Here is a 201,129-nt window from a genome sequence, read left to right on the forward strand (position 1 = left end):
AAGGCCAGGTAGGGGCTGAGGTAACGCTGCGCCACCAGCGCCCCGTCGAAGCAGGCGAAGGCCTCGACGAACTCGTCGAAGAAGCGCCGCGCCAGCTCCTGGCTCATCAGGCCACCCGGATCAAGCTCAGGTGGTTGTACAGGTGCAGCACATGGGCCGCGGCGTACTCCTCGTGGTCGAGGGCGCCATAGGCGAAGTGCGGCTGCAGCTCGCCGCTGTGGCTGGCGAAACGCGCGAAGGCGGCCTGCAGGCGCTGCAGCGCCGCCGCCTGGCTGGCCGGCTCGGCCAGCGGCGCGGCGCCGGGAATGGCCTCGCTCAGCGGGTGACGCATGGCCCCGCGCGCGCTGAATACGGCGAACGCGGCCGGGCCGACGCTGTGGCGGAACCAGGTCGGTTTCAGTTCGGGGAAGCCGTCGATGGAATAGTCGATGCTCTGCGCGCAGTGGTTGAACACCTCGGCCGGGCTCCAGCCCTCGACGCTGACCAGGGCCTTGCCCTCGAAGCCCTGCAGCACCTTGCGCGCGCCTTCCAGGCTGAGCGCGGCCGGCGCGTTCCCCGTGGGCAGGGCCCAGAAACCGGCGCCAAGCGCCGCCACGCCGCCCAGGGCGGCGCCTTTCAACAGAGTGCGTCGCTGCATGTATGGGCCTCCAGCCGCTGACGAAACTCGAGATAGTGGCCGAGCACCTCTGCGGGCGCCTCGGTCTGCGGATAGTGGCCTATGGCCGGCAGCAATACCGTGTCGGGGCTCGCGATCAGCTCACGGTAGCGCTCGACCATGTGCGCCCCGGAAATCGGATCGAGCGCCCCGTCTATCACCCGCATGGGCAGCGTCGTCTCCTGCATGGCCGCTACCCAGCGCTCGCGATTGGCGCGGCGCTCGAGGATGTAGCGGATCAGCAGGTGCATGACCTTGGGCCCGTCGTTGTGCGCGATCAGCTCCCAGAAGGCGTCCAGTTCGGCCTCGCTGGGCGGGGTGTGCGGGCCGAACACCTTGTTGAAGTTCTTTGCCAGGGTGCGCCGCGAGAACAGCCGACCGAGCAGCGGCCCCAGCGGGCCGAGCAGCAGCTTCTGGGTCAGCACCGGGCGATGCGTCTCGGGAAACAGGCCGCCATTGAGAAACACGCAGCTGGCCAGGCGCAGGCGCCCCTCCTGGTGCCGGGCGATCAGCTCCTGGGCCACGCTGTCGCCGTAGTCGTGGGCCAGCAGGTGCAGCGGCGCGTCGATGCCCAGATGGGCCAGCAGCGCCTGCTGCAGGTCGGCTTGTTCCAGCAGGCTGTAGGCATGGCCGCGCGGCTTGGCAGAAAAACCGAAACCGAGCATATCGCAGGCCATCACGCGGTAACGCTGCGCCAGCGGCTGCCACAGACGCTGCCAGTCCCAGCTGGCGGTGGGGAAGCCGTGGATCAGCAGCAGCGGCTCGCCCTCGCCGGCCGTCCAGTAGCGGATGGCCTGGCCGTCGAAGCTGAAGCCGCGCCCCTGCGCCCGCCAGTCGGCCAGGGCGATACCCGGCAGCCCGCTCACTGGTCGTAACCCGGCAGCTGCGCATCGAGCTTGCGCAGCAGCGCCGGCCAGGCCTTGTCGCCACCCAGGCCCTGGCTGGTCTTCATCACCCCGGCGAGCATCGCCGCCGAGCCGTCGAGAATCTGCTGCGGGATGTGGATCAGCTCGGCGCCGCCGCTCTGCGCCATGATCTGCGCCTCGCAGGCGCGCTGCAGGGTGAACATGCCGAGGAAGGCATCGGCGATGCTGGCGAAGGCGGTGAGCAGGCCGTGGTTGGGCAGGATGAAGAAGTGCTTGTCGCCCAGGTCGCGCTGCAGGCGCAGCTTCTCCTCGTGGTTGATCGCCACGCCCTCGTAATCGTGGTAGGCCAGGCTGGACAGCACGAACAGCGACTGCTGGGAGATCGGCAGCAGGCCCTGCTTCTGCGCCGACACGGCGATGCCGGCGGCGGTGTGGGTGTGCAGCACGCAACCGACGTCGTGGCGCACCTCGTGGATGGCGCTGTGGATGGTGTAGCCGGCCGGGTTGATGTCGTAGGGGCCGTCCATCAGCTTGTTGCCGGAGAGATCGATCTTCACCAGGCTGGAGGCGGTGATCTCATGGAACATCAGGCCGAAGGGGTTGATCAGGAAGTCTTCGGTGCCCGGCACCTTGGCCGAGATATGGGTGAAGATCAGGTCGTCCCAGCCGTGCAGGGCGATCAGCCGGTAACAGGCGGCCAGGTCGACGCGGGTCTGCCATTCGGCGGCGGAGACCTGGTTCTTCACATCGGGCAGGTTGAGCGGAGCGTTCACGGCGGGCACCTCGGCTGTTGTTGTGCCGGGGAGTCTAGCCAGCACAAGCGCCGCCACCAGTTGCCTTGCCGGCCAGCGCACTGGCCCTGCGGGTCACAGCAGTTCGGGATGGCGCGCCATCAGCAGCGGCCACCCGGCCTGGGCGGCCGGGTCATCGGCGAGCAGGCGAAAGCCCTCGAAGCGAAACTCCGGCGCCACGCTGCAGCTCACCAGCGTGAAGTCGCCGAGGCTGCGCGCCGCCTGCCAGGCGTGGGCCGGCACCACCTGCTGCGGCAACTGCCCGGCGCCGACCGGCCCCAGGCGCTCGCTGCGCAGGGATTGCGCAGACTCGGCGATCAGCAGCTCCAGCGGCGCGCCCTCGTGGAAGAACCACAGCTCGTCGGCATCGACCCGGTGCCAGCGGCTCGCCGCGCCGCCCGGCAGCAGGAACAGGATGCTGCTGCAGGCCGCGCGGCCTTCATCGTCCTGCTGTGCCGAGGTGAACAGCCGGCGGTAGTAGCCGCCCTCGGGGTGGGCGACCAGCTGCAGCTCGGCAATCAGCTCGACGGCGCGCGGATGCATCAGGCGCGCAGCACGCTGGCCAGCTCTGCCAGCCAGGGCCGGGCATCCTCGTCCGGGGTCACCGTCTCGCTGGCATCCAAACGCAGCATCGGCAGCGCCTCGCGCATGCCCAGTTCCAGCAGCAGCTCGCGCATCTGCTCGCCGCCGCCGCAGAACTGGTCATAGCTGGAGTCGCCCAGGGCGATCACCGCGCCGGGCAGGCCGCTCCAGGCCGGGAAGCGGTCGCGCAAGGCGTAGTAGAGGTTCTGGATATTGCCGGGCAGCTCGCCCATGCCGGTGGTGGAGGTCACCACCAGCACCGCCTCGGGGGCGAAGGCCAACACCTCGTCGAGCGCCACGCCGGGCTTGTGCCAGGCCTCGCAGCCGGCGCCCTCCAGCACCTGCACGGCGACCCGGGCGACTTCTTCGGCGGCCCCGTAGACCGAACCGGACAGGATGGCGACTTTCATGCAGTTCTCCGCAGCGGGCTGAAAAAGGGCCCGCATTATGCCGCAAGTGCCGGGCCGGTCGGGATGCCCCTGAGTCTTTTGCCGCTTTCGCGCAAGAATGGCCACCGCCACGGTCGCGGCCAAACGGCAACAGCCCCTAGAATGCAGCGAAGACGATAGGGAGACACCTCGATGATCAGCGCCAAGCTCCTGCAACTGGTGGTAGACGCCTCCAACGACGGCATAGTGGTGGCCGAACAGGAAGGCGAGGACAACATCCTGATCTACGCCAATGCCGCCTTCGAACGGCTGACCGGCTACCCGCGCGACGACATCCTCTACCAGGACTGCCGCTTTCTGCAGGGCGACGATCGCAATCAGCCGGGCCTGGCGGGCATTCGCGCGGCGATCCGCGAGCAGCGCCCGTGCCGCGAGATCATCCGCAACTACCGCAAGGACGGCAGCGCGTTCTGGAACGAGCTGTCGATCACCCCGGTGTTCAACGAAGGCGACCAGCTGACCTACTTCATCGGCATCCAGAAGGATGTCAGCGCCGAAGTCGAGGCGCGGCAGCGGGTGCGGGAACTCGAGACCGAGCTCGAGCGCCTCAGGGCCGAGCTCGCGGCGCTGAAGGCGGCGAGCCGGGAGCAGTAGCGCAGCGCCCGCGCTCGGGCACGAAACCCGCCCACCGAGGGGCGGACAACGGCCGACGGACACACGGCGGCCAGCGATAGGCCAGCCAAGGCGGCGCAGCGCCGGCCGCGCGCCATAGACATCTGCCCTCTTGCAGAAGAAGGCAGATAGACCAAAGCAATCGTTCCAATTCCTTCATTCAATTTAGCGATCAAGACCGATCCAGATAGAATGCGCGGCATCAAGTTTCCAAACCCCAACAGGAGTTCTCTCATGTCCCTGATCAACACCCAGGTTCAACCCTTCAAGGCCACCGCTTTCCACAACGGCGAGTTCATCGAAGTCACCGAGCAGAGCCTGCAGGGCAAGTGGTCCGTGCTGATCTTCATGCCGGCCGCCTTCACCTTCAACTGCCCGACCGAGATCGAAGACGCCGCCAACAACTACGCCGAGTTCCAGAAGGCCGGTGCCGAGGTGTACATCGTCACCACCGACACCCACTTCTCGCACAAGGTCTGGCACGAGACCTCCCCGGCCGTGGGCAAGGCCAAGTTCCCGCTGATCGGCGACCCCACCCACCAGCTGACCAACGCTTTCGGCGTGCACATCGCCGAAGAAGGCCTGGCCCTGCGTGGCACCTTCGTGATCAACCCGGAAGGCGTGATCAAGACCCTGGAAATCCACTCCAACGAAATCGCCCGTGACGTGTCGGAAACCCTGCGCAAGCTGAAGGCTGCCCAGTACACCGCCGCCAACCCGGGTCAGGTTTGCCCGGCCAAGTGGAAGGAAGGCGAAGCCACTCTGGCTCCCTCGCTGGACCTGGTAGGCAAGATCTAAATCTGCCTCCCCAGCCCCGAGCAGGCTCGGGGCTGGGTACAAGACCTGCGCTGTCAGGGTCGTGGCCCGACCCTTGTGGCGCCCGATGCCCGGGCGCGATCCGCCCGGGCATTTTATTGCCCGAATTTTGTCTTTGAGGACTTTCCGCCATGTTGGACGCCAATCTTAAAACCCAGTTGAAGGCCTACCTCGAAAAGGTCACCCAGCCGTTCGAGATCGTCGCCAGCCTCGATGACGGCGCGAAATCCCAGGAGCTGCTCGGGCTGCTGCAAGACATCGTCGGCCTGACCGACAAGATCACCCTCAAGACCGACGGCAGCGATGCGCGCCGTCCGTCCTTCGCCCTCAACCGTCCGGGCGAGGATACCGGCATCGTCTTCGCCGGCATCCCCATGGGCCACGAGTTCACCTCGCTGGTGCTGGCGCTGCTGCAGATCGGCGGCCACCCGTCCAAGCTGGACGTCGAGACCATCGCCCAGATCAAGGCCATCGAAGGCACCTTCGAGTTCGAGACCTACTTCTCGCTGAGCTGCCAGAACTGCCCGGACGTGGTCCAGGCGCTGAACCTGATGGCCGTGCTCAACCCCAATATCCGCAACGTCTCCATCGACGGCGCGCTGTTCCAGGAAGAAGTCGAGCGCCGCCAGGTCATGGCCGTGCCGAGCATCTACCTGAACGGCGAGCCGTTCGCCTCGGGGCGCATGGAAGTGAAGGAAATCCTCGCCAAGATCGACACCCAGGCCGGCAGCCGCGACGCCGAGAAGATGAACGCCAAGGACGCCTTCGACGTGCTGGTGGTCGGCGGCGGCCCGGCCGGCGCCGCGGCGGCCATCTACGCCGCGCGCAAGGGCATCCGCACCGGCGTGGCCGCCGAGCGTTTCGGCGGCCAGGTGCTCGACACCATGGCCATCGAGAACTTCATCTCGGTGCAGGAGACCGAGGGCCCGAAACTGGCCCGCGCCCTGGAAGAGCACGTGCGCCAGTACGAGGTCGACATCATGAACCTGCAGCGCGCCAGCGCCCTGGTCCCGGCCAGCGCCGAAGGCGGCCTGCACGAAGTGAAATTCGACAACGGTGCCTCGCTTCGCGCCAAGACCGTGATCCTCTCCACCGGCGCGCGCTGGCGCGAGATGGGCGTGCCCGGCGAGCAGCAATACAAGGGCAAGGGCGTGTGTTTCTGCCCGCACTGCGACGGCCCGCTGTTCAAGGGCAAGCGCGTAGCGGTGATCGGTGGCGGCAACTCCGGCGTCGAGGCGGCCATCGACCTGGCCGGCATCGTCGCCCACGTCACCCTGCTGGAGTTCGCCGATACCCTGCGCGCCGACGCCGTGCTGCAGAAAAAGCTGAACAGTCTGCCCAACGTCCGCGTGATCAAGAGTGCGCAGACCACCGAAGTGCTCGGCGACGGCCAGAAGGTCACCGGTCTGAGCTACAAGGACCGCACCACGGAACAGCTGCACAGCGTCGAGCTGGAAGGCATCTTCGTGCAGATCGGCCTGCTGCCGAACAGCGACTGGCTCAAGGGCACCGTGGAGCTCAACCGCTTCGGCGAGATCATCGTCGACGCCAAGGGCGCCACCAACATCCCCGGCGTGTTCGCCGCCGGCGACGTGACCACAGTGCCGTACAAGCAGATCGTCATCGCCGCGGGCGAAGGCTCCAAGGCCTCGCTCTCCGCCTTCGACCACCTGATCCGCCACGGCTGATCGGCTCCTCCCCCTCTCCCTCCGGGAGAGGGCCGGGGTGAGGGCCAGGCAACAAGCAAGCGCCAGTCCCTCATCCCCAGTCGTCGCCCGGATGCGCTGCGCGAACGGAGCAGCCCGTTTCCCGGATTGCGTCCGGGCTACGGCCTGTTGCTCTCCCTCTCCCTCCGGGAGAGGGCCGGGGTGAGGGCCAGGCAACGAGCAGGCGCCAGTCCCTCACCCCAGTCGCAACCCGGATGCAATCCGCGAGCTGAGCAGCCTGTTTCCCGGATTGCATCCGGGCTACGGCCTGTTGCTCTCCCTCTCCCTCCGGGAGAGGGCCGGGGTGAGGGCCAGGCAACGAGTAGGCGCCAGTCCCTCACCCCAGTCGAAGCCCGGATGCACTGCGCGAGCGGAGCAGCCCGTTTCCCGGATTGCATCCGGGCTACGGCCGGCGCGCCTCAGTGCGCCATCAGCACCCGATACTCGTCCTGGGCCAACTGGTCGGTCAGGCCGCTGACGAAGTCCAGCAGCAGGCGCGCGCGGTGGTAGAACTCCCACAGCGGCGCATCCGCCCCCTCGTGCTCGCCCAACGCCTGGCGATAGGCGCTGAGCAGATGGGTGGGCAGGCGCCGCACCAGCATGCGCAGGTCGGCGCGGCCGCGGCCCTCCAGCAGCGCCTGGAAGTCCGCGCCCCCCAGGCCGAGCAGCGCGCCATACACCTCCAGCAACCCCTGCAGAATGCGCAGGCCCTGCAGCTGCAAAGTCTCCACTTCGCGGTGGCAGAACACCTGCTCGGCGCCCACCGTCTTGAAAGTCTGCACCACCGCGCAGGCCGGGCTGTCGTCCTCCAGCAGGGCGCGGTCGAGGGTGCCGGCGAACACCGCGTCGAGCTGCGCGATAAACTGCCCGGCGGCGTGCTGCACCAGCGGATGGATCAGGTTGACGCGCAGGCGGATGAAGAACTGCCCGACCTTGTCCACCGGCTCCGCCTCGGCCCGCGCCAGGGCATCGTCGAGCAGCGCGGCGAAGCTGCGGCCGCGCTCGTCGATCGGCGTGTCCAGCGGTTTGAAACGGGCGAAGGTATCGCGCAGCAGCGCGGCCAGGCGCAGCAGGTCGAGGATGCCCTTGACCACCGCGTCCTCCAGGTCGGCCAGGCAGTAGGAGATGTCGTCCGCCGCCTCCATCACGTAGACCAGCGGATAGCGGGTCTGCGCCTGCATGCCCAGGGCGCGCCACAGCGCCTCGACGAAGCCCTGCTCGCTCAGGTAGAAGCCCGGCTTCTTGCGCAGGTAGGCGCCCGGCGTGCCCGGGGCCGGCCTGGCCTCGTGCGCGGCGCGCACATACTTGAGCATGCACGCGGCCTGGCTGTAGGTCAGGTTCATGCGTTGCAGGCGATGCACCAGGCGGATGGCCTGGGCATTGCCCTCGAAGGCCTTGAGATCGCGCAGCATGCGCCCGCGCAGCTCGGCGTCGCCCTGCCCGCTCGGCACGGCGGCGGCGAACAGGCCATCGAGCTGGCGCGCGCACCAGTCGCCGATGGCGAACTCGCCGAAGTGGCCGAACGGCGGGTTGCCGATGTCGTGGGTCAGGCAGGCCATCTCCACCAGACTCTCCAGCGCCCGCTCCAGGCCGTCCAGTCCATGGTCGGCCGCGCGTGGGCCGAGCTTGTGGAACAGCGTGCGGACGATGTGCCGGCCGACCTGCTGCACCTCCAGCGAGTGGGTCAGGCGGCTGCGCACCGCGGCGTTGCGCTCCAGCGGAAACACCTGGGTCTTCTGCTGCAGGCGGCGCACCGCCGCCGAGTTGATGATGCGCCCGCGGTCGCTCTCCAGCCGCTCGCCGAGTTCGAGCAGCCAGTGCGCGCCGCCCGGCGCGGGCGGGGTGGCGCTCTCGCGGGCGCGCAGCAGGGAAATCTTCGACTTGAAATCCAAGGGACTCGCTCCTTGCGGGTTCAGGCCGCAGCCTAACGCGCCGGCCGGTCGCTTCACCAGCACGCCAGCGGTTATCCTGCGGCCCCGAGATCCACGCCGCGCATGCCATGAACCCCGAAGATCTGCTTCTGCTCGTCACCCGCACCATGCCCTTCGGCAAGTACCAGGGCCGCCTGCTCGCCGACCTGCCCGGCCACTACCTCAACTGGTTCGCCCGCACGGGCTTCCCCAAGGGCGAGCTGGGCCGCCTGCTGGCGCTGATGCAGGAGATCGACCACAACGGCCTCAAGCCGCTGCTGGAGCCGCTGCGCAAGCGCTGATGCCGGTGCATTTGCACCCGCAATAACGCAGCCCATGCATACCCGCCTCGTTTAGCTTAGGACCAGGACAACGACGAGGACTTCCCAGCATGCATCCCTATTTCAGTCTCGCCGGGCGTACCGCCCTGGTCACCGGCGGCAGCCGCGGCATCGGCCGGATGATCGCCCAAGGCCTGCTCGAAGCCGGCGCGCGCGTGGTGATCTGCGCCCGCGATGGCGAGGCCTGCCGCCAGGTCGCCGAGGAGCTCTCGCAGTACGGCGAATGCCTCGGCCTGGCCGCCGACCTCTCCGGCGAGGATGGCGCCCGCGCCCTGGCCGAGGAGCTGGCCGGGCGCATCGAACGCCTCGACATCCTGGTCAACAACGCCGGCACCACCTGGGGTGCACCGCTGGAGAGCTACCCAGCCAAAGGCTGGGAGAAGGTCATGCAGCTCAACGTGACTGCCGTGTTCGGCTGCATCCAGCAACTGCTGCCGTTGCTGCGCAAGGCCGGCAGCCAGGCCAGCCCGGCGCGGGTGATCAATATCGGCTCGGTGGCCGGCATCAGCGCCTTCGGCGAGCAGGCCTACGCCTACGGCCCGAGCAAGGCGGCGCTGCATCAGCTGTCGCGCATCCTGGCCAAGGAGCTGGTGAGCGAGCACATCAACGTCAATGTGATCGCTCCCGGGCGTTTCCCCAGCAAGATGACCCGTCATATCGCCGGCAACGAGGCGAGCCTGGCCGAGGACGTGGCGCTTATCCCGATGCGGCGCTGGGGCCGCGCGGAAGAGATGGCCGCCCTCGCCGTCAGCCTGTGCGGCCTGGCCGGCGCCTACATGACCGGCGCCATCATTCCCATCGACGGCGGTTTCAGCCTGTAGCGCCGACCTGAGGCAATATGCCGCGAAGCCGCCAAGGACGAATCTCCTTAGAGTGAAGGCAGATTCGTTCTGGAGCCCTGCATATGGATAGCGATGGCTGCACCCTCACCCGGGATCATCGGCGGATTCACCAGGAGGCGACCCTGCTGGCCGGCACACTCACCGATCTGGGCCAGCGCGCCTCGGTCTACCACCACCTCTACCAGGACTCCGGCGGACGCAACGTCTTCCCGCTGATCGCCGCCCACGGCGCGCTCTGGGGCGCCGGCTATTTCGCTCTGGGCCTGCGGGTCGGCGCCCTGCTCTCCGCCCGGTTCCTCCTCGCCCCCGCCGAGCGCCGCGCCAAGCTGCGTCAGCTGCACGCCTTCGCCGACGCCTTTCGCGAGATCAACCGGCGGGTATGCGTCGAGGCCTACTGCGCCTACCACCTGAGCAAGCTGCACGGCCACGCGGCGGGTATCGAACGCCATGTGCAGCCGCGCCTGCTGGCCGCGCTGAACCGCTGCCACCGCGCCCAGGCACTGGACCAGCCGCTACCGCTGCCGGCACGCCGCGAGCTGTTCGAGGCGTTCTTCCTCTGGGAGCAGGAGTGCATCGTCGGGCCGGCCGTGGAGCAGGCGCTGGCCGAGCTGGACTGGCCGCTGATCCGCCGGGTGGCACTGCGCCCGCGGATTCGCTTCGCCTACTTCACCAGCAGTCGCGACATGCGCTTCGCCGACTTCGCCAGCACCGCCGAACGCATCGAGAAAGGCATGCGCGCCTACCAGCTGGCCGAACAGACCGGCCTGCGCCAGGTGGAGGCGACACTGGGCCGCTACGGCGTGCTACCGCAGGCCTACCTGCACGACTCGGTGCGCCATTTCGGCGAGCTGCGCCAGCGCCTGCTGCAGGCTCAACCCTGCTCCAGCTCGGCCTTCAGCGCCTCGAAAGCCGGCGCGGCGTAGATGCCGACCTCGACCGCCAGCTGCAGCACGCGCGGCAGATCGCTGCTGTAGACCAGCACGCACTGCAGCTCGTCGTCCAGCGGCTCGCTGAAGTCGACCAGCACGTAGCCGCCCTTCTCCTTGTACAGCGCCGAGAGCTGCACCTGGATGCGGTTGAGCGCCTTCAGCGGCTCGACCTTGAGCAGCTGCTTGGGCTTGATGTTGAAGCTCACCTGCGGGCCGAAGGAGTCGATGATCTGCTGCAGCAGCTGGTCGTAGCCGTCGGCCTGGAACAACACGGTGTCCGGCAGGCTACCGACCACCACCCACTCGCCGAGGGGGATGGGGAAGCTGTCGTCGTAGTTGATGTCCGGGTTGGCGGCGAGGAAGGCAGCGGCGTCGGCATAGGCCTGAGCGGCCTCGTCGGCGACGCGGGCGATCTCCTCCTCGGTCATGCAGCCGGAGCTGATCAGGGTGATGAGTTCGAGGAGCTGGGCTTTCATGGGGGCGATCCTGCGCGGGCAAAGCGGGCGCATAGGATAGCCGCCGACTAATCGTGGCGCACGCTCGGCTGAATGCGCCGCACTGCGCCGGCCTCATCGCAGTCTTCCTCGTCATACTGCGCATAACCGCATCAGGTCGGGGCTTCCGTGCACTCGCCGCCGCCCGCGCGCCGTCGCGCTTCTCCTTGGAGTAGAAGATCAGATCGTGGCCCACCGGCTGCATGGCGAACGTGTGCCGATGTCCTCGCGGCTGCCCTCAGGATGGCGCTTGATCAGCGCCTTGAACCGACCTTATCCCCTGCAGTTTGGGAGGGAAGCATCGAAGCCGTGGACCTACCCGGTCGCAATCACCTCCCCCGTAGCGGCGCTCGGCAAGCCTTTATCTAACATCCGATTCTGGCCGAGGGGCTGATAACAGCCAGAAGCGGTCACCGAGTGCCGACAAAATCAGAGGGATTCACACCGTGCGGATCTGCACCTACTCGGTGGAGCGCTTGCTGACCAATGCCAGTGGCTTCTTCTTCGCCCGCGACCAACACCTGTTCTTGGTGAGCAGTCGTCATGTGCTGATGGATGAGCCGAGCCGGCATTTCCCTGAACGCTTAGAGATCGAAGTGCATAGCGACCCAAATGACTTGGGTTGCTCCTGTATTTTTCTGTACCGCTGTATCGTGATGGCCAGATCCTGTGGCGCCAAGGGCTGGACGCGGCTGGTGCCATCGATGTGGCATTGATCGAGATCGAGCGTGAGGCACTGCCGGTGTCGGTGGTTTATCACGCTTTCACCCCTGCGCATCTGCAGTGGTCTGGCGCTCCTGTTGAGGTCGGCACAACGTTGTTGGTAGTGGGCTTCCTCCTGGGCTTCCACGACAGCCTGCATCACATGCCGGTGGTGCGCCATGCCGTGCAGGCCTCGTCCTTCGGCCTGCGCTTCCAGGGCCAGGGGTACTTCCTCACCGATGCGCGCACCCACTGCGGCACCAGCGGCGCTCCGGTGGTGATGCGGGCGGCGCCGGCGCACGACGGCCTGGGCGAGCTGCCCTGGCTGCTGCTCGGCATCCACTCGGCGCGCCTCGACCTGGGTAGCCGCGATCTGCTGCAGGACGAAGTGCTGGGGCTCAACTGCACCAGGTATGCCGACATCCTGCTGACTCTCAGTGCCAGCTGAGGGGGAGGCGGCCTAAGCGCGCCAGCGCACCGACGCCAGGCGCGCGGGCTGCCATTGTCCTCCCCCGGTACCGCGCAATCTCGCCGGTGCCGCGATCCAACCAGAGGTCACCATGAACAAGCCCATCGAACAACGCAGCCCCAACGCACCGGAGAAAGATACCGGCCAAGCGCAGAAGGGCAGCACCGTCAGCGGCAACCAGCCGCACTACAAAACCGACCCGAGTTCGCAAAAACCGGGCGCCCCGCAAACCGCCAAGGATGAACGGCCGCAGCAAAAGCTCGCCCAGGGCGAAGCCCAGGTCGCCAGCAAGGAGCCGAAAAAATCATGAGCCTGCCCAGTAGCGATGAGCTCAAGGGCAAGTGGAAGCAGCAGGTCGGCGCCGCCAAGATCGCTTGGGGCAAGCTGACCGAGGACGAGCTGCTGCAATCGGAAGGGCAGGAGCAAAAACTCGCCGGTCTGCTTCAGGAGCGCTATGCCATGACGCGCGACGAAGCAGACAAGCAGGTCAAGAACTTCCTGGAAAAAAGCAAATGCTGATGTAAAGCGCACCGACGCCCGCCCAAGCGGGCGCCGGTGCGAATCGGTGGCGGCGGTCAAGCGACTGCAGGCTGCCGGCATCACATCTTCCCCGAGTGGAGATACACCATGAACAGGCAACCCCGCACTCTTTTCCTCGCCTCGGCCCTAGCCCTGGCAGTCGCCACCGGCAGTGTTGGCGCCATGGCCGCGACGGCCTCCCAGGAGGTCACCGATGCCCGCCAGGAAAGCCAGATCTGGACCACCTACGCACTCAACCCCTATCTGCGCGCCCATGACCTGAAGGTCTCGGTGGCCAGCGGCAAGGCCACCCTGACCGGGCATGTCGCCGAGGACGTCAACAAGGAGCTGGCCAAGGAGATCGCCCTGGGCGTCAAAGGCATCGGCGAGGTCGACAACCAGATCATCGTCGATTCCGACTATCAGCCGGCCAAGCCTGGCGCCGAGCGTAGCTTCGGCGACACCATCGACGACGCCAGCATCACGGCGGCGGTCAAGGCCAAACTGATGTGGAGCAAGAACGCCGACGGCATGACCACCAACGTCGATACCCGCTATGGCCGGGTGACCCTGCGCGGCGCGGTGCAGAGCGCAGAGGAGCGCGATCTGGCCGGGCGCCTGGCGAACAACACGCGCGGCGTGGTGTCGGTCGACAACCAGCTGCAGGTCAACCCGGCGCAGGCCGGCGTTATGCAGAGCGGCAAGCGTGCGGCCAACGAAGCCGGCGAGGTCATCTCCGACAGCTGGATCACCACCAAGGTCAAGTCGACCCTAATGTACTCCAGCAATGTCGCCGGCTCGGCCATCGACGTCAGCACCGCCAAGGGCGTGGTCAGCCTCAGCGGCCGGGTCAGCAGCGGCAGCGAGCGGGCCCTGGCGATCGAACTGGCGCAGAACGTTCGCGGGGTAAAGAGCGTGCAGTCGCGGGAACTCACCTATTAGCGCAGCGCTAGATCGCTGCGGGATCGCCGCGCCGCCGGTCAGATGTTCGGCTGTTCGGCGCGGCGATCCTTTTCTAGCGTGGCCGGGAGCGGTGCTGGCCGCTCCCGGCGGCGGGAGGTGGACCATGCTACTGAGCGTCCGGCTGCTGCGGCCTGGGCTGCTCGCGCCGCTCTGTCTGAACCTGCTGGCGGCCTGCAGTGTGTTGCCGACCCTAGTGCCGGACATGTCCCGTGAGGCTCCACCGGTGCCGCTGGACGGCCCGCACGGGCCGCTGTCGGCGGCCCGCAGCCAGGCCATCATCGCGCAGCTGCAGGCCGACGCCAAGTCGACCGGCTTCTTCGACCTGCACCTGGCCGTGGAGGAATCCATAGTCGGCAGCCCCTTGACCACCGGCAACCGGGTCGAGCTGCTGCAGGATGGCCCGCGGACCTACCAGGCCATGCTCGACGCGATAGTCGCCGCGCGCGACCACGTCAACATGGAAAGCTACATCTTCGACGATGACGAGATCGGCCAGCGTTTCGCCGCCGCCCTGATCATCAGGCAGCGGGCCGGTGTGCAGGTCAACCTGATCCGCGACAGCGCCGGCACCCTGGGCACGCCGCAGGCCTTCTTCGCCCGCCTGAGTGCCGCCGGGGTGCAGGTGGTCGAGTTCAACCCGGTCAATCCGCTCACCGCCAAGGACGGCTGGGAGCTGAACCGGCGCGATCATCGCAAGCTGCTGATCGTCGATGGGCGGATCGCCTTTCTCGGCGGCATCAACATCAGCAGCGTGTATTCCGGCAGCTCGCTGCGCCTGGGCTTCCGTGCCCGGGAGGATGGTGCGCTGCCCTGGCGTGACACCGACCTGCGCCTCGAAGGGCCGGTGGTAGCCGAGCTGCAGAAACTCTTCATCATCACCTGGGATCAGCAGCGCGGGCCACCGCTGCAGGCGCGTCATTACTTCCCGCCGGTCGAGCGCCGCGGCGACGAAGTGGTGCGCGCCATCGGCAGTTCGCCGGAGCACCCCTACAGCCTAATCTACGTCACCCTGATCTCGGCGCTGCGCAGTGCGCAGCGCGAGATCTGGCTGACCAATGCCTACTTCGTGCCCGATCCGCAGCTGCTGGCGACGTTGAAGGAGGCCGTGGCGCGCGGCGTCGATGTGCGCCTGATCCTGCCCAGCAGCACCGATTCCTGGCTGGTGTTCCACGCTGGCCGCGCCTACTACGACGAACTGCTGCGCGCCGGCGTGCGCCTCTATGAACGCCAGGGTGCCCTGCTGCATGTGAAGAGCGCAGTGATCGACGGGGTCTGGTCGACGGTCGGCTCGACCAACCTCGACTGGCGCAGCTTCCTGCACAACCAGGAGATCAATGCGGTGGTGCTCGGTGGCGGCTTCGGCGAGAAGATGCGCGCGGCGTTTCGTGCCGATCTGGCGCAGTCGCGCGAGATCAGCCTGCAGGCGTGGCAGGCGCGCCCCCTGGGCGTGCGCGCGCAGGAGCTGTTCGGACGGCTCTGGGAGTACTGGCTGTGAAACTCCACATCCTGCTCTGCCTGGCCCTGCTGGCCAGCCCGGTCGAGCCGCTGTGGGGCGGCGAGAGCGCGGCGCTGGGCGCGCGGCATCAGGCCCTGCGCGGGCAACTGGCCGACAACCCGTTCCAGCGGCCATTGCATCTGCAGTCGAGCCAGACCGCGGACAGCTTGCGCGGCGACATCTATGTCGAGGTGGCGCAGCCGTTCGGCCTGGTCGGGCCGGCGCTGCAGGGCATCGGCAACTGGTGCGACATGCTGATCCTGCATCTCAACGTCAAGGCCTGCTATGCCGCCGGGCCGGCGGCCGACGCCATGCTCAGGCTGCATCTGGGGCGCAAGTTCGATCAGTCGCTGGCCGAGGCCTACGCCTTCGAGTTCCGCTATCGGCTGGCGGCGGCCGAGCCCGGCTACCTGCGGGTGGAGCTGGAGGCCGCGCATGGGCCGCTGGCCACCCGCGACTACCGCATCGTTCTGGAGGTGCTGGCGCTGGACGAGCAGCGCAGCTTTCTGCACCTGTCCTATGCCTATGCCTACGGTGCGCTGGCGCGTATCGCCATGCAGGGCTACCTGGCGACCGTCGGGCGCAACAAGGTCGGCTTCAGCGTCGTCGGTGTCGACGCCGACGGCCAGCCGCGACTGCAGGGCAACATGCGCGGAGTGGTCGAGCGCAATGCCATGCGCTACTACCTGGCGATCGAAGCCTACCTGGGCGCCCTGGCGCTGCCGGCCCCGGCGCGCCTGGAGCAGCGCCTGCAGGGCTGGTATGCGGGGGCCGAGCGCTATGCCCTGCAGCTGCACGAGATGGAGCGCGCCGCCTACCTGGCGATGAAGCATCGCGAGGTGCTGCGCCAGCAGGCCCTGGCGCAGCAGGCTGCGGCGCAGTGAAAGGCGTCGTGTGTGTGCGATTGCGTACAGATCGGCCGGGCGCATGCGCCCATGCTGCAGGTATGTAGAGCCCGGTCTCGGATCGCGCGTCTGCTAAACCCGTCCATTCACTCGCGATGCAAGGGGACTCCCATGAGCCTGGGCACCATACTGCTGATCGTGCTGATCCTGCTGCTGATCGGCGCCATTCCTACCTGGCCGCACAGCCGTGCCTGGGGCTACTGGCCCAGTGGCGGCTTGGGGCTAGTGGTGATCGTCATCCTGATTCTGCTGCTGCTCGGGCGTATCTGAGCCAGCGGCGGGACCCGGGGCGACACCGCAAGTGTCGCCCCGGGCATATGTGCCTTCCTCTAGTCGCGGCTCTCGGCCCGCATATCGGTGTCCTTGCACTGGTCTGCCGAGGCTTTCATCACTTCGTGGGCGATGGCGGTTTCCCGCGCGCTGTGAGTTTGCGCGACCAGGAGCACATCGCTGTCGGCATTGCCATGGCTGGTTTCCGGAGGCGTGCCGCACCCAGGGCGCCGCCGAGCAGCGCGCCACCGAGAGCGCCCCAGCCCAGCAGCATGGCAGGGCTGAGCAGCAGCCAGGTGCCTAGCGGGCTGGTGTCGCCCAGCAGCAGAGCCACCTCCAACAGCACGCCGAAGGTGATGCCGCCGGCCGCGCCGGCGATGCTGCAGGTCAGCAGATTTTTCAACAGAGCGTGGCGATGCCCCTGTGCTAGGGCAGTCGCCGGGCTGCTGTCGGCGGCGATGATCTGTAGCTGCTTGTTGCGCAGGCCGAGCCGTAGCAGTTGCGCCAGGGTGGTTTCGGCGAGGTCGCGCCGCAGGTAGAAGCCCGAAACATTGTGCAGGTAGCTGTGCATGGTGGCGCTCCTGAGCGAACAACCTACTGAGAGATCACAGCTAGCGAACGGTGGGCGCTGCCGCGTGGGTGCAAGGTGGTGATCATCGCCCGCGTGCCGGGTTTCGCTCACTGCGGAGGTATTCCATGAACAAGCCGCATCTTTTGCGACTGCCTGGGCTGCTGTGCGACGCCCGTCTATGGCAGCACCAGGTCGCTGCGCTGGCCGGGCAGGCGCATGTCCGGGTGGCCGACCTGACGCAATCCGACTCCATCGCCGGGTTGGCTGAGGATGTGCTGGCGCAGGCCCCGGAGCAGAGCTTTGCCCTGGCGGGGTTATCCCTGGGTGGCTATGTCGCGCTGGAAATCATGCGCCGGGCGCCGCAGCGGGTATTCGCCTTGGCCCTGCTGGATACCAGCGCGCACGCCGACAGCGCCGAGACCATGCAAGGCCGGTTGACGCTGATGCGCCAGGCGGCGCATGACTTTCCGGGCGTGATCGAGGTGCTGCTGCCCAGATTGCTGCATCCTCGGCATCTGCGCGATGCGGCCCTGGTGCAGCTGGTCACGGCGATGGCCGCAAGCCTCGGGGCCGAGGTCTTCAGGCGCCAGCAACTGGCCATGCTCGAACGCATCGACAGCCGTGCCAGCCTGGCGCAGATCGCCTGTCCCACCCTGTTGCTGTGCGGGCGCGAGGATCAGATCACGCCGCCGGCCCTGCATCAGGAAATGCAGGCAGCTATCGCCGGGGCGCAGCTGGCGCAGATCGATGATGCGGAACATCTCATGCCCCTGGAGCAGCCGCAGCGGGTATCGAGCAGTCTCGGCGCCTGGCTGACATCGCTGCGGCGCCCATTGCCGCGGGCGCTGCCCGGCTGAGTGGCGCGCTCAGAGCAGTTGCTGCCAGACCTCGGGGTTGGCCAGCTCCTCGACGCTGGCATGCAGCGGTTCGCCATGAATGGGGCTGAGTTCGTAGCGGCAGGCCGACTCGAAGGTGGCCGCGTAGCGCACGCCATTGAGTCGGTTCAGGTACAGCAGCAGCGGATGACATTGTGCGTTGATGTGGCGGACGAGCTGGGATTCGATCATGCCGTGCATGTGGTGGCCTGCTGCGGCGCCTGCCGCTGTGGTTTATTGCAGTCTGGCACCCGTTCTTGGCCGAGTCTGTACGCCAGCGAACCATCTGCGTGACGGGCTATGTACGACGCCGCACCGACCCTGCGCATCCCCACCTAGCAGGCGAGCGCCTGGGCGCACAGGGTGGCTGTTCGGGCGAATCCAGGTATGCCGGAGAGTCCGCCGGTCCGGTGCATGCGGGCCGTCCGGGGTAGGCTTAGCCGCGCTCATGGGGCGGTTGGCGACTGGCTGCCAGCACGTGCAGCAGCCGGCTTGTCAGCAGGGCTGCGCTCAGGCTGCGCAACAGGCCTGGGCTTAGCAGCAAGGCCAGCTGCATGGCCAGACGCACGACCAGTGCCGGGCGCCGGGTGAGCAGGCGCATGGTCAGGCTGCGTGGAAAAACGCCGTCGTCGTACTGCGACCGGGCGAGCAGGTGTTCGATGCGCTGGCGCTGCTGCTGCAACCGCTGGCGCAGCGCCTGGTGTTGCTCGAAGGGGGTGGGGAGGTTCATAGCTTGCTCTTCAACAGGGTGATATCCGTCGCCAGTTCTTCACGGGTGGCGGCGAAACTTGTGTCGCCGCGTGCCAGCAGCATGCGTATGCGGCGCCAGGCGAGCGCGCAGCCGAGGGCATGGCTTAGCGGCAGGCCGAGCAGCGTGGCAAATCGATAGGGAGTGTCCCAGCTCAGCGCCAGCAGCAGCGCGTTAAGCAACAACAGCAAGACCAGCAGGCAGGCGAAGCCGAGCAGGCCGGCCAGCAGCAGCTGCTGCAGGCGGGTCTTTTCCTGCGCCCATTCCTGCTGGGCCAGTTGCCCGTGCAGTGCCGCCTGGGCCAACAAGGCCCGACCGGCCACGCGCAGCAGACGCAGCACTGCGAGCGGTTTGAACTCGACGATCGGCTCCTCTGCGGGCTGGAGCATGGCTGCGGCTAGCCGCGGCGGGCCAGCACGAAACCGAGCAGGAAGGCGGCGGCGGCGCTGGCACCCAGGGCTTTCCAGGGTTGCTCGTGGACATAGTCGTTGGCCACGCCGGCTGTCTGCCGGGCCCGCTGTACCACGCCGTCGCTCATCGCCTGGGCGGCAGCCCGGGCTTCGGCGATGCGCACATTGAGTTTGCCCCTGGCTGCGGCCAGATCTTCGCCGGTGAGTGACGTGGCTTCCTTGATCAGGTCCTCGATATCGGCGAGCAGGTTGTTGAACTCACGGGAAACGCCGGGCGGCACTATCGAATGTTCGGGCGAGGAGGCCTTGTCGGTGTTGCTGCCGGTTTTGGGGAGATTGCTGGACGGATACATGGTGCGCTCCTGCGGTGGGCACCGGCGAATCGGCCGGCGCGGGGAGATCAGCCTGGGCGCCGCCGCCCTGGCCGTCTGTGCGCCAGCGAACGCTGGCGTACGACTGCGCGCTATGCGCGACAGCGTACGGACAGCCCTGGGGGCGGATGTCATTGTCGCTTTCCCGGGCTGCGCTTGTTGCGTGCCCACCTGGCTCTCGCAGGAGGCCACTATGTACAAGCCCAACGAAACCGATCGGCCGCGCGAACCCGCCGGCCAGCCGCAGCCGGCAGAACCCGACTTCACCCAGCCGAGTAGCGACGAGGCCACGCGCCTGCCGTTGCCGGGCGAGCTGCACGAGCCGCAACCGCCACTCGAACGCGAAGTGAGCGAGCCGGCCCGGGCAGAGTCGAGCCACAAGTCGCCGGACAGTCCCCAGAGTCCCGTAGCGGAGATCGAGGAAACGCCATGAAACTGCCCAGCATGCAGCAGTTACAGGGCAAATGGCGGCAACAGATCGGCGCCGCCAAGATCGCCTGGGGCGACCTGACCGAAGACCCGCAGTTGATCGGCGAAGGCCAGGATCAACGCCTGGCCGGCCTGCTGCAGGAGCGTTACGCCCTGTCGCGCGAGGAGGCCGATGCACAGGTCAAGGCTTTCCTGGAGAAGAACCTGCACTGAGGTACGGGTGCGGCTTGGCAACCCATCGGCGTGCGCCGCGCGAGTCGCGCCACGCCCAGCCGGAGCGGATCGATGAAAGCTTCCTCCCAAACCATGATGCTCGCCTTCGGCCTCGCCCTGGCGATGCTGGCGGTCAGCACCCTGGTGGCTGCCCTAGAGCTGTCGCGCCAGGTCGCGACAGCAGAGCTGCAGGCACAGGCCTGGAAGGCTTATGCCCTGAGCCTGCACGGTCACGATCCGCAGGATGTGCACGGTGCCGCCGTGCCTGCTCCGGCGCCGTTGCACGCACCGTTAGAACTGCGGGCGGCACAGACCGAGTGGCCGCAGCGAACCGACCATCCATCGCCCGGTTTGAGGTTCTGAACCCGGCATTTCCATCATCAGCGCACACCGCCGGCCCGAGCGCCGCGGCGTTGCCAGCGAGGATCACGCCATGAACCACCACTCCCACGCAGCCGGCCAGGCTGCCCATCTACCTTTGCTCGGCCTGTTCGGCGGGCTGTTGCTCCTGAGCGCGTGTGCCGCGCCGCCCATGCCGCCGGAACAGGCGCTGCGCGCGGCGGAGTCGGCCATCGCGCGTGCCGAACAGGGCCGCGCCAGCGATTTCGCCGCGACCGAGCTGGGCATGGCCCGCGACAAGCTGGCGGCGGCCAATAGCGCGGTCGGCGAGGAAGACATGCCGCAGGCCGAACGCCTGGCCGTGCAGTCGCGCGCCGAGGCCGAGCTGGCCCTGGCGAGAGCGCAGGCCGGCAGGGCACAGAAGGTCAACGAAGAGATGCTGGACAGCACCGACAGCCTGAAGCAGGAAATGCAACGCAACACGGGAGCCGCACAATGAACAGTATCCGCAATGCCCAGTACCTGCTTGGTGCTGCCACCATGTCCGCACTGCTGGTCGGCTGTGCCTCCACCCCGGGCATGGCCCCAGGAGCCGCCGAAGCACGCGACAACCTCAGCCGCCTGCAGCGCGACGCCCAGCTGGCCAGCCGGGCGCCGCTGGCGATCAAGGAGGCTGAAGCCGCCGTAGTCGCCGCCGAGCAACCCGACGAGAACGAGATAGTCGGCCAGCACCTGGTGCTGATGGCCGACCGCAAGGTGGAGATCGCTCGTGCGTTGGCGCAGGCGCGCCTGTACGAGGATCAGCGCCAGCAGTTGAGCGAACAGCGCGAACAGGCCCGTCTGGACTCGCGCACCCTCGAAGCCGACCAGTTGCAACGCCAGTTGGCGCTGCTTAACGCCAGGGAAACCGAGCGTGGCCTGCAGATCACCCTCGGCGATCTGCTGTTCGCCAGCGGTCGCTCGGCCCTGCGCGGCGGCAGTGCCGACAATCTGGACCGGCTGGCCTCGTTCCTGCAGCAGAACCCGGAGCGCGATCTGCTGATCGAGGGTCATACCGACAATGTCGGTAGCGACCAGGCCAACCAGGATCTGTCGCAGCAGCGCGCCGAGACGGTGCGCTCCTACTTGCAGGGGCGGGGTGTCGCCGCGAACCGGCTGACGGCCAGCGGCAAGGGTGAGCACGCGCCGGTGGCCAGCAACGATTCCGAGTCTGGCCGGCAGATGAACCGGCGGGTCGAGGTAATCATCAGTCACCGCTACAACACCCAGCGCTAAAACCAACGGACGGGGCGCTGCGTGGCGGCGCCAGGTGGAAAGGAGGCGCGATGAGCGAACGGATTGTGATTGCCACGGCGGATGACGATGCTTATCGCCATCTGCAGGAGATGCTCGGTGCGGAGGCGGACGGCACCTTTGCCGCGGAGCGTTGCGGCTCGCTGGTGGCGACCGCCGCGCGCCTGCGCGAGGGGCCGGCGGACGCCTTGCTGCTGGATCTGCAGCTGCCCGACAGCCAGGGGCTCGGCGGTCTGCGCCGCGTGCATGCGGCCGCTCCCCGGCTGCCGGTCATGCTGCTCTGCGCGCCGGCGCAGCAAGCCTTGGCGCGCCGGGCGCTGCAGCAGGGCGCCCAGGGCTACCTGTGTAAGGGCCACGCCGCCGGCTATCTGCTGGCGCAGACGCTGCACGGCATCATCCGGCAAGGCCGCCAGCGCCTGCAGTGGGGACGGTCGCAAGTCATCCTCGACTCGATCGGCGATGCGGTGATCGGCACGGACCTGCACGGTAGCGTCGACTACCTCAACGGCGCGGCCGAGGCCATGACCGGTTGGCCGAGCGAGGAAGCCGTGGGCCAACCCATCGAACGGGTGATGGCGCTGGTCGGCAGCAATAGCGAGGGCGAGATGCCCAACCCGGTCGGCCTCGTCCTGCAGCAGGGCGGAGCGCTCGGCGTAGGCGCCGGCACCTTGCTGGTCCGCCGCGACGGCACGCGGGTGGCGATCGAGGACTCGGTGGCGCCGATCAAGGAGCCCGGCGGCGGCATCAGTGGCGCGGTGGTGGTCTTCCACGATGTCACCGAGGCGCGCGCCAGAGTTTTGCGCATGGCCTACCTGGCGCAGCACGATGCCCTCACCCGGTTGCCCAACCGGGTGCTGCTCAACGACCGCATCGCCCAGGCCATCGGTCTGGCGCAGCGCAAGGGGCATTCCACCGCGCTGATGTTCCTCGACCTGGACAACTTCAAGCAGATCAACGACTCGCTTGGCCATGCCGGTGGCGATCAGTTGCTGCAGGCGGTGGCGCAACGCCTGTCGAGTTGTGTGCGCGGCTCGGATACGGTCAGCCGCAATGGCGGCGACGAGTTCGTCGTGCTCCTGGCGGAGGGGCGCGGTCTGCAGGATGCTGGCATCGCCGCGCAGAAGATCCTCGCCACCCTGGCCAAGCCGCACCGCATCGAGCAGCAGGAATTGCGCGTGACCAGCAGCATTGGCATCAGCGTGTACCCCGCCGATGCCGGCGATGCCGAGACCTTGCTGAAGAACGCCGATACGGCGATGTACCACGCCAAGCAGGCAGGGCGGAACAACTACCAGTTCTTCCGCCACGACATGAACCAGCAGGCGCTCGAACGCCAGCGCATCGAGAGCGGCCTGGGCCGTGCCCAGCAACGGCATGAGCTGCTCCTGCACTACCAGCCCAGGGTCGACCTGGCGACGGGCGTCATAGTCGGGGCCGAAGCGCTGCTGCGCTGGCGGCATCCCAGCCGTGGCCTGCTCCTGCCGGAGCGCTTCCTGGCCCAAGCCGAGGCCTGCGGCCTGATCGTGCCGATCGGCCGCTGGGCCCTGCGTGAGGCTTGCCGGCAGGCCCTGCGCTGGCAGACGCAGGGCCTGGCGCTGGCGAGCATGACGGTGAAGCTGTCCGCTGTCGAACTGCGCCATCCCGATCTCGTCGGTGCTATACGCGCCACCCTGGAGCAAACCGGCTTGTCGCCGTACTGTCTGCAACTGGATATCGGCGAGGCCGCGCTGCTGCCGGAGGTTGCCGCCAGCGCTGCGATCCTGCAGCAGCTCAAGGCCTTGGGGGTGCAACTGGCATTGGCCGATTTCGGCGAGGGCTGTTGCAATCTGCGCGCGTTGCTGCAACTGCCCTTCGATGTGCTGAAGATCGACAGGTCCTGTATCCAGGCCATGGGCGGCAGTGGCGGCGGTGCGGCCATCGCCGGGGCCTTGGTCGCCTTGGCCGGGCGTCTCGGTTATCAGGTGGTCGCCGCAGGCGTGGAGAGCCCGTTGCAGCTGGCCTTGCTCAAGGCGGAACGCTGCCGCGAGGCGCAGGGTTTTCTGTTCGGCCGGGGCCTTCCCGTCAGGCAGTTCAGCAGCCTGCTGCAGGCGCAGCGGCTGGCTATGGACACGCCCAAGGTCTTGGCTGGTCTGGCCTAGCCGGTTGATTCTGGCTCAGGCGCGGGTGGGGCGGGCGAACAGGCGCGCATAGTCCTCGCGCAGCGCCGCGTAGCATTCGCAGGCGCGCAGTTCCAGGCCGGCACGGTCGAGGATGGTGATCTGACCGCGCTGATAGTGGATCAAGCCGCGCGCCTGCAAGGCGCCGGCGGCGATGGTCACGCCGCTGCGGCGCACGCCGAGCATGTCGGCGAGGTAGGCGTGGGTCAGCTGGAGCTGGTCGGTGCGCGCGCAGTCCTGGGTCATTAGCAGCCAGCGCGCCAGGCGTGGCTCGACCTCGTGGAAGTGGCCGCAGGCGGCGTTCTGCGTCAGCTGGACCAACAGCACATAGAGGTAGCGCTGGAGTGCTCGCAGCAGGCGCGGGCAGTCGCGCAGCGCCAGGCGTAGTTGGCGGGCACTGATGCGCAGGGCGCGGCCGCTGCCTTGCACCACGGCCCGGCTCGGCGCCGTGGCGATGCCCAGCGCCAGGGTGGCGCCGAGCATGCCTTCGTTGCCGATCAGCCCAAGTTCCAGCGGCCGGTGTCGGCCCAGGCTGAACACCAGGGAGATGAAGCCGTCGAGCGGGAAGTACAGGTGGCGCAAGGGCTGGTCGGCTTCGCAGAGAATGTCGCCGAAGCTCAGCGGCACCGTTTCGCAATACCGCAGGAGACGCTGGCGTTCCCCGCCTGGCAGGCCGGCAAGGAGCAAATTGGTGGCGGCAAGAGCCGGGGCGGCTGGCATCTGGGAGCCTGCAGCACTGTGCATGCCGTGGGTGGCGGGGGAGCGGTGCTGGGCAGTCCCGTGTCAGCAGTCTGGCGCATCGTTAGTCCCGCTTCCGTTCGTTACAGCACGCAAGCGCCCAGCTAGTTTGCGGCAGCGGGATAGGGCAGCAGGCGATCGGTTTCCTTCTTCACTACGGCATAGCACTCGCAGCTCAGTTGCTCGAGCTTGCGTCGGTCGAGCACGGTGATATGTCCGCGGCTGTACTCGATCACGCCCTGGCGTTGCAGCTTGCCGGCGGCCTCTGTGACGCCTTCGCGACGCACGCCGAGCATGTTGGCGATCAGTTCCTGGGTCATGGTCAGTTTGTTGCTAGGTAGCCGATCCAGTGACAGCAGCAGCCAGCGGCACAGTTGTTGGTCGATCGAGTGATGGCGATTGCACACCGCGGTCTGCGACATCTGGGTGATTAGCGCCTGGGTATAGCGCAGCATCAGCACCAGCAGCTCGCCATGCCTGTTGAACTCATCCTTGAGGCGCTGGCCAGGTAGCCGATAGGCCGAGCCGCCACTTTGCACTATGGCCCGGCTGGGCGTGCTTTCGCCGCCCATGAATAGGGCAATACCGACCAGCCCTTCGTTGCCGACCACGGAAATCTCCGCTGAGGCGCCGTTTTCCATCACATACAACAGCGAGATGATCGAGTCGGTAGGGAAGTAGACATGGCGCATGGTATCGCCAGACTCGTAGAGCGCCTTGCCCAAGGGCAAAGAAACGTGCTCCAGGTGACTGAACAGACGCTCCTTGACTTCGTCTGAGAGGGCCGCCAACAGATGATTCTGTTGCGGCATCGATGATTCGGACATCTCAGCCTCCTTGCGCTAGGTGACTTTATCAGGCGATCCACTATACGCCGCTAATGACCGCTACCGTACAGAGCTGGATTGGCGGGTGGTCACGGACTCACGGGCGTATCAGGTGGGCTTGAGCAGGTGCGTGTGCAGTTCGACGGTGAGTGCCTCGATACGCTCGGTCAGCGTCTTGGTGAGTTGCGTGTTCTGCTGTAGCAGCTCCAGCAACTGGGGGTTGCTTTGCGCGGCAATGATCTGTCGGTGTTCATTGGCGACCGCAAGCGCCTCCCGGTGTTTGGCATCCGCTTCGGCGTTGGCTTTGTCGCGTGCGGCCTGGCGGGTTTGCGCAAGCAGGATCAGGGGTGCCGCATAGGCGGCCTGGAGGCTGAAGGCTCACGCCAATCCAGGCCATGACGATCAGCGTTTGCGATCCCAGAAAGAGTGGCGTGCCGAAGAACCGGGCGAAGGCCTCGGCTTTCAAGGCAAATTGGTCATTACCAAAGGTCGGGTCGAGATGTTCATGAGGGCGGTGGAAGCGTAAATGGTCAGTGTTGGTTGAGCCCGCTGATAGTGACGAGGTGTTGGACGCTGGCGTTTTCATGGGGGTCTCCTGTGCGGAATCTCCCATGAGTTTATGTGCTGGGGCGATTCAGTAGAGATTCTCCGCGTGATGCCTCGGAAAGGGGGTAGCCCAGTGGGGCAGGCCGAAGCAGCTTGTTGGGGATTTGATTAGTGTCCTTGTGTGGCTGCTTTTGTCCGGTAGCCACCATTCGCCAAGGTCAGCTACCGGCTAGAAGGAGAGCGTCTAGAGAAATAAACCTGCCCCCTTCTTAGCTGGCAGATTGGGCCACTCAGACCAGCCTTGCACCGCCGTCGATATTCAGTGTGGCGCCGTTCATAAAGCCATTGCTCATCAGGAAAACAGTGGCAGCCCCTGCCTCTGTTGCGGTGCCTAGACGATGCAACGGCAGCGACTGCTCCAGCGCCGCTACGAACGCATCGCGTCCGGCGCCCAGCGCCTTGCTGAAAATCGGGGTATTGATCGGACCGGGGGACAGCGTGTTGACCCGAATCGGCGCCAACTCCAGGGCGAGCCCCCGCGCCAGCGCCTCCATGGCGGCTGAGGCAGCAGCCAGCACCGCACTGCCATGTGCATTGGGGCGCTCCGACAACATTCCGGAGATGAAGGTGACGGAGCCGTCTTTCGCCAGGCGCTCGCCGAGGGCGCGTATGGCATGCACCGACGCCCACATGCGCTCCTCGAAGGCCCTGCGCAGCAGACCGATCTCAGCGTCCAGTACCTTGCCCACCACATAGCTGCCGGCCAGCAGAACCAAGTGGTCTACCTGTGGAATATCCGCCAGGGCGGCATGGATGGCCTGACTGTCGGTCACGTCGGCGGCGCGCCAGGCGTCCAGACCGTTGTCGCGGGCGGCCTGCTCGGCTCGACTGGCATCGGAGCCGATCACGGTCACCTGTGCGCCGGCGGCCTTCGCTTGAATGGCTGCAGCCAGACCGATGCCGGAAGTGCCACCGAAAATCACCACTGTGCGGCCATGCAGATTGGCGGACAAAGCCTGGTTGAGAGCGGGTATAGCAGTCATGGTCCATCTCCTTGAACGCCAGGATGGCGTCGGTGGGAGAAAGGCTAATGACTTGAATCTAGGTTGATAATTATGGGGCAAGTCGTTTTACTAATGCCATGAAGGAACAAATTGGATTGGACCGCCTCACCGGTCTTATCGCCTTTGCCCGCGCCGCCTCCCTGGGCAGCTACAGCGCCGCAGCACGCGACTTGTCCGTCTCACCGTCAGCTATCAGCAAAAGCGTGCAGCGCCTTGAACAGCACTTCCAGCTAAAGCTGTTCAGCCGAACTACCCGCTCGCTCTCCCTGACGCCGGAAGGACGGGATTTGTACGAGCGGGCATTGCGCATTCTGCGCGAGGTGGAGGATATCGATCAGGCCGCTGCCGCCTCTCGGGCCGAGCCCTCTGGCACATTGAAGGTCACCGCACCGCCGCCTATCGGCCTGAACATCCTGGCGCCGGCCATTCCCAGGTTTCGCGAGCGTTACCCGAAGCTTGCCATCGATCTGCGCCTGGGCGATCAGTATGCGGACATCATCGAGCAGGGCATCGACGTAGCGATACGCGTGGGCAATCTGGCGGATTCGCGGCTGATCTCGAAAACCCTGGGGCCCCATCGGATCGCCGCTTTCGCGTCTCCCGCCTACTTGGCTAGACGTGGCCCGCCGCTGCAACTCAGCGATCTGGCACACCACGACTGCGTGAACTTTCGCTATCAGAGTTCGGGCATGGCATTGCGTTGGCCGTTCAACGTAGAAGGGAAGGTGGTCGAACTGGTGCCGGACTCGGCCATCGTCATCGATGCCAGCGATGCCGTTGCTGCAGTAGTCGCAGCGGGTGGAGGAATCGGCATTTCGCCCACTTATGTAGCGGCGCCCTATGTGAGCCGTGGGGAATTAAAACCGCTCTTTCCTGAGTTTGCGGTGAACCGTTCTTCTATCACGGCGTTGTGGCCGGAGAGTCGGCGAGGCAGCCCCAATGTCAAAGCCTTTGTTGACTTTCTCGGGGAGCTTTTCCCGACGCCCACAGCCTGGGACGAAATAGTGCGGAACGCTTGAGTCTTCTGGCTCTGGCCAGAGGCGGACATTTCGTCTCCTCCTCCAGCAAACACCATCCGTCCTCTCTGCCTGCCGAGGACGGCGTTTAACAACACTCGCCGAGCATTCTTAAACGCGCCCGACTCCATGAACGCAGAGCAGCACAGCCGGGCTGGGCCTCAGCGCAGCTTCTCCATCATCTGGTAGTACCACATGCCGGCGGCCAGCATCGGGTTGCCGAACACGTCGCCCATCGGCACCTTGATGTGCTTGCAGGCGGCGAAGGTGTCGTAGTGGCCGAGGGTGCCGGTCAGGGCGTTGGCCATGATCTCGCCCATGATGTGGGTGGTGGCGATGCCGTGGCCGGAGTAGCCCTGGCAGTACCAGACGTTGCTCGACAGCTTGCCCAGCTGCGGGATGCGGTTCATGACTATGCCCATGGCGCAGCTCCACTGGAAGTCGATCTGCACGCCCTTGAGCTGCGGGAAGGTGCGCTCGATGCACGGGCGCAGTTCGCCGGCGATATCGCGCGAGTCGCGGCCCGAGTAGTTGGCGCCGCCGCCGAACAGCAGGCGGCCGTCGGCGGTCATGCGGTAGTAGTCGAGCACGAAGCGGCAGTCGTAGACGGCCAGGGTCTGCGGGTTGAGCTCCTTGGCCAGCTCGCCCAGCGGCTCGGTGGTGACGATGCCGCCCATGGCCGGGAAGATCATGCCCTTGAGCTGCTTGCGCGCCAGCTTGTGGTAGACGTCGCCGGCCAGCAGCACCTGCTTGGCGTCGATGCGCCCGCCCGCGGTGATCACCGCCGGGTTGGCGCCGTGGACGATATCCAGCACCTCGGAATGCTCGAAGATCAGCGCGCCCAGGCTCTCGGCGGCCTTGGCCTCGCCGATGCACAGGTTCAGCGGGTGCAGGTGCATGTTGCGGGTGTTCTTGATTGCGCCCAGATAGATGTCCGTCGCCAGGTGGCTGCGCACGCCTTCGGCGTCGAGCAGGCTGACCTCGTCACCCATGCCGCGCTCGACGGCCTCGGCATGGGAAGCGCGCAGCTCGTCCATATGCGCCGGTTTCATCGCCGCATGCAGGTGGCCGTGCCTGAGGTCGCACTGGATGCCGTACTTGGCCACGCGGTTCTTGATGATCTCGTGGCCGCGCCAGCGCAGGTGCCAGATGAAGTCGTCGACTTCCTCGCCCAGGGTGTTGCGCATCTGCTTGCGCATGGCCGCGTCGCCGGAGAGGCTGCCGGTGACCTGGCCGCCGTTGCGCCCGGTGGCGCCCCAGCCGATCTTGTGGGTCTCGACTATGGCCACCTTGAGGCCGCGCTCGGCCAGCTCCACCGCCGTAGCCACGCCGGTGAAACCGCCGCCGATGATGGCCACGTCGACACTGACCTGGCCTTGCAGGCTGGGGTAGTGGGTTTCTTCGTTGAGCGTGGCGCTGTAGTAGGACTTGGCCCGTTCGGCGGCGGGGACCACGGGCTGGGTGGCGATGTTCATCGTTGTTTCCTCTGTGGCCGGCCCGCGCATGGCGCGCCGTCTGTTCTTGTTCTGTCGGAGCTTTCACCCGGGCTGCGTCCGGGCTGGGGAAAGGTGGGCCAGTCGAGACTGGAAGCGGCGGCATTCGTGCGGCCCTGGCGTGCAACGCGACCAGACCTGTGCCAAGCCTGAGCCTAGCCGTTGCCCGGCGGCGGGGCCCGATCGGCAACCGGGCAGCGCGGGCCTGTCGTTCAGGAGGCGGGGAGGACGTCCGGTGGCCGCGCATGGCGGCAGTGCCAGAGGGCCCAGAAGGCCAGCAGCGGATTGCGCGAAGGCAGCGCAGCGAGGCCGAAGCGAGCCCGGAGGGGGCTCTCTGGGGCGGGGGTCATGGGCCGTGAAGGATTCATGGCTCGGCAGCCTCGCACGCTGGCCAGGCGCGGTTAAATTCGATTCTTTACACCTTCAGTTAGCTAGCAGCTAAACAATCGCGCTCAGGGGCGATAGTCGAACGGCCGCCCCAGGCTCCGCTCGATCTGCCCGGACAGCTGCCAGACACCCGCCAGCACGCCGCGCTCGCGGCTGCGCAGCAGGGCCTGGGACTCCTGCTCCAGGGTCGCCTGCAGGCTCAGGCGCAACTGCGCTTCGCTGCGCGGCCGGTCGTTGGAACGGACGATGGCGGTGAACAGTCCCACGCCCAACGACAGCGCCGTGCCGGCCGCGCCGCCGACCGCCGCGCCAATCGCGCTGGCCGCGCCGCCGGCAGCCATCTCGCCGATCAGGCGCTCGCTGGTGCGCTGGGCCACCAGGGAAATGCCGGGGTCGCTGGACCAGTCGCCGCCGGGCACCGGCCGCACCCGTTCGAGCAGCGCCGCATAGGCCGGCAGGCGTTCCAGCGGGTCGGCGCGGAGCAGTTGATGGAGCGATGCACCGGGCGTGCCAGCGATGGCCGGCAGGGCCTGCAGGCGCCGCTCGAACTGGCGCTGTGGCACGCCATGGCGGGCCGCAATGCCCTGCAGGCGCATGTCCAGCTGACGCACATAGATCTTGGTGGCGCCACGCTGGATACGTTCGGGGGAAATGTCCTCGGCCACCGGCTCCAGCACCTGCTCCTGGTATTCCTCCTGCAGGTAGGCGGCCAGGCGCTGCACGCTGTCGTCGCTGCCGAGGCGATACCAGGACACCCGCAGGCCGAGCCACTGCTGGGTCCAGTAGCCGGAGAACCAGGGGATGAACTCTTCGTCGGTCTGCCGCTGCACCAGCACCAGCCAGCGGCCCATGGCCTCCAGTGCATGCTGCCGGGCCTGCGCCTCGGCCGCGCGCGAGGCGCAGGCGATCTCCGCATCGACCTGGCGCCAGGTCTGCGACGAGACCCGCACCGGGTCGCTGGCACAGGCGGCCAGCGTCATGATCAGGACGCCGAGCAACAGGCGCAGCCAGCGCATCTCGCTGCCTCCCGCGCCATGTCAGACGCCCGCGACGGGCGCAGATGGCGCCGCTGCGACCCGCCTCAGCTGAGTATAGGCCCAGGCTCCTGCAGGCCGGCCAGCATCCGCTCGGCGTTGACGCTGCAGAGCATGCCCTCGGGCTTGTCCTCGATGCCGGCGATGATCGCCAGCAGGTGTTCGCGGTTCTGCGCCAGGCGCGCCTGCAGCGTCTCGATCTCGGCGACCTTGCGCCTGAGCGCGGCGAGCAGTTCGTCGTGCGGCCAGCTCTGCGCCACCGGGTCCGGCAGCAGGCGACGGATCTCCTCCAGGCTGAACCCGGCCTGCTGGGCACAGGCGATCACGCCGAGGATCTGCAGCGCCTGCTCCGGGTAGACCCGGTAGCCGTTGGCCTGGCGCTGTGCGGCGATCAGCCCGCTGGCCTCGTAGAAGCGGATGCGCGAGGCGGCCAGGCCCGAACGCCTGGCCAGTTCGCCGATTCTCATTGTGCGGCTCTCCGGCTATTGACCTTAAAGCTGACTTTAACCTTAGGCTCTGCGCATCGTCCATCGGGAGAGCCTCAGATGTCGCCTTTCCAGCCCCTGCAATTGCCCAACGGCAGCCAGATTCCCAACCGCATCGCCAAGGCCGCCATGGAAGAGAACATGGCCGACGCCGAGCAGGCACCGTCCGCCGCGCTGCTGCGCCTGTACCAGGCCTGGGCCGAAGGCGGCGCCGGCCTGCTGCTGACCGGCAACGTGATGATCGACCGCCGCGCCATGACCGGCCCCGGCGGCGTGGTGCTGGAGGACGAGCGCCAGCTGGACAAGTTCCGCGCCTGGGCCCAGGCCGGGCGCGCGCGGGGCGCGCAGTTCTGGATGCAGCTCAACCATCCCGGCCGGCAGATGCAGGCCAACCTCGGCCAGCCGACCGTGGCGCCCTCGGCCGTGGCGCTGGACATGGGCGGCTTCTCCAAGCTGTTCCCGCTGCCCAAGGCCATGGACGACGCGGAGATCGGCGCGTTGATCCAGCGCTTCGCCCATAGCGCCGAGCTGGCCGAGCGCGCCGGCTTCACCGGAGTGCAGATCCACGCCGCGCACGGCTACCTGCTCAGCCAGTTCCTCTCGCCGCTGAGCAACAGGCGCGACGACTCCTGGGGCGGCCCGCTGGAGAACCGCGCGCGCCTGCTGCTGGAGGTGGTCAAGGCGGTGCGCGCGCGGGTTGCGCCGGGCTTCTGCGTGGCGGTCAAGCTCAACTCGGCGGACTTCCAGCGCGGCGGCTTCGATGCCGCCGACGCCAAGCGCGTGGTGCAGATGCTCGGCGAGCTGGACGTCGACCTGGTCGAGTTGTCCGGCGGCAGCTACGAGGCGCCGGCCATGCAGGGCGATGCCCGCGACGGCCGCACCCTGGCCCGCGAGGCCTACTTCCTCGAATTCGCCGGCGAGATCGCCCAGGTGGCGCGCATGCCGCTGATGGTCACCGGCGGCATCCGCCGTTTGCCGGTGGTGCAGCGGGTGCTCGACAGCGGCCTGGCCATGGCCGGCATCGCCACCGCCCTGGCCATCGAGCCGGCGCTGCCGCGCCAGTGGCAGGCCGGACAGGACAGCAGCGCCGAGCTGGCGCCGATCCGCTGGAAGCGCAAGGCCCTGGCCTCGCTGGCCTACATGGCGGCGGTGAAGTTCCAGCTGCGCCGCCTCAGCCTGGGCGGGCGCACCCACCCCGGCGTTTCGCCACTGCGCGCGCTGATCGCCGAGCAGTTGAAGACCGCCCGGCGCACCCGTCAGTACAAGCGCTGGATGGCCGCGCGCGGTTAGAACCTGCTCAAAGTCTGCTGCGCGTCGGCCATGCGTTGTTAAAAACAGGCTCGGAATGCTCATTTACCACTCGTAAACTGCGCTTCCTCGCCTGTTTTTGCCTAGCTTGGCTCTAGCTCGCGAGACTCTGAACAGGCTCTTAGCGCACCCCATCCAGCAGCAGCCGGCTGCGCTCGAACCAGCCCAGCAGGTAGTCCGCCAGGGCCTGGGTGCGGCGCGGCAGGCTGCCCTGCCAGGGGTGCACCAGGAACACCGGGGTGCTGCGCGTCTGGTAGTCGCGCAGCAGCCACAACAGGCGGCCGTCGGCCAGCTCCTCCTGAACCATGTAGGACGGCAGGCGGGCCACCCCGGCGCCGCTCAGCGCCGCCTTCTTCAACAGGCTGTAGTGGTTGCTGGCCAGTTGCCCGGAGACCCGCACCCGCTCCAGCTGGTGTTGACGGTGGTACAGCCATTCCTCGAAGCCGCTGTAGTGAGTGTTGAGCAGGCACTGGTGCGCAGCCAGCTCGGCCGGCACCTGCGGCGCCGGGTGGCGTGCCAGGTAGGCCGGCGCCGCGCAGGTGATCTCCTGCAGGGCGAACAGAGGACGCGCCACCAGCCGCTCGTCCGGACGCACGCCGGAGCGGATGGCCAGATCGAAGCCCTCAGCCTGCAGATCGCGGAAGACGTTGGCCAGATCCAGCTCGACCCGGACCTTGGGGTACTGGCGGGCGAAGTCCAGCAGCAGCGCATCGAAGAAGGTCTCGCCGAGCGACACCGGCACGCTCAGGCGCACCGTGCCGGCGACCTCCTCCTGCAGGCTGCGCACCACCTGGCGCGCGTGCTGGGCCTGGGCCTGCAGCGCCTGGGCCTCGGGCAACAGGGCGGCGCCGGCGGCGGTCAGGTGCAGGCGCCGGGTGGTGCGGTGCAGCAACTGACTGCCGAGGCTGCGCTCCAGCGCGCTGATGCGCTTGGACAGCTGGCCCTTGCTGCAGCCCAGGCGTTCGGCGGCGGCGGTGAAGCTGCCGCACTCCAGCAGCAGGGCGAAGGCGGCCAGGTCTTCCAGTTCGCTCATAGTACGGCGCTCATTGTTTCCATATGAGAACCAAATGTTTCACATTGCCCGGATTATTGGCAACGAATGAAGTCCTAAGCTGGCCCCATCACCCACCAGCACGGAGTCACCCCATGAAGATCATCCTCGTCGGCGCCAGCGGCACCATCGGTAAGGCCATCGACCGCGAACTCCAGGAACGCCATGAGATCGTCCGCGTCGGCCGCAGCAGTGGCGACCTGCAGGTCGACATCACCGACCCAGCCTCGATCCGCCGCCTGTTCGAACGGGTCGGCCCGTTCGACGCCCTGATCAGCGCCGCCGGCAATGCCCACTTCGGCCCGCTGGAGGAGCTCGGTCCCAAGGAATTCGCCGTCGGCCTGGACGACAAGCTGATGGGCCAGATCAACCTGGTGTTGATCGGCAGCGAGTTCGCCAACGACGGCGCCTCCTTCACCCTCACCTCGGGCATCCTCAGCGAAGACCCGATCCGCTTCGGCGCGGCGGTGAGCACGGTCAACGCCGCCCTCGACGGCTTCGTCCGTGCCGCCGCCATCGAGCTGCCGCGCGGCCTGCGCATCAACGGCGTGAGCCCTACCATCCTCAAGGAATCGCTGCCGGCCTACGGCGCCTACTTCCGCGGCTTCAAGCCGGTGCCGGCGGCCACCGTGGCGCTGGCCTATGCCAAGAGCGCGGAAGGCCGGCAGACCGGGCAGGTCTACCGCGTGCTCTGAGCACGGCGGTTGCCTGCGCGGGCGGACGGTGGCACGGTGAAGGCCTGTTTCAGACAAGGACGCAGACCATGAATCGATTCCCGCCACTGCCCGCCCTGCTCGCCCTCGCGCTATTGGGTGGTTGCGCCTCCAGCCCGCAGCCGCAGGCTCCAGGTGCCGAAGGCGACGGCCGCTGCGACGCCGAACCGGTGCAACACCTGGTGGAGCAGCGCATCACCACCGAGCTGGCCGAGCAGGCCCGCAAGCTGTCGGGCGCGGCGCAGCTGCGGGTGGTGCACCCGAACCAGTCGGTGACCATGGACTACAACCCGCAGCGGCTGAACATCGACATCGACGACGCCGACAGCATCATCCGCCTGAGCTGCGGCTGAGCACCTGCCCCGGCCACACCGGCAGGGCCTCCACGCACAGTTCCATGTGGCGGATCAGGCCGTTCTCCACCAGGCGTCCGAGCAGTTGCATGTGCGGCAGGCGCAGATGTGCCTCCAGCGCCTGCTCGGAATCCCAGCACCCGCGCAGCTGCCACTCCTCGGCCTGCACGTGGCACAGCTCGCACTCGCGGCAGCTTGGATCGCGGCGGGCGCGCAGCAGCAATTCACACAGGCGCAGGCCGAGCTCCTCGCCGGCACCTTCACGGGCCTGGAAGCGGGCCAGGCTGACGATCTCTTGGTTCATCTCGTTCTCCCGCCTGCGGAAGCAGATCAGTAGGTGCTGGAGGTGGGCCGCACCACCAGTTCGCTGACATCCACCCTGGCCGGCTGGCCGATGGCGTAGGCGATGGCCTCGGCAATGGCGCCGGCCGGGATGGCGTCGCGGCGAAACTCACGGATCATCGCCAGGGTCTCGCCGTCGCTGATGGTCTCGGCCAGGTCCGACTCGGTGACGCCTGGCGACACCACTGTGACGCGAATATCGGCACCGACCTCCTGGCGCAGCGCCTCGGACAGCGACACCACCGCGGCCTTGCTGGCGCAGTACACGGCGCCCGTGGCGATGGGCTTGTAGGCACCGATGGAGGCGACGTTGACTATCTGCCCGGCGCGCCGGGCCTGCATGTGCGGCAGCACTGCGGCGATGCCATGCAGCACGCCGCGGATGTTGACGTCGATCATGCGGTTCCATTCGTCGAGCTTGAGCGCCGCCAGGGGCGACAGCGGCATCACCCCGGCATTGTTGACCAGCACATCGACCCGACCGAAGCGCTCCAGGGCCAGCGCCACCAGAGCCCGCACATCCTCCTCGCGGGCCACGTCGGTGACGCGGTACTCGGCGCTGCCGCCCTGGTTGCGAATCTCGCCGGCCAGCGCCTCCAGACGCTCGCCACGGCGGGCGCCGAGCACCACATGAGCCCCCTGCCCGGCCAGCAAGCGGGCGCTGGCTTCGCCGATACCGCCGCTGGCACCGGTGATGACTACGACTTTCTCTGCGATCTGCGACATGACTGTTTCCTCGGCAAGCGGCGCGCGGTTGGCGCCGGGACGAGACACAGATTGCGCGCGCCGGTATGGCCGGCGTTAGCCGGATACTGCCGACGGCTTGCCCGATCCTGCAAAGAACCAGGCTGGACAAGATGATGGCAAATCAGTAGCGTCGAGCCGCTCTGCGGCCCCGTCCTCTGCTCGGGCAGCGGTGGGAACGATAGGGAAATCAGCTATCCGAAGCGCAGTCGACTGCGCCACAACCAACACAAGGGACTTTGCATGTTTCGCAACTACAAGATCGCGGGTGGCCTGGCCATCGTATCGGCGGTGATCGCCATCCCCAGCATGATCCTCATGTTCATCGACATGTTCACCGAGAGCGCCGCTCTGGGCCTGGCCAGCGCTGTCACCCAGCTCATCAGCGGGACGGTGTTCGTGCTGCTCATGCTCTATCTCAGGAGCTACCTGGAGCAGCACCTCGGCCTGGGCCAGCAGAAGATTCTGTTCGGCTTCATCATTGCCACCGGGGCGCTGGTCCCTATCGCCGGTATAGCCATGGGCTTCCTCGACCCGTTCTCCTCGATCGTGACCATGCTGGCCGCCATGATCCCATCCATCCTGTGGGGCATTCTCATGCTGGTGGTGGCGTTCCGCATCATCAATGCCAAGGTGGTGGATGTCAGCTATGCCAAGGCCTATGCCTATCTGGTGGGTGCAACCGGGCTGCTGAACGCCACGATACTGCTGTCCGACCTGGCACTGCTGCTCGGGCTCGCGTCGGACATCATCATGGCCCTGATGTTTTTCGCGGCCACCCAGAACAAGCTCCCCGGCGAAGCAGTCCCGCAGCTTGAGAATGCCGGCAGCCTCGCCTGAACCCTCTCTTTCGGGGCGGGTAACAACGCCCGCCCGTTTCAGACTCCCTCTCGAGTTGCACCAACGGCCAGGGCCCCATCGCCGGGATCGCTCCTGAGACACCTGCGGCTGTTCGCCACGCTTCCGGCATCCGGCGCGGACGTGCAGATCTACCCCCATAGGCCGGCATGCATGATGGCAACCTGCGCGGCCTGTCTCACGGCGGAATGCACGCTTCCTATATCGAACTGGCACACATCCGGATGTACGACCTGGGCCGAGCCGATAGTCGAGGTGCCACTGGCGCGTAGCCTGAGCCACGACAACCGTTACCAGCGGCTGTGCCGCGAGTTCGTCCACTGAGCCAGCTGCACAGAGCTGCCGGACACTTGCCTAATTCTGCCGAACCTGCCCCACACCGGGGGACTTCCCGCATCTTCCGGACTAAGCTGCGGACACCCGATGAGGAGCGACAGCATGTCCGACAGCCGCCACGAACAGAGTCTGGAGGACCAGCGCCGGCTACAAGGTCGGCTACGAGAGCCCCTCGCAGTTCAGCCGCGAGTACAGCCGTCTGTTTGGTGCTCCGCCTATCCGTGACCTGGCTAGGTTACGGGCGGCGGGCTGAACCTCTGGAGCATCCCGACAGAGCAGGCTAGGCTGGCGGCCCGGAGTTCATGACAAGGATGCCCGATGACTCGACTGCTGCTCGGTGGCCTTCTAACCCTGCTTTCATCCCTCGGCCTTGCTGCCACTGCCGATATCCCGCCCTTGGGCCGGACCTGGTTCCAGCCCACCCTGCAAGAAAGCCACGCGCCCATCTGCACGGAGCTATTGCAGGCGGCCCGAGAGGCCTTCGTCGGCTCCAGGCCTCTGCTGGAAGCCCTGGAGCCAAACGGCTTGCGCGAGGTACCTCCCAGGGAGTTCAGCCAGCAGCACGCAAATGGCAGCCAAAGCCACTTCGGCATCTATACCCACCCTGGCTGCGGTGGCGGCTGTGAGCAGTACCAGATAGTTGCCAGCAGGCAGCCCCTCGCCTACCACCCCGAAGTGACTGCCGCACAACTCGACCAGGCTCCCCAGCGCAGCAGCCGCATGCCCCGCTTGTTCGTCGACGAAAGCCAGCAGCCTCTGGTGCTCAGCGACGACAGTGCACCCGGTGCACCCGACCACAGCCTGTTCCTGCACGAACTCGATGCCGACCACAACTGGACGCTGGTATGCCAGATAGCGACGGCGCCACACCGCAACAGTCCCCCAGCGTCTGCCGAACTCGTGACGGCCAGGCAAGCCATGGACGAGCTGGGCAGGGCCATGGGCGGGCTTGCCCGCGGTTATGGTAGCTGCGGGTCGCTGCGCTCAGGCGACCGACGCGCCTCTGGACTTCCCGAGGATCTATGGCTGGCGCTCTACCGCCCCTGGATGCTCTATGCCAGAGCCGATCGGTTCGGCGATCCGCAACAGGACTTCCAGGTCGATAGTGCAGCCCTGGAGAAGTGGGCGCTGACCGGACTGAGCGAGTTCCAGGCCGTGAGGAGCTACCGCCAGGCTCTGGAAAGGGCCCAGCCGACGCTCGCCCACTTCTATAGCAAGGCCTTTCACTGGTCTCCCGAGCAGTCCGAGAGCATCGCCCAGGCAACCCTGCAGGCTGCCGTAGGCAATGCCCTGGCCTTTCCCAGCAGTGGCTACGATCCGTTTCCCGCCAGCGAACGGGCGCTGCGTCAGGCCATTCTGGAGGGTCGCCCCATCGACGATATCCACCAGGTCGGCGGGCCACTGAGTGATCTCAGTATCGCTATCGAGCATCCCCAGGCCATGCAGTTCTTGCTGGAGCGGGGGGCCGATCCCAATCAGCGCAACCCCTTCGGCAAGACGCCGCTGATGTATAGCGCCCAACACAACCAGCTGGAAACCGCACGACTCCTCTTGGCCGCCGGAGCGGATGCCAACGCCATGACGATCTGGCCCGACGACACCTGCTCCTACACCCTGCAAACCAGCAAGATGACTGCCCTGCACTACGCGGCCCGCTATGCCTCGCCGGAACTGATCGAACTACTGCTACGCAGTGGCGCGGCACCTTTTATCCGCAGCATCAGCAAGGCCTACCAGAAGGGTCGCACCGGAACGGCGCTGGAGTGGCTCAAACGCCATAGCGCAAGCGGCGCCCAGGAACCCAATCCGCATATTCCGCCCGACCGAGTCAGGGCTCTGGCGCAGGCCCTGCAAGTACCCACGGCCGAACAAGTACAGCAATACGCCAGACAACTGACCCTGCAAGCAGAGAAGGACTATGCCGAAGGACGGCTGGTGCCCGCCTACAGGGCACTGCTGCTGGCCCGCGAGGCCTCGCCGACGGACGCGCGCATACTCGGCAACTTGTCGCTGGTGGCTTATAAGCTGGGGGATATCGGCCCTGCACTGGAAGCCGGCCAGCAACTGATCGACAGCAGCCAGGATGCCAAACAACTCGCCAATGCCTGGTTCAACCAAGGTCTGGTCTGCGAGGCCGCGGGGCTGGTCTCCTACAACGACCGCTACTACTGCCGCAGTGGCAGCATCTATGCGTATTACCAGGCCGCCGAACTGGACAGCACACCCGCCAGACAGAGCAAGTTGCTGGAACAGCTTCGTGCCGCCAAGCAAGCTCGCTGCCAGGTCGCTTACGCCGAGGAGGAAGTCGACATACTGGTGCAGAAGGATTATCGCCCCTCGCACAGTGGCCCCTGGATCGGCCAGACACTCTATGCGCTCTACCCCTCGGCCATTAGTTTGTCGGCCGAGGATGTGTCCTGGCAGTTAAAGACGCGCACCATCAAACCTAGAGAAGCCGGCACCCTTGAACTCGGCGAATGGCGCCTGAGTGTTCTGGAGAGCCACGACTCATTGAGTGGCGCGCCACTGCAAGTAGGTGACGACAGCTGTGTGGCTCAGCGATAGTGACTACCAATCCAGCTCGATACGGCTCTCGAAGCGCCGCGGCTCGCCACTCAGCGGGTCGGCGAAGGCCAGGCTGTGGGCCAACAGCTTGAGCGGCCGGGTGAAGTCGTCGACGCCCTTCTCGTCGCGCAGCTCCGGGTAGAAGCTGTCGTTGAGAATCGGCGCGCCCAGCGCCGCCATGTGCACGCGCAGCTGGTGCTGCTTGCCGGTCACCGGGAACAGGCGGTAGCGCCACAGCTCACCGCGCCGCTCGATCACCTCCAGCAGGGTCTCGCTGTTCGCCTCGCCCGCCACTTCGCGCATGCGGAAGAAGGGTTCGCCCTTGTCCAGCCGCGAGCGATGGCGCAGCGGAAACTCGTACTGCGGCAGGGCCGGGGCGATGGCCTGGTAGCGCTTGTCGATGCGCCGCTCACGGAACAGCGCCTGGTAGGCGCCACGGCTCTGCGGGACGGTGGAGAACAGCACCAGCCCGGCGGTGTGCCGGTCGATGCGGTGCAGCGGCGCCAGCTGCGGGTTGCCGGTCTCCTGCACCAGGCGGGTGAGCAGGGTCTCCTCGGCGTAGTCGCCGGCCGGCATCACCGGCAGGAAGTGCGGCTTGTCGGCCACCAGCAGGTGCTCGTCGAGGTGCAGTATCCGGGCCTGGAAGGGAATCTCGCGCTCGTTCTCCACCTCGCGGAAGTACTGCACCCGCAGCGCCTCGCGGTAGGGCGTGGCCGGGCCCAGCGGCCGGCCCTCGGCGTCCTGCACCAGGCCCCGGGCCATGCGCGCCAGCCAGGTCTCGCGGGGGATCTGCGGGAAGCGCGCGCACAGGCAGTCGAGCACCGTGGCCCAGGTGCCGGGCGGCAGGTGCAGGAAGCTGGGGCGAACGTTGAGGGGGCGCGAGGACATGGTGGCAGGCATGCTGAACAGGCCGCGCATTATTCCTCAGTACGGAGAAAAACGCCGCCCCGCTCGTCCGTGCCGGCTAGGCTGTGGGCGAGCACATCGCACAGGGAGGACTCCAGATGCTCAAGACCTATCACGGCAGCTGCCACTGCCAGCGCGTGCGTTTCAGCGCGCGACTCGACCTCGCCACGGGCACCGGCAAGTGCAACTGCAGTTTCTGCGGCAAGGCGCGCTTCTGGGGCAAGATGACCAAGCCCGAGGCGCTGCAGGTGCTGGCCGGCGAGCAGGAGCTGAGCCGCTACCAGTTCTCCAGCCACAGGGTCGAGCACCTGTTCTGCCGGCACTGCGGCATGCGCCCCTTCAGCCGTGGCGAGGTGGCGGAGATCGGCGGCGCCTTCGTCTCGATCAACCTGGCCTGCCTGGACGACCTCGCCCCGGCCGAGCTGCTGGCCGCGCCGGTCACCTTCTTCGACGGCCTGCACGACAACTGGATGGAGGCACCCGCCGAGACCCGCCATCTGTAAGGGTCGATCCGCGCGGCGCTGTAGCTGACGAACCTGGCCGCGGCGGCGCAGGATAGGCCCCGGACATTCACGGAGCCCGACTATGAAGACCATCGGCCTGATCGGCGGCATGAGCTGGGAATCCACCCTGCCCTACTACCGACATATCAACGAGGCGGTGCGCGAGCGCCTGGGCGGCCTGCACTCGGCCAGGCTGGTGCTGTACAGCCTCGACTTCCAGGCCATCGAGACCCTGCAGCGCGAGGGCGACTGGCAGCGCGCCGGCGAACTGCTGGGCGAGGCGGCCCAGGCCCTGCAGCGCGCCGGGGCGGACTTCCTGGTGCTGGCCACCAACACCATGCACAAGGTGGCCGACGCCATCGCCGCGGCCAGCGACCTGCCCCTGCTGCATATCGCCGAGCCGACCGCGGCCGCCGTGCGGGCCGCCAGCCTGAGCCGGGTCGCCCTACTCGGCACCCGCTTCACCATGGAGCAGGACTTCTATCGCGAACGCCTGCAACGGCACGGCCTGCAGGTGCTGATCCCGGAACAGGACGAACGCCTGCTGATCCATCGCATCATCTATGAAGAGCTGTGCCAGGGCCGGGTACGGGAGGAGTCGCGCCAGGCCTACCGCCAGGTGGTGGCTAATCTGGTCGCACGCGGCGCCGAAGGCGTGGTGCTCGGCTGCACCGAGATCGGCCTGCTGCTGCGCGCCGAGGATGCCGAGGTGCCGCTGTTCGATACCTGCCTGCTGCACGCCCGCGCTGCCGCCGCTCGGGCACTGGCCTGAGCGAGGCTCAGCCGATCAGCTGCTCGACCCGCTCGTCGAACAGCACGACGCGGTCGCGACCGCCGGCCTTGGCCGCGTAGAGCGCCTTGTCGGCGCCCTGGATCAGCCGCTCCGGCCCGTCCTCGGGCGCGCCGGGCTGCGCCAGGCAGACATGCACCCCGGCGCTCAGGCTCAGGCGCCGCAGGGGCGAGCCGGCATGTGCCAGGGCCAGTTGCTCCAGCTGAGTCCGTACCTGTTCGGCCACCTGCATGGCGCCCTGGGCGTCGGTCTCCGGCAGTAGCAGGCAGAACTCCTCGCCGCCGTAACGCACGGCCAGGTCGGCCGGACGCTTCTGCCCGCCGCGAATGGTCTCGGCGACCGCACGCAGGCACTCGTCGCCGGCGGAGTGGCCATAGATGTCGTTGTACTGCTTGAAGTAGTCCACGTCGAACAACACCAACGCCAATGGCTTGCGGCTGCGCGCGGCACGGGAGAACTCATCGCTCAGGGCGCGGATGAAGCGACGGCGGTTGGCCAGCTTGGTCAGCTCGTCTTCCAGGGCCTGCTTCTCCAGGCGCTGGTTGAAGGCACGCAGGGCATCGCGGGTAGCGCGCAGCTCCACCTCGGTACGCTGCCCCTGCTCGATCTGCCGTATCAGGTAATGGCCGAACAGGGCCAATAGCGTCACCAGCGGGACCAGCACCAGCAGCTGACGGGCGCTGTCGGCGCGCCAGCCGGCGAGAATATCGTCCACCGCCAGGGCGGTGACCGCCACCAGCGGGTAACCCTGGATCTGCCGATAGCTGAGCTGGCGCTCCACGCCGTCCAGCGGCGAGGGCAGCCGGGCGCTGCCCACCGGGCTGTGCGGCAGCAGGTCACTGAAGACCTGGCCGCTCTTGACGTTGGTGCCTATGTGGCGCTCGTCAAAGGGCATGCGCAGCATGAGGGTGCCGTCGTTCAGCACCAGGCCGATGGAGCCATGCTCGCGCACGTCGAAGGTGGCATAGAACTGCCGCAGGTCGTCGATGGAGATGGTCGCCAGCGCCACCCCGGCGAATTCGCCCTGGGCGTCTTCCAGGCGCCGTGACAGCGGGATGATCCAGTCGCCGGTGGTGCGGCTGCGAATCGGATGCCCGACGTGAGCGTCATGGTCCTCGGGAAAGTCGCGGTGATAACGGAAATACTCGCGGTCGGCATTGTTGGCCCCCAGCGGCAGCTCGCCGAAGGAGTTGACCAGCCAGTTGCCGTCGCGGTCGTAGGCGAACAGCCCGTGCAGCTCGGCCTGCGCGTAGACGTGCTGACGCATCAGGTGCTGTAGGCGCTGCAGCTGCGCGGGGCCGGCACCGTCCACCTGCAGCCGCTCGACCAGATCGAGCAGCACGGTATCGGCCCTGCGCAGCGTGTCGCTGGCCTGGCGGGCCAGCGCCGAGGCCAGGTTGGAGGTCTCGATCTCGGCCTCGCGCAGTTGCACCTGGCGAGCGTTCCAAATCATCCAGCCGTCGGTGGCCAGCAACGATGCGCAGACCAGCACCACGAAGGCCCGCGCCAGAGGCAGCAGGGCCAGCGTCTGCCAACGCTGCAGTCTGCGCCCTTGCGCCTTTACGTCACCACCCATGAGCGCCCCTGCGTCGGCTCCGTTATCTCTCTCACACTATAGGAAAGCCCGCTCGGACCTGCCCCGATCAATCGCGGTGCCCGTGTTCGGCATGCCACAATCGCCGGGATATGATGCCCCGTCCTCCGCCTTCGCCACATTAAGGAAGCCTCGATGAGCGAAACCACGCTGCCGCTGGCACCGGCCCAGCCCGCCAGTTTTCTGCAGGCCCTGCTGTTCTGGCTCAAGCTCGGCTTCATCAGCTTCGGCGGCCCGGCCGGACAGATCGCCATCATGCACCAGGAGCTGGTCGAGCGACGCCGCTGGATCTCCGAAAGACGCTTCCTGCATGCGCTCAACTACTGCATGTTGCTGCCCGGCCCGGAGGCCCAGCAGCTGGCCACCTATATCGGCTGGCTGCTGCACCGCAGCTGGGGCGGGGTGATCGCCGGAGCGCTGTTCGTGCTGCCGTCGCTGTTCATCCTGATCGCCCTGTCCTGGCTGTATATCGCCTTCGGCGACGTGCCGCTGGTGGCCGGCCTGTTCTACGGCATCAAGCCAGCGGTGACCGCCATAGTGCTGCAGGCGGCGCATCGCATCGGCTCCCGCGCGCTGAAGAACAACTGGCTGTGGGGCATCGCCGGCGCCTCCTTCGTGGCCATCTTCGCCCTCAATCTGCCCTTCCCGCTGATCGTGCTGGGCGCCGCCCTGATCGGCTACCTGGGCGGACGCCTGGCGCCGCAGTACTTCAGCGTCGGCGGCGGCCACGGCGCGGCCAAGCAGTCCTACGGTCCGGCGCTGATCGACGACGACACCCCGCCGCCGGAGCACGCGCGCTTTCGCGGCTCGCGCGTGTTCCTGCTGCTGGCCATCGGCGCCGCGCTGTGGGTGTTGCCGATGGCCACGCTGACCGCCCTGTTCGGCTGGGAAGGCACCCTGACCCAGATGAGCTGGTTCTTCACCAAGGCCGCCCTGCTGACGTTCGGCGGCGCCTACGCGGTGCTGCCCTACGTCTACCAGGGCGCGGTGGGCCACTTCGGCTGGCTGACGCCGACGCAGATGATCGACGGCCTGGCGCTGGGCGAGACAACGCCCGGGCCGCTGATCATGGTGGTGGCCTTCGTCGGCTTCGTCGGCGCCTACGTGCAGCAGGTGTTCGGCGCCGACCAGGCATTCCTGGCCGGGGCCCTGGCCGCCTGCCTGGTCACCTGGTTCACCTTCCTGCCGTCGTTCCTGTTCATCCTGATCGGCGGGCCGCTGGTGGAGTCCACCCACAACGAGCTGAAGTTCACCGCGCCGCTGACCGCGATCACCGCCGCAGTGGTCGGGGTGATCGTCAACCTGGCGCTATTCTTCGCCTATCACGTGCTCTGGCCACAGGGCTTCGCCGGCAGCTTCGACTGGCCGTCGGCGCTGATCGCCCTGGGCGCCGCCCTGGCCCTGCTGCGCTTCAAGCGCGGGGTGATCGAGGTGCTGCTGGGCTGTGCCCTGGTCGGCCTGGCCGTGCACCTGCTGCGCTGAAGGAGACACGCATGACGCCCATCTCGATCCGCGAACTGGCCGAATGGCAGGCCGCCGGCCGCTGCTTCAGCCTGCTCGACGTGCGCCGCGCCGCCGCCCGGCAAAGCGCGGCGGCGCAGATCGCCGGCAGCCAGTGGCGTGACCCGCAGGCACTGTTCGCCTGGAAGGACGAGGTGCCGCGCGATCGCCCGGCGATCCTCTATTGCGCCCACGGGCACGAGATCAGCCAGGGTTGCGCCGCCACCCTGCGCGCCATGGGCCTGGACGCCCGCCACCTGATCGATGGCTTCGCCGCCTGGCAGGCCGCCGGCCTGCCGCTGGCGGAACTGGACTAGCCGCCTGCATGGCGTTTGGCGTCTTCGGCCGGGACTTGGCCGGCGCGGATGCTTACACTAGCGGCCAGTTCTCCCTAAGCTCCCGAGGTTCCCCATGACTGACGCCGCCTCCTCCATCGCCATCATCGTCGGCGCCGGCCATGCCGGCGGCGAACTGGCCATCGCCCTGCGCAACGAGGGCTGGGAGGGGCGCATCCTGCTGCTCGGCGAAGAACCTCACCTGCCCTACCATCGCCCGCCGCTGTCCAAGGCCTACCTGGCCGGCAGCGTGGAAAAGAGCAGCCTGGCGATACGCCCGCAGGCGGCCTACGACAAGGCCGGCGTGGAGTTCATCGGTGGCGTGCGGGTGAATGCCATCGACCGCGCCAACCGGCGCCTGGAGCTGAGCGACGGGCGCAGCCTGAACTACGACAAGCTGGCCCTGGCCACCGGCGGCCGTCCGCGTCCACTGAGCCTGGGCAACGCCGCGGCCGCCGAGCGCTGCGCCAACTTCCACTACCTGCGTACCCTGGCCGACGTCGAGCGCATCCGCGCCCAGCTGGCCCCGGGCAAGCGCCTGGTGATAGTCGGCGGCGGCTACATCGGCCTGGAGGTGGCGGCCTCGGCCAGCGCCCAGGGCCTCCAGGTGACGGTGCTGGAAGCCCTGCCGCGGGTGCTGCAGCGGGTCACCGCCGCCGAACTGTCGGCCTACTACGAGCGCAAGCATCGCGAGGCCGGGGTGGACATTCGCACCGGCGTGCAGGTGGTCGACCTGGAGCTGGCCGGCGAGCGGGTCGACGCCCTGCTCTGCGCCGACGGCGCGCGCATCGAGGCCGATCTGGTGGTGGTCGGCATCGGCCTGATCCCCAATACCGAACTGGCCGCCGCGGCCGGGCTGGCGGTGGACAACGGCATCCTGGTCGATCAGCACGCCCAGACTAGCGACCCGCATATCTTCGCCGCCGGCGACTGCACAAATCACCCCAACCACCTGCTCGGCCGCCGCCTGCGCCTGGAGTCGGTGCCCAACGCCCTGGAACAGTCGCGGGTGGCCGCGGCGAACATGGCCGGCAAGCTCAAGGCCTACGCCTCGGTGCCCTGGTTCTGGTCCGACCAGTACGAGCTGAAGCTGAAGATGGTCGGCCTGTCCGACGGCTTCGAGCGCCTGGTGCTGCGCGGCGATCCGGCCAGCGACAGCTTCAGCGCCTTCTACCTCAAGGGCGACAAGGTGCTGGCCGCCGATACGGTGAACCGCCCGCAGGACTTCATCGCCGCCAAGCGCCTGGTGGCCGAGGGCATCGCCGTGAGCGACGCTCAGCTGGCCGACGACGCCAGGCCGCTCAAAGAGCTGCTGCCGACGCCGGGGGCCTGAGCCCGCGACTCCTCGAGCAAAAACACCGGCTGCGGCCGGTGTTTTCATTCGCAGCCCGGATGCAATCCGGGAGGCAGGTGCCCGCATAGCTCCCCTCTCCCTCCGGGAGAGGGGCAGGGGGTGAGGGAGCCATGGCTACTGCGCGGTTCCTTCCCTCACCCTTCGCGGGCCGCCCCAACCCTCTCCCGGAGGGAGAACCATCACGGAATCCACGACCACAGTTCGACGTCGATGAAGCGGAAGATCGCCCGGCTGAAGGCCTTCCACACCGGCAGGGTCTCGCCGTCCACCTTGGCGTAGCCGGTCATGCCCGACTTCAGCTCGCCGCGCGGATTGTCGATCACTGTCAGCACCTTGACGTACTTGCCGGCGGTCTTCTCGATCACGTTGGCGTCTATCTGCGTCACCGTGCCGTCGAACAGGCGCTCGGAATAGGCCAGCGGCTTGACCTTGAGCACCGCACCCGGCTGCACGTAACCGATCTCGGTCTCCGGCACCTCGATCTCGGCGAACACCCGCTCGGCCTTCTCCACCACCGCGAACGGCTCGCCCGGGGGCTGGAACTTGCCGACCTTCTGCTTGAGCAGCAGGGTGATCAGCTTGCCGTCCATCGGCGCGCGCAGCTGCGAGCGCTCGATCTTCGCCAGGAACAGGTCGCGCTCGCCGCGCCAGCGCTGCACCTGGGCCTCGGCGGCGGCAATGGTGTCGGCCGTGGCGCCGCTGCGCACCAGGGCCAGGTTGGCCTCGGCCACCTGGATCGCCATCAGATCGACCTCGTACTGGCGCCGCGCCTGGTCGGCCTGCTGCTCGGACACCCCGCCCTTGGCCAGCAGGGTGAGGTGCCGTTGGTTGTTGATCCGGCTGAACTCGGCCTGGGTCCGCGCCATCTCCAGGTTGCGCCGGGCCACCTCCACCTCCTCCGGGCGCGGCCGCGCCTTCAGCTCGGCGACTATGGCCTGCTCCTCGGCGATGCGCGCCTCGGCGATCTTCACCTGGGCCTCGTAGTCGCCGGTGGCCAGGCGTGCCAGCACCTGCCCCGCCTCGACCCGCTCGCCGCCGTCCACCAGCACCTCGGTGACGATGCCGCCGATGTCGCTGGCCACCTGCTGCTGCTCGGTGGGCAGAATGACGAAGGCGCCGCCCGGCTCGTAGGGATAGGGCAGAAACAGGCAGATCAGCAGCGACAGGGCGAACACCCGCCAGGTATAGCCGGCCAGCTTGTTGCCCTGCTTGGCGCCGAGCTTCTCCTCCAGCTTCTCCGGTAGGCGCCGGCGCTTCCAGCGCTCGTACTGCACGGCGCGCTCGTACATCTCGTTGGCCGACCTGAACTTACGGTAGGTCAGCACGCTCAGGTAGCCGAGCAGCAGCACGCAGGCCAGCACGCCGGTACCGCCGAAATTGACCTTGAGCCAGCTGCCGACCAGCAGCAGGATGATGACGAACAGGACGACGGAGTAGAGAACGGAGGCCAGGCCGTAGGCCATCAGCGCGGTGTCGTTAGCCTCGCGGTAAGCATTGCCCTTGATGCGCCCAAGCAGGGCCTTGAAGGCCTTGCCGCGCAGGTGCGGCTCGTCCACCAGCACCGCGATCAGGTGATAACCGCTGCTCTTCGACAGCGGGTTGAGGGTCAGCAACAACGCCGTGGCGCTGGTCAGCGCCAGGGCCAGGCCGGCGACCGGCAGCAGGCCATTGGAGGCACGACTCAGGTACCAGAGGAAGATCCCCAGGCTGAACAGCGCCACCCGCATCAGCACCGGCCCGCCGTGCAGCCACAGGCGCTCGCGCCGGCTCAGGCCGACCAGGTGGCGAATGCGCGGCATGAAGCGCGGCAGGAAGCCGAGCATGAATGCCACCGACAGGCTGTACACGGTGCCGCGATACTTCTGCGCGGTCAGCGCCAGGGTCAGGGTGCACAGCAGGTTGACGCTGAACAGACTGAACAGCAGATGGCCGACGGCGCCCATGTCGGACAGCAGGACGACGCTATCCAGGCGCACCTGGGCGAAGTTGTTCAGCACTATGCCCAGGGCCAGGCCGAACAGCAGCGGCAGGACGAAAACGCCGTAGCGCAACGGCTCGACCCAGTCCTGCATGGCCTTGAGCAGACGGTGAGGATCGAACAGGTGCAGTATCGGTATCTGCAGGCGGTCATCCATGCCGGCCGCGTCGCGCACGCCGGCCTGCGGCGGCTCGGCATCGCCGCGCCCGGCGTCGTTGGCCGGCCGCGATGCGGTGGCCGGGGCGCCGTCCTGGGGCGTGGGCGGCGGACGCTTGACCGGCGGCGCGGCCTTGTCGCGAAAGCGCGAGACCTTCTCCTGCAGCAGCCGTTGCAGGTCGGCCTGCAGCTGCTCGCGATAGGGCGCCACCAGGGGGTGACTGGCCGCCGCCAGGCCGAGCAGGCGCTGGTCGACCAGGTTGGCCAGCAGGCCATCGAGCTCGGCGTCACTCAGCGGCTGGGCGAAGCGACGCTCGAAACTGGCGGCTATGGCGTCGAACTGCTCGTCCACCTGGAGCATCTCCAGGAGGAAGAACTGTCGGGTCTCCAGCTCCCACTGCAGCTGGCCGCTGGGGTCCAGCACCACGTACAGCGGCTCCTGCCGGCCGTTGCGCAGGAACACCTGCAGGCCCTTGCGCAACAGCAGCGGCGTGGCGATCTTGCGGGCATCGCCGAGGTCGGTTTCCTGGCTGGCGGAGATGTGTCCGTTCATAGCGCTTGGCTTCCTTTGGACCGATCACGAATGCCGGCGCTGGGCGCCGCCGAGGTCAGCGTCTTGCGCGGGGCGAAGAACACTTCGCAGCCGCCGCGCGGGTTGTCGATATAGCGATCGCCGCCCAGCGGCCAGACCCGGGGACCGAAGGGATTGGCGGCGCCGAGGAACAGGCCGTAGGGCGAGGAGACTATGGTGCGCATGCCGATGTTGTAGGGGTTGCCCATGCCGCCGGTGGTCACCGGCAGCCAGTTCTCGCCGTCGTAGCTGCGATACAGGTCGAAGCCCGACTGGCGTTCGAAGATGAAGCGCTCGCCGACCTGGTTGACGATGTTGAGGAAGGGCTCCGGCCAGCTGTCGCGCCGGGCGTAGCCGAGCAGGCCGCTCCAGTCGAAGGTCGACAGGTACAGCCAGCCCTCGTGCTCGGCCATGCGCCAGAAGTAGCCGTTGAAGAAGTTGTCGAAGCCGGCCATGTAGCCGGACAGCGGCTCCTTCCAGCCGTCCTCGGTCTGCCGCGCGTCGCCCACCAGCAGGTCCCAGCGCTTGTCCGGATGGATGCGGATCAGCTCGGGCGGCGCGGGGCCCACGCCATTCTGCCGGTCGATGCCGCCGCCCTGGATGGCGCTGCCGACATACAGCGCGCCCTTGAACGGGTACATGCTCAGCACCGACTGGTTGAGCGGCCCGCGCCCGGCGCCGTCGGCGATCACCCGCTCCCACTGGTAGGGCTCGCCCTCGCAGGTGCTGCGCCAGACCTGGAAGCCCTTGAGGTTGAAGGTGCCGACATACAGATGATCGCCGAACGGGCACATCTCGAAGATGGTCTTGTTGCCCTCGTCGCCGAAGCCGAAATCGCTGACCGCGCGCCATTGCCCCAGCTCAGGCGCCGCGCTCTCGTAGACGATGGAGTGGGATGAGACGTTGGGGTTGCCGCCACGCGAGCCGGCCGGGGTGGTGTACATGCGCCCCTTGAAGCTGACCATGGTACGGATGGTGGTCACCGGCAGGCCCATCAACCCCGGCTCGCAGCTGGGCGTGAAGTTCAGCCCGTCCTCGCTCCGCAGCAGCAGCGGACCCGGCCCCTTGGCCGGCGACCAGGTGCTGACGAACAGCGCGGGGTTGTGCCCGGGGCTGCCGGGGTACACGCACATGCCGCGAAAGCCCAGCTCGCGGGGGATCCGCGAGCCGTCGCTGCCGATGATGGTCGGTGCCTTGAATACCCGCTGCCATTCGTCCTTGCGCGGGTTGTAGCGCCAGATCTCGGCGTTGAGGTCGAGGTCGAAGGGGTTGGCCGGGCACTCCACCGGCCAGGGGTCCATGCTGATCGGCAGGCGTGCCTTCATCAGCGGGAAGTTGCCGCGCGTGGTGCCCACGTACAGGTGATCGTTGAACCAGGCCATGGCGTGGGCGTAGGCATTGATGCCGTCGCCGAAGCCGTTGCGCGCGATCAGGCGGAAGTCGTCCTCGTTGAGTCCGGCCGGCACGCGGATCTTGCTCGGCAGGCTGAACATGCTGCCGGCGCGAGCCTTGCGCGCCAGCACCTCGGCAATGAAGGCGTTGAGGTGGTCGAGCGCCTCGTCGAAGCCGGCGAAGGGGCCCTGCTCCTTGCCCTCGCGGGTGGCGTAGAACCATTGATCCTCGCGGCTGTACAGGCGGTCGCTGCGGAAGAAGGCCTTGGTCTGGCCATCCTCGGCGCGCACCTGGCGCCCGGCGCTGGCCTGGCGCAGGAAGTACTCGAAGGACTGGATCAGCTTGCCCGGCCTGGAGGCCGGGAAGAAATGCCCGGCACCGCGCACCAGGCGAAAGTCCGCCTTGGGCCAGACGCCGAGCAGCAGCTCGCCGGTGGTCACCGCCTGGGAACGCTCGCCGTAGATGGCCAGGATGGGAAAATCCAGGCGCCGCAGGCGCTCGACATCCAGGCCGTCGTCGCCCATCAGCTCATCCTGGGCGGCGGTGTTCTCCAGCAGTTTCACCCACTGGTCGGCGGTGCGCTTGCCCGAGGCGCCCATCAGCGGATTGATCAGCTCGCGCAGAGCCTCCGGCAACTCGCGCTGCTTGAGCTGCAGGGTGGCCGCCTCTTTGAGCAGGCGGTAGCCGAAGTAGGGCTCGCGGGTATTCAGCGCGATGCCGTGTTCGTCGAGGATGCGCTGGATATGCTCGGCGTAGCGCCAGTCGGCGCCGACGTTGCGGATCGCGGCGATATGGGTGTCGGCGATGGTCAGGCTGCGCAGGCGCTGCGGCTGCGCGCAGGCCAGGTTCAGCGCGATGGTGCCGCCGAAACTGTGGGCGATGACATGCGCCCGCTCGATGCCGAGGTGGTCCAGCAGCTGGCGCAGATCCTCGGCCTGCGCGGCCGGGGTGTAGCCCCGCGCCGGCATGCCGGAACGACCATGGCCGCGCAGGTCGTACATGGTCACCCGGTAGTGCCGGGCCAGGGCGTGGCCGACCTGCAGGTACCAGAACGCCAGGTTGGCGGCCAGGCCGTGGATCAGCACCAGGTCCTCGACCGCGCCCTCGCTGCGTTCGCAGGCCAGCTGTTGATAGTGCAGCCGTACTCCGTTGACCTCGGCCATCGCCATCCTGGCTTACTCCATGTAGCCGAGCATCTGCAGCTGCGCCATCAGCTTGTCCTTCTCGTCGTCGGCCATGCCCTCGGCGTTGGCGTCCTTGCTCACGCTGCGGGTGGCCTCGCCGATGCGGATCGGGTTCTGGTTCAGCCAGGGCTTGATGAACATGTCGCCCGCCACCTTGCCCTCGAAGTCGCCGGGCACCTCCAGGCCCTGGCTGTAGAGCAGCGTGGCGCCGACGTCGCAGATGTGCCGGCGCTCGATCTGCACGCCCTTGCGCACGCCGGGGCCGCAGGCGATGAAGATGCCGTCCGGGTGGTGGGTGCCGGCCGGCTCCTCGCGCGGCTCGACGATCGGCAGCTTGTTCTTGATCGAGACGAAACCGAAGTCGCGCAGCACCAGCAGCAGGTCCGGCGCGTCCAGCATCGCCGGGCCGGCGAACACCTCCTCGCGCAGATGGATCTCGGCGATGATGCTTTCACCGCTCACCGGGTCCTTGAGCGCCTTGAGATCGAGGATCAGCTGCTCGCGGAAGCGCTCGTAGTCCTCCGGCCTGATACCGCTCTCGCCGGGGTTGCGCGCCACGCGGATGTTGATGCCGTTGCTCGACGGCGTACGGCAGTAGGCAGTGGTCCTGGCCCAGTCGAGGTTGGCGAACATGCTCTCCTCGCGGCGCTTGGCGGCCTCGGAATCGGGGTCGGCGACATCCTTCCAGTGCAGGTAGCCCTTCTCGTGCAGCCAGGCGTTGATGCGCACCACCTCGGTGGTGGCGGTGAAGCCGTGGTCGGAGGCCATGAACACCTGGCAGTCGGGACCGGCCAGGGTCACCAGCTCCTCGATGAAGCCGTCGAGCTGGCGGAAGTAGTCCAGGCACAGCGCGCGCATGCGCTTGTGGTAATCGCTGACGCCCTCGTGCTGCAGGGCCGGGTCGAGGTGCAGCCAGGCCTGGTGCTGCAGCTTGTCGACACCGTCGAACATCACCGCCATCAGCTCCGGCGCCTCTTCCTTGAGCAGATACTTGGCGATCTCGAACCACTGCTTCTCGCGCGGCAGGTGGTAGCGCACCCAGTTCTCGCGGTCCTCGTCGCTGAGGTCGTCGACCGCCTGCTTCTCCTGCTCGAAGTCCCAGGCCAGCTCCTTCGGATCGAAGCCGGGCAGGTCCTGCTTGAGGCGGTCGTAGAAGTCCGCCGGCACGGTATTGCGGCGCAGGTGCCGCCAGGGGATGAAGCCCGGCACCATGAAGCCGTTGAGGTCCTTGGGCGGCGGCGCGGTGAACGGCAGGTTGAGCACAGCGACGCGGCGCTTCTGGCGGCTGGCGATCGACCAGATGGTCTCGGCCAGGTTGTCGCGCGAGTCGTAAAGGGTGAAGAACACGTCCTCGCCACGCTCCTCGGCGCGGATGAAGTCGAGCAGGCCATGGTTGCCCGGGGTGCGCCCGGTCATCAGCGAGACCCAGGCCGGCGGGGTCAGCGGGTTGGGCGTCGAGCGCAGCTTGGCGCGGGTACCACGGGCCATGATGCTGCCGAGGAAGGGCATCACGGCCGGTTGGCCGTCCTTCTCCACGCAGAGGTCGTCGAGGATGGTGAAGGTGCAGCCATCCATGCCGATGAAGAGGGTACGAGTGGTCATGCCGGCACTCCTGTGAGTTTCTCGTGGACGAAATCGATCAGCTGGCCGATGGAAAGATCGTCGACGTAACTGCCGTCGTTCATCAGCAGATCCTGGAAGCCCATCTTCGGGCGGTTGTAGTGCTCTTCGATGGCGACAATCAGCTGGATGATGTCGACCGAGGCGAACTCCATCTCCGCCACCAGCCGGGTCTCGGCGCTCAGCGGCTGGTCCAGCTCGATGCCCCAGTCCTGGGTCAGGTCGGCGACGATATGGATCAGGGTTTGCTCGATTGCGCTCTTGCTTTCAGCCATTGGCCACTCCGTATTCCGTCACTTGCAATTCGGCCCCGGCCAGGGCGATCAGGCGATCGTCCTGCACCGCGAAGACCACACTCACGCGCGCCGGCGCCAGGCTGGCGTCTCCGGCGAAACTCACTTCGGCCCGCTCGCCGCTCTCGGCAAAATGCACCTCGAAATCCTGCGGCGCGCCGCGCAGGCCGCAGCCCAGGTACTTGGCGGCCGCCTCCTTGGCGCACCAGGTGCGCAGGGTCAGCTCGCCGCCCCAGGCCGCATCGACCGCCGCCAGCACCTGCTGCTCATGGGCGGTGAAGGAGCCGGCCACCAGCTCGGGGCGCTGCAGGCGGTCCAGGCGCTCGGCATCCACGCCCACGGCGCCGAAGGCCACCAGGGCGGCCAGGCAGCCGTCGCGGTCGTGACTCAGCGAGACTGCCGGCGCGGCCAGCCAGTGGCCGTTCCACCAGCCATCGACCCGGGGCGCACCCAGAGTGTCGTGGCGAACTATCACGTCCGCCGGGCAGAGCAGCTCGCCGGTCTGCTGGTAGATGAAGTAACGGGTCGCCTCCTTCAGGCACAGGCGTCCGTGCAGCCATTCGCGGGCGCGGCGGGTGTGGCGCACGGCCTCCCACTCCTCGCGTTCATCTGTCGCCAGCACGGCGTGGGCGAGGATGCGCAGGAAGATCGCTGCCGATTGCTTGCAGAAGTCCTCGGGCAGCTGCGTGAGCTGCCACAGCAGCACCTCCGGCAGGGCGCTGGCCAGCGGCGCGCCGAGCCAGCCGTTCAGCGGCTCGCGACGCAGTTGGTAGAAGGCATTGGGCACCGGAAAGAACAGGTTGGCGAAACCGCTGGCATGCAGCAGCAGGCGTCCCTCGTGCAGGCAGTCGAAAGCCCAGGTGCGCGGCGCATCCAGCCCGTCGCGCGCCGCATCCAACGGACGCTGGCGGCCACGCAGCCAGGCGCCGGACAGATCGGCCGGCGGTTGTGCATGAATTTCGATGCGGGCGATCTGCGAAGGGAAGCTGTTGAAGTCGGTGCCGACCTGCTGCGCCAGCCAGTAGGCGGCCAGTTGGCCGAGGGCATCCAGCAGCACCGGGTTGAGCACCAGCGTGCAGGGCTCGCCGTCCTGCAGGAAGCCCTGGGTCGAGCAGGAAGCCAGCCGCGCGTCGATACCCTGCTCGGACCACGCCTGGATGCCGGCGATGCTCTGGAACAGCGGGCCATGGAACATGCCGGTGCTGTACAGCTCGTGATCCGGCCAGCGGTAGCCGACGCCGCCCTGCAGCTCGGCCAGGGGCGTGCCGATTAGCGGCGCGGCGAAGCGGAACTCGGCGCTCATCACCGGGTTGCCGGCGTTGTGCAGTGCGGCCCGGTAATGATGTTCGGCGACCCGCTCGGCCTGCACCTGCAGGGTCAGCTCGCCGCAATCCAAGGCCACCCAGTCGAGGGCGCGCACGTTCTCGATCAGGTTGATCGCCGTGCTGCCGGCCAGCAGGGCGCAGGCTTCGGCCATGATTTCCAGACTGGCCATCATGGCCACGCAGGCCAGGCCCTGCAGCTCGGGCTGGTGGTAGGAGGCAGGTCCGGACAGCACATGATCGGCGAGGAAGCGGTCGCTGGACCACAGCGGGCATTGCGCGGTCAGCCGCTCACCCTGCAGCTGGACATCCACCAGCAGCGGTGCGAACGGCCCAGGCGCCGGCTGCGCCGCAGGCACGGGCGCGGCGGCGGACGGCCGGAACAGCTCGCGCAGCAGCTCGCCGAGCGCTGCGTTCACATGCACCACCGGCATGGTGTTCTTGATCGGCATGCCACGCCGAGGCTGCGGCAACGCCTGGTCGAGGTCGAGCACGCGGCAGTCGCTGTCGCGATACAGCCTACCGAGGTTCACCGCCCTGCCATTGGCGAACAGGCTACCGAGCAGGTTGAGCAGCTGCTCGACGCCACTGCGCTTGCGCGCGTTGCAGGCGATGGCCAGGTACTGCTCGCCGCCGAGGATGTCGTTGACGAAGCCGGTCAGGTTGCCCGAGGGGCCAACCTCGACGAAGTAGCGCACGCCGTCGCGGTGCATATGCGCGACGGTCTCGCGAAAGCGCACTGTGTTCGACCACTGTGCCGCCGCCAGCTCGCAGGCCGATGCGGCGTCATCCGGGAACAACTCGGCGCTGGCGCAGGAATACAGCGGCGTCTTCGGCGCCCGCAGACCGACCTGGCGGTAATACTGGTGGAAGGCCGTGGTCACCACGGCGAACAGCGGCGTGTGGTAGGCACGATCGAACGGCAGGATCGAGCAGATGCCGCCCTCCTCGCTCAGGCTCTTGAGCAGGCCGTCGATGGTGGCGCGGCCGGAAAACAGCACCAGCTGGTTCTGGCAGTTATCCATGGCCACCGCCACCGGCTCGGCGCAGGCGCCGATATGCCGCTCGACCTGCTCGCGCTTCAGCGCGCCGACAGTCAGCAGCCCGCCGGTGGCGATGCCGCCGCCGTCCAGCACGCCACGGTAGACCTGGTTCAACTCGCGGATAAAGCCGGCCAGCTGTTCCCTGTCATCGAAGGCGATGGCGCCGCTGGCGGCCAGGGCCGAGGATTCGCCGGTGCTATGGCCGAGCATGGCGTCCGCCTCCACGCCGAAGGCGCCGAGCAGGCTGAACAGGGCCTGGCTGGCGACGAACACCGCCTCGGAACCGACGTCCATGTCGAACAGGCGCGCCTCCAGGCGCTGGCGCAGCGCCTGGTCCAGCTCGCTGGCCGGCGGGAACAGGATATCGGTGCGGGTCGAGCCGGGCTGCTCGTCGTACAGGCCCTGCCAGAAGTCGAACCACTCGCGTACCTCGGGAAAATGCTCGGCCAGGTCGGCCAGCATGCCCAGGTACTGCGAACCCTCGCCGGGGAACAGGAAGGCCAGCCTGCCCTGCAGTGGCCGGCGGCTGAAGACCATGCCGGTGCGGGTCATCCAGCGCTCGCTCTTGGCCTCGGCGATCTTCTTCGCCGCCTGCTGCAGCTTCTTCGCCAACTCGGCCACGTCGCTGGCCAGCACGGCCAGGCGCAGCGGTTTGTCGGCGCAGTCGCGGGCGGCCAGGGTGGCGGCCAGGTCGAGCAGCGCCACGTCGGGGTTGTTCTCGATATAGACCTGCACCTGCTGCAGCTGGGCCAGCAGTTCGGCCTCGCAGTCGGCGGCGAACACGCACAGCTCGCAGTCGCGGCGGGACAGGCTCGGCGGACGCAGGGCGGACGCCGGCGCCTCCTCCAGCACCGCATGGGTATTGATGCCGCCGAAGCCGAACGAGTTGATGCCGGCGCGCCGCGGGTTCTGCGGCTTGGCGATCCACGGCCGGCTGGCGGTGTTGACGTAGAGCGGCGTGGCGCCGATGCCCAGCTCCGGGTTGACCGCGCCGCACAGGGTCGGCGGCAGGACCTTGTGATGCAGGGCCAGGCTGGTCTTGATCAGGCCGGCGATGCCGGCGGCGGGAATACAGTGACTGATCATCGACTTGACCGAGCCTATGGCCACGCTGCCGAGCAGGCCCTGGCGCTCGCCGAGCACGCTGCGCAGGGCGGCGATCTCGGTCTTGTCGCCGAGCGGGATGCCGGTGCCGTGGGCCTCGACCAAGGAGATGCTGGCCGGGTCGACGCCGCTGCCCGCGTAGGCGCGGCGGATCGACAGGGCCTCGCCCTCCTCGCTCGGCGCCAGCAGGCCGGTGCCGCGACCGTCGCTGGCCTGGCCGATGCCGCGCAGCACGGCATAGATGCGGTCGCCGTCGGCCAGCGCGTCGTCCAGACGCTTGAGCACCACCATGCCCAGGCCCTCGCCGAGCAGGGTGCCGTCGCTGCCCTGCTCGAACGGGCGCACCTTGCCGCGCCCGCTCAAGGCGCCGAGCTGGGTGAAGATCACCGACACCTCGGCCGGCAGCGAGGCATTCACCCCGCCGGCGATCATCAGGCGGCTGCGTCCGCTGCGCAGTTCGTCCATGGCTGCGTTGACCGCCAGCAGCGACGACGAGCAGGCGGCGTCGACTATGTAGTTCGGCCCCTTGAGATTGAGCCGATTGGCGATGCGCCCGGTCATCACATTGGGCACCAGGCCCGGGGCGATGTCGGTGTTGGACGGCGGCAGCTGCTGCTGCAGCGCCGTGCGCAGGCGCGCCAGGTCGTTTTCGCTCAGGCTCGGCTGGGCGGCCTTGAGCAGCTCCAGGGTCTGGTCGAGAACGATATGGTTCTGGATATGGCTGACCTGGCCGCGATGCAGATAGGTGCTGTGGCCGAGGATGATGCCGGTGTCGCGGTGATCACAGCCGTCGCCCGCATAGCCGGCGTCGCGCAGGGCGTCGAAGGCCACCTTGAGGGCGAGGAACTGGTCCGGCTCGCCGCCATCCACCGAGTTGGGCATGATGCCGAACTCGCGCGGATCGAAACGGTACAGGTCGTTCAGGTAGCCGCCGTGCTGGGTGTTGATGCGCCCCGAGTCCAGGTAACGCTGCGCCTCCCATTCGGGCAGGGGCTCGCCCACCGCGTCGGTGCCGGCCAGGATATTGCGCCAGAAGCCGGCCAGGTCAGGGGCCTGCGGGAAGATGCAGGCCATGCCGATGATGGCGATCGGCGCGTTGCTCATCACTCGGTTTCCTTGCGCAGGTGGGTGCCGCCCAAACGATTGAGGCGCGCGTCGACTATGCATTGCAGGTCTTCGATCAGCAGCAGCAGGCGGCCCTGGTCGTCGCTGAAGAACACGTTGGCGCGCACCTGCTGCGCCGCGCCGGGCAGGCACTGGAAATCCATGTGGAAGCGCTCGGGCAGGCGCTCGACGTAGCGCACCACCCGGCCGAACTGGGCCGGCAGCGCCGAGCCGTCGTGGAAGGTGCGGGCCCAGAGCAGGGCCATCTGCGGCGCGGCATCGAGCACCGCAGGGTCGATGATCCACTGCTGTTCGGCGTGGCCACCGGCCAGCCATTGCTGCGGCGAGCTGGGGCACATCAGCGCCGCCGCGCCCTGGCTGGACAGGCCGCCGATGCCGCGGATGACCTGGAAGCGCGGGCCGTGGAACAGCCACTCCTGATAGGCCTTGGCCACCGGCAGCTGGCGCTCGCGGTATTCGCCGGCCTGGTGGCGCGGCGCCTCGGGCAGCCGCTGGGCCATCCTCACCGCGGCGCGATAGTGCAGGCGCTGCTGCTGGCCGCTGCCGGAGCGGATGCTGATGCTGGCGTCGAAGCCCTCGCTGCTGGCATAGGTCGGCGGGTTGATCAGCAACGACAGGGCCTGGGTCGGCTCGCTCAGCTGCACGCCCTTGAGCAGGCGCAGCTCGGCCACTTCCGCGACCATCCAGCCCGGCCACATCAGGGTGGCGGCCTCGGCGATGATCTCCAGGGCCACGGCCGCCGGCAGCACCGGGATGCCGTCGATGCAGTGCTCCTGCAGATAGCCATGGCTCGCATCCAGACTGAAGTGCAGAACCTGGGTGCCCTTGTCGCCATCCTCGATGCGACACTGGGTCAGCAGTGGCTGGCGGGCGGCCGGCGGAGTGTCGCCGGCGTCTTCCTGGCAGCGGCCGACTTCCGCCTCATGGCGCTCCCAGGGGCCATCGCCGGCCACCACTTCCACCGCGTGACCGGCCTTCAGGCGCAGGGCCTCGGCGAACAGGCGGCGGCCCTGGGCGGCGCCGACCAGGGCCACGCCCTTGTCGGCGAACTTCTTCTCGGTTTCGCTGGTGACCATGCCGGCGCCGAACAGGGTCGGCCCCCAGGGGCCCCAGTTCAGCGACAACAGCTTTATCTTGTCGCCCCACAGGCGCTGCAACTGGCAGCACAGGCGACTCATCAGCTCGTTGGCGGTGGCGTAGTCGAGCTGGCCGCTGTTGCCGTAGCGTCCGGCCACCGAGCTGAACACGCAGAAGAACTCCAGCTCCTCGACGCGCACCAGCTTCTGCAGCAGCAGCATGCCCAGCACCTTGGTGCCGACCACGCGCATCCAGCTGTCGGGAGTCTTGTCCTGCAGCAGCTTGTCCTCGATCACCCCGGCGCCGTGCACTACCCCGCTGAGCTTGCCGTGGCGCTGGCGGATGCCGGCGATGGCGGCCGCCAGGGCCGCCTCGTCGGTGACGTCCACCGCCAGGTATTCGACCGTGGCGCCACGGCCGCGCAGGTCGGCGATATTGCCATGCATCTCGCGCAGGCCGATCAAGGCGGCGATGCGCTTCTGCATCTCGGCCGGGGTCAGCTTGAGGCGACCGGCGCGCACCTCGCCGATGAAGTACTGACGCAGCTGCTCCTCGTCCTCGAACGCCGCGGTGTCGGCGCCCTCCTCCCGCAGCGGGCTGCGTCCGGTCAGCACCAGCACGGTGCCCGGCGCGGCGATCTCGCGCAGCACCTCGGCGGTGATGCCACGGGCGCCACCGGTGGCCAACACCACGGCGTTCTGCAGCGACGGCAGCAGGTCCTCGGCGGCCACCTCGTCGGCCTGGGTGCGGAACACCGTGCGGCGGCCGGCCGGATAGCCGACCTCCTGGCGCCCGCCGACCAGCTGCAGCTCGGCGGTGATGATGGCCAGCTGCTCGGCATCGCCGAGCGCCGGATCCAGGTCGATGGCGCGGGTGCGCAGGCTCGGGCGCTCCTCGCGCAGCGACTTGATCAGGCCGCTGCCGCCGCCCTGCAGGCTCAGGGCCTGGCGCCGCTCATCGAGGCCACGGGCGAACAGGCCGCCGAGGGCGCTGAGCGCCATGACATGGGCATCGCTGCGCAGCTGCGCGGCCAGCGCATGGAGGATCAGGTACAGCGACTTCTCGTTGACCAGCAGCTCGCGGCGCCAGGCCTCGCTGCCGGCATCGGGCGGCAGCGCATGGGCGCCCAGGGCGGCCAGGTGGATGACGCCGGCGACCTGCTTGTCCGGGTTGGCCGCCGTCTCGCGGCACCAGGCATTGAGCGCCGCCTCGTCGGCCAGCAGCCCTGGGCTCAGCAGGGATACGCTACAGCCGCGTTGTTCCAGCCACTCCTGCAGACGCAGGGCCAGGCCATGGGCGTCGGCGGTGAGGATGAAATAACCCGGCTCGAACTGGCGCAAGGCCTGCTCGGGGATGGCCTCTTCCTCGGGTACCACTATGTGCCGAGGCGAGTGGCTGGCCGCGACCGGCTCAGTCTTCGGGCTCGCCTCGGCGGACTCAAAAGGGATGGCGGCCTCGCCGACATCCAGCCCCTCGAGCATCTTCAGCATGTCGGCCAGGGTTGCCCGGGTGTTGAGCTGGCTACGAGCCTCGCCCAGGGCACTGCCATAGGCCGGCGGCAGGGTCTGCAGCAGGGCACCGACGATTTCCACGCGCTTGATCGAGTCGATGCCGAGGTCGGCCTCCAGATTCTGCTCCAGGCCGACCATGTCGCTCGGGTAGCCGGTGCGCTCCTCGACAATGGACAGCAGGATATCCTTGATCTTGCCGCCATCCATCTGCGCCGCCGGCGCAGGAGCCGGCGCGGCGACTGGCGCGGCGGCTGCCGGCGCGGGTGCAGCGGCGGCGGCGAGCGGAAGCGGAGCGGCAGCAGGAGGCGCAACGGGGGCCGGGGCCACCCGTGCGACCGGGACGGCGGCAACCGGTCGGCGCGACGCCGGGGTGGCAGCAGGCATGGCCGGCAGGCGCGGCACAGCGCTTGGCATGCCGCCGCCGGCCATAAAGCTGTTGATCACCCGCTCCTGGGTCTCCAGGAACTGGCGCATGGTGGCGAAGTATTCCGCCATCACCGATGACATCTCGTCACCTTGGATTGCCGTGGGGTCGGACATGACCAGCCTCTCCTTGTGTCGCGGGGCAGCCGGGGCTGCGCTGTGGGGCGGGGTTGCGGGATTGCGCTTGAGCGGCACCACCACCGGGTGCACATCGGGTCGGGCGGCTGCGGGGGACAGCACGTCGCCCTGCAGCACGCCGATCTGTCGCGGTGCCTCGCTGGCACGACGCGCGCCGCTGCCATTGAGCAGCCAGGCCTGCCTGGGCAGGCTGGCGTCGCGCCACAGGCCGTCGAGGCGGCCATTGGCGCTGGCCTGGCAGGCGCGCCCGGCGAACAGGCGGCGGGGCTGGAAGGCCACGCCGATGCCGTGCAGGCGGGCCAGTGCCAGCAGCAGGCTGGCCAGGCCGCCGGCGCGCTCGTCCAGGGCCACGGCCTGGTGTGGCCTGCCTTCGAGGATGCGCGCGACCAGGCGACTGAGCACGGCCTTGGGGCCGACCTCGATAAACACCCGCGCGCCGGCGGCGTGCATGGCCTCGATCTGCTTGACGAACTCCACCGGCCGGACCAGATGCTCGGCCATGGCTCGCTGGACCTCGGCCGGCTCGGCGGCATGCAGGGCGGCGCTGGCGTTGGAGTAGACCGGCAGGCGCCCGGCCCGCCAGGGCGTGGCGGCGATGGCGGCGGCCAGCTGGCCCTGGGCCGGAGCGACGAAAGGCGAATGGAAGGCGGCGGCCACCGGAATCGAACTGGCGTTCACGCCGGCTCGCTGCAACGCCTCCAGGGCCTGGGCAATGCCGGCAGACGACCCGCTGATAATGCTCTGCTGCGGCGCATTGTGGTTGGCCACCAGCAACTGCGGGATGGCGGCGATGGCCTGCTCCACCTGCTCGCGCGGCGCCTGCACCATGGCCATGCCGCCCAGCTCGCTTCCGGCGCTGGCGGCGGCCTCGACGATGAAGCGTCCGCGCGCCTCGGACAGACTCATCAGGCCGGCGAAGTCGATCTGCCCGGCGGCGAACAGGGCGACGAACTCGCCATAGCTGTGGCCGGCGAGCATGTCGCCGGCGATGCCCAGCTCGCCGAGCAGGCGCAGCAGGCCCGCCTCCACCGCGCCGAGGGCCGGCTGCGCCACGTCGGTGCTGGTCAGCGCCGCACTCGCGATCTGCCTGGCGGCCTCGTCATAGCAGGCACGCGGATGAATGAACTGGCTCAGCGGTTTCTGGGCGAAACGCTCGGTGCCGGCCGCCAGCAACGCGTCGGCCTCGGCCAGGGTGTCGGCGACGACCGGGAACAGCACTGCCAGCTCGCGCAGCATGTTGATGTGCTGCGAGCCCTGCCCGGGGAACAGCAGGGCCACCTGGCCCGGCTCGACGCGGCTGTCGCCGAGCACGATGGCGGGATCGAGCGACGCCTCGCCGGCCAGGCATTGCAGGGCCTTGGCCAGCTTGTCGGCCAGATCGTCGAGGCTGCCGACCACCAGCGCCAGGCTGTGTTCGCCCTGGCCGAGATTGTCGGTCAGGTAGCAGGCGATATCGCGCAGCGCCACCCGCCCCGGCGCGCCCAGTTGCGCCTGCAACTGGGCCACCTGGCTGCGCAGCTGCTCGCGGCTAGGAGCGCGCCACAACAGCAGCTCGGCGCTCCAGGCATCGCGGGTGCCCTGGGCCAGCCAGGGGCGATATTCGCCGGCATACTCCTCCAGCACCGCGTGAAAATTGGTGCCACCGAAGCCGAAGGCGCTGACCGCGGCGCGGCGCGGCAGGCCGGCCCTGGCCAGCCAGGGCTGCGCCTCGTCGAGCAGGCAGAGCGGACTGTCGTCCTGCTTCAGCACGGGGTTGGGCGACTGCACGCCCAGGTGCGGCGGCAGCACTCGGTGGTGCAGGGCCAGCGCCGCCTTGATCATGCCGGCGACGCCGGCGGTGGCCTTGGTGTGGCCGATCATGGTTTTCACCGAGCCGACCACCGCCTGGGCCGGACGGCTGCCGGCCTCGCGCAGCAGCGCGGTGGTGCTGTCCAGCTCGGCGGTGTCGCCGGCCACCGTGCCAGTGCCATGGGCCTCGAACAGGCCGACGCTGTCTGGACCGAAACCGGCCTGCTGGTAAGCGCGGCGCATGGCCCGTAACTGGCCGGCAGGCAGCGGCGCGGTGAGGCCCTTGGCCTTGCCGTCGCTGCTGCCGGCCATGCCCTTGATCACCGCGTAGACCCGGTCGCCGTCGCGCTCGGCATCGCTCAGGCGCTTGAGCGCCAGCATGGCGATGCCCTCGGAAATCACGATACCGTCGGCCGACTCGTCGAAAGTGCGGCAGCGTCCGCGCGGCGACAGGGCCTGGGTCTTGCTGAAACACAGGTAGCCGAACGGGCCCTGCACGGTATCCACGCCGCCGGCGATGACCAAGTCGCTGCGCCCGGAGAGCAGCTCGTTGATGCCCTGGTAGACCGCGGCGAGGGACGAGGCGCAGGCCGCGTCGGTGGCGAAGTTGACTCCGCCGAAGTCGAGGCGATTGGCGATGCGCCCGGCCATCACGTTGATCAGGATGCCGGCGAAGGTGTCCTCGGTCCATTGCGGCAGGCGCCCGGCGATCTCGCCCGGCAGCTCGCCGGAGAAGCGCGGCAACTCGGAGCGCAGGCCGTACTGCATGCCGACGTCGCCCGCGCCGCCGCTGGCGCCGATGATCACCGAGGCCTTCTCGCGGTTGAAGTCGCGCCGCTCGTAGCCGGCGTCGGCCAAGGTCTGGCGGGCGATGTCCAGAGCCATCAGCTGCATCGGATCGACCGACTCGATGGACTTGGGCGGCATGCCGTAGCGGGTCGGATCGAACACCAGGTCGTCGAGGAAGCCGCCCCAGCGCGAGTAGATCTTGTCCGGCGCATGGCGATTGTCGTCGAAGTACAGGCGCCAGTCCCAGCGATGCGAGGGAATCTCGGTGATCGCGTCGACCTTGGTCAGGATGTTCTGCCAGTACTCACGGGTGGTATTGGCGCCGGGCAGGATAGCGCCCATGCCGATGATGGCGATATCGGCCGGCGCGCCCGGCTCGACCGCCACTTCCAGCTGCTCCTGCTGGTACTGTTCGAGCAGGGCCAGGGAGTCCTCGGTGACGCTGCGGTGCAGGCTGGCGACGTCGGTGATGGCGTCACGCAGGGTGGCGACCTGACCGATCATGTACATGCCGTCGGCCACCTGCTCGGCGGCGGCGAATTCCTTCAGCGCACCCTCCTCGCCGACCCGCATGCTGCCTTTGGAAGCCAGACGCAGGCGACCGAGGATCAGGTCATCGAGCTGTTCGCGGGCCTCGTCGGCCGGCACCGCCTGCTGCTTGAGCTCGTGGCGGCGGGCGAAGAAGGCGGCGGCGAAGGGCGTGTAGGCGCAGCGGCTGGCATGGCCGGTACCGGACTCCAGGTTGACCGTGCGCGCGCAGTCGATGGCCTGTTGCTGGAAGGTCTCGACTATGGCGCCGGCCTCGACTATCTCGCGGGTGAACAGGTAAGCGCTACCCATCAGCAGGCCAACCCTGACGCCCCTGGCCAGCAACGGCGCGACCATGGCCTGGACCATGGCCGAGGAGCGCGCATCGTGGATGCCGCCGGCGAACAGCACTTGGACTTCCTCACCCGCCACGCCCTGGGCGATCTCCTCCAGCAGGCGGTCGATCATGCTGCTCCACAGCACGAAGCTGCTCAGCGGACCGACATGCCCACCGCATTCGCGGCCCTCGAAGATGAAGCGTCGCGCGCCTTCCTTGAGGAACATCGGAATCAGATTGGACGAGGGCACATGGAGGAAGGACGGAATGCCCGACTGCTCCAGGCGCACCGCCTGGTCCGGGCGGCCGCCGGCGATGATGGCGTAGTTGGGCCGGTGCGGCTTGGCCGCGGCGATCTGCTCGTCCAGCAGGCTCTGCGGGGCAAAGCCGAGCAGCCCGATACCCCAGGGGCGGCCGGCCAACAACTCAGCGGTTTTCTCCAGCAGGCCGGCCAACGGCTCGCCCTTGAGCAGGGCCAGGGCCAGCATCGGCAATGCCCCACCCTCGGCCACCGCGGCGGCGAACTCGGCCTTGTCCGAGACCCGGCTCATCGGCCCCTGCACCAGCGGCAGGGCGAGGCCCAGAGCCTCGGCCAGCGGCGCTCGCTCGCCACGCAGGGCACGGGCATTGAGGGCGAGCCGCGGGTTGTGCCGCACGGCCGCGTCGATGGCCTGGAACAGCTGGGCGACGCTGCCGTACCGCTGCCGCCAGGCGGCGGCGAAGGCCACGTCCTGGCCCAACGGCAGCAGGCCGGCGGGCGGGTTGCGCCACTCCACCTCGGCCAGCAGGCGTTCGCGCATCTGCGCGGGCGTGAGGCTCTCGGCCTCGGCGACGAAGGCCTTGGCCCTGGCGAAGCCGGGACGCGAAAGAATCCGGCAGTAGCGGCCGTGCTCGCCATTGCCGGCGGCCACCGTCTCGCTGCCGGACAGGCTGCGCAGGTGCGGCTGCAACTCGGCGGCCAGCGGCGACTCCTGCAGCAGCAGCACCTGGCTGTCCAGCGCTACCCCGGCGCAGCCGGCCAGGGCCGCGGCCGCTGCGCTGTGCGGGGTGATACCGCCACGCAGGTACAGCGGCAGCTCGCTGGCCGCGCGCCAGTGCTGGACGAGAATGAAGGCGCTGCTCTCGCCGACGAAGCCGGCGGCCTCATGACCCTTGAGCAGCAGACCGTCGATGCAGGCGGCGATGGCCGGATCGAGAGGATCGTTATCGCTCAATTCGAGCAGCAGGGTCGCGCCGGACTCGCGCGCAGCGGCCAGCCAGTCCTGCCACTCGCCCCACTGCTCGCGACCGATCACCAGCAGTCGCAGGCCCTGGCCGAGATACTCCGTGAGGTGCGCGGCGAGCGCCGCATCGAACCCACCCAGGCGCACGCCGAAGCCCGCCGCGCCGGCATGACGGGCCAGCAACTCCAGCTGATCGATGGGTGAGCCTGCACTCAGCTCCAGATCCAGCACACCCATGCCACCGGCCCGGGAGGCGGAAATCGCCAGCGCGGGATGACCGAGACCGACGGGAGAGAGCAAAAGCTTGTGGAGATCTGCGCCGTGCATGATTCGTAGCTCTTTCTGAGGCCAAAGAATCCCCATGCGGCGGATGTCCGCGCGCCGGAGGCCGATTAGCTAGCAGCGACTACTGAACGGTTGAGATCGAATGCAAGAAGCGAGCAAAGCTCGAGCGAGCGCATTGAAAACTCGACTGTCCCCACCGCAATCCATTGCAAACCCGCACAAATGCCATGGTCAGTACCCCGCCACTCAAACAGCGGGGCATGACAGCAGAATGACGAATGTGAACGAGTACATGTTCTAGTTTTTATAAATTACCGTTCATCTGAACCGGTACAGTGCAAGCCGCACCACAGGGATGCAGAAACTCATCTGCTGGCTATTTACCAGCATTTGGTCGATAGTGTCAAAAACACAGACAAAGGTTGTAGCACTATTCCGTTTTGTCAAAATAACATCGCACATTAGAACAATAATGACGCGACCCTCGGGGAGGGGGTCGCCGCAGACCTCAACCGAGAAACTGTCCCGCGCGCCATAACGGCACGTTTGATGCAGCCTTGCACCTGCATCCCGATGACATGACTCGCACAAGGAGCTCGTCAGGTATGGATACCTCATCGCATCGCCACGCCTCCGTCCCGGCCCTCTCCCTGCGCCCCGTCAGGAACACCCTCCCATCCTTCGCCCCCGAGAGGACAACCCCATGAGTGCGCCCATCAACCACATCGTCTTCATCATCATGGACAGCTGCCGCTACGACTCCTGCGTGGCAGCCAGCACGCCGAACATCGAACGCGTCGGCCAGGTGGAGAAGCGCTACTCCTATGCCTCCTGGACGGCGCCCTCGCACTACGCCTTCACCATGGGCATGCTGCCGCACAGCACGCCGCGCGAGGTGTATGCCTCGGAGGTGTACAAGGAGGAATTCGTCCAGTGGGTGCAGCGCACCGGCATCGCCGATGTGTCGTTCCGCGACTTCATTCCCGAGCTGTCGCTGCCCAAGGTGCTCGGCCAACTGGGCTACCGCACCGTGGCCCGGGTGTCGATGCCGGTGCTCAACCAGCAGACCGCGATCAACCAGCACTTCGACGACTACAAGCTGATGGGCAACCACAACGACTTCGCCGGCATGGTCGAGGAGATGACCTTCCCCGAGGACGAACCGCACTACTACTTCCTCAACCTGGGCGAGACCCACTACCCCTACATGCTCAAGGACGAGAACCTGCCACGCATTTCCGGCGTGCACGGGGTGTTCAAGAGCCTGGGCGGCGAGGCCCAGCACAACGCGGCGGACAGCGACGCGTTCTTCGATATGGCGCAGATGGAGGCGCTGCGCCAGCAGCAGATTCGCTGCGTGGAGTACGTCGACGGGCTGATCGGCAAGCTGATGGAGAAGGCACCGGAAAACACCTGGTTCATCATCACCGCCGACCATGGCGAGCTGTTCGGCGAAGACGGCTATTTCGGCCATGGCCCGATCATGCACGAGAAGTGCTTCGAGGTGCCCTTCGTCGAAGGCTACGCGGACAAGGCTCGATGACCCAGCCGCTGTTCATCCTCGCCCTGCCGCGCTCCTACACCTCGCTGATCGCCGGCATGCTGGGCCAGCATCCGCAGACCTATGGCCTGCCGGAGCTGAACCTGTTCACCGTCGAGCGGCTGATCGAAATGTGGCAGGACGGCAAGGGCAAGACCGCCTTCGTCAGGTTCCAGCGCCACGGCATCCTGCGCGCGGTGGCGGAGATCTTTGCCGGCGAGCAGAGCAGCAACGCCATCACCATGGCCAATCACTGGGTCGCCGCGCGACAGAATCGCAGCGGCATGGAGGTGTTCCGCGAGCTGGCCACCGCCGTGGCGCCGCTGATGGCCATCGACAAGAGCCCCGCCCACGTGGTCAGCCCGATCTACCTGGAGCGGATCTACGCGGCCTATCCAAACGCCTTCTTCATGCACCTGACCCGCCACCCGATCAATCAGGGCAACTCGGTGATGCAGATACAGGAAGGCAACTATGCGCTGTCGGTGAATTCCATCGACTACAGTGGCAACGAGGCGATAGTCGACCCGCAAATCGCCTGGCACGACATCAACCTCAACATCATGGAGCTGCTGGAGAAGGTTCCGCAGAAACAGAAGCTGCACGTGCGCGGCGAGGACGTGATGAGCGACCCGCTGACCGAGCTGGCGCGCATCTGCCGTTGGCTGGGCCTGCGCGACGACATAGAGGCACTGGAGGACATGCTGCATCCGGAGCTGTCGCCCTTCTCCAGAGTCGGCCCGCTCAACGCGCTGTTCGGTAACGATCCCAACTTCCTGCGCAATCCGGTGTTCGAACCGCACATACCCAAGCAACCGTCGCTGCGCGCACCCCTGCCCTGGCGCCCGGACGGCGCCGCCCTGCGTCCGGAGGTCCAGCATATGGCGCTGGAGTTCGGCTACACCCACTGAGCGACCTGTCATGCCAACCCGCCCCCGTATCGGCAACATCAGCAATCCCAGCTCGCTGGACGAACTGCCCGAGCTGCCACCGCATCTGCAGATACTGCGCGACGACTTGCAGAAGCGGGTGCAGGCTCGGCGGGTACGCCACTACCTGGACCGGGAACTTTCCCACCTCAGCGGCAATCGAGAGATAGCCGCCAGCGTGCGCCTACTGTTCGACGGCCAGGGGCGCCCCTCGGAAAACCTCAGCCTCAAGGAGATCGTGCGCTTCCGGCAGAAGATCGAGACCGACATCCAGTGGATGGAAGCGGTACTGATAGAGCTGCGCAGCGACCTCGGCATAGTCCAGGAACTGGAAGATGCGGCCATGGACGTGGCCAGCATCCAGCAGGCGGAAGAAGATCGTTAAGGAGAACGTCATGCGTCCAACCCTCATGATTGCGCTGGCTCTAAGCCTACTCGCGAGCCGAGCCATGGCCGACGCCGAAGGCCAACTGCAGCGGCTCGAGGTCGGCGGCGAGGAGCGCAGCTACAAGCTGTTCGTTCCCGGCAACGCCACCCCGGCGCCCATGCCGCTGATGATCGTGATGCACGGCGGCCTGGGCAATGCCGACGAAACCGAACGCACCACCGGCATGAACCGGATCGCCGCGGCCAACGGCTTCATGGTCGCCTATCCCAACGGTACCGGCGGCCGACTGATGAAGAACCGCCGCACCTGGAACGCCGGCGACTGCTGTGGCCCGGCGGTGCAGCGCAAGGTCGACGATGTCGCCTTCATTAGCGCCATGCTCGCCGACATCGCCACACGCCATGCCCTGGACCGCAGCCGGGTCTACGCCACCGGCATCTCCAACGGCGCCATGATGGCTTACCGCCTGGCCTGCGAGCTGCCCAGTGAGATCGCCGCCATAGTGCCGGTCTCCGGCACCCTGGCGCTGAACGGTTGCTCCGGAGCGAAGAACATACCCGTGCTGCATATCCACGGCAGCGCCGACAGCAATGTTCCCTACCGCGGCGGCATGGGCGAGAACGCCATCGCCGGCGTAGCCCACCGCTCGGTGCCGGAGACCATGCAGATGCTCGCCAAGGCCCATGGCTGCGGCGCGGGGACCAGCGAGCGAGAGATGCCCGATGGCTCCGAGTTGACCAGCTGGAACTGCCAGAGCAAGGCGCCGCTGCAACTGCGCCTGATTCCCGGGGGCGAGCACGTCTGGCCAGGCGGCGACAGCCGGCGCAACCGCAAGCTGTTCGGCGGTAACTTCTCGGCCAGTCAGGCCGCATGGGATTTCGCCAAGCAGTTCAAGAAGAGCAATTAAGCCGAAGCGTCGGCGACTCCGGCCCCCATCTCGCAGTACTGCCACCACCGCAGCCTCGTCACTGGCGAGGTCTGCACATCCTTGGCCATGCAGTATCAGACCGTGAGGCACCCGAGATGCCCCTGACTCATCTAGAACACCTGGAAGCGGAAAGCATCGACATTTTCCGCGAAGCGGTTGCCGAGGCCGAAAACCCGGTGATGCTCTACTCCATCGGCAAGGACAGCGCGGTGATGCTGCACCTGGCGCGCAAGGCCTTCTTCCCCTCGCGCCCGCCCTTCCCGCTGCTGCATGTGGATACCACCTGGAAATTCCGCGCGATGTACGAGATGCGTGAACGCATGGCGCATGAGTCGGGCATGCAGTTGCTGGTGCACCGCAATCCGGAGGCGCTGAAGCGCGGCATCAACCCCTTCACCCATGGTTCGGCCCTGCACACCGACCAATGGAAGACCCAGGGCCTGAAACAGGCACTGAATGAGCACGGCTTCGACCTGGCCTTCGGCGGCGCCCGCCGCGACGAGGAGAAGTCGCGGGCCAAGGAGCGCGTGTTCTCCTTCCGCAGCGCCCAGCACCGCTGGGAACCCAAGGCCCAGCGTCCGGAGCTGTGGCGCCTGTACAACGCACACAAGCATCGCGGCGAGAGCATTCGCGCCTTCCCCCTGTCGAACTGGACCGAGCTGGACATCTGGCAGTACATCTATCTGGAAAACATCCCGATCGTGCCGCTGTACTTCGCCGAGAAGCGCCCGGTGGTGGAGCGCGACGGCGTGCTGATCATGGTCGACGACGAACGCATGCCGCTGCGCGACGGCGAGCAGCCGGAGCTGAAAAGCGTACGCTTCCGCACCCTGGGCTGCTACCCGCTGACCGGCGCGGTGGAGTCCGAGGCCGACAGCCTGCCGGCGATCATCCGCGAGATGCTCCTGGCCACCACCAGCGAGCGCCAGGGTCGGGTCATCGACCATGACAGCAGCGGCTCCATGGAGAAGAAAAAAGTCGAGGGCTACTTCTGATGAATGCGCATACCCAGCTCATCGAAGAGGACATCGAGCAGTACCTCAAGGCACACCAGCACAAGACCCTGCTGCGCTTCATCACCTGCGGCAGCGTCGACGACGGCAAGAGCACCCTGATCGGCCGCCTGCTCTATGAAGCCAAGGCCCTGCTGGAAGACCAGCTCAGTGCCCTCGAGACGGACTCGAAGAAGCACGGCACCCAGGGCGGCGAGCTGGACTTCGCCCTGCTGGTCGACGGTCTGTCCGCCGAGCGCGAACAGGGCATCACCATCGACGTGGCCTACCGCTTCTTCGCCACCGAGAAGCGCAAGTTCATCGTCGCCGACACCCCGGGGCACGAGCAGTACACGCGCAACATGATCACCGGCGCCTCCACCGCCGACGTCGCGGTAATCCTGGTCGACGCGCGCAGGGGCGTGCTGACCCAGACCCGCCGGCACAGCTATCTGGTATCGCTGATCGGCATCCGCCGGGTGGTGCTGGCGATCAACAAGATGGACATGGCCGGTTACTCGCAGGACGCCTTCGAGCGCATCGACGCCGAGTACCGGGGCTTCGCTGCCAAGCTGGGCATCGAGCAGATCCAGAGCATTCCGCTGTCGGCCCTGCGCGGCGACAACATCACCGAGGCGAGCCGGAACACGCCCTGGTACCGGGGGCCCAGCCTGATGCAGTTCCTCGAGACGGTGGAGCTGGAGCAGGCCCGCGAGGATGCGCCGCTGCGCATGCCGGTGCAGTGGGTGAACCGGCCCAACTTGGACTTCCGCGGCTTCTCCGGGCGCATTCTCGGTGGCAGCGTGCGTCCGGGTGACGCCATCCGCGTGCTGCCCTCGGGTAAGACCAGCCGGGTGGAACGCATCGTCACCCTGAACGGCGATCTGCCGCAGGCGGTCACCGGGCAGTCGGTGACCCTGACCCTGAGCGACGAGATCGATATCAGCCGCGGCGACGTGATCGCCGCGGCCGACGCACCTCCGGCAGTGGCCGACCAGTTCGAGGCCACCCTGGTGTGGATGAGCGAAGAGGCCATGCTGCCGGGGCGGCCCTACCTGATCAAACTGAGCGCCAGCAGCGTCGGCGGCGCCCTCGGCCAGCCCAAGTACCAGATCGACGTCAACAGCCTGGACCAGCTGCCAGCCAAGACCCTGGGGCTGAACGAGATCGGCGTCTGCACCCTGAGCCTGGACCGTGCCACCCCTTTCGACCCCTATGCGGACAACCGCGACATGGGCAGCTTCATCGTCATCGACCGCTTCACCCACCAGACGGTCGGCGCCGGCATGCTGCACTTCGCCCTGCGCCGCTCGCAGAACATCCACTGGCAGGCGCTGGAAGTCGACAAGGCGGCGCGCACCCGCCTGAACGGCCACAAGCCCTGCGTGATCTGGCTGACCGGTCTGTCCGGCGCCGGCAAGTCGACCATCGCCAACCTGCTGGAACGGCGCCTGCATGCCATGGGCGTGCACACCTACCTGCTGGATGGCGACAACGTGCGTCATGGTCTGAACAAGGACCTGGGGTTCACCGCCGCCGACCGGGTGGAGAATATCCGTCGCATCGGCGAGGTGGCCAGGCTGATGGTGGATGCCGGCCTGATGGTGGTCACCGCGTTCATCTCGCCGTTTCGCTCGGAACGCCAACTGGCCCGCGACCTGGTGGCCGAGGGCGAGTTCATCGAGGTGTTCGTCGACACGCCACTGGCGGAAGTGGAGAAGCGCGACCCCAAGGGCCTGTACAAGAAGGCCAGACGTGGCGAACTGAAGAACTTCACCGGCATCGACTCGCCCTACGAGGCGCCGGAGCAGCCGGAAATCCGCATCGAGACACTCAAGCACAGCGCCGAGGAGGCCGCCGACCTGATAGTCAGCCAGCTGCGCGAGCTGGGGTTGATCGGCTGAGGCGGCCTCACAGCTCGATCATCTCGAAATCGCTCTTGGCGGCACCACAATCCGGGCACAACCAGTCCGCCGGGATGTCCTCCCAGCGGGTGCCCGGCGCGATGCCCTCGTCCGGCCAGCCCAGGGCCTCGTCGTAGACGAAACCACAGATGACGCATTGCCATTTCTTCATAGCGCGCTCCCGCCCCCGTCACTCAGCATAGAAAGTCCGTCGGGCAAGCGCAGCATCCACCCCAGCGAGACGGCCGAACCCGCCCGGAGCGGGGCCGCAGTGGTAATGAAATAACCAGTCGCTATAATTGAACGGGCATAGCCTGGAAAATCAGGCAGTCAAGACCGCCCCAGGCGGCCTCCCACCCATCTGGTGAATATGTGACGAAAGACGAACTGCGCGCCGAACTGGAGCGCCAGGCGCAACGTTACAAGGAAGTTTATGGCGGCGAAGTGATCACCTACGCCGCGCAACCGGACCCCGAGCGCAAGCCCTGGCGCAAGCGTCCCAGCCTGCTGGATCAGGCGTTCCAGCAGGAACTGCAGAAGATCGAGCAGGACCGCGAGGCAGAGTGAGCCTCTGGGCTCAGCGCCGCTTGCCGCCGCCCAACAGCGAACCCAGCAACCCACGCACCAGCTGCCGACCGATCTGGTTGGCGGCCTGACGCACGGCCGTCTTCATCACCTGGCTGGCCAGGCTGCCGAGCAGTTCGCCGGCCATCTCGCCCAACCCCGCGGAAGCCTTCCCCTGGCCGGCCGGAGCCGTCTCGGCGGGCGCCTGAGCCGCGCGCGCCGTCAGCAGCTCGTAGGCCGACTCGCGATCCACCGGCCTGTCATAGTGCCCGGCCTGTGGCGAGCCACGCAGCAGCGCCGCGCGCTCGGCCTCGCTCAGCGGGCCGATGCGCGACTGCGGCGGGGCGATGGCCACCCGCTGCACCATGGCCGGCGTGCCCTTGTCCTCCAGGGTGGCGACCAGCGCCTCGCCTATGCCCAGCTCGGTGAGCACGCTCAGGCTGTCGAACGCCGGATTCGGGCGGAAGCCGTCGGCCACCGCGCGCAGTGCCTTCTGCTCCCTGGTGGTGAAGGCGCGCAGGCCGTGCTGGATGCGCAGACCGAGCTGGGCCAGCACCTCGTCCGGCAGGTCGCCGGGCGACTGGGTAACGAAGTAGACGCCGACGCCCTTGGAGCGGATCAGCCGTACCACCTGCTGCAGGCGCTCCTGCAGCGCCCTGGGCGTGTCGGCGAAGAGCAGGTGCGCCTCGTCGAAGAACAACGCCAGCACCGGCTTGTCGGCATCGCCGCGCTCGGGCAGTTGCTCGAACAGCTCGGCCAGCAGCCACAGCAGGAAGGTCGCGTAGACCTTGGGCGCCTCATGCACCAGACGACTGGCATCGAGCAGATGGATGCGCCCGCGGCCGTCGCGATCCGGTTGGAGTATGTCTTCCAGCTGCAGCGCCGGCTCGCCGAACAGCGCCTCGGCGCCCTGCTGCTCCAGGGTCGCCAGGCGCCGCAACAGGGCCTGGGCCGAGGCCCCGGCGAACAGCGCGCGGTCCTCGCCGAGCAGCTCGGGATGCTCCCCGAGATGATTGAGCAGGGCCTTGAGGTCTTTCAGGTCGAGCAGCAGCAGACCCTCGCGGTCGGCCACCTGGAAGGCCGCGTAGAGCGCCGCCTGCTGACTGTCGGTCAGCTCCAGCAGGTTGCCCAGCAGCAACGGGCCCATCTCGCTCAGGGTGGTGCGCAGCGGGTGACCGCTCTGGCCGGCCACGTCCCACAGGGTCAGCGGATAGGCCCCGGGCGCATGGTTCAGCCAGGGCATGGAGGCGATGCGCTCGGCCACCTTGCCCTGCGGATTGCCGGCGGCGCCCAGGCCGCAGAGGTCGCCCTTGATATCGGCGGCGAACACCGCCACGCCGGCATCGCTGAACGCCTCGGCCAGGCGCTGCAGAGTCACCGTCTTGCCGGTGCCGGTAGCCCCGGCCACCAGGCCGTGCCTGTTGGCCAGACGCAGGGACTGGGTGACCGGCTGCCCCTGGGGGTCGGCGCCAAGTACGAGACTATTGGTGTGCGGCATCTTGCCATCCCCCAGGCTAAAGCTTTACTGCAATCAGGTCGTTATAGCTGTTGTCACCCAAGAATGCGGGCCACAAGCCCGCTCGAACAAGACTGCTGCCAGACATTAACGGAAGCAAGCGAAGATGCCTCACAATCTGAAGTTCAGCCACAAGATCCTTGCCGCCGCCTCCTTGGTGGTGATCGCGGCCTTCTCCCTGTTCACCCTGTACAACGACTACCTGCAGCGCGACGCCATTCGCTCAGATCTGGAGCACGAACTGGAGAGCCTCGGCCAGGTCACCGCCAGCAATATCCAGAACTGGCTGTCCGGACGCATATTGCTGGTCGAGGGTGTGGCCCAGTCGGTCGATAGCGAGACCACGCCCGATTCCCTGGCGAAGACCCTGGAGCGCCGCGTCCTGACCTCCACCTTCGCCTTCACCTACCTGGGCTCGGCCGACGGTAGCTTCACCATGCGCCCCGACGAGGAGATGCCGGCGGACTACGACCCGCGCAGCCGCCCCTGGTACAAGGACGCCATGGCCGCCGGCGGCTCGACTCTCACCGAGCCCTATGTGGATGCCGCCACCGGCAAGCTGATCATCACCATCGCCACGCCGGCCGGCAGTGCCGGCGTGGTCGGCGGCGATCTGAGCCTGGACACCCTGGTGCAGATCATCAACTCGCTGGACTTCGACGGCATCGGCTATGCCTTCCTGGTCAGCGCGGATGGCAAAATTCTGGTTCATCCGGACAAGGACCTGGTGATGAAGACCTTGCGGGAGGTCTATCCGGAGGACACTCCGCAGATCACCAGCGGCATGTCCGAGGCCGAACTGGATGGCGTCGAGCGCATTCTCACCTTCACCCAGGTCAAGGGCCTGCCCTCGGTTAACTGGTACGTCGGCCTGTCCATCGACAAGGACAAGGCCTACGCCACCCTCACCGAGTTCCGCGCTTCGGCCATGGTCGCAACCATCATCGCCGTGGTCATCATCATCTTCCTGCTCGGCATGCTGATCCGCGTGCTGATGCAGCCGCTGCTGGTGATGGGCAAGGCGATGCGCGACATCGCCCAGGGCGAGGGCGACCTGACCAAGCGCCTGGACGTGCAGAGCCGCGACGAGTTCGGCGAAATGGCCATGTCCTTCAACCAGTTCGTCGAGCGTATCCACGGCTCCATCCGCGAGGTGTCCTCGGCCACCCAGCAACTCAACGAGGTGGCCAAACTGGTGGTCAGCGCCTCCAACTCCTCGATGACCAACTCCGACGAGCAGGCCAGCCGCACCAACAGCGTGGCCGCGGCGATCAACGAGCTGGGCGCCGCCGCCCAAGAGATCGCGCGCAACGCCGCCGACGCCTCGCACCAGGCCTCCGATGCCCGGCGCCTGGCAGAGGACGGCGGTCAGGTGCTGCAGAAGACCATCGCCGCGATGAACGAGCTGTCGGAGAAGATCAGCGCCTCCTGCCGCAACATCGAGACGCTCAACAGCAAGACGGTGAACATCGGCCAGATCCTCGAGGTGATCAAGAGCATCTCCGAGCAGACCAACCTGCTGGCGCTCAACGCCGCCATCGAGGCGGCGCGTGCCGGCGAGGCCGGGCGCGGCTTCGCCGTGGTGGCCGACGAGGTGCGCAACCTGGCGCACCGCACCCAGGAGTCGGCCCAGGAAATCCAGAAGATGATCGAGGAGCTGCAGGTCGGCGCCCGCGAGTCGGTCAGCACCATGACCGAGAGCCAGCGCTACAGCGAGCAGAGCGTGGAGATCGCCAACCAGGCCGGCGAGCGCCTGGGCAGCGTGACCCAGCGCATCGGCGAGATCGACGGCATGAACCAGTCGGTGGCCACCGCCACCGAGGAGCAGACCGCCGTGGTCGACTCGCTGAACATGGACATCACCGAGATCAACACCCTCAACCAGGAAGGTGTGGAGAACCTGCAGGCGACGCTGCGCGCCTGTGGCGATCTGGAGCAGCAGGCCGCGCGCCTCAAGCAGCTGGTCGACAGCTTCCGCATCTGAACCCGCACGAGGGCGCCAAGTGGCGCCCTCGTTCGTTACGCCTCCGGCGGCGTAGGCCGCAACCGCTCCCAGAGTTCGGCGGCACCGGGAAACTCGGTGCCGTCGTTCTCGCTCAGCGCGGCGGGATCGTAGCGCCGCACACAGCCCTCGCCGAGGGTGGCCGGCGGCTGAGCAGTGCCGGGCGCGGGCGGTGCTTCGTCGTCAGCCATTGGCCGCATGCCCCGGCTCGTGCTGGGCGAACTCCTTCACCGCCAGCAGCACATCGTGACTGCTGATCTCCCCGAGCAGGCGCCCCTCCTCCACCACCGGCAGATGGCGGTGGCCGCCACGCAGGAAACGCTCGGCCACCTCGATCACGCTGGTATCGGGCGACACCGTCTCCACCTGGGCATTCATGCACGAGCCGACCAGCCCTCCGGTCTGCTCGAAGTAGGCCCCGGAAAGGATGCCACGCAGGCAGTCGGCCTCGGCCAGCAGGCCGATCAGCCGCCCCTGGTCGTCGACCACCGGCGCCGCGGAGAGGCGGTGTTCGAGCAGCAGGCCGATGGCCCGGTAGAGATCGGTATCGGCCTTGAAAGTCACCAGGTGCGTGGTCATGTAGTCGCGCACCTTGATCGATCTGAGCATGTCGTCCTCCTACCGCGCGCGACGGTCAGTCGAACACCACCGTCTTGTTGTCGTGAACCAGTACGCGGTCTTCCAAGTGATAGCGCAGGCCGCGGGCGAGCGCCATCTTCTCGACGTCCTTGCCCAGGCGCACCATGTCCTCGACGCTGTCGCGGTGGCTCACGCGCACCACGTCCTGCTCGATGATCGGGCCGGCGTCCAGCTCCTCGGTGACGTAGTGGCAGGTCGCGCCGATCAGCTTGACCCCGCGCAGCGAGGCCTGGTGATAGGGCTTGGCGCCGACGAAGGAAGGCAGGAAGCTGTGGTGGATGTTGATCACCCGCCCGGCGTACTCCTGGCACAGCTGCGGCGGCAGAATCTGCATGTAACGCGCCAGTACCACCGCGTCGGCCCGGTATTCACCGACCAGCCGTGCCACCTCGGCGAAGGCCTGGCTCTTGTCCTGCGGGTCGACCGGCACATGGTGGAAGGGAATGTCGTGCCACTCGACCATGCTGCGCAGGTCGTCGTGGTTGGAGATCACGCAGGGGATCTCGCAGTCCAGCTCGTCGCTGTGCCAGCGGTGCAGCAGGTCGGCCAGGCAGTGCGATTCGCGGCTGGCCATCAGCACCACGCGCTTGCGCTGCGCCGAGTCGGTGATGCGCCAGTCCATGGAGAACTCGCGCGCGATGGGGGCGAAGGCCTGACGAAAACCTTCCAGTTCGAACGGCAGCGAATCGGCACGAATCTCATGGCGCATGAAGAACCAGCCGCTCTGCTCGTCGGAATGGTGGCTGGCCTCGGTGATCCAACCATTGTAGGTAGCCAGGAAGCTGCTGACCTTGGCGACAATGCCAACGCGGTCCGGGCAGGCGATCACCAGGCGGAAAGTGCGCATCGGGGAAACTCCAGAAACTTCGCGGGGGGCCATTCTAGCCAGGGCGGGGAAAAACTTCAGTAATGCCGCAGCCGCGCCCCTGTGCCACAACTTGCGCAGAGCAAGTTGCAAGGCACTGTCTTTAAGTTGCCAAGGGCCAGCCCCATGAACAACTCCGCCACACAGCAGGCAAGTTGGGCGTATGCCTCGACATCCGCCGCATTTATCTTCTGCAAAACTTTTCCGCGTTATTTACTTGCTCAGATGTTCTGCCTATTATTCACTCACTTCATAACTGCAACTGGTCCTACAAGGTAGAACAGCATGTCCCTGATCAACGAATATCGCGCCACCGAAGAAGCCATCAAAGAACTGCAAGAGCGCCTGAAGAACCTCTCGCAGGACGACAAACTGAAAAAAGAACTGGAATTCGAAGGCAAGCTGCGCACCCTGATGGGTGAATATCAGAAGTCCCTGCGCGACATCGTTGCCCTGCTCGATCCGGAAGGCTCCAAGGCCGGCAAGGCCGCCCGCGCAGCCAAGCCGGCCAGCGGCAAGCGCGCGCGCAAGGTCAAGCAGTACAAGAACCCGAACACTGGCGAAGTGATCGAAACCAAAGGCGGCAACCACAAGACCCTGAAAGAGTGGAAAGCCAAGTGGGGCGCCGCCACCGTGGAAAGCTGGGCCACCCTGCTGGGCTAACTTCCAGGCAAGACCCGAAGATGCCGGCACTCGCCGGCATCTTTATTTGCGCCAGTTACTCCGCATAGCGCTCGCGCAGATTCAGCGCATACTCCCGCCAGGCCTGCAGCACTTGTCGTTGCTGCGTATCGGCCAATGCCCACTGCTCCTCCATGGCCACCTCGAAACTGTCCAGGGTATTGGGCGCCCCCATGTCCTGGCGGCGCAGGCGCTGTCGGCAGAACTCATGCCAGCGCTGCACTTCCAATTTCGACAGGGTTTCCGGAAAGTTACGCGCACGATAACGAAACAGTAACTCCGGCAGGCGTTCGTCGGCGAAAGCCCAGGTATCGCGTGCCAGTTGCTCGGGCGAGGACTGGCGCACCCGCTCGCACAGGCGGCGGTCGCGCTCGCCGAGAAAGCCGCTATAGAGTTGCTGTTCCGGATCGCTCAACGGGGCGAACTCCTCGCCCGCGAACACCTCGGCAAGCTTGCTCTGCCACTGAGGCAGGCTGTCGCACAGCAGGCCGGCCCGTCGCTCGCACTCGCCCATATCCAGCTGCAGACGCTGCCGGTCCTCCTCGCGCAATGCCTTGAGCGGCGCCAGCACCGGACAGCGGTTGATGTGCACCAGCTTGAGCGGCACCGGCAATTCACCCTCGCCCAGTTCGTCGCGCCTGGTATACAGGCGCCCGCGCAGGGTCTCGCCATCCAGTTCCAGCAGTGGCCGCGGGTCGGCCTGCAGGTCGCAGACAATCAGTGCGTTGCGATTGCTCGGATGCCAGGCCAGCGGCAGCGCCACCGCCAGGTAATGGCGCGCGGCGGAGAAGCGCCCCGAGACATGCAGCAGCGGCTGCAGCAACTGAATCTGCTGCGCCACCCTGGCCTTGCCACGGCCCTGGTAGAGGAAGTCGTACAGCCGCGGCTGCCGTTCGCGCACCAGGCGCGCCAGGGCGATGGTGGCGCGCACGTCGGACAGCGCATCGTGGGCCTGGCCATGCTCGATGCCGTTGGCCAGGGTCAGGCGCTCCAGCCTGAGCGAAACCCGCCCCTCCTCGTCCAACGGCCACTCGATGCCGTCCGGGCGCAAGGCATAGGCCGCGCGCAGCAGGTCGATCAGGTCCCAGCGGCTGTTGCCGCCCTGCCACTCGCGGGCATAGGGGTCATAGAAGTTGCGATAGAGACCGTAGCGCGTCACCTCGTCGTCGAAGCGCAGGCTGTTGTAGCCGGCGCCGCAGGTACCCGGCCGGGCCAGCTCGGCATGCACCCGGGCCATGAACTCGGCCTCGCCCAGGCCCTGCTCCGTCACCACCTGCGGGTGAATGCCGGTGATCCGGCAGGCCGCCGGGTGCGGCAGTATGTCGTCGGACGGGCGGCAATAGAGGTTTACCGGTGCCTCGATCTCGTTGAGCTGCTCGTCGGTACGGATGCCGGCCACCTGTAGGGGCCGGTCACTGCGCGGGTTGATGCCGGTGGTCTCGTAGTCGTACCAGAAGATGCTGGCGCTCATGGGTGCTCCCCAGGGAATCGGAGCGGCAGTCTAGCAAAGCATGATCTCGCTCACGCAGCGCGGCGACCCCGCTTGCTGGCAACTGGCCTTACTCGCTAGCATGCTCTGCGGAAATAACACCAACGACCAAGGACTGTCGCCATGCATGAAGTTTCGCTGCAGAACCCCTATTCCGTGCCCTCCAGCGAGCTGCTGGACAAGGCCGCCCCCGGCCAGGCCCTGAGCCTGGCCGAAGCCCTCAACCGCGGTTACAACTTCGCCATCTTCGACCTGCTCGGCGAAGCCTGGCGCAAGACCAAGGGTACCAAAGGCCTGATCTGGGGCGGATTCTTCGCCTATTTCGGTGTCATGATCGGCGCCCAGATCGCGCTCTACCTGATCAGCCTGATACTGGGGCTCGGCGCCTTCGGCCTGGCCTCCCTGGCCGGCGGCGAAGGCGCCATCATGGCCGGCGCCTTCGGTCTTATCCTGCTCGTCCTGTTCACCTCGCTGGTCACCCTGGCCCTCACCTACCCCTTCATCGCCGGCTTCAACATGATCGGCATCCGCCAGGCCGCCGGCCAACCGCTGCGCTTCGCGGAGATCTTCAGCCACTTCAACCGCACCCTGCCGCTGCTGGGCGCCGGCATTCTGATGACCATAGTCACCGCCATCGGCTTCGTGCTGTTCGTGCTGCCTGGCATCTATCTGTCGATCGCCCTGATGCTGACCATTCCGCTGGTGGTCGAGCGCAAGCTGTCGCCCTGGCAGGCCATGATGGTGTCCTGCAAGGCAATCAATCAGCACTGGTTCAAAGTCTTCTTCCTGTTCGTGGCGATGAACATCGTCGTCTGGATCAGCATGCTGCCGCTGGGCATCGGCCTGATCTGGACCCTGCCGATGTTCATCGTGATGATCGGCGTTCTGTACAACCGCATCTTCGGCGTACTGCCGCCGCCGGCCAACTGAGCGTCGTAGTTCCGGGCCGCCACAGGCGGCCCGATTGCCTACCGGCCCTTTGCTGGCTAGCATCTGGCTTTTCCACGCAGTAGACCGATGCCCTCCGCCCAACCGAGCTCCATTGCCCTCGATACCCGCCTGCTGGTGGAAACGCCGGAAGGCATCGACCTGATCCTGCGTCCCGCCGGCCTGCTGCCGCGCGCCCTGGCCTTCGGCCTCGACCTGCTGATCCGCGGCGCCATCCTGCTGGCGGCCTTCATCCTGCTCGGAATACTCGGCCAGTTCGGCGCGGGCCTGGGCACCCTGCTCTACTTCCTGGTCAACTGGTGGTACCCGGTGCTGTTCGAGGTGCTCTACCAGGGCCGCACACCGGGCAAGAAGGCGATGGGCCTGCGCGTGGTGCATGACGACGGCACGCCGGTGGGCTGGGCCGCCTCGCTGACCCGCAACCTGCTGCGCACCGTGGACATGCTGCCGTTCGCCTACTGCATCGGCGCGCTCAGCTGCCTCAGCCATTCGCGCTTCAAGCGCCTCGGCGACCTGGCCGCCGGTACCCTGGTGGTCTACCGCGACGAGGAGCTCAAGCGCCCGCAGCCCCCCGAAGCGGAGGCCGAACGCGCGCCCTTCCCGCTCAGCCTCGCCGAGCAGCGCGCCATCCTCGACTTTGCCGAGCGCGGCGCCAGCCTGTCCGGCGCGCGCCGCACCGAGCTGGCGGGCATCCTCGCCGAGCCGCTGCAGAGCCTGCCGGAACAGGCCGAGGCACGCCTGCACGGCATCGCCCGCGGCCTGCTGGGGTCGGCATGAAGCAGCACCTGTTCGAGCAGCGCCACAACGCCGACTGGCTGAGTCTCGACAAGCGCCTGCAGGCCCTGGAGCAAGGCAAGGCCGAGCAGCAGGACTGCGAGCGCTTCGCCGCCGACTATCGCCGCCTGTGCCAGCACCTGGCCCTGGCCGAGGAGCGCGGCTACAGCAGCCACCTGATCGACCAGCTGCAACGCCTGGCCATGCGCGGCCACCAGCAGTTCTATCGTCATCGCAGCCATCTGGGCGCGCAGATCATCCGCTTCGTCATCGCCGGCTTCCCCCGCCTGGTGCGCCGCGAATGGCGCGCCGTGCTGGTTGCCAGCCTACTTTTCTTCGGCAGCCTGATCGGCATGGGCCTGCTCACCTGGCTGTTTCCGGAGATGATCTACAGTCTGATGCCCACCGAGCAGGTACGGCAGATGGAGTCGATGTACGATCCGGACGCCCGGCGCATCGGCCGCTTCGCCGAGCGCGACTCCGGCGACGACTGGATGATGTTCGGCTTCTACATCATGAACAACATCGGCATCGCCTTTCAGACCTTCGCCAGCGGCCTGCTGCTGGGCCTCGGCAGCCTGTTCTTCCTGTTCTACAACGGCCTGGTGATCGGCGCGGTCGCCGGCCACCTGACGCGCATCGGCTACAGCGAGACCTTCTGGTCCTTCGTCATCGGCCACGGCGCCTTCGAACTCACCGCCATCGCCTTCGCCGGCGCCGCCGGGCTCAAGCTCGGCTGGGCCCTGCTCGCCCCCGGCCGCCTGAGCCGCGGCGAGGCCCTGCGCCAGGCCGCCGCCCAGGCGATCCAGCTGGTCGCGGGGGTCATACTGTTCCTGCTGATCGCCGCCTTCATCGAGGCCTACTGGTCGTCCATGACCTTCGCCAGCGCGCACCTCAAGTACGGAGTCGGCGCCGGCCTGTGGCTGCTGGTGCTGGCCTATTTCCTGTTCGCCGGACGCGACCGCCATGCGCCTGACTGACGCCAGCGTGGCCATCCGCCCGCGCACCGCCTGGGAGGCCATCGACCTCGGCGTGCTCCTCGCCCGCCGCCACCTGGGCCTGCTGATGGCCAGCTGGGCGCTGGTCACCCTGCCGCTGTTCGCCCTGCTCTCGGCCCTGCTCTGGCAGTACCCGGGCATCGCCGTGCTGCTGTTCTGGTGGCTCAAGCCGCTGTGGGAGCGCCTGCCGCTGCACATCCTCTCGCGCGCCCTGTTCGGCGCCACGCCGACGCTCAGGGAAGCGCTCGCCGCCCTGCCGCGCCTGCTCCGACCACAGCTTATCGCCAGCTTGACCTGGCGCCGCCTGAGCCCGACTCGCAGCTTCGACCTGCCGGTGCTGCAGCTCGAAGGCCTGGGCGGCGAGGCGCGCGGCAAGCGCCTGGTGGTGCTCGGCCAGCGCCACGCCGGCAGCGCCGCCTGGCTGACCATCCTCGGCCTGCACCTGGAGATGCTCCTGTGGGCCGGCCTGGCCACCCTGCTCTGGCTGCTGGTACCGCAGCAGGTGGAGCTCGACTGGGATTGGCAACGCTTGATCGAAGGCGCTGGCGAGTGGCTGTGGCTGGAGCACCTGTCCAACGCCCTCTATGCCCTGGTGCTGGTGTTCTGGGAACCGATCTACGTGGCCTGCGGCTTCACCCTCTACCTCAATCGACGCACCGACCTGGAAGCCTGGGACGTCGAGCTGACCTTCCGCCGCCTGCGCCAGCGCCTGACCGGCAGCGCCTATGCCCTGCTCCTGGCCTTTGGCCTGCTGGCGCTGATGCCGGTCCAGGACGCGCTGGCAGAGCCATCCGGCGCCGCCTGCCCGCTGCCTTTCGACGATCCCATGGGGCCGGAGAGCGCGCGCCTGCTCAATCAGCCGCTGAGCAGCCAGGAGGCCCGGCAGGCGATCGCCAAGCTGCTCGACGCGCCGCCCTTCGAGAACCGCGAGACCATCACCAAATGGCGCTTCGGCGAGGAGAAGAAGCCGGAGGAGCCGAGCGAGGAGGAGATCGAAGACTTCGCCGAACTGCTGGAGAAACTATTCAAGCTGGGCGAGTACTGGGGCAAGCTGGATATGGTGGCGCTGGTATTCGAGGCGCTGCTGTGGGCCGCCCTGGCCCTGCTGATCGCCCTGCTGCTGTGGCGTTATCGCGAGTGGCTGGGCACCTTCGTCGGCCGTCTGGGCCTGCCGCAGCTCAAGACGCGGGAGATGCCGACCCAGCTGTTCGGCCTCGAAGTCGCTCCGGAGAGCCTGCCCGACGACGTCGCCGGCGCGGCCGAACGGCTCTGGGCCGAACACCCGCGCGAGGCCCTGGGCCTGCTCTACCGCGCCCTGCTCAGCCGCCTGCTGCACGACTTCCGCCTGCCGCTCAAGGGCTCGCACACCGAGGGCGAAGTACTGCGCCTGGTCGCGGGGCTGCAGCAGCAGGAGCTCGAGCGCTTCAGCCAGGCCCTGACCCGTCACTGGCAAAACCTCGCCTACGGCCATCGCCTGCCGCCGGAAACGCTCAAACACGGCCTCTGCGAAGCCTGGCGGCGCCTATTCCAGCAGGGGGCGCAAGCATGAACCGGCCGCTGAAGCTCGCCCTCGGCGGCCTGTTTCTCGCCCTCCTGCTATGGCTCGGCCTGCAGGCCCTGCAACGCCTGCAGCCCTACGAGCAGACCATCAAGCACGGCCCCTCTCCCGAGGCGCGGGCCAACGACTACCTGGCCGCGGAGCTGTTCCTGCGCGGGCAGAAGCTCGCGGTCAAACGCGCCGATGGCCTGGACACCCTCAAGGACCTGCCGTCCAGTGGACAGACCCTGCTGCTGCTGGCGCCGCGCCACAACATGACCCCGCGCCAGGCGCGCCAGGTACTGGAGTGGACGGCCAAGGGCGGCCATCTGCTGTTCGTCGCCGAGGAGATCTGGGACGAAGAGGAAGGGCGCAGCGGCGACCTGCTGCTGGACGAGCTGGGCATCCAGCAGTTCGAGACCTACGCGCTCGACGACGAGGAAGCCGAAGCCGAAGCCGAAGCCGAAGCCGAAGCCGAAGCCGAAGCCGAAGCCGAACAGCAGGCTGAGTCCGCCACGGAGGACGAGCAAGAGGACCGCTATCCGGAGCTGACCAAGATCTACCTGGAGAACGAGGAGGCCCCCGCCTACGTCGACTTCGACACCTCCTACCACCTGCTGGACAGCCAGAACCGCGCCTATGCCTGGGCCAACAGCGGCGATGCCACCCACATGCTGCAGCTGGAGCACGGCCAGGGCCTGGTCACTGTGCTCACCGACGCCTGGCTATGGCGCAACGACAGCATCGCGGAACACGACAACGCCTGGCTGCTCTGGTACCTGACCCAGGACAGCGCGGTCACCCTGATCCACAACGCCGAGCGCGACGACCTGCTGCGCCAGCTGCTCGAACACTACCCCGCCGCCCTCGGCGCGCTGGCCCTGCTGATCGTCCTGCTGCTCTGGCACGTCGGCCTGCGCCATGGCCCGCTGCAGGAGCAGGCGACGCCTGCCCGACGCCAACTCGAGGAGCACCTGCGCGCCGGCGCCGACTTCCTGCTGCGCCGCGCCGGCCAGCGCCACCTGCTGAACAACCTGCAGCGCGATATCCTGCGCCGCGCCCGCCATCGCCACCCCGGCTTCGAGCGCCTGGCGGTGGCCGAGCAGTGGCAGGTGCTCGGCCGCCTCACCCGCCTGCCCAGCGCAGCCATAGGCGCGGCCATGCGCCCGCCACCGGCCCAGCGCCTCTCCGCCGCCGACTTCACCCGTCAGGTCGCCAACCTGCAAAATCTCAGGAACTCCCTATGAGCGAACAGATCCCGCAGCAACCCAGCACCAGCCCCGAGGCACCTGTGGCCGCGGCCGCGGTGAACCCTGCCGTTCAGCAGCGCCAGCGCGCCAGCCAGATGCTGCAGGCCCTGCGCCTGGAGCTGCAGAAGGCCGTGGTCGGCCAGCAGCAGGTGATAGACGATCTGCTCACCGCCCTGATCGCCGGCGGCCACGTGCTGGTCGAGGGCGTGCCCGGCCTGGGCAAGACCCTGCTGGTGCGCGCCCTGGCCAAGTGCTTCGGCGGCGAGTTCGCGCGCATCCAGTTCACCCCGGACCTGATGCCCAGCGACGTCACCGGCCACGCCGTCTACGACCTGCAGTCCGAGCAGTTCAAGCTGCGCAAGGGCCCGGTGTTCACCCATCTGCTGCTGGCCGACGAGATCAACCGCGCCCCGGCCAAGACCCAGGCCGCCCTGCTGGAAGTGATGCAGGAGCGCCAGGTCACCCTCGAGGGCCGCGCCCTGGCCGTGCCGCAGCCGTTCCTGGTGCTGGCCACGCAGAACCCCATCGAGCAGGAGGGCACCTACCCGCTGCCCGAGGCCGAGCTCGACCGCTTCATGCTCAAGTTGCGCATGGACTATCCGCAGGCCGACGAGGAGCTGACCCTGGTGCGCCAGGTGACCCGCTCACCCAGGGCCGACATGCTCGAAGTGGCGCCGCTGCGCACCCTGCTGCAGGCCAAGGACGTGCTGGCCCTGCAGAAGATCGCCAGCGACCTGGCCGTCGACGACCAGGTGCTCGACTACGCCGTGCGCCTGGTGCGCGCCACCCGCAGCTGGCCGGGCCTGGCCATGGGCGCCGGACCGCGCGCCTCGATCGCCCTGGTGCGCGGCGCCCGCGCCCGCGCCCTGCTGCGCGGCGGCGACTTCGTGGTGCCGGACGATATCAAGGGCTGCGCCCTGGCCGTGCTGCGCCACCGCGTGCGCCTGGCTCCCGAACTGGACATCGAGGGACTGTCGGTGGACCAGGTGCTGCAACAGCTGCTCGACCAGGTTCCGGCGCCGCGCCTGTGATAACTCCGTCGCGCCTGCTCCTGGGCCTGCTCGGCGGCCTGCTGGTCCTGGCCATCGCGCTGGGCAGCCTGCCGCTGCTCGGCGTGCGCCTGCCGCAGACCCTCGCGCCGCTGTGGTGGGGCCTGCTGCTGGCGCTGGCCCTGCTCGCAATCCTCGACGCCCTGTGGCTGGGCCGCCTGCCCACGCCCCGCCTGACTCGCCAGCTGCCCGGCAACCTGCCGCTGGGGCGCTGGAGCGAGGTGCGCCTGACCCTGCACCACGACTTCCGCCAGCCGCTGCGCGTGCAGCTGTTCGATCACCTGCCCGCGCACATGGACTTCGAGTTCCTGCCGCAGCAGGCGGAACTGCGCCCGGGCGAGCTGACCGACTGCGGCTATCGGGTACGCCCGCTCAAGCGCGGCCACTTCCATATCCCGCGCTGCGAGCTGCTGCTGCCCAGCCCGCTGCGTCTGTGGCGCGGCCGCCGCTTCATCGAGGAGGCCGGCGAGACCCGCGTCTACCCGGACTTCGCCCGCCTCTACGGCGCCCAGCTGATGGCGGTGGACGACTGGCTCAGCCAACTCGGCGTGCGCCAGCGCCAGCGCCGCGGCCTAGGCCTGGAGTTCCACCAGCTGCGCGAGTTCCGCGACGGCGACACCCTGCGCCAGATCGACTGGAAGGCCACCGCGCGCAAGCGCACGCCCATCGCCCGCGAATACCAGGACGAGCGCGACCAGCAGATCGTCTTCCTGATCGACTGCGGCCGGCGCATGCGCAGTCAGGACGACGAACTGGCGCATTTCGACCATGCCCTCAACGCCTGCCTGCTACTGGGCTACGTGGCCCTGCGCCAGGGCGACGCGGTGGGCCTGGCGACCTTTGCCGGCGACCAGGACCAGTATGTGGCGCCGGCCAAGGGCCAGGCCCATATCGGCACCCTGCTCAACGCCGTGTATGCCTTGAGCAGCACCCGCCGCCCGGCCGACTACGCGGCGGCAATCAATGCCCTGCTCGCCCGCCAGCGCCGCCGCGCCCTGGTGGTGCTGGTGACCAACCTGCGCGACGAGGACGACGAGGAGCTGCTCGGCGCGGTCAAGCGCCTGAGCCGTCAGCACCGGGTACTGATCGCCAGCCTGCGCGAGGAGGTGCTGGACCGCCTGCGCCATACCCAGGTGCAGGACTACGAGCAGGCCCTGGCCTACTGCGGCACGGTCGACTACCTGAACGCCCGCGCCGAACTGCACGAGCGCCTGCTGGCCAACGGCGTGCCGGTGCTGGACAGCCGCCCGCGGGAGCTGGGCCCCGAACTGGTCAGCCGCTACCTGGCCTGGAAGAAGGCGGGCGTGCTCTAGAAGCAGCGGCAAGCCGCAAGCTTCAAGCGGCCTCTGCCCCGGCTTGCGGCTTGCGGCTTGCGGCTTGCGGCTTGCGGCTAAAGAAGAATGATGCCCCACACCAGCGCGATCAGCGTCAGGGAAGTGAGCTGGGCGGCGCTGCCCATGTCCTTGGCGTTCTTCGACAGCGGGTGGCGCTCCAGGGAAATGCGGTCGATGGCCGCCTCCACCGCCGAGTTGAGCAGCTCGACTATCAGCGACAACAGGCTCACCGCCACCATCAGCGCGCGCTCCACCGGGGTCACGTCGAACCAGAAGGCCAGCGGCAGCAGGACCGCGTTGAGCAGCACCAGCTGGCGGAAGGCGGCTTCGCCCATGAAGGCGGCGCGCAGGCCGTCGAAGGAATATCCGGCGGCATTGAGGATACGTTTCAGGCCGGTCTGGCCCTTGAAAGGCGACATGAAAGATTCAGATCCTGTGGGAAAGATGCCCGCAGGCTAGCCGGGGCATGGTCAAAATGGCGTGAAAACTCACTGCCCGGGAATCGACTCCAGCTGCTGCAGCAGCAGCGCCGCCTGGGTGCGGGTACGCACGCCGAGCTTGCGGAAGATGGCGGTGACATGGGCCTTGATGGTGGCCTCGGAGACGCTCAGCTCGAAGGCGATCTGCTTGTTCAACAGCCCCTCGCAGACCATGGTCAGCACGCGGAACTGCTGCGGCGTGAGACTGGCCAGACCGGCGCTGGCGGCCCTGGCCTCGGCCGACACGCTGGCCGTGGCGCCGACCTGCGGCGGCCACCAGGCGTCACCGTCGAGCACCTGGCGCACGGCCTGCTGGAGGGTCTCCAGCGGGCTCGATTTGGGAATGAAACCGCTGGCGCCGAACTCCCGCGCACGCGCCACCACGGCCGCCTCTTCCTGCGCCGAGATCATCACCACCGGAATCTGCGGGTACTGCCCGCGCAGCAGCACCAGGCCGGAGAAGCCATAGGCGCCGGGCATGTTGAGGTCGAGCAGGACCAGGTCCCAGTCGTTCTTCTCGCCCAGGCGCGCCTCCAGCTCGGCGATGCTGGCCGCCTCGACCAGACGCACGTCCGGTCCCAGGCCCAGGGTCAGCGCCTGTTGCAGGGCGCTGCGAAACAGGGGGTGATCGTCGGCGATAAGGATGTCGTATGCAGCCATGGCGCTTCCCCTGTTGTTGTTGTCGGGCGGGCTGAAAAGGCGGCGCTCAGCATGCCCAGCCGTGACGGGGTGGTCAAGTTCGACGCTTTGCGGCAAAGTCGCCAGCTTTTCCACGCCGAGACCGACCATGCGAAGCCAAGCCCTGCGCGCCGACCTGCTGATGCTCCTGACCGCGATGATCTGGGGTTCGGCCTTCGTCGCCCAGCGCCTGGGCATGGACGCCGTCGGCCCCTTCCTCTACACCGGCCTGCGCTTCGCCCTGGCCAGCCTGGCCCTGTTGCCGCTGGTGCTCTGGCTCGGCAAGCGCGCCGGCGAGCACAGGCCCGCCCCGATCAGCCGCGGCCTGCTGCTCGGCGGTCTGACCATGGGCCTGGCGCTGTCGCTGGGGATCAACCTGCAACAGGTCGGCCTGCTGTTCACCAGCGTGACCAACTCAGGCTTCATCACCGGCCTCTACGTCATAGTAGTCCCCCTGCTGGGGCTGCTGATCGGCCAGCGCACCGGCCTGGGCACCTGGCTGGGCGCCATGCTGGCCGTGGTCGGCATGTTCCTGCTCAGCGTCGGCGAGGGCTTTCAGGTGGCGCCCGGCGACTGGCTGCAACTAGCCGGCGCCTGCGTCTGGGGCGTGCACGTGCTGCTGGTGAGCTTCTTCGCCAGCCGCCACGACCCGCTGCGCTTGGCTCTGCTGCAGTTCGTCACCTGCGCCGTGCTGAGCCTGCTGTTGGCGCTGATCTTCGAGGAAATCCGGCTGGACGCCATCCTCGCCGCCGGCCCGGCCATCCTCTACGGCGGCCTGCTCGGCGTGGCGGTGGGCTTCACCCTGCAGGTGGTGGCGCAGAAGCACGCCATCGCCTCGCACGCGGCCATCATCCTGTCGCTGGAGGCGGTGTTCGCCGCCATCGCCGGCGCCCTGATGCTGGGCGAGGCCCTGGCGCTGAAGGGCTATTTCGGCTGCGCGCTGATGTTTGCCGGCATGCTGCTGGCGCAGCTGTGGCCGCGCAAGGCCTGACTCACGCGCCCGCGAGGAACGGCCTGAGCGCCTGCTGCGCCGGGCTGCCGACGTCCAGCGGGCGGCGGTGCTTGGCGCTCAGGTAGCGCTCGCCGAACAGGTCCAGCCAGGCGTCCAGCGCCCCCGCGGCATGCGTATCGCCGGCCAACTCCAGGCACAGCGCGGCGACCTCCGCGGTGCACAGGTGCGCGTCGTGCTTGGAGCGGCGCAGGCGGTAGCGCGACAGCTGCTCCGGCTTCAGGCCGAGCACCGGAAAGCGATCCAGATAGGGGCTCTTGCGGAACATCTTGCGCGCCTCGGTCCAGGTGGCATCGAGCAGGATGAACAGCGGGCGCTTGCCTGACTGGAGCGCCGGCGGCTCCTCGACCAGCCGTTCGGGCGCCGCATACTCGCCGGGGAACACCACGCAGGGGGCGTACTGCGGGTCATCCAGCAGGGCCAGCAGGGCCGGGTCGACCTCGGTGCGCTGCCAGCCGAAGGCGTGGGTGTCGGCCACCAGGTCGGCGATCAGCCAACCCGTATTGCTCGGCTTGAGCGCCTCCACGTCGTACATCAGCAGGCACACCGCCGAACGCGCCTCGACCTTGGGCATCAGGGCGCAGAAGCAGTAGCCGGGCAGCACCCGGCAGCCGGGGCAACGCTCGCCGCGCGAGCCGCGGGCGACGAAGGGTTTGCGGCTGCGCGCCAGGCGCTCGGCACGCAGGCGGGCGACGGCATGACTCATGACGGACTGGCTCCGAAGTAAAGCGGCGCAGTCTACCCGCAGCGCCGCGGCGCGGTAAGATGGCGGCCGGCGAACCCGACCAGCGCCCTCGGGCCGCAGCCTGCCCCCTGCACCAGGAGACCACCATGCCGCGCCTCAGCCCCCTGCTCGTCCTCGCCCTGTTCCTGCCCGTGGCCCAGGCCGCCTCGCCGAACGAACCTGCGCTGCCCACGCTGCTGCAACAGGTGGCCCGCGACAGCAGCGTAGGCACGCCACGGGCGATCAATGCGGACATTCTCGATCAGGGTTATACCGCCGAGGGCGACGAGTTGATCAACCACCTCAGTGTGCGCGCCGCCCATGCCGAACAGATGCGCGCCCATCCGGACAGCATGCGCCAACAACTGGCCGCCAGCGTCTGCGCCAACCACGGCTATCGCCGTCTGCTGGCGCTTGGCGCCAGGTTGCGCTACGAGTTCAGCGAGTACCCGGGCAATCGCCCCGTGGCCAGCCTGGCCTTCGCCAAGGCCGATTGCGGATTGCAGTAGGCGCCTCAGCCATCACCGACACGGCGCTGCGCTTCTTCCGCGCGCAGCTCCGCCAGCAAGGCCTCCATGTAGCGCGAGCGCCGCACCCCACCCTCGAGGCGCCGGCGGCATTCATCCTCCAGGCTCAGGCCATTGCTACGCGCGGCCTTTACCAGCAAGCGATACAGCTCCAGATCCAGCTCCAGCGTCAACTTGGGCATACCTGCCCCTCCCTTTCCCGTCTCGCCCCGCAGTCCATGAGCGGCGCCATGCGCCTTCTGCAATTCAAGCAGAACGCCGGAAACGGCGCGGCGCGGCGGACGAATGGCCAGGTGGCGAGTCAAAGCGACCAAGCCTCGCACCCGCTCCGTCAAAGCGTCGGGGTACGAGCCATACTCTCAAGCAGGGTCTGGCATCGCAGGATGCGCCCATGACCGGACCCACCCCGCAGTAGAAGGAGAAGCTCCATGCCCTATGAAACGGACGCCTATCTGTCCCGTCACTTCCAGACCAGCAGCGTCGACCTCAATACCCAGGTCGAGCAACTCACCGCCCTGGTCGTACCCCCTGCCAGCCCCAACCTGCCGCTGTACAAGGAGATGCTCACCACGGTGATCCGCATGGCCCAGGCCGACCGCAACCGCTGGGACGCCAAGATCATGCTGCAGACCCTGCGCGAGATGGAGCTGGCCTTCAGCACCCTCGAACAGTTCAAGCGTCGGCGCAAGGTCACGGTGTTTGGCTCGGCGCGCACTCCGACCGACCACCCCACCTATGGCCTGGCCCGCGAACTCGGCCAGACCCTGGCCCAGCTCGACATGATGGTGATCACCGGCGCCGGCGGCGGCATCATGGCCGCCGCCCACGAAGGCGCCGGCCTGGAGAACAGCCTGGGCTTCAACATCACCCTGCCCTTCGAACAAGGCGCCAACGAGGTGGTGGGCGGCAGCTCGCATTTGCTGTCGTTCCACTTCTTCTTCCTGCGCAAGCTGTTCTTCGTCAAGGAGGCCGATGCCCTGGTGCTCTGCCCCGGTGGTTTCGGCACCCTGGACGAGGCGCTGGAAGTGATGACCCTGGTACAGACAGGCAAGAGCCCGCTGGTGCCCATAGTCCTGCTGGACGAGCCGGGCAGCAGCTACTGGGAGCACTTCCAGGCATTCCTGCGCCAGCAACTGGAAGCGCGCCACTACATACTGCCCAGCGACCTGCAGCTGGTGCGCCTGGCGCACAGCGCCGAGGAGGCCGGCCAGGAGATCGCCCGCTTCTACCGCAACTACCACTCCTCGCGCTGGCTCAAGGACAACTTCGTGATCCGCCTGAATCACCCGTTGAACGTCCCGGCCATGGCCACCCTGGACCGGGAGTTCGCCGACCTCTGCCTTGGCGGCGGCTTTCAGCAGCAACCCTTTTGCGAGATCGAAACGGACGAGCCTGAGCTGTGCGAAATGACCCGCCTGGCCTTTCGCTTCAACGCCCGCGATCACGGGCGCCTGCGCGAGCTGGTGGACTTCATCAACCTGCCGCAGAACTGGCAGCAGAACGCCTGAGCACGCCGGGCGAGGCCGAAAAAACGGAGCCCGAAGAGGGGAGGCTTCGGGCTCTAAGGGGAATTCAGTCGGGGCCACGCAGAAGGCGGCCGATCTGCTCCTGGGCGAAGCCGCGGTAGGCGAGAAAACGAGCCTGTTTGGCCCGCTCCTTCATGTCCGCCGGCAGCTGACCGAACTTGCGTTGCCACAGCTCGCGCAGCTGTTCGCCCCAGTCTATCTCGGCCTCGTCCAGCGCTCGCTCGATGTCGGCTCTGGGCAAACCACGCTGGGCCAGTTCCTCGCGAATCCGCAGCGGGCCGTGGCCGGCCCGCGCCCGGCTGGCGACGAAACTCTCCAGGTAACGCGCCTCCGACAGCAGCCCCTCCTCCGCCAGGCGGTCGAGGGCGCCGTCGATCAACGCCTCGGCGGCGCCTCGGCGGCGCAGCTTGCGGGTCAGCTCCACCCGCCCATGCTCGCGTTGCGCCAGCAGGTCCATGGCGGCTCGCCGCACTGCCGCCGGGGTATCCAGGGGGGCGCTCATGGCGGGCCTCAGACGCCGAATCAGGCGTCCAGATCGGCCAAATCGTCCTCTTCTGCCTCGGCCGCGCCGCGGGCGCCACCACTGGCCACCAGCAGCTTCTCGCGGATGATCTTCTCGATGGCGCTGCCGGTTTCCGGATTGTCTTCCAGGTACTTGGCGGCGTTGGCCTTGCCCTGGCCGATCTTGTTGCCCTGGTAGCTGTACCAGGCGCCGGACTTCTCCACCAGGCCGAGCTGCACGCCCAGGTCGATGATCTCGCCGGTGCGGTAGATGCCCTTGCCGTACATGATCTGGAACTCGGCCTGACGGAACGGCGGGGCCACCTTGTTCTTCACCACCTTGACGCGGGTCTCGCTGCCGACCACCTCGTCGCCTTCCTTCACCGCGCCGGTGCGGCGGATGTCCAGGCGCACCGAGGCGTAGAACTTGAGGGCATTACCGCCGGTGGTGGTTTCCGGGTTGCCGAACATCACGCCGATCTTCATGCGGATCTGGTTGATGAAGATGACCAGGCAGTTGGCGTTCTTGATGTTGCCGGTGATCTTGCGCAGCGCCTGGCTCATCAGGCGGGCCTGCAGGCCGACGTGGGAGTCGCCCATCTCGCCCTCGATCTCGGCCTTGGGCACCAGAGCGGCCACGGAGTCGACGATGATCACGTCCACCGCATTGGAACGCACCAGCATGTCGGTGATTTCCAGGGCCTGCTCGCCGGTGTCCGGCTGCGACACCAGCAGGTCGTCGACATTGACGCCCAGCTTGCCGGCGTAGTCCGGGTCCAGCGCGTGCTCGGCGTCGACGAAGGCGCAGGTAGCGCCCATCTTCTGCGCCTCGGCGATCACCGACAGGGTCAGGGTGGTCTTACCGGAGGACTCCGGCCCGTAGATCTCGACGATACGGCCCTTGGGCAGGCCGCCGATGCCGAGGGCGATATCGAGGCCGAGGGAGCCGGTGGAGATGGCCGGAATGGCCTGGCGGTCGTGGTCGCCCATGCGCATCACGGCACCCTTGCCGAACTGCTTCTCGATCTGGCCCAGGGCTGCCGCCAACGCGCGCTTCTTGTTCTCGTCCATTGCCATCCTCACGTGATCAAAGGGAGCCGTTCGCTCGCCAACAACTGTATAAGTAGACAGTAGTATTCCATAAGGCAAGTCGCTCGCCTACCCCCGATCGGGATTTTCTCCTGCCGCCAGTCGGAGCAGCCCTTCCAGCGCCCGCTCGACCGTCTGCCGGCGCACCGCCTCGCGATCGCCGGCGAACTGACAGCGCTCCGCATACAAGCGCTCGCCGTCGGCCCAGGCCAGCCAGACGGTGCCCACCGGCTTCTCCGGCGAGCCTCCGTCGGGCCCGGCGACGCCACTGACCGCCACGGCGAAACGCGCGCCGCTGCGCTCCCGGGCGCCGGCGGCCATGGCCTCCACCACTTCGCGGCTGACCGCGCCGACCCGAGGAAACAGTTCGGCAGGCACCCCAAGCTGGAGCGTCTTCTGCGCATTGGAATAGGTGACATAGCCCGCCTCGAACCAGCTTGAGCTGCCGGCGATACGGGTGATGGCCTCGGCGATGCCGCCACCGGTGCAGGACTCTGCGGTGCTTACGTAGGCATCAATCGCCTTGAGCTGCGAGCCCAGCCGCTCGGCCAATTGAGTGATGGAATCCATATGCTCTCCGGGGTGAAACGGGACTGGGGGATACCCTACACTAGGCGCTTTTGCGATTTCAGCCGGACCGAACAGCATGAGCGATTTGTCAGCCCACACCCCGATGATGCAGCAGTACTGGAAGCTGAAGAATCAGCATCCGGACCTGCTGATGTTCTACCGCATGGGCGACTTCTACGAGCTGTTCTACGAGGACGCCAAGAAGGCCGCGGCGCTGCTCGACATCACCCTCACCGCCCGCGGCCAGTCGGCCGGCCAGGCCATCCCCATGGCCGGCATCCCGTTTCATTCGGCCGAGGGCTACCTGGCGCGCCTGGTGAAGTTCGGCGAGTCGGTGGCGATCTGCGAGCAGATCGGCGACCCGGCCACCAGCAAGGGCCCGGTGGAGCGCCAGGTGGTGCGCATCATCACCCCCGGCACCATCAGCGACGAGGCGCTGCTCGACGAGCGTCGCGACAATCTGGTCGGCGCCGTGCTGGGCGACGAGAAGCTGTTCGGCCTGGCCATGCTCGACATCACCAGCGGCCGCTTCAGCGTGCAGGAGCTGAAAGGCTGGGAGAACCTGCTGGCCGAACTGGAGCGCCTGGCCCCGGCCGAGCTGCTGATCCCCGACGACTGGCCGCAGGGCCTGCCCGTGGAGAAGCGCCGCGGCGTGCGCCGCCGCGCGCCCTGGGACTTCGAGCTGGACAGCGCGCGCAAGGGCCTGTGCCAGCAGTTCGCCGTGCAGGACCTCAAGGGCTTCGGCTGCGAGGGGCTGACTCTGGCCATCGGCGCCGCCGGCTGCCTGCTGGCCTATGCCAAGGAGACCCAGCGCACCGCCCTGCCGCACCTGCGCAGCCTGCGCCACGAACGCCTGGACGATACCGTCATCCTCGACGGCGCCAGCCGGCGCAACCTGGAACTGGATACCAACCTTTCCGGCGGCCGCGACAACACCCTGCAATCGGTGGTGGATCGCTGCCAGACCGCCATGGGCTCGCGCCTGCTGACCCGCTGGCTGAACCGCCCGCTGCGCGACCGCGCCGTGCTGGAGGCGCGTCAGGAAGCCATCGCCTGCCTGCTGGAGCGTTACCGCTTCGAGCTGCTGCAGCCGCAACTCAAGGACATCGGCGACGTCGAGCGCATCCTCGCCCGCATCGGCCTGCGCAACGCCCGCCCGCGCGACCTGGCGCGCCTGCGCGATGCCCTCGCCGCGCTGCCGCAGCTGCAAGGCGCGATGGCCGAGCTGGACGCGCCGCACCTGGCCGAACTGGCGCTGAACATCCGCACCTACCCGGAGCTGGCCGACCTGCTGCAACGGGCCATCATCGACAATCCGCCGGCGGTGATCCGCGACGGTGGCGTGCTGAAGACCGGCTACGACGCCGAACTGGACGAGCTGCAGTCGATCAGCGAGAACGCCGGCCAGTACCTGATGGACCTGGAGGCACGCGAGAAGGCGCGCACCGGCCTGGCCAACCTCAAGGTCGGCTACAACCGCGTGCATGGCTACTTTATCGAGCTGCCCAGCAAGCAGGCCGAGTCGGCCCCGGCCGACTACATCCGGCGCCAGACCCTGAAAGGCGCCGAGCGCTTCATCACGCCGGAGCTGAAAACCTTCGAGGACAAGGCGCTGTCGGCCAAGAGCCGCGCCCTGGCCCGCGAGAAGCAGCTGTACGAGGAACTGCTGGAAAGCCTTATCGGCCAGCTGGCGCCGCTGCAGGACACCGCCGCCGCCCTGGCCGAGCTGGACGTGCTGAGCAACCTGGCCGAGCGCGCGCTGAACCTCGACCTCAATCGTCCGCGCTTCGTCGAGGAACCCTGCCTGCGCATCGACCAGGGCCGCCATCCGGTGGTCGAGCAGGTGCTCGACACGCCCTTCGTCGCCAACGACCTGAGCCTGGACGACGACACCCGCATGCTGATCATCACCGGCCCGAACATGGGCGGTAAGTCGACCTACATGCGCCAGACCGCGCTGATCGTACTGCTCGCCCATATCGGCAGCTACGTGCCGGCGGCGGCCTGCGAGCTGTCGCTGGTGGACCGCATCTTCACCCGCATCGGCTCTTCCGACGACCTGGCCGGCGGCCGCTCCACCTTCATGGTGGAGATGAGCGAGACCGCCAACATCCTGCACAACGCCAGCGAGCGCAGCCTGGTGCTGATGGACGAGGTGGGCCGCGGCACCAGCACCTTCGACGGCCTGTCGCTGGCCTGGTCGGCCGCCGAGCACCTGGCCAAGCTACGCGCCTGGACCCTGTTCGCCACCCACTATTTCGAGCTGACCGTGTTGCCGGAGAGCACGCCTGCGGTGGCCAACGTGCATCTCAACGCCACCGAGCACAACGAGCGCATCGTCTTCCTCCACCACGTGCTGCCCGGCCCGGCCAGCCAGAGCTACGGCCTGGCGGTGGCGCAACTGGCCGGCGTGCCCACCTCGGTGATCCAGCGCGCCCGCGAGCATCTGAGCCGCCTGGAAACCACCAGCCTGCCGCACGAACTCCCCCACAGCGAGCCCGGACAACCCGCCGCGCCACTGCAGAGCGACCTATTCGCCAGCCTGCCGCACCCCGTGCTGGAGGAATTGGGCAAGATCAATCCCGATGATCTGACCCCGCGCCGCGCCCTGGAGCTGTTATATACATGGAAGACACGCATCTAACGCAGCCTGGCGCAAGCTGATAGAATCGCGCGCAATTTTGAGACTGCCCCGGTTTACAGCCTGAGCCGCGGCCATTACCGAGCGCCTGCAAGCCCCGCACAGACGGGACCAGGCCGCCGCCCGAGGAGAGAATCAGCATGACCTTCGTCGTCACCGACAACTGCATCAAGTGCAAATACACCGACTGCGTGGAAGTCTGCCCGGTGGACTGCTTCTACGAAGGCCCCAACTTCCTGGTGATCCACCCGGACGAATGCATCGACTGCGCCCTGTGCGAACCGGAGTGCCCGGCCCAGGCGATCTTCTCCGAGGACGAAGTGCCGGAGGACATGCAGGAGTTCATCGAGCTGAACGCCGACCTGGCGGAAGTCTGGCCGAACATCACCGAGAAGAAGGAAGCGCTGGCCGACGCCGAGGAGTGGGACGGCGTGAAGGACAAGCTGCAGCATCTGGAGCGCTGATCGCGCAACGTGAAAGGCCCGCATTCGCGGGCCTTTTGCTTTTCTGCGGGTAAAAAAAGGGGCGGTGATTAGCCGCCCGCTCTTTCTTCCCTACTCCCTGAGAATCCTTTCATCTTCCTGATGAACCGCATCCTGCGGTGGCTCCTCGATCACCTTCCTGGCAACCGTGCCTTCTCCCTAGGCACGGCTTCATAGTAACGCTTCGGCGCGGCCAAACAAGGCCACTCTCGAGCCACCCAAGCATGTCGCCCAGGTCATTTCATAAAATTAAATTGATATAAATCAATTACTTACCATAAATCTACAAATAAGAATGGGTCGCAGCCAATGCATTTTTCCTGCGATCTCCTACACCCCATGTAAGCAATGACTTACGTAGGCGGATAATAAAAAGCCCCGCGTCAGGCGGGGCTCCTTATTGCCGGGAGATCGCTTACAGCGGCTTGCCGCGATTGCCGTGGGCAGCAACGAACTGCTGCACGGTCTGCAGGTCGTTGGCCAGCACGGCGCAGCGCTCGTCGCGCTGGAACAGGTCGGCCAGGTGCGGCGGCAGCGCCGGAACCGCGTCGATGCCGGCCTTCTCCACCGCTTCCGGGAACTTGACCGGGTGCGCGGTACCCAGGGTGACCATCGGCACTGCCAGGCTGCGGCGGCACTCGCGCGCCGCACGCACGCCGATGGCGGTGTGCGGGTCGAGCAGCTCGCCGCACTCCTGGTACACCTCGGTGATGGTCTCGCAGGTCTGCTCGTCGTTGACCGCCAGCGAGTCGAACAGCTTGCGCGCCTCGGTCCAGCGGTCTTCCTCCACGCTGAAGCCGCCGCCCTGCTTGAAGGTATCCATCAGGCCGGCGATGGCGGCGCCGTTGCGGCCGTGCAGGTCGAACAGCAGGCGCTCGAAGTTGGACGACACCATGATGTCCATGGACGGCGACAGGGTCGGGTGCAGGGTGTCCTTCACATACTGATTGCCGCTCATGAAGCGGTGCAGGATGTCGTTGCGGTTGGTCGCGACGATCAGCTGGCTGATCGGCAGGCCCATGTTGCGCGCCAGGTAGCCGGCGAAGATGTCGCCGAAGTTGCCGGTCGGCACCGAGAAGGCCACCGAACGGGCCGGGCCGCCGAGCTGCAGGGCGGCGTGGAAGTAGTAGACGATCTGGGCCATGATCCGCGCCCAGTTGATCGAGTTGACCGCGACCAGACGGGTGCCCTTGAGGAAGCCCTGGTCGGCGAAGCTGGCCTTGACCATCTCCTGGCAGTCGTCGAAGTTGCCTTCGATGGCGATGTTGTGGATGTTGTCGCCGAGGATGGTGGTCATCTGCCGGCGCTGCACCTCGGACACACGGTTGTGCGGGTGCATGATGAAGATGTCGACGTGCTCGCAGGCCTTGCAGCCTTCGATGGCGGCCGAGCCGGTATCGCCGCTGGTGGCGCCCATGATCACCACGCGCTCGCCGCGCTTGCTCAGCACATGGTCGAGCAGGCGGCCGAGCAGCTGCAGGGCGAAGTCCTTGAAGGCCAGGGTCGGGCCGTGGAACAGCTCCATGACCCACTCATTGCCATTCAGCTGACGCAGCGGCGCCACGGCGTTGTGGGCGAACACGCCGTAGGTCTCTTCGAGGATCTTCTTGAAGTCGGCATCGGCGATGCTGCCGGCGACGAACGGGCGCATCACCCGGAAGGCCAGCTCGTGGTACGGCAGGCCGGCCCAGGAGGCGATCTCTTCCTGGGTGAAGCGCGGCAGGTTTTCCGGTACGTAAAGGCCGCCATCGCTGGCCAGGCCGGCGAGCAGGACGTCTTCGAAATTGAGGGCCGGGGCCTGGCCGCGAGTGCTGATATAACGCATTTATGCAAACCTTCGGTTTGAGCTGCAAGCTGCAAGCTGCAAGCTACAAGAAAAAGCCGAACGGCGTAACTCCGGTAGCTGGCGGCCCGCTTTCATGCCGCTGGTTTATCGGTGCGAAGCTGGGCGACAAGCCGAAGACCGCTGCAGGCTGGCCTTCGCTTGCCGCTTGAGGCTTGAGGCTTGAGGCCTCAAACCAGTTGCTCGACGCGGATGCGCACGACATTGCCGACCACATCGGCCAGCCCCTCGAGGGCGGCGATGGCGTCGTCGATACGCGACTCGACGACCCGGTGGGTGACCAGGATCATCGGCACCAGGCCGTCGTGCTCTTCGGCCTCTTTCTGCATGATCGATTCGATATTGATGCCGCGCTCGGAGAGGATGCTCGCCACCTGAGCCAGCACGCCCGGATGGTCCTTGGCCTGGATGCGCAGGTAATAGGCGCTCTCGCACTCGCCGATCGGCAGGATCGGGTGGTCGCTCAGGGCATCCGGCTGGAAGGCCAGGTGCGGTACGCGGTTGGTCGGGTCGCTGGTCAGCGCGCGGACCACGTCGACCAGGTCGGCGACCACGGCGGATGCGGTGGCGTCCATGCCGGCACCGGCACCGTAGTAAAGAGTGGAGCCAGAGGCGTCGCCATTGACCATCACCGCGTTCATCACGCCGTTGACGTTGGCGATCAGGCGGTCGGCCGGGATCAGGGTCGGGTGTACGCGCAGCTCGATGCCGGCGCCGGTACGGCGGGCCACGCCGAGGTGCTTGATGCGGTAGCCCAGCGCCTCGGCGTAGTTGACGTCGGCGGTGGTCAGCCGAGTGATGCCCTCGGTATAGGCCTTGTCGAACTGCAGCGGGATGCCGAAGGCGATGGAGGCGAGGATGGTCAGCTTGTGCGCGGCATCGATGCCCTCGACGTCGAAGGTCGGATCGGCCTCGGCGTAGCCCAGGGCCTGGGCCTCGGCCAGCACGTCGGCGAAGTCGCGATCCTTCTCGCGCATCTCGGTGAGGATGAAGTTGCCAGTGCCGTTGATGATGCCGGCCAGCCAGTTGATGCGGTTGCCGGCCAGGCCCTCGCGAATCGCCTTGATCACCGGGATGCCGCCGGCCACGGCGGCCTCGAAGGCGACCATCACGCCCTTCTCGCGGGCCTTGGCGAAGATCTCGTTGCCGTGCACGGCGATCAGCGCCTTGTTCGCGGTGACCACGTGCTTGCCGTTGTCGATGGCCTTGAGCACCAGCTCGCGGGCCAGGCTGTAGCCGCCGATCAGCTCGACCACCACGTCGATATCGGGGTTGTCGACCACCTCGAACACGTCGCTGGTCAGGGCGATGCCGGTGGTGTCGTACTGGGGCTTGGGCGAACGAATGGCGATCTGGGCGATTTCAATGCCTCGGCCGGCACGGCGAGTAATTTCCTCAGCGTTACGCTTGAGTACATTCAAGGTACCGCCACCGACGGTACCCAGCCCACAGATGCCCACTTTCACCGGTTTCACGTTGTTTTCCCCATCTGCCTGCACGAAGCGGCCGGGGCGAGCCCGGCCGCATAAAAGAGCCGCACATTACGAAGCGGTTCCCTATTAGTCAATCGACCGCGCGCCCGTATTACTTGGCCTTCAGGGCAATTTCGGCCAGCTGAGGGGCCGGCTGGTAGCCCGGAATCAGCTCGCCGTTGCCGAGCACTATGGCCGGGGTGCCGCTGACGCCGACCAGCTGGCCCAGCGCGTACTGCTTGGCCACCGGGTTGTCACAGCTGGCCGCCGGCAGTTCCTGGCGCGCCTTGGCCTTGTTCATGGCCTCCTGGCGGTCCGCCGCGCACCACACGCTGACCAGGCTGTTGTAGCCATGGCTGCCGATGCCCTGGCGCGGGAAGGCGACATAGCGCACCTCGATGCCGCGCCGATTGAGCTCCGGCACCTCGCTGTGCAGCTTCTGGCAGTAGCCGCAATCGGTATCGGTGAACACGGTGATATGCGCCTTGGCCGGCTCCTTGGGCGAGAACACCACCATCTCGCTGAGGGGAATGCCATTGATTTCCTTGGCCACGCCCTTGCTTTCGGACTGGCGAGTCAGGTTCACGGCGTTGTCGCCCTTGACCTGGTAGAGATTGCCCTGCAGCACGAACTGGCCATCGGCGCTGGTATAGAGCAGGCGCCCGCCCTTGAGATGGACCTGGTACAGGCCGCTCATCGGGCTCTCGGCGATGGCCTCGATCGGCATGTCGGGCTGCAGCTTGGTCAGGCTGGCGCGGATGGCCTGGCCGGGATCGGCGGCGAAGGCGACGGAAGCGGCGAGGCCAAGCACGGCACCGCCCAGAACACGAAATGCGGACATGGAGTACTCCTGTGACAGTGGCGCCAGACTACCACAGACGGCCGCAACGGCCGATGACGGACGCCGGGCGGACATGGCGATGGGATGGACTGCACATGCTTGCAGGGTTCGCCCTTTGCGACGCGCGTGGCGACCCGCTCCGGCGTCGACCTCCCTGTCGCAGCACCGTGGCGCTGCCGAGCCCCGGCCCGGCCATCCATGGCCGGGCGTTCGCCCTTTGCGCCGCGTGCGGCGCCCCGCCCTGGCGCCGACCTCCCTGTCGCAGCACCGTGGCGCTGCCGAGCCCGGCCCGGCCATCCATGGCCGGACGTTCGCCCTTTGCGCCGCGCGTGGCGACCCGCTCCGGCGTCGACCTCCCTGTCGCAGCACCGTGGCGCTGCCGAGCCCCGGCCCGGCCATCCATGGCCGGGCGTTCGCCCTTTGCGACGCAGTGCGTCGCAAGCGGGCTCACCCCCTCGGGTGGTGCTGGGCGTGGAGTTCCTGCAGGCGGGCGCGGGCGATGTGGGTATAGATCTGCGTGGTGGACAGGTCGCTATGGCCGAGCAGCATCTGCACCACGCGCAGGTCGGCGCCGTGATTGAGCAGATGGGTGGCGAAGGCATGGCGCAAGGTGTGCGGCGACAGCGGCTTGGCGATCCCGGCCACCCGGGCCTGGAGCTTGATCCGGTGCCAGAAGGTCTGCCGGGTCATCTGCTCGCCACGCAGGCTGGGAAACAGCACATCGCTGGGCCGGCCGCCGAGCAGCGAGGGCCGCGCCTCGCGCAGATAGCGCTCGACCCAGGCGATGGCCTCCTCGCCCAGCGGCACCAGGCGCTCCTTGCTGCCCTTGCCGAACACCCGCAGCACGCCCTGGCGCAAGTTGACCTGCTCCAGGCTCAGCGACACCAGCTCGCTGACCCGCAGGCCACAGGCATAAAGCACCTCGAGCATGGCGCGATCGCGCAGGCCGATGGGGTCGTCGACTTCCGGCGCCGCCAGCAGCGCCTCGACATCGGCCTCGGACAGCGCCTTGGGCAGCGGCCGGCCGATCTGCGGCAGCTCCACCTGCAGGGTCGGGTCCTCGCCGATCAGCCCCTCGCGCAGCAGGTAGCGGTAGAAGCCGCGCAGCCCAGAGAGCAGGCGGGCGGTGGAGCGGGCCTTGTAGCCCTGCTCCAGGCGCCAGCCGAGGTGATCGAGGATGCTCTCGCGGCCAGCCCGCTCCAATACGCCACCGCGCCCCTGCAGCCAGCCATGGAAGTGCCCGAGATCGCTGCGGTAGGCCGCGCGCGTGTGCGCCGACAGGCCCTTCTCCAGCCACAGGGCATCGAGGTAGCGGTCGATCAGGGGATGGTCGAGAAGCGGCATGCGCGAAAAGTATTTGCCCGAGACGAGCGAACTAGTCTTCCATAGCCCCCCCATCTTCACCAGAGACAAGGACCCGCGATGAGCGAGACACAGATTCTCCTCGGCTTCGGCGGCATCGGCATCGCCGCCCTGGCCAGCCAGTGGCTGGCCTGGCGCCTGCGCCTGCCGGCGATTCTGTTTTTGCTGCTGTGCGGCATCCTCGCCGGCCCCATTCTCGGCCTGCTGGACCCGGGCCAGCTGTTCGGCCCGCTGCTGTTCCCCCTAGTCTCGCTGGCCGTGGCGCTGATCCTGTTCGAGGGCAGCCTGACCCTGAAGCTCGGCGAATGGCGCGAGATCGGCGGCGTGGTGCGGCGTCTGGTGACCCTCGGCGCGCTGGCCACCTGGGCGGTGATCGCCGTCGCCACCCACTACCTGCTGGATTTCCCCTGGGACCTGGCCGTGCTGTTCGGCACCCTCACCCTGGTCACCGGCCCGACCGTGATAGTGCCGATGCTGCGGGTGATGCGCCCCAACGCGGCGGTGGCCAACATCCTGCGCTGGGAAGGCATCGTCATCGACCCCATCGGCGCCCTGCTGGCCGTGGTGGTGTACAGCTTCATCGCCAGCCGCAGCGGCGGCGCGCCGCTCGGCGAAAGCCTGCTGACCTTCGCCAAGGTGATCGCCTGCGGCTCCCTGTTCGGCATATTGGGCGGCTGGGTGTTCGGCCAGGCCCTGCGCCGCCACTGGCTGCCGGCCTATCTGGAGAACATCGCCGCGCTGGCCTGCGTGCTGGGCATCTTCATCGCCTCCAACCTGCTGGTGCATGAGTCCGGCCTGCTGGCGGTGACGCTGATGGGCATGTGGCTGGCCAACATGCGCGGGGTCGACGTGCAGCACATCCTGCACTTCAAGGAAAACCTCAGCGTGCTGCTGATCTCCGGCCTATTCATTCTCCTTGCCGCGCGCCTGGACCTCGGCGCGCTGCTGGCTCTGGGCCCGGCCACCCTGCTACTGCTACTGATCGTGCAGTTCATCGCCCGCCCGCTGAGCGTGGCGCTGAGCACCACGGGCTCGGCCCTGAACTGGCGCGAGCGCGCCCTGCTGGCCTGGATAGCCCCGCGCGGCATAGTCGCCGCGGCGGTTTCGGCGATCTTCGCCGAGCGCCTGCTGCGTCACGGCTACGAGCAGGCCGAACTGCTGGTGCCGCTGACCTTCCTGGTGATCATCGGCACCGTGGTGCTGCAGAGCGCCACCGCACGCCCGCTGGCACGCCTGCTCAAGGTCGCCGAGCCGTCGCCGCGCGGCTTCCTGATCATCGGCGCCAACCCGGTGGCGCGCGCCCTCGGCAAGGCCCTGCAACAGCGCGAGCAGCGCGTGCTGCTGACCGACTCCAGCTGGGAGAACATCAGCGCCGCGCGCATGGACGGCCTGCCGACCTACTTCGGCAACCCGGCCTCGCAGCATGCCGACGCCCATCTCGATCTGATCGGCCTGGGTCAGCTGCTGGCCCTGTCGCCCTCCAGCGAGCAGAACACCGTCGCCTGCACGCGCTTCCGCCCGGACTTCGGCAAGGACAACCTGTACCACCTGCCGAGCCAGCGCGAGCAGCGCCTGAGCGACAAGCACCGGGCCAGCGCCGAGCATCGCGGCCGCTCGCTCGGCCACCCGGCGCAGAGCTATGGCCAGCTGGCCAGTGCCATGGCCAGGGGCGCGGAAATCCACACCACCACCCTGACCGCCAACTTCGGCTGGCAGGACTACCGCGAGCTGCACGGCGAGCGCGCGGTGCTGCTACTGGCGTTCGACCCCAAGGGCTGGTTCCACGTCGCCACCGCCGAGCTGGAATTCACCCCGGGCGCCGACTGGATCCTGCTCGCGCTGATCGAACCCAAGGCCTGAGCGCGCCCCTAGGATTCAGAAGCCGGGCAGCACCGCTACCGGCTTCTGCGCCTCGTCGATGGCGACGAAACTGAACACGCCGCTGATGGCCTTCTCGCGGCCGCCGCAGTACATGCCCTCGACGAACACATCCACCTCGACCTTGAGGCTGGTGGTGCCGACCTTGATCACCCGACCGATCAGCTCCACCAGCGAGCCGGCGGGAATCGCATGCTTGAAGTCGATGCGGTCGCTGGACACCGTCACCAGCGGCAGGCGGCAGAAGCGCGTGGCGGCGATGAAGGAGACCTCGTCCATCCAGGCCAGCGCCGTGCCGCCGAACAGGGTGTTGTGATGGTTGGTGGTGGGCGGGAACACGGCCTTGACCACACGGGTCTCGGACAGCTCGGTGCGCCGCTGGATTTCTTGCTCTCTCGGGGTCATGCCACTACTGCTCTCTGTGGAATGCGGCTCGCGCTCGGGGCTGGCGACAGGCCATAAACGAAAAAAGCAGCCCGCAGGCTGCTTTTTCAGGTCGGAAGAGCGTCCGATCAGGACAGCTTTTCCTTGATGCGCGCCGCCTTGCCGGACAGATCGCGCAGGTAGTACAGCTTGGCCTTGCGCACATCGCCGCGACGCTTGACGCTGACGCTGTCGATCAGCGGGGAGTAGGTCTGGAAGGTACGCTCGACACCCACGCCGCTGGAGATCTTGCGCACGGTGAAGGCGCTGTTCAGGCCGCGGTTACGCTTGCCGATCACCACGCCTTCGAAGGCCTGCAGACGGGAACGGTCGCCTTCCTTCACCTTCACCTGAACGATGACGGTGTCACCCGGGGCGAAAGCCGGGATTTCTTTGTTCATCTGCTCGGCTTCGAGCTGCTGAATGATCTTGTTGGTCATGCTGTGCTCCTAAGACAGACGCGGTCTGCCATCGATACTTAACTATCGTCCCGCTGGCGGATGTATTCCGCCAGCAGCTTCTGCTCTTCTCCAGAAAGCGAGCGGCTATCCAGAAGATCGGCTCGACGTTCCCAGGTTCGCCCCAGGGCTTGCTGCAAACGCCAGCGCCGGATGTGTTCGTGGTTGCCGCTAAGCAGCACGTCCGGAACACGCTTGCCCTCGTACACCTCGGGTCGGGTGTAGTGCGGACAATCGAGGAGGCCGTCGCTGAACGAGTCCTCCTCGGCGGAATCTGCATGCCCGAGCGCACCCGGGAGCAGCCGCGTAACAGCATCGATCAGCACCATCGCCGGAAGCTCACCGCCGGAGAGGACGTAATCGCCAATCGACCATTCCTCATCGACGTGCGCTTCGATGAAACGCTCGTCGATGCCTTCGTAGCGGCCTGCGATGAGAATCAGCGCCTGCTCGCTAGCCAGTTCACGAACCCCCTGCTGAGTCAGCTGGCGGCCCTGCGGCGACAGGTAAATGACTTTCGCCGCTTCCCCGGCATCCGCCTTGGCCGCAGCCAGGGCTTCTTCCAGGGGCTTGATCTTCATCACCATGCCGGGGCCGCCGCCGAAGGGGCGATCGTCCACCGTCTGGTGACGGTCGTCGGTGTAGTCGCGCAACTGCCGGCAGTTCAACTGCAGCAGTCCCTGCTTCACCGCACGACTGGTAATGCCGTACTGACTGATGGCGGCGAACATCTCCGGAAAGATGCTGATGACTTCGACGCGCATGGCCGGGACTCAGAAATCCGCGTCCCAGTCGACCCGCATCTCGCCTGCGGCCAGGTCGACCCGCAGCACGCACTGCTCGGTATAGGGCAGCAGGCGCTCGCGGTCATCCAGGCTGCCCGCACAGGGCTTGACCACCATCACGTCGTTGGAGCCGGTCTCCAGCAGGTGATCGATACGGCCGAACAGCTGTCCGTCCTGATTGATCACCTTGAGTCCTTCCAGCTGATGCCAGTAGAACTCGTCTTCTTCCAGATCGGGCAGCAGCGCGCGGGGCACGCATATGTCGAAACCCGCGTAGGTGCGTGCCACCTCGCGGTCATCGAGCCCCTTGAGCTTGGCCACCAGGACCTTGCCCTGGAGGCGCCCGCTTACCAGCTCCACCTGCTTGACCTCGCCGTCGCGCTTGAGCGTCCACTGGCGATAGTCGAGCAGGTTGTCGATCGGGTCGGTGAAGGAATAGATCTTCACTTCCCCACGCACGCCGTGCACCGAAGTGATCTTGCCGAGGACGATCATGTCCTCGGCGGACGGCGTAGCGCTCATATTACTTAGGCAGCAGCCTTGGCAGCTTCCTTCAGCAGCTGAGCAACGCGCTCAGACGGCTGGGCGCCCTGGCTCAGCCAGTATGCGGCGCGCTCCTGGTTCACGGAGAGCTTCACTTCGGCACCGGTGGCAATCGGATTGAAGAAACCGATGCGCTCGACGAAGCGACCATCGCGCGCATTGCGGCTGTTGGTCACGGTCAGGTGGTAGAAGGGGCGCTTCTTGGAGCCGCCACGAGCAAGACGGATGGTTACCATTGAACTTCGTTCCTATGATCGGTGCTAACTTGAGGCACACACTTTGAGGGCCCTAGGCCCGAAAGGCCGCATATTCTAAGGATTATCCGGCCGTTTGCAAATCTCTTTTTCCGGCCACCTATCGGCGGCCTGCGTTCACAGCTTGGGCAGGCCGCCCGGCATCATCCCGCCCATGCCGCGCATCATCTTCATCATGCCGCCCTTGCTGGTGAACTTCTTCATCATCTTCTGCATCTGCTTGTGCTGCTTGATCAACCGGCCGACGTCCTGCACCTGGGTGCCGGAGCCGAGGGCGATGCGGCGCTTGCGCGAGCCGCTGATGATTTCCGGGTCGCGGCGCTCGGCCGGGGTCATGGAGTTGATGATCGCCTCCATCTGCTTGAACTGCTTCTCCGCCGCGCCCTGGGCGCCGGCCACCTGCGACAGGTTGACGCCGCCGATGGACGGCAGTTTGTCCATCAGGCCGCCGAGGCCACCCATGTTCTTCATCTGCTGCAGCTGATCGCGGAAGTCTTCGAGGTCGAAGCCCTTGCCCTTCTTCAGCTTCTTGGTGAGCTTCTCGGCCTTCTCGCGGTCGAGGGTCTGCTCGGCCTGCTCGATCAGGCTGAGCACGTCGCCCATGCCGAGGATGCGCGAGGCGATGCGGTCCGGATGGAAAGGCTCCAGCGCCTCGCTCTTCTCGCCCATGCCGATGAACTTGATCGGCTTGCCGGTGATCTGGCGCACCGACAGCGCCGCGCCGCCGCGGGCGTCGCCGTCGACCTTGGTCAGCACCACACCGGTCAGCGGCAGCGCATCGCCGAAGGCCTTGGCGGTGTTGGCGGCGTCCTGGCCGGTCATGGCATCGACCACGAACAGGGTCTCGGCCGGCTTGATCGCGGCATGCACGGTCTGGATCTCGGCCATCATCTCTTCGTCGATGGCCAGGCGACCGGCGGTATCGACTATGACCACGTCGATGAACTTCAGCTTGGCCTCGGCGATCGCCGCCTGGGCGATGGCCACCGGCTTCTGGCTGATGTCGGAGGGGAAGAAGGTCACGCCGATATCGCCGGCCAGGGTCTCCAGCTGCTTGATCGCCGCCGGACGGTAGACGTCGGCGGACACCACCATCACCGACTTCTTCTTGCGCTCCTTGAGGAAGCGCGCCAGCTTGCCGGCAGTGGTGGTCTTACCGGCGCCCTGCAGGCCGGCCATCAGCACCACGGCGGGCGGCGCGACGCTCAGGGCGAGGTCTTCGTTGGCCGCGCCCATCAGCTCTTCCAGCTCGGCGCGGACGATCTTCACGAAGGCCTGGCCCGGCGTCAGGCTCTTCGACACCTCGGTGCCGACCGCGCGCTCCTTGACCTTATTGACGAACTCCTTGACCACCGGCAGGGCCACATCGGCCTCGAGCAGGGCCATGCGCACCTCGCGCAGGGTGTCCTTGATGTTGTCCTCGGTCAGCTTGGCCTTGCCGGTGACATGGCGCAGCGTCTGTGACAGGCGGTCGGTTAGGTTCTCGAACATGCGCGATCCTTTGAACGGGGTGCTTGCGGCAAGCCGCGGAGTATAACGGAGTGGCCGGGCCGCCGACACCGCCGGCGGTCTTTCGTGAAACGCTTCTTATGTGCCACACTCACGGCCTTTCGGGCCCCGCGCTACAAGGATTTATGCACCCTCTGCTGCCCAGTCTCGCCGCCGCCGGCCTGTATGCCGGCGCCACCCTCTATCAGGGCCTGCGCTTCGGCCGCCGCCAGGCTCCCGACAAACGCCTGCTGGGCCTGCTCGGCGCCCTCGCCCTGCTCGCCCATGCCTTCAGCCTGCACTTCCAGCTGCTGCCGGGCAGCGGTCTGAGCCTGGACTTCTTCAATGCCGCCAGCCTGATCGCCAGCGCGGTGATCGCCCTGACCCTGCTCAGCCTGACGCGCCTGCCGGCGGAGAACCTGCTGCTGCTGCTGTTCCCCCTCGGCGCCCTGACCGTGCTGCTGGCCCAGTTCGTGCCGGCCGGCACCAGCACCCCGATCGTCGAGCAGCCCGGCATACTCGCCCATATCCTGCTGTCGATCCTGGCCTACGGCCTGCTGACCATCGCCATGTTCCAGGCCCTGCTGCTGTCGCTGCAGGACCATCAGCTCAAGCACAAGCACCCGTCCGGGCTGATCCGCAACTTCCCGCCGCTGCAGACCATGGAAAGCCTGCTGTTCGGCTTCCTCTGGGGCGGCTGGCTGCTGCTGTCGCTGTCGCTGCTGTCCGGCTGGCTGTTCGTCGAAGACCTGCTGGCCCAGCACCTGGCGCACAAGACCCTGCTGTCTTGCCTGGCCTGGCTGGTGTTCGCCGTGCTGCTGTGGGGCCGCCACCAGCTCGGCTGGCGCGGGCACAAGGCGATCCGCTGGACCCTGGCCGGTTTCTGCCTGCTGATGCTGGCCTATTTCGGCAGCAAGCTGGTTCGCGAATTCATCCTGCACATCTGAGGCGCTCCCCGTGGCCGAACTCCACCCCGGATTCCTGCTGGGTCTGCTGGCTTTCCTGATCCTCTGCTCGGCGTTCTTCTCCAGCTCCGAGACCGGCATCATCAGCCTCAACCGCTACCGCCTGCGGCACAAGGCGCGCGAGGGCCATCGCGGCGCCAAGCGCGCCAGCGCCCTGCTCGGCCGCCCGGACCGCCTGCTCGGCACCATCCTGATCGGCAACAACTTCGTCAACATCCTCGCCTCGGCCATCGCCACCGTGCTGGCCATGCAGATCTGGGGCGAGGCCGGCATCGCCATCGCCACCGTGGCGCTGACCATAGTGCTGCTGATCTTCGGCGAGATCACGCCCAAGACCCTGGCCGCCCTGCATCCGGAGCGCATCGCCTATCCGGCCAGCCTGCCGCTGCAGCTCATGCTCAAGCTGTTCTACCCGCTGGTGATCGCGCTGAACGCCATCAGCAATGGCCTGCTGCGCCTGGCCGGCGTCGACCCCAGCGCGCGCGGCAGCGACAGCCTGACCACCGAGGAACTGCGCAGCGTGGTGCGCGAGTCCGGCCAGTCGCTGCCGGAGAACCGCCAGAGCATGCTGCTCGGCGTACTCGACCTGGAGCGGGTGTCGGTCAACGACATCATGATCCCGCGCAGCGAGATCATCGGCATCGACCTGGAGCACTCGCTCGGGCGCATCGTCCAGCAGCTGCAGAACACCCGCCACACGCGCCTGCCGGTGTATCGCCAGGACATCAACCAGGTCGAGGGCGTGGTGCACATGCGCCAGCTGGCGCGGCGCCTGGCGCACAACCAGCTGACTCACGAGACCCTGCTGCAGGCCTGCCAGCCGGCCTACTTCGTGCCGGAAAACACCCCGCTGTCGACCCAGCTGCTGAACTTCCAGAAGGAGAAGCGGCGCATGGGCCTGGTGGTCGACGAGTACGGCGACGTACAGGGCCTGATCACCCTGGAAGACGTGCTGGAAGAGATAGTCGGCGATCTCAGCGGTCGCGATCAGCAACACCACGCCGAGATCCAGGCCCTGGAGGACGGCAGCCAGGTCATCGAGGGCAGCGCCAATATCCGCGAGCTGAACAAGCTGCTCGGCTGGCACCTGCCCAGCGAGGGCCCGAAGACCCTCAACGGCCTGATCACCGAGGCCCTGGAGAGCATCCCGGACAGCCCGGTGTGCCTGAAGATCGGCCCCTATCGCCTGGAAATACTCGAATCCGGGGACAACCGGGTGAAAAGCGTGCGCGCCTGGCAGGCGCAGCTCAGCCGCACTCCGGAGTGAGCCGCGCGGCCAGCCCCTCGCCCCACACCCGGTAACCCAGCGCCGAAGGATGGTAGCCGTCGCGCGCCAGGTAGTCCGCGCAGAAGCTCAGCTCCAGCCGTGCGTAATCGGCCCCCTCCTCCGCACAGACTCGCCGCAGCTCGCCGTCGAGCAGCGCCGCGCGCAACCCCAGCAGACGCCGCAGCAGCCAGGGCAAGGCGCTGAAATGCTGGATCGGCGGCACGCCGGTATAGGCCACCCGCGCACCGCTCCGGCCCAGCGCGCGGCCGAGCGCACGCAGCGCCGAATCCCAGCGCGCCAGCGAACTGAGCTGGGTGGTGTCGTTGACGCCGAACACCAGCAGCGCCAGGTCGACGGGCTCCTCCAGGGCCAGCGGCAGCAGGCGCTGGCAGGCCTCGCCGGCGGTGATGCCGTTCTCGCCGCAAGCGCGCCAGGCCACCGGGCGGCGCAGACGCTCGGCCAGGGCCGCAGCCAGCTGTCCGGCCAGCGCAGCCTCCAGTGCCTCGACGCCGACGCCGGCCACCGTCGACTCGCCGATCAGCAGCAGGCGCAGCGGCTCACCGGCGAACTGCCCGCCGGCCAGTCCGCGTGGCTCGCCCGCCGCCTCAGGCAGGCGCAGGGCCGTGCGCCGGGTCCACAGCGCCTGCGGCAAGGCGATGGGCGCCAGGGCCAGGGTCAGCCCCCACCACAGCCCCGCGCGCAGCCGGGTCACAGCTCGACCCTGACTGCCTGCGAGGCGCGTATGGCCTTGGCCCGCGCCGCCTCGACGCTCTCGTCGCGGGCCAGGGCCACGCCCATGCGCCGCTGGCCGTCCACCTCCGGCTTGCCGAACAGGCGCAGGGCCGTGTCCGGCTCGGCCAGGGCGGCGCCGAGGTTGGCGAAGGCGGTCTGCCGCGAACGGCCCTCGACCAGGATCACCGAGGAGGCCGACGGGCCGAACTGGCGAATGGTCGGGATCGGCAGACCGAGAATGGCCCGCGCATGCAGGGCGAACTCGGACAGGTCCTGGGAGATCAGGGTCACCAGGCCGGTGTCGTGCGGGCGCGGCGACACCTCGCTGAACCACACCCGATCGCCCTTGACGAACAGTTCGACGCCGAACAAGCCGCGACCGCCGAGGGCCTCGGTCACCGCCAGGGCCACCCGCTCGGACTCGGCCAGGGCCTGGGCGCTCATCGCCTGCGGCTGCCAGGACTCGTGGTAGTCGCCCTTGACCTGACGATGGCCGATCGGCGCGCAGAACGAGGTGCCGCCGACGTGGCGCACGGTGAGCAGGGTGATCTCGTAGTCGAAGTCGATGAACCCCTCGACTATCACCCGACCCTTGCCGGCGCGCCCGCCCTCCTGGGCGTAATCCCAGGCGGGCTGCAGGTCGGCGTCGGACTTCAGCACGCTCTGGCCCTTGCCGGAGGAACTCATGATCGGCTTGACCACGCAGGGATAGCCGACCGCGCGCACCGCCTCGGCATAGGCCTCGAACGTATCGGCGAAGTGGTAGGGCGAGGTCGGCAGACCCAGCTCCTCGGCGGCCAAGCGGCGGATGCCCTCGCGGTTCATGGTCAGCCTGGCGGCGCGCGCGGTGGGCACCACGGTGAAGCCCTCGGCCTCCAGCTCGACCAGGGTATCGGTGGCAATGGCCTCGATCTCCGGGACTATGTAGTGCGGCCGTTCCGCCTCGATCACCGCGCGCAGGGCGGCGCCGTCGAGCATGCTGAGCACGTGGCTGCGGTGCGCCACCTGCATGGCCGGGGCGTCGGCGTAGCGGTCGCAGGCGATCACCTCGCAGCCCAGGCGCTGCAGCTCGATCACCACTTCCTTGCCCAGCTCGCCGGAGCCACAGAGCAGGACGCGCGTCGCGCTGGGCGACAAGGGGGTGCCGATACGGGGCATGGGATGTCCTCGGTTACAGGGAAAGGGAATTCAGGGGCGCGCGGGCTGCTGCAGGAACTGCCCGGCGACGCGGGTGCGCTCGACGCAGCGCGCCAGCACCTCGCGGCGTTCGTCGTTGCTCATGCGTCCCCAGCGGGTGATCTCGTCCGCCGTGCGCTGGCAGCCAATGCAGAGGTCCTGCTCGTCCAGCGCGCAGATGCTGACGCAGGGCGACTTGACCGGCCGTTCGTCGCTCATGCCTCGTCCTCGACCAGCTCGCGGGCATAGCGCTGGGCGTTGTGCACATAGTGGGCGGCACTGCCTTCGAGCATCTTCCTCTGCTGCTCGGTCAGCTCGCGCACCACCCTGCCCGGGCTGCCCATCACCAGGCTGCCGTCGGGGATGACCTTGCCCTCGGGGATCAGGCTGCCTGCGCCTATGATGCAGTACTTGCCGATCCTGGCGCCGTTGAGGATCACCGCATTGATGCCGATCAGGCTGTAATCGTCGACGCTGCAGCCGTGCATCATCACGTTGTGGCCGACGGTGACGCCCTTGCCCAGGGTCAGCGGGAAGCCCATGTCGGTGTGCATCACGCTGCCGTCCTGCACGTTGCTGTTCTCGCCGATATGGATCGGCTCGTTGTCGCCGCGCAGCACCGCGCCGAACCAGACACTGGCGCCCCGTTCCAGACGAACCCGGCCTATCACCGCCGCATTCGGCGCGATCCAGCTCTCGGGATGGGCATCGACACGGGCCTCGCCCAGGCGGTACTTCATGGCGTTTCCTCTCAGACCTTGATGACCCGGACCGACGGCTGCGGCGGCTGGCGCAGGTCGATGGCGGCGCCGAAGGCGACGTTGACCAACTCGACGATCATCACCGCCGTCAGGCCCCAGATCTTGTAGTTGTCGTAGTGATAGCAGGGCACGTACCAGCTGCACCCCTCGTAGTCGATGCGGTGGGTGACTTCGCGCGGCGTCTCCAGGAAGAAGCGCAGCGGCACCGAGAACACCGAGGCGATCTCGTCGTCGTTGGCGCGGTACTCGACGTAGTCCGGCACCACCCCGACCCAGGGCGTGACGCGGATGCCGAAGCGCGACACCAGCGGGCTGAGCGGACCGATCATCTCCACCAGGCCGGGCGGCAGACCCACCTCCTCCTCCGCCTCGCGCAGGGCGGTGAAGGCCAGGTCGGGATCGGTAGGGTCACGCCGGCCACCGGGGAAGGCCACCTCGCCTCCGTGGGTGGACAGACCGCTGGCGCGCAGGGTCAGCACCAGTTCGGGATCGTCGCTGCGGGTCAGCGGCACCAGCACGGCCGCCTCGGGGTGCTGCCGGTCGGTCTCCAGGCTGCGCGGCACATAGCCGCGCACTCGCTGCAGGAGCTCGTCGAGCATGATGATTCTCGGGTTCTTTCTGTTCTGCCGAGCATCATGGCACGAAGGCACAGCCTGCCCAAGACCCAGACTTGCGAGAACGCGGCCTGCAGCGCCAAGATGGCGACAACTCAACCCGAGACGACGGCATGAAATTCTGCAGCCAGTGCGGCGGCCCGGTGGAGCAGCGCATTCCCCAGGGCGACAACCGCCCGCGCTACGTCTGCCCGCACTGCCACACCATCCACTACCAGAACCCGCGTATCGTCGCCGGCTGCCTGCCGGTGTGGGGCGAGCAGGTGCTGCTGTGCCGCCGCGCCATCGAGCCGCGGCGTGGCTACTGGACCCTGCCGGCCGGCTTCATGGAGAACGGCGAGACCCTGGCCGAGGCCGCCGCCCGCGAGACCGACGAGGAGGCCTGCGCGCGGGTGCGCGACCTGCAGCTCTATACCCTGTTCGACCTGCCGCACATCAGCCAGCTCTATGTGTTCTTCCGCGCCGAACTGGTCGACCTGGACTTCCGCGCCGGCGAGGAGAGCCTGGAGGTGCAGCTATTCCACGAGCACGAGATCCCCTGGGACGCGCTGGCCTTCCCCACGGTCGGGCGCACCCTCAAGTGCTACTTCGCCGACCGTCGCGATCACCACTATCCGATTCGCCACGAGGGCATGGCGCCGCTGCGCCCGCACGACCGAAGGGGTCTATAGTCCTTATCTGCATCTCAGTTGCGGAAGCGGAAGGAGGCATCATGGACACCAGCGAACACAGTCTCGACGGCCTGTTCAAGCAGCTCGGCCTGCCATCCGAGAAGGCCGATATAGAGCGTTTCCTGCGCGAGCACCGGCTCGCCGAGGGGCAGCAACTGGCCAAGGCGCCATTCTGGAACAAGGCACAGGCACAGTTCCTCAGCGAGGCCCTGGCGGAGGATTCCGACTGGGCGGAAATGGCCGACGAACTGGCCGTGCTGCTGTCGCCCTGAGCCGTCCGCCCGACGAGCATTGAACATAGTTCTCGGCATAGGCAGACTCTCGCGCTATAACGAAGTTGTGTGTCTGCCCGGAACATCGCAATGCGCTGGTTGCTCGCCCTGATCTGTCTTTCCGTCGTCAACCTGGCCCAGGCCACCACGGCCCCGACCCTGCGCGGCCAGGCGGTGGACAAGGTGCTGGTGCTCAAGTCCGAGCGCAAGCTGCACCTGATGGGGCGCGGCGAGGTGCTCAAGTCCTACCGCATCTCCCTGGGCAAGCAACCCACCGGCGCCAAGGTGCGCGAGGGCGACCTGAAGACCCCGGAGGGCTTCTACTGGATCGACTGGCGCAAGACCAGCGACAAGTACAACCTGTCCATGCACATCTCCTACCCCAACGCCCGCGACGCCGCCAACGCGCGCAAGCAGGGTGTGCCGGCCGGCGGCATGATCATGATTCACGGTACGCCGCTGGACGACGAGTACCCCGAGTGGTTCTTCAGCACCCTGGACTGGACCGAGGGCTGCATCGCCATGCGCAACGCCGATATGCGCGAGGTGTGGGATCTGGTGCAGGACGGCACGCTGATCGAGATTCGCCCCTAGCGGGCACAGCCCAGAAAAGGCGCCTGTGGGCGCCATTCTTATGACCTGCTCAAAATTTGCTCACCGCTAATTTGCGCGATAACTTATTGCACAGCTATCGAGCCAAGGCCCCGAGCATGAAAAAGCCGCAATCCTGCACCGCCCTGCAGCTGAACAACCAGCTGTGCTTCGCCCTGCACTCCACCTCGCTGCTGATGACCAAGGCCTACAAGCCGTTGCTGCAGAGCATCGGCCTGACCTATCCGCAGTACCTGGCCATGCTGGTGCTATGGGAAGGCGACGGCATCACCGTCGGCGAGATCAGTGCACGCCTGCTCACCGACCCCGGCTCGCTCACCCCGCTGCTCAAGCGCCTGGAGGCCGAGGGCCTGATCACCCGCACCCGCAGCAGTGCCGATGAGCGTGTGGTGGAGCTGCGCCTGACCGACAAGGGGCGCGACCTGCAGCAGCAGGCCGAGCGCTTTCCCGCCTGCATTCTCGAGGCCAGCGGCCAGACGCTGGAGCAGATCAACGCCTTGCGCGACCAGATAGTCGCCCTGCGCGACCAACTGCAGCGGTCCGTCTGAAAGCCGCCGCCGCTCGCAACGGGCGGCCCCGACTCGGAGCCCTCCTCACTTATTCCCAGCCAATCACACCTCATAGCCAATTCTTCTAGCAATTATCTTGCGTGCAAAATTAATTCACACTAGATTTCATGCCGCGCATTTAGTTTGCGCGAAAACTTTTAGATAGCTAACCAAATGGAGACAGCATCATGCACAGCATCAAAGCCCTCTACACCGCCACCGCTACCGCCACCGGAGGCCGCGACGGCCGTGCCGTCTCCTCCGACGGCATCCTCGACGTCAAGCTGACCACCCCGCGCGAGCTGGGCGGCGCCGGCGGCGCAGCCACCAACCCCGAGCAACTGTTCGCCGCCGGCTACTCGGCCTGCTTCATCGGCGCCCTGAAGTTCGTCGCCAGCCAGAAGAAGCAGGCCTTGCCGGCCGACACCTCGATCACCGGCAAGGTCGGCATCGGCCAGATTCCCGGCGGCTTCGGCCTGGAGGTGGAACTGAACATCAGCCTGCCGGGCATCGACCGCGCCGCCGCCGAACAACTGGTCGCCGCCGCCCACCAGGTCTGCCCTTACTCCAATGCCACCCGCGGCAACATCGAGATGCGCCTGAACCTCGTCTGAGACACAGGAGTTTCTGCGACCTGCATATCCGTCATGTGGTGAGGTGGCGCCGCCCCAGGCAACGGTCCCTGGTCGAGCAACACGAAGGGCAGCCGAGAGCGTCGAGCACGACGTGCCAGACGATGCGAGGCCTATTTCCGCAAGCTGCCGGCGTAAGCGCCACCGCCTGATCCAGGGCCATGGACGCATGGGTCCGAAGGACAGTTAGACGCGGCGCTCATCGCGCCATGGGCTTGCCCCATGAACGCCGGATATCACCGGGCAACACTCACCGCTGGTCAGCATTGCCCTCGGCGTCTTTCACTGCTGGCCGAGCAACTGGCCGATGGTCGGGTCCTTGAAGGTGCGGGTCAGGGCATCGCTGAGCACGTCGGCGACCAGCTTGGTGTTGGTCTCCTGATTCGGCGCCATGCCGAAGCGCTGGTTCAGTGAGGCGCCGTAGCGGCCGGTGTAGCGCCGACTGCTGTTCTGCACATCGGCGCGGAAGCTGGCGCTGATGTTGGCCTCGGTGACATAGCCGCCGTCCTTGGGCGACTGGTACTTCAGCTCCGCCAGAGTCAGGGTCAGCTGCGGGGCGTTGTAGGCGTTCTGGCTCGGGGTGAAGCCGAGCAGGCGCACGGCGGCCTCGGCCTCGGCCTGCAGACGCGGCAGGATGTCCTGGCCCTGCACGGTGATGGCGCTGGTCTCCGGATAGATGCCGCCGCGAGTGCCGAGCACCGGCGAGGCGCGGCCGTCCACTACCCGCACCACGACCGGCTGGCCCTGGCCGACCGGCGTCAGCTGGGCGGTCATGCGCGGCTGCGGGCGCAGCTGCTGCGGGCTGTGGGCGCAACCGACCAGAACCACGCCGAGGGCGGCGACCAGACCGAACAGCAGGTGTTTCTTCATGGGACGATCTCCGAAAAAGAGGGTTGCGAAAAATGGCCGGCAGTATAACCAGCGCCCCGGCTGGCCGACAGCCGTCTGACCGCAATGGACCCTGCGCGGTTCCTGTCACCCGCCTGTCACCGCGCCATGGGATAAGGGGGCACACACAGGAGGAAGTCCGATGATGAGCTTGTGGTCCCCGTTCACCCCGCGCACCAGGATGCGCCGCTTCGCCCTGCTGGATGCCAAGGGCAACTGCCGCGCCCTGCGCGAAGCTCGCGAGCGACCCGACGAAGCCGGCTGGGTGGAAGTGCGCGAACTGCGCCAGCACTGGCTGGGACAACCGCTGCCAGCGCAGGCTATGCTGGCACCGCCCCAACCACTCCTGAGCCTCAAGCCGCTACTCGCCGCCTGACACGTCCGCCATGAGAACCGCTCTTTGCGACAAAGGCCGCTCACTTAGGAGAACTCGTGCCTATTCGCACTGGCGCGGTGCTCTTCACCCACTTATTTGACAGAGCGAGCACTACCCAGCTGACTTCTTGCGCAGCTTGGCGCAGTGATCCTCGGCCACGGTGGCGGCGGTGTACCAGACATAGTCGGCGCTGCCGGCAGCCGGTTCCTTGCCGACTTCGGCGAGGATCAGCACGACATTGCCCTGGCCCTCGCCCAGGTCGGCCAGGTGCAGCGGCACGCCCAGATCCTTGCGCACATGGAAGGCCCCGGCCAGCAACATGGCCGGCTGTGGCGCGGCGGCCAGGCGCTCGGCCATGCGCCGGTCGCGCTGCTGCTGCACGGCGAGCATGGCGGGAAGCTGAGTATCGGGCAGCAGGCCACAATGCGACTCGCGGATATCCGCACGCAGCTTGTCCTGCACCGCCTGCGCGGTGGCGGCACGACCTTGCAGCGTCGGCCGCGCCTGGTAGATCCGCATGATCTCGGCACGGTCCAGATTGGCCGACAGCAGCGGATAGGGCTGGCGCAGCTCGTGCTGCACCAGCGCGCCGTACAGGCTCCAGTCCCAGCCCGGCTGCCAGGCCAGCGCGGCGAAGGCATCTGCCGGCGGCCGACCGGCACGGGTCGCGACCTGCACCTGCTCGACCCTGGCCTGCTGGCTGGGGGCAAGCATCTCCATCAACACGCTGCCCTGCGGACGCCGCGCCGAGAGCATGCGCGACAGCCACAGTTGCAGGGCATGGTGATCGGGATTGTCGTGCTGTTCGCCAACCAGCAGCCGCGGCGCCTGGGCCAGGCGCTCGATCAGCTGCTCGGGCGTGATGCGCTCGCCGCTGGCCAGGTCGACGATCTGGCCCAGCTGGGCATGCTCGCGGCCCTCGGGGGCGATGGGCGACGGCGGCGGCAGCACGCCACGGGATTGGCAGGCGGCCAGCAGGGTGAGGCAGCAGAGCAGCAGAATGCGCATGCGGGTTCCTTATGGCTAAGCCCCCGCTCCCGCAAGTGGGAGCGGGGAATTCGTTCAACGCGCCACGATCAGCGGGTGGCCGCGTTCCGGGTGGCGCTGGATCAGCACATCGAGGCCGAACACCTGGCGCAGCGGCTCGGCCCGCAGCACCTCGTCGGGCTGGCCCAAGGCATGCGCACGACCGCACTGCAGCAGCAGGATACGGTCGCAGTAACGCGCCGCCAGGTTGAGATCGTGGAGGATCACCAGCACCGCCGCGCCCTGCCCGGCGAAATCGCGCACCGCCTGCAGGGTGGTGTGCTGGTGCAGCGGATCGAGGGCCGAGGTCGGCTCGTCGAGCAGCAGTACCCGCCCTACCCCGCCCGGCCACAGCTGCGCCAGCACCCGCGCCAGGTGCACGCGCTGGCGCTCGCCGCCGGACAGCGCCAGGTAGCTGCGCCCGCGCAGGTAACCGGCATCGGCCGCCTGCAGAGCCGCCGCGACTATCTCGGCATCGCGCGCGCGGCCACTGTCGTGCGGCAGGCGCCCCATGCCGACCACCTCGGCCACCGGGAAGGCGAAGCTCAGGGTCGAGTTCTGCGGTAGCACCGCCAGGCGCCGCGCGCGCTCCTGGCCGGGCCAGTCGCCGAGGGCCCGCCCATCCAGGCTGACGCTGCCGTCGTGTGGATGCAGCTCGCCGCACAGGGCACCGAGCAGGGTGCTCTTGCCGGCGCCATTGGGGCCGAGCACGCCGAGCACCTCGCCGGGCCGCAGGGTCAGGTCGATGCCCTGCAGCACGGTGGCGCCGCCACGACGCACCGTCAGATTGTCCGCGCGCAGCATCAGGCTCGCCCCCGCACCAGCAGATAGAGGAAGAACGGCGCGCCGATCAGCGCCGTGACGATGCCGATCGGCAGTTCCGCCGGGGCCAGCAGCAGGCGCGCCGCCAGGTCGGCCAGCAGCAGCAGGCTGGCGCCGGCCAGCAGGGAGGCCGGCAGCAGCACGCGGTGATCGGGTCCGACCAGCAGGCGCATCAGGTGCGGCACCACCAGGCCGATGAAGCCGATCAGGCCGGCCGCCGCCACTGCGGCGCCGACCCCCAGGGCGGTGCACAGTACCAGCTCCAGCTTGACTCGCTCGACGTCGAAGCCCAGGTGGCGCGCCTCCGACTCGCCGAGCAGCAGCGCGTTGAGCGCGTCGGCCCGGCGCGGCAGCCAGACGGCCACGCCGCAGGTCACCAGCAGTAGCGGCCACAGTCGCGGGTAGCTGGCGCCGTTGAGACTGCCGAGGTTCCAGAAAGTCAGGCTGCGCAGGGTGGCGTCGTCGGCCAGGTAGGTGAACAGGCCGACGCCGGCGCCGGACATGGCGGTCATGGCCACCCCGGCCAGGAGCATGGTGGCGACATTGGTCTGCCCGTCGCGGCGGCCGAAGCGATAGACCACGGCGGTCACCAGCAGGCCGCCGGTGAAGGCGCACAGCGACAATAAATAAGGCGCGATGGCCGCCGGCAGGCCGCCGACCAGGCTGCCGCCGACTATGGCGATGGCCGCGCCCAGCGCCGCGCCGCCGGCCACGCCGACCAGACCGGGGTCGGCCAGCGGGTTGCGAAACAGGCCCTGCATGGCCACGCCGGACAGCGCCAGCACCATGCCCACGCACAGGCCCAGCAGGCTGCGCGGCAGGCGGATCTGGCCGAGAATCAGCTCGGCCTGCTGCAGCCCCCCGCCGTCGATGGGCAGGCCGAGCAGGCGCAGCGCGGCCAGCAGGGTATCGCCCAGCGGCAGGCTCACCGGCCCCAGGGCCAGCGACAGCCAGAAGGCGAGCAGCAGCAAGGCGCCCAGCGCCAGCAACAATGGGCGGGGTCGGAAAACAGGATTCATCGGTCGTGTGCGGCCGTCAGTGCTTGCGCGGAAGGATAAAAGGCCACCGCCAGCTCGGCCAGCCCCTCGGGCAGGCGCGGGCCTAGCCCGCCGACCAGCAGGCTCGGGTCGAGGATCAGCAGACGGCCGTCGCGCACGGCGCTGGTCTGCCGCAGCGCCGGGTTGTGCTGCAGCAGGGCCTGGCGCGCCGCCTCGCCGTGCAGGCTGCGGTCGGCGAAGATCAGCACCTGCGGGTCCAGAGCCAGCAGCGTCTCGTCGGAGATCGGCTTGTAACCGTTGTGCTCGGTGCCATTGGCGCCGCCGGCCTGCTCGATCAGCCACGCCGCCAGGCTGTCCTTGCCGGCCGCCATGAGATTGCTGCCGGCGTGACCGACCAGCATCAGCACGCGCGGAGCCTGATGCTGCTGCCTTGCCTGGGCGACCCACTCGGCCTGGCGCCGCAGCGCCTGGCGATAGGCGGCCATCTGCTGGCGGGCCCGCGCGGGCGCGCCGAGCAGCTCGCCCAGGCGCAGCACGTTGTGCTCCAGCACGTCCAGCTCCGGCTTGGCCGACAGGGTCTCGATGCGGATGCCGGCGGCCGCGAGCTGCGCGATCACCGGCGGCGGCCCCATCTCCTCGCTGCCGATCAGGATGTCCGGGCGCAGCGCCAGCACGCCCTCGGCCGACAGCGCGCGCTGGTAGCCGACGCTCGGCAGCTGGCGCAGCGACTGCGGATGCAGGCTGGTGGTGTCGACACCGACCAGCTTGTTCTCGCCGCCCAGGCGCACCACCCACTCGCTGAGCGAGCCGCCGGAGCTGACCCAGCGCTGCGGCAGTTCGGCCGCCGCGGCGGCCTGGCCGCACAGCAGGCTGGCGCATAGCAGAGCAAACCTGACGAGGCGCATCTCAGACCTCCAGGGCGCTGGTGGCTTCGGCCAGCTCGCGCCACTCGACCAGCTCCGGCACGCCCGGCTTGCGTGCGCCGAACAGCTGCACCACCAGCTCGCCATCGGCGTCGAAGGCCTCGTAGCTGGTGATCACGCCATCGCTGCTGGGCTTGCGCACGCGCCACAGTTCGACCACGCCCGGCATCCTCAGGTGCAGGTTGAACTCGGGGTCGAGCACGTTGAACCAGTCGCCCATCCAGCGCAGGTTGCTCACGGTGCCGGAGTGGATCTGGATGCAGTGGCGGTTACCGACGAAGACCATGATCGGCACCGCGCGGGCACCGGCCTCTTCCAGCAGCCTGGGCAGCTCGGCGCTGGCCAACGGCTCGGCCCATTCGCGACCGGCCAGGCGCAGGGCCTGGGTGCGGGCCAGGTCGTGGCGCTTGAGCATGGCGAAGAAGTGATGGGTGTCCTTCAGCTCGGCCCAGTCGGCGCGCAGGGCGGCGACATTCACTTCGGCGTCGGCACGCGGTGCCGGGCGCTCGGCCAGCGGCTGCAGGTCCAGTTCGGCGCTCTGCTCGGCGGTGCGGAAACGCTCGACCAGCGGCGCCCAGGCCGCCTCCTCGCTCCTGGCGGTGAGGTAGACCTTGTGCACCGCGACGCCCTGGCGGTCGAACACCTGGATGCTGCGCTGCACGCCGCGCTCGGTGCTCTCGGCGACGGCGAACACGCTGGCCCACTGGCTTATGAACAGGCGCAGGTCGATATCGGCCGAGACCACCAGGCCCATGGCACCGTTGGCGCTGACCGACACCTCGCGGTAATGACCCTTGCGCTCGTGCACGCAGTGCTCGTTGCGGGTCAGGGCCATGATGTAGTCCAGCTCGCCGAAGGCCGGCAACAGCTCGGCCCAGTCGGTGCGCAGGCGCACGGCGTCCACGCCCAGGCGGCTGGCGGTCAGCTCCGCCTCGCTGACGCCCAGCCTGGCGGCGGCATCGCGGGCGCGCAGACCGGGCTGCTCGGCACGCAGGCGCTGCCAGTCCCGATACAGGGCGGCGGCATTGGGGACGGTGATCGGCATGGTCATGGCATTACCTCGTTTCGTGATGTGGCGAGCACGACTCCCCTGCCCCGGGAAAACGACGGCTCGCTTAAAGTCGGCGCAGACTACTCCATCGAGAATCGAATTCCAATGCTTGTGATAACTATTTGCATTTGAGAACAAAGTTAAATTACCTTGCTGCCCGCCAAATCTTCTGGCCACCAAGAGCCACTCGCGGGAGTAATCACATGTCCACCCCACCCTTCGCCCTGCGCCCCTGGCTGGTGCTGCTGCTCAGCCCCTCGCTGGCACTGGCCCAGACCACGGACGTCGCCACCGAGCTCGCCCCCACTCTGATCACCGGCAGCGCCGTGCAGGAAACGCTGCCAACCACCACCAGCACCGATGCCGAGACCCTGGACAAGCGCCAGATCCGCAGCTTCGACGACCTCGGCCGGCGCGCCGAGCCGGGCGTGAACTACAGCCGCAGCAGCGAGAGCATCAACATCCGCGGGCTGGACCGCGACCGCGTGCTGACCACCCTCGACGGCATCCGCGTGCCCTGGCTGACCGATGGCGCGCGCAGCCAGGGGCCCACCGGCGGCGCCCAGGGCGGACTGGACTCGATCGACTTCAACGGTCTGTCCTCGGTGGACATCGTGCGCGGCGCCGACTCCAGCCTGGTCGGCTCCGGCGCCCTGGGCGGCACCGTGCAGCTGTTCACCCTCAACCCGGAAGACCTGCTGAGCGAGGGCAAGGACTTCGGCAGCCTGGTCAAGAGCGATTACGACAGCGCCGACCACAGCTGGGGCCTGAATGGCGCCCTCGCCGGCCGTTACCAGGACAGCGCCTGGCTGCTGCAGGCCGGCCAGCGCCGCGGCCACGAGCTGGAAAGCGGCGGCAACGACAATACCTACGGCAGCAGCCGCAGCGAGGCCAACCCGGCCGACACCGAGCAGCGGAGCCTGCTGCTCAAGCTGCAGCAGCGCTTCGACGGCGGCCACAAGCTCGGCTTCACCGGTGAGTTCTTCGAGCGTGAGAACGACATCGACAGCCGCACCAATCAGGGCAGCAGCTATCTGATCGGCGAGAACGGCACCGAAGAGCACAACGAGCGCCAACGCCTATCCGTCGACTATGCCTTCCAGGCCGAGGACGACGACGGCCTGATCGACAGCGCCAACGTCATCGCCTACTGGCAGAAACTGCGCCGCCACGACGACCAGAACGGCATCCGCACCGTCACCGACGGTCGCGCCGCCATTCCGGACTTCCTGTTCTTCGGCCTGCCGGGCAACCCTTACAAGTATCCGGAAGGCCCGTTCGGCCGCGACAACCAGGTCGAGAAGGAGCTGTACGGCGTCTCCGGCAACGTCGGCAAGGCCTTCGAGATCGCCGGTCTGCCGAACAAGCTGACCCTGGGCGGCGAGCTGTACCGGATCAACACCGAACAGGTCTCCGAGGGCTACGACAACTGCCCGGGTTTCACCATTGACCCGAGCCACCCGATGTACATGGGGCCGACCGCCTGCGACTTCCTGCATACCAACCAGGCCGACATGCCCAAGGCCGAAGGCACCCAGTGGGCGCTCTATGCCAGCGACGAAATCAGCTTCGCCGAGGGTCGCGTCAAGCTGACTCCCGGCCTGCGCTACGACCACTACAAACAGGAGCCGAAGGCCACCAGCGACTTCGACAACAACCGCAACCCGCGCAACGACGAGACGCTGAAGTCCAGCGCGGACCACAAGCTGTCCGCCAGCCTGCTGGCCACCTGGCAGGTGACCGATGAGGCCCTGCTCTACGCCCAGTGGGCTCAGGGCTTCAAGGCGCCGGACGCCACCCAGCTGTACATGAACTACGGCGCCGAAGGTAACTACCTGCGCCTGGGCAATGCCAACCTCAAGCCGGAACAGAGCAACGGCTACGAGATCGGCGCGCAGCTGGGCAACGAAAAGCTGGGGGGCTCGCTCAGCCTGTTCGACAACCACTACAAGAACTTCATCGACGACGACGTGGCGCTGAGCAGCGCGCAAATCGCCGCGCTCGGCCTCGATCCCACCGCCTACCCCTTCGGCGTGACCCGCGCCGAGAACCGCGCCAAGGTGCAGATCTACGGCGCCGAAGTGGCCGCCCACTGGCAGTTCGTGCCGCACTGGCAGCTGTGGGGTTCGGTGGCCTGGGCCAACGGCGAGGACCGCGAGACCAATCAGCGCCTCAGCTCGGTGGCGCCGATCACCGGCCTGCTGGGCCTGAGCTACGAGCACGAGCGGTACGGTGCCGACCTGATGCTGCGCGCCGCGGCGGCGCGCGACAAGGTCGAGAACGACGGCGACTTCGAGGCGCCGGGCTACGGCGTGGTCGACCTGAGCGGCTGGTGGCAGCCCGCCGAGCTGAAAGGCGTGAAGCTGCAGGCCGGCCTGTTCAACGCCCTCGACAAGAAATACTGGAACGCGCTGAACGTGCCCACCGGCACCCTGGCGCAAGCGGACGACTACTACAGCGAGGTCGGGCGCAACTTCCGCGTCTCCGTCGCCTGGCAGTACTGAGACCCGCGCGCAAGGATGCGCGCCCCACGCCCCTGCGGGATAATCCCCGCCTCGGCGCGGAGGTTTAACATGATTCGTCTATGCGCCCCGGGCGAGCTGGCCGAAGGCCAGAGCCGGGGCTTTTCCATCGAGGGCCGCAAGTTGCTGGCGGTACGCCGCGACGGCCGCGTCCACGTCTACCTGAACCGCTGCCCGCACCGCGGCCTCAATCTGGAGTGGCGCGCGGACGATTTCCTCGACGCCAGCGGCAGCCTGATCCAGTGCGCCCACCACGGCGCGCTGTTCCTCATCGACAGCGGCGAGTGCGTTACCGGCCCCTGCGCCGGGCAGGCTCTGCAGGCGCTCGCCTGCCGCGAAGATGCCGCGGGCATCTGGATCGAGCCGTAGGCTGGGTGGAGGCGCACGGCGCCGATACCCAGCGCTCTAAGGGTATCGCTGCGCTCTCCCCATCCTGCTTACCATTCGCGAGCAGAGCTTGCGCCTACAGCACTTCCAGCCGCCGCGCCAGGCGCACCTCGTCCGGGGCGATCTCTCCGCCATAGGCCAGCACCTCGACGCCCGCCGCACGCGCCTCGTGCAGCGCCGCCGCGTAGGCCGCATCGATCTCCTTCGCCACCCGCACCGCCTCGATGGCGGACAGGTTGACGCAATACAGCAGCACCGCGCGCACGCCCTGGCGGGCCAGCGCGGCCAGCTCGCGCAGGTGCTTGGCGCCACGCTCGGTCACCGCGTCGGGGAAGGCCGCCACATTGGAGTCGGCGAAGCCCAGGGTGACGCTCTTCACTTCGACATAGACCGGCCCGCTCGGAAACGCCAGGCGGAAATCGGCGCGGCTATTTTCCTCGCCATAGCGCACCTCGCGGCGCAGCTCGCCGAAGCCGGCCAGCTCCTTGATCACCCCGGCACGCAGCGCCTCTTCCACCAGGGCATTGGCGCGCCCGGTGTTGAGGCAGGCCAGGCGCCCGTGCGGCGTCTCGCCCAGCTCCCAGGTGCCGCGCAGCTTGCGCCTGGGGTCGTCGTTGCGACTGAACCAGACCCGCCCGCCGGGATCGAGGCAGTTGAGCATGGAGCCGGTATTCGGACAGTGGATGGTCAGCGGCCCGCTCGCCGTGTCGATATCGGCGAAGAAGCGCTTGTAGCGCCTGACCAGGCGCCCCTGCTCCAGCGGTGGATCAAAGCGCATCGGGATTCCAGGTCTTCAGGCCACGGGCGATACGCTCGACCGCCTGTTCGAGGCGCTCGACGCTCTGCGTGTAGGCGAAGCGCACATGATGGCCGGCCAGGTGGCGGCCGAAGTCCAGGCCCGGGGTGAAGGCGACGTGCTCGGTCTCGATGAAGTGGCGGCAGAAGGCGAAGGCGTCGCCGCCGAAAGCCGAGATGTCGGCATATAGATAGAAGGCGCCTTCCGGCTCCACGGCGATGGCGAAGCCCAGCTCGCGCAGGGCCGGCAGCAGGTAGTCGCGCCGGCGCTGGAACTCGTGGCGGCGCTCCTCGAAGATCGCCAGGGCCTCCGGCTCGAAGCAGGCCAGCGCGGCATGCTGGGCCATGGAGGGAGCGCTGATGTAGAGGTTCTGCGCCAGCTTCTCCAGCTCTGGCACGGCGGCTTGCGGCGCCACCAGCCAGCCCAGGCGCCAGCCGGTCATGCCGAAGTACTTGGAGAAGCTGTTGAGGACGAAGGCGTCGGCGTCCACCTCCAGCACGCTGGGCGCCTCGCAGCCATAGGTCAGGCCGTGATAGATCTCGTCCACCACCAGATGACCACCGCGCTGCCTGAGGGTGGTCGACAGCGCCGCCAGCTCGTCCCTGTGCAACAGAGTGCCGGTGGGGTTGGCCGGCGAGGCGACCAGGGCACCGACGCTGCCCGCGTCCCAGTGCCGCTCGATCAGCTGCGGGGTCAGCTGGTAACGGCTCTCCGGGCCGACCGGCACCAGCTGCGCGGCGCCCTCGACCAGGCGCAGGAAGTGGCGGTTGCAGGGGTAGCCGGGGTCGGCCAGCAACCAGTGCTTGCCCGGGTCGACCAGCAGACTCGACGCCAGCAGCAGCGCGCCCGAACCACCGGGAGTAATGAGGATGCGCTCGGGGTCGACAGCCACCGCGTAGCGGCTGGCATAGAAGCCGGCGATGGCCTGGCGCAGCTGCGCGATGCCGCGCGCCGCCGTGTAGCGGGTGTGCCCGGCGGCCAGGGCGGCCTGCCCGGCGGCGACTATCGGCGCGGCGGTGGTGAAGTCCGGCTCGCCGATCTCCAGGTGGATCACATCATGGCCGGCGGCCTGCAACTCGTTGGCCCGGGCCAGCAGGGCCATGACGTGGAAGGGTTCGATGGCGCGGCTGCGCGCACTGAAGGACTGGGCCATTGGCCTTCCTTTATTGGGGAAAAGGGGGGATTCTAACCAACTGGCCCATAAGCCTGTAACAGGCGTGACAACCGGGAGTAGCGTCGCCGGAATCGATCTGGTAAGTTCGCCCGCTTGCAGCCGCAGGCCCGGAGTACGAGCCGGCAAAGGAACAGATCCTGCGCAATGGATCAGAGAGAGTGAGAGGCGGTCCCATGCCCACCAAAGCAAAACAGAATGGCAACCAGCTGATTCGTGGCTTCGAACCCTACAAAGAGAAGAAGGGCGAGGAGTACATGAGCGATCCGATGCGCGCTCACTTCACCAGCATCCTCAACAAATGGAAGCTGGAGCTGATGCAGGAAGTGGATCGCACCGTGCACCACATGCAGGACGAAGCCGCCAACTTCCCCGATCCGGCCGACCGCGCCAGCCAGGAAGAAGAGTTCAGCCTCGAGCTGCGCGCCCGCGACCGCGAGCGCAAGCTGATCAAGAAGATCGACGAGACCCTGCAGCTGATCGAGGACAACGAGTACGGCTGGTGCGACTCCTGCGGCGTGGAAATCGGCATCCGCCGTCTGGAAGCCCGCCCCACCGCGACCCTGTGCATCGACTGCAAGACCCTCGCGGAAATCAAGGAAAAGCAGCTCGGCTCCTGAGTTGCACACGGGGCGCCAAGGCGCCCCGTTTCGTTTCCGGCTGCCGATAAGCGGACTGGCATAGCGCCGCAGCAATCGATAGCCTCGCCTCCATGAACGACACCCCCTACATCGGGCGCTTCGCCCCCACCCCCAGCGGCTACCTGCACTTCGGTTCGCTGGTGGCCGCCCTCGCCTCCTATCTGGACGCCCGCCACAATGGCGGCCAGTGGCTGCTGCGCATGGAGGACCTCGACCCGCCACGCGAGGTCGCCGGCGCCCAGGACGCCATACTGCGCAGCCTGGAGAGCTACGGCTTCGAGTGGGACGGCCAGCTGGTGCGCCAGAGCGAACGCCACGCCGAATACGCCGCGCTGATCGCGCGCCTGCTGGCCCAGGGCCTGGCCTATGCCTGCACCTGCTCGCGCAAGCAACTGGAAGGCAGCGGCGGTGTCTACCCCGGTACCTGCCGCGACGCCGGCCACCCCGACCACGACGCTGCCATCCGCCTGCGCGTGCCGCAGCTGGAATACCGTTTCCGCGACCGGGTGCAGGGCGAATTCCGCCAGCACCTGGGCCGCGAGGTCGGCGACTTCGTGATCCGCCGTCGCGACGGCCTGTATGCCTACCAGCTGGCCGTGGTGCTGGACGACGCCTGGCAGGGCGTCAGCGACGTGGTGCGCGGCGCCGACCTGCTCGACTCCACCCCGCGCCAGCTGTACCTGCAGGAGCTGCTCGGCCTGCCGCAACCGCGTTACCTGCATGTGCCGCTGATCATCCAGCCGGACGGCCACAAGCTGGGCAAGAGCTACCGCTCGCCGCCGCTGCCGGCCGACCAGGCCGCGCCGCTGCTGACCCGCGCCCTGCGCGCCCTCGGCCAGCAACCGCCGGCCGAGCTGAGCCACGCCACCCCGCACGAGGTACTGGCCTGGGGCCAGGCGCAATGGGACGCCGCGCGCATCCCGCGCAGCCGTACCCTGGCCGAGGCGCAGTTGCGCTAGAGCGCCAAGCTGCAAGCTGCAAGCTGCAAGCTGCAAGCCAGCAACATAAACTCGCCAAGCCAGAGCGCAACGCTTATAACTTGCCGCTTGTTACTTAAGGCTTGCAGCTACCCATGTACATCTACCGACTGGTACTGATCCTGGTGGTGGGCATCTACCTGTTCTCCCCCGCCATCATGGACTGGTGGATCGACCCGCAGGGCGCCTGGTACAGGCCCTACCTGCTGTGGCTGATCCTCATCGTCGTCACCCTGATCCTGCAGAGCCAGCGCGATGCCGATGAACTCTGAGCCGTCGATCACCGCCCACTCCCCTCAACCGCAGAGCCAGTGCGATGCCGACGAGCTTTGAACTCAGCCAGCTGATCCTGATCGGCTGCGCCTACCTGTTGCTGTTGTTCGGTATCGCCTGGGTCAGCGAGAAAGGCCTGATCCCGCGCTGGGTGATCCGCCATCCGCTGACCTACACCCTGTCGCTGGGTGTCTACGCCAGCGCCTGGGCCTTCTACGGCACGGTGGGCCTGGCCTACCAGTACGGCTTCGGCTTCCTCGCCAGCTATCTGGGGGTGACCGGCGCCTTCCTCCTCGCGCCGGTGTTGCTCTACCCGATCCTGCGCATCACCCGCACCTATCAGCTGTCGTCGCTGGCCGATCTGTTCGCCTTCCGCTTTCGCAGCACCTGGGCCGGGGTGCTCACCACCCTGTTCATGCTGGTCGGCCTGCTGCCGCTGCTGGCCCTGCAGATCCAGGCGGTGGCCGATTCCATCGGCATCCTCACCCGCGAGCCGCTGCAGGACCGTTTCGCCCTCGGCTTCTGCGCCCTGATCACCCTGTTCACCATCCTGTTCGGCGCCCGCCATATCGCCACCCGCGAGAAGCATGAGGGGCTGGTGTTCGCCATCGCCTTCGAGTCGGTGGTCAAGCTGGTCGCCCTCGGCGGCATCGGTCTGTATGCCCTGTACGGCGTGTTCGGCGGCCCCAGCGAGCTGGAGCAGTGGCTGCAGCAGAACCAGCACGCCCTCGCCACCCTGCACACGCCGCTGCAGGAAGGCCCCTGGCGCACCCTGCTGCTGGTGTTCTTCGCCTCGGCCATCGTCATGCCGCACATGTATCACATGACCTTCACCGAGAACCTCAATCCGCGCGCCATCGTCACCGCCAGCTGGGGCCTGCCGCTGCTGCTGCTGCTGTTCAGCCTGGCGGTGCCACTGATCCTCTGGGCCAGCCTGAAGATCGGCGCCACTACCAATCCGGAATACTTCACCCTGGGCCTGGGCCTGGCCGTGGGCGATCGCAACCTGGCGCTGCTGGCCTATGTCGGCGGCCTGTCGGCCTCCAGCGGGCTGATCATCGTCAGCACCCTGGCGCTGTCGGGCATGGCCCTCAACCATCTGGTGCTGCCGATCTACCAGCCGCCGGCGGAGGGTAATATCTACCGCTGGCTGAAATGGACCCGGCGCGGCCTGATCCTCGCCATCATCGCCGCGGCCTATGGCTTCTACCTGCTGCTCGGCGCCGAGCAGGACCTGGCCAACCTCGGCATCGTCGCCTTCGTCGCCACCCTGCAGTTCCTCCCCGGCGCCCTGTCGGTGCTGTACTGGCCCACGGCCAATCGGCGCGGCTTCATCGCCGGCCTGCTGGCCGGGATTCTGGTATGGCTGGTGAGCATGCTGCTGCCGCTGGTCGGCGACCTGCAGGGCGTGCACCTGCCGCTGCTGAACACCGTGTACATGCTCGACGAGAACAGCTGGCACCTGGCCGCTGTCGGCTCGCTGGCGGCCAACGTGCTGGTGTTCACCCTGGTCTCGCTGTTCAGCGAGGCCAGCGACGAGGAGAAGAGCGCGGCCGAGGCCTGCACCGTGGACAACGTGCGTCGTCCGCAACGGCGCGAACTGGTGGCCGGCTCGCCGCAGGAGTTCGCCACCGAGCTGGCCAAGCCGCTCGGCGCGGTCACCGCGCAGAAGGAGGTCGAACGCGCCCTGCGCGACCTGCACCTGCCCTTCGACGAACGCCGCCCCTACGCCCTGCGTCGCCTGCGCGACCGCATCGAGGCCAACCTCTCCGGCCTGATGGGCCCCAGCGTGGCCCAGGACATGGTCGAGACCTTCCTGCCCTACAAGTCCGGCAGCGAGGCCTATGTCAGCGAGGACATCCACTTCATCGAGAGCCGTCTGGAGGACTACCAGTCGCGCCTCACCGGCCTGGCCGCCGAGCTCGACGCCCTGCGCCGCTTTCACCGCCAGACCCTGCAGGAGCTGCCGATGGGCGTGTGCTCGCTGGCCAAGGACCAGGAGGTGCTGATGTGGAACCGCGCCATGGAGGAGCTCACCGGCATCGCCGCCCAGCAGGTGGTCGGCTCGCGCCTGCAGAGCCTCGAGGAACCCTGGCACGGTTTGCTGCAGGACTTCATCGAACAGGACGGAGAGCACCTGCACAAGCAGCACCTGCAGCTGGACGGCGAGGTGCGCTGGCTCAACCTGCACAAGGCCGCCATCGACGAGCCGCTGGCGCCGGGCAACAGCGGCCTGGTGCTGCTGGTCGAGGACGTCACCGAGACCCGCGTGCTGGAGGACCAGCTGGTGCACTCCGAACGCCTGGCCAGCATCGGCCGCCTGGCCGCCGGGGTGGCCCACGAGATCGGCAACCCGGTCACCGGCATCGCCTGCCTGGCGCAGAACCTGCGCGAAGACCGCGAGGAAGACGAGGAAATGGTCGAGCTGAGCGGGCAGATACTGCAGCAGACCAAGCGCATCTCGCGCATCGTCCAATCGCTGATGAACTTCGCCCATGCCGGCACCCAGCAGCGCGCCGAATATCCGGTGAGCCTGGCCGAGGTGGCGCAGGACGCCATCGGCCTGCTGTCGCTCAATCGGCACGGCATCGAGGTGCAGTTCTTCAACCTGTGTGAACCGGAACACCTGGCCAAGGGCGATCCGCAACGTCTGGCCCAGGTGCTGATCAACCTGCTGTCCAACGCCCGCGACGCCTCGCCGGAGGGCGGCGCCATCCGCGTGCGCAGCGAGGCCGCCGAGCACAGCGTCGAGCTGATCGTCGAGGACGAGGGCACGGGCATTCCCCAGGCGATGATGGACCGTCTGTTCGAACCCTTCTTTACTACCAAGGATCCGGGCAAGGGTACCGGTCTGGGACTCGCGCTGGTCTATTCGATCGTGGAAGAGCATTATGGGCAGATCACCATCGACAGCCCGGCCGACCCCGAACGCCAGCGCGGAACCCGATTCCGCGTTACCCTGCCGCGCTATGTCGAAGCGACGTCCGTAGCGACCTGAGTAGTGACCTAGAACCGCGAAGGCCCATGGCCCGCGGATTCGGAGACCGTCGAGAGAGAATCAATGCCGCACATCCTCATCGTCGAAGACGAAACCATCATCCGCTCCGCCCTGCGCCGCCTGCTGGAACGCAACCAGTACCAGGTCAGCGAGGCCGGCTCGGTGCAGGAGGCGCAGGAGCGCTACAGCATCCCCTCCTTCGACCTGGTGGTCAGCGACCTGCGCCTGCCCGGTGCCCCCGGCACCGAGCTGATCAAGCTGGCCGAGGGCACCCCGGTGCTGATCATGACCAGCTACGCCAGCCTCCGCTCGGCGGTGGACTCGATGAAGATGGGCGCGGTCGACTACATCGCCAAGCCCTTCGACCACGACGAGATGCTGCAGGCCGTGGCGCGCATCCTGCGCGATCACCAGGAAGCCAGGCGCAACCCGCCCGCCGAGGCGCCGAGCAAGTCGTCCGGCAAGACCGCCGCCGCCGAGGGCGAGATCGGCATCATCGGCTCCTGCGCCGCCATGCAGGACCTCTACGGCAAGATCCGCAAGGTCGCGCCGACCGACTCCAACGTGCTGATCCAGGGCGAGTCCGGCACCGGCAAGGAACTGGTCGCCCGCGCCCTGCACAACCTGTCCAGGCGCGCCAAGGCGCCGCTGATCTCGGTGAACTGCGCGGCCATTCCGGAGACCCTGATCGAGTCCGAACTGTTCGGCCACGAGAAGGGCGCCTTCACCGGCGCCAGCGCCGGTCGCGCCGGCCTGGTCGAAGCGGCCGACGGCGGCACCCTGTTCCTCGACGAGATCGGCGAGCTGCCGCTGGAGGCCCAGGCCCGCCTGCTGCGCGTGCTGCAGGAAGGCGAGATCCGCCGGGTCGGCTCGGTGCAGTCGCAGAAGGTCGACGTGCGCCTGATCGCCGCCACCCACCGAGACCTCAAGACCCTGGCCAAGACCGGCCAGTTCCGCGAAGACCTCTACTACCGCCTGCACGTCATCGCCCTGCGCCTGCCGCCGCTGCGCGAGCGCGGCGCCGACGTGGTGGAGATCGCCCAGGCCTTCCTCGCCCGCCAGTGCCAGCGCATGGGCCGCGACGGCCTGCGCTTCGCCCAGGATGCCGAGCAGGCGATCCGGCACTACCCCTGGCCGGGCAATGTGCGCGAACTGGAGAACGCCATCGAGCGCTCGGTGATTCTCTGCGAAGGCATGGAAATCTCCGCCGAGCTGCTGGGCATCGACATCGAGCTGGATGACCTGGACGACCTCGACTTCGAGCAGTCCGCGCAGCAGGGCGGCGGCAACCACGAGCCGACCGAGGACCTGTCTCTGGAGGACTATTTCCAGCACTTCGTCCTGGAACACCAGGACCACATGACCGAGACCGAACTGGCCCGCAAGCTCGGCATCAGCCGCAAGTGCCTGTGGGAGCGGCGCCAGCGCCTGGGTATCCCGCGGCGCAAGTCGGGGGCCGCCACCGGCTCCTGAGCCGCGCGGCGGTGACAAGCGCGCGGGCCGCAAGTTCCGCGCTGTTACCCTAGATCAAACATCGCGTAACAAAAGCCGGGTTCATCGGTAACGGAAACCCGGCTTTTTTCTGCCCACACCTCGGACACATCGCACGCAAACTATTGATAAATAAGGATTCTTAAAAACTGGCACGGCTTCTGCTTTATCTCTGGCACAACAACAATAACAACGCTTGAAAACCTCATAACAACAACAATACGAATCGACTCCAGCACAACAAAAACAACAACGCGGAGGCGCAGCTAACTGATTCTTTTGGAGAGGATGTGCCTTTGGGGTTCGCCCCGCGACCAGGCCGAGAACAACAAAAACTGCACTGAAGCAGCGCCCGTTCTGGTTGGATCATGGAAGGATCACGGCAATATCAGCATCCAAAGCAATCCGTTTGCTCCTGGTACCCGACTTGGGCTACCGAAAACGGGCCGACAACAAAAACAACAGGCCCGCCACAATAACAAAAACAAAGCACGCACCTATTTGGGGGGGAGCCTCGGCTCCCCCGGTAGCTTCACTCCCCGCGTCGCCCCCAGCCTGCCTTTTCCATCATTCTCCCTCCCGATGCTAGAATCCGCGCCAGTCGTGCGGTTACCGGCAATTCCGGCCGCTTATTCCTGCAAACAGTGCCTCCCATGCTGAAAAAGCTGTTCAAGTCCCTTCGCTCGCCCCTCTCGCTCAAGCGCCAGCCCCGCCACCGCAGCACGCCCGAAGTGCTTGGCCCGCGCCAGCATTCGCTGCAGCGCGGCCAGTTCAGCCGCAACGCGGTCAGCGTGGTGGATCGCCTGCAGAAGGCCGGCTACCAGGCCTATCTGGTCGGCGGTTGCGTGCGCGATCTGCTGATCGGCGTGCAACCCAAGGATTTCGACGTGGCCACCAGCGCCACACCCGAGCAGGTGCGTGCCGAGTTTCGCAACGCGCGGGTGATCGGCCGGCGCTTCAAACTGGCCCATGTGCACTTCGGACGCGAGATCGTCGAGGTCGCCACCTTCCGCAGCAATCACCCGCAGGGCGACGACGAGGAAGACAGCCACCAGTCTGCGCGCCACGAGAGCGGCCGCATCCTGCGCGACAACGTCTATGGCGATCAGGAGAGCGACGCCCAGCGCCGCGACTTCACCATCAACGCCCTGTACTTCGACGTCAGCGGCGAGCGTGTGCTGGACTACGCCCACGGCGTGCACGACATCCGCAACCGCCTGATCCGCCTGATCGGCGACCCCGAGCTGCGCTACCTGGAGGACCCGGTGCGCATGCTGCGGGCCGTGCGCTTCGCCGCCAAACTCGGCTTCGCGATCGAGAAGCACAGCGCCGCGCCGATCCGCCGCCTGGCGCCGATGCTGCGCGACATCCCCGCCGCGCGCCTGTTCGACGAGGTGCTCAAGCTGTTTCTCGCCGGTTATGCCGAGCGCACCTTCGAGCTGCTGCTCGAGTACGACCTGTTCGCCCCGCTGTTCCCGGCCAGCGCCCGCGCCCTGGAGCGCGACCCCGAGTACGCTGGCACGCTGATCCGCCAGGCCCTGGCCAACACCGACGAGCGCATCGCCCTGGGCAAGCCGGTCACTCCCGCCTTCCTGTTCGCCGCCCTGCTCTGGCCGGCCTTGCCGGCACGCGTGCTGCAGCTGCAGGAGCGCGGCATGCCGCCGATCCCGGCCATGCAGGAGGCGGCCCACGACCTGATCGTCGAGCAGTGCAAGCGCATCGCCGTGCCCAAGCGCTTCACTATCCCGATTCGCGAGATCTGGGACATGCAGGAGCGCCTGCCGCGCCGCAGCGGCAAGCGCGCCGACCTGTTGCTGGAGAACCCGCGCTTCCGCGCCGGCTACGACTTCCTCCTGCTGCGTGAGGAGGCCGGCGAAGAGACCGGCGGCCTCGGCGACTGGTGGACCGACTACCAGGACGCCAGCGACAGCGAGCGCCGCGCCATGATCCGCGACCTCGGCAACCGCCCGCAGGACGACGGCGGCGAAGGCGCGCCGGCACGCAAGCGCCGCCGCGGCGGACGCAACCGCCGCCGTGGCCCGCGCGGCGACGGGCCGGCCGGCGAATGATGGAAAGGGTCTATGTCGGCCTCGGCAGCAATCTGGCCGAGCCGCTGCAACAACTGAAGGCGGCGCTCGCCGCCATCGCCGAGCTGCCGGACACGCGCCTGGCGGCCACCTCCTCCTTCTATGCCAGCGACCCGCTGGGGCCGCCCGAGCAGCCGCGCTACGTCAACGCCGTGGCCGCGCTGGATACCGCGCTGCAACCGCTGCAACTGCTCGACGCCCTGCAGCGCATCGAGCTGGAGCAGGGCCGCGTGCGCAAGGCCGAGCGCTGGGGGCCGCGCACCCTGGATCTGGATATCCTGCTGTTCGGTTCACGCCTGATTGCGGAGGAGCGCCTGAGCGTGCCGCACTACCATATGCACGCGCGCCCCTTCGTCCTCTACCCGCTGGCGGAGATCGCCCCCGCCGACCTGCGCCTGGCCGACGGCCGCACCCTGAGCGAGCTGCTGCAGGCCTGCCCGTTTGCCGGCCTGGAGCGCCTCGGTAACGACGTAACAGCGCGGTAACACCCGCGATTGACTTCACGCCCCCCCATCGGGACTATAGGCGTCCCGTTGCCCGAGGCGGCGCAGACAGCGTCGCCCAAGAGGCCGCGAGCAGGTGCCACAAGCGCCGGAATCCGGCCCGCTGATGAGGAAGCTCCAATGCCTGATGTAACCGTAAGCACCCTGCTGGGCCTGAAGCAGAAGGGCGAGAAGATCGCCATGCTCACCGCCTACGACGCCACCTTCGCCCAGGCAGCCTGCCAGGCCGGGGTGGAAGTGCTGCTGGTAGGCGATTCCCTGGGCATGGTGCTGCAGGGGCACGACAGCACCTTGCCGGTATCGGTCGCCGACATGGCCTACCACACCGCCGCGGTCAAACGCGGCAACCAGGGTGCGCTGATCCTCGTCGACCTGCCGTTCATGGCCTATGCCAGCCTGGAGCAGACCTTCGCCAGTTGCGCCGCGGTGATGCAGGCCGGTGCCCATATGGTCAAGCTGGAAGGCGCCGCCTGGCTGGCCGAGCCGATCCGCCTGCTGGCCGAGCGCGGCGTGCCGGTGTGCGCCCACCTGGGCCTGACCCCGCAGGCGGTCAACCTGTTCGGCGGCTTCAAGGTACAGGGCCGCGGCGACGCCGCCGCGCGCCAGCTGCGGGCCGACGCCATGGCCCTGGAACAGGCCGGTGCGGCCATGCTGCTGCTCGAATGCGTGCCCAGCGAACTGGCCGCCGAGATCACCCAGTCGGTGAAGATTCCGGTGATCGGCATAGGCGCGGGCAGCGCCACCGACGGCCAGGTGCTGGTAATGCACGACCTGCTCGGCCTGTCGCTCTCCGGCCGCGCGCCCAAGTTCGTGAAGAACTTCATGCAGGGCCAGGTCAGCGTGCAGGCTGCCTTCGCCGCCTATGTGCGCGCCGTGAAGGACGTCAGCTTCCCCGCCGAGGAACACGGATTCTCCGCATGAACACCGTCAAGACCGTACTGGAACTGCGCGCCGCCGTGGCGCGCGCGCGCGGCGAGGGCAAGCGCATCGCCTTCGTGCCGACCATGGGCAACCTGCACCAGGGCCACGTCGCCCTGGTGGAGAAGGCCGGCCAGCGCGCCGACTTCGTGGTTGCCAGCATCTTCGTCAACCCGCTGCAGTTCGGCCCCAACGAAGACCTGGCCAAGTACCCGCGCACCCTGGCCGCCGACCAGGAGAAACTGGTCGGCGCCGGCTGCCATCTGCTGTTCCACCCCGAGGTGGAGGAAATGTACCCGCACGGCCAGGACGGCCAGACCCGGGTCAGCGTGCCCGGCGTCTCCGAGGGTCTGTGCGGCGCCAGCCGCCCCGGTCACTTCGAGGGCGTGGCCACGGTGGTGACCAAGCTGTTCAACATGGTCCAGCCGGATATCGCCGTGTTCGGCGAGAAGGACTTCCAGCAGCTGGCGGTGATCCGCACCCTGGTGCGCGACCTTAACATGCCGGTGCAGATCATCGGCGAGCCGACCGTGCGCGCCGAAGACGGCCTGGCCCTGTCCTCGCGCAATGGCTACCTGAGCGCCGAGCAGCGCGCCCAGGCACCGGCCCTGTATCGCACCCTGCGCCAGCTGGCCGAGGCCATTCGTGGCGGCGAACGCGACTTCGCCAAACTGCAGGAAAGCGGCAAGGCCGAGCTGAGCGCGGCCGGCCTGCGCCCGGACTATCTGGAAGTGCGCGAGTCCACCGCCCTGCGCCCGGCCCGGGACGGCGACCAGCAACTGGTGATACTGGCCGCCGCCTTCCTAGGCAATACGCGACTGATCGACAATCTGGCGTTCGAGCTGTAGGCCCGGCCACATGCGAAGTCCCCTCTCAGCGAATGCAGAGGGGTATCGGCTCTTCCGGGCCGCACGCAGCGCTTCTGCCAGAGGAGCAGAGGGCAGATGGGCTGCTCACTCCCTGACCACTCAACCGGTTTCGCCAACCGATCTAGCCGGCGAGCCGCGCACTACAGGTGGAAACTGCCCATGCGGCTGGCCAGGTCGTCGGCCAGGCGGCGCAGGGTGCGGCAATCTTCCTGGCAGTGCTTGGCCTCGGCGGTGGTCGTATGGGCGATGTCGGCGATGCTCTGCACATTGCGGTTGATCTCCTCGGTGACCGAGGACTGCTGCTCGGTGGCCGTCGCCACCTGGCGGTTCATATCGCTGATGTGATCGATCTGCTGGCTGATCACCTGCAGCGACTCGCCGGTGTGCCGGCTGGCCTCTACGCCTGTGCCGGTCGCGGCCTGGCTGGCGTGCATCGAGTGGACGGCGCTATCGGCGCCCTGCTTGAGGCCCTGGATCATCTGCTGGATCTCGTCGGTGGAGGCCTGGGTACGGCTGGCCAGGGTACGCACCTCGTCGGCCACCACGGCGAAGCCGCGGCCCATTTCGCCGGCCCGCGCCGCTTCGATGGCGGCATTCAGCGCCAGCAGGTTGGTCTGCTCGGAGATGCCGCGGATCACCGCCAGCACCTGGTCGATGGAGGACACCTGCCCGGCCAGATGACTCACCGCCTGGGCGGCATTGCCGATTTCGTCCGCCATGTTCTGGATGTGCCGGGACGACTCGCCGACCACCTGCCGGGCCTGCTGCGCCTCGTCGCTCGCCGTGCGCGATGACTGCGCCGCACTGCTGGCGTTGCGGGCGATTTCCTGCACCGTCAGCCCCATCTCGTGCACTGCGGTCGACACCAGCTCGGTCATCTGGTTCTGCTGTGCAGCCCGCGCGGCCGTGTTGTCGACCATTTCACCGACCTGGCCGACGGCCGCATGCAGCTGCTCGCTGGTGCTCAGGGCCTCGCCGATCAGGGTTTTCAAGCGCTCGTTCATCAGCCGCACGCGGCCCAGGGCGCTGTCCTCGCTGGCTTCGGGAATGGCCACGGCGAGATTGCCGACGGCGATCTCGCCCAGCACATGGTCCAGCACCGCCGGCTTGGCGCCGAGGCGCGAGAGGGTCTGGCGGCGGCCCAGGTAGATCAGCAGCAGCACTTCGCCGACCAGCACCAACAGCACCGCGACGAACAGGTACTGGGCATTGGCCAGGGCCCGGTCGGCGCGCTGTACCGCCACTCCGGTGCGCTCCTCCAGCAGGGCGAAGAACTCGTCCACCGGCTTCATGATGTCGGCCTTGTAGCGGTGGTATTCCGGACTGTGCAGCAGGTTCCTGGCCAGTTCAAGGTCGGGTTCGGCGCGCCGGGTGTAACCGCCCTGGCCATCCTCGAACAGGCCCTTGACCGCATTCATCGCCTTGACCTCCAACTGCACCAGGCCGTCGGAGTTGGCCTGGGCCTGACGCAGCTTGGCGAACTCGTTGTCGGTGAAGCCGGCCTGCTTCATCAGCTCCGCCAGGGCGATGGTCTGGCCGTCGGGGCGCGGCTTGTCGATCCCCGCGGCGACGAAGTCCCAGTAGATACGGTGGTATTTCTCCGGCCGCGGAACCTTGCCGTTGCGGATGTCGAGCACACGCAGGTACTGCTGCTCGTAGCGTGGATCGGCGCTCACCACATAGGTGCGCCCCAGGCGGGTCAGGTCATCCGAGCTTTGTCGCAGCTCATCCGCCAGCAGATAGGAGTTGTAACGATTCTCGCTGACCTCGCGTAGCTCGGAGGAGGCCTGTTTCATGGCCAGGAAGCTGTAGAGCAGGGCGATGAAGGTGGCCGCGAGGGCGCACAGGGCAAGCGGGGTGGTTTTCGAGGAACTGCTGATATCCATCGGGGGTCGGCCTCATGACAAGAGCGGAGAGATCCTGTGCATGGCAGGGCGCAGCCGAGTGCTGAGTTGCCCATTCCTGAGAGACGGATAGTGGTCTGGATGTCGCGCGCGGCTGTGCGGCAACGACCTGTTAGTAAGCGTAGAACAGCACCGGCGACTGCCACACGCCCCGGGGCCCGGCTAGCCCGCCAACCGACAAGCGGACGGCACCACGCCCAGCCGTGCAGGCCGTCAAAGGTGCGAATCGCTCAACCACTCACGCCATGGCGCGCCAAAACTTCCGCATAGGCCGGCTGGCTTTTGAAGGCGCGCAGGGCGACATCGAAGTGCGGCAGTATGTTCAGCCAAGGCGAATGTTTGTTAATCAACAACTGCCAATCGGTTTTGCTCAGGTCATGGTTGAGCATCTGTATCTCGGCCTCGGCCTGGTGACTACGCAACCAGTGCCTGCCGACCGCAATATTCTCAACGATGACATCGCCCCGGCCGCCGACCAGCATGCCCATAGCAACGTTGGGGGACGGTCCCTCGACCAGGTCGAAGCCCTGCAGATTCCTGCCCGCCCAGCCATTGCCGGTAAACGAGATCACTCTGGGGTTGAGCGCATGCAGCTCGCCCAGCGAGCGAACCCGGGCAAAGGCTTCAAGGTTCGGGTGATCCTTGCGCACAAACACCCGGTAAGGCTGCGTCAGGACAATCTCTTGTGAGGCGACGGCATATTCGAGACGCTCTGCAGTAGCCGTGGCACACAGGGCATCGTGCGTGCCGTTTTTCACCAGGTGCTGCGCGCGCAGCCACGGATAGCCAAAGTGCTCGACCGCTATCTTTAGCTGACGAGTAAACACATGGTTCAGCAGCTCGACGATTAAGCCGCTGACTCGATCACCCTCCAATTGACTGATCGGTGGATAGCTATCGGCATAGGCCACACTCAGGGGAGCGCTTTCGGCGCCGCCCCAGCCGTTGCCGCTGACCAGGCTGACGGCACACAAGGCAACGAACTGCCTGCGAGTTAGCTCGGCCTCGGTCTTGGCCATAGTGTCTGCTCTCAATGATTGGGCTGCAGCAACTCTAGCGGATTGCTCATGCCCAGGGAGAGGGGAAACGGAGGCCCAAGCAGCAATAAAAGAACAAGCAAGGGGGCACCCCATAGCCGGCCGACGACCGCGCCAGGCAGCCTCCAACCACGCGTACCGGACATGACCGCCGGTGGCGCGCCTCCGGCACGGGTCGCCTGCGGGCACCGCATACCGCTAAACTCGGAGCCCGGATCCTTCCGGGCTTTTCATGCCCGACCGCCGTACAGCAGAACAAGGAAAACGCAGCCCATGGGCTATCACCAGCAGCCGCTAGACGTCACCACCCTGCCCACCTGGCAGGCCCTGCGCAAGCATCGCGAGGCCATGCGGGGCTTCAGCATGCGCGAAGCCTTCGCCGCCGACCCCAAGCGTTTCGAACGCTTCTCCGTGAGCGGCTGCGGGCTGCTGCTCGACTACTCGAAGAACCTGCTCGACGACCAGACCCGCGAGCTGCTGGTGCGCCTGGCCCGCGAGGCCGGGCTACAGGACGCCATCGAGGCCCTGTTCAACGGCGAGCCGATCAACGCCTCGGAGGGCCGCCCGGCCCTGCACACCGCGCTGCGCCGGCCCATCGGCGACTGCGTGAAGGTGGACGGCATCAACGTGATGCCCGAAGTGCACCGGGTGCTCAACCAGATGACCGATCTGGTCGGGCGCATCCACAGCGACCTGTGGCGCGGCTACAGCGACAAGGCCATCACCGATGTGGTCAACATCGGCATCGGCGGCTCCTTCCTCGGTCCGCAGCTGGTCTCCGAGGCGCTGCTGCCCTTCACCCAGCGCGGCGTGCGCTGCCATTACCTGGCCAATATCGACGGCAGCGAATTCCACGCGCTGGCATCCAAGCTGAACGCCGAGACCACCCTGTTCATCGTCTCGTCGAAGTCGTTCGGCACCCTGGAGACGCTGAAGAACGCCCAGGCCGCGCGCACCTGGTACCTGGCCCGCGGCGGTAGCGAGGAGAAGCTCTATCGCCACTTCATCGCGGTGACTAGCAACAAGGCGGCGGCGCTGGCCTTCGGCATCCGCGAGAAGAACGTCTTCCCCATGTGGGACTGGGTCGGCGGGCGCTACTCGCTGTGGTCGGCCATCGGCCTGCCGATCGCCCTGGCCATCGGCATGTCCAACTTCAAGGAGCTGCTGTCCGGCGCCTACAGCATGGACCAGCATTTCCTCAGCGCCCCCTTCGAGCGCAACATGCCGGTGCTGCTGGCCCTGCTCGGGGTCTGGTACGGCAACTTCTGGGGCGCGCAGAGCCACGCCATCCTGCCCTACGACCACTACCTGCGGAACATCACCAAGCACCTGCAGCAGCTGGACATGGAGTCCAACGGCAAGAGCGTGCGCCAGGACGGCAGCCCGGTGAGCCTGGAGACCGGCCCGGTGATCTGGGGCGGGGTCGGCTGCAACGGCCAGCACGCCTATCACCAGTTGCTGCACCAGGGCACCGCGCTGATCCCGGCGGACTTCATCGTGCCGGTGGTCAGCTACAACCCGGTCGCCGACCACCACCAGTGGCTGTACGCCAACTGCCTGTCGCAGAGCCAGGCGCTGATGCGCGGCAAGACCCGCGCCGAGGCCGAGGCCGAGCTACGCGCCCAGGGCCTGGAGGAGAGCGAAGTGCTGCGCCTGGCGCCGCACAAGGTGATCCCCGGCAACCGGCCGAGCAACACCCTGGCGCTGGAGCGCATCAGCCCGCGGCGCCTCGGCGCACTGGTGGCCATGTACGAGCACAAGGTGTTCGTGCAGAGCGTGATCTGGGGCATCAACGCCTTCGACCAGTGGGGCGTCGAGCTGGGCAAGGAGCTGGGCAAGGGCGTCTACCAGCGCCTCACCGGCTGGGACCAGCCGGCGGCCGAGGATGCCTCGACCCAGGGCCTGATCGACTTCTTCCGCGGCCGTCACCGTGGCTGATGCCCGAGTCCCGCGTCGAGCCCTTGCCGGCTCGCGCGGGGCTTGAACGGACGCGGGCCTGGGTGCACCCTTAGCCCTTCCGTGGCACAACAAGAACAGGGATCCCGCCATGCTTGAAATCAGCCTGCACCCGGTCAAGGACGAGGTGCGCCAGCGCGCGCTCCTGGACAACGAGCAGTACCTGCGTCTGTACCAGCAGTCCATCGAACAGCCCGAAGCCTTCTGGAGCGAGCAGGCCCGGCAGTTCCTGCACTGGTTCGAGCCCTGGCAGCGACTGCACAGCAGCGACCTGGCCAAGGGCCAGGCCGAGTGGTTCAAGGGTGGCCGGCTCAACGTCGCCTACAACTGCATCGACCGCCATCTGGAAAAGCGCGGCGAGCAGATCGCCATCGTCTGGGAGGGCGACAACCCGGCCGAGTCCGCCCATATCACCTACAACAAGCTGCACCACAACGTCTGCCGCCTGGCCAATGTGCTGAAGAGCCGTGGCGTGAAGAAGGGCGACCGGGTGTGCATCTACATGCCGATGATCCCCGAGGCCGCCTACGCCATGCTGGCCTGCGCACGCATCGGCGCCATCCACTCGGTGGTGTTCGGCGGCTTCTCCCCGGACGCCCTGCGCGACCGCATCCTCGATGCCGACTGCCGCACGCTGATCACCGCCGACGAGGGCGTGCGCGGCGGCAAGTACATCCCGCTCAAGGCCAATGTCGACAAGGCCCTGCAGAGCTGCCCGGACGTTAGCACCGTGGTGGTGGTCGAGCGCACCCAGGGCGAGATCGCCTGGGTCGAAGGCCGCGACATCTGGTATCACCAGGCCCTCAAGGAGGCCGGTGCCGACTGCCCGGCCGAGCCGATGGATGCCGAGGACCCGCTGTTCATCCTCTACACCTCGGGCAGCACAGGTAAACCCAAGGGCGTGCTGCATAGCACCGGCGGTTACCTGCTGGGCGCGGCGATGACCCACAAGTACGTGTTCGACTACCATGAGGGCGATGTCTACTGGTGCACCGCCGACGTCGGCTGGGTCACCGGGCACAGCTATATCGTCTATGGGCCGCTGGCCAACGGCGCCACCACCCTGATGTTCGAGGGCGTGCCCAACTACCCGGATGCCTCGCGCTTCTGGCAGGTGATCGACAAGCACCAGGTGAATATCTTCTACACCGCGCCCACCGCCATCCGCGCCCTGATGCGCGAGGGCGAAGGCCCGGTGAAATCCACCTCGCGCACCAGCCTGCGCCTGCTCGGCTCGGTCGGCGAACCGATCAACCCCGAGGCCTGGGAGTGGTACTACCAGGTGGTCGGCGAGCGGCGCTGCCCGATAGTCGACACCTGGTGGCAGACCGAGACCGGCTCGATCCTGATCACCCCGCTGCCCGGCGCCACCGACCTCAAGCCCGGTTCGGCCACCCGCCCGTTCTTCGGCGTGCAGCCGGTGCTGCTCGACGACCAGGGCCAGGAGATCGAGGGCCCGGGTGCCGGCGTGCTGGCGATCAAGGCCAGCTGGCCGAGCCAGATCCGCAGCGTCTACGGCGACCACCAGCGGATGATCGATACCTACTTCAAGCCCTACCCCGGCTACTACTTCACCGGCGACGGCGCGCGCCGCGACGAGGACGGCTATTACTGGATCACCGGGCGGGTCGACGACGTGATCAACGTCTCCGGCCACCGCATCGGCACCGCCGAGGTGGAGAGCGCCCTGGTGCTGCACGACGCGGTGGCCGAGGCGGCGGTGGTCGGCTACCCGCACGACGTCAAGGGCCAGGGCATCTACGCCTTCGTCACGCCGATGAAGGGCCTGGAGCCCAGCGACGCGCTGAAGCAGGAGCTGCTGGCCCTGGTCGGCAAGGAGATCGGCAGCTTCGCCAAGCCGGAGCTGATCCAGTGGGCCCCGGGCCTGCCCAAGACCCGCTCGGGCAAGATCATGCGGCGCATCCTGCGCAAGATCGCCTGCAACGAGCTGGACAGCATGGGCGACACCTCGACCCTGGCCGACCCCTCGGTGGTCGACAGCCTGATCGGGCAGCGCCTGAACCGCTGACCGCGGCAGCAAGGCGGGTGACCGCCCCCTGCAAGCGGCAAGCGAGCCAGTATGAGGGCCCGGCCGAGTCGGTTAGGCTTTCGCCTTTACCTGCCGCTTGCGGCTTGCAACTTGAGGCAGCTCTTGTGGAATTCCTTCGCCGCCGCATCGAAGCCCAGGTGCTCAGCCTGAGCGGCATAGTCCTGGGCCAGATCGACTTCAGCCAACCGCCCGGCGACCCCGGCCTGTTCGGCCCCGATGCCGTGTACTGGCGGGTGCACGGCGACTTCACCAGCATGATGATCGGCGGCATCTCCGCCCTGCTGCTGCAGGCCCTGCACCCACTGGCACTGGCCGGGGTGTGGGACCACTCCAATTTCCGCGAGGACCTGATCGGCCGCCTGCGCCGCACCGGCCAGTTCATCTCCGGCACCACCTTCGGCTCGCGACGCGATGCCGAGTGGCTGATCGACAAGGTGCGCAACATTCACCTCAAGGTGGTCGGCAGCGCACCGGACGGCCGCCCCTATGCGGCCAGCGACCCGGCCCTGCTGACCTGGGTGCATGTGGCCGAGGTCTCCAGCTTCCTCGCCGCCCACCTGCGCTATCGCAATCCACGGCTCAGCGAGGCGGAGCAGGACCGTTACTACGCCGAGGTGGCGCTGATCGCCGAGCGCCTGGGCGCCGAGAAGGTGCCGCGCTCGCGCGCCGAGGTGACCGCCTACCTCGCCGATATCCGCCCGCAGCTGCTGTGCGACGAGCGCTCGCGGGAGATCCTGCGCATCCTCCAGGGCGCACCGGCACCCAGTGCCCTGGCCGTGCCGGTGGGCCGGCTGCTGATGCAGGCCGGCATCGACCTGCTGCCGGACTGGGCCCAGACCATGCTCGGCACCCAGGTCGGCCCCGCGCGCAGCCGCGCCATTCGCGCCGGGGTGAACGGCCTGGCCCCGCTGCTGCGCTGGGCCGTGCGCGGCGGCGCGGTGCACCGTGCCCGCCAGCGCATGGGCCTGCCGCCGCGCGACTGAGCGGTCCATCCACGCACTGGCCGGGTCGCGAACGGCTATGCCACCATAGCGCCCCCATCGCGCCCATCGCGCGCCCCGATTTCGAGGAGCCACCATGCAAGAAGTCGTCATAGTCGCCGCCACCCGCACCGCCATCGGCAGCTTCCAGGGCGCCCTGGCCGGCGTGCCCGCCGTCGAACTGGGCGCCGCCGTGATCCGGCGCCTGCTGGAGCAGACCAGCCTGAACCCGGCGCAAGTCGACGAGGTGCTGCTCGGCCATGTGCTGACCGCAGGCGCCGGACAGAACACCGCGCGCCAGGCCGCGATCAAGGCCGGGCTGCCGCATGCCGTGCCGGCCATGACCCTGAACAAGGTCTGCGGCTCCGGCCTCAAGGCCCTGCACCTGGGCGCGCAGGCCATCCGCTGTGGCGACGCCGAGGTGATCATCGCCGGCGGCATGGAGAACATGAGCCAGGCGCCCTACGTCATGCCCGCCGCCCGCACCGGCCAGCGCATGGGCCACGGCAAGCTGATCGACACGATGATTCAGGATGGCCTGTGGGACGCCTTCAACGACTACCACATGGGCATCACGGCGGAAAACCTCGTCGCGAAATACGGCATTTCCCGTGAACAGCAGGACGCCTTCGCCGCCGCCTCGCAGCAGAAGGCCTGCGCCGCCATCGAGGCCGGCCGCTTCGAGGCCGAGATCACCCCGGTGCTGGTCCCCTCGCGCAAGGGCGAGCCGGTCAGCTTCGCCCGCGACGAGCAACCGCGCGCCGGCACCAGCGCCGAATCCCTGGCCGGCCTCAAGCCGGCGTTCAAGAAGGACGGCAGCGTCACCGCCGGCAACGCCTCCAGCCTCAACGACGGTGCCGCAGCGGTTCTACTCATGAGTGCGGAAAAGGCCAAGGCCCTCGGCCTGCCGGTGCTGGCCCGGATCGCCGGCTACGCCAACGCCGGCGTCGACCCGGCAATCATGGGCATCGGCCCGGTTTCCGCGACCAAACGTTGCCTGGACAAGGCCGGCTGGCAGCTGGCCGACCTCGACCTGATCGAGGCCAACGAAGCCTTCGCCGCTCAAGCCCTGGCGGTGGGCCAGGAGCTGGGCTGGGACGCGGCCAAGGTCAACGTCAACGGCGGCGCCATCGCCCTCGGCCACCCCATCGGCGCCTCGGGCTGCCGCGTGCTGGTGACCCTGCTGCACGAGATGATCCGGCGCGACGTCAAGAAGGGCCTGGCCACCCTGTGCATCGGCGGCGGGCAAGGCGTGGCCCTGGCCATCGAACGCTAACGTCACGCCCATCACTCGCATTAGCGGTGTCGGCGGCGCTTGCCGTAGGCGGTCTACTGTCTGCGCACCGCCTCCTTGCGACTACGAGCGCTGTACGCGACTGAGCATGGAGTAACGCCGGCCTAGGGCCGGCGTTTTTCTTGCTAAACTGCGCGCCCTTCCGCTGCGAGACGCCGCCCCATGTCTTCTCTCGACCAGGCGCTGCGTGCCGCCCTCGACTCCCGCCAGCCGCTACTGGCCGAACTGCACCAGCAGCAGACCGACTGCTACCGCCTGTTCCATGGCAGCCAGGAGGGCGCGCCCGGTCTCACCGCCGACCGCTACGGCGGGCAACTGATGGTGCAGAGCTTCCACCAGCCGCTCGCGCAGGGCGCCCTGCTCGACCTGCACGCGCAGATCAACCAGCACCTCGGCCTCGACCTGCAGCTGGTCTACAACGACCGTTCCGGCGGCAACTCGCGCATCGACCGCCGCGATGCGGTGTACCAGCCCACGGCCGAGGCCCTGGCGGATGGGGTTGGCCGGGAATGGGGGCTGAACTACCGGGTGCGCGGCCGCCATCCGGGCCAGGACCCGCTGCTGTTCCTCGACCTGCGCAATGCCCGTGGCTGGATCAAGGCCAACAGCGCCGGCAAGTCCGTACTCAACCTGTTCGCCTACACCTGCGGCGTCGGCCTGTGCGCCGCCGCTGGCGGCGCGCGCGAGGTGCTCAACCTGGACTTCGCCGAAGGCAATCTGGCGGTGGGCCGCGAGAACCTGGCGCTCAACCCGGGGCTGGCCATGGACTTCGTGCTGTCCGACTACTTCCCGGCCATCCGCCAGCTGGCCGGCCTGCCCATCTCCGCACGCCGCGGGCACAAGCTGCCGAGCTATCCGCGCTTGGAACAGCGCCAGTTCGACCTGGTGCTGCTCGACCCGCCCGCCTGGGCCAAGAGCGCCTTCGGCACCGTGGACCTGCTGCGCGACTACCAGAGCCTGCTCAAGCCGGCCATCCTCGCCACCGCCGAGAACGGCACGCTGGTGTGCTGCAACAACCTGGCGAAAGTCGAGCTGGACGACTGGCGCACCCAGGTGCTGCGTTGCGCCGAAAAACTCGGCCGCCCGGTGCGCGACTGCGAGCAGATTCTGCCCGCCACCGACTTCCCCTCGCGCGACGGCAAACCGCCGCTGAAGACCCTGATCCTGCGCTTCTGAGCAGCCCTGCAGCGGCACTCTGATGGCCCACACGGCGGCAGCGGCCATGCCATACTCCAGGCTCCTCAGCCTGGAAGATGACGCCGCAACATGCCCAAAGGATTGCACCGTACCGCCTATGCCCTGGCCATCGCCCTCGGCCTGTACAGCCTGCTCGGCTTCCTGATCCTGCCCGGCATCGCCCAGCGCGTGGCCAACCAGCAACTCGCCCAGTGGGCCACGCTGCCGGCGCGCCTGGAGCGCGTCGAGCTCAATCCCTTCAGCCTGGAACTGCAACTCTGGGGCCTGCACATCGGCCAGGCGAACAAGCCGCAGATGGCCTTCCAGCGTCTGTACGCCAATCTGCAACTGGACAGCCTGTGGCGCGGCGCCCTGCACCTGGCCGAGGTGGAGTTGGAGCGGGCCCGTGTCGAGCTGTTGTTCGCCAAAAACGGCACGCTCAACCTGAGCGGCCTGTTCAAGCTCCCCGCCACCGAGGCAGAGCCCGCGCAGGAAGAGCCGAGCGAGCCCTTCCCCCTGCGCATCGACCATATCGCACTGATCGAGAATGCCCTGCACTTCGAGGACCGCCGCCCCAGCGAGCCGGTCGAGTTCCTCTACGACTCGCTCAACCTGCAACTGAACAACCTCAGCACATTGCCCGACGACAATGCCGAGATGCAGCTGGTGGCCACCGGCCCGCATGGCGGGCGACTCGACTGGCAGGGCCAGGTCAGCCTCGCGCCCATCGCCTCCAAGGGCCAGCTGAAGCTCAGCGGCGGCAAGCTCAAGGCCATCTGGCCCTATGTGCGCGATGCCGTGCCGCTGGCGCTGAAGGATGGCGTGCTGGATATCACCACCGACTACTCGCTGAACCTGGCCAAGGGCACCGAGCTGCAACTGAGCAAGGTCAGCGCCACCCTCGGCAAGTTCGCCATCGAGAGCCCCGAGGACAAACCACTGGTGCGCCTGGAGCGCCTGGAGGTCGGCGAGACCAGCCTGGACCTGGCCAAGCGCCGGGTCATGGTGGGCAAGATCCGTAGCCAGAAGCTGGAGACCTGGGCGGTCCGCGAAGAGGATGGCCAGCTGGACTGGCAGAAGCTGTTCGCCAGCCATAGCAAACCAAGCGCCGCACCAACCCCCGCTGCCGCGCCCGGGGCTCCGACACCAAGCGCAGATGACGTGGGCTCCGTGGCGGTACCGCAGAAAAGCGAACCTGCTGCGGCTCCGGCACCGCAGCAGAACGCCAGCACAGCCCAGCCGGAGGAGCCAAGCCGCCCCTGGCAGGTACTGCTGCGTGACGTGCAACTGCGCGACTACCGGATCCACCTGGCCGACCGTGCCGCAGGCGAGCAGGAGGTCAAGCTCGACCTGGCTCCGCTCAGCCTAGATCTCGAGGACTTCGACAGCCTGGGCACCTCGCCCTTCGGCCTCAAGCTGGAGACCGGAGTGAACAGGCGCGGCCAGCTCAAGGCCGAGGGCCGGGTCCAGCTGCAACCGACCACCGCCAAGCTGCGGCTGGTCACCCGCGATATCGACCTGCGCCTGGCCCAGGCCTATATCAGCCCCTTCGTGCGCCTGGAACTGCGCAGCGGCCTGCTCGGCAGCGACCTGGCGGTCGACCTGAAGAGTGTAGAGCCGCTGACCTTCGGTATCGCTGGGCGCGCCGAGGTCAACCAGCTGCACACCCTGGACACCCTCAAGGAGCGCGACTTCCTCAAGTGGCAGCAACTGGTGGTGGAGGGACTGGACTATCGCCATGGCGAGGGCCTGAGGATCGGCCAGGTCGATCTGCAGCAGCCCTATGCGCGCTTCATCATCAACGAGGACCTGACCACCAACCTCAACGACCTGATGATCCCGCAACCGGCCAACGCCAAGGCCGAGCCGGTCGGCAAGCCGCTGCCGATCCGCATCGACGGCGTCGCCATCAAGGACGGCTCGGCCAACTTCGCCGACTTCAGCCTGACGCCCAACTTCGCCACCGCCATCCAGCAGCTCGAGGGCCGCATCGGCACCCTGGACAACCAGAGCCCGCAGGCCGCCAGCGTCGACATCAAGGGCAAGGTGGACAAGTACGCGCCGGTCAGCATCAGGGGCAAGTTGACCCCCTTCGACCCGATGAACAGCCTGGATATCGCCACCAGCTTCAAGAACGTCGAACTGACCACCCTCACCCCCTACTCCGGCAAATTCGCCGGCTATCGCATCCGCAAGGGCCGGCTCAACCTCGACCTGCACTACCGTATCGAGAAGGGCCAGCTGAACGCCGAGAACAAACTGCTGCTGGAAGATCTGCAACTGGGCGAGCAGGTGGACAGCAAGGATGCCGTGGACCTGCCGATCCGCCTGGCCGTGGCCCTGCTCAAGAACACCCGGGGCAATATCGATATCCAGCTGCCGGTGCAGGGCAACCTCAACGACCCGCAGTTCAGCGTCATGCCCATCGTCTGGCAGACCCTGCGCAACCTGGTGCTGCGCGCGGCCCAGGCACCCTTCAAGTTCATCGCCGGGCTGGCCGGCGGCGGCTCTGTCGACCTCAGCCAGGTGCAGTTCGCCGCCGGCAGCAGCGAACTGGACGGCACGGCCCAGAAAACCCTGGACACCCTGGCCAGCGCCCTCAAGGAACGCCCGGCCCTGCGCCTGGAGGTGGAAGGCGTGAGTGCCGGGGCCAGCGACGGCCCGCTACTGGCCGAACAGCGCCTGGAGCGCGAGTACCAGAACACCCAATACAGGATGCTGCAACGCAGCGGCGAGCCGGTACCCTCCGACCCCGAGCAATTGATGGTGGACGAGAACGACAAGCCTGCGCTGCTGGAAGGTATCTACCGCACCCGCCTCAAGCAGCAGCCGCCCGCAGAGTGGAAGGAGTTGCCGGACGAGCAGCGCACGGCGAAAATGCGCGCCGCCGTACTGCAGTCCTGGGCCAACAGCAAGCTGCTGTTGCGCCAGTTGGGACAGGCCAGGGCGGCCAGCATCAAGGATTATCTGGTGGAGCGTGGCGGCCTGGAGGGTCAGCGCATTTACCTGCTCGACGTCGGCCTTGCTCAGAACCAATCTGGCACCCAGGTAGCAAGCGCACTGCATTTAGGAAGTCTGTGATGAAGGAAATTCTGCTACTCGCCACTCTGACGCTGGCCTGCGGGCTGGCCGAAGCAGGCACTCTGCGCTGCGGCAGCAAGCTGGTCAATGAGGGCGACCGCGCCTTTGAGGTGGAGCGCAAGTGCGGAGAGCCCGCACGCCGTGATCTGGTGGGCTACACCGGGGGCTACTACGGCAATCGGGAAATGGTGATCGAGGAATGGGTGTACGGCCCCACCAATGGCATGCTCAGCATCCTGACGTTCCAGGGTAACCGTCTGACCCGAATCGAGACCAAACGCGCCGACTGACAGCCGGAAGCACAGGATGTAGGCTGGCACTGTTCCTATCATGGCGCCTGCTCATGCATTCCAGACTCTTCCTCCCGCTCATCGGCCTGTTCCTGGCAGGCATGGTCGAGGCGGGTTCCACGCTGCGTTGCGGCAGCAAGCTGATCAGCCTTGAGGATCACGCCGATGAAGTCGCAGCCAAGTGCGGAATGCCGGCGCGGCGCGATTTCCTCGGATACAAGGAGGTGGTCGACTACTACGGTTTCGTCACCGAGGTCGCCCTCGAGGAATGGGTCTACGGGCCGAAGAACGGCATGTTTTACTTCCTGCGCTTCGAAGGCAATCGCGTCACCAAAATAGAAAGCAAACGCGGCAACTGACTGCCTCAAATGAACAAGGATGCTCGACATGAAGCAATTGCTCCTAATCTCCCTGCTCTGTATCGCCAGCCTGCAGGCACTGGCAACCACCCTGCGTTGCGAGCACGGCATCGCCGACAAGGGCGACCGCACTTCCGAGGTGCAGCAGAAGTGCGGCACACCGGTCAGCCAGGCTGTCACGGGGCATACCCTGGACCGTAACGGCAAGGTGCAGTACGTCAAGGAGGAATGGGTATACAGCCGCGAGAACGGCATGCTGTACTTCCTGCAGTTCGAGGGTGAGCGACTGGTCCGCGTCGATAGCAAGCGTGGCGGCTGATGCTGATCATCCCCGCCGAACACCCGCTGGACTGGAAACGTCCGCCGGTTATCACCCTGCTACTGATCCTGCTCAACACCCTGATCTATTTCGCCTATCAGGGTGGCGATCACGAGCGTCTGGAAACCGCCGTGCAGACCTATCTGGATGGCGGCCTGCTGGCGCGCGAGCGGACCCTGTTCCTCGACAGCGCCGAGCGCCGCGACAGGCTCGACAGCCGGTACCGCGACTATGTCGATGCCGCGCGGCGCCGTGAGCTGGCGGGCTGGATACTGCAGGACCTGGAGTTTGAGCACGAGCTGCACCAGCGCGCCGACTTCCAGGCCGACCAACACTGGCAAGAGGCACGCGCCCGCGCGGAGCAGGCACGCGACCGCGTCAGTGCCTATCGCTTCGGCTTCGTGCCCGAGCGCTTCACCCTGCAGGGGCTGTTCGGCGCCATGTTCCTGCACGGCGACTTCATGCACCTGCTGGGCAACATGCTGTTCCTGTTCATCTTCGGCTTCGCCCTGGAGATCGCCCTGGGCCGCTGGGTCTATCTCTGCCTCTATCTGCTCAGCGGCCTGGGCTCGCACCTGTGGTGGTGGGCGCTGGATCCCTCCTGGGGCACCGGCGTGGGCGCCTCGGGCGCCATCTCCGGGCTGATGGGCATGTATGTCGGCGTCTACGGCCTGCGGCGGATCAACTTCTTCTACTGGCTGGGCCCGCTGATCGGCTACTTCAAGGCACCGGCGCTGTGGATACTGCCGGTGTGGCTGGGCAAGGAGCTGTTCGGCATGCTCCAGGCCGGCGACAACGTCAACTACCATGCCCACCTGGGTGGCCTGCTGGCGGGTTTCGTCGCCGTCTGGCCGGCGCGCCTGATCGGGCGACTGCGGGTGGACGAGGCCTATCTGCACAAGGAGGACCTGGACGCTCCGTTCAAGCGCGAACTGGCCGCCCTCGATCAGTTGATCGGCCAGTTCGACCTGGCCCAGGCCGCCACCCGCGGCCCCGATCTGCTGCAGCGCCATCCGGGTCGCGTGGCCCTGCTCGAACGCCTCTATGCCGTGGCTCGCGGCCGTCAGGACCGGGCCTTGCTGAGCGCCGTGCTCAAGCAGGCATTCGCCCTGGCGGAAGGCCCCGAGCGGCTCACCCTGCTCAAGCGCATCGCCGACGACAGCAGCGACCCCGCGCAGCGCCTGCTGCGCCATCCGGCCATACAACTGCACCTGCTGGCGCCGCTGATCCGTGCCGGCGAAGGCCAGCGCGCCCTCGGCGCCTGGCGCCTGCTGAGCCAGCAGGCGCAGCGTCCAGCGCAGCTACCAGGCCTGACCCTGCAGCTAGCCCGCCTGCTCGGTCAGGGCCAGGACCTGCGCGGCGTCGCCGAGCTGACGCGCTTCCTGCACAGCAGCTACCCGCAGGCCGAACAGACCCAGCAGCTCGCCCAACTGCAGCGCCATCTAGCGCGTTGACTCAGGCCTGCGCCGCCAGGCGGCGCAGGGTCTCCTCCAGGCCGCTCACTTCGACCAGCAGCGGCGAGTGCGGGTACTTGGCGCGAATATAGGCCAGCAGCCGCTGTGCCGGCTCCAGCTGCCCCAGCCCCTCGGCGAAGCCCCTGGCGGCCAGCAGGTAGGCACGCGGAATATGCGGATAGTCGGGAAAGCGCTGGTGCAGGTTGCGCAGCAGGCTCAGGCCCTCGCGGGTCTTGTGCCGTTGCAGCAGGGCCTCGGCCACCCGCTCGCAGACCTGGGCGTCCTCGGGAAGGTAGTCGCCCTGCAGCTGGCGGGCGTTAAGCAGCGCCGTGGCGGCCAGGCCCGGGCTGAGCCGAGCGGCCAGCGGCAAGTAATGACGCAGGTGGCGCAGGCAGCGCTGGCTGGCCTGCAGGCCGAACAGCAACTGGTGGTAGCGCTCGTTGAGGCGCAGATCGTTGGGCGCCGCCTCCAGGGCCCGCGCCAGCACCTCCAGAGCCTGACCGGACTGCCCTTCCTTGAGACGGATCTCGGCCTCGGCCAGGGCCTTGCGCCGTCGGTACTCCTCCACCGGCAGACCGCGCTGCGTATTCTCGTCCACCGCCACATAGCCCAGCGCGCCCTGATACTGGAACACCGCATAGCCCATCATGGCGCACATCACCACGCTGAAATAGCCGAACAGCAGGGTCGACAGGGGCATCAGCACCACCCGCGGCAGGCCATTGGAAAGCATGTAGGCGACCCAGTCCGGCGACTGCCAGAGGATGAACAGGAAGGCGCAGAGGATCAGGTAGCGCCAGCCCATGGCCTTGATCACCGCGCCGACCTGGTCCGGACTCAGGGCCGAACCCAGGGTCTTGTCCAGGGCCAGGCGGATGATGCTGGCCGGCGTCACCAGTTGCACGCCCAGGGTCGCCGCCCAGAACAGCGCCTCGCTGTCGAAGTCCGCCGCCAGCCAGACCGTAGCGATGCCGATGGCGAATATCACCAGCAGGCGCCAGAGCAGGCTGAAACCCTCGGCATCGACGGCGCTGAGCAGGGCCGGCGCCTCCTGCTGGCCCTGGCTGGCGCTCTCGATCACGCTCATCAGGTACTTGGTGGCGATACAGAACAGCGCCAGCCACAGCAGCTTCCAGGCGGGCATGAACAGGCCGGCCAGGCATAGAACCAGGGCAAACCCCAGCGGCCCTGGCTGCAGGCCGTAGCGAAAGAAGGCCGGCAGGCGCTGCCAGAACGGCTGCGCGGTATTGGCCGCGCCGAGAAAACTCAGCGCGCCGTTGCACAGCGGACATAGCGGTTGCATGTCCTGCACTTCGGCGTTGAGCGGGATGCAGCAATCGCCATAGTCGCGCTGGCAGGGTGGGCAATGCCAGGTGGCGGGCTCTGCGGGGTGGTAACGACAGTGGGTGATGTCCATCGCCAGACGTCCTTGTTGGGTACTGCGGAGCGCGTCATTGTCGGGGCAAAACGCGGGCAAAAAAAGAGGGCCCCGCTGGGGCCCTCCTTCTGCTGCGTCGCAGACGCTCGTTACACGCCGGATGCCTCGGCGGCAGCGACATCCTTGATTGACAGCTTGATGCGGCCGCGGTTGTCCACGTCCAGCACCAGCACCTTCACTTCCTGGCCTTCCTTGAGCACGTCGGTGACCTTGTCGATGCGCTGATCGCTGATCTGCGAGATGTGCACCAGGCCGTCCTTGCCCGGCAGGATGTTGACGAAGGCGCCGAAGTCGACGATGCGCTCCACCTTGCCGACGTAGATCTTGCCGATCTCGGCCTCGGCGGTGATGCCCAGGATGCGCTGCTTGGCCGCTTCGGCCGCTTCCTTGGTCTCGCCGAATATCTTGATCGAACCGTCGTCCTCGATGTCGATCGAGGCCTTGGTCTCTTCGCAGATGCCACGGATGGTGGCGCCGCCCTTGCCGATCACGTCGCGGATCTTGTCCTGGTCGATCTTCATCGCCAGCATGGTCGGCGCGTTCTCCGACAGCTCGCTGCGCGAGGCGGAAATCACCTGGTTCATCTGGCCGAGAATGTTCAGGCGGGCTTCCAGGGCCTGGCCCAGGGCGATCTCCATGATCTCCTCGGTGATGCCCTGGATCTTGATGTCCATCTGCAGGGCGGTGACGCCCTTGGCGGTACCGGCGACCTTGAAGTCCATGTCGCCCAGGTGGTCTTCGTCACCCAGGATGTCGGTCAGCACGGCGAACTTCTCGCCTTCCAGCACCAGGCCCATGGCGATACCGGCCACCGGCGCCTTCATCGGCACGCCGGCGTCCATCAGCGCCAGCGAGGCGCCGCACACGGAGGCCATGGAGGAGGAACCGTTGGACTCGGTGATCTCCGACACCACGCGGATGGTGTAGGGGAACTCGTCGCCCTTCGGCAGCATGGCGGCCACGCCACGACGGGCCAGGCGGCCGTGGCCGATCTCGCGACGACCGGCGCTGCCCATGCGACCGCACTCACCCACCGAGTAGGGCGGGAAGTTGTAGTGCAGCATGAAGGGATCTTTCTTCTCGCCTTCCAGGGTGTCGAGGATCTGCGCGTCGCGGGCGGTGCCCAGGGTCGCGGTGACCAGGGCCTGGGTCTCGCCACGGGTGAACAGCGCCGAACCGTGAGTCTTGCCCAGCACGCCGACTTCGATCTTCAGCGGGCGCACGGTGCGGGTGTCGCGACCGTCGATGCGCGGCTTGCCGTCGACGATGTTCTGGCGCACGGTGCGGTACTCGATCAGGCCGAAGGCGTCCTTCACCTCACCGGCGGACGGCTGGCCTTCCTCGCCGGAGAACTTGGCGACGACCTGCTCGCGCAGCTCGTCCAGACGGTTGTAGCGGTCCTGCTTGATGGTGATGGTGTAGGCCTCGGAGATGGCCGCGCCGAACTCGCCCTTGATGGCGTCGAGCAGGGCGGTGTTCTCGGCCGGAGCGCTCCAGTTCCAGGCCGGCTTGCCGGCCTCGGCGGCGAACGCCTTGACGGCCTGGATCACGGCCTGGAATTCCTGATGGGCGTAGAGCACGCCACCGAGCATCTGGTCTTCGGTCAGCTCGTCGGCCTCGGACTCGACCATCAGCACGGCGGTCTCGGTACCGGCCACGACCATGTCCAGGCTGGAGGCCTTGAGCTGTTCGTAGGTCGGGTTGAGCAGGTAGCCGGTGTCCTCGTGGTAACCGACGCGGGCGGCGCCGATCGGGCCGCTGAAGGGAATGCCGGAGATGGCCAGGGCGGCGGAGGTGCCGATCATGGCGGCGATGTCCGGATCGGTCTTCTTGCTGGTGGAGACCACGGTGCAGACGACCTGCACTTCGTTGAGGAAGCCTTCCGGGAACAGCGGACGGATCGGGCGATCGATCAGGCGCGAGGTCAGGGTCTCTTTCTCGCTCGGACGGCCTTCACGCTTGAAGTAGCCACCCGGAATCTTGCCGGCGGCGTAGGTCTTCTCCTGGTAGTGCACGGACAGCGGGAAGAAGCCCTTGCCCGGATCGGCCTGCTTGGCGCCGACCACGGTGACCAGCACGCTGACATCGTTGTCGATGGAGACCAGCACGGCGCCGGAAGCCTGACGGGCGATGCGGCCGGTTTCCAGGGTGACGGTCGACTGACCGAACTTGAATTGCTTGATTACCGGATTCACGGTTTTTCCTTCTCTTTGTTGCCTTGGGGAAATCGGTGGAAGGTACGGGAGTCGGACCCGTGACATTCCTGCAGATAGCTAAAAGCCGAAAGCTCGAAGCCGAGAGCGGGAGAATATCCCAACTTCCGACTCCGAGCTTCCAGCTTCAAGCGTGCGGCTCGCGCGCTATTAGCGACGCAGACCCAGGCGACCGATGAGGGCGCTGTAACGAGAGGTGTCCTTGCCCTTCAGGTAGTCCAGCAGCTTGCGGCGCTGGTTAACCATGCGGATCAGACCACGACGGGAGTGGTGATCTTTGCCGTTGGCCTTGAAGTGGTCCTGCAGCTTGTTGATGTTGGCGGTCAGCAGGGCAACCTGCACTTCCGGAGAACCGGTATCGCCTTCAGCTTGCTTGTACTCGTTAACGATCTGGGCTTTTTCTTCAACGCTCAGTGCCATGATGGGCTCCTAGAGTGAACAGGCCGGGGCTTTCCCCGTGTTTAAAGAAGAGGCATGACCGTGCCTGTTGACAGCCACCCTCTACCGCCGCCGGCCACTGGCCGGCAACGGCTTTCGGTCACTCGAACCGAATCAGTCGACGCGGCGCGATGCGCGCGTCCTCGCTCATTTCACCGATGCCGATGAAGCGACCGTTGTGGTCGACCACCCGCACCATGCCGAACTTCGGCGCCTCCGGTGCGCGCACCGGTTGGCCGTGCAGCCAGTAGTAGGCGCTGTGCTCCGACAGCTGCACCAGCGGCCAGTGCTCCAGGCCGCTGTCGACCGGCAGGAGGAACTGGTCCAGCGCCTCGTTGCCGCCCTCGGCATGAGCCTGCTCCAGCGTCTCCAGGCTGATCGCCTGGCTCAGCACGAAGGGCCCGGCCTGGGTCCGACGCAGCTCGGCGACATGGGCACCGCAGCCCAGCTCGCGGCCGAGATCCTCGACCAGGGTGCGGATATAGGTGCCCTTGCTGCAGGCCACCGCCAGGCGCAGCTGCGCGTCGTCCAGGGCCAGCAAGTCCAAGCGCGCGATATTAACAGATCGCGCCTCGCGCTCCACTACTTCGCCGGCACGGGCCAGCTTGTAGAGCGGCTGGCCGTCCTTCTTCAGGGCCGAGTACATCGGCGGTATCTGCTTGATTTCACCGCGAAAACTCGGCAGGAGCGCCTCGATGGCGTGCCGACCGACGGTCACCTCGCGGCGCTCGAGCACTTCGCCCTCGGCATCGCCGGTGCTGGTGGTCACGCCGAGCTGGGCGACGGTCTCATAGCCCTTGTCGGCATCCAGCAGGTACTGGGAGAACTTGGTCGCCTCGCCGAAGCACAGCGGCAGCACGCCGGTGGCCAGCGGATCGAGGCTGCCGGTATGTCCGGCCTTCTCGGCATTGAGCAGCCAGCGCACCTTCTGCAGGGCCTGGTTGGAACTCATGCCACGCGGTTTGTCGAGCACCAGGATGCCACTGACACTGCGGCGGATACGTTTCACCTGGGCCACAGTCAGTCGTCCCGATGCTTGCTGTCTTCGGCCACGGCCCGCTCGATCAGCGCCGACAGGTGGGCGCCGCGGGAAATGCTCTGGTCGAAATGGAAGTGCAGCTGCGGCACGCTGCGCAGCTTCATCGACTTGCCCAGCAGCATGCGCAGGTAACCGGCGGCCTCGTTGAGGATCTCCAGGTTCAGCCCGACCTTCTCGGTGTCGTTCTCGCCCATCAGGGTGATGAACACCTTGGCGTGCCCCAGGTCGCGGCTGACGTCCACGGCGGTGATGGTGACGAAGCCCAGGCGCGGGTCGCGTACTTCGCGCGGAATCATCTGCGCCAACTCGCGCTGCATCTGGTCGCCGATACGCTGGGTACGGCTGTATTCTTTGGCCATAAAATCTGCCTCAAGCTGCAAGCTGCAAGCTGCAAGCTGCAAGCTAGTGAAAATCATGTGCTACAAACTCAAGCGGCAAGCCCCAGGCGATCCATCGACACCGGATCACTTGGGGCTTGCCGCTTGTGGCTTGTCGCTGGGTTAGAGCGTACGAGCCACCTGGACCTTCTCGAACACCTCGATCTTGTCCCCGACCTTGACGTCGTTGTAGCTCTTCACGCCGATACCGCACTCCATGCCGTTACGCACTTCGGCGACGTCGTCCTTGAAGCGACGCAGGGATTCCAGCTCGCCTTCGAAGATCACCACGTCGTCGCGCAGTACGCGGATCGGACGGTTGCGGTAGACGGTGCCCTCGATGACCATGCAGCCGGCGATGGCGCCGAACTTCGGCGAACGGAACACGTCGCGCACCTCGGCGGTGCCCAGGATGTTCTCGCGCACGTCGCTGCCGAGCATGCCGGTGAGCGCCTTCTTGACGTCCTCGATGATGTCGTAGATGACGTTGTAGTAGCGCATGTCGAGGCCTTCGGCTTCGACGATCTTGCGCGCACCGGCGTCGGCCCGCACGTTGAAGCCGAACAGCACGGCATTGGAAGCCAGCGCCAGGTTGGCGTCGGACTCGGTGATACCACCGACGCCGCCGCCGACCACACGCACCTGCACCTCGTCGTTGCCCAGGCCGCTGAGCGAGCCCTGCAGGGCTTCCAACGAACCGCGCACATCGGACTTGAGCACGATGTTGAGGGTCTTCTTCTCTTCCTGACCCATGCTCTCGAAGATGTTTTCCAGCTTGCCGGCATGCGCGCGAGCCAGCTTCACTTCGCGGAACTTGCCCTGACGGAACAGCGCCACTTCACGGGCCTTCTTCTCGTCGGCGACCACGGTCATCTCGTCACCGGCGTCCGGCGTGCCGTCCAGGCCGAGGATCTCGACCGGAATCGACGGACCGGCTTCCTTGATCGACTTGCCGTTCTCGTCGAGCATGGCGCGCACGCGGCCATAGTTGACGCCGACCAGAACCATGTCGCCCTGACGCAGGGTACCGTCCTGCACCAGCACGGTGGCCACCGGGCCGCGGCCCTTGTCCAGGCGCGACTCGACCACCACACCACGACCCGGAGCCGACGGCGTGGCCTTCAGCTCGAGGACCTCGGCCTGCAGCAGCACGGCCTCCAGCAGTTCGTCGACGCCAGTACCGGCCTTGGCCGAGACCGGGACGAACGGGGCATCGCCGCCCCACTCTTCCGGAATCACATCCAGCGCGGCCAGGCCGTTCTTGATGTTGTCCGGGTTGGCTTCCGGCTTGTCCATCTTGTTCACCGCGACCACGATCGGCACGCCGGCCGCCTTGGCATGCTGCACGGCTTCCTGGGTCTGCGGCATCACGCCGTCGTCGGCCGCCACCACCAGAATGACGATGTCGGTGGCCTGGGCACCACGGGCACGCATCGCGGTGAACGCGGCGTGGCCGGGGGTGTCGAGGAAGGTGACCATGCCACGGTCGGTTTCCACGTGGTAGGCACCGATGTGCTGGGTGATGCCACCGGCTTCGCCCGCCGCCACTTTGGCACGACGGATATAGTCGAGCAGGGAGGTCTTGCCGTGGTCGACGTGGCCCATCACGGTCACCACCGGCGCACGGGAGAAGGCCTCGCCTTCGAACTTCAGCGACTCGGCCAGCTGCTCTTCGAGGGCGTTCTCGCTGACCAGCTTGACCTTGTGCCCCATCTCCTCGGCGACCAGCTGTGCAGTCTCCTGGTCCAGGACCTGATTGATGGTCACCGGGGAGCCCATCTTGAACATGAACTTGACCACTTCGGCACCCTTGACCGCCATCTGGGCAGCCAAATCGCCAACGGTAATGGTCTCGCCGATCGATACTTCGCGCACAATAGGTCCTGTCGGGCTCTGGAACCCGTGCTGATTACGCTTCTTCGGCTTCATCCTGCCGCCGCGACGGCGGAAGTCGTCGACCTCCTCGTCGGTGCTGCGCGGCGCGACGCGCGGCGCCGGCACCTTGTCCTTCGGCGCCGGGCGATGCTGGGCGTGCTTGCGATCGCGACGCTCGTCGTCGTCGGCACGCGCCGGCTTTTCCTTCTCCACCCGGCGCGGTTCTTCCTTCTTGCGCTCGGCAGTGGCGACGGGCGCCGGCGCAGCGGCGGGCGCGGCAGCTTCCGCGGCGGGAGCGACGGCAGCCAGAGCGGCCGCGTCCTGCTGCTTGCGGGCCTCCGCCTCGGCCTGCTTGCGTGCCTCTTCCTCGGCCTTCAGACGCGCGGCCTCCTCGGCGGCACGCTGCTCCTCGAGCTCGCGCTGCTTCTCGGCCTCGATCTCGGCCGGGCTGCGCTTGACATAGGTCTTCTTCTTGCGCACTTCCACGCTGATGGTCTTGCTACCGGCGACCTTCAGGGTGGTGGTGGTCTTGCGCTGCAGGGTGATCTTGCGTGGCTCTTCCAGCTTCTCGCCGTGGCTGCTCTTCAGATGCGCCAGCAGAGCCTGTTTCTCGCTATCGGTCACCGCCTGATCGGGGCTGGTGTGCGACAGACCGGCCTCGCGCATCTGCTGCAGCAGGCGCTCCACCGGAGTATCGACCGTCTTGGCTAGTTCATTTACCGTGACTTGCGTCATGCACTTCTCTCCTCGGACCGCTGCCGCTTACTCGAACCAGTGGGCTCGGGCGGCCATGATCAGTTTGCCGGCACGCTCTTCGCTCATGCCGTCGATCTCGAGCAGGTCGTCGATCGACTGCTCGGCCAGGTCTTCGCGGGTAATTACGCCACGCACAGCCAGCTCCTGGGCCAGGGTCTTGTCCATGCCGTCCAGAGACAGCAGATCCTCGGCGGGCTGGGCGTCGGCCAGTTTCTCTTCGTTGGCGATGGCCTTGGTCAGCAGACGGTCCTTGGCGCGGGCGCGCAGCTCGTTGACGATGTCCTCGTCGAAACCGTCGATGCTGAGCATCTCTTCCATCGGCACGTAGGCGATCTCTTCCAGGCTGGTGAAGCCCTCCTCGACCAGCACCTGGGCCAGCTCCTCGTCGACATCCAGCTCGTCGACGAAACGCTGCAGGATATCGCCGGTCTCGGCCTGCTGCTTGGCCTGGATGTCGGCCTCGGTCATCACGTTCAGGGTCCAGCCGGTCAGCTGGCTGGCCAGACGCACGTTCTGGCCGCCACGACCGATGGCCTGGGCCAGGTTGTCCTCGGCCACGGCGATGTCCATGGCATGGGCGTCCTCGTCGACGATGATCGCCGCCACTTCGGCCGGGGCCATGGCATTGATCACGAACTGGGCGACGTTCTCGTCCCACAGCACGATGTCCACGCGCTCGCCGCCGATCTCGCCGGAGACGGCCTGCACGCGCGAGCCGCGCATGCCGATGCAGGCGCCCTGCGGGTCGATACGCTTGTCCTTGGAGCGCACGGCGATCTTGGCGCGCGAGCCCGGATCGCGGGAGGCGGCCATCACTTCGATCAGGCCCTCGGCGATTTCCGGCACCTCGATGGTGAACAGTTCGATCAGCATCTGCGGCGCGGTGCGCGACAGGATCAGCTGCGGGCCGCGGTTCTCGGTGCGGATTTCCTTGAGCAGGGCACGCACGCGGGCGCCGACGCGGAAAGTCTCGCGCGGGATGATGTCCTCGCGGGCCAACAGGGCCTCGGCGTTGTTGCCCAGGTCGACGATCACGCTGTCGCGGGTGACCTTCTTCACGGTGCCGGAGATGATCTCGCCGACGCGCTCGCGATAGGCATCGACCACCTGGGCACGCTCGGCCTCGCGCACCTTCTGCACTATGACCTGCTTGGCGGTCTGCGCGGCGATGCGGCCGAACTCGATGGACTCGACCGGCTCCTCGACGAAGTCACCGAGCTTGGCGCCGGGCTGACGCTCCTCGGCCTGCTCGACGGTCAGCTGAGCCGCCGGGTTCTCCAGATCCTCCTCGGCCACCACTTCCCAGCGGCGGAAGGTCTCGTAGCTGCCGTTGTGGCGGTTGATCGCCACGCGCAGCTCGACTTCGTCGTCAAAACGCTTCTTGGTCGCGGTCGCCAGAGCCAGTTCCAGCGCCTCGAAAATAACACTGGCCGGCACGCCCTTCTCGTTGGACACCGACTCTACAACCAGCAGTACTTCTTTACTCATCGTACGCCTCGTCTTTCGCAATCCATTGGATGCGCGGCAAGCCGCGTCTCAATCAAAGCGGGGAATAATGTTGGCCTTGTCGATCAGGTCGATCGGCAGGAGGAATTCGTGGTCATCCACCAGCACCACCACGTCCTGCTCCTCCACGCCGCGAAGGAGCCCCTGAAAATTGCGCCGCCCCTCGAAGGGCGAACGCAGCTTGATCTTCACTTGCTCGCCGGCATGCCTGGCGAACTGTTCGAGCGTGAACAGCGGCCTGTCCATGCCCGGCGACGACACCTCGAGGGTGTATTCGCTGCTGATCGGATCCTCGACATCCAGCACCGCACTGACCTGCCGGCTCACCGCCTCGCAGTCCTCGACCAGGATGCCGTTCTCGTGATCGATATACACACGCAGCAGCGAGTGCCTTCCCTGGGAGATGTACTCGATCCCCCAGCATTGGTAGCCGAGCGACTCGACCACCGGGGCCAACATGGCCTGCAACTGTTCCAGCTTGCTCGACACTCGAAGCCCTCCGCGCATGCCGTAGAAATAAAAAATGGGCGAAACGCCCATCCATCGAGCCGCCAGGCACCTGCCCGCGGCGGACTGTCCAGCTAACAAAAAGCCCCTGAACAGGGGCTTCTCTACTGCTGGTTGCGGAGACCGGACCGAACCGGAGACCCTCGGACATGAGCCCGAAAAGCCACCAGACCACCCCACACCGCGTCAAAGCTGGGCGAAGAGTATACGGACGCAACCCCAGAGGGTCAACCAGACCCCCGAAAACGACAAGGCCCGCGATCTGCGGGCCTTGTCTTGTATGGTACCGAGGAGGGGACTCGAACCCCTACAGCCTATGGCCACTACCACCTCAAGGTAGCGTGTCTACCAATTCCACCACCTCGGCAAAGAGGGTATTACTGCTGCTCCGGAGCCGCCGGCACGTCGGCCTGATCGGCCGCGGGCTTCTGCTCTTCGAGCACCGGAACGTCTTCGACGGCCGGCTTCTGTTGCACTTCGAGCACCGCCGGATCCGGCAGGCCCGCTTGCGACAGCATATCAGCTTTTTCTTTAGCAAAATACGCTAAACCCAAGCTGGTAATGAAAAAAACCGCGGCGAGTATAGCAGTAGTCCGACTCAGAAAGGTAGCGGAACCTTGGCTACCGAATACGGTAGCGGAAGCCCCGGCACCGAAGGACGCACCCGCGTCGGCACCCTTGCCCTGCTGAATCAGCACGAAGCCGACCACACCCAGAGCCACCAGCAGATGCACCACTACAACGACAGTTTCCAGCATCTTCAATTTCCTGCGGCGCGACAGATCGCACCAAATTCATCCGCGTTCAGAGAGGCACCACCAATGAGCCCCCCATCGATATCCGGCATACCGAACAGCTCGGCAGCATTGGCGGCCTTGACGCTGCCGCCGTACAGAATTCTTACCGCCTGCGCCACTTCGGCGCTTTGCGCCTGAAACTGGGCACGAATCGCCGCATGCACTTCCTGAGCCTGCTGCGGCGAGGCCGTCAGCCCGGTACCTATGGCCCAGACCGGCTCATATGCCACAACAGCACGAGCGAAGGCATCCACACCCAGCTCATCGATCACGGCATCCAACTGGCCCGCGACCACTTCCAGAGTCCTGCCCGCCTGACGCTCTTCGAGCGTCTCGCCGACACAGAGCACCGGCACCAGCCCACAGGACTGGGCAGCGGCGAACTTGCGACAGACCTGCTCGTCCCGCTCGCCGAGAATCGTGCGACGCTCGGAGTGACCGACCAGCACCATGCCGCAACCGGCATCGACCAACTGGCTCGGCGCGATCTCGCCGGTCAGTGCGCCCTGCATCGGTTCGAGGGCGCAGTTCTGCGCCCCGACCGCGATGGCCTTGCCCTCCAGACCAACCAGCACCTGGTTGATGTAGAGGCATGGCGGCATCACCGCAACCTCGACCTCGGCCGGCACTTCCAGCCGACGCAACCCTTCGATCAGCTCTGCGACGCTGGCGCGGGTACCGTGCATTTTCCAGTTACCAGCTACCAGGGGGCGACGCATGCCAGACCTCGTCGTTCAAAGTGGGCGCAGATGTTACCCAAGAGGCACCGCCCCCGCAAGCCGGATCAGGCGCAGACCTCGCCAACGACCCTGGCCAGCTCCTCGGCATAGCCGCGCACCTGGCCCTCGTCGTCGCCCTCGACCATCACCCGCACCAGCGGCTCGGTACCGGACTTGCGCAGCAGCACGCGACCGCGCCCGGCCATACGCTCGGTGACCCGGGCACAGGCGTCCTTGACGGCCACATGCTCGACCGGATCCACCTCGCCGGACAGGCGCACGTTGATCAGCACCTGCGGGCACTTGCGCAGCGCCATACGCGCCTCGGCCAGCGTCCTGTCGGCACGCTTGAGCGCCATCAGCACCTGCAGCGCGGCGATGATCGCATCGCCCGTGGTGGTGTGCTGGCAGCACACCAGATGCCCGGAGTTCTCCCCGCCGAGAGCCCAGCCACGCTCCTGCAGCTCGGCCATCACGTAGCGGTCACCGACCTTGGCGCGCACAAAGGGAATCCCCAGGTCCGCCAGCGCCAACTCCAACCCCAGATTGCTCATCAGGGTGCCGACCACACCGCCCTGCAGCTTGCCGCGCTCATGCAGGTCGCGCGCGATGATGAACAGCAGCTCGTCGCCATCGATCGCGGCGCCGGTGTGATCGACCATCAGCACACGGTCGCCGTCGCCATCGAAAGCGATACCGAGATCCGCCTGCTGGGCCAGCACTTCGGCCTGCAGCGCCTCGACATGGGTCGAGCCGCAGCTGTCGTTGATGTTCAGCCCGTTGGGCTGGGCCGAGATCACCGAGACCTGCGCCCCCAGCTCGCGGAACACGCTGGGCGCCACCTTGTAGGTCGCGCCATGGGCGCAGTCGAGCACCACCTTGAGCCCCGCAAAGCTGGTGTGGTTGGGCACACTGGCCTTGCAGAACTCTATGTAGCGGCCCGCCGCATCGTTGATCCGGGTGACCTTGCCGAGCTGCTCTGACTCCACCACGGTCATCGGCTGGTCGAGCAGCTCCTCGATCATCAGCTCGATCTCGTCCGGCAGCTTGGTGCCGAGGCCGGAGAAGAACTTGAAGCCGTTGTCGTGGTGCGGGTTGTGCGAGGCGCTGATGACGATGCCCGCATCGGCCTGGAAGGTGCGCGTCAGGTAGGCAATGGCCGGGGTCGGCATGGGCCCCAACAGCATCACGTCGGCACCGGCGGCCAGCAGGCCGGCCTCCAGGGCGGACTCGAACATGTAGCCGGAGATGCGCGTGTCCTTGCCGATCAGGATGCGGCACTTGCCCTGCTTGCGAAAGGCCATGCCCGCCGCCCAGCCGAGCTTGAGGATGAACTCCGGAGTGATGGGGAACTGCCCGACACGACCGCGGATACCATCGGTACCGAAATACTTTCTACTCATGATCACTCCAACTTCTTATTCTGCTGCCTGCACGGCGGCGACCATGCGCACCGCATCGACCGTCTCGGCCACATCGTGAACGCGCAGGATGCACGCTCCCTTGGCCACGGCCAGCGCCGCGAGCGCAAGGCTACCCGACAGACGCTCGTGCACGTCGCGCCCCAACGCCTGGCCGATCATGGTCTTGCGCGACACGCCGACCAGCAGCGGGCGACCGAGCTCATGCAGCGCCTCCAGATGCCGGAACAGGCTCAGGTTGTGGGCCAGGGTCTTGGCGAAGCCGAAGCCCGGATCGAGCACTAGGCGCTCGACGGGAATTCCCGCGGCGACGCAGGTCGCCATGCGCTCGCCGAGAAAAGCTCGCACCTCGCCCGCCACATCTTGGTATTGCGGATTCTGCTGCATATTGCCCGGCTCGCCGAGCATATGCATGAGGCACACCGGCAGCCCGGTGTCGACCGCGGCCTCGAGCGCCCCTTCGCGGCGCAAGGCGCGGACGTCATTGATCAGGCCGGCGCCCAGGCGCGCGCCCTCACGCATGACAGCAGGTGTCGAGGTATCCAGGGAAATGATCACATCCAGTTCGGCGGCGATGGCCTCGACCACGGGCGCCACCCGTTCCAGCTCCTCGACCGGCGACACCGGGCGTGCACCGGGGCGGGTGGACTCGCCACCGACGTCTATCAGGCTCGCGCCGGCGGCCACCATCTGCGCCGCATGGCGCAGGGCCGCGTCACGCGCGGCGAAGCGACCGCCATCGGAGAAGGAGTCGGGCGTGACATTGAGAATGCCCATCACCTGTGGCTGGGCCAGATCGAGCACCCGGCTGCCACAAGGCAGCCGGGGCGGGCACTGCGCGACGCTCATACCGACCCTTAGTGCTCGCCCGCCGGGCCGCCGATGGGGCTTTCCGGACGTTCGGCCTGCTCCTTGGGCGCAGGCGTACCGGAGCCACCCTGCCAGTCGCGCGGTTCACGCGGCGTGCGACCGGCCATGATGTCGTCGATCTGGTCGGCATCGATGGTTTCGTACTTCATCAGCGCGTCGGCCATCATGTCCAGCTTGTCGCGGTTCTCTTCCAGCAGGCGCTTGGCGGTGTCGTAGCAGCCGTCGATGATGCTGCGCACTTCCTGGTCGATGGCCTTGGCGGTCTCGCCCGATACATTGGCGTGCTGGCTGCCGGCACTGCGACCGAGGAACACCTCGCCCTCCTCCTCCGCGTACATCAGCGGACCGAGCTTCTCGGACAGGCCCCACTTGGTCACCATGTTCCGCGCCAGGCGGGTGGCACGCATGATGTCGTTGGATGCGCCGGTGGTGACACCATCGAAGCCCAGGGTCATCTCCTCGGCGATACGACCACCGAACAGCGAGCAGATCTGGCTGATCAGGGCACGCTTGGACAGGCTGTAGCGATCCTCTTCCGGCAGGAACATGGTCACGCCCAGGGCGCGGCCGCGCGGGATGATGGAGACCTTGTAGACCGGATCGTGCTCGGGCACCAGGCGCCCGACTATGGCGTGGCCGGCCTCATGGTAGGCGGTGTTGAGCTTCTCCTTCTCGGACATGACCATGGACTTGCGCTCGGCGCCCATCATGATCTTGTCCTTGGCCAGCTCGAACTCCTTCATTTCCACCACGCGCTTGCTCGCGCGGGCGGCGAACAGCGAGGCCTCGTTGACCAGATTGGCCAGATCGGCGCCGGAGAAGCCTGGTGTGCCGCGCGCGATCACCGCGGGCTCGACGTTGTCGCCGACCGGGACCTTGCGCATATGCACTTTGAGAATCTGCTCGCGACCGCGAATGTCCGGCAGGCCGACCACCACCTGGCGGTCGAAGCGGCCCGGGCGCAGCAGCGCCGGGTCCAGCACATCCGGACGGTTGGTGGCGGCGATGACGATGATGCCGTCGTTCATCTCGAAGCCATCCATCTCCACCAGCAACTGGTTGAGGGTCTGCTCGCGCTCGTCGTGACCGCCGCCCAGGCCGGCGCCACGATGGCGACCGACGGCATCGATCTCGTCGATGAAGATGATGCAGGGCGCGTGCTTCTTGGCCTGCTCGAACATGTCGCGCACGCGCGAGGCGCCGACGCCGACGAACATCTCGACGAAGTCGGAGCCGGAAATGGTGAAGAACGGCACCTTGGCCTCGCCGGCGATGGCCTTGGCCAGCAGGGTCTTACCGGTACCGGGCGGGCCGACCATCAGCACGCCGCGCGGAATGCGTCCACCCAGGCGCTGGAACTTGCCCGGATCGCGGAGGAACTCGACCAGTTCGCCGACTTCTTCCTTGGCCTCGTCGCAACCGGCGACATCGGCCAGGGTGGTCTTGACCTGATCCTCGGAGAGCAGACGCGCCTTGGACTTGCCGAAGCTCATCGGGCCGCCACGGCCACCGCCGCCGCCCTGCATCTGGCGCATGAAGAACATGAACACGGCGATGATCACCAGGATCGGGAAGCTGGCCACCAGCAGCTGGGTCCAGATGCTCTGCCGCTCCGGCTGCTTGCCGACGATCTCGACGTTGTTGTCGATCAGATCCTTGATCAGGCCGCGATCCTCGATGGCCGGGCGCACGGTCTCGAAGGGCGAGCCGTCCTGGTTGATGCCGCTGATGATGAAGCCATCCACGGTCACCTGCTTGACCTTGCCGCTCTGAACCTGCTGGATGAACTCGGAATAGTTGAGCTTTCCGGATTCGCTCTGGCTGGAGAAGTTGTTCATCACGGTGACCAGAACGGCCGCGATGATCAGCCACAGGATCAGGTTCTTTGCCATGTCGTTCAATTAGCTACCCTCTGGAGCGGGCCTCGTCCTGAAACGCGCTCCGCATAACGGCTGGAAAATACCCGCCTAACTTACTACACAACCCTGCCCGGGGCAGGCGCCGTCTGTAACCCTTTATGAGACTCGCCGCTCACGAACCCAGTCTAAGCCCCACGCAATCCGCGAGCCAGCGGGAACCGCTCGGCGGGGTGACCAAGTGCCCGCCCCGAAGGGCCGGCGCCGTCGCAGCACGCACGGAAACACCGCGCCTACCTAGCCAATATTGGGGCTGCGGCGGCAATCACAAGGCCTGCGGCGAAATGCCCTTGCGGCCGCTGCGAACTAATCTTGAAGCGGGCCGCGCGGCTCCTCGCCCAGATAGAAATGGGGCACGCCAGGTCCGGCTCGGGTACACTACGCGGTTTTTGCAGCCGGCGTTCCGGCGATGGAATGGACCGGGCTGCGGCCCACCTTCCGCACGGGGCCGACTTTCACAGCAGCAGGGTCAGATCATGGCGCTTACCAACGAACAGAAGAAACACTTCAAATCCATCGGCCACCACCTCAAGCCGGTACTGATAGTCGCCGAGAACGGCCTGACCGAAGGCGTGCTGGCCGAACTGGAGCGCGCCCTCAACGACCACGAACTGATCAAGGTGCAGCTCCGCATCAGCGAACGCGACGACCGTCGTGCGCTGATCGAGGAGATGGCCGGCAGCGCCCGCTGCGAACTGGTCCAGGTGATCGGCAAGATGGCCCTGATCTACCGCAAGAACCCCAAGCCGAACAAGAACCTGTCCAATATCCACCGCTATCAGGCTTGATAGCGGTCGGCCCTACTCGCTGCGCTGCCCCGGCAGCGGCTGCAGTACCAGCACCAGCCCACACAGCGCCAGCACCAGGTAGTTGAACAGCAGCCAGCGCTCGGCGCCCGGCAGCCAGTGGCGCACGGCGAAGAACGCCGCCGCCATCGCCAGCACCACCAGCAACAGCTGTCCGCGCATGTCCCGCCACAGGCTGGCCAGCCCCTCGCACTGAGCCAGCACCAGCCCCTGCAACAGGGCACAGAAAGCGGCGAAGCCGATCAGCAACGGGCCGAGCGCTCCACCGATCTCCTCGATCAGCAGCGGCGCCAGACCCAGTTTCTCCAGCGCCGGCAGCATGACGAAATGCAGCAGCCACAGACCGCCGACCCAGAAGGTCTGGGCCAGCTGCCAGCTGATGGCACCCGCGCGCAGCGGAGGACGCTTAAAGATGGCGGACTTCGACAATCTCGTACTCGACCAGGCCGCTGGGAGTCTGCACCGCGACCACGTCGCCCTCCTCCTTGCCCACCAAGGCACGGGCGATGGGCGAGCTGACCGACAGCTTGCCGACCTTGATGTCGGCCTCGTCCTCGCCGACGATCTGGTAAGTCACGCTCTCGTCGGTCTCGACGTTGGCGATATCCACGGTAGTTCCGAAGATCACCTTGCCGGTGTGGGCGATGGCGGTGACATCGATCACCACCGCGTGCTGCAGACGGCCCTCGATATCCCGGATGCGCGCCTCGACCATGCCCTGCTCCTCGCGGGCGGCGTGGTACTCGGCGTTCTCCTTGAGGTCGCCCAGCTCGCGCGCCTCGGCGATCGCCTGGCTCAGCGCCGGACGACGCACCTTGGTCAGATGGGCCAGTTCCTCTTCCAGGGCGCGCGCGCCCTGGACGGTCATGGGGTATTTATTCATGCCTTGATTCCTGCATGCAGATCCTGCAGCCGGCGCACGGTCTTCTCGGGACCGAACTTGAGCGCCTCACAGATCGCCTGACCGGCCGCGATGGTGGTGGTGCAGTAGATCTTGTGCTGCAGGGCGTTACGACGAATGGAGTAGGAGTCGGCGATCGACTGACGGCCTTCGGTGGTGTTGATGATCAGAGTGACTTCGTCGTTCTTGATCATGTCGACCACGTGCGGGCGGCCCTCGGTCACCTTGTTCACCCGGCGCACCGGCAGCCCGGCGGCCTCGATCACCTTGGCGGTACCGGCGGTGGCGACCACCTCGAAGCCCAGCTCGACCAGATCGCGGGCGACCTGCACGGCCTGCGGCTTGTCGTCCTCGCGCACACTGATGAAGGCGCAGCCGGTGTTCGGCAGGATCTCGTTGGCACCCAGCTGCGACTTGGCGAAGGCCTCGCCGAAGCTGTCGCCGACGCCCATCACCTCGCCGGTGGACTTCATCTCCGGGCCGAGGATCGGGTCGACGCCGGGGAACTTGTTGAACGGGAACACCGCTTCCTTGACACTGAAGAAGGGCGGGATGATCTCCTGAGTGAAGCCCACCTCGGCCAGGGTCTTGCCGGCCATGACGCGGGCGGCCACCTTGGCCAGCGACTCGCCGATGCACTTGGAGACGAACGGCACGGTACGCGAGGCGCGCGGGTTGACCTCGATGACGTAGATATCCTCGCCCTGCACGGCCATCTGCACGTTCATCAGGCCGACCACGCCGAGCTCCAGGGCCATCTTCTTGACCTGCTCGCGGATCTCGTCCTGGATGTGCTTGGGCAGCGAGTAGGGCGGCAGCGAGCAGGCGGAGTCGCCGGAGTGCACGCCGGCCTGCTCGATGTGCTGCATGATCGCGCCGATCACCACGGTGTCGCCGTCGCACACCGCATCCACGTCCACCTCGATGGCGCAGTTGAGGAAGTGGTCGAGCAGCACCGGGCTGTCGTTGGATACCTTGACCGCCTCGCGCATGTAGCGCTTGAGCTCTTCTTCCTGATAGACGATTTCCATCGCGCGACCGCCCAGCACGTAGGACGGGCGCACCACCATCGGGTAGCCGATGCCCTTGGACAGGGCCAGGGCCTCGTCCTCGCTGCGCGCGGTGGCGTTGGCCGGCTGGCGCAGGCCCAGGCGCTGGACCATCTGCTGGAAGCGCTCGCGGTCTTCGGCGCGGTCGATGGCATCGGGCGAGGTGCCGATGATCGGCACTCCGGCCTCTTCCAGGGCACGGCACAGCTTCAGCGGAGTCTGCCCGCCGTACTGCACGATCACGCCCTTCGGCTGCTCGACGCGGACGATCTCCAGCACGTCCTCCAGGGTCACCGGCTCGAAGTACAGGCGATCGGAGGTGTCGTAGTCGGTGGAGACGGTCTCCGGGTTGCAGTTGACCATGATGGTCTCGTAGCCGTCTTCGCGCATGGCCAGCGCGGCGTGCACGCAGCAGTAGTCGAACTCGATGCCCTGGCCGATGCGGTTGGGGCCGCCGCCGAGGATCATGATCTTGTCGCGGCCACTGGGGTTGGCCTCGCACTCTTCCTCGTAGGTCGAGTACATGTAGGCGGTGTCGGTGGCGAATTCGGCGGCGCAGGTATCCACGCGCTTGAACACCGGCAGCACCTTGAGCTTGTGACGGTGGCTGCGCAGGTTCTTCTCGGTGACGCCGAGCAGCTTGGCCAGACGCGCGTCGGAGAAGCCCTTGCGCTTGAGCTTGCGCATCAGCTCGTAGTCGATGCCGGACAGACCCAGGGTCTTGACCTTCTCCTCGTCCTTGACCAGGTCCTCGATCTGCACCAGGAACCACTCGTCGATGCGGGTCAGCTCGAACACTTCGGCGACGCTCTTGCCGGCGCGGAAGGCGTCGGCCACGTACCAGATGCGCTCGGCGCCCGGCACGGTCAGCTCGCGACGCAGGGTACTCTCGGCTTCCGGATCGGTCAGTTCGAGCTTCGGATCGAAGCCGGCGACGCCCACTTCCAGGCCGCGCAGGGCTTTCTGCACCGACTCCTGGAAGGTGCGACCGATGGCCATGACTTCACCCACGGACTTCATCTGGGTAGTCAGGCGGGCGTCGGCCTTGGGGAATTTCTCGAAGGCGAAACGCGGGATCTTGGTCACCACGTAGTCGATGGCCGGCTCGAACGAGGCCGGGGTGCGACCGCCGGTGATGTCGTTGGAGAGCTCGTCGAGGGTGTAGCCGACCGCCAGCTTGGCGGCGATCTTGGCGATCGGGAAGCCGGTGGCCTTGGAGGCCAGCGCCGAGGAACGCGACACACGCGGGTTCATCTCGATCACCACCATGCGCCCGGTGTTCGGGCAGATGCCGAACTGCACGTTGGAGCCGCCGGTTTCCACGCCGATCTCGCGCAGCACCGCCAGCGAGGCGTTGCGCATGATCTGGTATTCCTTGTCGGTCAGGGTCTGCGCCGGCGCCACGGTGATCGAGTCACCGGTGTGCACGCCCATCGGGTCAAAGTTCTCGATGGAGCAGACGATGATGCAGTTGTCCTTCTTGTCGCGGACCACCTCCATCTCGTATTCCTTCCAGCCGATCAGCGATTCGTCGATCAGCAGCTCGTTGGTCGGCGACAGGTCCAGACCACGGGCGCAGATTTCCTCGAACTCCTCGCGGTTGTAGGCGATGCCGCCACCGGTGCCGCCCATGGTGAAGGACGGGCGGATGATGCAGGGGAAGCCGACCTGCTCCAGCACGCCGTAGGCTTCTTCCATGCTGTGGGCGATGCCCGAGCGCGGGCAGGCCAGGCCGATGGACTTCATGGCCTTGTCGAAGCGCGAGCGGTCCTCGGCCTTGTCGATGGTGTCGGCGTTGGCGCCGATCATCTCGACGCCGAACTTCTCCAGCACGCCGTGGCGCTCCAGGTCCAGCGCGCAGTTCAGCGCGGTCTGGCCGCCCATGGTCGGCAGCAGGGCGTCGGGGCGCTCCTTCTCGATGATCTTGGCCACGGTCTGCCACTTGATCGGCTCGATGTAGGTGGCGTCGGCCATGGCCGGGTCGGTCATGATGGTGGCCGGGTTGGAGTTCACCAGGATGACGCGGAAGCCTTCTTCCTTCAGCGCCTTGCAGGCCTGGGCGCCGGAGTAGTCGAACTCGCAGGCCTGGCCGATGACGATGGGGCCGGCGCCGAGGATGAGGATGCTTTTGATGTCGTTACGTTTTGGCATGGTCTTTCTCGAATTCTCTGCTCGGCGGACTTAGCGGCGCTTGGCCATCTCGGCGATGAAGCGATCGAACAGCGGGGCCACGTCGTGCGGGCCCGGGCTGGCTTCCGGGTGGCCCTGGAAGCTGAAGGCCACCTTGTCGGTGCGCTCGATGCCCTGCAGGGTGCCGTCGAACAGCGACTTGTGGGTGGCGCGCAGGTTGCCCGGCAGGCTGGCCTCGTCCACGGCGAAACCGTGGTTCTGGCTGGTGATCATCACCACGCCGGAATCCAGATCCTGCACCGGGTGGTTGGCGCCGTGGTGACCGGTTTCCATCTTCACGGTCCTGGCGCCGGAGGCCAGGGCCAGCAGCTGGTGGCCGAGGCAGATGCCGAACAGCGGAATCTCGGTCTCGAGGATTTCCTTGATCGCGGCGATGGCGTAGTCGCACGGCTCGGGGTCGCCGGGGCCGTTGGAGAGGAACACGCCGTCCGGGTTCAGCGCCAGCACTGCGCTGGCCGGAGTCTTGGCCGGCACCACGGTCAGGCGGCAGCCACGGGCGACCAGCATACGCAGGATGTTGAGCTTGACGCCGTAGTCGTAGGCGACCACGTGGTAGGGCAGCTCGCCGGCAGGGATTTCCGGATGGCTGTCGCTTTCCAGGCTCCACACGCTGGAGCGCCACTCGTAGCTCTCGGCGCAGGTGACTTCCTTGGCCAGGTCCATGCCCTTGAGGCCGGGGAAGCTGCGCGCCAGCTCCAGCGCCTTCTCCTCGCTGGCACCTTCGCCAGCCAGGATGCAGCCGTTCTGCGAGCCCTTCTCGCGCAGAATGCGGGTCAGGCGGCGGGTATCGATGCCGGCGATGGCGACGGTGCCGTTTTCCTTCAGGTAGTCCTGCAGCGGCTGCTTGTCACGCCAGTTGCTGGACACCAGCGGCAGGTCGCGGATGATCAGGCCGGCGGCCCACACGCGGTTGGACTCGGCATCTTCCGACGTGGTACCGGTGTTGCCGATATGCGGGTAGGTCAGGGTGACGATTTGCTGGGCATAGGAAGGATCGGTGAGGATTTCCTGATAGCCGGTCATGGCGGTGTTGAACACCACCTCACCGATGGTATGGCCATCGGCACCAATGGCTTCGCCGCGAAAAATGCTGCCGTCGGCGAGTGCGAGTATGGCTGGCTTAGTCAAGAAGACCTCCCTTAGATCTGCTGCTTGCTCAAACGCAGGTTGTAAAAAAGCGGGATGACGTATTGACCGTCACCCCGCTTTTTTATCTGAACCATTCTGCGTAACTTTTAGTGGACACACTAAAGCGGGTAGCTTACAGAAAAAACCCTTTTCGGTCCAGCAATTGCATGGACCGAAATCGCATTCAATTCAGCCCGAGCACGTCCTGCATGTCATAAAGCCCGGCCGGCTGCGCCTGCAGCCAGAGCGCGGCGCGCACCGCGCCCTTGGCGAAGGTCATGCGGCTGGAAGCCTTGTGGGTGATCTCCACGCGCTCGCCCTCGGCGGCGAACAGCACGGTGTGGTCGCCCACCACGTCGCCGGCGCGCACGGTGGCGAAGCCGATGGTCTCGCGCGCGCGGGCGCCGGTCTGCCCTTCGCGACCGTAGACCGCGACCTTCTGCAGGTCACGCCCCAGGGCAGCCGCCACCACCTCGCCCATGCGCAGCGCGGTGCCGGACGGCGCGTCGACCTTGTGCCGGTGATGCGCCTCGACGATCTCGATGTCCACCTCGTCGCCCAGCACGCGGGCGGCGGTGTCCAGCAGCTTGAGGCAGAGGTTGACGCCGACGCTGAAGTTGGCGGCGAACACGATCGGGATGTCCTTGGCGGCCGCCGCCAGCTGCTGCTTCTCCTCCGACGAGAAGCCGGTGGTGCCGATGACCATGGCCTTGCCCGCCTGGCGGCAGACCTCCAGGTTCTTCAGGGTCACCGAAGGGTGGGTGAAGTCGATCAGCACATCGAACCAATCCAGCACGGCGCTCAGATCGCCCACCAGGCTCACGCCCAGCTTGCCCTGCGCTACCAGCTCGCCGGCATCGGCGCCGAGCAGGCTGCTGTCCGGACGGTCGATGGCGGCGGTCAGCTGCGCGCCTTCGGCCTGGCCGACCGCTTCGATCAGGTTCTTGCCCATGCGCCCGGCGGCGCCCATCACTGCAATACGTCGCATAAGCTCAGCTCCAAGCTGCAAGCCTCAAGCTGCCAGCCAAGCGCAACACCTTCCTGCGACTTGCGGCTTGCAGCTTGCGGCTGTTGTCAAATATCGCCGAAGAAGCGCTTCATCCCGTCGAACCAGCCGCTGGCCTTGGGCGAGTGAGAGCTGTCGCCCTCCAGCGACTTGCGGAACTCTTCCAGCAGCTCGCGCTGGCGCTTGTCCAGATTGACCGGCGTCTCCACCGCCACCCGGCACATCAGGTCGCCGGCGCCGCCGCCGCGCACCGGGGCCACGCCCTTGCCGCGCAGGCGGAACAGTTTGCCGGTCTGGGTACCTTCCGGAATCTTCAGCTTGACCCGACCATCGAGGGTCGGCACTTCCAGCTCGCCGCCCAGCGCCGCGTCGGCGAAGCTGATCGGCACCTCACAGTACAGGTGCTTGCCGTCGCGCTGGAAGATCGGGTGCTCGCGCACATTGACCACCACGTAGAGGTCGCCGGCCGGCCCGCCATGGGAGCCCGCCTCGCCCTCGCCGGACAGGCGGATGCGATCGCCGGTGTCGACGCCCGCCGGCACCTTGACCGACAGGGTCTTGCTCTCTTCCACGCGGCCCTGACCGTGGCAGCTGCCGCAGGGGTCGGTGATCATCTTGCCGCTGCCGTGGCAGCGCGGGCAGGTCTGCTGCACCGAGAAGAAGCCCTGCTGCATACGCACCTGGCCGATGCCGCCGCAGGTGGTACAGGTGACCGGGCTGGTGCCCTTCTTGGCGCCGGAGCCATCGCAGGTCTTGCAGCCGACCAGGGTCGGCACACGGATGGTCACGGTGGTGCCGCGCACCGCCTCTTCCAGGTCCAGCTCCAGGGTGTAGCGCAGATCCGAGCCGCGCTGGGCGCCGCCACGCGAGCCGCCACGCGCGCCACCGAAGAAATCGCTGAACACGTCGCCGAAGATGTCGGAGAAGTTGGCGCCGCCGAAACCACCGGCACCGCCAGCGCCCATCTGCGGGTCGACACCGGCGTGACCGTACTGGTCGTAGGCCGAACGCTTGCCGGCATCGGAAAGAATCTCGTAGGCCTCGTTGGCCTCCTTGAACCTCTCTTCCGCCGCCTTGTCGTCCGGGTTGCGGTCCGGGTGGTACTTCATCGCCAGGCGGCGGTAAGCCTTCTTCAGCTCCGCCTCGCTGGCGCCGCGCTCCACGCCGAGCACTTCGTAATAGTCACGTTTGGCCATAAATCCTCAACACCTCAAATCGGTTCGCTCCAGACATGCCAACGCGGGGGCAAGCCCCCGCGTGGTCGAGCGGCCGGCCGGATCACTCCGGCCGACAGAACACTGCAAGCCCGCAGGCTTACTTGTTGTCCTTGACCTCTTCGAACTCGGCATCGACCACGTCGTCGGCCGCGTCCTTGGCTTCGTCGGCACCCTGGGCGGCGGCACCCGGCTGCGGCTGCTCGGCATACATTTTCTGCGCCAGCGGGGTGGTAGCCTCGGACAGGGCGCTGATCTTGGCCTCGATCTCGGCCTTGTCGTCGCCCTTGAGCGCGGCCTCCAGCTCGCCGATGGCCTTCTCGATGGCGGCCTTCTCGTCGGCGCTGGCCTTGTCGCCGGCCTCGGTGACCATCTTGCGGGTAGCATGCACCAGGCCGTCGCCCTGGTTGCGCGCGGCGGCCAGCTCCTCGAACTTGCGGTCTTCCTCGGCGTTGGCCTCGGCGTCACGCACCATGCGCTCGATTTCCTCGTCGGATAGGCCGGAGTTGGCCTTGATCACGATGGACTGCTGCTTGCCGGTGGCCTTGTCCTTGGCGGACACGTGCAGGATGCCGTTGGCGTCGATATCGAAGGTCACCTCGATCTGCGGCACGCCGCGCGGCGCCGGCGGGATCTCGGCCAGGTCGAACTTGCCCAGCGACTTGTTCTGTGCGGCCTGCTTGCGCTCGCCCTGCAGCACGTGGATGGTCACGGCGCTCTGGTTGTCGTCGGCGGTGGAGAACACCTGCGACTTCTTGGTCGGGATGGTGGTGTTCTTCTCGATCAGCGCGGTCATCACGCCGCCCATGGTCTCGATGCCCAGGGTCAGCGGGGACACGTCGAGCAGCAGCACGTCCTTGACGTCGCCGGCCAGCACGGCGCCCTGGATGGCGGCACCGATGGCCACGGCCTCGTCCGGGTTGACGTCCTTGCGCGCTTCCTTGCCGAAGAACTCGGCGACCTTCTGCTGCACCAGCGGCATGCGGGTCTGACCACCGACCAGGATCACCTCGTCGATGCTGCCGACGTCCAGGCCGGAGTCCTTCAGGGCGATGCGGCACGGCTCGATGGTGCGCGCGACCAGGTCCTCGACCAGGGCCTCCAGCTTGGCGCGGGAGATCTTCACGTTGAGGTGTTTCGGACCGCTGGCGTCGGCGGTGATGTACGGCAGGTTGACGTCGGTCGACTGGCTGGAGGACAGCTCGATCTTGGCCTTCTCGCCGGCTTCCTTCAGGCGCTGCATGGCCAGCGGATCGCCCTTCAGGTCGATGCCGGATTCTTTCTTGAACTGCTCGACGAGGTAGTCGATCAGGCGCAGGTCGAAGTCCTCGCCACCGAGGAAGGTGTCGCCGTTGGTGGCCAGCACCTCGAACTGGTGTTCGCCGTCGACTTCGGCAATCTCGATCACCGACACGTCGAAAGTACCGCCGCCCAGGTCATAGACGATCACGGTGTGGTCGCCCTTGGCCTTGTCCATGCCGTAAGCCAGGGCTGCGGCGGTCGGTTCGTTGATGATGCGTTTGACGTCCAGGCCGGCGATGCGACCGGCGTCCTTGGTGGCCTGGCGCTGGCTGTCGTTGAAGTAGGCCGGGACGGTGATCACCGCCTCGGTCACGGCCTCGCCCAGGTAATCCTCGGCGGTCTTCTTCATCTTCTTCAGCACTTCGGCGCTGATCTGCGGCGGAGCCATCTTCTGGCCCTTGACCTCGACCCAGGCGTCACCGTTGTCGGCCTTGGCGATCTTGTAGGGCACCATCTTGATGTCCTTCTGCACCACGTCTTCCTCGAAGCGGCGGCCGATCAGGCGCTTCACCGCGTAGAGGGTGTTGTGCGGATTGGTCACCGCCTGGCGCTTGGCACTCTGCCCGACCAGGGTCTCACCGTCGTTGGTGTAGGCGATGATGGACGGGGTGGTGCGCGCGCCTTCGGCGTTCTCGATGACCTTGACGCTGCCGTTTTCCAGGATGGCCACGCAGGAGTTGGTGGTGCCCAGGTCGATACCGATGATCTTGCCCATTTGTTGTCTCCGAAACTCTGTGTTCTTGAGTACGCCGCCCGGCGGCGTCAGCTACTGAATCGCTTGCCCTGTAGATGGGGCCGCCAGCAAAAATTTCAAGCCTGCTCGTCGATCGACGGCGGCGGGGTCAGCGGCGCCTTGCTCACCACGACCATGGCCGGGCGCAGCAGACGGCCGTTGAGCAGGTAGCCCTTCTGGAACACCTTGAGCACGGTGTTCGGCTCGGCATGGACGCTCTCCTCCATGGCCATGGCCTGGTGATGCTCCGGATTGAACGGCTCGCCATGCGGGTCGAGCGCCTCCAGTTGGTGGCGCTTGAGGGTGTCGAGGAACAGCTTGAGGGTCAGCTCCATGCCTTCGCGCATGGCCTTGGCCGCCTCGTCGGCGGCGGCACTGGTCATCTCCAGGCCACGCTCCAGACTGTCGACCACCGGCAGCAGGTCGTTGGCGAACTTCTCCAGGGCGAACTTGTGCGCCTTCTCCACATCCTGCTCGGCGCGGCGGCGCACATTCTGCAGGTCTGCGGCCATGCGCAGGGACTGATCCTGGGCGGCGGCCAGCTGCTCTTCGAGTGCCTGCACGCGTGCGCCCAGGTCTTCGCCCACGCCCGCCTCGGGGGCCAGTTGCTCTTCGGCGTTCGCCGTGTCCAGGGTCTGTTCGTCTGCCATCGGGTCCTCCTGTAAAGACGTCAGCGGGTCGTGGCCCGCGCTTCTGGCCTCCTATATGGGGCCCATCCGCAGGGTTTCAAGGGTTATTGCCGCGACCGAACAAAACACTGTATAAATAGCCAGCACACACTTCTGGGAGCGCTCACCATGCTGGTGCACCTGTCGGTCAACAACTACGCCATCGTCGAACACCTGGATCTGGAACTGCAGCGCGGCATGAGCGTGATCACCGGCGAAACCGGCGCAGGCAAGTCGATCATGCTCGATGCCCTCGGCCTGGCCCTGGGCGACCGCGCCGACAGCGGCGTGGTGCGCCCCGGCGCGGACAAGGCCGACATCCTCGCCAGCTTCGACCTCGACGACATCGCCGAGGCCCGCGCCTGGCTGGCCGAGCGCGACCTGAACAATGACGGCCCGTGCATCCTGCGCCGGGTGATCACCAGCGAGGGCCGCTCGCGCGGCTATATCAACGGCACGCCCTGCCCGCTGGGCGACCTCAAGGCCCTGGGCGAGCTGCTGATCGACATCCATAGCCAGCACGAGCACCAGTCGCTGCTCAAGCCCGACACCCACCGCCGCCTGCTCGACGAATACGCCGGCAGCCAGGAACTGGCGCGTCAAGTACAGCTGGCCGCGCAGCGCTGGCGCCAGACCCGCCAGGAGCTGCAGCGCCTGTCTTCCAGCGGCGACGAACAACGCGCGCGTCACCAGTTGCTCAGCTACCAGTTGGAGGAGCTGGACAACCTGGCCCTAGGCGACAACGAGCTGGAGCAGCTGGAGCAGGAACACAAGACCCTGAGCAGCGCCGAACAGCTGCTCGGCGCCTGCCGCCAGGTGCTGGAGCTGTGCAGCGAGAGCGACGCCGGCAATGTGCTGTCGGCCCTCAACGCCAGCCTCAGCCGCCTCGGCGCCTGCGCCGGGCAGCCGGCACTGGACGAAGCCACCAACCTGCTGGCCAGCGCACAGATCCAGGTGGAGGAAGCGGTCGGCGAGCTGAACCGCTTCATCGACCACTTCGACGCCGACCCGCAGCGCCAGCAGTTCATCGAGGAGCGCCTGGACGCCATCTACAGCCTGGCGCGCAAGCACCGCGTGCAGCCCTTCGAGCTGGCCGAGCTGCAGCAGCGTCTGTTCGAGGAGCTGGAAGGCCTGAACGCCGACGACGAGGCGGTGGAACGCCTCGGCGAAGAACTGGCCGCCTACGCCCGCCACTACCAGGAGAAGGCCGGCGAGCTGAGCGCCCTGCGCCAGCAGGCGGCCAGCCGCCTGGCCGAGGCCGTGCAGCAGGAAATGCAGGGCCTGGGCATGCCCGGCGGCCGCTTCAGCATCGAGCTGCAGGCCGGCAGCAGCGACGAGCCGCAGCCCCAGGGCCTGGAGCAGGTCGAGTTCCTGGTCAGCGCCAACCCCGGTCAGCCGCTGAAGTCCCTGGCCAAGGTCGCCTCCGGCGGCGAACTATCGCGCATCAGCCTGGCGATCCAGGTGATCACCGCGCAGACCTCGCGAGTGCCGACCCTGGTGTTCGACGAAGTGGACGTCGGCATCGGCGGCCCCACCGCCGAGGTGGTCGGCCAGTTGCTGCGCCGCCTGGGCGAGCGCGGCCAGGTACTGACCGTGACCCACCTGCCGCAGGTCGCGGCCCAGGGCCACAACCACCTGTTCGTGCACAAGCAGCGCGGCAGCGAGGAGACCCGCACCGCCGTGGCCCAGCTCAGCACCGAGCAGCGCGTCGAGGAAGTGGCGCGCATGCTCGGCGGCGTCGACCTCACCGAGGAATCGCTGCAGCATGCCCGCAAGATGGTGGCCAGCGCCCAGGCCTGACGCCCGCGCAAACGAAAAAGGCGCCCCGCTGGGCGCCTTTTTCTGTTGGCCGGATGCCTACTTCTTCTTGCGCACGTAGAGCACCAGATTGTGGTCGACCAGCTCGAAACCGTGCTGCTTGACGATTTCCTTCTGCAGTTTCTCGATCTCCGGATCGAAGAACTCGATGACCTCGCCGCTGTCGACGCAGACCATGTGGTCGTGATGGCCGCCATCGGCCAGCTCGAACACGGCGTGGCCGCCATCGAAGTTGTGGCGCTCGACCAGGCCGGCGGCCTCGAACTGGGTCAGGACGCGGTAGACGGTGGCCAGGCCGACATCCTCGCCGGCCTCCATCAGGGCCTTGTACACGTCCTCGGCGCTCATATGACGCTGTCCGGAGACAGACGAGTCGAGCATCTGCAGAATTTTCACGCGCGGCAGGGTGACCTTGAGGCCAGCCTTGCGCAGTTCGCTGTTTTCAACCATGGTCAGCTTTCTCGTGGTTGCTGCTTCGCAGCTCCCGCTTATGCGGGTATGATCGGGGTTTAATTTGCCCAGCCAAGATAGTGGAAGTCACCCACCGATGCAAAACACCAAGCTCTTGCTGCCCAGCCTCACCCTAGTGGGTCTGTTCGCACTCGCCGGTTGCTCGTTTCCCGGGGTCTACAAGATCGACATCCAGCAGGGCAATGTCGTTACACAGGACATGATAGACCAGTTGAAGCCCGGAATGACCCAGCGCCAAGTGCGGTTTATCATGGGCAATCCGCTGATCACCGACACCTTCCACGCCAAGCGCTGGGACTACCTGTACAGCATTCAGCCGGGTGGCCGGCAGCGCTACCAGGAGCGCATCAGCCTGATGTTCGACGGCAACGACCAGCTGATCGGCCTGGCCGGCGACTTCATGCCCGGCGTCAGCCGCGATCAGGAGATCCTCGGCGAAGGCAGCGGCACCCGCGTGCAGCAGCAGCCTGCGACCGAGCAGGCCAAGCCGGGCTCGCTGCTTGAGCAGATCCAGCAGGAAGTCGACGCCGCCGAGCCGGTACCGGTGCCGATTCCGGAACCGCTGGACGCCCAGCCGCAGTAATGCGCACAGAATAAACCCGGCCAAGGCCGGGTTTATCGTTCTCGGGGGCCTCCGCCCTACTCGCCCTGTTCGGCCGCCTTGGCCTGCGCCGCCCTGGCCGCGCGCTGCTTGCGCACTTCCTTGGGGTCGGCAATCAGCGGCCGGTAGATCTCCACCCGCTCGCCATCCTCCAGCACCCGCTCTTCGGGCCTGGGCACCGCCTTGCCGAAGATGCCCAGCGGCGCCGCCGCCAGATCCAGACCGGGGAAGTGCGCGTCCAGCCCGGAACGCAGCGCCGCCTCACGCACCGTGGTGCCTTCCGGCACGCTCAGGCGCAGCAGCTTCTGCTTGTCGGCCAGGGCGTAGACCACCTCGACCACTATGTTGGGCTTATCCATACAGCTGCTTGGCTCGCTGGCAGAAGGCATCGACCATGGTGTTGGCGGCCTGGGTGAACAGAGGGCCGAGCGTCGCCTTGACCAGCGGCCCGGCGTAGTCGAAGGTCAGGTCCAGGCTGATCTTGCAGGCCTTGTCGCCCAGCGCCTTGAACTCCCAGACGCCCTGCAACTGGGAGAACGGCCCCTCCTGCAGCTGCATCCGGATGGACTGCCCCGGCACCAGGCGGTTACGGGTGACGAAGCGCTGGCTGATGTTGCCCTTGGCCACGGTCAGGCTGGCGCGCATCTCGCCCTCGCCGCTCTCCAGCACCTCGGATGCCGAGCACCAGGGCAAGAACTGCGGGTAACTGGCCACGTCGTTGACCAGATCATAGAGGGCCTGCGCCGGATAGGGCAGCAGGGCCGAGCGTTGGATGCGGGTGCTCATCGACCTTATTCCTGAACTACTGCGCCGGCACGCCGGACGCTGCGGAGCGCGCATTGTGCGGAATTCGACCTGCCCCCTCAAGCGCGCCTGTCGCCACGGCAGTGGCGACTCCCTATAATGCGCGCCCTATGGCTAAACAAAAGAAACACCCTACCGGCACCATCGCGCTGAACAAGAAGGCGCTGCACGATTATTCCATCGAACAGAAGTTCGAGGCCGGCGTCGCCCTGTCCGGCTGGGAAGTGAAGAGCCTGCGCGCCGGCAAGGCGCAGCTGGTCGACAGCTACGTGCTGCTCAAGGATGGCGAGGCCTGGCTGTTCGGCGCCCATATCACGCCGCTGAAGACCGCCAGTACCCACGTCGTCGCCGACCCGATCCGCACCCGCAAGCTGCTGCTGCACAAGCGTGAACTGGGCAAGCTGTTCGGCGCCGTGCAGCAGAAGGGCTACGCCTGCGTGGCGCTGTCGCTGTACTGGAAGAAGCACCTGATCAAGTGCGAGATCGCCCTGGGCAAGGGCAAGAAGGAGTTCGACAAGCGTGCCACCGAACGCGAGCGCGACTCCGACCGGGAAATCTCCCGCGCCATGCGCAACAAGGGCAAGGAAGAATAAGAGCAGCCACAAGCCGCAAGTTACAAGCGTCAAGCAAGCCCGAGTCGCTTTGACTTGTAGCTAATGACTTGCAGCTTGCCGCTGCTCTCAGAGCCCCTGGCGGCGCTGCGCGCGCTCCATGCGCAGGGTCTCCTGCTGCGCCTCGGCCAGCACCTCCTGCACGTAGTGGATATGCCGGTGCGACATCTCGCGGGCCTCCTCGGCACGCCGCGCGATGATCGCCTCGAACAGCGCCTCATGCTGCTCGCGCAGGCGGTCGCGAGTCTCCTCGCGCTGCAGGTACATGCCGCCGATATTGGTCACCACGTTGTGCTTGAGCAGGTCGAACAGGCCGCGGATGGTGTGCAGCAGCACGGCGTTGTGGCTGGCCTCGGCGATGGCCAGGTGGAAGCGCGCGTCGGCCGCCCCTTCCTGCGCACGGCTGGCCTTGTTGCCCGGCGCATAGCAGCGCTGCAGCTCGTCGAAGGCGGCGCGCAGGCGCTCGTGGTCGAGCGGCGTGGCGCGCTGCGCGGCGTAGTAGGCGCAGGAGCCTTCCAGGGTATGGCGGAACTCCAGCAGATCGCGCTGCGCGTCCGGATTGCCGGCCAGCAGGTGCAGCAGCGGATCGCTGAAGGTCGAGCCCAGCTCCGCCGCCACATAGTTGCCACCGCCCTGGCGACTGACCAGCAGGCCCTTGGCCACCAGCTTCTGGATCGCCTCGCGCAGCGACGGCCGCGACACGCCGAAGCGCTCGGCCAGCACCCGCTCCGCCGGCAGGCGCTCGCCGGCCTTGAGCGTGCCCTCGAGGATCATGGTCTCCAGCCGCTCGACGATGTCGTCCGACAGCCGGCGCTGACGCACCTGCCCCACCTCCATAACTCGCTCCCACTGGTTTGACCAGCGCCATGGCTCTGAGCCGACGCTTTCCGGCAAGCCTAAAGCCCCGGCCACAGGCGAACAAGGGCAGGCACTTCGACCAAAGTCGTAGAGCCGGAAATTGACAGCGGCAGAGCCCGGCTCTTACCCTGACCTGTCTACATTGTAAATTGGTATTACCAATCAAGCCAAGCACACCCAACAATTCCAAGATCGTGCCGAGGTCCCAGATGCCCCTCTTCCAACCACTGCCGCTCGCGGCAGGCCACTGAACGGAGTACCCGCCATGTCCTCCGGATTGCTCGCCCTTCTCGCCTTCTCCCCCATCCTGCTGGCCGCGGTGTTGCTGATCGGCCTGCGCTGGCCGGCCAAGCGCGCCATGCCACTGGTCTACCTGCTCACCGCCGGGATCGCCCTGACAACCTGGGACATGAGCCTCAACCGCGTGCTGGCCTCCACCCTGCAGGGCCTGGTGATCACCGGCGGCGTGCTGTGGATCATCTTCGGCGCCATCCTGCTGCTGAACACCCTCAAGCACTCCGGCGGCATCACCGCGATCCGCGCCGGCTTCGCCACCGTCAGCCCGGATCGGCGCATCCAGGCCATCATCATCGCCTGGCTGTTCGGCTGCTTCATCGAGGGCGCCTCGGGCTTCGGCACACCGGCGGCCATCGCCGCGCCGCTGCTGGTCGCCCTGGGCTTCCCGGCGCTGGCCGCGGTGATGCTCGGCATGCTGGTGCAGAGCACCCCGGTGTCCTTCGGCGCGGTCGGCACGCCGATCATCGTCGGTGTCAGCACCGGCCTGGACAGCGCCGGCATCGGCGCCCAACTGGCGACCCAAGGCTCCAGCTGGGCGGCCTTCCTGCAGCTGATCACCGGCCAGGTGGCGATCATCCACGCCACCGTCGGCACCCTGATACCGCTGATCATGGTGTTGATGCTGACGCGCTTCTTCGGCCGCGAGAAAAGCTGGAAGGCCGGCTTCGAGGTGCTGCCCTTCGCCCTGTTCGCCGGCCTGGCCTTCACCCTGCCTTACGCCGCCACCGGCGTGCTGCTCGGCCCGGAGTTCCCCTCGCTGCTCGGCGGCCTGGTCGGCCTGGGCATCGTCACCAGCGCCGCGCGCCTCGGCTTCCTGGTGCCGCAGAAGACCTGGGACTTCGCTCCCGCCCGCGAATGGCCGAGCGAGTGGCTGGGCAGCGTGGAGATGAAGCTGGACGGCCTCGGCGCCAAACCCATGAGCACCCTGCGCGCCTGGCTACCCTATGTGTTGGTCGGCGCGCTGCTGGTAATCAGCCGGGTGTTCCCGGACATCGGCGGTGCGCTGAAGTCGGTGGCGCTGGTGTTCCCCGACATTCTCGGCGAGGCCGGGGTCAAGGCCGACTTCATGCCGCTGTACCTGCCCGGCGGCATCCTGGTCGCCGTGGTGGCCGCCACCTACTTCCTGCACGGCATGAAGCTGCGCGAACTGGGCGCGGCGCTGCAGGAGTCCTCGCGGGTGCTGCTCGGCGCCGGCTTCGTCCTGCTGTTCACCGTGCCCATGGTGCGCATCCTGATCAACTCCGGGGTCAATGCCGCCGAGCTGGCCAGCATGCCGATCAGCATGGCGCGCTATGTGGCCGACAGCGTCGGCAGTGTCTACCCGCTGCTGGCGCCCAGCGTCGGCGCCCTGGGCGCCTTCATTGCCGGCTCAAACACGGTGAGCAACATGATGCTCAGCCAGTTCCAGTTCGGCGTGGCGCACAACCTCGGCATTTCCACCGCGCTGATCGTCGCGGTACAGGCCATCGGCGCCGCCGCCGGCAATATGGTGGCGATCCACAACGTGGTGGCCGCCTCCGCTACCGTCGGCCTGCTCGGGCGCGAGGGTACCACCCTGCGCAAGACCCTCTGGCCGACCCTGTACTACCTGCTGTTCACCGGGCTGATCGCGCTGCTGGCGATCTACGCTCTGGGGATCGGCGATCCGCTGCTCGCCCGCTGATCCCGCCGGGCCCCGTCACGCGACGGGCCCCGCCTGCCCGAATCACCATGGAAAACCGCCGATGATCATCTCCGCCTCCACCGACTACCGCGAAGCGGCCCGCCGCCGCCTGCCGCCCTTCCTGTTCCACTACATCGACGGCGGCGCCTATGCCGAGCACAGCCTGCAGCGCAACGTCGCCGACCTGGCCGATATCGCCCTGCGCCAGCGCGTGCTACGCAACATGGCCGAGCTGAGCCTGGAGACCGAGCTGTTCGGCGAGCAGCTGGCCATGCCGGTGGCCCTCTCGCCAGTCGGCCTGACCGGCATGTACGCGCGCCGCGGCGAGGTGCAGGCGGCCCGCGCGGCGGCCGCCAAGGGCGTGCCCTTCACCCTGTCCACCGTGTCGGTGTGCCCGATTGAGGAAGTGGCGCCGGCGATCGACCGGCCCATGTGGTTCCAGCTCTATGTGCTGAAGGATCGCGGCTTCATGCGCAACGCCCTGGAGCGGGCCAAGGCCGCCGGCGTCACCACCCTGGTGTTCACCGTCGACATGCCGGTGCCCGGCGCGCGCTACCGCGACGCCCACTCGGGCATGAGCGGCCCGCACGCGCCGCTGCGGCGCATGCTGCAGGCCATGACTCACCCGCGCTGGGCGCTGGATGTCGGCCTTCTGGGCAAGCCGCACGACCTCGGCAATATCTCCGCCTACCGCGGTAACCCCACCGGCCTGGCCGACTATATCGGCTGGCTGGGCACCAACTTCGATCCCTCGATCTCCTGGAAGGACCTGGAGTGGATCCGCGACTTCTGGGACGGCCCCATGGTGATCAAGGGCATCCTCGACCCCGAGGACGCCCGCGACGCGGTGAAGTTCGGCGCCGACGGCATCGTCGTGTCCAACCACGGCGGCCGCCAGCTCGACGGCGTGCTGTCCAGCGCCCGCGCCCTACCGGCCATCGCCGACGCGGTGAAGGGCGAGATCAAGATTCTGGTCGACTCGGGCATCCGCACCGGCCTCGACGTGGTGCGCATGCTCGCCCTCGGCGCCGACTGCGCCATGCTCGGCCGCGCCTTCGTTTATGCCCTGGCCGCCGACGGCGAGGCCGGCGTGGCCAACCTGCTGGAGCTGATCGACAAGGAAATGCGCGTGGCCATGGTGCTGACCGGCGCCCGCTCGGTCGGCGAGATCAATGCCGACCTGCTGGTACGCGAGCTGGCCGGCTGAGGCCCACTTTAACTCCCTCTCCCCTCGGGAGAGGGCCAGGGTGAGGGAGTTCGAGTCGCGCATCGCTCCCTCACCCCCACCCCCTCCCCCAGGGGGAGAGGGGGGACAAGAACACCGCAACAGATGGAGCCCGCATGAGCCTGCCCGCCGCCTTCCTCGCCGCCGTGCGCGACCTAATCCCGCGCGAGCGCCTGTTCGACGACCCGCTGTCGACCCTGGCCTTCGGCACCGACGCCAGCTTCTACCGGCTGATCCCGCAGCTGGTGGTGCGCGTGGAAAGCGAGCGCGAGGTGGTCGAGCTGCTCAGGCTGGCCAGCGCCGAGCGGGTGGCGGTGACCTTCCGCGCCGCCGGCACCAGCCTGTCCGGCCAGGCGATCTCCGACTCGGTGCTGATCGTGCTGGGCGACAACTGGAATGGCCGCGAAGTTAGAACCGATGGCGCGCAGATCCGCTTGCAGCCCGGCGTGATAGGCGCGGCGGCCAACGCCGCGCTGGCGCCGCTGGGGCGCAAGATCGGCCCCGACCCGGCCTCGATCGCCGCCGCCAAGATCGGCGGCATCCTCGCCAACAACTCCAGCGGCATGTGCTGCGGCACCGCGCAGAACAGCTACCACACCCTGGCCGGCCTGCGCCTGGTGCTGGCCGACGGCAGCGTGCTGGACACTGAAGATGGTGCCAGCGTGGCGGCCTTCCGTGCCAGCCACGCCGAGCTGCTGCAAGAACTTGCCGAACTGGGCCGGCAGACCCGCGCCAACGACAAACTGGCGGCGAAGATTCGCCATAAGTACCGGCTGAAGAACACCACCGGCTTCTCGCTCAACGCCCTGGTCGACTATGACGAGCCGCTGGAGATCCTCAGCCACCTGATGGTCGGCTCGGAAGGCACCCTGGGCTTTATCAGCGCGGTGACCTACCACACGGTGGTCGAGCATCCGCACAAGGCCAGCGCCCTGCTGGTGTTCCCCGACGTGCGCAGCTGCTGCCAGGCGGTGCCGCGGCTCAAGCAGCAGGCGGTCTCCGCCGTGGAGCTGCTCGACCGCCGCAGCCTGCGCTCGGTGCAGGCCATGGCGGGCATGCCGGACTGGATCGCCGGGCTGTCGGCTGGCGCCTGCGCCCTGCTAGTCGAGTCGCGCGCCGCCAGCCAGGCGCTGCTGCAGGAACAGGTCGAGCGGATCATGGCGGCCATAGCCGACTTCCCGCTGGAGAAACGGGTCGACTTCAGCAGCGACCCGGCCGTCTACGAGCAGCTGTGGAAGATGCGCAAGGAAACCTTTCCGGCCGTCGGCGCGGTGCGCGCCAGCGGCACCACGGTGATCATCGAGGACGTCACCTTCCCGATCGAGGCGCTGGCCGACGGCGTGCTGCGCCTGCTACAGCTGTTCGACCGGCACGGCTACTTTGATGCGATCATCTTCGGCCATGCCCTGGAGGGCAATCTGCACTTCGTCTTCACCCAGGGCTTCGACGATCCGGCCCAGGTCGCCCGCTACGAGGCCTTCATGCGGGACGTGGCGCAACTGGTGGCGGTCGAGTTCGGCGGCGCGCTCAAGGCCGAGCACGGCACCGGGCGCAATATGGCGCCCTTCGTCGAGCTGGAATGGGGCAGCGAGGCCTACCAGCTGATGTGGCGGATCAAGCGCCTGCTCGACCCGCTGGGCATCCTCAACCCGGACGTGGTGCTGTCGCAGGACCCGCAGATCCACCTCAAGCATCTCAAGCCGCTGCCGGCCGCCGACGCCATCGTCGACAAGTGCATCGAGTGCGGCTTCTGCGAGCCGGTCTGCCCGTCGCGCGGCCTGACCCTGACGCCGCGCCAGCGCATCGTCATCTGGCGCGATATCCAGGCCAGGAAACGTGCGGGCATCGACACCCGCGAGCTGGAGGCGGCCTACCGCTATCAGGGCGTGGACAGCTGCGCCGCCACCGGCCTGTGCGCGCAGCGCTGCCCGGTGGGCATCAACACCGGCGACCTGGTGCGCCAGCTGCGCGGCCGCGACGCGGGCCATCACGCCGGCGCGCAGTGGCTGGCCGGCCACTTCGCCAGCGCACTCCAGGGCGCCCGCCTGACCCTGCGCGCGGCGAGCGGCGCGCGCCGCCTGCTCGGCGCACCGCTGCTGGCCAGGGCCTCGCACGCCCTGCACGAGAAGGCCGGGCTGCCGCTGTGGACGCCGGCCATGCCACAGGCGGTGCGGCCGATTCGTTTCGCCCCGGCGCCGGACGACTCGCGGCCACGGGTGGTCTATCTGGCCGCCTGCGTCTCGCGCAGCATGGGCCCGGCGTTCGGCGACGCCGAGCAGACTCCACTGATCGACAAGACCCGCGCCCTGCTGGAGAAGGCCGGCTTTCAGGTGGTGTTCCCCGAGCATCAGGACAACCTGTGCTGCGGCCAGCCATTCGCCTCCAAGGGCTACCCCGAGCAGGCCGCCGCCAAGCAGCGGGAGCTGGTCGACGCCCTGCTCCAGGCCAGCCGCGGCGGGCTCGACCCGATCTACTGCGACACCAGCCCCTGCACCCTGCGCCTACTGCAGGCAGGCCTCGACCCGCGCCTGTCGCTGTACGAACCGGTGCGCTTCATCCGCGAGCATCTGCTGCAGCGCCTGGAGTTCACCCCGCAGGAGCAACCGGTGGCCGTGCATGTGACCTGTTCCACCCAGCACCTGGGCGAGGCCCAGGGCCTGATCGAAATCGCCCGCCGCTGCACCAGGGAAGTGGTGATTCCCGAGGGCATCCACTGTTGTGGCTTCGCCGGCGACAAGGGTTTCACTCACCCCGAGCTGAACGCCCATGCGCTGCGCTCGCTGAAGGAAGCGGTACGACACTGCACGGAGGGCATCTCCACCAGCCGCACCTGCGAGATAGGCCTGTCGAGCCACAGCGGCATCGACTACCACGGCCTGGTCTACCTGGTCGATCGCGTCACCCGTCCGCGCTGAGCCTTGTCCCGTCGCGTCGCTCAGGCGCCGCTTCGCGTGTCACTGGCGTTTTCGGGAAAACCAAGGCAGCTGCACCTAGGAGCGAGCTCTTTACAGAGTCGCGGCATTTCTCTGGCGTGTGTCTGCTTGAGGGCATACTGCGCCATGCCCTCGCTTGGATGTTCTCCCGGTAAAAGGTGCCCTAAGTGCCCCCTCTCCCGCCGGGAGAGGGGCTGGGGGGGAGGGCGTTTTGGCGAGTCCCTCACCCCGGGGGAGAGGGAGAACGACAGCCGCATACCAGAACCAAGAAAAGTCCGGCCGTGATGCCGCTAAGTGAACAGCATTACGCTCCTACCGGTCCCGTACCGGCAGAAACGCCGTGCCCCTATTAACTGCGGCGCGAACGGCGTCGACGGCCAGCGACGGCCGATTCGCCTGCCATACTGCCTGCAGTCCACCGCAGGAGAACCGCCATGCGCCACCTAGCCATCGCGCTCCTCGTCACCCTGCTGAGCGCCCCGGCACTGGCCATGCACTGCCCACGGGAAATGGCCAGGATCGATGCCATGCTGGCGAGCGAGCCACCGGCCGACCCCGAGGTGCTGGCCGAAGTGCAGCGCCTGCGCGCCGAAGGCGAGGAGTTGCACAAGGCCGGCAATCACAGCGAAGCGCTAAAGATACTGGATGAGGCGCTCAATCTGCTGCAGGCCAGCGAGTAACCGCTCAGCCCTCCTCGCCGAGCAGCGCCAACGCCGCCTGCCGCAACTTCTGCAGGTCCACCGGCTTGAGCAGGCTGGCGCTCGCGCCCTTGGCCCGCACCTCGGCCAGCAGCTGCTCGTCGGCCACGGCACTGACTACCAGCACTGGCACCGAGGCCAGGCGCGGCTGCTCGCGCATATGCTCCAATACCTCCAGGCCGCTGCCGTCCGGCAGGTCGAGGTCGAGCAGCACCAGCGCCGGCGTCTGCTCGGCCAGATGCAGCTGGGCCCGGCGCACCGAGGCCACCCCTTCGACCCGCGCCAGGTCGCGCAGCCCCTCCTGCAGCACCTTCATGCAGGCCGGGTGGTCCTCCACGCACAGCACCTGGGCCAGCGCCCGCTGCGGCGCGGTCGCGCCGACCTCGTCCGCCACACCCTGCCCAGTCGGCTCCGCCGCACTGGGCAGGTCGATCCAGAAACGGCTGCCCAGGCCGGCATTACTGGAGAAGCCCATCTCGCCGCCCATCAGCTCGGCCAGCTCGCGGCTCAGCACCAGGCCGATGCCGGTACCGGGGATATTGGAGTTCTCCCGCCCCAGGCGCTGGAAGGGCTGGAACAGCTGCGCCTGCTGCTCGGCGCTGAGCCCCGTACCGGTGTCGTCCACCCACAGGCGCACGCTGCCCGGGCGCACCTCGTAGCCCAGGCGGATCATGCCCTGCGAGCTGTTGTACTTGATCGCGTTGGACAGCAGGTTGAGCAGCACCTGACGCAGCCGACGCGGGTCGGCCATGACGAACAGTGGCGGATTCGCCTCGGCCTGCACCTGCAACTGCAGGCGGCGCTGCTGCACCTCGGGCTGCACCAGCTCGGCGCAACCGCGCAGCAGCGGCCCTATCTCAACCGGCCGCAGCTGCAGCTGCTGGCGACGGCTCTCGATGCTGGACAGGTCGAGGATGTCGTCGACCAGCGAGGTCAGATGGCGGCTGGCCTGGACGATCTCCCGCGCATACTCGGCCTCCTGGCGCCGCTCCTCCTGGTCCTGCGTCTCCAGCTCGATCAGCTGGGCGAAGCCGTGGATGGCATTGAGCGGCGTGCGCAGCTCGTGGCTCATGCTCGACAGGAAGCGGCTCTTGGCCTGGCTCGCCGCCTGCGCCTCCAGGCTGGCGCGACGCAGATCCTCCTGCACCTGCTTCAGGCCGCTGATGTCGACATGGGTGCCGGCGGCGCGCAGCGCTCGGCCCTCGGCATCGCGCTCGAGCACCTTGCCGCGGCTGAGCAGCCAGACATAACGGCCCTGGAGATCGGCATAGCGATACTCGGCCTCGAAGAAATCCTCATGGCCGTCGTCGGCCAAGGTCAGACGCAGGTGGCGCACCCGCGGCAGGTCGTCCGGGTGCACACGCTGGTTGAACTCGGCGAACGGCATGCTATCGGCATGCAGGCCGAAACGCCGCACGAAGCGCTCGCTGACACGAATGCTGAGGTTCTGGGCATCCACCTCCCAGAGACTCTCGGTGGTGCTCTCCAGGACCAGCTCCAGGGTACGCTGCACCTGGCGCCGGCTCTCCTCGCTGGCATGCAGCTGCTCGCCGGCATGCTGCACCTCCACCGCCATCTCGGCCAGCTCGCGAATCGCCGTCGCCGGCGCCTCCGGCCGCCGCTCGCCGGCCCCCAGGCTGCGCATCATGCCGACAATACCGGTGATGGGGTCGCCCAGCTCGTTGCTCAGGCGCCGCGAGCGCGTCCACATCCAGCTGCCGAACAGCAGGTAGAAGAACACCAGGCCGGCGATCAGCAGGTAGCCGATATTCAGGTACTGCTCGGCCAGGCGATTGGTCTCGCGGAAGATATCGGCCTCGTCCACCACCAGCAGCAGGCGCCAGCCGGTCTGCGGAATCTCGCTCCAGGCCATCAACTGGCCACGCCCCCCGAGCTGCACCTCCTGCACCCCGTGCGGCCGCTCGCTCATGGCCGTCAGCAGCGGGTGCAGGCCCTGCTGGCGATCCAGCTTGAAGTCGGCCGGTTTGAGCACCTCGCGGCTCACCGCTTCGGCATAGGAATAGTCGGTCAGCTCACGCAGGTCGAAGTCCTGCTCGCCGGCCTCCGGTAGCGCCATGATACCGTTGTCGCGCCCCACTAGCAGGGCATAGCCCTGCCAGGGCACCTGCAAATTGCCGATCTCGGCGAGCATCTGGCCGACCGTGACATCCAGCCCCACCACGCCTTCGAGCACATCGTCGCGGTACACCGGCGCTATCGCGGACATCATCCAGCCCAACCCGGCCGGGTCCAGGTAGACCTCGGTCCACACCGGCTTGCGCTGCGGGTTGTGCTCGGCATCGGCCAGGTAATAGAAGTTGTACTCCGGGATGACCATGTCGTGCGGGTACTGCTGCAACACGTCGAAGTAGGGATAGATGCGGTTGTAGCTGTCGAAGCTGTTGAAGTAGACCGCCGCCACCAGCGGGTCGGCCTGCTTGATCGAACGCATCAGCGGGTCGACCCGCGACAGGCGCAGCGCCTTGTCGCGATCCTGGCGTTCGGGCGGGGTGCTGGCGGAATAGAAGGAGGCGGCGCGACCATCGTCGCTGCGGCTGTAGAACACACCCTGCGGGCTGCTGGCGTGGCGCATGCGCTCCAGCTCGTCCGGCTCGAAACGCCGGTCGGCCAGGGCCTCGCCCAGCGCATCGCGGAAGATGCCGACCTGCGCCTCGATGGCCCGCAGCCGGCTGTCTATCACCTGCCCCTCGCGGCGCACGGCGCTGTCCAGATCCTGCACCGCGCTGTTCTGCAGGTAACCGACCTGGGCCTCGCGAATCGATTCGTTGGTATACAGGTAGACGCCGATCAGCACCGACTCCACCAGCACCAGGGGAATCAGTGCACTCTGCAGAAAGGCCCGCCAGATCCAGCGGCGCAGGGGCTTGAGCAATGCGGGCGGCATCCAGCGCTCCTCGTTATCTAACTTCAAGAGAATGGCACATGGCCGGTGAACGGCCAGTATTCTACGGGCAGATCGGTGGTCGACGCTGAGGAACCTTTGCCGTACACTGCGCGTCCAACCTCGCAAGACCGTTCTGGGGCCGATTAGGATTCGACGCCGGTAGCAAAACTTGAGGGGCATGCCGAGTAGGTGACAGTTCTCGTAAATCCGCTGCCACAACTTCATAGTTGCCAACGACGACAACTACGCTCTGGCCGCCTAAGGGCGCCAGCAGACCCTAGGGGATGCCTGTAAACCCGAAGATTTGGTCTGTCAGATAGAACAGGATCGCCGCCAAGCACGCTGCAGGTGTAACGGCTAAAACTTATGCAGCTCGCTCCAAGCACCCTGCCACTCGGGCGGCGCGGAGTTAACTCAGTAGAGATGGCTAAGCATGTAGAACCGATAGCGGAGAGCTGGCGGACGGGGGTTCAAATCCCCCCGGCTCCACCAAATAAAGCCTGAAACCCCTCTAAAACGCGGGTTTCAGGCACGATTTGATGGCACTGGATTTCACACAGTCCAACTGTGAATCCAAATAGGTATGCCATCATGTCCAAGCGTCAAAGCAAAACCGGTGTTCAGCACCTGGTCTATCAAGCCAAAACCGGCTTCCAGTACTACTTCACCTTCCCGAGCTATATCGGCAATCACCCGCAGCTGCCAGCACAAATCCGCTGGTCACTCGGCCATGATGAAGCGCTCGCACGCGATCTCGCCCAATATCTCAACCCGCGCTTCGAAGATCTGCTTAGGCGCAGCAGCGCCGACATGATTGAGCTGGATCCTGAGGGCTTTCTGCTAAACCTGGCCACTGTTCACGCCGAAATCAGCCGTTTTACCGAAAGCCACCTGAAAATCTGGGCGCTCCGCCCTGCACCTGCCGTACTGGCTAACTCTGATCTGAGCGTCGGGCATGAGCGCCTGCTGAAAGAGTGCCAAGAGCACACCGTGCTCTATTGCAATGAGCCGGGCGGGGAAATTCACTTCGCCTTGTATCCGAGCGAAGCCCTGCGCCAAGCACTGAAGTTCGGTTTCACCCGCTTCGACTGGCCGCTCGGCACCAACGACCACGTCACTGCCAACGCGGCCGCAGCTTACATCTACAGCGCCATCACGGTGCTGGAAACCACCCCGATGGCCAAGAGTCGCTTCAAGGCCGGGCACCCGCTTATCACGATGTTGTCGTTCTACGAGTACCTGTGTTTTGCCCGTCCCGATCAGGGCCGCCACCTGCTGCATATTCCGCCAGGCCTGCCACGTTCCGCACATAGCGTCATGTTTCACTTCAGCCGGATCTCGGGACAGCTCGACCGCCTGACACTCTGCCAAAACTTTCAGATTCTTCAGGAAGAAAGCGGGCTCTATACGCTCCTTATTCCGCTGACCGGCGCGCGACTCAACGGCGCGCCCCGTCATCCCGATGAACTGCGTGTCGAACTACTGACCAGCTCACCGATCCTCGCGTCGATCCTGCTGCATTTCAGCCTCGGCCAGATCGACAAGATTCTGGTTAAAAGCTTCATCGAAGCCCCTTCAGCGGATGCCTATGAGCGCGCTCTGCAAGAAATTCAGGCCCTGATCCGGCGCATGCTTGGCCCAGTCCCACCTGCAGAGCCCATGTACACCCTACCCGACATGAGCGCGGCAAACGACGCCGTCAAAGCGCCCCAGGACGCTGGCACGCTCGCACTGCTGAATGCTCTCGGCAGTGTTTTGTCACCTGCCCAGAACGCAAAGCTACAAGCCTTGTTTGATGCACCTGCCTCCAACGACCCGCTGGTCCAGCCACCACTCTCTCATGAGAACTGCCGGCACTTCGGCGCCCTCACCCGGGAGTTCGAAGAGCGCCAGGTACGCGAAGGGGCGTGGAAGAATCCGCGTACGCGCATCACTATGCATGCTCGCCTGGAGGGGTTGGCAGAGCTAATCGGAGGACATCGCCCACTCAGCACGCTGACCCGCGCGGACTTCAACGCTTTGCGCGATCAGCTGCGCAGCTACCCCAAAAATCGGCATCGCTTGCGCGCCACTCGCTATCAGCCCCTGAGTCAGATTATTCAGAGCGGCAAGTACGAGCCCCTGAATGCCAGGACAGCCAAAAAGTTTTTCGAGCTGGCACGCGCACTCATCAGCTATGCGCACGACCAGGGGTATTTGAAAGAGAATCTGGCTGCCGGACTTTCATTCAGCACGAAGGGCGCAGCCGCGCCACGGAAGCGCACCTATACTCCCAGACAGATTGAGCAACTGCTCAATGGCCCAGTCTATACGCTCAAGGCGCCGCCGCGCTGGCGCCTGGATGACTACCGTTTTTGGCTGCCACTGCTCGGCCTCTATAGCGGCGCTCGCTTGAGCGAACTCTGCCAGCTTCAGCTGGGGGATATTCGCGAAGAGCTGGGCGTCTGGGTAATCAGCATCAGCAGCTCTGGAGCCCGACAGCTGAAAACCGCCGACTCGGAGCGACTCGTGCCGCTACATAAGGTCATTCTTGAAGCCGGCTTCTTGGCGTTTCATCAGCTGCGCCTGGAGGCAAATGGCGGTGATCTGTCAGCGCCGCTTTTTGAAAATCTCCGCGCTTATGGCGACCTCTCACCCGGGCACACGGCCAGCCGCTGGTATCGAGGCTCAGACAAAGATGACAAAGGCTTCTTGGGTCAATGCGGACTCGGTGATGATGAACTGACTTTTCATGGCCTGCGGCATACGCTCATCAATCAGTTTCGCCGACAGAAGCTGGACATGCTGATCGGCAAGGCCCTGGTCGGCCATGCCGACCGCAGCACCACTGGCGGCTATGGCGATTGCTACCCGAGCTATGTGCTGAAAGAAGAGCTCGACAAGATCAACTTTGAGGCCTCGACTGCGCACATCCACTTCAGCCACTACAGGGAGCTGCAAACCAAGCAAGGCGTCTTTCGCATCGGCCGCCCAGTTGGAGTCGACAAGGCTAAGGCCAACAGCTGGGCTGAAAAACGGCACTGGCAATCCCGCATCGTCGGGCCTGGTGCACAGCGTGGTGGGGACGGCTGCCAACGTTGCAGACGTTACCCAGGTCGACAAACTGCTGCATGGCGAGGAAAACATGGTCGGTGCCGACGCGGGTTACACCGGTGTCGA

185 protein-coding genes, 1 tRNA gene, 1 other RNA gene and 4 pseudogenes (1 of these 191 running past the window's edge) are annotated in these 201,129 nt (G+C 67.0%); 95 read left to right on the plus strand and 96 right to left on the minus strand.

Going from position 1 to position 201,129, the window contains the following annotated elements:
• From AAFN46_RS02815 to AAFN46_RS02840, 6 genes are all read right to left on the minus strand, one after another.
• Positions 1-107, minus strand: partial view of a hypothetical protein gene (locus AAFN46_RS02815; RefSeq protein WP_347807175.1) — the beginning only. 274 nt of this gene lie to the left of the window's left edge; 107 of the gene's 381 nt are visible here — the first part of the coding sequence; the start codon lies at positions 105-107; the stop codon falls past the left edge of the window.
• Positions 107-637 carry a DUF1569 domain-containing protein gene (locus AAFN46_RS02820; protein ID WP_347807176.1) on the minus strand — a complete coding sequence of 177 codons (531 nt, stop codon included), beginning with the start codon at positions 635-637 and terminating at the stop codon, positions 107-109. The genes AAFN46_RS02815 and AAFN46_RS02820 overlap by 1 nt, the downstream gene beginning before the upstream one ends.
• Entirely contained in the window at positions 616-1,521 is a 906-nt protein-coding gene (locus AAFN46_RS02825) for an alpha/beta hydrolase (protein WP_347807177.1), read from the minus strand. Before AAFN46_RS02825 ends, AAFN46_RS02820 begins: the two co-directional genes overlap by 22 nt.
• Complete coding sequence (locus AAFN46_RS02830) at positions 1,518-2,294, minus strand: class II aldolase/adducin family protein (RefSeq protein ID WP_347807178.1); 777 nt, start codon at positions 2,292-2,294, stop codon at positions 1,518-1,520. Before AAFN46_RS02830 ends, AAFN46_RS02825 begins: the two co-directional genes overlap by 4 nt.
• Before the next feature lie 93 nt (positions 2,295-2,387).
• On the minus strand, positions 2,388-2,855 hold the full coding sequence (locus AAFN46_RS02835) for a cupin domain-containing protein (RefSeq protein WP_347807179.1): 468 nt from the start codon (positions 2,853-2,855) through the stop codon (positions 2,388-2,390).
• The gene (locus AAFN46_RS02840; protein ID WP_347807180.1) at positions 2,855-3,304 is read right to left on the minus strand and encodes a flavodoxin; all 450 of its coding nucleotides are present in this window, start codon (positions 3,302-3,304) and stop codon (positions 2,855-2,857) included. The genes AAFN46_RS02835 and AAFN46_RS02840 overlap by 1 nt, the downstream gene beginning before the upstream one ends.
• A gap of 171 nt (positions 3,305-3,475) precedes the next feature.
• On the opposite strand from AAFN46_RS02840, the gene AAFN46_RS02845 reads away from it, so the two are divergent.
• From AAFN46_RS02845 to ahpF, 3 genes are all read left to right on the plus strand, one after another.
• Positions 3,476-3,937, plus strand: coding sequence for a PAS domain-containing protein (locus AAFN46_RS02845; protein WP_347807181.1), 462 nt, complete (start codon positions 3,476-3,478; stop codon positions 3,935-3,937).
• Between the two features lie 252 nt (positions 3,938-4,189).
• A complete protein-coding gene (gene ahpC, locus AAFN46_RS02850; protein WP_160344663.1) occupies positions 4,190-4,753 on the plus strand; it encodes an alkyl hydroperoxide reductase subunit C in 564 nt (187 codons plus the stop codon).
• Positions 4,754-4,902: 149 nt separating this feature from the next.
• Positions 4,903-6,459, plus strand: coding sequence for an alkyl hydroperoxide reductase subunit F (ahpF, locus tag AAFN46_RS02855; protein WP_347807182.1), 1,557 nt, complete (start codon positions 4,903-4,905; stop codon positions 6,457-6,459).
• Between the two features lie 437 nt (positions 6,460-6,896).
• Here ahpF and dgt read toward each other — a convergent pair whose 3' ends face one another.
• A complete protein-coding gene (gene dgt / locus AAFN46_RS02860) occupies positions 6,897-8,369 on the minus strand; it encodes a dGTPase (protein ID WP_347807183.1) in 1,473 nt (490 codons plus the stop codon).
• A 107-nt stretch (positions 8,370-8,476) separates the two neighbouring features.
• Between dgt and AAFN46_RS02865 the strand changes: the two genes are divergently transcribed.
• The 3 genes from AAFN46_RS02865 (at position 8,477) to AAFN46_RS02875 (ending at position 10,493) form a co-directional block, all read left to right on the plus strand.
• The gene (locus AAFN46_RS02865; RefSeq protein WP_347807184.1) at positions 8,477-8,689 is read left to right on the plus strand and encodes a DUF3820 family protein; all 213 of its coding nucleotides are present in this window, start codon (positions 8,477-8,479) and stop codon (positions 8,687-8,689) included.
• A gap of 89 nt (positions 8,690-8,778) precedes the next feature.
• Positions 8,779-9,549 carry an SDR family oxidoreductase gene (locus AAFN46_RS02870; RefSeq protein ID WP_347807185.1) on the plus strand — a complete coding sequence of 257 codons (771 nt, stop codon included), beginning with the start codon at positions 8,779-8,781 and terminating at the stop codon, positions 9,547-9,549.
• An 83-nt stretch (positions 9,550-9,632) separates the two neighbouring features.
• Positions 9,633-10,493, plus strand: coding sequence for a hypothetical protein (locus AAFN46_RS02875; protein WP_347807186.1), 861 nt, complete (start codon positions 9,633-9,635; stop codon positions 10,491-10,493).
• On the opposite strand, the gene AAFN46_RS02880 is transcribed toward AAFN46_RS02875, so the two are convergent.
• A complete protein-coding gene (locus AAFN46_RS02880; protein ID WP_347807187.1) occupies positions 10,442-10,975 on the minus strand; it encodes a hypothetical protein in 534 nt (177 codons plus the stop codon). The two genes, AAFN46_RS02875 and AAFN46_RS02880, sit on opposite strands and share 52 nt — an antisense overlap.
• 464 nt (positions 10,976-11,439) lie before the next feature.
• Here AAFN46_RS02880 and AAFN46_RS02885 point away from each other — a divergent pair, with 464 nt between their 5' ends.
• The 8 genes from AAFN46_RS02885 to AAFN46_RS02920 all read left to right on the plus strand — a co-directional run bounded on the left by AAFN46_RS02885 (position 11,440) and on the right by AAFN46_RS02920 (position 16,316).
• Entirely contained in the window at positions 11,440-11,709 is a 270-nt protein-coding gene (locus AAFN46_RS02885; RefSeq protein ID WP_347807188.1) for a hypothetical protein, read from the plus strand.
• Entirely contained in the window at positions 11,700-12,143 is a 444-nt protein-coding gene (locus AAFN46_RS02890) for a hypothetical protein (protein ID WP_347807189.1), read from the plus strand. The genes AAFN46_RS02885 and AAFN46_RS02890 overlap by 10 nt, the downstream gene beginning before the upstream one ends.
• A 112-nt stretch (positions 12,144-12,255) precedes the next feature.
• On the plus strand, positions 12,256-12,474 hold the full coding sequence (locus AAFN46_RS02895) for a hypothetical protein (protein ID WP_347807190.1): 219 nt from the start codon (positions 12,256-12,258) through the stop codon (positions 12,472-12,474).
• Entirely contained in the window at positions 12,471-12,683 is a 213-nt protein-coding gene (locus tag AAFN46_RS02900) for a CsbD family protein (protein ID WP_347807191.1), read from the plus strand. Before AAFN46_RS02895 ends, AAFN46_RS02900 begins: the two co-directional genes overlap by 4 nt.
• Positions 12,684-12,791: 108 nt before the next feature.
• A complete protein-coding gene (locus AAFN46_RS02905) occupies positions 12,792-13,625 on the plus strand; it encodes a BON domain-containing protein (protein WP_347807192.1) in 834 nt (277 codons plus the stop codon).
• 124 nt (positions 13,626-13,749) lie between these two features.
• Entirely contained in the window at positions 13,750-15,141 is a 1,392-nt protein-coding gene (gene cls / locus AAFN46_RS02910; RefSeq protein ID WP_347807193.1) for a cardiolipin synthase, read from the plus strand.
• Complete coding sequence (locus AAFN46_RS02915) at positions 15,138-16,025, plus strand: hypothetical protein (protein ID WP_347807194.1); 888 nt, start codon at positions 15,138-15,140, stop codon at positions 16,023-16,025. Before cls ends, AAFN46_RS02915 begins: the two co-directional genes overlap by 4 nt.
• 132 nt (positions 16,026-16,157) lie before the next feature.
• Positions 16,158-16,316: a DUF3309 family protein gene (locus tag AAFN46_RS02920; protein ID WP_347807195.1), complete on the plus strand. Its 159-nt coding sequence runs from the start codon at positions 16,158-16,160 to the stop codon at positions 16,314-16,316.
• A 118-nt stretch (positions 16,317-16,434) separates the two neighbouring features.
• Here the strand turns inward: AAFN46_RS02920 and AAFN46_RS02925 are convergent, their stop codons facing one another.
• Complete coding sequence (locus tag AAFN46_RS02925) at positions 16,435-16,887, minus strand: hypothetical protein (RefSeq protein WP_347807196.1); 453 nt, start codon at positions 16,885-16,887, stop codon at positions 16,435-16,437.
• A 125-nt stretch (positions 16,888-17,012) separates the two neighbouring features.
• On the opposite strand from AAFN46_RS02925, the gene AAFN46_RS02930 reads away from it, so the two are divergent.
• On the plus strand, positions 17,013-17,744 hold the full coding sequence (locus tag AAFN46_RS02930) for an alpha/beta fold hydrolase (protein ID WP_347807197.1): 732 nt from the start codon (positions 17,013-17,015) through the stop codon (positions 17,742-17,744).
• A 9-nt stretch (positions 17,745-17,753) separates the two neighbouring features.
• Here the strand turns inward: AAFN46_RS02930 and AAFN46_RS02935 are convergent, their stop codons facing one another.
• The 4 genes from AAFN46_RS02935 to AAFN46_RS02950 all read right to left on the minus strand — a co-directional run bounded on the left by AAFN46_RS02935 (position 17,754) and on the right by AAFN46_RS02950 (position 19,273).
• Entirely contained in the window at positions 17,754-17,963 is a 210-nt protein-coding gene (locus AAFN46_RS02935; protein WP_347807198.1) for a hypothetical protein, read from the minus strand.
• 235 nt (positions 17,964-18,198) lie between these two features.
• A complete protein-coding gene (locus tag AAFN46_RS02940) occupies positions 18,199-18,492 on the minus strand; it encodes a hypothetical protein (protein ID WP_347807199.1) in 294 nt (97 codons plus the stop codon).
• Positions 18,489-18,899: a phage holin family protein gene (locus AAFN46_RS02945; RefSeq protein WP_347807200.1), complete on the minus strand. Its 411-nt coding sequence runs from the start codon at positions 18,897-18,899 to the stop codon at positions 18,489-18,491. Before AAFN46_RS02945 ends, AAFN46_RS02940 begins: the two co-directional genes overlap by 4 nt.
• Positions 18,900-18,907: 8 nt before the next feature.
• The gene (locus AAFN46_RS02950; protein WP_347807201.1) at positions 18,908-19,273 is read right to left on the minus strand and encodes a DUF883 family protein; all 366 of its coding nucleotides are present in this window, start codon (positions 19,271-19,273) and stop codon (positions 18,908-18,910) included.
• Positions 19,274-19,484: 211 nt separating this feature from the next.
• Between AAFN46_RS02950 and AAFN46_RS02955 the strand changes: the two genes are divergently transcribed.
• The 6 genes from AAFN46_RS02955 (at position 19,485) to AAFN46_RS02980 (ending at position 23,703) form a co-directional block, all read left to right on the plus strand.
• On the plus strand, positions 19,485-19,724 hold the full coding sequence (locus AAFN46_RS02955; RefSeq protein WP_347807202.1) for a hypothetical protein: 240 nt from the start codon (positions 19,485-19,487) through the stop codon (positions 19,722-19,724).
• Positions 19,721-19,933, plus strand: a complete 213-nt coding sequence (locus AAFN46_RS02960; RefSeq protein ID WP_347807203.1) for a CsbD family protein — start codon at positions 19,721-19,723, stop codon at positions 19,931-19,933. The genes AAFN46_RS02955 and AAFN46_RS02960 overlap by 4 nt, the downstream gene beginning before the upstream one ends.
• A 72-nt stretch (positions 19,934-20,005) precedes the next feature.
• Positions 20,006-20,296, plus strand: a complete 291-nt coding sequence (locus AAFN46_RS02965) for a hypothetical protein (RefSeq protein ID WP_347807204.1) — start codon at positions 20,006-20,008, stop codon at positions 20,294-20,296.
• Positions 20,297-20,366: 70 nt separating this feature from the next.
• A complete protein-coding gene (locus tag AAFN46_RS02970) occupies positions 20,367-20,771 on the plus strand; it encodes a DUF4398 domain-containing protein (RefSeq protein ID WP_347807205.1) in 405 nt (134 codons plus the stop codon).
• A complete protein-coding gene (locus tag AAFN46_RS02975) occupies positions 20,768-21,547 on the plus strand; it encodes an OmpA family protein (RefSeq protein WP_347807206.1) in 780 nt (259 codons plus the stop codon). The genes AAFN46_RS02970 and AAFN46_RS02975 overlap by 4 nt, the downstream gene beginning before the upstream one ends.
• Before the next feature lie 50 nt (positions 21,548-21,597).
• On the plus strand, positions 21,598-23,703 hold the full coding sequence (locus tag AAFN46_RS02980) for an EAL domain-containing protein (RefSeq protein ID WP_347807207.1): 2,106 nt from the start codon (positions 21,598-21,600) through the stop codon (positions 23,701-23,703).
• 15 nt (positions 23,704-23,718) lie between these two features.
• On the opposite strand, the gene AAFN46_RS02985 is transcribed toward AAFN46_RS02980, so the two are convergent.
• The 4 genes and pseudogenes from AAFN46_RS02985 to AAFN46_RS03000 all read right to left on the minus strand — a co-directional run bounded on the left by AAFN46_RS02985 (position 23,719) and on the right by AAFN46_RS03000 (position 26,875).
• Positions 23,719-24,348 carry a Crp/Fnr family transcriptional regulator gene (locus AAFN46_RS02985; protein ID WP_347807208.1) on the minus strand — a complete coding sequence of 210 codons (630 nt, stop codon included), beginning with the start codon at positions 24,346-24,348 and terminating at the stop codon, positions 23,719-23,721.
• Between the two features lie 215 nt (positions 24,349-24,563).
• A complete protein-coding gene (locus AAFN46_RS02990) occupies positions 24,564-25,286 on the minus strand; it encodes a Crp/Fnr family transcriptional regulator (RefSeq protein WP_347807209.1) in 723 nt (240 codons plus the stop codon).
• A gap of 108 nt (positions 25,287-25,394) precedes the next feature.
• Positions 25,395-25,872, minus strand: a pseudogene (locus AAFN46_RS02995) (DUF1003 domain-containing protein).
• A 250-nt stretch (positions 25,873-26,122) separates the two neighbouring features.
• Complete coding sequence (locus AAFN46_RS03000) at positions 26,123-26,875, minus strand: SDR family oxidoreductase (RefSeq protein WP_347807210.1); 753 nt, start codon at positions 26,873-26,875, stop codon at positions 26,123-26,125.
• A 98-nt stretch (positions 26,876-26,973) separates the two neighbouring features.
• On the opposite strand from AAFN46_RS03000, the gene AAFN46_RS03005 reads away from it, so the two are divergent.
• A complete protein-coding gene (locus AAFN46_RS03005; protein WP_347807211.1) occupies positions 26,974-27,915 on the plus strand; it encodes a LysR family transcriptional regulator in 942 nt (313 codons plus the stop codon).
• A gap of 158 nt (positions 27,916-28,073) precedes the next feature.
• On the opposite strand, the gene AAFN46_RS03010 is transcribed toward AAFN46_RS03005, so the two are convergent.
• The 3 genes from AAFN46_RS03010 to AAFN46_RS03020 all read right to left on the minus strand — a co-directional run bounded on the left by AAFN46_RS03010 (position 28,074) and on the right by AAFN46_RS03020 (position 31,293).
• Positions 28,074-29,387 carry an FAD-binding oxidoreductase gene (locus tag AAFN46_RS03010; RefSeq protein ID WP_347807212.1) on the minus strand — a complete coding sequence of 438 codons (1,314 nt, stop codon included), beginning with the start codon at positions 29,385-29,387 and terminating at the stop codon, positions 28,074-28,076.
• A gap of 470 nt (positions 29,388-29,857) precedes the next feature.
• Entirely contained in the window at positions 29,858-30,808 is a 951-nt protein-coding gene (locus AAFN46_RS03015; RefSeq protein ID WP_347807213.1) for a hypothetical protein, read from the minus strand.
• Positions 30,809-30,873: 65 nt separating this feature from the next.
• A complete protein-coding gene (locus AAFN46_RS03020) occupies positions 30,874-31,293 on the minus strand; it encodes a MerR family transcriptional regulator (protein WP_347807214.1) in 420 nt (139 codons plus the stop codon).
• Positions 31,294-31,371: 78 nt separating this feature from the next.
• On the opposite strand from AAFN46_RS03020, the gene AAFN46_RS03025 reads away from it, so the two are divergent.
• Positions 31,372-32,601 carry an NADH:flavin oxidoreductase/NADH oxidase family protein gene (locus AAFN46_RS03025; RefSeq protein WP_347807215.1) on the plus strand — a complete coding sequence of 410 codons (1,230 nt, stop codon included), beginning with the start codon at positions 31,372-31,374 and terminating at the stop codon, positions 32,599-32,601.
• Positions 32,602-32,740: 139 nt separating this feature from the next.
• Here AAFN46_RS03025 and AAFN46_RS03030 read toward each other — a convergent pair whose 3' ends face one another.
• Complete coding sequence (locus AAFN46_RS03030) at positions 32,741-33,652, minus strand: LysR family transcriptional regulator (RefSeq protein ID WP_347807216.1); 912 nt, start codon at positions 33,650-33,652, stop codon at positions 32,741-32,743.
• A gap of 113 nt (positions 33,653-33,765) precedes the next feature.
• Here AAFN46_RS03030 and AAFN46_RS03035 point away from each other — a divergent pair, with 113 nt between their 5' ends.
• Both AAFN46_RS03035 and AAFN46_RS03040 read left to right on the plus strand, forming a co-directional pair.
• Positions 33,766-34,365 (plus strand): short chain dehydrogenase, encoded by a 600-nt coding sequence (locus AAFN46_RS03035; protein ID WP_347807217.1) that lies wholly within the window; start codon positions 33,766-33,768, stop codon positions 34,363-34,365.
• Between the two features lie 68 nt (positions 34,366-34,433).
• Positions 34,434-34,736 carry an I78 family peptidase inhibitor gene (locus AAFN46_RS03040; RefSeq protein ID WP_347807218.1) on the plus strand — a complete coding sequence of 101 codons (303 nt, stop codon included), beginning with the start codon at positions 34,434-34,436 and terminating at the stop codon, positions 34,734-34,736.
• Here AAFN46_RS03040 and AAFN46_RS03045 read toward each other — a convergent pair.
• Entirely contained in the window at positions 34,714-35,040 is a 327-nt protein-coding gene (locus AAFN46_RS03045; protein ID WP_347807219.1) for an antibiotic biosynthesis monooxygenase, read from the minus strand. The genes AAFN46_RS03040 and AAFN46_RS03045 overlap by 23 nt on opposite strands.
• A gap of 26 nt (positions 35,041-35,066) precedes the next feature.
• Positions 35,067-35,804, minus strand: coding sequence for an SDR family oxidoreductase (locus AAFN46_RS03050; protein ID WP_347807220.1), 738 nt, complete (start codon positions 35,802-35,804; stop codon positions 35,067-35,069).
• A gap of 261 nt (positions 35,805-36,065) precedes the next feature.
• On the opposite strand from AAFN46_RS03050, the gene AAFN46_RS03055 reads away from it, so the two are divergent.
• The 3 genes and pseudogenes from AAFN46_RS03055 to AAFN46_RS03065 all read left to right on the plus strand — a co-directional run bounded on the left by AAFN46_RS03055 (position 36,066) and on the right by AAFN46_RS03065 (position 39,581).
• Positions 36,066-36,662: a hypothetical protein gene (locus AAFN46_RS03055; protein ID WP_347807221.1), complete on the plus strand. Its 597-nt coding sequence runs from the start codon at positions 36,066-36,068 to the stop codon at positions 36,660-36,662.
• A 490-nt stretch (positions 36,663-37,152) separates the two neighbouring features.
• Positions 37,153-37,269, plus strand: a pseudogene (locus tag AAFN46_RS03060) (AraC family transcriptional regulator CmrA); the annotation flags it as partial.
• Positions 37,270-37,334: 65 nt separating this feature from the next.
• Positions 37,335-39,581, plus strand: a complete 2,247-nt coding sequence (locus AAFN46_RS03065) for an ankyrin repeat domain-containing protein (RefSeq protein WP_347807222.1) — start codon at positions 37,335-37,337, stop codon at positions 39,579-39,581.
• Positions 39,582-39,584: 3 nt separating this feature from the next.
• Here AAFN46_RS03065 and AAFN46_RS03070 read toward each other — a convergent pair whose 3' ends face one another.
• Positions 39,585-40,469 carry an RluA family pseudouridine synthase gene (locus AAFN46_RS03070; RefSeq protein ID WP_347807223.1) on the minus strand — a complete coding sequence of 295 codons (885 nt, stop codon included), beginning with the start codon at positions 40,467-40,469 and terminating at the stop codon, positions 39,585-39,587.
• 116 nt (positions 40,470-40,585) lie between these two features.
• Here AAFN46_RS03070 and AAFN46_RS03075 point away from each other — a divergent pair, with 116 nt between their 5' ends.
• Together AAFN46_RS03075 and AAFN46_RS03080 are read left to right on the plus strand one after the other, a co-directional pair.
• Complete coding sequence (locus tag AAFN46_RS03075) at positions 40,586-40,990, plus strand: GFA family protein (protein ID WP_347807224.1); 405 nt, start codon at positions 40,586-40,588, stop codon at positions 40,988-40,990.
• Between the two features lie 82 nt (positions 40,991-41,072).
• Positions 41,073-41,762, plus strand: coding sequence for an aspartate/glutamate racemase family protein (locus AAFN46_RS03080; protein ID WP_347807225.1), 690 nt, complete (start codon positions 41,073-41,075; stop codon positions 41,760-41,762).
• Between the two features lie 7 nt (positions 41,763-41,769).
• Here AAFN46_RS03080 and AAFN46_RS03085 read toward each other — a convergent pair whose 3' ends face one another.
• Positions 41,770-43,356: a diguanylate cyclase gene (locus AAFN46_RS03085; RefSeq protein WP_347807226.1), complete on the minus strand. Its 1,587-nt coding sequence runs from the start codon at positions 43,354-43,356 to the stop codon at positions 41,770-41,772.
• Positions 43,357-43,509: 153 nt separating this feature from the next.
• On the opposite strand from AAFN46_RS03085, the gene chrA reads away from it, so the two are divergent.
• The 3 genes from chrA to AAFN46_RS03100 all read left to right on the plus strand — a co-directional run bounded on the left by chrA (position 43,510) and on the right by AAFN46_RS03100 (position 46,542).
• Positions 43,510-44,856 (plus strand): chromate efflux transporter, encoded by a 1,347-nt coding sequence (gene chrA, locus AAFN46_RS03090; RefSeq protein WP_347807227.1) that lies wholly within the window; start codon positions 43,510-43,512, stop codon positions 44,854-44,856.
• Between the two features lie 11 nt (positions 44,857-44,867).
• A complete protein-coding gene (locus AAFN46_RS03095; RefSeq protein WP_347807228.1) occupies positions 44,868-45,191 on the plus strand; it encodes a rhodanese-like domain-containing protein in 324 nt (107 codons plus the stop codon).
• A 94-nt stretch (positions 45,192-45,285) separates the two neighbouring features.
• Positions 45,286-46,542: an FAD-dependent oxidoreductase gene (locus AAFN46_RS03100; protein WP_347807229.1), complete on the plus strand. Its 1,257-nt coding sequence runs from the start codon at positions 45,286-45,288 to the stop codon at positions 46,540-46,542.
• Between the two features lie 200 nt (positions 46,543-46,742).
• On the opposite strand, the gene AAFN46_RS03105 is transcribed toward AAFN46_RS03100, so the two are convergent.
• Genes AAFN46_RS03105 through AAFN46_RS03130 form a run of 6 tightly spaced genes read right to left on the minus strand, consistent with a single transcriptional unit; the run spans position 46,743 to position 66,402 of the window.
• The gene (locus AAFN46_RS03105) at positions 46,743-49,250 is read right to left on the minus strand and encodes an efflux RND transporter periplasmic adaptor subunit (RefSeq protein ID WP_347807230.1); all 2,508 of its coding nucleotides are present in this window, start codon (positions 49,248-49,250) and stop codon (positions 46,743-46,745) included.
• Positions 49,247-51,829 (minus strand): alpha/beta fold hydrolase, encoded by a 2,583-nt coding sequence (locus AAFN46_RS03110; protein WP_347807231.1) that lies wholly within the window; start codon positions 51,827-51,829, stop codon positions 49,247-49,249. Before AAFN46_RS03110 ends, AAFN46_RS03105 begins: the two co-directional genes overlap by 4 nt.
• 6 nt (positions 51,830-51,835) lie before the next feature.
• Positions 51,836-53,446, minus strand: a complete 1,611-nt coding sequence (locus tag AAFN46_RS03115) for an alkaline phosphatase family protein (protein ID WP_347807232.1) — start codon at positions 53,444-53,446, stop codon at positions 51,836-51,838.
• Positions 53,443-53,739 (minus strand): hypothetical protein, encoded by a 297-nt coding sequence (locus AAFN46_RS03120; RefSeq protein ID WP_347807233.1) that lies wholly within the window; start codon positions 53,737-53,739, stop codon positions 53,443-53,445. Before AAFN46_RS03120 ends, AAFN46_RS03115 begins: the two co-directional genes overlap by 4 nt.
• Positions 53,732-58,330, minus strand: a complete 4,599-nt coding sequence (locus AAFN46_RS03125; protein ID WP_347807234.1) for a beta-ketoacyl synthase N-terminal-like domain-containing protein — start codon at positions 58,328-58,330, stop codon at positions 53,732-53,734. The genes AAFN46_RS03120 and AAFN46_RS03125 overlap by 8 nt, the downstream gene beginning before the upstream one ends.
• Positions 58,330-66,402: an SDR family NAD(P)-dependent oxidoreductase gene (locus AAFN46_RS03130; protein ID WP_347807235.1), complete on the minus strand. Its 8,073-nt coding sequence runs from the start codon at positions 66,400-66,402 to the stop codon at positions 58,330-58,332. The genes AAFN46_RS03125 and AAFN46_RS03130 overlap by 1 nt, the downstream gene beginning before the upstream one ends.
• Positions 66,403-67,153: 751 nt before the next feature.
• On the opposite strand from AAFN46_RS03130, the gene AAFN46_RS03135 reads away from it, so the two are divergent.
• The 6 genes from AAFN46_RS03135 (at position 67,154) to cysN (ending at position 73,131) form a co-directional block, all read left to right on the plus strand.
• The gene (locus tag AAFN46_RS03135) at positions 67,154-67,993 is read left to right on the plus strand and encodes a sulfatase-like hydrolase/transferase (protein WP_347807236.1); all 840 of its coding nucleotides are present in this window, start codon (positions 67,154-67,156) and stop codon (positions 67,991-67,993) included.
• Positions 67,990-68,901 (plus strand): sulfotransferase, encoded by a 912-nt coding sequence (locus AAFN46_RS03140; RefSeq protein ID WP_347807237.1) that lies wholly within the window; start codon positions 67,990-67,992, stop codon positions 68,899-68,901. Before AAFN46_RS03135 ends, AAFN46_RS03140 begins: the two co-directional genes overlap by 4 nt.
• Before the next feature lie 10 nt (positions 68,902-68,911).
• Positions 68,912-69,304, plus strand: a complete 393-nt coding sequence (locus AAFN46_RS03145; protein ID WP_347807238.1) for a hypothetical protein — start codon at positions 68,912-68,914, stop codon at positions 69,302-69,304.
• Positions 69,305-69,368: 64 nt separating this feature from the next.
• Positions 69,369-70,214, plus strand: coding sequence for a PHB depolymerase family esterase (locus AAFN46_RS03150; RefSeq protein ID WP_347807239.1), 846 nt, complete (start codon positions 69,369-69,371; stop codon positions 70,212-70,214).
• A gap of 116 nt (positions 70,215-70,330) precedes the next feature.
• Complete coding sequence (gene cysD / locus AAFN46_RS03155) at positions 70,331-71,230, plus strand: sulfate adenylyltransferase subunit CysD (RefSeq protein WP_347807240.1); 900 nt, start codon at positions 70,331-70,333, stop codon at positions 71,228-71,230.
• Positions 71,230-73,131, plus strand: a complete 1,902-nt coding sequence (gene cysN / locus AAFN46_RS03160; RefSeq protein WP_347807241.1) for a sulfate adenylyltransferase subunit CysN — start codon at positions 71,230-71,232, stop codon at positions 73,129-73,131. Before cysD ends, cysN begins: the two co-directional genes overlap by 1 nt.
• Before the next feature lie 7 nt (positions 73,132-73,138).
• Here the strand turns inward: cysN and AAFN46_RS03165 are convergent, their stop codons facing one another.
• On the minus strand, positions 73,139-73,303 hold the full coding sequence (locus tag AAFN46_RS03165) for a rubredoxin (protein ID WP_347807242.1): 165 nt from the start codon (positions 73,301-73,303) through the stop codon (positions 73,139-73,141).
• A gap of 200 nt (positions 73,304-73,503) precedes the next feature.
• On the opposite strand from AAFN46_RS03165, the gene AAFN46_RS03170 reads away from it, so the two are divergent.
• On the plus strand, positions 73,504-73,698 hold the full coding sequence (locus tag AAFN46_RS03170) for a hypothetical protein (RefSeq protein ID WP_347807243.1): 195 nt from the start codon (positions 73,504-73,506) through the stop codon (positions 73,696-73,698).
• A gap of 10 nt (positions 73,699-73,708) precedes the next feature.
• Here the strand turns inward: AAFN46_RS03170 and AAFN46_RS03175 are convergent, their stop codons facing one another.
• Complete coding sequence (locus AAFN46_RS03175) at positions 73,709-75,193, minus strand: helicase HerA-like domain-containing protein (protein ID WP_347807244.1); 1,485 nt, start codon at positions 75,191-75,193, stop codon at positions 73,709-73,711.
• A 124-nt stretch (positions 75,194-75,317) separates the two neighbouring features.
• Between AAFN46_RS03175 and AAFN46_RS03180 the strand changes: the two genes are divergently transcribed.
• A complete protein-coding gene (locus AAFN46_RS03180) occupies positions 75,318-77,195 on the plus strand; it encodes a methyl-accepting chemotaxis protein (RefSeq protein ID WP_347807245.1) in 1,878 nt (625 codons plus the stop codon).
• Positions 77,196-77,230: 35 nt separating this feature from the next.
• On the opposite strand, the gene AAFN46_RS03185 is transcribed toward AAFN46_RS03180, so the two are convergent.
• From AAFN46_RS03185 to purU, 3 genes are read right to left on the minus strand one after another with little or no spacing between them, the layout of a single operon-like run.
• Positions 77,231-77,404 carry a hypothetical protein gene (locus tag AAFN46_RS03185; protein ID WP_347807246.1) on the minus strand — a complete coding sequence of 58 codons (174 nt, stop codon included), beginning with the start codon at positions 77,402-77,404 and terminating at the stop codon, positions 77,231-77,233.
• Positions 77,397-77,822, minus strand: coding sequence for a CBS domain-containing protein (locus AAFN46_RS03190; protein ID WP_347807247.1), 426 nt, complete (start codon positions 77,820-77,822; stop codon positions 77,397-77,399). The genes AAFN46_RS03185 and AAFN46_RS03190 overlap by 8 nt, the downstream gene beginning before the upstream one ends.
• 25 nt (positions 77,823-77,847) lie before the next feature.
• A complete protein-coding gene (gene purU / locus AAFN46_RS03195) occupies positions 77,848-78,699 on the minus strand; it encodes a formyltetrahydrofolate deformylase (protein WP_347807248.1) in 852 nt (283 codons plus the stop codon).
• Positions 78,700-79,002: 303 nt separating this feature from the next.
• Here purU and mvaT point away from each other — a divergent pair, with 303 nt between their 5' ends.
• Positions 79,003-79,380: a histone-like nucleoid-structuring protein MvaT gene (mvaT, locus tag AAFN46_RS03200; RefSeq protein WP_347807249.1), complete on the plus strand. Its 378-nt coding sequence runs from the start codon at positions 79,003-79,005 to the stop codon at positions 79,378-79,380.
• 55 nt (positions 79,381-79,435) lie between these two features.
• Here mvaT and sbcB read toward each other — a convergent pair whose 3' ends face one another.
• Entirely contained in the window at positions 79,436-80,869 is a 1,434-nt protein-coding gene (gene sbcB / locus AAFN46_RS03205) for an exodeoxyribonuclease I (protein WP_347807250.1), read from the minus strand.
• 141 nt (positions 80,870-81,010) lie between these two features.
• Here sbcB and AAFN46_RS03210 point away from each other — a divergent pair, with 141 nt between their 5' ends.
• From AAFN46_RS03210 to AAFN46_RS03240, 7 genes are all read left to right on the plus strand, one after another.
• Positions 81,011-81,817: a hypothetical protein gene (locus AAFN46_RS03210; protein ID WP_347807251.1), complete on the plus strand. Its 807-nt coding sequence runs from the start codon at positions 81,011-81,013 to the stop codon at positions 81,815-81,817.
• A gap of 87 nt (positions 81,818-81,904) precedes the next feature.
• A complete protein-coding gene (locus AAFN46_RS03215; RefSeq protein ID WP_347807252.1) occupies positions 81,905-82,612 on the plus strand; it encodes an RDD family protein in 708 nt (235 codons plus the stop codon).
• A complete protein-coding gene (locus AAFN46_RS03220) occupies positions 82,609-83,589 on the plus strand; it encodes a stage II sporulation protein M (RefSeq protein ID WP_347807253.1) in 981 nt (326 codons plus the stop codon). Before AAFN46_RS03215 ends, AAFN46_RS03220 begins: the two co-directional genes overlap by 4 nt.
• Positions 83,576-85,156 carry a DUF4129 domain-containing protein gene (locus AAFN46_RS03225; protein WP_347807254.1) on the plus strand — a complete coding sequence of 527 codons (1,581 nt, stop codon included), beginning with the start codon at positions 83,576-83,578 and terminating at the stop codon, positions 85,154-85,156. Before AAFN46_RS03220 ends, AAFN46_RS03225 begins: the two co-directional genes overlap by 14 nt.
• Entirely contained in the window at positions 85,153-86,391 is a 1,239-nt protein-coding gene (locus AAFN46_RS03230; protein ID WP_347807255.1) for a DUF4350 domain-containing protein, read from the plus strand. The genes AAFN46_RS03225 and AAFN46_RS03230 overlap by 4 nt, the downstream gene beginning before the upstream one ends.
• Positions 86,388-87,425: a MoxR family ATPase gene (locus AAFN46_RS03235; protein WP_347807256.1), complete on the plus strand. Its 1,038-nt coding sequence runs from the start codon at positions 86,388-86,390 to the stop codon at positions 87,423-87,425. The genes AAFN46_RS03230 and AAFN46_RS03235 overlap by 4 nt, the downstream gene beginning before the upstream one ends.
• On the plus strand, positions 87,425-88,756 hold the full coding sequence (locus AAFN46_RS03240) for a DUF58 domain-containing protein (RefSeq protein ID WP_347807352.1): 1,332 nt from the start codon (positions 87,425-87,427) through the stop codon (positions 88,754-88,756). Before AAFN46_RS03235 ends, AAFN46_RS03240 begins: the two co-directional genes overlap by 1 nt.
• 77 nt (positions 88,757-88,833) lie before the next feature.
• Here AAFN46_RS03240 and AAFN46_RS03245 read toward each other — a convergent pair whose 3' ends face one another.
• Both AAFN46_RS03245 and erdR read right to left on the minus strand, forming a co-directional pair.
• A complete protein-coding gene (locus AAFN46_RS03245) occupies positions 88,834-89,196 on the minus strand; it encodes a diacylglycerol kinase (protein WP_347807257.1) in 363 nt (120 codons plus the stop codon).
• Between the two features lie 69 nt (positions 89,197-89,265).
• Positions 89,266-89,916: a response regulator transcription factor ErdR gene (erdR, locus tag AAFN46_RS03250; RefSeq protein ID WP_347807258.1), complete on the minus strand. Its 651-nt coding sequence runs from the start codon at positions 89,914-89,916 to the stop codon at positions 89,266-89,268.
• 127 nt (positions 89,917-90,043) lie between these two features.
• Here erdR and AAFN46_RS03255 point away from each other — a divergent pair, with 127 nt between their 5' ends.
• On the plus strand, positions 90,044-90,925 hold the full coding sequence (locus tag AAFN46_RS03255) for a DMT family transporter (protein WP_347807259.1): 882 nt from the start codon (positions 90,044-90,046) through the stop codon (positions 90,923-90,925).
• A 1-nt stretch (position 90,926) separates the two neighbouring features.
• Here the strand turns inward: AAFN46_RS03255 and AAFN46_RS03260 are convergent, their stop codons facing one another.
• Positions 90,927-91,649: a tRNA-uridine aminocarboxypropyltransferase gene (locus tag AAFN46_RS03260; protein WP_347807260.1), complete on the minus strand. Its 723-nt coding sequence runs from the start codon at positions 91,647-91,649 to the stop codon at positions 90,927-90,929.
• 125 nt (positions 91,650-91,774) lie between these two features.
• Between AAFN46_RS03260 and AAFN46_RS03265 the strand changes: the two genes are divergently transcribed.
• Positions 91,775-92,176 carry a PA3611 family quorum-sensing-regulated virulence factor gene (locus AAFN46_RS03265; RefSeq protein WP_347807261.1) on the plus strand — a complete coding sequence of 134 codons (402 nt, stop codon included), beginning with the start codon at positions 91,775-91,777 and terminating at the stop codon, positions 92,174-92,176.
• A 5-nt stretch (positions 92,177-92,181) separates the two neighbouring features.
• On the opposite strand, the gene AAFN46_RS03270 is transcribed toward AAFN46_RS03265, so the two are convergent.
• Entirely contained in the window at positions 92,182-92,376 is a 195-nt protein-coding gene (locus tag AAFN46_RS03270) for a hypothetical protein (RefSeq protein WP_347807262.1), read from the minus strand.
• A gap of 246 nt (positions 92,377-92,622) precedes the next feature.
• On the opposite strand from AAFN46_RS03270, the gene AAFN46_RS03275 reads away from it, so the two are divergent.
• Positions 92,623-93,702: an LOG family protein gene (locus AAFN46_RS03275; protein WP_347807263.1), complete on the plus strand. Its 1,080-nt coding sequence runs from the start codon at positions 92,623-92,625 to the stop codon at positions 93,700-93,702.
• A 64-nt stretch (positions 93,703-93,766) separates the two neighbouring features.
• Here AAFN46_RS03275 and recX read toward each other — a convergent pair whose 3' ends face one another.
• The 3 genes from recX to AAFN46_RS03290 all read right to left on the minus strand — a co-directional run bounded on the left by recX (position 93,767) and on the right by AAFN46_RS03290 (position 95,880).
• Positions 93,767-94,222, minus strand: a complete 456-nt coding sequence (gene recX / locus AAFN46_RS03280) for a recombination regulator RecX (protein WP_347807264.1) — start codon at positions 94,220-94,222, stop codon at positions 93,767-93,769.
• A 20-nt stretch (positions 94,223-94,242) separates the two neighbouring features.
• Complete coding sequence (gene recA, locus AAFN46_RS03285; protein ID WP_347807265.1) at positions 94,243-95,292, minus strand: recombinase RecA; 1,050 nt, start codon at positions 95,290-95,292, stop codon at positions 94,243-94,245.
• A gap of 87 nt (positions 95,293-95,379) precedes the next feature.
• Complete coding sequence (locus tag AAFN46_RS03290) at positions 95,380-95,880, minus strand: CinA family protein (protein WP_347807266.1); 501 nt, start codon at positions 95,878-95,880, stop codon at positions 95,380-95,382.
• 76 nt (positions 95,881-95,956) lie between these two features.
• On the opposite strand from AAFN46_RS03290, the gene mutS reads away from it, so the two are divergent.
• On the plus strand, positions 95,957-98,524 hold the full coding sequence (gene mutS / locus AAFN46_RS03295) for a DNA mismatch repair protein MutS (protein ID WP_347807267.1): 2,568 nt from the start codon (positions 95,957-95,959) through the stop codon (positions 98,522-98,524).
• Positions 98,525-98,661: 137 nt separating this feature from the next.
• Positions 98,662-98,985, plus strand: a complete 324-nt coding sequence (gene fdxA / locus AAFN46_RS03300; RefSeq protein WP_068830629.1) for a ferredoxin FdxA — start codon at positions 98,662-98,664, stop codon at positions 98,983-98,985.
• A 433-nt stretch (positions 98,986-99,418) separates the two neighbouring features.
• Here the strand turns inward: fdxA and thrC are convergent, their stop codons facing one another.
• The 4 genes from thrC to xerD form a co-directional block, all read right to left on the minus strand.
• The gene (thrC, locus tag AAFN46_RS03305) at positions 99,419-100,828 is read right to left on the minus strand and encodes a threonine synthase (RefSeq protein ID WP_347807268.1); all 1,410 of its coding nucleotides are present in this window, start codon (positions 100,826-100,828) and stop codon (positions 99,419-99,421) included.
• A gap of 188 nt (positions 100,829-101,016) precedes the next feature.
• A complete protein-coding gene (locus AAFN46_RS03310) occupies positions 101,017-102,321 on the minus strand; it encodes a homoserine dehydrogenase (RefSeq protein WP_347807269.1) in 1,305 nt (434 codons plus the stop codon).
• Between the two features lie 109 nt (positions 102,322-102,430).
• A complete protein-coding gene (locus tag AAFN46_RS03315; protein ID WP_347807270.1) occupies positions 102,431-103,159 on the minus strand; it encodes a thioredoxin fold domain-containing protein in 729 nt (242 codons plus the stop codon).
• A 447-nt stretch (positions 103,160-103,606) separates the two neighbouring features.
• On the minus strand, positions 103,607-104,503 hold the full coding sequence (gene xerD / locus AAFN46_RS03320; protein ID WP_347807271.1) for a site-specific tyrosine recombinase XerD: 897 nt from the start codon (positions 104,501-104,503) through the stop codon (positions 103,607-103,609).
• Positions 104,504-104,581: 78 nt separating this feature from the next.
• Between xerD and AAFN46_RS03325 the strand changes: the two genes are divergently transcribed.
• Positions 104,582-106,381, plus strand: coding sequence for a sodium:proton antiporter (locus tag AAFN46_RS03325; protein WP_347807272.1), 1,800 nt, complete (start codon positions 104,582-104,584; stop codon positions 106,379-106,381).
• Positions 106,382-106,396: 15 nt separating this feature from the next.
• Here the strand turns inward: AAFN46_RS03325 and AAFN46_RS03330 are convergent, their stop codons facing one another.
• The 6 genes from AAFN46_RS03330 to ffh all read right to left on the minus strand — a co-directional run bounded on the left by AAFN46_RS03330 (position 106,397) and on the right by ffh (position 110,353).
• Entirely contained in the window at positions 106,397-106,804 is a 408-nt protein-coding gene (locus AAFN46_RS03330) for an acyl-CoA thioesterase (protein ID WP_347807273.1), read from the minus strand.
• A gap of 107 nt (positions 106,805-106,911) precedes the next feature.
• Positions 106,912-107,262, minus strand: a complete 351-nt coding sequence (rplS, locus tag AAFN46_RS03335) for a 50S ribosomal protein L19 (protein WP_220815443.1) — start codon at positions 107,260-107,262, stop codon at positions 106,912-106,914.
• 38 nt (positions 107,263-107,300) lie between these two features.
• Positions 107,301-108,044, minus strand: a complete 744-nt coding sequence (trmD, locus tag AAFN46_RS03340) for a tRNA (guanosine(37)-N1)-methyltransferase TrmD (protein ID WP_347807274.1) — start codon at positions 108,042-108,044, stop codon at positions 107,301-107,303.
• 9 nt (positions 108,045-108,053) lie between these two features.
• Positions 108,054-108,587: a ribosome maturation factor RimM gene (gene rimM / locus AAFN46_RS03345; RefSeq protein WP_347807275.1), complete on the minus strand. Its 534-nt coding sequence runs from the start codon at positions 108,585-108,587 to the stop codon at positions 108,054-108,056.
• 5 nt (positions 108,588-108,592) lie between these two features.
• Positions 108,593-108,844: a 30S ribosomal protein S16 gene (rpsP, locus tag AAFN46_RS03350; protein WP_102895161.1), complete on the minus strand. Its 252-nt coding sequence runs from the start codon at positions 108,842-108,844 to the stop codon at positions 108,593-108,595.
• 135 nt (positions 108,845-108,979) lie between these two features.
• Positions 108,980-110,353: a signal recognition particle protein gene (gene ffh, locus AAFN46_RS03355; RefSeq protein WP_347807276.1), complete on the minus strand. Its 1,374-nt coding sequence runs from the start codon at positions 110,351-110,353 to the stop codon at positions 108,980-108,982.
• A 143-nt stretch (positions 110,354-110,496) separates the two neighbouring features.
• Between ffh and ccsA the strand changes: the two genes are divergently transcribed.
• Both ccsA and AAFN46_RS03365 read left to right on the plus strand, forming a co-directional pair.
• The gene (gene ccsA, locus AAFN46_RS03360; protein WP_347807277.1) at positions 110,497-111,297 is read left to right on the plus strand and encodes a cytochrome c biogenesis protein CcsA; all 801 of its coding nucleotides are present in this window, start codon (positions 110,497-110,499) and stop codon (positions 111,295-111,297) included.
• A 10-nt stretch (positions 111,298-111,307) separates the two neighbouring features.
• Positions 111,308-112,582, plus strand: coding sequence for an HlyC/CorC family transporter (locus AAFN46_RS03365; RefSeq protein WP_347807278.1), 1,275 nt, complete (start codon positions 111,308-111,310; stop codon positions 112,580-112,582).
• Here AAFN46_RS03365 and AAFN46_RS03370 read toward each other — a convergent pair.
• From AAFN46_RS03370 to AAFN46_RS03390, 5 genes are read right to left on the minus strand one after another with little or no spacing between them, the layout of a single operon-like run.
• The gene (locus AAFN46_RS03370; protein ID WP_347807279.1) at positions 112,563-113,294 is read right to left on the minus strand and encodes an SGNH/GDSL hydrolase family protein; all 732 of its coding nucleotides are present in this window, start codon (positions 113,292-113,294) and stop codon (positions 112,563-112,565) included. The genes AAFN46_RS03365 and AAFN46_RS03370 overlap by 20 nt on opposite strands.
• Entirely contained in the window at positions 113,291-114,472 is a 1,182-nt protein-coding gene (gene purT / locus AAFN46_RS03375) for a formate-dependent phosphoribosylglycinamide formyltransferase (RefSeq protein ID WP_347807280.1), read from the minus strand. Before purT ends, AAFN46_RS03370 begins: the two co-directional genes overlap by 4 nt.
• A gap of 30 nt (positions 114,473-114,502) precedes the next feature.
• Positions 114,503-114,709: a DUF1289 domain-containing protein gene (locus AAFN46_RS03380; RefSeq protein WP_347807281.1), complete on the minus strand. Its 207-nt coding sequence runs from the start codon at positions 114,707-114,709 to the stop codon at positions 114,503-114,505.
• Positions 114,706-115,230, minus strand: coding sequence for a gamma carbonic anhydrase family protein (locus AAFN46_RS03385; protein ID WP_347807282.1), 525 nt, complete (start codon positions 115,228-115,230; stop codon positions 114,706-114,708). The genes AAFN46_RS03380 and AAFN46_RS03385 overlap by 4 nt, the downstream gene beginning before the upstream one ends.
• An 11-nt stretch (positions 115,231-115,241) precedes the next feature.
• Positions 115,242-115,850: a CoA pyrophosphatase gene (locus tag AAFN46_RS03390; protein ID WP_347807283.1), complete on the minus strand. Its 609-nt coding sequence runs from the start codon at positions 115,848-115,850 to the stop codon at positions 115,242-115,244.
• A gap of 128 nt (positions 115,851-115,978) precedes the next feature.
• Between AAFN46_RS03390 and AAFN46_RS03395 the strand changes: the two genes are divergently transcribed.
• The 5 genes from AAFN46_RS03395 (at position 115,979) to AAFN46_RS03415 (ending at position 118,582) form a co-directional block, all read left to right on the plus strand.
• Positions 115,979-116,536 (plus strand): NUDIX hydrolase, encoded by a 558-nt coding sequence (locus AAFN46_RS03395; RefSeq protein WP_347807284.1) that lies wholly within the window; start codon positions 115,979-115,981, stop codon positions 116,534-116,536.
• Between the two features lie 41 nt (positions 116,537-116,577).
• Positions 116,578-116,808: a DUF2789 domain-containing protein gene (locus AAFN46_RS03400; RefSeq protein WP_347807285.1), complete on the plus strand. Its 231-nt coding sequence runs from the start codon at positions 116,578-116,580 to the stop codon at positions 116,806-116,808.
• Positions 116,809-116,898: 90 nt separating this feature from the next.
• Positions 116,899-117,402, plus strand: a complete 504-nt coding sequence (locus AAFN46_RS03405) for a L,D-transpeptidase family protein (protein ID WP_347807286.1) — start codon at positions 116,899-116,901, stop codon at positions 117,400-117,402.
• Positions 117,403-117,518: 116 nt separating this feature from the next.
• Entirely contained in the window at positions 117,519-117,968 is a 450-nt protein-coding gene (locus tag AAFN46_RS03410; protein ID WP_347807287.1) for a MarR family transcriptional regulator, read from the plus strand.
• A gap of 188 nt (positions 117,969-118,156) precedes the next feature.
• Positions 118,157-118,582: an organic hydroperoxide resistance protein gene (locus AAFN46_RS03415; RefSeq protein WP_347807288.1), complete on the plus strand. Its 426-nt coding sequence runs from the start codon at positions 118,157-118,159 to the stop codon at positions 118,580-118,582.
• Positions 118,583-118,882: 300 nt separating this feature from the next.
• Here the strand turns inward: AAFN46_RS03415 and AAFN46_RS03420 are convergent, their stop codons facing one another.
• The gene (locus AAFN46_RS03420) at positions 118,883-119,470 is read right to left on the minus strand and encodes a YajG family lipoprotein (protein WP_347807289.1); all 588 of its coding nucleotides are present in this window, start codon (positions 119,468-119,470) and stop codon (positions 118,883-118,885) included.
• Positions 119,471-119,633: 163 nt separating this feature from the next.
• Between AAFN46_RS03420 and AAFN46_RS03425 the strand changes: the two genes are divergently transcribed.
• The gene (locus AAFN46_RS03425) at positions 119,634-119,864 is read left to right on the plus strand and encodes a hypothetical protein (RefSeq protein ID WP_347807290.1); all 231 of its coding nucleotides are present in this window, start codon (positions 119,634-119,636) and stop codon (positions 119,862-119,864) included.
• 111 nt (positions 119,865-119,975) lie between these two features.
• Here the strand turns inward: AAFN46_RS03425 and AAFN46_RS03430 are convergent, their stop codons facing one another.
• From AAFN46_RS03430 to AAFN46_RS03450, 5 genes are read right to left on the minus strand one after another with little or no spacing between them, the layout of a single operon-like run.
• Positions 119,976-120,872 (minus strand): ChaN family lipoprotein, encoded by an 897-nt coding sequence (locus tag AAFN46_RS03430; RefSeq protein WP_347807291.1) that lies wholly within the window; start codon positions 120,870-120,872, stop codon positions 119,976-119,978.
• Positions 120,873-120,926: 54 nt separating this feature from the next.
• Entirely contained in the window at positions 120,927-121,694 is a 768-nt protein-coding gene (locus AAFN46_RS03435; protein ID WP_347807292.1) for a heme ABC transporter ATP-binding protein, read from the minus strand.
• On the minus strand, positions 121,694-122,677 hold the full coding sequence (locus AAFN46_RS03440; protein ID WP_347807353.1) for an iron ABC transporter permease: 984 nt from the start codon (positions 122,675-122,677) through the stop codon (positions 121,694-121,696). Before AAFN46_RS03440 ends, AAFN46_RS03435 begins: the two co-directional genes overlap by 1 nt.
• Before the next feature lie 50 nt (positions 122,678-122,727).
• On the minus strand, positions 122,728-123,615 hold the full coding sequence (locus tag AAFN46_RS03445; protein ID WP_347807293.1) for an ABC transporter substrate-binding protein: 888 nt from the start codon (positions 123,613-123,615) through the stop codon (positions 122,728-122,730).
• A gap of 1 nt (position 123,616) precedes the next feature.
• Positions 123,617-124,684, minus strand: coding sequence for a ChuX/HutX family heme-like substrate-binding protein (locus AAFN46_RS03450; RefSeq protein ID WP_347807294.1), 1,068 nt, complete (start codon positions 124,682-124,684; stop codon positions 123,617-123,619).
• A gap of 203 nt (positions 124,685-124,887) precedes the next feature.
• Between AAFN46_RS03450 and AAFN46_RS03455 the strand changes: the two genes are divergently transcribed.
• The gene (locus tag AAFN46_RS03455; protein WP_347807295.1) at positions 124,888-127,188 is read left to right on the plus strand and encodes a TonB-dependent hemoglobin/transferrin/lactoferrin family receptor; all 2,301 of its coding nucleotides are present in this window, start codon (positions 124,888-124,890) and stop codon (positions 127,186-127,188) included.
• Between the two features lie 69 nt (positions 127,189-127,257).
• Positions 127,258-127,575, plus strand: coding sequence for a Rieske (2Fe-2S) protein (locus AAFN46_RS03460; RefSeq protein WP_347807296.1), 318 nt, complete (start codon positions 127,258-127,260; stop codon positions 127,573-127,575).
• 94 nt (positions 127,576-127,669) lie between these two features.
• Here the strand turns inward: AAFN46_RS03460 and sfsA are convergent, their stop codons facing one another.
• Both sfsA and AAFN46_RS03470 read right to left on the minus strand, forming a co-directional pair.
• Complete coding sequence (gene sfsA, locus AAFN46_RS03465; protein ID WP_347807297.1) at positions 127,670-128,371, minus strand: DNA/RNA nuclease SfsA; 702 nt, start codon at positions 128,369-128,371, stop codon at positions 127,670-127,672.
• Positions 128,361-129,542: a pyridoxal phosphate-dependent aminotransferase gene (locus tag AAFN46_RS03470; protein ID WP_347807298.1), complete on the minus strand. Its 1,182-nt coding sequence runs from the start codon at positions 129,540-129,542 to the stop codon at positions 128,361-128,363. Before AAFN46_RS03470 ends, sfsA begins: the two co-directional genes overlap by 11 nt.
• Positions 129,543-129,736: 194 nt before the next feature.
• Between AAFN46_RS03470 and dksA the strand changes: the two genes are divergently transcribed.
• The 9 genes from dksA to panC all read left to right on the plus strand — a co-directional run bounded on the left by dksA (position 129,737) and on the right by panC (position 140,296).
• A complete protein-coding gene (gene dksA, locus AAFN46_RS03475) occupies positions 129,737-130,180 on the plus strand; it encodes an RNA polymerase-binding protein DksA (protein ID WP_043308772.1) in 444 nt (147 codons plus the stop codon).
• Positions 130,181-130,272: 92 nt separating this feature from the next.
• Positions 130,273-131,160, plus strand: coding sequence for a tRNA glutamyl-Q(34) synthetase GluQRS (gluQRS, locus tag AAFN46_RS03480; protein WP_347807299.1), 888 nt, complete (start codon positions 130,273-130,275; stop codon positions 131,158-131,160).
• A 113-nt stretch (positions 131,161-131,273) separates the two neighbouring features.
• Positions 131,274-131,450, plus strand: coding sequence for a hypothetical protein (locus AAFN46_RS03485; protein WP_110680926.1), 177 nt, complete (start codon positions 131,274-131,276; stop codon positions 131,448-131,450).
• Positions 131,451-131,494: 44 nt separating this feature from the next.
• Complete coding sequence (locus AAFN46_RS03490; RefSeq protein ID WP_347807300.1) at positions 131,495-134,449, plus strand: ATP-binding protein; 2,955 nt, start codon at positions 131,495-131,497, stop codon at positions 134,447-134,449.
• A gap of 63 nt (positions 134,450-134,512) precedes the next feature.
• A complete protein-coding gene (locus tag AAFN46_RS03495) occupies positions 134,513-135,922 on the plus strand; it encodes a sigma-54 dependent transcriptional regulator (protein WP_347807301.1) in 1,410 nt (469 codons plus the stop codon).
• Positions 135,923-136,593: 671 nt separating this feature from the next.
• Positions 136,594-138,009: a polynucleotide adenylyltransferase PcnB gene (locus AAFN46_RS03500; RefSeq protein WP_347807302.1), complete on the plus strand. Its 1,416-nt coding sequence runs from the start codon at positions 136,594-136,596 to the stop codon at positions 138,007-138,009.
• Positions 138,009-138,512 carry a 2-amino-4-hydroxy-6-hydroxymethyldihydropteridine diphosphokinase gene (folK, locus tag AAFN46_RS03505; protein ID WP_347807303.1) on the plus strand — a complete coding sequence of 168 codons (504 nt, stop codon included), beginning with the start codon at positions 138,009-138,011 and terminating at the stop codon, positions 138,510-138,512. Before AAFN46_RS03500 ends, folK begins: the two co-directional genes overlap by 1 nt.
• A gap of 138 nt (positions 138,513-138,650) precedes the next feature.
• Positions 138,651-139,451, plus strand: a complete 801-nt coding sequence (gene panB, locus AAFN46_RS03510) for a 3-methyl-2-oxobutanoate hydroxymethyltransferase (RefSeq protein ID WP_347807304.1) — start codon at positions 138,651-138,653, stop codon at positions 139,449-139,451.
• Positions 139,448-140,296, plus strand: a complete 849-nt coding sequence (gene panC, locus AAFN46_RS03515) for a pantoate--beta-alanine ligase (RefSeq protein ID WP_347807305.1) — start codon at positions 139,448-139,450, stop codon at positions 140,294-140,296. The genes panB and panC overlap by 4 nt, the downstream gene beginning before the upstream one ends.
• Before the next feature lie 161 nt (positions 140,297-140,457).
• Here panC and AAFN46_RS03520 read toward each other — a convergent pair whose 3' ends face one another.
• Both AAFN46_RS03520 and AAFN46_RS03525 read right to left on the minus strand, forming a co-directional pair.
• Positions 140,458-142,203: a methyl-accepting chemotaxis protein gene (locus AAFN46_RS03520; RefSeq protein WP_347807306.1), complete on the minus strand. Its 1,746-nt coding sequence runs from the start codon at positions 142,201-142,203 to the stop codon at positions 140,458-140,460.
• Between the two features lie 248 nt (positions 142,204-142,451).
• On the minus strand, positions 142,452-143,240 hold the full coding sequence (locus tag AAFN46_RS03525) for a transporter substrate-binding domain-containing protein (protein WP_347807307.1): 789 nt from the start codon (positions 143,238-143,240) through the stop codon (positions 142,452-142,454).
• A gap of 291 nt (positions 143,241-143,531) precedes the next feature.
• Here AAFN46_RS03525 and pgi point away from each other — a divergent pair, with 291 nt between their 5' ends.
• The 10 genes from pgi (at position 143,532) to AAFN46_RS03575 (ending at position 156,217) form a co-directional block, all read left to right on the plus strand.
• Positions 143,532-145,196, plus strand: a complete 1,665-nt coding sequence (pgi, locus tag AAFN46_RS03530) for a glucose-6-phosphate isomerase (RefSeq protein ID WP_347807308.1) — start codon at positions 143,532-143,534, stop codon at positions 145,194-145,196.
• 109 nt (positions 145,197-145,305) lie between these two features.
• Positions 145,306-147,243, plus strand: coding sequence for an acetate--CoA ligase (gene acs, locus AAFN46_RS03535; protein WP_347807309.1), 1,938 nt, complete (start codon positions 145,306-145,308; stop codon positions 147,241-147,243).
• Positions 147,244-147,368: 125 nt separating this feature from the next.
• Positions 147,369-148,247, plus strand: a complete 879-nt coding sequence (locus tag AAFN46_RS03540) for an oxygenase MpaB family protein (RefSeq protein ID WP_347807310.1) — start codon at positions 147,369-147,371, stop codon at positions 148,245-148,247.
• A gap of 94 nt (positions 148,248-148,341) precedes the next feature.
• Entirely contained in the window at positions 148,342-149,520 is a 1,179-nt protein-coding gene (locus tag AAFN46_RS03545) for an acetyl-CoA C-acetyltransferase (protein ID WP_347807311.1), read from the plus strand.
• Positions 149,521-149,700: 180 nt separating this feature from the next.
• On the plus strand, positions 149,701-150,714 hold the full coding sequence (locus AAFN46_RS03550; RefSeq protein ID WP_347807312.1) for a class I SAM-dependent methyltransferase: 1,014 nt from the start codon (positions 149,701-149,703) through the stop codon (positions 150,712-150,714).
• Positions 150,715-150,804: 90 nt separating this feature from the next.
• On the plus strand, positions 150,805-153,795 hold the full coding sequence (locus AAFN46_RS03555) for a DUF748 domain-containing protein (protein WP_347807313.1): 2,991 nt from the start codon (positions 150,805-150,807) through the stop codon (positions 153,793-153,795).
• The gene (locus tag AAFN46_RS03560; RefSeq protein WP_347807314.1) at positions 153,795-154,085 is read left to right on the plus strand and encodes a DUF2845 domain-containing protein; all 291 of its coding nucleotides are present in this window, start codon (positions 153,795-153,797) and stop codon (positions 154,083-154,085) included. Before AAFN46_RS03555 ends, AAFN46_RS03560 begins: the two co-directional genes overlap by 1 nt.
• A gap of 53 nt (positions 154,086-154,138) precedes the next feature.
• Positions 154,139-154,444 carry a DUF2845 domain-containing protein gene (locus tag AAFN46_RS03565; RefSeq protein ID WP_347807315.1) on the plus strand — a complete coding sequence of 102 codons (306 nt, stop codon included), beginning with the start codon at positions 154,139-154,141 and terminating at the stop codon, positions 154,442-154,444.
• Between the two features lie 28 nt (positions 154,445-154,472).
• A complete protein-coding gene (locus tag AAFN46_RS03570; RefSeq protein WP_347807316.1) occupies positions 154,473-154,763 on the plus strand; it encodes a DUF2845 domain-containing protein in 291 nt (96 codons plus the stop codon).
• A complete protein-coding gene (locus tag AAFN46_RS03575) occupies positions 154,763-156,217 on the plus strand; it encodes a rhomboid family intramembrane serine protease (RefSeq protein WP_347807317.1) in 1,455 nt (484 codons plus the stop codon). Before AAFN46_RS03570 ends, AAFN46_RS03575 begins: the two co-directional genes overlap by 1 nt.
• Before the next feature lies 1 nt (position 156,218).
• On the opposite strand, the gene AAFN46_RS03580 is transcribed toward AAFN46_RS03575, so the two are convergent.
• The 14 genes from AAFN46_RS03580 to ftsH all read right to left on the minus strand — a co-directional run bounded on the left by AAFN46_RS03580 (position 156,219) and on the right by ftsH (position 172,065).
• A complete protein-coding gene (locus AAFN46_RS03580; protein WP_347807318.1) occupies positions 156,219-157,634 on the minus strand; it encodes a hypothetical protein in 1,416 nt (471 codons plus the stop codon).
• 110 nt (positions 157,635-157,744) lie between these two features.
• Positions 157,745-159,850: a polyribonucleotide nucleotidyltransferase gene (pnp, locus tag AAFN46_RS03585; RefSeq protein ID WP_347807319.1), complete on the minus strand. Its 2,106-nt coding sequence runs from the start codon at positions 159,848-159,850 to the stop codon at positions 157,745-157,747.
• 168 nt (positions 159,851-160,018) lie between these two features.
• Positions 160,019-160,288 (minus strand): 30S ribosomal protein S15, encoded by a 270-nt coding sequence (gene rpsO / locus AAFN46_RS03590; RefSeq protein ID WP_187670332.1) that lies wholly within the window; start codon positions 160,286-160,288, stop codon positions 160,019-160,021.
• Between the two features lie 118 nt (positions 160,289-160,406).
• Positions 160,407-161,324, minus strand: a complete 918-nt coding sequence (truB, locus tag AAFN46_RS03595) for a tRNA pseudouridine(55) synthase TruB (protein WP_347807320.1) — start codon at positions 161,322-161,324, stop codon at positions 160,407-160,409.
• A gap of 2 nt (positions 161,325-161,326) precedes the next feature.
• Complete coding sequence (gene rbfA, locus AAFN46_RS03600; RefSeq protein WP_347807321.1) at positions 161,327-161,704, minus strand: 30S ribosome-binding factor RbfA; 378 nt, start codon at positions 161,702-161,704, stop codon at positions 161,327-161,329.
• A 141-nt stretch (positions 161,705-161,845) separates the two neighbouring features.
• Entirely contained in the window at positions 161,846-164,332 is a 2,487-nt protein-coding gene (gene infB / locus AAFN46_RS03605) for a translation initiation factor IF-2 (protein ID WP_347807322.1), read from the minus strand.
• Positions 164,333-164,359: 27 nt separating this feature from the next.
• The gene (gene nusA / locus AAFN46_RS03610; RefSeq protein WP_347807323.1) at positions 164,360-165,841 is read right to left on the minus strand and encodes a transcription termination factor NusA; all 1,482 of its coding nucleotides are present in this window, start codon (positions 165,839-165,841) and stop codon (positions 164,360-164,362) included.
• Between the two features lie 48 nt (positions 165,842-165,889).
• Positions 165,890-166,348 (minus strand): ribosome maturation factor RimP, encoded by a 459-nt coding sequence (rimP, locus tag AAFN46_RS03615; RefSeq protein ID WP_347807324.1) that lies wholly within the window; start codon positions 166,346-166,348, stop codon positions 165,890-165,892.
• 299 nt (positions 166,349-166,647) lie between these two features.
• Positions 166,648-166,733 (minus strand) — tRNA-Leu (locus AAFN46_RS03620).
• A 10-nt stretch (positions 166,734-166,743) separates the two neighbouring features.
• Positions 166,744-167,124, minus strand: a complete 381-nt coding sequence (gene secG / locus AAFN46_RS03625) for a preprotein translocase subunit SecG (protein WP_347807325.1) — start codon at positions 167,122-167,124, stop codon at positions 166,744-166,746.
• Between the two features lie 2 nt (positions 167,125-167,126).
• Positions 167,127-167,882, minus strand: a complete 756-nt coding sequence (tpiA, locus tag AAFN46_RS03630; protein WP_347807326.1) for a triose-phosphate isomerase — start codon at positions 167,880-167,882, stop codon at positions 167,127-167,129.
• Between the two features lie 65 nt (positions 167,883-167,947).
• Entirely contained in the window at positions 167,948-169,285 is a 1,338-nt protein-coding gene (glmM, locus tag AAFN46_RS03635; RefSeq protein ID WP_347807327.1) for a phosphoglucosamine mutase, read from the minus strand.
• Between the two features lie 15 nt (positions 169,286-169,300).
• Positions 169,301-170,152, minus strand: a complete 852-nt coding sequence (gene folP, locus AAFN46_RS03640) for a dihydropteroate synthase (RefSeq protein ID WP_347807328.1) — start codon at positions 170,150-170,152, stop codon at positions 169,301-169,303.
• Positions 170,153-170,160: 8 nt separating this feature from the next.
• Positions 170,161-172,065 (minus strand): ATP-dependent zinc metalloprotease FtsH, encoded by a 1,905-nt coding sequence (gene ftsH / locus AAFN46_RS03645; protein WP_347807354.1) that lies wholly within the window; start codon positions 172,063-172,065, stop codon positions 170,161-170,163.
• Positions 172,066-172,565: 500 nt separating this feature from the next.
• On the opposite strand from ftsH, the gene yhbY reads away from it, so the two are divergent.
• Positions 172,566-172,877: a ribosome assembly RNA-binding protein YhbY gene (gene yhbY, locus AAFN46_RS03650; protein ID WP_347807329.1), complete on the plus strand. Its 312-nt coding sequence runs from the start codon at positions 172,566-172,568 to the stop codon at positions 172,875-172,877.
• Positions 172,878-172,889: 12 nt separating this feature from the next.
• Here yhbY and AAFN46_RS03655 read toward each other — a convergent pair whose 3' ends face one another.
• The 8 genes from AAFN46_RS03655 to grpE all read right to left on the minus strand — a co-directional run bounded on the left by AAFN46_RS03655 (position 172,890) and on the right by grpE (position 183,068).
• Positions 172,890-173,291, minus strand: a complete 402-nt coding sequence (locus AAFN46_RS03655) for a DUF4149 domain-containing protein (RefSeq protein ID WP_347807355.1) — start codon at positions 173,289-173,291, stop codon at positions 172,890-172,892.
• 10 nt (positions 173,292-173,301) lie between these two features.
• Positions 173,302-173,778, minus strand: coding sequence for a transcription elongation factor GreA (gene greA, locus AAFN46_RS03660; protein WP_347807330.1), 477 nt, complete (start codon positions 173,776-173,778; stop codon positions 173,302-173,304).
• On the minus strand, positions 173,775-176,996 hold the full coding sequence (carB, locus tag AAFN46_RS03665; protein WP_347807331.1) for a carbamoyl-phosphate synthase large subunit: 3,222 nt from the start codon (positions 176,994-176,996) through the stop codon (positions 173,775-173,777). Before carB ends, greA begins: the two co-directional genes overlap by 4 nt.
• Positions 176,997-177,026: 30 nt before the next feature.
• A complete protein-coding gene (gene carA, locus AAFN46_RS03670; RefSeq protein ID WP_347807332.1) occupies positions 177,027-178,163 on the minus strand; it encodes a glutamine-hydrolyzing carbamoyl-phosphate synthase small subunit in 1,137 nt (378 codons plus the stop codon).
• Between the two features lie 184 nt (positions 178,164-178,347).
• Positions 178,348-179,151 (minus strand): 4-hydroxy-tetrahydrodipicolinate reductase, encoded by an 804-nt coding sequence (dapB, locus tag AAFN46_RS03675; protein WP_347807333.1) that lies wholly within the window; start codon positions 179,149-179,151, stop codon positions 178,348-178,350.
• A gap of 86 nt (positions 179,152-179,237) precedes the next feature.
• Positions 179,238-180,365 (minus strand): molecular chaperone DnaJ, encoded by a 1,128-nt coding sequence (dnaJ, locus tag AAFN46_RS03680; protein ID WP_347807334.1) that lies wholly within the window; start codon positions 180,363-180,365, stop codon positions 179,238-179,240.
• Between the two features lie 118 nt (positions 180,366-180,483).
• Positions 180,484-182,400 carry a molecular chaperone DnaK gene (dnaK, locus tag AAFN46_RS03685; protein ID WP_347807335.1) on the minus strand — a complete coding sequence of 639 codons (1,917 nt, stop codon included), beginning with the start codon at positions 182,398-182,400 and terminating at the stop codon, positions 180,484-180,486.
• 95 nt (positions 182,401-182,495) lie between these two features.
• A complete protein-coding gene (gene grpE / locus AAFN46_RS03690) occupies positions 182,496-183,068 on the minus strand; it encodes a nucleotide exchange factor GrpE (RefSeq protein ID WP_347807336.1) in 573 nt (190 codons plus the stop codon).
• Positions 183,069-183,215: 147 nt separating this feature from the next.
• Between grpE and recN the strand changes: the two genes are divergently transcribed.
• The gene (gene recN, locus AAFN46_RS03695) at positions 183,216-184,886 is read left to right on the plus strand and encodes a DNA repair protein RecN (protein WP_347807337.1); all 1,671 of its coding nucleotides are present in this window, start codon (positions 183,216-183,218) and stop codon (positions 184,884-184,886) included.
• A gap of 57 nt (positions 184,887-184,943) precedes the next feature.
• Here the strand turns inward: recN and fur are convergent, their stop codons facing one another.
• Positions 184,944-185,354 (minus strand): ferric iron uptake transcriptional regulator, encoded by a 411-nt coding sequence (gene fur / locus AAFN46_RS03700; RefSeq protein WP_347807338.1) that lies wholly within the window; start codon positions 185,352-185,354, stop codon positions 184,944-184,946.
• Between the two features lie 97 nt (positions 185,355-185,451).
• Here fur and AAFN46_RS03705 point away from each other — a divergent pair, with 97 nt between their 5' ends.
• On the plus strand, positions 185,452-185,958 hold the full coding sequence (locus AAFN46_RS03705; protein WP_347807339.1) for an outer membrane protein assembly factor BamE: 507 nt from the start codon (positions 185,452-185,454) through the stop codon (positions 185,956-185,958).
• Positions 185,959-186,014: 56 nt separating this feature from the next.
• Here the strand turns inward: AAFN46_RS03705 and AAFN46_RS03710 are convergent, their stop codons facing one another.
• Positions 186,015-186,335 (minus strand): RnfH family protein, encoded by a 321-nt coding sequence (locus AAFN46_RS03710; protein WP_347807340.1) that lies wholly within the window; start codon positions 186,333-186,335, stop codon positions 186,015-186,017.
• Positions 186,328-186,762: a type II toxin-antitoxin system RatA family toxin gene (locus tag AAFN46_RS03715; RefSeq protein ID WP_347807341.1), complete on the minus strand. Its 435-nt coding sequence runs from the start codon at positions 186,760-186,762 to the stop codon at positions 186,328-186,330. Before AAFN46_RS03715 ends, AAFN46_RS03710 begins: the two co-directional genes overlap by 8 nt.
• A gap of 128 nt (positions 186,763-186,890) precedes the next feature.
• Here AAFN46_RS03715 and smpB point away from each other — a divergent pair, with 128 nt between their 5' ends.
• Positions 186,891-187,373 (plus strand): SsrA-binding protein SmpB, encoded by a 483-nt coding sequence (gene smpB / locus AAFN46_RS03720; protein ID WP_347807342.1) that lies wholly within the window; start codon positions 186,891-186,893, stop codon positions 187,371-187,373.
• Positions 187,374-187,460: 87 nt separating this feature from the next.
• Here smpB and AAFN46_RS03725 read toward each other — a convergent pair whose 3' ends face one another.
• Positions 187,461-188,228 (minus strand): FCD domain-containing protein, encoded by a 768-nt coding sequence (locus AAFN46_RS03725; RefSeq protein WP_347807343.1) that lies wholly within the window; start codon positions 188,226-188,228, stop codon positions 187,461-187,463.
• A 286-nt stretch (positions 188,229-188,514) separates the two neighbouring features.
• Between AAFN46_RS03725 and AAFN46_RS03730 the strand changes: the two genes are divergently transcribed.
• The 4 genes from AAFN46_RS03730 to AAFN46_RS03745 all read left to right on the plus strand — a co-directional run bounded on the left by AAFN46_RS03730 (position 188,515) and on the right by AAFN46_RS03745 (position 195,047).
• Entirely contained in the window at positions 188,515-190,209 is a 1,695-nt protein-coding gene (locus tag AAFN46_RS03730; RefSeq protein ID WP_347807344.1) for an L-lactate permease, read from the plus strand.
• A 61-nt stretch (positions 190,210-190,270) separates the two neighbouring features.
• The gene (lldD, locus tag AAFN46_RS03735; protein ID WP_347807345.1) at positions 190,271-191,416 is read left to right on the plus strand and encodes an FMN-dependent L-lactate dehydrogenase LldD; all 1,146 of its coding nucleotides are present in this window, start codon (positions 190,271-190,273) and stop codon (positions 191,414-191,416) included.
• A 134-nt stretch (positions 191,417-191,550) separates the two neighbouring features.
• The gene (locus tag AAFN46_RS03740) at positions 191,551-194,349 is read left to right on the plus strand and encodes an FAD-binding and (Fe-S)-binding domain-containing protein (protein WP_347807346.1); all 2,799 of its coding nucleotides are present in this window, start codon (positions 191,551-191,553) and stop codon (positions 194,347-194,349) included.
• Positions 194,350-194,801: 452 nt separating this feature from the next.
• Entirely contained in the window at positions 194,802-195,047 is a 246-nt protein-coding gene (locus AAFN46_RS03745) for a hypothetical protein (protein ID WP_347807347.1), read from the plus strand.
• A gap of 4 nt (positions 195,048-195,051) precedes the next feature.
• On the opposite strand, the gene AAFN46_RS03750 is transcribed toward AAFN46_RS03745, so the two are convergent.
• Positions 195,052-197,970, minus strand: a complete 2,919-nt coding sequence (locus AAFN46_RS03750) for an ATP-binding protein (RefSeq protein WP_347807348.1) — start codon at positions 197,968-197,970, stop codon at positions 195,052-195,054.
• A 135-nt stretch (positions 197,971-198,105) separates the two neighbouring features.
• Between AAFN46_RS03750 and ssrA the strand changes: the two genes are divergently transcribed.
• The 3 genes and pseudogenes from ssrA to AAFN46_RS03765 form a co-directional block, all read left to right on the plus strand.
• Positions 198,106-198,462: a transfer-messenger RNA gene (gene ssrA / locus AAFN46_RS03755) on the plus strand.
• A gap of 1,443 nt (positions 198,463-199,905) precedes the next feature.
• Positions 199,906-200,748, plus strand: a pseudogene (locus tag AAFN46_RS03760) (recombinase XerD); the annotation flags it as partial.
• A 259-nt stretch (positions 200,749-201,007) separates the two neighbouring features.
• A pseudogene (locus AAFN46_RS03765) lies at positions 201,008-201,129 on the plus strand (transposase); the annotation flags it as partial.

This window comes from Pseudomonas sp. CAU 1711, assembly GCF_039888625.1.
Taxonomy (GTDB): domain Bacteria; phylum Pseudomonadota; class Gammaproteobacteria; order Pseudomonadales; family Pseudomonadaceae; genus Aquipseudomonas.

Bases quoted from the DNA above. Each gene is read 5' to 3' on its own strand.
- AAFN46_RS02820 (WP_347807176.1), bottom strand. From the start codon at position 637: ATGCAGCGACGCACTCTGTTGAAAGGCGCCGCCCTGGGCGGCGTGGCG.
- AAFN46_RS02835 (WP_347807179.1), bottom strand. From the start codon at position 2,855: ATGCATCCGCGCGCCGTCGAGCTGATTGCCGAGCTGCAGCTGGTCGCC.
- AAFN46_RS02840 (WP_347807180.1), bottom strand. From the start codon at position 3,304: ATGAAAGTCGCCATCCTGTCCGGTTCGGTCTACGGGGCCGCCGAAGAA.
- AAFN46_RS02845 (WP_347807181.1), top strand. From the start codon at position 3,476: ATGATCAGCGCCAAGCTCCTGCAACTGGTGGTAGACGCCTCCAACGAC.
- ahpC (WP_160344663.1), top strand. From the start codon at position 4,190: ATGTCCCTGATCAACACCCAGGTTCAACCCTTCAAGGCCACCGCTTTC.
- ahpF (WP_347807182.1), top strand. From the start codon at position 4,903: ATGTTGGACGCCAATCTTAAAACCCAGTTGAAGGCCTACCTCGAAAAG.
- AAFN46_RS02865 (WP_347807184.1), top strand. From the start codon at position 8,477: ATGAACCCCGAAGATCTGCTTCTGCTCGTCACCCGCACCATGCCCTTC.
- AAFN46_RS02870 (WP_347807185.1), top strand. From the start codon at position 8,779: ATGCATCCCTATTTCAGTCTCGCCGGGCGTACCGCCCTGGTCACCGGC.
- AAFN46_RS02875 (WP_347807186.1), top strand. From the start codon at position 9,633: ATGGATAGCGATGGCTGCACCCTCACCCGGGATCATCGGCGGATTCAC.
- AAFN46_RS02880 (WP_347807187.1), bottom strand. From the start codon at position 10,975: ATGAAAGCCCAGCTCCTCGAACTCATCACCCTGATCAGCTCCGGCTGC.
- AAFN46_RS02895 (WP_347807190.1), top strand. From the start codon at position 12,256: ATGAACAAGCCCATCGAACAACGCAGCCCCAACGCACCGGAGAAAGAT.
- AAFN46_RS02900 (WP_347807191.1), top strand. From the start codon at position 12,471: ATGAGCCTGCCCAGTAGCGATGAGCTCAAGGGCAAGTGGAAGCAGCAG.
- AAFN46_RS02905 (WP_347807192.1), top strand. From the start codon at position 12,792: ATGAACAGGCAACCCCGCACTCTTTTCCTCGCCTCGGCCCTAGCCCTG.
- cls (WP_347807193.1), top strand. From the start codon at position 13,750: ATGCTACTGAGCGTCCGGCTGCTGCGGCCTGGGCTGCTCGCGCCGCTC.
- AAFN46_RS02920 (WP_347807195.1), top strand. From the start codon at position 16,158: ATGAGCCTGGGCACCATACTGCTGATCGTGCTGATCCTGCTGCTGATC.
- AAFN46_RS02925 (WP_347807196.1), bottom strand. From the start codon at position 16,887: ATGCACAGCTACCTGCACAATGTTTCGGGCTTCTACCTGCGGCGCGAC.
- AAFN46_RS02930 (WP_347807197.1), top strand. From the start codon at position 17,013: ATGAACAAGCCGCATCTTTTGCGACTGCCTGGGCTGCTGTGCGACGCC.
- AAFN46_RS02935 (WP_347807198.1), bottom strand. From the start codon at position 17,963: ATGCACGGCATGATCGAATCCCAGCTCGTCCGCCACATCAACGCACAA.
- AAFN46_RS02940 (WP_347807199.1), bottom strand. From the start codon at position 18,492: ATGAACCTCCCCACCCCCTTCGAGCAACACCAGGCGCTGCGCCAGCGG.
- AAFN46_RS02945 (WP_347807200.1), bottom strand. From the start codon at position 18,899: ATGCTCCAGCCCGCAGAGGAGCCGATCGTCGAGTTCAAACCGCTCGCA.
- AAFN46_RS02950 (WP_347807201.1), bottom strand. From the start codon at position 19,273: ATGTATCCGTCCAGCAATCTCCCCAAAACCGGCAGCAACACCGACAAG.
- AAFN46_RS02955 (WP_347807202.1), top strand. From the start codon at position 19,485: ATGTACAAGCCCAACGAAACCGATCGGCCGCGCGAACCCGCCGGCCAG.
- AAFN46_RS02960 (WP_347807203.1), top strand. From the start codon at position 19,721: ATGAAACTGCCCAGCATGCAGCAGTTACAGGGCAAATGGCGGCAACAG.
- AAFN46_RS02965 (WP_347807204.1), top strand. From the start codon at position 20,006: ATGAAAGCTTCCTCCCAAACCATGATGCTCGCCTTCGGCCTCGCCCTG.
- AAFN46_RS02970 (WP_347807205.1), top strand. From the start codon at position 20,367: ATGAACCACCACTCCCACGCAGCCGGCCAGGCTGCCCATCTACCTTTG.
- AAFN46_RS02975 (WP_347807206.1), top strand. From the start codon at position 20,768: ATGAACAGTATCCGCAATGCCCAGTACCTGCTTGGTGCTGCCACCATG.
- AAFN46_RS02980 (WP_347807207.1), top strand. From the start codon at position 21,598: ATGAGCGAACGGATTGTGATTGCCACGGCGGATGACGATGCTTATCGC.
- AAFN46_RS02990 (WP_347807209.1), bottom strand. From the start codon at position 25,286: ATGTCCGAATCATCGATGCCGCAACAGAATCATCTGTTGGCGGCCCTC.
- AAFN46_RS03000 (WP_347807210.1), bottom strand. From the start codon at position 26,875: ATGACTGCTATACCCGCTCTCAACCAGGCTTTGTCCGCCAATCTGCAT.
- AAFN46_RS03005 (WP_347807211.1), top strand. From the start codon at position 26,974: ATGAAGGAACAAATTGGATTGGACCGCCTCACCGGTCTTATCGCCTTT.
- AAFN46_RS03010 (WP_347807212.1), bottom strand. From the start codon at position 29,387: ATGAACATCGCCACCCAGCCCGTGGTCCCCGCCGCCGAACGGGCCAAG.
- AAFN46_RS03015 (WP_347807213.1), bottom strand. From the start codon at position 30,808: ATGCGCTGGCTGCGCCTGTTGCTCGGCGTCCTGATCATGACGCTGGCC.
- AAFN46_RS03020 (WP_347807214.1), bottom strand. From the start codon at position 31,293: ATGAGAATCGGCGAACTGGCCAGGCGTTCGGGCCTGGCCGCCTCGCGC.
- AAFN46_RS03025 (WP_347807215.1), top strand. From the start codon at position 31,372: ATGTCGCCTTTCCAGCCCCTGCAATTGCCCAACGGCAGCCAGATTCCC.
- AAFN46_RS03030 (WP_347807216.1), bottom strand. From the start codon at position 33,652: ATGAGCGAACTGGAAGACCTGGCCGCCTTCGCCCTGCTGCTGGAGTGC.
- AAFN46_RS03035 (WP_347807217.1), top strand. From the start codon at position 33,766: ATGAAGATCATCCTCGTCGGCGCCAGCGGCACCATCGGTAAGGCCATC.
- AAFN46_RS03040 (WP_347807218.1), top strand. From the start codon at position 34,434: ATGAATCGATTCCCGCCACTGCCCGCCCTGCTCGCCCTCGCGCTATTG.
- AAFN46_RS03045 (WP_347807219.1), bottom strand. From the start codon at position 35,040: ATGAACCAAGAGATCGTCAGCCTGGCCCGCTTCCAGGCCCGTGAAGGT.
- AAFN46_RS03050 (WP_347807220.1), bottom strand. From the start codon at position 35,804: ATGTCGCAGATCGCAGAGAAAGTCGTAGTCATCACCGGTGCCAGCGGC.
- AAFN46_RS03055 (WP_347807221.1), top strand. From the start codon at position 36,066: ATGTTTCGCAACTACAAGATCGCGGGTGGCCTGGCCATCGTATCGGCG.
- AAFN46_RS03065 (WP_347807222.1), top strand. From the start codon at position 37,335: ATGACTCGACTGCTGCTCGGTGGCCTTCTAACCCTGCTTTCATCCCTC.
- AAFN46_RS03070 (WP_347807223.1), bottom strand. From the start codon at position 40,469: ATGTCCTCGCGCCCCCTCAACGTTCGCCCCAGCTTCCTGCACCTGCCG.
- AAFN46_RS03075 (WP_347807224.1), top strand. From the start codon at position 40,586: ATGCTCAAGACCTATCACGGCAGCTGCCACTGCCAGCGCGTGCGTTTC.
- AAFN46_RS03080 (WP_347807225.1), top strand. From the start codon at position 41,073: ATGAAGACCATCGGCCTGATCGGCGGCATGAGCTGGGAATCCACCCTG.
- AAFN46_RS03085 (WP_347807226.1), bottom strand. From the start codon at position 43,356: ATGGGTGGTGACGTAAAGGCGCAAGGGCGCAGACTGCAGCGTTGGCAG.
- chrA (WP_347807227.1), top strand. From the start codon at position 43,510: ATGAGCGAAACCACGCTGCCGCTGGCACCGGCCCAGCCCGCCAGTTTT.
- AAFN46_RS03095 (WP_347807228.1), top strand. From the start codon at position 44,868: ATGACGCCCATCTCGATCCGCGAACTGGCCGAATGGCAGGCCGCCGGC.
- AAFN46_RS03100 (WP_347807229.1), top strand. From the start codon at position 45,286: ATGACTGACGCCGCCTCCTCCATCGCCATCATCGTCGGCGCCGGCCAT.
- AAFN46_RS03105 (WP_347807230.1), bottom strand. From the start codon at position 49,250: ATGAACGGACACATCTCCGCCAGCCAGGAAACCGACCTCGGCGATGCC.
- AAFN46_RS03110 (WP_347807231.1), bottom strand. From the start codon at position 51,829: ATGGCGATGGCCGAGGTCAACGGAGTACGGCTGCACTATCAACAGCTG.
- AAFN46_RS03115 (WP_347807232.1), bottom strand. From the start codon at position 53,446: ATGACCACTCGTACCCTCTTCATCGGCATGGATGGCTGCACCTTCACC.
- AAFN46_RS03120 (WP_347807233.1), bottom strand. From the start codon at position 53,739: ATGGCTGAAAGCAAGAGCGCAATCGAGCAAACCCTGATCCATATCGTC.
- AAFN46_RS03125 (WP_347807234.1), bottom strand. From the start codon at position 58,330: ATGAGCAACGCGCCGATCGCCATCATCGGCATGGCCTGCATCTTCCCG.
- AAFN46_RS03130 (WP_347807235.1), bottom strand. From the start codon at position 66,402: ATGGGTGTGCTGGATCTGGAGCTGAGTGCAGGCTCACCCATCGATCAG.
- AAFN46_RS03135 (WP_347807236.1), top strand. From the start codon at position 67,154: ATGAGTGCGCCCATCAACCACATCGTCTTCATCATCATGGACAGCTGC.
- AAFN46_RS03140 (WP_347807237.1), top strand. From the start codon at position 67,990: ATGACCCAGCCGCTGTTCATCCTCGCCCTGCCGCGCTCCTACACCTCG.
- AAFN46_RS03145 (WP_347807238.1), top strand. From the start codon at position 68,912: ATGCCAACCCGCCCCCGTATCGGCAACATCAGCAATCCCAGCTCGCTG.
- AAFN46_RS03150 (WP_347807239.1), top strand. From the start codon at position 69,369: ATGGCCGACGCCGAAGGCCAACTGCAGCGGCTCGAGGTCGGCGGCGAG.
- cysD (WP_347807240.1), top strand. From the start codon at position 70,331: ATGCCCCTGACTCATCTAGAACACCTGGAAGCGGAAAGCATCGACATT.
- cysN (WP_347807241.1), top strand. From the start codon at position 71,230: ATGAATGCGCATACCCAGCTCATCGAAGAGGACATCGAGCAGTACCTC.
- AAFN46_RS03165 (WP_347807242.1), bottom strand. From the start codon at position 73,303: ATGAAGAAATGGCAATGCGTCATCTGTGGTTTCGTCTACGACGAGGCC.
- AAFN46_RS03175 (WP_347807244.1), bottom strand. From the start codon at position 75,193: ATGCCGCACACCAATAGTCTCGTACTTGGCGCCGACCCCCAGGGGCAG.
- AAFN46_RS03180 (WP_347807245.1), top strand. From the start codon at position 75,318: ATGCCTCACAATCTGAAGTTCAGCCACAAGATCCTTGCCGCCGCCTCC.
- AAFN46_RS03185 (WP_347807246.1), bottom strand. From the start codon at position 77,404: ATGGCTGACGACGAAGCACCGCCCGCGCCCGGCACTGCTCAGCCGCCG.
- AAFN46_RS03190 (WP_347807247.1), bottom strand. From the start codon at position 77,822: ATGCTCAGATCGATCAAGGTGCGCGACTACATGACCACGCACCTGGTG.
- purU (WP_347807248.1), bottom strand. From the start codon at position 78,699: ATGCGCACTTTCCGCCTGGTGATCGCCTGCCCGGACCGCGTTGGCATT.
- mvaT (WP_347807249.1), top strand. From the start codon at position 79,003: ATGTCCCTGATCAACGAATATCGCGCCACCGAAGAAGCCATCAAAGAA.
- sbcB (WP_347807250.1), bottom strand. From the start codon at position 80,869: ATGAGCGCCAGCATCTTCTGGTACGACTACGAGACCACCGGCATCAAC.
- AAFN46_RS03210 (WP_347807251.1), top strand. From the start codon at position 81,011: ATGCATGAAGTTTCGCTGCAGAACCCCTATTCCGTGCCCTCCAGCGAG.
- AAFN46_RS03215 (WP_347807252.1), top strand. From the start codon at position 81,905: ATGCCCTCCGCCCAACCGAGCTCCATTGCCCTCGATACCCGCCTGCTG.
- AAFN46_RS03220 (WP_347807253.1), top strand. From the start codon at position 82,609: ATGAAGCAGCACCTGTTCGAGCAGCGCCACAACGCCGACTGGCTGAGT.
- AAFN46_RS03225 (WP_347807254.1), top strand. From the start codon at position 83,576: ATGCGCCTGACTGACGCCAGCGTGGCCATCCGCCCGCGCACCGCCTGG.
- AAFN46_RS03230 (WP_347807255.1), top strand. From the start codon at position 85,153: ATGAACCGGCCGCTGAAGCTCGCCCTCGGCGGCCTGTTTCTCGCCCTC.
- AAFN46_RS03235 (WP_347807256.1), top strand. From the start codon at position 86,388: ATGAGCGAACAGATCCCGCAGCAACCCAGCACCAGCCCCGAGGCACCT.
- AAFN46_RS03245 (WP_347807257.1), bottom strand. From the start codon at position 89,196: ATGTCGCCTTTCAAGGGCCAGACCGGCCTGAAACGTATCCTCAATGCC.
- erdR (WP_347807258.1), bottom strand. From the start codon at position 89,916: ATGGCTGCATACGACATCCTTATCGCCGACGATCACCCCCTGTTTCGC.
- AAFN46_RS03255 (WP_347807259.1), top strand. From the start codon at position 90,044: ATGCGAAGCCAAGCCCTGCGCGCCGACCTGCTGATGCTCCTGACCGCG.
- AAFN46_RS03260 (WP_347807260.1), bottom strand. From the start codon at position 91,649: ATGAGTCATGCCGTCGCCCGCCTGCGTGCCGAGCGCCTGGCGCGCAGC.
- AAFN46_RS03265 (WP_347807261.1), top strand. From the start codon at position 91,775: ATGCCGCGCCTCAGCCCCCTGCTCGTCCTCGCCCTGTTCCTGCCCGTG.
- AAFN46_RS03270 (WP_347807262.1), bottom strand. From the start codon at position 92,376: ATGCCCAAGTTGACGCTGGAGCTGGATCTGGAGCTGTATCGCTTGCTG.
- AAFN46_RS03275 (WP_347807263.1), top strand. From the start codon at position 92,623: ATGCCCTATGAAACGGACGCCTATCTGTCCCGTCACTTCCAGACCAGC.
- recX (WP_347807264.1), bottom strand. From the start codon at position 94,222: ATGAGCGCCCCCCTGGATACCCCGGCGGCAGTGCGGCGAGCCGCCATG.
- recA (WP_347807265.1), bottom strand. From the start codon at position 95,292: ATGGACGAGAACAAGAAGCGCGCGTTGGCGGCAGCCCTGGGCCAGATC.
- AAFN46_RS03290 (WP_347807266.1), bottom strand. From the start codon at position 95,880: ATGGATTCCATCACTCAATTGGCCGAGCGGCTGGGCTCGCAGCTCAAG.
- mutS (WP_347807267.1), top strand. From the start codon at position 95,957: ATGAGCGATTTGTCAGCCCACACCCCGATGATGCAGCAGTACTGGAAG.
- fdxA (WP_068830629.1), top strand. From the start codon at position 98,662: ATGACCTTCGTCGTCACCGACAACTGCATCAAGTGCAAATACACCGAC.
- thrC (WP_347807268.1), bottom strand. From the start codon at position 100,828: ATGCGTTATATCAGCACTCGCGGCCAGGCCCCGGCCCTCAATTTCGAA.
- AAFN46_RS03315 (WP_347807270.1), bottom strand. From the start codon at position 103,159: ATGTCCGCATTTCGTGTTCTGGGCGGTGCCGTGCTTGGCCTCGCCGCT.
- xerD (WP_347807271.1), bottom strand. From the start codon at position 104,503: ATGCCGCTTCTCGACCATCCCCTGATCGACCGCTACCTCGATGCCCTG.
- AAFN46_RS03325 (WP_347807272.1), top strand. From the start codon at position 104,582: ATGAGCGAGACACAGATTCTCCTCGGCTTCGGCGGCATCGGCATCGCC.
- AAFN46_RS03330 (WP_347807273.1), bottom strand. From the start codon at position 106,804: ATGACCCCGAGAGAGCAAGAAATCCAGCGGCGCACCGAGCTGTCCGAG.
- rplS (WP_220815443.1), bottom strand. From the start codon at position 107,262: ATGACCAACAAGATCATTCAGCAGCTCGAAGCCGAGCAGATGAACAAA.
- trmD (WP_347807274.1), bottom strand. From the start codon at position 108,044: ATGCGCGTCGAAGTCATCAGCATCTTTCCGGAGATGTTCGCCGCCATC.
- rimM (WP_347807275.1), bottom strand. From the start codon at position 108,587: ATGAGCGCTACGCCGTCCGCCGAGGACATGATCGTCCTCGGCAAGATC.
- rpsP (WP_102895161.1), bottom strand. From the start codon at position 108,844: ATGGTAACCATCCGTCTTGCTCGTGGCGGCTCCAAGAAGCGCCCCTTC.
- ffh (WP_347807276.1), bottom strand. From the start codon at position 110,353: ATGTTCGAGAACCTAACCGACCGCCTGTCACAGACGCTGCGCCATGTC.
- ccsA (WP_347807277.1), top strand. From the start codon at position 110,497: ATGCACCCTCTGCTGCCCAGTCTCGCCGCCGCCGGCCTGTATGCCGGC.
- purT (WP_347807280.1), bottom strand. From the start codon at position 114,472: ATGCCCCGTATCGGCACCCCCTTGTCGCCCAGCGCGACGCGCGTCCTG.
- AAFN46_RS03380 (WP_347807281.1), bottom strand. From the start codon at position 114,709: ATGAGCGACGAACGGCCGGTCAAGTCGCCCTGCGTCAGCATCTGCGCG.
- AAFN46_RS03385 (WP_347807282.1), bottom strand. From the start codon at position 115,230: ATGAAGTACCGCCTGGGCGAGGCCCGTGTCGATGCCCATCCCGAGAGC.
- AAFN46_RS03390 (WP_347807283.1), bottom strand. From the start codon at position 115,850: ATGCTCGACGAGCTCCTGCAGCGAGTGCGCGGCTATGTGCCGCGCAGC.
- AAFN46_RS03395 (WP_347807284.1), top strand. From the start codon at position 115,979: ATGAAATTCTGCAGCCAGTGCGGCGGCCCGGTGGAGCAGCGCATTCCC.
- AAFN46_RS03400 (WP_347807285.1), top strand. From the start codon at position 116,578: ATGGACACCAGCGAACACAGTCTCGACGGCCTGTTCAAGCAGCTCGGC.
- AAFN46_RS03405 (WP_347807286.1), top strand. From the start codon at position 116,899: ATGCGCTGGTTGCTCGCCCTGATCTGTCTTTCCGTCGTCAACCTGGCC.
- AAFN46_RS03410 (WP_347807287.1), top strand. From the start codon at position 117,519: ATGAAAAAGCCGCAATCCTGCACCGCCCTGCAGCTGAACAACCAGCTG.
- AAFN46_RS03415 (WP_347807288.1), top strand. From the start codon at position 118,157: ATGCACAGCATCAAAGCCCTCTACACCGCCACCGCTACCGCCACCGGA.
- AAFN46_RS03420 (WP_347807289.1), bottom strand. From the start codon at position 119,470: ATGAAGAAACACCTGCTGTTCGGTCTGGTCGCCGCCCTCGGCGTGGTT.
- AAFN46_RS03425 (WP_347807290.1), top strand. From the start codon at position 119,634: ATGAGCTTGTGGTCCCCGTTCACCCCGCGCACCAGGATGCGCCGCTTC.
- AAFN46_RS03430 (WP_347807291.1), bottom strand. From the start codon at position 120,872: ATGCGCATTCTGCTGCTCTGCTGCCTCACCCTGCTGGCCGCCTGCCAA.
- AAFN46_RS03435 (WP_347807292.1), bottom strand. From the start codon at position 121,694: ATGCTGCGCGCGGACAATCTGACGGTGCGTCGTGGCGGCGCCACCGTG.
- AAFN46_RS03445 (WP_347807293.1), bottom strand. From the start codon at position 123,615: ATGCGCCTCGTCAGGTTTGCTCTGCTATGCGCCAGCCTGCTGTGCGGC.
- AAFN46_RS03450 (WP_347807294.1), bottom strand. From the start codon at position 124,684: ATGACCATGCCGATCACCGTCCCCAATGCCGCCGCCCTGTATCGGGAC.
- AAFN46_RS03455 (WP_347807295.1), top strand. From the start codon at position 124,888: ATGTCCACCCCACCCTTCGCCCTGCGCCCCTGGCTGGTGCTGCTGCTC.
- AAFN46_RS03460 (WP_347807296.1), top strand. From the start codon at position 127,258: ATGATTCGTCTATGCGCCCCGGGCGAGCTGGCCGAAGGCCAGAGCCGG.
- sfsA (WP_347807297.1), bottom strand. From the start codon at position 128,371: ATGCGCTTTGATCCACCGCTGGAGCAGGGGCGCCTGGTCAGGCGCTAC.
- AAFN46_RS03470 (WP_347807298.1), bottom strand. From the start codon at position 129,542: ATGGCCCAGTCCTTCAGTGCGCGCAGCCGCGCCATCGAACCCTTCCAC.
- dksA (WP_043308772.1), top strand. From the start codon at position 129,737: ATGCCCACCAAAGCAAAACAGAATGGCAACCAGCTGATTCGTGGCTTC.
- gluQRS (WP_347807299.1), top strand. From the start codon at position 130,273: ATGAACGACACCCCCTACATCGGGCGCTTCGCCCCCACCCCCAGCGGC.
- AAFN46_RS03485 (WP_110680926.1), top strand. From the start codon at position 131,274: ATGTACATCTACCGACTGGTACTGATCCTGGTGGTGGGCATCTACCTG.
- AAFN46_RS03490 (WP_347807300.1), top strand. From the start codon at position 131,495: ATGCCGACGAGCTTTGAACTCAGCCAGCTGATCCTGATCGGCTGCGCC.
- AAFN46_RS03495 (WP_347807301.1), top strand. From the start codon at position 134,513: ATGCCGCACATCCTCATCGTCGAAGACGAAACCATCATCCGCTCCGCC.
- AAFN46_RS03500 (WP_347807302.1), top strand. From the start codon at position 136,594: ATGCTGAAAAAGCTGTTCAAGTCCCTTCGCTCGCCCCTCTCGCTCAAG.
- folK (WP_347807303.1), top strand. From the start codon at position 138,009: ATGGAAAGGGTCTATGTCGGCCTCGGCAGCAATCTGGCCGAGCCGCTG.
- panB (WP_347807304.1), top strand. From the start codon at position 138,651: ATGCCTGATGTAACCGTAAGCACCCTGCTGGGCCTGAAGCAGAAGGGC.
- panC (WP_347807305.1), top strand. From the start codon at position 139,448: ATGAACACCGTCAAGACCGTACTGGAACTGCGCGCCGCCGTGGCGCGC.
- AAFN46_RS03520 (WP_347807306.1), bottom strand. From the start codon at position 142,203: ATGGATATCAGCAGTTCCTCGAAAACCACCCCGCTTGCCCTGTGCGCC.
- AAFN46_RS03525 (WP_347807307.1), bottom strand. From the start codon at position 143,240: ATGGCCAAGACCGAGGCCGAGCTAACTCGCAGGCAGTTCGTTGCCTTG.
- pgi (WP_347807308.1), top strand. From the start codon at position 143,532: ATGGGCTATCACCAGCAGCCGCTAGACGTCACCACCCTGCCCACCTGG.
- acs (WP_347807309.1), top strand. From the start codon at position 145,306: ATGCTTGAAATCAGCCTGCACCCGGTCAAGGACGAGGTGCGCCAGCGC.
- AAFN46_RS03545 (WP_347807311.1), top strand. From the start codon at position 148,342: ATGCAAGAAGTCGTCATAGTCGCCGCCACCCGCACCGCCATCGGCAGC.
- AAFN46_RS03550 (WP_347807312.1), top strand. From the start codon at position 149,701: ATGTCTTCTCTCGACCAGGCGCTGCGTGCCGCCCTCGACTCCCGCCAG.
- AAFN46_RS03555 (WP_347807313.1), top strand. From the start codon at position 150,805: ATGCCCAAAGGATTGCACCGTACCGCCTATGCCCTGGCCATCGCCCTC.
- AAFN46_RS03560 (WP_347807314.1), top strand. From the start codon at position 153,795: ATGAAGGAAATTCTGCTACTCGCCACTCTGACGCTGGCCTGCGGGCTG.
- AAFN46_RS03565 (WP_347807315.1), top strand. From the start codon at position 154,139: ATGCATTCCAGACTCTTCCTCCCGCTCATCGGCCTGTTCCTGGCAGGC.
- AAFN46_RS03570 (WP_347807316.1), top strand. From the start codon at position 154,473: ATGAAGCAATTGCTCCTAATCTCCCTGCTCTGTATCGCCAGCCTGCAG.
- AAFN46_RS03575 (WP_347807317.1), top strand. From the start codon at position 154,763: ATGCTGATCATCCCCGCCGAACACCCGCTGGACTGGAAACGTCCGCCG.
- AAFN46_RS03580 (WP_347807318.1), bottom strand. From the start codon at position 157,634: ATGGACATCACCCACTGTCGTTACCACCCCGCAGAGCCCGCCACCTGG.
- rpsO (WP_187670332.1), bottom strand. From the start codon at position 160,288: ATGGCACTGAGCGTTGAAGAAAAAGCCCAGATCGTTAACGAGTACAAG.
- rbfA (WP_347807321.1), bottom strand. From the start codon at position 161,704: ATGGCCAAAGAATACAGCCGTACCCAGCGTATCGGCGACCAGATGCAG.
- infB (WP_347807322.1), bottom strand. From the start codon at position 164,332: ATGACGCAAGTCACGGTAAATGAACTAGCCAAGACGGTCGATACTCCG.
- nusA (WP_347807323.1), bottom strand. From the start codon at position 165,841: ATGAGTAAAGAAGTACTGCTGGTTGTAGAGTCGGTGTCCAACGAGAAG.
- secG (WP_347807325.1), bottom strand. From the start codon at position 167,124: ATGCTGGAAACTGTCGTTGTAGTGGTGCATCTGCTGGTGGCTCTGGGT.
- tpiA (WP_347807326.1), bottom strand. From the start codon at position 167,882: ATGCGTCGCCCCCTGGTAGCTGGTAACTGGAAAATGCACGGTACCCGC.
- glmM (WP_347807327.1), bottom strand. From the start codon at position 169,285: ATGAGTAGAAAGTATTTCGGTACCGATGGTATCCGCGGTCGTGTCGGG.
- folP (WP_347807328.1), bottom strand. From the start codon at position 170,152: ATGAGCGTCGCGCAGTGCCCGCCCCGGCTGCCTTGTGGCAGCCGGGTG.
- ftsH (WP_347807354.1), bottom strand. From the start codon at position 172,065: ATGGCAAAGAACCTGATCCTGTGGCTGATCATCGCGGCCGTTCTGGTC.
- yhbY (WP_347807329.1), top strand. From the start codon at position 172,566: ATGGCGCTTACCAACGAACAGAAGAAACACTTCAAATCCATCGGCCAC.
- greA (WP_347807330.1), bottom strand. From the start codon at position 173,778: ATGAATAAATACCCCATGACCGTCCAGGGCGCGCGCGCCCTGGAAGAG.
- carB (WP_347807331.1), bottom strand. From the start codon at position 176,996: ATGCCAAAACGTAACGACATCAAAAGCATCCTCATCCTCGGCGCCGGC.
- dapB (WP_347807333.1), bottom strand. From the start codon at position 179,151: ATGCGACGTATTGCAGTGATGGGCGCCGCCGGGCGCATGGGCAAGAAC.
- dnaJ (WP_347807334.1), bottom strand. From the start codon at position 180,365: ATGGCCAAACGTGACTATTACGAAGTGCTCGGCGTGGAGCGCGGCGCC.
- dnaK (WP_347807335.1), bottom strand. From the start codon at position 182,400: ATGGGCAAGATCATCGGTATCGACCTGGGCACCACCAACTCCTGCGTG.
- grpE (WP_347807336.1), bottom strand. From the start codon at position 183,068: ATGGCAGACGAACAGACCCTGGACACGGCGAACGCCGAAGAGCAACTG.
- recN (WP_347807337.1), top strand. From the start codon at position 183,216: ATGCTGGTGCACCTGTCGGTCAACAACTACGCCATCGTCGAACACCTG.
- fur (WP_347807338.1), bottom strand. From the start codon at position 185,354: ATGGTTGAAAACAGCGAACTGCGCAAGGCTGGCCTCAAGGTCACCCTG.
- AAFN46_RS03705 (WP_347807339.1), top strand. From the start codon at position 185,452: ATGCAAAACACCAAGCTCTTGCTGCCCAGCCTCACCCTAGTGGGTCTG.
- AAFN46_RS03710 (WP_347807340.1), bottom strand. From the start codon at position 186,335: ATGGATAAGCCCAACATAGTGGTCGAGGTGGTCTACGCCCTGGCCGAC.
- AAFN46_RS03715 (WP_347807341.1), bottom strand. From the start codon at position 186,762: ATGAGCACCCGCATCCAACGCTCGGCCCTGCTGCCCTATCCGGCGCAG.
- smpB (WP_347807342.1), top strand. From the start codon at position 186,891: ATGGCTAAACAAAAGAAACACCCTACCGGCACCATCGCGCTGAACAAG.
- AAFN46_RS03725 (WP_347807343.1), bottom strand. From the start codon at position 188,228: ATGGAGGTGGGGCAGGTGCGTCAGCGCCGGCTGTCGGACGACATCGTC.
- AAFN46_RS03730 (WP_347807344.1), top strand. From the start codon at position 188,515: ATGTCCTCCGGATTGCTCGCCCTTCTCGCCTTCTCCCCCATCCTGCTG.
- lldD (WP_347807345.1), top strand. From the start codon at position 190,271: ATGATCATCTCCGCCTCCACCGACTACCGCGAAGCGGCCCGCCGCCGC.
- AAFN46_RS03740 (WP_347807346.1), top strand. From the start codon at position 191,551: ATGAGCCTGCCCGCCGCCTTCCTCGCCGCCGTGCGCGACCTAATCCCG.
- AAFN46_RS03745 (WP_347807347.1), top strand. From the start codon at position 194,802: ATGCGCCACCTAGCCATCGCGCTCCTCGTCACCCTGCTGAGCGCCCCG.
- AAFN46_RS03750 (WP_347807348.1), bottom strand. From the start codon at position 197,970: ATGCCGCCCGCATTGCTCAAGCCCCTGCGCCGCTGGATCTGGCGGGCC.